Source organism: Bacillus sp. GM2, from assembly GCF_056155945.1.
On record NZ_JBRKSZ010000007.1, the window covers coordinates 2,071,112 to 2,297,673 of the forward strand.

Annotated in this window: 240 protein-coding genes, 1 tRNA gene, 10 pseudogenes, 8 riboswitches and 1 other annotated feature (1 of these 260 cut by a window edge); of the genes and pseudogenes, 74 read left to right on the forward strand and 177 right to left on the reverse strand. The window is 46.6% G+C overall.

Features of this window, described 5'->3' with window-relative positions; all coding sequences use genetic code 11:
- From ptsP to ACVC9U_RS11525, 6 genes are all read right to left on the reverse strand, one after another.
- Window positions 1-217 carry the beginning of a phosphoenolpyruvate--protein phosphotransferase gene (ptsP, locus tag ACVC9U_RS11500; protein WP_441390921.1) on the reverse strand. Its footprint begins 1,502 nt before the window's first position, so 217 of the gene's 1,719 nt are visible here — the first part of the coding sequence; its start codon is at window positions 215-217; its stop codon lies beyond the left edge, outside the window.
- Complete coding sequence (locus tag ACVC9U_RS11505) at window positions 217-483, reverse strand: phosphocarrier protein HPr (protein ID WP_003181247.1); 267 nt, start codon at window positions 481-483, stop codon at window positions 217-219. Before ACVC9U_RS11505 ends, ptsP begins: the two co-directional genes overlap by 1 nt.
- 100 nt (window positions 484-583) lie before the next feature.
- Window positions 584-2,680 (reverse strand): glucose-specific PTS transporter subunit IIBC, encoded by a 2,097-nt coding sequence (ptsG, locus tag ACVC9U_RS11510; protein ID WP_441390924.1) that lies wholly within the window; start codon window positions 2,678-2,680, stop codon window positions 584-586.
- 222 nt (window positions 2,681-2,902) lie between these two features.
- On the reverse strand, window positions 2,903-3,748 hold the full coding sequence (gene glcT, locus ACVC9U_RS11515; RefSeq protein WP_003181243.1) for a glucose PTS transporter transcription antiterminator GlcT: 846 nt from the start codon (window positions 3,746-3,748) through the stop codon (window positions 2,903-2,905).
- Between the two features lie 132 nt (window positions 3,749-3,880).
- On the reverse strand, window positions 3,881-4,852 hold the full coding sequence (locus ACVC9U_RS11520) for a LacI family DNA-binding transcriptional regulator (RefSeq protein WP_441390926.1): 972 nt from the start codon (window positions 4,850-4,852) through the stop codon (window positions 3,881-3,883).
- A gap of 224 nt (window positions 4,853-5,076) precedes the next feature.
- Window positions 5,077-5,802, reverse strand: a complete 726-nt coding sequence (locus ACVC9U_RS11525) for an NPP1 family protein (RefSeq protein WP_009328598.1) — start codon at window positions 5,800-5,802, stop codon at window positions 5,077-5,079.
- A 491-nt stretch (window positions 5,803-6,293) separates the two neighbouring features.
- Here ACVC9U_RS11525 and ACVC9U_RS11530 point away from each other — a divergent pair, with 491 nt between their 5' ends.
- Window positions 6,294-6,428 carry a hypothetical protein gene (locus ACVC9U_RS11530; RefSeq protein WP_003181237.1) on the forward strand — a complete coding sequence of 45 codons (135 nt, stop codon included), beginning with the start codon at window positions 6,294-6,296 and terminating at the stop codon, window positions 6,426-6,428.
- A gap of 63 nt (window positions 6,429-6,491) precedes the next feature.
- On the opposite strand, the gene ACVC9U_RS11535 is transcribed toward ACVC9U_RS11530, so the two are convergent.
- The 6 genes from ACVC9U_RS11535 to ACVC9U_RS11560 all read right to left on the reverse strand — a co-directional run bounded on the left by ACVC9U_RS11535 (window position 6,492) and on the right by ACVC9U_RS11560 (window position 13,096).
- Window positions 6,492-7,586, reverse strand: a complete 1,095-nt coding sequence (locus ACVC9U_RS11535; RefSeq protein WP_003181235.1) for a M24 family metallopeptidase — start codon at window positions 7,584-7,586, stop codon at window positions 6,492-6,494.
- A gap of 202 nt (window positions 7,587-7,788) precedes the next feature.
- Window positions 7,789-9,696 (reverse strand): heavy metal translocating P-type ATPase, encoded by a 1,908-nt coding sequence (locus ACVC9U_RS11540; RefSeq protein WP_009328599.1) that lies wholly within the window; start codon window positions 9,694-9,696, stop codon window positions 7,789-7,791.
- A gap of 254 nt (window positions 9,697-9,950) precedes the next feature.
- Window positions 9,951-10,442, reverse strand: coding sequence for an endospore biogenesis thiol-disulfide oxidoreductase StoA (gene stoA, locus ACVC9U_RS11545; RefSeq protein ID WP_009328600.1), 492 nt, complete (start codon window positions 10,440-10,442; stop codon window positions 9,951-9,953).
- A 64-nt stretch (window positions 10,443-10,506) separates the two neighbouring features.
- Window positions 10,507-11,847 carry a polysaccharide biosynthesis protein gene (locus ACVC9U_RS11550; RefSeq protein ID WP_003181231.1) on the reverse strand — a complete coding sequence of 447 codons (1,341 nt, stop codon included), beginning with the start codon at window positions 11,845-11,847 and terminating at the stop codon, window positions 10,507-10,509.
- A 189-nt stretch (window positions 11,848-12,036) separates the two neighbouring features.
- Entirely contained in the window at window positions 12,037-12,648 is a 612-nt protein-coding gene (locus ACVC9U_RS11555; RefSeq protein WP_016885800.1) for a cell wall hydrolase, read from the reverse strand.
- 229 nt (window positions 12,649-12,877) lie between these two features.
- A complete protein-coding gene (locus ACVC9U_RS11560) occupies window positions 12,878-13,096 on the reverse strand; it encodes a hypothetical protein (protein WP_223307092.1) in 219 nt (72 codons plus the stop codon).
- Between the two features lie 142 nt (window positions 13,097-13,238).
- On the opposite strand from ACVC9U_RS11560, the gene ACVC9U_RS11565 reads away from it, so the two are divergent.
- Complete coding sequence (locus ACVC9U_RS11565; RefSeq protein WP_003181225.1) at window positions 13,239-13,427, forward strand: YkvS family protein; 189 nt, start codon at window positions 13,239-13,241, stop codon at window positions 13,425-13,427.
- A gap of 317 nt (window positions 13,428-13,744) precedes the next feature.
- Here ACVC9U_RS11565 and ACVC9U_RS11570 read toward each other — a convergent pair whose 3' ends face one another.
- The 3 genes from ACVC9U_RS11570 to ACVC9U_RS11580 form a co-directional block, all read right to left on the reverse strand.
- Entirely contained in the window at window positions 13,745-14,599 is an 855-nt protein-coding gene (locus ACVC9U_RS11570) for a DUF1672 family protein (RefSeq protein WP_075753116.1), read from the reverse strand.
- Window positions 14,600-15,022: 423 nt separating this feature from the next.
- Window positions 15,023-15,337, reverse strand: coding sequence for a MafI2 family immunity protein (locus tag ACVC9U_RS11575; protein ID WP_075753118.1), 315 nt, complete (start codon window positions 15,335-15,337; stop codon window positions 15,023-15,025).
- Window positions 15,338-15,506: 169 nt separating this feature from the next.
- On the reverse strand, window positions 15,507-15,848 hold the full coding sequence (locus ACVC9U_RS11580; protein ID WP_065644023.1) for a DUF1433 domain-containing protein: 342 nt from the start codon (window positions 15,846-15,848) through the stop codon (window positions 15,507-15,509).
- A gap of 50 nt (window positions 15,849-15,898) precedes the next feature.
- On the opposite strand from ACVC9U_RS11580, the gene ACVC9U_RS11585 reads away from it, so the two are divergent.
- From ACVC9U_RS11585 to ACVC9U_RS11615, 7 genes and pseudogenes are all read left to right on the forward strand, one after another.
- The gene (locus ACVC9U_RS11585; protein WP_441390934.1) at window positions 15,899-17,326 is read left to right on the forward strand and encodes a lipase; all 1,428 of its coding nucleotides are present in this window, start codon (window positions 15,899-15,901) and stop codon (window positions 17,324-17,326) included.
- Window positions 17,327-17,337: 11 nt separating this feature from the next.
- A complete protein-coding gene (locus ACVC9U_RS11590) occupies window positions 17,338-17,670 on the forward strand; it encodes a hypothetical protein (RefSeq protein ID WP_075753122.1) in 333 nt (110 codons plus the stop codon).
- A gap of 599 nt (window positions 17,671-18,269) precedes the next feature.
- The gene (locus ACVC9U_RS11595; RefSeq protein ID WP_075753123.1) at window positions 18,270-18,752 is read left to right on the forward strand and encodes a DUF2975 domain-containing protein; all 483 of its coding nucleotides are present in this window, start codon (window positions 18,270-18,272) and stop codon (window positions 18,750-18,752) included.
- Between the two features lie 10 nt (window positions 18,753-18,762).
- Entirely contained in the window at window positions 18,763-18,984 is a 222-nt protein-coding gene (locus tag ACVC9U_RS11600) for a helix-turn-helix domain-containing protein (RefSeq protein ID WP_020451161.1), read from the forward strand.
- Window positions 18,985-19,094: 110 nt separating this feature from the next.
- Window positions 19,095-19,886, forward strand: a complete 792-nt coding sequence (locus tag ACVC9U_RS11605; protein ID WP_003181208.1) for a DUF817 domain-containing protein — start codon at window positions 19,095-19,097, stop codon at window positions 19,884-19,886.
- Window positions 19,887-20,268: 382 nt separating this feature from the next.
- Window positions 20,269-21,391: pseudogene (locus ACVC9U_RS11610) on the forward strand (response regulator aspartate phosphatase).
- Window positions 21,381-21,506, forward strand: a complete 126-nt coding sequence (locus tag ACVC9U_RS11615) for a hypothetical protein (protein ID WP_256700671.1) — start codon at window positions 21,381-21,383, stop codon at window positions 21,504-21,506. The pseudogene ACVC9U_RS11610 and the gene ACVC9U_RS11615 overlap by 11 nt, the downstream one beginning before the upstream one ends.
- 672 nt (window positions 21,507-22,178) lie before the next feature.
- On the opposite strand, the gene queF is transcribed toward ACVC9U_RS11615, so the two are convergent.
- From queF to ACVC9U_RS11640, 5 genes are all read right to left on the reverse strand, one after another.
- A complete protein-coding gene (gene queF, locus ACVC9U_RS11620; protein WP_009328607.1) occupies window positions 22,179-22,676 on the reverse strand; it encodes a preQ(1) synthase in 498 nt (165 codons plus the stop codon).
- A 21-nt stretch (window positions 22,677-22,697) separates the two neighbouring features.
- On the reverse strand, window positions 22,698-23,429 hold the full coding sequence (queE, locus tag ACVC9U_RS11625; RefSeq protein ID WP_075753127.1) for a 7-carboxy-7-deazaguanine synthase QueE: 732 nt from the start codon (window positions 23,427-23,429) through the stop codon (window positions 22,698-22,700).
- Entirely contained in the window at window positions 23,422-23,862 is a 441-nt protein-coding gene (gene queD, locus ACVC9U_RS11630; protein WP_020451153.1) for a 6-carboxytetrahydropterin synthase QueD, read from the reverse strand. Before queD ends, queE begins: the two co-directional genes overlap by 8 nt.
- 2 nt (window positions 23,863-23,864) lie before the next feature.
- Window positions 23,865-24,524, reverse strand: a complete 660-nt coding sequence (gene queC / locus ACVC9U_RS11635; protein WP_020451152.1) for a 7-cyano-7-deazaguanine synthase QueC — start codon at window positions 24,522-24,524, stop codon at window positions 23,865-23,867.
- 138 nt (window positions 24,525-24,662) lie between these two features.
- Window positions 24,663-24,707: riboswitch (PreQ1 riboswitch) on the reverse strand.
- 81 nt (window positions 24,708-24,788) lie between these two features.
- Complete coding sequence (locus ACVC9U_RS11640) at window positions 24,789-25,826, reverse strand: YkvI family membrane protein (protein ID WP_020451151.1); 1,038 nt, start codon at window positions 25,824-25,826, stop codon at window positions 24,789-24,791.
- Between the two features lie 220 nt (window positions 25,827-26,046).
- On the opposite strand from ACVC9U_RS11640, the gene ACVC9U_RS11645 reads away from it, so the two are divergent.
- The 3 genes from ACVC9U_RS11645 to motB all read left to right on the forward strand — a co-directional run bounded on the left by ACVC9U_RS11645 (window position 26,047) and on the right by motB (window position 29,917).
- Complete coding sequence (locus ACVC9U_RS11645) at window positions 26,047-28,143, forward strand: ATP-dependent Clp protease ATP-binding subunit (RefSeq protein WP_075753129.1); 2,097 nt, start codon at window positions 26,047-26,049, stop codon at window positions 28,141-28,143.
- Window positions 28,144-28,341: 198 nt separating this feature from the next.
- Window positions 28,342-29,145: a flagellar motor stator protein MotA gene (motA, locus tag ACVC9U_RS11650; protein ID WP_020451149.1), complete on the forward strand. Its 804-nt coding sequence runs from the start codon at window positions 28,342-28,344 to the stop codon at window positions 29,143-29,145.
- On the forward strand, window positions 29,138-29,917 hold the full coding sequence (motB, locus tag ACVC9U_RS11655; protein ID WP_075753131.1) for a flagellar motor protein MotB: 780 nt from the start codon (window positions 29,138-29,140) through the stop codon (window positions 29,915-29,917). The genes motA and motB overlap by 8 nt, the downstream gene beginning before the upstream one ends.
- 23 nt (window positions 29,918-29,940) lie before the next feature.
- Here motB and mhqR read toward each other — a convergent pair whose 3' ends face one another.
- Window positions 29,941-30,396 (reverse strand): MarR family transcriptional regulator MhqR, encoded by a 456-nt coding sequence (mhqR, locus tag ACVC9U_RS11660; RefSeq protein ID WP_020451147.1) that lies wholly within the window; start codon window positions 30,394-30,396, stop codon window positions 29,941-29,943.
- A gap of 237 nt (window positions 30,397-30,633) precedes the next feature.
- On the opposite strand from mhqR, the gene ACVC9U_RS11665 reads away from it, so the two are divergent.
- Complete coding sequence (locus ACVC9U_RS11665) at window positions 30,634-32,145, forward strand: PAS domain-containing sensor histidine kinase (RefSeq protein WP_075753133.1); 1,512 nt, start codon at window positions 30,634-30,636, stop codon at window positions 32,143-32,145.
- 58 nt (window positions 32,146-32,203) lie between these two features.
- Here the strand turns inward: ACVC9U_RS11665 and ACVC9U_RS11670 are convergent, their stop codons facing one another.
- Complete coding sequence (locus ACVC9U_RS11670; RefSeq protein ID WP_075753135.1) at window positions 32,204-32,446, reverse strand: aspartyl-phosphate phosphatase Spo0E family protein; 243 nt, start codon at window positions 32,444-32,446, stop codon at window positions 32,204-32,206.
- Between the two features lie 218 nt (window positions 32,447-32,664).
- Here ACVC9U_RS11670 and ACVC9U_RS11675 point away from each other — a divergent pair, with 218 nt between their 5' ends.
- Window positions 32,665-32,982, forward strand: a complete 318-nt coding sequence (locus tag ACVC9U_RS11675; protein ID WP_237562667.1) for a YkvA family protein — start codon at window positions 32,665-32,667, stop codon at window positions 32,980-32,982.
- Window positions 32,969-33,433 (forward strand): metallothiol transferase FosB, encoded by a 465-nt coding sequence (gene fosB, locus ACVC9U_RS11680; protein WP_020451143.1) that lies wholly within the window; start codon window positions 32,969-32,971, stop codon window positions 33,431-33,433. The genes ACVC9U_RS11675 and fosB overlap by 14 nt, the downstream gene beginning before the upstream one ends.
- Before the next feature lie 27 nt (window positions 33,434-33,460).
- Here the strand turns inward: fosB and ACVC9U_RS11685 are convergent, their stop codons facing one another.
- The 5 genes from ACVC9U_RS11685 to ACVC9U_RS11705 form a co-directional block, all read right to left on the reverse strand.
- Window positions 33,461-33,997: a 1,2-dihydroxy-3-keto-5-methylthiopentene dioxygenase gene (locus ACVC9U_RS11685; protein ID WP_145652482.1), complete on the reverse strand. Its 537-nt coding sequence runs from the start codon at window positions 33,995-33,997 to the stop codon at window positions 33,461-33,463.
- A 19-nt stretch (window positions 33,998-34,016) separates the two neighbouring features.
- Window positions 34,017-34,640, reverse strand: coding sequence for a methylthioribulose 1-phosphate dehydratase (locus ACVC9U_RS11690; RefSeq protein ID WP_441390944.1), 624 nt, complete (start codon window positions 34,638-34,640; stop codon window positions 34,017-34,019).
- Complete coding sequence (gene mtnX / locus ACVC9U_RS11695; protein WP_441390946.1) at window positions 34,601-35,299, reverse strand: 2-hydroxy-3-keto-5-methylthiopentenyl-1-phosphate phosphatase; 699 nt, start codon at window positions 35,297-35,299, stop codon at window positions 34,601-34,603. The genes ACVC9U_RS11690 and mtnX overlap by 40 nt, the downstream gene beginning before the upstream one ends.
- Window positions 35,296-36,513, reverse strand: a complete 1,218-nt coding sequence (mtnW, locus tag ACVC9U_RS11700; protein ID WP_441390948.1) for a 2,3-diketo-5-methylthiopentyl-1-phosphate enolase — start codon at window positions 36,511-36,513, stop codon at window positions 35,296-35,298. The genes mtnX and mtnW overlap by 4 nt, the downstream gene beginning before the upstream one ends.
- An 84-nt stretch (window positions 36,514-36,597) precedes the next feature.
- Window positions 36,598-36,697: riboswitch (SAM riboswitch) on the reverse strand.
- 49 nt (window positions 36,698-36,746) lie between these two features.
- Window positions 36,747-37,937: a pyridoxal phosphate-dependent aminotransferase gene (locus ACVC9U_RS11705; RefSeq protein WP_441390950.1), complete on the reverse strand. Its 1,191-nt coding sequence runs from the start codon at window positions 37,935-37,937 to the stop codon at window positions 36,747-36,749.
- A gap of 95 nt (window positions 37,938-38,032) precedes the next feature.
- Between ACVC9U_RS11705 and ACVC9U_RS11710 the strand changes: the two genes are divergently transcribed.
- The 3 genes from ACVC9U_RS11710 to mtnA all read left to right on the forward strand — a co-directional run bounded on the left by ACVC9U_RS11710 (window position 38,033) and on the right by mtnA (window position 41,385).
- Window positions 38,033-38,812 (forward strand): carbon-nitrogen family hydrolase, encoded by a 780-nt coding sequence (locus tag ACVC9U_RS11710; RefSeq protein ID WP_441390952.1) that lies wholly within the window; start codon window positions 38,033-38,035, stop codon window positions 38,810-38,812.
- Between the two features lie 83 nt (window positions 38,813-38,895).
- Window positions 38,896-39,039, forward strand: a riboswitch (SAM riboswitch).
- Window positions 39,040-39,121: 82 nt separating this feature from the next.
- Window positions 39,122-40,318: an S-methyl-5-thioribose kinase gene (mtnK, locus tag ACVC9U_RS11715; RefSeq protein ID WP_441390954.1), complete on the forward strand. Its 1,197-nt coding sequence runs from the start codon at window positions 39,122-39,124 to the stop codon at window positions 40,316-40,318.
- A gap of 5 nt (window positions 40,319-40,323) precedes the next feature.
- Window positions 40,324-41,385, forward strand: coding sequence for an S-methyl-5-thioribose-1-phosphate isomerase (mtnA, locus tag ACVC9U_RS11720; RefSeq protein WP_145652496.1), 1,062 nt, complete (start codon window positions 40,324-40,326; stop codon window positions 41,383-41,385).
- Between the two features lie 212 nt (window positions 41,386-41,597).
- On the opposite strand, the gene ACVC9U_RS11725 is transcribed toward mtnA, so the two are convergent.
- Window positions 41,598-42,095, reverse strand: coding sequence for a methylated-DNA--[protein]-cysteine S-methyltransferase (locus ACVC9U_RS11725; RefSeq protein ID WP_441390956.1), 498 nt, complete (start codon window positions 42,093-42,095; stop codon window positions 41,598-41,600).
- Window positions 42,096-42,102: 7 nt separating this feature from the next.
- On the reverse strand, window positions 42,103-44,313 hold the full coding sequence (locus ACVC9U_RS11730; RefSeq protein WP_145652500.1) for a PAS domain-containing sensor histidine kinase: 2,211 nt from the start codon (window positions 44,311-44,313) through the stop codon (window positions 42,103-42,105).
- Between the two features lie 309 nt (window positions 44,314-44,622).
- On the opposite strand from ACVC9U_RS11730, the gene ACVC9U_RS11735 reads away from it, so the two are divergent.
- Entirely contained in the window at window positions 44,623-45,648 is a 1,026-nt protein-coding gene (locus tag ACVC9U_RS11735) for an acyltransferase family protein (RefSeq protein WP_441390959.1), read from the forward strand.
- A 263-nt stretch (window positions 45,649-45,911) separates the two neighbouring features.
- On the opposite strand, the gene ACVC9U_RS11740 is transcribed toward ACVC9U_RS11735, so the two are convergent.
- From ACVC9U_RS11740 to htpX, 5 genes are all read right to left on the reverse strand, one after another.
- Window positions 45,912-46,094: a hypothetical protein gene (locus ACVC9U_RS11740; protein ID WP_145652504.1), complete on the reverse strand. Its 183-nt coding sequence runs from the start codon at window positions 46,092-46,094 to the stop codon at window positions 45,912-45,914.
- Window positions 46,091-46,306 (reverse strand): hypothetical protein, encoded by a 216-nt coding sequence (locus tag ACVC9U_RS11745; protein WP_441390961.1) that lies wholly within the window; start codon window positions 46,304-46,306, stop codon window positions 46,091-46,093. Before ACVC9U_RS11745 ends, ACVC9U_RS11740 begins: the two co-directional genes overlap by 4 nt.
- A gap of 47 nt (window positions 46,307-46,353) precedes the next feature.
- Window positions 46,354-48,354: a penicillin-binding transpeptidase domain-containing protein gene (locus ACVC9U_RS11750; RefSeq protein WP_441390963.1), complete on the reverse strand. Its 2,001-nt coding sequence runs from the start codon at window positions 48,352-48,354 to the stop codon at window positions 46,354-46,356.
- 112 nt (window positions 48,355-48,466) lie between these two features.
- Window positions 48,467-49,816: a TrkH family potassium uptake protein gene (locus ACVC9U_RS11755; protein WP_441390965.1), complete on the reverse strand. Its 1,350-nt coding sequence runs from the start codon at window positions 49,814-49,816 to the stop codon at window positions 48,467-48,469.
- Window positions 49,817-49,962: 146 nt separating this feature from the next.
- Window positions 49,963-50,856, reverse strand: a complete 894-nt coding sequence (gene htpX / locus ACVC9U_RS11760; protein ID WP_003181048.1) for a protease HtpX — start codon at window positions 50,854-50,856, stop codon at window positions 49,963-49,965.
- Between the two features lie 141 nt (window positions 50,857-50,997).
- Between htpX and ACVC9U_RS11765 the strand changes: the two genes are divergently transcribed.
- Entirely contained in the window at window positions 50,998-51,717 is a 720-nt protein-coding gene (locus ACVC9U_RS11765; protein ID WP_011197887.1) for a DUF1836 domain-containing protein, read from the forward strand.
- A 130-nt stretch (window positions 51,718-51,847) separates the two neighbouring features.
- On the forward strand, window positions 51,848-52,045 hold the full coding sequence (locus ACVC9U_RS11770) for an alpha/beta-type small acid-soluble spore protein (RefSeq protein ID WP_003181044.1): 198 nt from the start codon (window positions 51,848-51,850) through the stop codon (window positions 52,043-52,045).
- Window positions 52,046-52,057: 12 nt separating this feature from the next.
- On the opposite strand, the gene ACVC9U_RS11775 is transcribed toward ACVC9U_RS11770, so the two are convergent.
- The 4 genes from ACVC9U_RS11775 to ACVC9U_RS11790 form a co-directional block, all read right to left on the reverse strand.
- Window positions 52,058-53,149 (reverse strand): anti-sigma factor domain-containing protein, encoded by a 1,092-nt coding sequence (locus tag ACVC9U_RS11775; RefSeq protein ID WP_441390969.1) that lies wholly within the window; start codon window positions 53,147-53,149, stop codon window positions 52,058-52,060.
- Window positions 53,146-53,901, reverse strand: coding sequence for an RNA polymerase sigma factor SigI (gene sigI / locus ACVC9U_RS11780; protein ID WP_080131348.1), 756 nt, complete (start codon window positions 53,899-53,901; stop codon window positions 53,146-53,148). The genes ACVC9U_RS11775 and sigI overlap by 4 nt, the downstream gene beginning before the upstream one ends.
- Before the next feature lie 295 nt (window positions 53,902-54,196).
- Complete coding sequence (locus tag ACVC9U_RS11785; protein ID WP_020451122.1) at window positions 54,197-54,964, reverse strand: TerC family protein; 768 nt, start codon at window positions 54,962-54,964, stop codon at window positions 54,197-54,199.
- 271 nt (window positions 54,965-55,235) lie between these two features.
- Window positions 55,236-55,877: a DedA family protein gene (locus tag ACVC9U_RS11790; RefSeq protein WP_145652518.1), complete on the reverse strand. Its 642-nt coding sequence runs from the start codon at window positions 55,875-55,877 to the stop codon at window positions 55,236-55,238.
- Window positions 55,878-56,167: 290 nt separating this feature from the next.
- On the opposite strand from ACVC9U_RS11790, the gene ACVC9U_RS11795 reads away from it, so the two are divergent.
- From ACVC9U_RS11795 to ACVC9U_RS11805, 3 genes are all read left to right on the forward strand, one after another.
- On the forward strand, window positions 56,168-57,820 hold the full coding sequence (locus ACVC9U_RS11795) for a diguanylate cyclase domain-containing protein (RefSeq protein ID WP_441390973.1): 1,653 nt from the start codon (window positions 56,168-56,170) through the stop codon (window positions 57,818-57,820).
- A gap of 147 nt (window positions 57,821-57,967) precedes the next feature.
- The gene (gene ku / locus ACVC9U_RS11800) at window positions 57,968-58,840 is read left to right on the forward strand and encodes a non-homologous end joining protein Ku (RefSeq protein WP_026579818.1); all 873 of its coding nucleotides are present in this window, start codon (window positions 57,968-57,970) and stop codon (window positions 58,838-58,840) included.
- A 3-nt stretch (window positions 58,841-58,843) separates the two neighbouring features.
- On the forward strand, window positions 58,844-60,694 hold the full coding sequence (locus ACVC9U_RS11805) for a DNA ligase D (RefSeq protein ID WP_441390975.1): 1,851 nt from the start codon (window positions 58,844-58,846) through the stop codon (window positions 60,692-60,694).
- 5 nt (window positions 60,695-60,699) lie between these two features.
- Here the strand turns inward: ACVC9U_RS11805 and ACVC9U_RS11810 are convergent, their stop codons facing one another.
- The 3 genes from ACVC9U_RS11810 to ACVC9U_RS11820 all read right to left on the reverse strand — a co-directional run bounded on the left by ACVC9U_RS11810 (window position 60,700) and on the right by ACVC9U_RS11820 (window position 61,774).
- Window positions 60,700-61,161: a MarR family winged helix-turn-helix transcriptional regulator gene (locus ACVC9U_RS11810; RefSeq protein WP_020451117.1), complete on the reverse strand. Its 462-nt coding sequence runs from the start codon at window positions 61,159-61,161 to the stop codon at window positions 60,700-60,702.
- A 173-nt stretch (window positions 61,162-61,334) separates the two neighbouring features.
- Window positions 61,335-61,514, reverse strand: coding sequence for a hypothetical protein (locus ACVC9U_RS11815; RefSeq protein WP_020451116.1), 180 nt, complete (start codon window positions 61,512-61,514; stop codon window positions 61,335-61,337).
- 104 nt (window positions 61,515-61,618) lie between these two features.
- Window positions 61,619-61,774, reverse strand: a complete 156-nt coding sequence (locus ACVC9U_RS11820; RefSeq protein ID WP_142238611.1) for a hypothetical protein — start codon at window positions 61,772-61,774, stop codon at window positions 61,619-61,621.
- 191 nt (window positions 61,775-61,965) lie between these two features.
- Here ACVC9U_RS11820 and ACVC9U_RS11825 point away from each other — a divergent pair, with 191 nt between their 5' ends.
- Window positions 61,966-62,298, forward strand: a complete 333-nt coding sequence (locus tag ACVC9U_RS11825; RefSeq protein WP_020451114.1) for a MerR family transcriptional regulator — start codon at window positions 61,966-61,968, stop codon at window positions 62,296-62,298.
- A gap of 32 nt (window positions 62,299-62,330) precedes the next feature.
- Here the strand turns inward: ACVC9U_RS11825 and ACVC9U_RS11830 are convergent, their stop codons facing one another.
- From ACVC9U_RS11830 to ACVC9U_RS11840, 3 genes are all read right to left on the reverse strand, one after another.
- Window positions 62,331-62,738, reverse strand: a complete 408-nt coding sequence (locus ACVC9U_RS11830; RefSeq protein ID WP_075753153.1) for a hypothetical protein — start codon at window positions 62,736-62,738, stop codon at window positions 62,331-62,333.
- 90 nt (window positions 62,739-62,828) lie between these two features.
- A complete protein-coding gene (gene mgtE / locus ACVC9U_RS11835) occupies window positions 62,829-64,184 on the reverse strand; it encodes a magnesium transporter (protein WP_075753155.1) in 1,356 nt (451 codons plus the stop codon).
- Window positions 64,185-64,432: 248 nt separating this feature from the next.
- Window positions 64,433-64,597: riboswitch (M-box (ykoK) riboswitch) on the reverse strand.
- A 139-nt stretch (window positions 64,598-64,736) separates the two neighbouring features.
- A complete protein-coding gene (locus ACVC9U_RS11840; protein WP_020451111.1) occupies window positions 64,737-64,892 on the reverse strand; it encodes a transcriptional regulator SplA domain-containing protein in 156 nt (51 codons plus the stop codon).
- A 292-nt stretch (window positions 64,893-65,184) separates the two neighbouring features.
- On the opposite strand from ACVC9U_RS11840, the gene ACVC9U_RS11845 reads away from it, so the two are divergent.
- From ACVC9U_RS11845 to ACVC9U_RS11860, 4 genes are all read left to right on the forward strand, one after another.
- A complete protein-coding gene (locus ACVC9U_RS11845) occupies window positions 65,185-66,138 on the forward strand; it encodes a S8 family peptidase (RefSeq protein WP_003181011.1) in 954 nt (317 codons plus the stop codon).
- A 130-nt stretch (window positions 66,139-66,268) separates the two neighbouring features.
- A riboswitch (cobalamin riboswitch) is annotated at window positions 66,269-66,457 on the forward strand.
- A 150-nt stretch (window positions 66,458-66,607) separates the two neighbouring features.
- Entirely contained in the window at window positions 66,608-68,896 is a 2,289-nt protein-coding gene (gene metE / locus ACVC9U_RS11850; protein WP_075753157.1) for a 5-methyltetrahydropteroyltriglutamate--homocysteine S-methyltransferase, read from the forward strand.
- A 207-nt stretch (window positions 68,897-69,103) separates the two neighbouring features.
- Window positions 69,104-69,418 carry a DUF5082 domain-containing protein gene (locus ACVC9U_RS11855; protein ID WP_075753159.1) on the forward strand — a complete coding sequence of 105 codons (315 nt, stop codon included), beginning with the start codon at window positions 69,104-69,106 and terminating at the stop codon, window positions 69,416-69,418.
- Window positions 69,415-70,128, forward strand: coding sequence for a hypothetical protein (locus tag ACVC9U_RS11860; RefSeq protein WP_075753161.1), 714 nt, complete (start codon window positions 69,415-69,417; stop codon window positions 70,126-70,128). Before ACVC9U_RS11855 ends, ACVC9U_RS11860 begins: the two co-directional genes overlap by 4 nt.
- A 160-nt stretch (window positions 70,129-70,288) precedes the next feature.
- Here ACVC9U_RS11860 and ACVC9U_RS11865 read toward each other — a convergent pair whose 3' ends face one another.
- The gene (locus tag ACVC9U_RS11865; protein ID WP_075753163.1) at window positions 70,289-70,921 is read right to left on the reverse strand and encodes a histidine phosphatase family protein; all 633 of its coding nucleotides are present in this window, start codon (window positions 70,919-70,921) and stop codon (window positions 70,289-70,291) included.
- Window positions 70,922-71,067: 146 nt separating this feature from the next.
- Here ACVC9U_RS11865 and guaD point away from each other — a divergent pair, with 146 nt between their 5' ends.
- Entirely contained in the window at window positions 71,068-71,538 is a 471-nt protein-coding gene (gene guaD, locus ACVC9U_RS11870; RefSeq protein ID WP_020451105.1) for a guanine deaminase, read from the forward strand.
- Window positions 71,539-71,572: 34 nt separating this feature from the next.
- Here guaD and ACVC9U_RS11875 read toward each other — a convergent pair whose 3' ends face one another.
- Both ACVC9U_RS11875 and ohrB read right to left on the reverse strand, forming a co-directional pair.
- On the reverse strand, window positions 71,573-72,235 hold the full coding sequence (locus tag ACVC9U_RS11875; RefSeq protein ID WP_441390983.1) for a hypothetical protein: 663 nt from the start codon (window positions 72,233-72,235) through the stop codon (window positions 71,573-71,575).
- 71 nt (window positions 72,236-72,306) lie between these two features.
- On the reverse strand, window positions 72,307-72,720 hold the full coding sequence (ohrB, locus tag ACVC9U_RS11880) for an organic hydroperoxide resistance protein OhrB (protein ID WP_075753167.1): 414 nt from the start codon (window positions 72,718-72,720) through the stop codon (window positions 72,307-72,309).
- A 160-nt stretch (window positions 72,721-72,880) separates the two neighbouring features.
- Here ohrB and ACVC9U_RS11885 point away from each other — a divergent pair, with 160 nt between their 5' ends.
- Window positions 72,881-73,333, forward strand: a complete 453-nt coding sequence (locus ACVC9U_RS11885; RefSeq protein ID WP_020451102.1) for a MarR family winged helix-turn-helix transcriptional regulator — start codon at window positions 72,881-72,883, stop codon at window positions 73,331-73,333.
- Window positions 73,334-73,373: 40 nt separating this feature from the next.
- On the opposite strand, the gene ACVC9U_RS11890 is transcribed toward ACVC9U_RS11885, so the two are convergent.
- From ACVC9U_RS11890 to ACVC9U_RS11955, 14 genes and pseudogenes are all read right to left on the reverse strand, one after another.
- Window positions 73,374-73,799 (reverse strand): organic hydroperoxide resistance protein, encoded by a 426-nt coding sequence (locus ACVC9U_RS11890; RefSeq protein ID WP_075753462.1) that lies wholly within the window; start codon window positions 73,797-73,799, stop codon window positions 73,374-73,376.
- A gap of 109 nt (window positions 73,800-73,908) precedes the next feature.
- Window positions 73,909-75,156 (reverse strand): glutamate-5-semialdehyde dehydrogenase, encoded by a 1,248-nt coding sequence (locus ACVC9U_RS11895; RefSeq protein ID WP_075753169.1) that lies wholly within the window; start codon window positions 75,154-75,156, stop codon window positions 73,909-73,911.
- A 12-nt stretch (window positions 75,157-75,168) separates the two neighbouring features.
- Complete coding sequence (gene proB, locus ACVC9U_RS11900; protein WP_075753464.1) at window positions 75,169-76,266, reverse strand: glutamate 5-kinase; 1,098 nt, start codon at window positions 76,264-76,266, stop codon at window positions 75,169-75,171.
- A gap of 60 nt (window positions 76,267-76,326) precedes the next feature.
- Window positions 76,327-76,545: a binding site (T-box leader), on the reverse strand.
- Between the two features lie 55 nt (window positions 76,546-76,600).
- Window positions 76,601-77,503 carry a formyltetrahydrofolate deformylase gene (gene purU / locus ACVC9U_RS11905; RefSeq protein WP_075753171.1) on the reverse strand — a complete coding sequence of 301 codons (903 nt, stop codon included), beginning with the start codon at window positions 77,501-77,503 and terminating at the stop codon, window positions 76,601-76,603.
- A gap of 103 nt (window positions 77,504-77,606) precedes the next feature.
- Window positions 77,607-77,921 (reverse strand): DMT family transporter, encoded by a 315-nt coding sequence (locus ACVC9U_RS11910; protein WP_075753173.1) that lies wholly within the window; start codon window positions 77,919-77,921, stop codon window positions 77,607-77,609.
- The gene (locus ACVC9U_RS11915) at window positions 77,921-78,250 is read right to left on the reverse strand and encodes a DMT family transporter (RefSeq protein WP_073425569.1); all 330 of its coding nucleotides are present in this window, start codon (window positions 78,248-78,250) and stop codon (window positions 77,921-77,923) included. The genes ACVC9U_RS11910 and ACVC9U_RS11915 overlap by 1 nt, the downstream gene beginning before the upstream one ends.
- Before the next feature lie 59 nt (window positions 78,251-78,309).
- Window positions 78,310-78,412, reverse strand: a riboswitch (guanidine-I (ykkC/yxkD leader).
- 46 nt (window positions 78,413-78,458) lie between these two features.
- Window positions 78,459-78,980, reverse strand: a complete 522-nt coding sequence (locus tag ACVC9U_RS11920; protein WP_075753175.1) for a DinB family protein — start codon at window positions 78,978-78,980, stop codon at window positions 78,459-78,461.
- Window positions 78,981-78,984: 4 nt separating this feature from the next.
- Window positions 78,985-79,485 carry a small multi-drug export protein gene (locus tag ACVC9U_RS11925; RefSeq protein WP_075753177.1) on the reverse strand — a complete coding sequence of 167 codons (501 nt, stop codon included), beginning with the start codon at window positions 79,483-79,485 and terminating at the stop codon, window positions 78,985-78,987.
- A 92-nt stretch (window positions 79,486-79,577) separates the two neighbouring features.
- A complete protein-coding gene (locus ACVC9U_RS11930) occupies window positions 79,578-80,327 on the reverse strand; it encodes a DUF1129 domain-containing protein (protein ID WP_075753179.1) in 750 nt (249 codons plus the stop codon).
- A gap of 4 nt (window positions 80,328-80,331) precedes the next feature.
- Window positions 80,332-80,664, reverse strand: a complete 333-nt coding sequence (locus ACVC9U_RS11935; protein WP_075753181.1) for a PadR family transcriptional regulator — start codon at window positions 80,662-80,664, stop codon at window positions 80,332-80,334.
- Between the two features lie 107 nt (window positions 80,665-80,771).
- Window positions 80,772-82,202, reverse strand: a complete 1,431-nt coding sequence (locus ACVC9U_RS11940) for an IS1182 family transposase (RefSeq protein WP_016886315.1) — start codon at window positions 82,200-82,202, stop codon at window positions 80,772-80,774.
- 121 nt (window positions 82,203-82,323) lie between these two features.
- Window positions 82,324-83,630: pseudogene (locus ACVC9U_RS11945) on the reverse strand (pectate lyase family protein).
- A gap of 209 nt (window positions 83,631-83,839) precedes the next feature.
- On the reverse strand, window positions 83,840-84,574 hold the full coding sequence (locus ACVC9U_RS11950) for a DUF421 domain-containing protein (protein ID WP_075753466.1): 735 nt from the start codon (window positions 84,572-84,574) through the stop codon (window positions 83,840-83,842).
- 117 nt (window positions 84,575-84,691) lie between these two features.
- Entirely contained in the window at window positions 84,692-85,210 is a 519-nt protein-coding gene (locus ACVC9U_RS11955; RefSeq protein WP_023856769.1) for an acyl-CoA thioesterase, read from the reverse strand.
- Between the two features lie 191 nt (window positions 85,211-85,401).
- On the opposite strand from ACVC9U_RS11955, the gene ACVC9U_RS11960 reads away from it, so the two are divergent.
- Window positions 85,402-86,289, forward strand: coding sequence for a dimethylarginine dimethylaminohydrolase family protein (locus tag ACVC9U_RS11960; RefSeq protein ID WP_075753468.1), 888 nt, complete (start codon window positions 85,402-85,404; stop codon window positions 86,287-86,289).
- Window positions 86,290-86,381: 92 nt separating this feature from the next.
- Here the strand turns inward: ACVC9U_RS11960 and ACVC9U_RS11965 are convergent, their stop codons facing one another.
- The 10 genes and pseudogenes from ACVC9U_RS11965 to proG form a co-directional block, all read right to left on the reverse strand.
- The gene (locus tag ACVC9U_RS11965; protein ID WP_075753185.1) at window positions 86,382-87,395 is read right to left on the reverse strand and encodes an ABC transporter ATP-binding protein; all 1,014 of its coding nucleotides are present in this window, start codon (window positions 87,393-87,395) and stop codon (window positions 86,382-86,384) included.
- A 19-nt stretch (window positions 87,396-87,414) separates the two neighbouring features.
- Window positions 87,415-88,302 (reverse strand): C40 family peptidase, encoded by an 888-nt coding sequence (locus tag ACVC9U_RS11970; RefSeq protein WP_075753187.1) that lies wholly within the window; start codon window positions 88,300-88,302, stop codon window positions 87,415-87,417.
- Window positions 88,303-88,316: 14 nt separating this feature from the next.
- Window positions 88,317-89,396 carry a mandelate racemase/muconate lactonizing enzyme family protein gene (locus ACVC9U_RS11975; protein WP_075753189.1) on the reverse strand — a complete coding sequence of 360 codons (1,080 nt, stop codon included), beginning with the start codon at window positions 89,394-89,396 and terminating at the stop codon, window positions 88,317-88,319.
- Window positions 89,397-89,414: 18 nt separating this feature from the next.
- Window positions 89,415-90,347 carry a S66 peptidase family protein gene (locus ACVC9U_RS11980; RefSeq protein ID WP_237562666.1) on the reverse strand — a complete coding sequence of 311 codons (933 nt, stop codon included), beginning with the start codon at window positions 90,345-90,347 and terminating at the stop codon, window positions 89,415-89,417.
- 72 nt (window positions 90,348-90,419) lie between these two features.
- Window positions 90,420-92,045, reverse strand: coding sequence for a peptide ABC transporter substrate-binding protein (locus tag ACVC9U_RS11985; RefSeq protein WP_441390992.1), 1,626 nt, complete (start codon window positions 92,043-92,045; stop codon window positions 90,420-90,422).
- A 31-nt stretch (window positions 92,046-92,076) separates the two neighbouring features.
- Window positions 92,077-93,075 carry an ABC transporter ATP-binding protein gene (locus ACVC9U_RS11990; RefSeq protein WP_020451081.1) on the reverse strand — a complete coding sequence of 333 codons (999 nt, stop codon included), beginning with the start codon at window positions 93,073-93,075 and terminating at the stop codon, window positions 92,077-92,079.
- Window positions 93,076-93,081: 6 nt separating this feature from the next.
- On the reverse strand, window positions 93,082-94,041 hold the full coding sequence (locus ACVC9U_RS11995; protein ID WP_075753195.1) for an ABC transporter permease: 960 nt from the start codon (window positions 94,039-94,041) through the stop codon (window positions 93,082-93,084).
- Window positions 94,042-94,045: 4 nt separating this feature from the next.
- Window positions 94,046-94,972, reverse strand: a complete 927-nt coding sequence (locus ACVC9U_RS12000) for an ABC transporter permease (RefSeq protein ID WP_075753197.1) — start codon at window positions 94,970-94,972, stop codon at window positions 94,046-94,048.
- A gap of 15 nt (window positions 94,973-94,987) precedes the next feature.
- A complete protein-coding gene (locus tag ACVC9U_RS12005; protein ID WP_075753199.1) occupies window positions 94,988-95,812 on the reverse strand; it encodes a M55 family metallopeptidase in 825 nt (274 codons plus the stop codon).
- A gap of 218 nt (window positions 95,813-96,030) precedes the next feature.
- A pseudogene (gene proG, locus ACVC9U_RS12010) lies at window positions 96,031-96,842 on the reverse strand (pyrroline-5-carboxylate reductase ProG).
- Between the two features lie 158 nt (window positions 96,843-97,000).
- Between proG and ACVC9U_RS12015 the strand changes: the two are divergent.
- Window positions 97,001-98,305 (forward strand): S1C family serine protease, encoded by a 1,305-nt coding sequence (locus ACVC9U_RS12015; protein ID WP_075753203.1) that lies wholly within the window; start codon window positions 97,001-97,003, stop codon window positions 98,303-98,305.
- A gap of 83 nt (window positions 98,306-98,388) precedes the next feature.
- Here the strand turns inward: ACVC9U_RS12015 and ACVC9U_RS12020 are convergent, their stop codons facing one another.
- Window positions 98,389-99,342, reverse strand: a complete 954-nt coding sequence (locus ACVC9U_RS12020) for a ring-cleaving dioxygenase (protein ID WP_075753205.1) — start codon at window positions 99,340-99,342, stop codon at window positions 98,389-98,391.
- Between the two features lie 321 nt (window positions 99,343-99,663).
- On the opposite strand from ACVC9U_RS12020, the gene ACVC9U_RS12025 reads away from it, so the two are divergent.
- A complete protein-coding gene (locus ACVC9U_RS12025; RefSeq protein ID WP_075753470.1) occupies window positions 99,664-100,992 on the forward strand; it encodes an APC family permease in 1,329 nt (442 codons plus the stop codon).
- Window positions 100,993-101,029: 37 nt separating this feature from the next.
- Here ACVC9U_RS12025 and ACVC9U_RS12030 read toward each other — a convergent pair whose 3' ends face one another.
- The 22 genes from ACVC9U_RS12030 to ggt form a co-directional block, all read right to left on the reverse strand.
- Window positions 101,030-101,914 (reverse strand): carbohydrate ABC transporter permease, encoded by an 885-nt coding sequence (locus ACVC9U_RS12030; protein ID WP_075753207.1) that lies wholly within the window; start codon window positions 101,912-101,914, stop codon window positions 101,030-101,032.
- Window positions 101,915-101,932: 18 nt separating this feature from the next.
- Window positions 101,933-102,886 carry an ABC transporter permease gene (locus ACVC9U_RS12035; RefSeq protein WP_075753209.1) on the reverse strand — a complete coding sequence of 318 codons (954 nt, stop codon included), beginning with the start codon at window positions 102,884-102,886 and terminating at the stop codon, window positions 101,933-101,935.
- A 41-nt stretch (window positions 102,887-102,927) separates the two neighbouring features.
- A complete protein-coding gene (locus ACVC9U_RS12040; RefSeq protein WP_370510559.1) occupies window positions 102,928-104,388 on the reverse strand; it encodes an extracellular solute-binding protein in 1,461 nt (486 codons plus the stop codon).
- A gap of 149 nt (window positions 104,389-104,537) precedes the next feature.
- The gene (locus ACVC9U_RS12045; RefSeq protein WP_441390997.1) at window positions 104,538-107,171 is read right to left on the reverse strand and encodes an exo-rhamnogalacturonan lyase family protein; all 2,634 of its coding nucleotides are present in this window, start codon (window positions 107,169-107,171) and stop codon (window positions 104,538-104,540) included.
- 114 nt (window positions 107,172-107,285) lie between these two features.
- Window positions 107,286-109,283, reverse strand: a complete 1,998-nt coding sequence (locus ACVC9U_RS12050; RefSeq protein ID WP_075753215.1) for a beta-galactosidase — start codon at window positions 109,281-109,283, stop codon at window positions 107,286-107,288.
- Complete coding sequence (locus tag ACVC9U_RS12055) at window positions 109,280-109,924, reverse strand: rhamnogalacturonan acetylesterase (RefSeq protein WP_075753217.1); 645 nt, start codon at window positions 109,922-109,924, stop codon at window positions 109,280-109,282. Before ACVC9U_RS12055 ends, ACVC9U_RS12050 begins: the two co-directional genes overlap by 4 nt.
- 15 nt (window positions 109,925-109,939) lie before the next feature.
- Window positions 109,940-110,932 carry an L-glyceraldehyde 3-phosphate reductase gene (gene mgrA, locus ACVC9U_RS12060; protein ID WP_075753472.1) on the reverse strand — a complete coding sequence of 331 codons (993 nt, stop codon included), beginning with the start codon at window positions 110,930-110,932 and terminating at the stop codon, window positions 109,940-109,942.
- A 122-nt stretch (window positions 110,933-111,054) separates the two neighbouring features.
- Window positions 111,055-112,941: a rhamnogalacturonan lyase gene (locus tag ACVC9U_RS12065; RefSeq protein ID WP_075753219.1), complete on the reverse strand. Its 1,887-nt coding sequence runs from the start codon at window positions 112,939-112,941 to the stop codon at window positions 111,055-111,057.
- Window positions 112,942-113,008: 67 nt separating this feature from the next.
- Window positions 113,009-114,640: a rhamnogalacturonan acetylesterase gene (locus tag ACVC9U_RS12070; RefSeq protein WP_441391001.1), complete on the reverse strand. Its 1,632-nt coding sequence runs from the start codon at window positions 114,638-114,640 to the stop codon at window positions 113,009-113,011.
- A 19-nt stretch (window positions 114,641-114,659) separates the two neighbouring features.
- Window positions 114,660-116,528: a rhamnogalacturonan lyase gene (locus ACVC9U_RS12075; RefSeq protein ID WP_154495652.1), complete on the reverse strand. Its 1,869-nt coding sequence runs from the start codon at window positions 116,526-116,528 to the stop codon at window positions 114,660-114,662.
- 130 nt (window positions 116,529-116,658) lie between these two features.
- Window positions 116,659-117,270, reverse strand: a complete 612-nt coding sequence (locus ACVC9U_RS12080) for a YesL family protein (protein WP_075753221.1) — start codon at window positions 117,268-117,270, stop codon at window positions 116,659-116,661.
- A gap of 14 nt (window positions 117,271-117,284) precedes the next feature.
- Window positions 117,285-117,944, reverse strand: coding sequence for a YesU family protein (locus ACVC9U_RS12085; RefSeq protein WP_075753476.1), 660 nt, complete (start codon window positions 117,942-117,944; stop codon window positions 117,285-117,287).
- A gap of 19 nt (window positions 117,945-117,963) precedes the next feature.
- Window positions 117,964-118,680, reverse strand: coding sequence for a rhamnogalacturonan acetylesterase (locus tag ACVC9U_RS12090; RefSeq protein WP_075753223.1), 717 nt, complete (start codon window positions 118,678-118,680; stop codon window positions 117,964-117,966).
- A 13-nt stretch (window positions 118,681-118,693) separates the two neighbouring features.
- Window positions 118,694-120,976 carry a helix-turn-helix domain-containing protein gene (locus ACVC9U_RS12095; protein WP_075753225.1) on the reverse strand — a complete coding sequence of 761 codons (2,283 nt, stop codon included), beginning with the start codon at window positions 120,974-120,976 and terminating at the stop codon, window positions 118,694-118,696.
- Window positions 120,977-121,021: 45 nt separating this feature from the next.
- On the reverse strand, window positions 121,022-122,056 hold the full coding sequence (locus ACVC9U_RS12100; RefSeq protein ID WP_075753227.1) for a glycoside hydrolase family 88/105 protein: 1,035 nt from the start codon (window positions 122,054-122,056) through the stop codon (window positions 121,022-121,024).
- Window positions 122,057-122,074: 18 nt separating this feature from the next.
- A complete protein-coding gene (locus ACVC9U_RS12105; RefSeq protein WP_252606914.1) occupies window positions 122,075-122,884 on the reverse strand; it encodes a carbohydrate ABC transporter permease in 810 nt (269 codons plus the stop codon).
- 87 nt (window positions 122,885-122,971) lie between these two features.
- Window positions 122,972-123,889, reverse strand: a complete 918-nt coding sequence (locus ACVC9U_RS12110) for a carbohydrate ABC transporter permease (protein ID WP_041817190.1) — start codon at window positions 123,887-123,889, stop codon at window positions 122,972-122,974.
- 34 nt (window positions 123,890-123,923) lie between these two features.
- Window positions 123,924-125,219: an ABC transporter substrate-binding protein gene (locus ACVC9U_RS12115; protein ID WP_370510556.1), complete on the reverse strand. Its 1,296-nt coding sequence runs from the start codon at window positions 125,217-125,219 to the stop codon at window positions 123,924-123,926.
- A gap of 146 nt (window positions 125,220-125,365) precedes the next feature.
- Complete coding sequence (locus ACVC9U_RS12120) at window positions 125,366-126,532, reverse strand: response regulator transcription factor (RefSeq protein ID WP_075753233.1); 1,167 nt, start codon at window positions 126,530-126,532, stop codon at window positions 125,366-125,368.
- Between the two features lie 2 nt (window positions 126,533-126,534).
- Window positions 126,535-128,271, reverse strand: a complete 1,737-nt coding sequence (locus tag ACVC9U_RS12125) for a sensor histidine kinase (protein ID WP_441391006.1) — start codon at window positions 128,269-128,271, stop codon at window positions 126,535-126,537.
- A 13-nt stretch (window positions 128,272-128,284) separates the two neighbouring features.
- Complete coding sequence (locus tag ACVC9U_RS12130; protein ID WP_441391008.1) at window positions 128,285-128,929, reverse strand: YesL family protein; 645 nt, start codon at window positions 128,927-128,929, stop codon at window positions 128,285-128,287.
- A gap of 136 nt (window positions 128,930-129,065) precedes the next feature.
- Window positions 129,066-130,823: a gamma-glutamyltransferase gene (gene ggt, locus ACVC9U_RS12135; RefSeq protein WP_441391010.1), complete on the reverse strand. Its 1,758-nt coding sequence runs from the start codon at window positions 130,821-130,823 to the stop codon at window positions 129,066-129,068.
- 331 nt (window positions 130,824-131,154) lie between these two features.
- Here ggt and ACVC9U_RS12140 point away from each other — a divergent pair, with 331 nt between their 5' ends.
- From ACVC9U_RS12140 to ACVC9U_RS12160, 5 genes are all read left to right on the forward strand, one after another.
- Window positions 131,155-131,772: a DUF47 domain-containing protein gene (locus ACVC9U_RS12140; protein WP_020451049.1), complete on the forward strand. Its 618-nt coding sequence runs from the start codon at window positions 131,155-131,157 to the stop codon at window positions 131,770-131,772.
- Window positions 131,773-131,784: 12 nt separating this feature from the next.
- Window positions 131,785-132,783, forward strand: a complete 999-nt coding sequence (locus ACVC9U_RS12145; protein WP_075753239.1) for an inorganic phosphate transporter — start codon at window positions 131,785-131,787, stop codon at window positions 132,781-132,783.
- Between the two features lie 109 nt (window positions 132,784-132,892).
- On the forward strand, window positions 132,893-133,639 hold the full coding sequence (locus ACVC9U_RS12150) for a type II toxin-antitoxin system SpoIISA family toxin (RefSeq protein WP_020451047.1): 747 nt from the start codon (window positions 132,893-132,895) through the stop codon (window positions 133,637-133,639).
- Entirely contained in the window at window positions 133,639-133,812 is a 174-nt protein-coding gene (locus ACVC9U_RS12155) for a type II toxin-antitoxin system SpoIISB family antitoxin (RefSeq protein WP_020451046.1), read from the forward strand. Before ACVC9U_RS12150 ends, ACVC9U_RS12155 begins: the two co-directional genes overlap by 1 nt.
- Window positions 133,813-133,905: 93 nt before the next feature.
- A complete protein-coding gene (locus ACVC9U_RS12160; protein ID WP_023856733.1) occupies window positions 133,906-134,037 on the forward strand; it encodes a hypothetical protein in 132 nt (43 codons plus the stop codon).
- A gap of 70 nt (window positions 134,038-134,107) precedes the next feature.
- Here the strand turns inward: ACVC9U_RS12160 and ACVC9U_RS12165 are convergent, their stop codons facing one another.
- The 6 genes and pseudogenes from ACVC9U_RS12165 to ACVC9U_RS12190 form a co-directional block, all read right to left on the reverse strand.
- Entirely contained in the window at window positions 134,108-135,379 is a 1,272-nt protein-coding gene (locus tag ACVC9U_RS12165) for an MFS transporter (RefSeq protein WP_145651304.1), read from the reverse strand.
- 51 nt (window positions 135,380-135,430) lie between these two features.
- Window positions 135,431-136,443 (reverse strand): annotated as a pseudogene (locus ACVC9U_RS12170) (zinc-binding alcohol dehydrogenase family protein).
- A 27-nt stretch (window positions 136,444-136,470) separates the two neighbouring features.
- The gene (locus tag ACVC9U_RS12175; protein ID WP_145651302.1) at window positions 136,471-137,319 is read right to left on the reverse strand and encodes an SDR family oxidoreductase; all 849 of its coding nucleotides are present in this window, start codon (window positions 137,317-137,319) and stop codon (window positions 136,471-136,473) included.
- On the reverse strand, window positions 137,295-138,392 hold the full coding sequence (gene uxuA / locus ACVC9U_RS12180) for a mannonate dehydratase (RefSeq protein ID WP_020451042.1): 1,098 nt from the start codon (window positions 138,390-138,392) through the stop codon (window positions 137,295-137,297). Before uxuA ends, ACVC9U_RS12175 begins: the two co-directional genes overlap by 25 nt.
- 20 nt (window positions 138,393-138,412) lie before the next feature.
- Window positions 138,413-139,429 (reverse strand): zinc-binding alcohol dehydrogenase family protein, encoded by a 1,017-nt coding sequence (locus tag ACVC9U_RS12185; RefSeq protein WP_441391015.1) that lies wholly within the window; start codon window positions 139,427-139,429, stop codon window positions 138,413-138,415.
- A 22-nt stretch (window positions 139,430-139,451) separates the two neighbouring features.
- Window positions 139,452-140,129 carry a GntR family transcriptional regulator gene (locus ACVC9U_RS12190; protein ID WP_003180863.1) on the reverse strand — a complete coding sequence of 226 codons (678 nt, stop codon included), beginning with the start codon at window positions 140,127-140,129 and terminating at the stop codon, window positions 139,452-139,454.
- 194 nt (window positions 140,130-140,323) lie between these two features.
- Here ACVC9U_RS12190 and ACVC9U_RS12195 point away from each other — a divergent pair, with 194 nt between their 5' ends.
- On the forward strand, window positions 140,324-141,754 hold the full coding sequence (locus ACVC9U_RS12195; protein ID WP_016886315.1) for an IS1182 family transposase: 1,431 nt from the start codon (window positions 140,324-140,326) through the stop codon (window positions 141,752-141,754).
- Window positions 141,755-141,774: 20 nt separating this feature from the next.
- On the opposite strand, the gene ACVC9U_RS12200 is transcribed toward ACVC9U_RS12195, so the two are convergent.
- The 35 genes and pseudogenes from ACVC9U_RS12200 to ACVC9U_RS12370 all read right to left on the reverse strand — a co-directional run bounded on the left by ACVC9U_RS12200 (window position 141,775) and on the right by ACVC9U_RS12370 (window position 167,863).
- Window positions 141,775-142,839, reverse strand: a complete 1,065-nt coding sequence (locus ACVC9U_RS12200) for a peptidoglycan recognition protein family protein (RefSeq protein ID WP_441391018.1) — start codon at window positions 142,837-142,839, stop codon at window positions 141,775-141,777.
- 50 nt (window positions 142,840-142,889) lie between these two features.
- Window positions 142,890-143,153: a phage holin gene (locus ACVC9U_RS12205; RefSeq protein ID WP_441391020.1), complete on the reverse strand. Its 264-nt coding sequence runs from the start codon at window positions 143,151-143,153 to the stop codon at window positions 142,890-142,892.
- A 14-nt stretch (window positions 143,154-143,167) separates the two neighbouring features.
- Entirely contained in the window at window positions 143,168-143,437 is a 270-nt protein-coding gene (locus ACVC9U_RS12210) for a hemolysin XhlA family protein (RefSeq protein ID WP_011197809.1), read from the reverse strand.
- Window positions 143,438-143,688: 251 nt separating this feature from the next.
- Entirely contained in the window at window positions 143,689-144,390 is a 702-nt protein-coding gene (locus ACVC9U_RS12215) for a hypothetical protein (protein WP_441391022.1), read from the reverse strand.
- 44 nt (window positions 144,391-144,434) lie between these two features.
- Window positions 144,435-145,640 carry a pyocin knob domain-containing protein gene (locus ACVC9U_RS12220; RefSeq protein ID WP_011197807.1) on the reverse strand — a complete coding sequence of 402 codons (1,206 nt, stop codon included), beginning with the start codon at window positions 145,638-145,640 and terminating at the stop codon, window positions 144,435-144,437.
- Between the two features lie 15 nt (window positions 145,641-145,655).
- On the reverse strand, window positions 145,656-146,042 hold the full coding sequence (locus ACVC9U_RS12225; RefSeq protein WP_003180850.1) for a phage tail-collar fiber domain-containing protein: 387 nt from the start codon (window positions 146,040-146,042) through the stop codon (window positions 145,656-145,658).
- Window positions 146,043-146,055: 13 nt separating this feature from the next.
- A complete protein-coding gene (locus ACVC9U_RS12230; protein ID WP_441391025.1) occupies window positions 146,056-146,976 on the reverse strand; it encodes a putative phage tail protein in 921 nt (306 codons plus the stop codon).
- Window positions 146,963-148,006: a baseplate J/gp47 family protein gene (locus ACVC9U_RS12235; protein WP_441391027.1), complete on the reverse strand. Its 1,044-nt coding sequence runs from the start codon at window positions 148,004-148,006 to the stop codon at window positions 146,963-146,965. The genes ACVC9U_RS12230 and ACVC9U_RS12235 overlap by 14 nt, the downstream gene beginning before the upstream one ends.
- Window positions 147,999-148,424, reverse strand: a complete 426-nt coding sequence (locus ACVC9U_RS12240) for a DUF2634 domain-containing protein (RefSeq protein ID WP_003180844.1) — start codon at window positions 148,422-148,424, stop codon at window positions 147,999-148,001. Before ACVC9U_RS12240 ends, ACVC9U_RS12235 begins: the two co-directional genes overlap by 8 nt.
- A gap of 18 nt (window positions 148,425-148,442) precedes the next feature.
- Window positions 148,443-148,751, reverse strand: a complete 309-nt coding sequence (locus ACVC9U_RS12245) for a DUF2577 domain-containing protein (RefSeq protein WP_003180843.1) — start codon at window positions 148,749-148,751, stop codon at window positions 148,443-148,445.
- Complete coding sequence (locus ACVC9U_RS12250) at window positions 148,748-149,728, reverse strand: XkdQ/YqbQ family protein (RefSeq protein ID WP_441391030.1); 981 nt, start codon at window positions 149,726-149,728, stop codon at window positions 148,748-148,750. Before ACVC9U_RS12250 ends, ACVC9U_RS12245 begins: the two co-directional genes overlap by 4 nt.
- Before the next feature lie 56 nt (window positions 149,729-149,784).
- Window positions 149,785-150,441: a LysM peptidoglycan-binding domain-containing protein gene (locus ACVC9U_RS12255; RefSeq protein WP_003180838.1), complete on the reverse strand. Its 657-nt coding sequence runs from the start codon at window positions 150,439-150,441 to the stop codon at window positions 149,785-149,787.
- Window positions 150,434-154,198, reverse strand: a complete 3,765-nt coding sequence (locus tag ACVC9U_RS12260) for a transglycosylase SLT domain-containing protein (RefSeq protein ID WP_441391032.1) — start codon at window positions 154,196-154,198, stop codon at window positions 150,434-150,436. Before ACVC9U_RS12260 ends, ACVC9U_RS12255 begins: the two co-directional genes overlap by 8 nt.
- Window positions 154,199-154,201: 3 nt before the next feature.
- Window positions 154,202-154,339: a hypothetical protein gene (locus tag ACVC9U_RS12265; RefSeq protein ID WP_095290311.1), complete on the reverse strand. Its 138-nt coding sequence runs from the start codon at window positions 154,337-154,339 to the stop codon at window positions 154,202-154,204.
- Between the two features lie 41 nt (window positions 154,340-154,380).
- Window positions 154,381-154,830, reverse strand: a complete 450-nt coding sequence (locus ACVC9U_RS12270) for a phage tail assembly chaperone (protein ID WP_003180832.1) — start codon at window positions 154,828-154,830, stop codon at window positions 154,381-154,383.
- A 157-nt stretch (window positions 154,831-154,987) separates the two neighbouring features.
- Entirely contained in the window at window positions 154,988-155,431 is a 444-nt protein-coding gene (locus ACVC9U_RS12275) for a phage tail tube protein (RefSeq protein WP_020451024.1), read from the reverse strand.
- A gap of 1 nt (window position 155,432) precedes the next feature.
- Window positions 155,433-156,779, reverse strand: coding sequence for a phage tail sheath family protein (locus ACVC9U_RS12280; protein WP_441391035.1), 1,347 nt, complete (start codon window positions 156,777-156,779; stop codon window positions 155,433-155,435).
- Window positions 156,779-157,003: a YqzN/YkzM domain-containing protein gene (locus ACVC9U_RS12285; protein WP_020451022.1), complete on the reverse strand. Its 225-nt coding sequence runs from the start codon at window positions 157,001-157,003 to the stop codon at window positions 156,779-156,781. Before ACVC9U_RS12285 ends, ACVC9U_RS12280 begins: the two co-directional genes overlap by 1 nt.
- The gene (locus tag ACVC9U_RS12290; RefSeq protein ID WP_441391037.1) at window positions 157,004-157,444 is read right to left on the reverse strand and encodes a phage portal protein; all 441 of its coding nucleotides are present in this window, start codon (window positions 157,442-157,444) and stop codon (window positions 157,004-157,006) included.
- Window positions 157,445-157,456: 12 nt separating this feature from the next.
- Window positions 157,457-157,945, reverse strand: coding sequence for an HK97 gp10 family phage protein (locus ACVC9U_RS12295; RefSeq protein WP_075753280.1), 489 nt, complete (start codon window positions 157,943-157,945; stop codon window positions 157,457-157,459).
- Window positions 157,942-158,298: a YqbH/XkdH family protein gene (locus ACVC9U_RS12300; protein ID WP_075753282.1), complete on the reverse strand. Its 357-nt coding sequence runs from the start codon at window positions 158,296-158,298 to the stop codon at window positions 157,942-157,944. The genes ACVC9U_RS12295 and ACVC9U_RS12300 overlap by 4 nt, the downstream gene beginning before the upstream one ends.
- A complete protein-coding gene (gene yqbG / locus ACVC9U_RS12305) occupies window positions 158,295-158,669 on the reverse strand; it encodes a protein YqbG (RefSeq protein WP_075753284.1) in 375 nt (124 codons plus the stop codon). The genes ACVC9U_RS12300 and yqbG overlap by 4 nt, the downstream gene beginning before the upstream one ends.
- A gap of 114 nt (window positions 158,670-158,783) precedes the next feature.
- Window positions 158,784-159,719, reverse strand: coding sequence for a phage major capsid family protein (locus ACVC9U_RS12310; protein WP_441391040.1), 936 nt, complete (start codon window positions 159,717-159,719; stop codon window positions 158,784-158,786).
- A 17-nt stretch (window positions 159,720-159,736) separates the two neighbouring features.
- Entirely contained in the window at window positions 159,737-160,585 is an 849-nt protein-coding gene (locus ACVC9U_RS12315) for an XkdF-like putative serine protease domain-containing protein (protein WP_146874202.1), read from the reverse strand.
- Between the two features lie 7 nt (window positions 160,586-160,592).
- Window positions 160,593-162,107, reverse strand: a complete 1,515-nt coding sequence (locus ACVC9U_RS12320) for a phage portal protein (RefSeq protein WP_441391042.1) — start codon at window positions 162,105-162,107, stop codon at window positions 160,593-160,595.
- Between the two features lie 3 nt (window positions 162,108-162,110).
- Window positions 162,111-163,409, reverse strand: coding sequence for a PBSX family phage terminase large subunit (locus ACVC9U_RS12325; RefSeq protein WP_441391044.1), 1,299 nt, complete (start codon window positions 163,407-163,409; stop codon window positions 162,111-162,113).
- Entirely contained in the window at window positions 163,406-164,206 is an 801-nt protein-coding gene (locus ACVC9U_RS12330; protein WP_441391046.1) for a terminase small subunit, read from the reverse strand. Before ACVC9U_RS12330 ends, ACVC9U_RS12325 begins: the two co-directional genes overlap by 4 nt.
- Before the next feature lie 155 nt (window positions 164,207-164,361).
- Window positions 164,362-164,853 (reverse strand): annotated as a pseudogene (locus ACVC9U_RS12335) (sigma-70 family RNA polymerase sigma factor); the annotation flags it as partial.
- A 120-nt stretch (window positions 164,854-164,973) separates the two neighbouring features.
- Entirely contained in the window at window positions 164,974-165,177 is a 204-nt protein-coding gene (locus tag ACVC9U_RS12340; RefSeq protein WP_003180800.1) for an XtrA/YqaO family protein, read from the reverse strand.
- Complete coding sequence (locus ACVC9U_RS12345) at window positions 165,174-165,515, reverse strand: hypothetical protein (RefSeq protein ID WP_003180798.1); 342 nt, start codon at window positions 165,513-165,515, stop codon at window positions 165,174-165,176. The genes ACVC9U_RS12340 and ACVC9U_RS12345 overlap by 4 nt, the downstream gene beginning before the upstream one ends.
- 100 nt (window positions 165,516-165,615) lie before the next feature.
- On the reverse strand, window positions 165,616-165,786 hold the full coding sequence (locus tag ACVC9U_RS12350; protein WP_003180796.1) for a hypothetical protein: 171 nt from the start codon (window positions 165,784-165,786) through the stop codon (window positions 165,616-165,618).
- Window positions 165,786-166,586 (reverse strand): ATP-binding protein, encoded by an 801-nt coding sequence (locus tag ACVC9U_RS12355; RefSeq protein ID WP_011197802.1) that lies wholly within the window; start codon window positions 166,584-166,586, stop codon window positions 165,786-165,788. The genes ACVC9U_RS12350 and ACVC9U_RS12355 overlap by 1 nt, the downstream gene beginning before the upstream one ends.
- The gene (locus ACVC9U_RS12360) at window positions 166,486-167,316 is read right to left on the reverse strand and encodes a phage portal protein (protein ID WP_441391050.1); all 831 of its coding nucleotides are present in this window, start codon (window positions 167,314-167,316) and stop codon (window positions 166,486-166,488) included. The genes ACVC9U_RS12355 and ACVC9U_RS12360 overlap by 101 nt, the downstream gene beginning before the upstream one ends.
- A complete protein-coding gene (locus ACVC9U_RS12365) occupies window positions 167,317-167,613 on the reverse strand; it encodes a hypothetical protein (RefSeq protein ID WP_020451007.1) in 297 nt (98 codons plus the stop codon).
- Entirely contained in the window at window positions 167,603-167,863 is a 261-nt protein-coding gene (locus ACVC9U_RS12370; RefSeq protein WP_075753298.1) for a helix-turn-helix transcriptional regulator, read from the reverse strand. Before ACVC9U_RS12370 ends, ACVC9U_RS12365 begins: the two co-directional genes overlap by 11 nt.
- A 172-nt stretch (window positions 167,864-168,035) precedes the next feature.
- Here ACVC9U_RS12370 and xre point away from each other — a divergent pair, with 172 nt between their 5' ends.
- Both xre and ACVC9U_RS12380 read left to right on the forward strand, forming a co-directional pair.
- Entirely contained in the window at window positions 168,036-168,389 is a 354-nt protein-coding gene (gene xre / locus ACVC9U_RS12375) for an HTH-type transcriptional regulator Xre (RefSeq protein WP_075753300.1), read from the forward strand.
- 188 nt (window positions 168,390-168,577) lie between these two features.
- On the forward strand, window positions 168,578-169,234 hold the full coding sequence (locus tag ACVC9U_RS12380) for an ImmA/IrrE family metallo-endopeptidase (protein ID WP_075753302.1): 657 nt from the start codon (window positions 168,578-168,580) through the stop codon (window positions 169,232-169,234).
- A gap of 12 nt (window positions 169,235-169,246) precedes the next feature.
- Here the strand turns inward: ACVC9U_RS12380 and ACVC9U_RS12385 are convergent, their stop codons facing one another.
- On the reverse strand, window positions 169,247-169,894 hold the full coding sequence (locus tag ACVC9U_RS12385) for a poly-gamma-glutamate hydrolase family protein (RefSeq protein ID WP_075753304.1): 648 nt from the start codon (window positions 169,892-169,894) through the stop codon (window positions 169,247-169,249).
- A 469-nt stretch (window positions 169,895-170,363) separates the two neighbouring features.
- Here ACVC9U_RS12385 and ACVC9U_RS12390 point away from each other — a divergent pair, with 469 nt between their 5' ends.
- The 4 genes from ACVC9U_RS12390 to ACVC9U_RS12405 are packed head-to-tail and all read left to right on the forward strand — an operon-like array spanning window position 170,364 to window position 173,172.
- Complete coding sequence (locus tag ACVC9U_RS12390) at window positions 170,364-170,777, forward strand: regulatory YrvL family protein (protein ID WP_441391053.1); 414 nt, start codon at window positions 170,364-170,366, stop codon at window positions 170,775-170,777.
- Between the two features lie 28 nt (window positions 170,778-170,805).
- Entirely contained in the window at window positions 170,806-171,141 is a 336-nt protein-coding gene (locus tag ACVC9U_RS12395) for a hypothetical protein (RefSeq protein ID WP_441391055.1), read from the forward strand.
- Between the two features lie 12 nt (window positions 171,142-171,153).
- A complete protein-coding gene (locus ACVC9U_RS12400; RefSeq protein WP_003180775.1) occupies window positions 171,154-171,732 on the forward strand; it encodes a TetR/AcrR family transcriptional regulator in 579 nt (192 codons plus the stop codon).
- Between the two features lie 15 nt (window positions 171,733-171,747).
- The gene (locus tag ACVC9U_RS12405; protein ID WP_441391058.1) at window positions 171,748-173,172 is read left to right on the forward strand and encodes a DHA2 family efflux MFS transporter permease subunit; all 1,425 of its coding nucleotides are present in this window, start codon (window positions 171,748-171,750) and stop codon (window positions 173,170-173,172) included.
- 57 nt (window positions 173,173-173,229) lie between these two features.
- On the opposite strand, the gene ACVC9U_RS12410 is transcribed toward ACVC9U_RS12405, so the two are convergent.
- Window positions 173,230-173,970, reverse strand: a complete 741-nt coding sequence (locus ACVC9U_RS12410) for a 3D domain-containing protein (RefSeq protein WP_025811608.1) — start codon at window positions 173,968-173,970, stop codon at window positions 173,230-173,232.
- 450 nt (window positions 173,971-174,420) lie between these two features.
- Here ACVC9U_RS12410 and ACVC9U_RS12415 point away from each other — a divergent pair, with 450 nt between their 5' ends.
- Window positions 174,421-174,969, forward strand: coding sequence for an IseA DL-endopeptidase inhibitor family protein (locus ACVC9U_RS12415; RefSeq protein ID WP_020450997.1), 549 nt, complete (start codon window positions 174,421-174,423; stop codon window positions 174,967-174,969).
- Between the two features lie 44 nt (window positions 174,970-175,013).
- Here the strand turns inward: ACVC9U_RS12415 and ACVC9U_RS12420 are convergent, their stop codons facing one another.
- The gene (locus tag ACVC9U_RS12420) at window positions 175,014-175,394 is read right to left on the reverse strand and encodes a VOC family protein (protein WP_441391060.1); all 381 of its coding nucleotides are present in this window, start codon (window positions 175,392-175,394) and stop codon (window positions 175,014-175,016) included.
- A gap of 48 nt (window positions 175,395-175,442) precedes the next feature.
- Entirely contained in the window at window positions 175,443-176,315 is an 873-nt protein-coding gene (locus tag ACVC9U_RS12425; RefSeq protein WP_020450995.1) for a DMT family transporter, read from the reverse strand.
- A 91-nt stretch (window positions 176,316-176,406) separates the two neighbouring features.
- Between ACVC9U_RS12425 and ACVC9U_RS12430 the strand changes: the two genes are divergently transcribed.
- Complete coding sequence (locus ACVC9U_RS12430) at window positions 176,407-177,294, forward strand: LysR family transcriptional regulator (protein ID WP_020450994.1); 888 nt, start codon at window positions 176,407-176,409, stop codon at window positions 177,292-177,294.
- Window positions 177,295-177,350: 56 nt separating this feature from the next.
- Here the strand turns inward: ACVC9U_RS12430 and cysI are convergent, their stop codons facing one another.
- Window positions 177,351-179,069 (reverse strand): assimilatory sulfite reductase (NADPH) hemoprotein subunit, encoded by a 1,719-nt coding sequence (gene cysI, locus ACVC9U_RS12435; protein WP_441391063.1) that lies wholly within the window; start codon window positions 179,067-179,069, stop codon window positions 177,351-177,353.
- Between the two features lie 27 nt (window positions 179,070-179,096).
- Window positions 179,097-180,926: an assimilatory sulfite reductase (NADPH) flavoprotein subunit gene (locus tag ACVC9U_RS12440; protein WP_441391065.1), complete on the reverse strand. Its 1,830-nt coding sequence runs from the start codon at window positions 180,924-180,926 to the stop codon at window positions 179,097-179,099.
- A gap of 320 nt (window positions 180,927-181,246) precedes the next feature.
- Here ACVC9U_RS12440 and ACVC9U_RS12445 point away from each other — a divergent pair, with 320 nt between their 5' ends.
- Window positions 181,247-182,137 carry a LysR family transcriptional regulator gene (locus ACVC9U_RS12445; RefSeq protein WP_061576218.1) on the forward strand — a complete coding sequence of 297 codons (891 nt, stop codon included), beginning with the start codon at window positions 181,247-181,249 and terminating at the stop codon, window positions 182,135-182,137.
- Between the two features lie 135 nt (window positions 182,138-182,272).
- Entirely contained in the window at window positions 182,273-182,632 is a 360-nt protein-coding gene (locus ACVC9U_RS12450; protein ID WP_441391067.1) for a hypothetical protein, read from the forward strand.
- An 86-nt stretch (window positions 182,633-182,718) separates the two neighbouring features.
- On the opposite strand, the gene ACVC9U_RS12455 is transcribed toward ACVC9U_RS12450, so the two are convergent.
- On the reverse strand, window positions 182,719-183,297 hold the full coding sequence (locus tag ACVC9U_RS12455) for a maltose acetyltransferase domain-containing protein (RefSeq protein ID WP_441391069.1): 579 nt from the start codon (window positions 183,295-183,297) through the stop codon (window positions 182,719-182,721).
- Window positions 183,298-183,332: 35 nt separating this feature from the next.
- Window positions 183,333-183,512, reverse strand: coding sequence for a hypothetical protein (locus tag ACVC9U_RS12460; protein WP_011197793.1), 180 nt, complete (start codon window positions 183,510-183,512; stop codon window positions 183,333-183,335).
- Between the two features lie 173 nt (window positions 183,513-183,685).
- On the opposite strand from ACVC9U_RS12460, the gene ACVC9U_RS12465 reads away from it, so the two are divergent.
- Window positions 183,686-183,758, forward strand: a tRNA-Val gene (locus tag ACVC9U_RS12465).
- Between the two features lie 118 nt (window positions 183,759-183,876).
- Window positions 183,877-184,198: pseudogene (locus ACVC9U_RS12470) on the forward strand (YolD-like family protein).
- A 24-nt stretch (window positions 184,199-184,222) separates the two neighbouring features.
- Here the strand turns inward: ACVC9U_RS12470 and ACVC9U_RS12475 are convergent.
- The 8 genes and pseudogenes from ACVC9U_RS12475 to ACVC9U_RS12510 form a co-directional block, all read right to left on the reverse strand.
- A pseudogene (locus ACVC9U_RS12475) lies at window positions 184,223-184,309 on the reverse strand (DNA-binding protein); the annotation flags it as partial.
- Window positions 184,310-184,333: 24 nt separating this feature from the next.
- Window positions 184,334-184,972 carry a hypothetical protein gene (locus ACVC9U_RS12480; RefSeq protein ID WP_075753328.1) on the reverse strand — a complete coding sequence of 213 codons (639 nt, stop codon included), beginning with the start codon at window positions 184,970-184,972 and terminating at the stop codon, window positions 184,334-184,336.
- A gap of 534 nt (window positions 184,973-185,506) precedes the next feature.
- On the reverse strand, window positions 185,507-185,746 hold the full coding sequence (locus ACVC9U_RS12485) for a DUF5776 domain-containing protein (protein ID WP_237562663.1): 240 nt from the start codon (window positions 185,744-185,746) through the stop codon (window positions 185,507-185,509).
- Window positions 185,747-185,815: 69 nt separating this feature from the next.
- On the reverse strand, window positions 185,816-186,157 hold the full coding sequence (locus tag ACVC9U_RS12490; RefSeq protein ID WP_256700683.1) for an N-acetylmuramoyl-L-alanine amidase: 342 nt from the start codon (window positions 186,155-186,157) through the stop codon (window positions 185,816-185,818).
- A 23-nt stretch (window positions 186,158-186,180) separates the two neighbouring features.
- A pseudogene (locus tag ACVC9U_RS12495) lies at window positions 186,181-186,267 on the reverse strand (ParB N-terminal domain-containing protein); the annotation flags it as partial.
- A 28-nt stretch (window positions 186,268-186,295) separates the two neighbouring features.
- Window positions 186,296-186,793, reverse strand: coding sequence for a hypothetical protein (locus ACVC9U_RS12500; protein WP_075753330.1), 498 nt, complete (start codon window positions 186,791-186,793; stop codon window positions 186,296-186,298).
- A 76-nt stretch (window positions 186,794-186,869) separates the two neighbouring features.
- Window positions 186,870-187,040 (reverse strand): hypothetical protein, encoded by a 171-nt coding sequence (locus tag ACVC9U_RS12505; RefSeq protein ID WP_167564568.1) that lies wholly within the window; start codon window positions 187,038-187,040, stop codon window positions 186,870-186,872.
- Window positions 187,041-187,385: 345 nt separating this feature from the next.
- Window positions 187,386-187,781 (reverse strand): immunity 22 family protein, encoded by a 396-nt coding sequence (locus ACVC9U_RS12510; protein WP_075753332.1) that lies wholly within the window; start codon window positions 187,779-187,781, stop codon window positions 187,386-187,388.
- Between the two features lie 1,410 nt (window positions 187,782-189,191).
- Here ACVC9U_RS12510 and ACVC9U_RS12515 point away from each other — a divergent pair.
- Complete coding sequence (locus tag ACVC9U_RS12515) at window positions 189,192-190,142, forward strand: glycoside hydrolase family 43 protein (RefSeq protein WP_075753334.1); 951 nt, start codon at window positions 189,192-189,194, stop codon at window positions 190,140-190,142.
- A 90-nt stretch (window positions 190,143-190,232) separates the two neighbouring features.
- Here ACVC9U_RS12515 and ACVC9U_RS12520 read toward each other — a convergent pair.
- The 4 genes and pseudogenes from ACVC9U_RS12520 to ACVC9U_RS12535 all read right to left on the reverse strand — a co-directional run bounded on the left by ACVC9U_RS12520 (window position 190,233) and on the right by ACVC9U_RS12535 (window position 193,209).
- Window positions 190,233-190,666 (reverse strand): annotated as a pseudogene (locus tag ACVC9U_RS12520) (SMI1/KNR4 family protein).
- Between the two features lie 147 nt (window positions 190,667-190,813).
- Window positions 190,814-192,187 (reverse strand): serine hydrolase, encoded by a 1,374-nt coding sequence (locus ACVC9U_RS12525; protein WP_441391074.1) that lies wholly within the window; start codon window positions 192,185-192,187, stop codon window positions 190,814-190,816.
- A gap of 178 nt (window positions 192,188-192,365) precedes the next feature.
- Window positions 192,366-192,650 (reverse strand): hypothetical protein, encoded by a 285-nt coding sequence (locus ACVC9U_RS12530; RefSeq protein ID WP_075753338.1) that lies wholly within the window; start codon window positions 192,648-192,650, stop codon window positions 192,366-192,368.
- Complete coding sequence (locus tag ACVC9U_RS12535; protein WP_075753340.1) at window positions 192,640-193,209, reverse strand: MarR family winged helix-turn-helix transcriptional regulator; 570 nt, start codon at window positions 193,207-193,209, stop codon at window positions 192,640-192,642. Before ACVC9U_RS12535 ends, ACVC9U_RS12530 begins: the two co-directional genes overlap by 11 nt.
- 171 nt (window positions 193,210-193,380) lie before the next feature.
- Here ACVC9U_RS12535 and ACVC9U_RS12540 point away from each other — a divergent pair, with 171 nt between their 5' ends.
- Window positions 193,381-194,571, forward strand: coding sequence for a DUF819 family protein (locus ACVC9U_RS12540; protein ID WP_075753342.1), 1,191 nt, complete (start codon window positions 193,381-193,383; stop codon window positions 194,569-194,571).
- 44 nt (window positions 194,572-194,615) lie between these two features.
- Here the strand turns inward: ACVC9U_RS12540 and metC are convergent, their stop codons facing one another.
- A complete protein-coding gene (gene metC, locus ACVC9U_RS12545; protein ID WP_020450974.1) occupies window positions 194,616-195,791 on the reverse strand; it encodes a cystathionine beta-lyase in 1,176 nt (391 codons plus the stop codon).
- Complete coding sequence (locus ACVC9U_RS12550; RefSeq protein ID WP_003180736.1) at window positions 195,781-196,905, reverse strand: methionine biosynthesis PLP-dependent protein; 1,125 nt, start codon at window positions 196,903-196,905, stop codon at window positions 195,781-195,783. Before ACVC9U_RS12550 ends, metC begins: the two co-directional genes overlap by 11 nt.
- Window positions 196,906-196,970: 65 nt before the next feature.
- Window positions 196,971-197,087: riboswitch (SAM riboswitch) on the reverse strand.
- A 127-nt stretch (window positions 197,088-197,214) separates the two neighbouring features.
- Between ACVC9U_RS12550 and ACVC9U_RS12555 the strand changes: the two genes are divergently transcribed.
- From ACVC9U_RS12555 to uptA, 9 genes and pseudogenes are all read left to right on the forward strand, one after another.
- Complete coding sequence (locus tag ACVC9U_RS12555) at window positions 197,215-198,162, forward strand: helix-turn-helix transcriptional regulator (protein WP_441391078.1); 948 nt, start codon at window positions 197,215-197,217, stop codon at window positions 198,160-198,162.
- A gap of 80 nt (window positions 198,163-198,242) precedes the next feature.
- On the forward strand, window positions 198,243-198,731 hold the full coding sequence (locus tag ACVC9U_RS12560) for a DinB family protein (RefSeq protein ID WP_441391080.1): 489 nt from the start codon (window positions 198,243-198,245) through the stop codon (window positions 198,729-198,731).
- Between the two features lie 516 nt (window positions 198,732-199,247).
- A complete protein-coding gene (locus tag ACVC9U_RS12565; protein ID WP_009328793.1) occupies window positions 199,248-199,970 on the forward strand; it encodes an esterase family protein in 723 nt (240 codons plus the stop codon).
- 64 nt (window positions 199,971-200,034) lie between these two features.
- Window positions 200,035-200,544, forward strand: a complete 510-nt coding sequence (locus ACVC9U_RS12570) for a YjcG family protein (protein ID WP_009328796.1) — start codon at window positions 200,035-200,037, stop codon at window positions 200,542-200,544.
- 9 nt (window positions 200,545-200,553) lie between these two features.
- A complete protein-coding gene (locus ACVC9U_RS12575; protein WP_009328797.1) occupies window positions 200,554-200,973 on the forward strand; it encodes a GNAT family N-acetyltransferase in 420 nt (139 codons plus the stop codon).
- A 164-nt stretch (window positions 200,974-201,137) separates the two neighbouring features.
- Entirely contained in the window at window positions 201,138-201,533 is a 396-nt protein-coding gene (locus ACVC9U_RS12580) for a GtrA family protein (RefSeq protein ID WP_009328798.1), read from the forward strand.
- 16 nt (window positions 201,534-201,549) lie between these two features.
- Window positions 201,550-202,446 carry a UTP--glucose-1-phosphate uridylyltransferase GalU gene (gene galU, locus ACVC9U_RS12585; RefSeq protein WP_161620988.1) on the forward strand — a complete coding sequence of 299 codons (897 nt, stop codon included), beginning with the start codon at window positions 201,550-201,552 and terminating at the stop codon, window positions 202,444-202,446.
- A pseudogene (locus ACVC9U_RS12590) lies at window positions 202,443-203,095 on the forward strand (GDP-mannose 4,6-dehydratase). Before galU ends, ACVC9U_RS12590 begins: the two are co-directional and overlap by 4 nt.
- 97 nt (window positions 203,096-203,192) lie before the next feature.
- Window positions 203,193-203,780, forward strand: coding sequence for an undecaprenyl phosphate transporter UptA (gene uptA / locus ACVC9U_RS12595; protein ID WP_441391084.1), 588 nt, complete (start codon window positions 203,193-203,195; stop codon window positions 203,778-203,780).
- A 39-nt stretch (window positions 203,781-203,819) separates the two neighbouring features.
- Here the strand turns inward: uptA and ACVC9U_RS12600 are convergent, their stop codons facing one another.
- Window positions 203,820-204,077, reverse strand: coding sequence for a hypothetical protein (locus ACVC9U_RS12600; RefSeq protein WP_009328802.1), 258 nt, complete (start codon window positions 204,075-204,077; stop codon window positions 203,820-203,822).
- 121 nt (window positions 204,078-204,198) lie between these two features.
- Here ACVC9U_RS12600 and ACVC9U_RS12605 point away from each other — a divergent pair, with 121 nt between their 5' ends.
- Entirely contained in the window at window positions 204,199-206,481 is a 2,283-nt protein-coding gene (locus ACVC9U_RS12605) for an ATP-dependent helicase (RefSeq protein WP_441391086.1), read from the forward strand.
- Window positions 206,482-206,519: 38 nt separating this feature from the next.
- Here the strand turns inward: ACVC9U_RS12605 and spoVIF are convergent, their stop codons facing one another.
- The 5 genes from spoVIF to ACVC9U_RS12630 all read right to left on the reverse strand — a co-directional run bounded on the left by spoVIF (window position 206,520) and on the right by ACVC9U_RS12630 (window position 207,964).
- Complete coding sequence (spoVIF, locus tag ACVC9U_RS12610) at window positions 206,520-206,777, reverse strand: sporulation-specific transcription regulator SpoVIF (RefSeq protein WP_009328805.1); 258 nt, start codon at window positions 206,775-206,777, stop codon at window positions 206,520-206,522.
- 126 nt (window positions 206,778-206,903) lie between these two features.
- On the reverse strand, window positions 206,904-207,035 hold the full coding sequence (locus ACVC9U_RS12615; RefSeq protein WP_441391089.1) for a YjcZ family sporulation protein: 132 nt from the start codon (window positions 207,033-207,035) through the stop codon (window positions 206,904-206,906).
- 79 nt (window positions 207,036-207,114) lie between these two features.
- Window positions 207,115-207,324, reverse strand: a complete 210-nt coding sequence (locus ACVC9U_RS12620) for a hypothetical protein (protein WP_009328806.1) — start codon at window positions 207,322-207,324, stop codon at window positions 207,115-207,117.
- Window positions 207,325-207,407: 83 nt separating this feature from the next.
- Window positions 207,408-207,530: a hypothetical protein gene (locus tag ACVC9U_RS12625; RefSeq protein WP_441391091.1), complete on the reverse strand. Its 123-nt coding sequence runs from the start codon at window positions 207,528-207,530 to the stop codon at window positions 207,408-207,410.
- 77 nt (window positions 207,531-207,607) lie between these two features.
- On the reverse strand, window positions 207,608-207,964 hold the full coding sequence (locus ACVC9U_RS12630) for a DUF1360 domain-containing protein (RefSeq protein WP_011197779.1): 357 nt from the start codon (window positions 207,962-207,964) through the stop codon (window positions 207,608-207,610).
- Window positions 207,965-208,110: 146 nt separating this feature from the next.
- On the opposite strand from ACVC9U_RS12630, the gene ACVC9U_RS12635 reads away from it, so the two are divergent.
- The 5 genes from ACVC9U_RS12635 to ACVC9U_RS12655 all read left to right on the forward strand — a co-directional run bounded on the left by ACVC9U_RS12635 (window position 208,111) and on the right by ACVC9U_RS12655 (window position 210,687).
- Window positions 208,111-208,497 carry a spore coat protein gene (locus ACVC9U_RS12635; protein ID WP_441391093.1) on the forward strand — a complete coding sequence of 129 codons (387 nt, stop codon included), beginning with the start codon at window positions 208,111-208,113 and terminating at the stop codon, window positions 208,495-208,497.
- A gap of 48 nt (window positions 208,498-208,545) precedes the next feature.
- Window positions 208,546-208,899, forward strand: coding sequence for a hypothetical protein (locus ACVC9U_RS12640; RefSeq protein WP_003180698.1), 354 nt, complete (start codon window positions 208,546-208,548; stop codon window positions 208,897-208,899).
- 67 nt (window positions 208,900-208,966) lie between these two features.
- A complete protein-coding gene (locus ACVC9U_RS12645; protein ID WP_075753380.1) occupies window positions 208,967-209,473 on the forward strand; it encodes a spore coat protein in 507 nt (168 codons plus the stop codon).
- Window positions 209,474-209,605: 132 nt separating this feature from the next.
- A complete protein-coding gene (locus tag ACVC9U_RS12650) occupies window positions 209,606-210,088 on the forward strand; it encodes a CotY/CotZ family spore coat protein (protein ID WP_026579896.1) in 483 nt (160 codons plus the stop codon).
- A 149-nt stretch (window positions 210,089-210,237) separates the two neighbouring features.
- Complete coding sequence (locus ACVC9U_RS12655) at window positions 210,238-210,687, forward strand: CotY/CotZ family spore coat protein (protein WP_441391096.1); 450 nt, start codon at window positions 210,238-210,240, stop codon at window positions 210,685-210,687.
- A gap of 29 nt (window positions 210,688-210,716) precedes the next feature.
- Here the strand turns inward: ACVC9U_RS12655 and ACVC9U_RS12660 are convergent, their stop codons facing one another.
- The 10 genes from ACVC9U_RS12660 to ACVC9U_RS12705 form a co-directional block, all read right to left on the reverse strand.
- A complete protein-coding gene (locus tag ACVC9U_RS12660; protein WP_075753384.1) occupies window positions 210,717-211,196 on the reverse strand; it encodes a CotO family spore coat protein in 480 nt (159 codons plus the stop codon).
- Window positions 211,197-211,299: 103 nt separating this feature from the next.
- A complete protein-coding gene (fabI, locus tag ACVC9U_RS12665) occupies window positions 211,300-212,076 on the reverse strand; it encodes an enoyl-ACP reductase FabI (protein WP_003180687.1) in 777 nt (258 codons plus the stop codon).
- 156 nt (window positions 212,077-212,232) lie between these two features.
- Complete coding sequence (gene thiD / locus ACVC9U_RS12670) at window positions 212,233-213,051, reverse strand: bifunctional hydroxymethylpyrimidine kinase/phosphomethylpyrimidine kinase (RefSeq protein WP_075753386.1); 819 nt, start codon at window positions 213,049-213,051, stop codon at window positions 212,233-212,235.
- A 23-nt stretch (window positions 213,052-213,074) separates the two neighbouring features.
- Window positions 213,075-214,085, reverse strand: a complete 1,011-nt coding sequence (locus ACVC9U_RS12675; RefSeq protein WP_145653376.1) for a thiazole biosynthesis adenylyltransferase ThiF — start codon at window positions 214,083-214,085, stop codon at window positions 213,075-213,077.
- The gene (locus ACVC9U_RS12680) at window positions 214,082-214,849 is read right to left on the reverse strand and encodes a thiazole synthase (protein WP_020450957.1); all 768 of its coding nucleotides are present in this window, start codon (window positions 214,847-214,849) and stop codon (window positions 214,082-214,084) included. Before ACVC9U_RS12680 ends, ACVC9U_RS12675 begins: the two co-directional genes overlap by 4 nt.
- A 6-nt stretch (window positions 214,850-214,855) precedes the next feature.
- A complete protein-coding gene (gene thiS, locus ACVC9U_RS12685) occupies window positions 214,856-215,059 on the reverse strand; it encodes a sulfur carrier protein ThiS (RefSeq protein ID WP_020450956.1) in 204 nt (67 codons plus the stop codon).
- Window positions 215,056-216,165: a glycine oxidase ThiO gene (gene thiO, locus ACVC9U_RS12690; protein WP_441391100.1), complete on the reverse strand. Its 1,110-nt coding sequence runs from the start codon at window positions 216,163-216,165 to the stop codon at window positions 215,056-215,058. The genes thiS and thiO overlap by 4 nt, the downstream gene beginning before the upstream one ends.
- Window positions 216,149-216,760, reverse strand: coding sequence for a thiazole tautomerase TenI (tenI, locus tag ACVC9U_RS12695; RefSeq protein ID WP_075753392.1), 612 nt, complete (start codon window positions 216,758-216,760; stop codon window positions 216,149-216,151). Before tenI ends, thiO begins: the two co-directional genes overlap by 17 nt.
- Entirely contained in the window at window positions 216,735-217,436 is a 702-nt protein-coding gene (gene tenA / locus ACVC9U_RS12700; protein WP_075753394.1) for a thiaminase II, read from the reverse strand. Before tenA ends, tenI begins: the two co-directional genes overlap by 26 nt.
- An 83-nt stretch (window positions 217,437-217,519) precedes the next feature.
- Window positions 217,520-217,628, reverse strand: a riboswitch (TPP riboswitch).
- A 59-nt stretch (window positions 217,629-217,687) separates the two neighbouring features.
- Window positions 217,688-219,532 (reverse strand): monovalent cation:proton antiporter family protein, encoded by a 1,845-nt coding sequence (locus tag ACVC9U_RS12705; RefSeq protein ID WP_075753396.1) that lies wholly within the window; start codon window positions 219,530-219,532, stop codon window positions 217,688-217,690.
- Between the two features lie 265 nt (window positions 219,533-219,797).
- Between ACVC9U_RS12705 and prpE the strand changes: the two genes are divergently transcribed.
- A complete protein-coding gene (gene prpE, locus ACVC9U_RS12710) occupies window positions 219,798-220,538 on the forward strand; it encodes a bis(5'-nucleosyl)-tetraphosphatase PrpE (protein WP_441391103.1) in 741 nt (246 codons plus the stop codon).
- A gap of 16 nt (window positions 220,539-220,554) precedes the next feature.
- Here the strand turns inward: prpE and ACVC9U_RS12715 are convergent, their stop codons facing one another.
- Genes ACVC9U_RS12715 through ACVC9U_RS12730 form a run of 4 tightly spaced genes read right to left on the reverse strand, consistent with a single transcriptional unit; the run spans window position 220,555 to window position 223,311 of the window.
- The gene (locus ACVC9U_RS12715; RefSeq protein ID WP_276578940.1) at window positions 220,555-221,433 is read right to left on the reverse strand and encodes an RluA family pseudouridine synthase; all 879 of its coding nucleotides are present in this window, start codon (window positions 221,431-221,433) and stop codon (window positions 220,555-220,557) included.
- Between the two features lie 26 nt (window positions 221,434-221,459).
- Window positions 221,460-222,260, reverse strand: a complete 801-nt coding sequence (locus ACVC9U_RS12720; protein ID WP_145653442.1) for an NAD kinase — start codon at window positions 222,258-222,260, stop codon at window positions 221,460-221,462.
- Between the two features lie 18 nt (window positions 222,261-222,278).
- Window positions 222,279-222,914 carry a GTP diphosphokinase gene (gene yjbM / locus ACVC9U_RS12725; RefSeq protein WP_165426684.1) on the reverse strand — a complete coding sequence of 212 codons (636 nt, stop codon included), beginning with the start codon at window positions 222,912-222,914 and terminating at the stop codon, window positions 222,279-222,281.
- Window positions 222,915-222,945: 31 nt separating this feature from the next.
- The gene (locus ACVC9U_RS12730) at window positions 222,946-223,311 is read right to left on the reverse strand and encodes a UPF0738 family protein (protein ID WP_003180659.1); all 366 of its coding nucleotides are present in this window, start codon (window positions 223,309-223,311) and stop codon (window positions 222,946-222,948) included.
- A gap of 130 nt (window positions 223,312-223,441) precedes the next feature.
- On the opposite strand from ACVC9U_RS12730, the gene ACVC9U_RS12735 reads away from it, so the two are divergent.
- The 4 genes from ACVC9U_RS12735 to spxH all read left to right on the forward strand — a co-directional run bounded on the left by ACVC9U_RS12735 (window position 223,442) and on the right by spxH (window position 226,261).
- A complete protein-coding gene (locus ACVC9U_RS12735; protein ID WP_252606678.1) occupies window positions 223,442-224,014 on the forward strand; it encodes a CYTH domain-containing protein in 573 nt (190 codons plus the stop codon).
- 12 nt (window positions 224,015-224,026) lie between these two features.
- Window positions 224,027-224,680, forward strand: a complete 654-nt coding sequence (locus tag ACVC9U_RS12740; protein WP_441391106.1) for a lytic transglycosylase domain-containing protein — start codon at window positions 224,027-224,029, stop codon at window positions 224,678-224,680.
- A gap of 283 nt (window positions 224,681-224,963) precedes the next feature.
- Window positions 224,964-225,362 carry a globin domain-containing protein gene (locus tag ACVC9U_RS12745; protein ID WP_003180652.1) on the forward strand — a complete coding sequence of 133 codons (399 nt, stop codon included), beginning with the start codon at window positions 224,964-224,966 and terminating at the stop codon, window positions 225,360-225,362.
- 56 nt (window positions 225,363-225,418) lie between these two features.
- Window positions 225,419-226,261: a protease adaptor protein SpxH gene (gene spxH, locus ACVC9U_RS12750; RefSeq protein ID WP_441391221.1), complete on the forward strand. Its 843-nt coding sequence runs from the start codon at window positions 225,419-225,421 to the stop codon at window positions 226,259-226,261.
- Window positions 226,262-226,562: the final 301 nt, after the last annotated feature.

Consider the following 226,562-nt stretch of genomic DNA (forward strand, 5'->3'; position numbering starts at 1 on the left):
AGATTTCCGCTTTATCTTCGCCAAGCTCTTTCAAAGCATGGTTTTTAATGGTTTCAAGCTCTTTCTTAGAACGCTCGATGGCGTCTTCAAAACGATTTACTTCCGCATCAGAATCAGAGATGTTTTTCTTTTCAACCGTTAGATCAGGCTCCTCAAGCCGATATGCTTTTGCAATCGCAATACCGGCTGAAGCGCCTATTCCTTTTAATTCAAGCATTATTCGCCTAAACCTTCGCTTTTCATTGTTTCTTCAAGTGCGGAAAGAGCATCATTTTCATCAGCGCCGGAAGCAGAAATCGTGATTTCAGCACCTTTGGCAATACCTAGTGACATAACGCCCATAATAGATTTAAGGTTTACTGTTTTTCCGTTATATTCCAAATTAATATCTGCATCATATTTGCTTGCTGTTTGTACAAGAACAGTCGCTGGACGAGCGTGGATTCCAGAATCTGCAGTTACTTTAAACGTTTTTTGTGCCATTTTTTATCAATCTCCTTTTAATTTAAAGCTTTGAGTACATTCACAATATTATATCATACAGCCGTACATGTCATCTGACAAGTACGGCCATTTTGTGAATTTATTTTTCAACGCGGACGATATCGTCCTGTGTCAGGCTGACATTGCCTTCTGCCTGCAAGCTCACGCTTTCTCCTTCTTGAAGGTTCGTGAACACGATCGGCGTCATCAGGGAAGGTACATTGTCCTTCACTTTTTCAATGTCGACTTCAAGCAGTTTCTGGCCAGGCTCAACCCTGTCACCTTCAGAAACAAATGAAGTGAAGCCTTCTCCTTTCAGACTGACTGTGTCGATTCCAAAGTGGATCAGAATTTCTCTGCCGCCGTCAGACTGCAGACCGATCGCATGCTTTGTCGGGAACACGTTCAGCACTTTCCCTCTTACAGGTGACACAACTGTGCCTTCTGCAGGAAGAATCGCAAATCCGTCACCCATCATTTTTCCGGAGAATACTTGGTCCGGAACATCTGCAATCGGATGAAGTTCACCCGCAAGCGGTGAAACGAATACTTCTTCACCTGATTCGTTTTGAAGAGGCTCAACCATAGCTTCTTCGATTTGCTGCTCCACTTCCTCGGCAGCGTTCGGCGCTTTTTCAGGACGAGGCGTCCGGCCTGACATAATGTCTTGCATTTGTGATTTTAAATTGTCGGATCTTGGTCCGAATATCGCTTGGATGTTATTGCCGACTTCCAGCACGCCGGAAGCGCCGAGTTTTTTCAAGCGCTCTTTGTCAACTTTCTTCTGATCGTTGACTGTTACGCGAAGTCTTGTGATACAAGCGTCAAGGTGCTTGATATTTTCCTGGTCACCCATCGCTTCAAGAATTTGATAAGGAAGATCTCCTGCTGCTTCTTTGCCTTCATCAGCGGGTTCTGCAGCTGCATCTTCGCGTCCAGGCGTTTTCAAGTTGAACTTGCGGATGGCAAATCTGAATCCGAAGTAGTAGATGACAGCCAGGACTAAACCGACAGGAATGACAAGCCACCAAGCTGTACGGTTCGGCAGAATTCCGAACAGGAAGTAGTCGATCAAACCGCCGGAGAACGTCATCCCGATCTTAACATTCAAGATGTCCATCATCATGAATGACAGGCCGGCAAACACACAGTGAATCGCAAACAGAATCGGTGCGACGAACAGGAATGAGAATTCGATCGGCTCAGTGATCCCTGTTAAGAATGATGTTAAGGCTGCTGACCCCATAATACCGGCAACAAGCTTTTTGTTCTGCGGTTTTGCTTCATGATAAATGGCAAGCGCTGCCGCAGGAAGACCGAACATCATGAACGGATACTTACCGGTCATAAATGTACCCGCTGTCAATTCGACGCCGTCTTTGATTTGCGCCATGAAAATTCTTTGGTCACCGCGGACAATTTCTCCCGCCTGGTTCGTATAGCTGAAGAACTCATACCAGAACGGCGAGTAGAAAATATGGTGCAGACCGAACGGAATCAGAGCCCGCTCAATCATTCCGAAGATGAGAGCTGCGACCGCTTCATTGGCTGCAAGCAGGTTCGTTGAAAAGCTGTTCAGTGCGCCTTGAATTGGCGGCCAGATAAACAGCATAACAAGTCCCAGCAGCAATGCACAAATAGATGTAATAATCGGAACAAAGCGCTTTCCGGCAAAGAATCCTAAATATTGCGGAAGCTCGATTGTGTAGAATCGATTGTACATGGCTGCGGCCAGGACACCGACAATAATACCCCCGAATACTCCCGTTGCCAATGTCGGTATCCCGAGCATTGTCGTGTATTCCGGATGGTTTTGAGTAAAGAACTGTGCTCTTTCAACTGCATCGCTTGGAATTGAACCGTTTTGAAGGAGCACTGCACTCATCGTGACATTCATAACAAGATATCCGATAATAGCAGCGATTCCGGCAACGCCGTCGCCGTTAGCCAAACCGATGGCAACCCCGACAGCGAAAAGGAGCGCCAAGTTGGTGAACACAACGTCACCTGAACTTTCCATCACTTTCGCAACAAGCTGAACGGTGCTGTTCGTTAAGAATGGTGCGACTTTTGTCATCTGCGGATTTTGCATGGCATTACCAAGCGCGAGCAGAATCCCTGCAGCCGGCAGGATCGCAACAGGAAGCATCAGCGCTCGTCCAATTTTTTGCAGAACGCCAAATAGCGATTTAAACATTTTTTAACCCCCTCTAAGAATAGTTTGACCTTACAGCAAAAATTCATGACAACTTCGTTCAAAAGACTGCTTTTTCATCTAAATAAACCGTTTACATTTCGCCTTTAGAACGACAAAAAAGGCATGGTGAAAGCGGGTACACTAAGAAACAAAAGACAGCGTCTTCATTTCTCCCCTTTTTTCACTCATGCCTGATCGAATCAGTAACACGTTATAAAGGCGTTATGAAATTTTATTAGTCAAACGGTACAAATGCAATGTCAAATAAACGGCTTCTGCCTCATGAACCGGTTTCTTGAGCGCTTGCTGCAAGATCTTGATCATCTTCCAAGCAGTATTGTAACACAGCGGATATTCCGTTTTCAACAACAACATTAATTTTTCCGGTTCCTGAATCGGCTCGTCCCGTTTTATCCTGTCAATCGTAAAGCGCAAGTGCCTGATCAGCCGCAAATAGTTCACGCTTTCCCTGTTGACTTGCATCTGGAATGAATCTTCGATGACCTGGACAAGCCTGGAGATCAGTTGTGAATGCTGATTGACTTCAGAAAGCGGGCGGTTTGTCATCGCACTGTGGATATGAAGCGCGATGAACCCGATTTCACCTTCAGGCAGCTGAATGTCGGATTTTTCATTAATCATATCGACGGCTTCCTTGGCGACTTCGTATTCCTTCGGATAAAGCGATTCCGTCTCAAGCAAAAACGGATTTTTCATATCAAATCCCTTTTCTAGACGCTTAACTGCAAATGCGATATGGTCCGTCAGGGCGACATGAATGTGTTCGTTCAGCGGCTGGCCGATTTTTTGCGCGATATGGTAGATGACATCATTGGCGATATCAACCATTTTTTCATCGACATAAGTGAGGAGCTTCTTATACTGCGATTGTTCCTTATCATTTTCCAGGATAAACATTTTTTCGTAGTTCTCATGTTCGATAAGATCTCCGCGCTTTTTACCAAAACCGATTCCTTTGCCAATCAAGACAACTTCTCTGTAATCATCATGGAGAGCGATTAAAACGTTGTTGTTGAGTACCTTTTCAACGGTAAAGGATCTGTTCACGATCCTCAGCTCCTTTTTGTCATCAATCTCTCATATCGTACAAAACTCATGAAAGCGCGTCAATTTATTTTGACGTTTTTGATGAAAAATGTCGAATTTTGATCACTGTCTGGAAAAAGATTGATGTTTTGATTACACAGTCGCCCTTTTGATCAGCTTGTAAGGAACAGTCAGTTTTTCCGGCCCGGCGCCGCCGATTCTTTTTTGCAGAAGGCGAAACGCGCGCTTCCCCATTTCCTTTATATTGATTTCAATTGTTGAAATGCCGAGCACTTCGCTGATCGGCTGGTTGTCACAGCTTAAAATAGCGAGGCTTCCGGGAATATCCACTTGATGCCGCTGCGCTTCAAGAAAAATACCGGCTGATACTTGGTCGTTTGCGACAAAAACAGCCGTCGGCTTCTCCTCCATCCCTTTCCATTCGGAGAACAGTTTTTGCCCGTCGGTAATTGTCAGCGACCGCTCAAATACCCACTCTTCCCGGTAAGGCTCCCCGATCGCGGCCAAAGCTTCCTTGTATGCCTTGAGGCGAAAATGGCTGTTCATGCCGTTTTTCCTTGCCAAACTAATCGCGATTTTTGTGTGCCCTTTTTCAATTAAAAAATCCAATCCAAGTCTGAATGCTTCTTTATGCGGAATGCTGACCGTTGCAAAGTGCTGCTCGCCTGAGTCCTGGCACAGGATGAACGGGCCGGTTTCACGCCAGTCCAAAAGCGCTTCATCGGACATCGCTTTTGAACAGAAAATCAGGCCGTCCACCTGTCTTTGTTTCAGCTGCTCCAATGCAAAAATTTCTTTTTCCAATTGATAATTTGTTTGGTAAAGCGAAAAGTGAACGCCTTCCTTCGCAGCTTCTTCAGCGATTCCTTCCAGCAGCTCGCCGAAATAAGGAAGGCTGATGGTCGGCAGCACAACGCCTATCATGTTGGAAAAGCCTTTGGATAAATGAACGGCATGCATATTCCTTGCATATTCGAGGCGTTCAATCGTCTCAAGAACTTTTTGACGCTTTTCTTCTTTGACATACGGGTGGCCGTTGAGAACCCTCGAAACAGTCGTGATGGAAACCCCTGCCGCTTCAGCTATTTCCCTGATATTTGCCATTCGTTTCCCTTCTTTCATTCAAATCTTTTCGCACATCCGGATCATTTCATCATAAAGAAATTATATCGCTTTGAGCCATAGATTTTGATCCTTTTGGCCATTTTTTCGGGATTCTATTGATATGAAGAAAACAGCGAAGAAGATTTCGGAGGAGGTACAAGGCGGCGAAAAAAATCGGCTGATATGAAAATATTTCACAATCAGCCGGATACTCGAAATATTTTTTATCTAAACCATGCTTTTCCTAGGTTATTCGTGAAATTGTGATCATTGAAAGGAACGTTTGCGCTTCCGAAATCCGTTGTGTTCAATGCGTTTCTTGCGGCAGGCGTCAAATCTTCCCACCCGATGAGAGGCTGGGTGCCGCCCTTTGCACTGTCCACATATAGGCTGTGGTTGATCGGCGGTTGAGGAGCATCATAGCGGATCTTCGGATGATCGCCTTCCATAATATTGTTGTTTGGCGCTGTTTTTTGAAATTTACCGTGTTGAGAATAAGCGATGGAAAGCACTTTTGGATTTTGATTTGCCGGATTGTCGATCCATACGACGATACCTTCCCAATCATGTCGATGGCCGAATGCTTTTAAAGGCAGAGGTGAATCTTTAGGAAAATACCATGCATACATAATCGCCCAAACTCCATTATACCATGCGGATCGTGAGTACACTTGTCCCACGCTTTTGCTGCAGTGGCCTTCGGGCGCTCCGGTAGGCTCCAGACCTCCGCTTGTGTTGCCTTGTGCGTCAACTGCCGGAAAAGGCACGCAGCCGCTCGCAACCTTCAAATAAGGCTGAAAACGTTTGGCCGCTTTTTGGGAAACCGTCACAGGGGTCACTTCGCTGAAGCCTTGCACTTTGTCATGATCAATGACTTTCGCCTCAGCTGCCGGTACTACACTGACAAAAGCAAACATCGACATAAACAGTACAAACCCTAATTTTTTCACTCTTTCTAGCTTCCTTTCAGAGGTAATGGATGGCTTCAAATCATTAGAAAAATCCTTAATGCTTATTTGTTTTATGGGTGATTCCGCAATCGTTGCGGAGACTGAAATATCTGGATGCGAGATGAAAAGATTTTGTCTAAAACAGTAATTTATCAGTGTTTTTCCCGTGTAATCCCCCCTTTCTTCTGAGCTAAGTATACAAATTTTTCACATGAGAATAATGATGCAATCCGATTATCTTTTGATCAAACTAAATCACCAAAACAAAAGCAAAAAGGCGTCATAGATTCATTCATCAAACGATCATCACAGGACTTTTTTGGCAGCATGCAGCCCCAATAAACTCAAGCGATGGTCAAAATATTCCAGAACCCTTTGGCATCAGAAGTTTCTTTTATTGATTTAGGGCTTGATATGGAAAGCGTTTCATAATTTAGAATGAAGACAGCACCGGTGCTGAACACGTTTACATTCCAGAAAGGAGAAGGAAAATGGGCATCTTCATTCTGATCCTATTATGTATCGTTATCGTGCTGTCTTCAAAAGCAGCGATGAAACCCCTCAAAGAAAAACACGAAATCAAACCATTCCGTTCCTTTGACGATTTCTTCATTTCAAAGGATTGACGGTGAGATGAAAAGATTCACTTCCGTAATAAAATAGAACCCGCGCACGGCGGGTTCCATTTTTTATGAAATGACAGTCAGCTCTTTTGGATACTTTGTCAGCGCTTCTGCTCCATCGGCTGTAACAAGTACATCATCCTCGATGCGAACGCCTCCGATTTCCGGCACATAGATGCCGGGTTCAATCGTGTATACCATGCCTTGTTTCAAAAGTTCGTCATTGTTATGGCTCATGGACGGGTATTCATGAGGCGAAATCCCGAGCCCGTGCCCTAGGCGGTGCGGAAAGTAATCGCCGTAGCCCGCTTTTTCGATGATGCCGCGCGCTTTTAAATCAAGATCGCCGATTCTCACACCGGGTTTGCTCATCTTAAGCGCCTCCGTTTCGGCTTGAAGCACCGTATTATATATTTCTTTTTGTTTTTCGCTCACATTTTGATACACGAGCGTCCTTGTAATATCAGAGCAGTATCCGTCAATGATTACACCTAAATCAAAGAGGACGAAATCGCCCGGCTTGAGCGTCCGGCTGCCGGGGTTTCCGTGCGGCTGTCCCGATTTTTCTCCAAAAAGGACCATTGTGGAAAACGACATCCCCTGGACTCCTTTTTTCTTCAGCTCATACTCGATTTTAGCGACGACATCGATTTCCGCTATCCCCTCTTTTAATGCGGCGGCTCCTGCTTCGACCCCGTAATCGGCAAGCTTGGCCGCTTCGCGGAGGATGCTGATTTCTTTTTCGTCTTTGATGACGCGGATTTGGTTCAGCCTTTCTTCTGCAGAGACAAGCTCCGCACCGTTTGTGACCGCCTGCAGCATTTCGGCGCGCGAAAGAGCAAGCGTTTCTTTTTCAACCGCCACTTTTAAACATTGGCCGTTTCGCTTTTGAAGCGCTGAGGATATGAGTTCCCAAGGGTTTTGATGATCCCCGTATCCGATGATCTCATACGCCCAGCCGGCTGCTCTCGCCTGACCGGCCTCCATTTGCGGACAAACAAAAAACGGCTCTTCATCTTGAAAAATAAAAACGCCCATCAGCCGTTCATGCGGTTCTGTATAAAAGCCGGTAAGATAAAATACGTTTTCTTTTGAATGAATAAAAGCCGAAGATATGTTTTTTTCTTTCAGCCAGGAAGAGATTTGTTCAATTCTTTCCATGCTCTGTTCACTCCTTGAGACAGTTTCCGTACCATACATGTAAAATGTAAAAGCATCATATCCATTGTATCAGTTTTTCCCGTCTCTTGCTCACCGCTTATGTATTGTGGGGGTGCCGCCCGCTTCTATTATTGCCGCCTCTTCCTCAAACTGCCCTCTGATGTGAAAAACGGCTGCCGTTAGCATGCAGCCGTTTCTTTGCTTAGGATTTCAGCAGTCTGAGACCGTTTAAAATCACAAGCAGCGTGCTGCCTTCATGCCCGATGACACCGAGCGGCAGATCAAGAATTTGAAGAAAGTTGCTGCAGATTAAAAGACAGATCACAGCAAGCGAGAAAATGACGTTTTGTTTAATGATCGTATTCATTTTCCGGGAGAGCCGAATCATTTTGGTCAGTCCTGTCAATTCGTTTTTCATTAAAACGACGTCAGCCGTTTCCAGTGCGACATCTGTTCCTCCCCCCATTGCGATCCCCACATCAGCGGCGGCTAGGGCCGGTGCATCATTGATTCCGTCTCCCACCATAACGATTGTTCCGTATGTTTTTTTCAGCTTTTTCGCTTCCTCTACTTTTCTGTCAGGAAGGCATTCTGAAACGACGATTTTCAAGCCCGCTTCTCGTGCGATGGCCGCTGCGGTTTCAGGCTGGTCCCCTGTCAGCATCGCCGTCTGAACGCCAAGCGCGTTCAGCTCTTCGACCACCGCTTTTGCTTCCGGTCTGATTTGGTCTTTTAATGCAAAACACCCCGCGATTTTTTCGCCTTTTTTCATGAACACAATTGTTTTTCCCTGCTTGGCAAGCTCCTGAACAGCCGCCGTGAGAAATTGCCCGGCTGCCTCTTCCCCGACAAATCCGGCTTTGCCGATCAGCCATGTCTCTCCATTGTATCGAGCCTGAACGCCAAACCCTGACGTCTCCTCAATCGACACATTCGCGGCCGGCTTGATGCCTTTTGCTTCTGCATACTCGACAATCGCTTTGGCAAGCGGATGGCCTGACTGCTTCTCAATCGCAGCAGCAGCCTCCAAGCATTCGCGCTCCTCGATATCTGCAGCTAAAAGCATATCCTCCACGCCGGGCTTTCCGTTCGTAATCGTTCCCGTTTTATCCAATGCAACGATTTTGCTGTTGCCAAGCTTTTCAAGAAAGACGCTGCCTTTGACAAGCAGGCCGTTTCTTGCGCCATTTGATATCAGCGACAGCGCGGCAGGCATGATTGAAGCGACAAGGGCGCACGGCGAAGCGACGACCATGAACACCATCGCTCTGTAAAATGTCTCGCTCCAGCTCCAGCCAAGCAAAAAATGCGGCAGAAAGAGCAGCAGTCCGACAGCAAGCAAAACCCCTTTAACGTAAATATTTTCAAATCGCTCAATGAACGCCTGCGACGGTGAAACGCTGTTTTGCGCAGACTCAACGAGCCGAATGATCTTTTTGAACAACGAATCTTCATTTGCCTTTGTGACACGGACCGTGAGCGATCCGCTCAAATTGACCGTACCCGCAAAAACCGCGTCTCCGAGTGTTTTTTCGGCTGGGATGGATTCGCCCGTTAGAGCCGATTCGTCGATACTCGTTTTTCCGGTTTCGATTTCTCCGTCTGCCGCAATGCGTTCTCCAGGCTTCACAAGAATGAGGTCGCCCGCCTGAAGATCGGCTGCCGCCACGGTTCTTGTTCCTTCTTTTTCAAGCAAAACGGCTTCCTCCGGCTCCAATTTCATCAGTGAAGTCAAATCGCGTTTGCTTTTATTTAATGTATACGTTTCAAGCGCTCCGCTGAGAGAAAAGATAAAAATTAACACGGCCCCTTCAGCCCAGTAGCCGATCAGCGCAGACCCGACCGCCGCAAAAATCATCAAGAGTTCAACATTCAGCGTTTTTTCCGACAGCGTTTCTTGTATACCTTCTTTCGCTTTAGCAAAGCCGCCGATACAAAAAGCTAAAATAAACAGAACAACGGACAATGTTTCATTGCCGGACAACAGCCAGCCTGCAAGAATCAACAAACCCGACAAAAGCGCAGCTATCAATTCCCCGTGCTGCCTCCAATTTTCAAATTGCAACGTGTGACGGTTTTGCTGCGATTGCTTCCCGATCTCTAATTGCATCTCCAATATCCTCCCTAATTGAGAATGTAATTCATCGTCAATTTCCTTCTTAAAAAACAAATTGCCGCCTCATCGGCAGCATAAACATTAAGTATTTTATTTATATAAAGGGTATGACTGCTACTTGTCCATTGGACACACCCTTTTCTATTTCTCATTATAGCACGACATCCTACGTTTTCAAATAATAATTATTATAATTTCTTTATGATATTAATTATCATTTACATTTTAAAAAAAGCTGAACTCCCGGCTCAGCTTTTCCCTGCCCATTCCTTCATCTGTTCTACAGTAATGGGGCCGACAAACGTTTTCTCCAGCTCTCCTTTTTCATTAAAGAAAAAAGTCGTAGGAATTGTCATGACTTTATATGCTTTCATCATCTCACCCTTTTTGTCAAAAACGATCGGAAATGTCAGCTTGTTTGCTTTAATAAACTGTTTTACCTTCTGTTCGTTCTTTTCGGCATTCAGTAAATTAACGGTCACGAGCTTGACGCCGGATTGCTTGCTTTCATAGTAGGATTGGAATCGCGGAAGCTCTTCACGGCATGGCGGGCACCAGGTCGTCCAAAAATGAACGATCGTCTTCTGGCCTTCGGCGGGAATGACGACGCGCTGACCTTCGACCGTGTTCATCTGCATGACTGCCGGCGAAGCTTGTTTTGCAGATGCCTGCGGCTGAAATACGAATAACCCGGTAAAAAACAGCAGGATGAGCGGGTAAATGAGACTGATTCTTCGCATGGGAACTCCCCTTCTTTTTTAATATTAGCTTCCCCGCAAAAGCTAAAACTATGAAGAGGATCCATCAGCGGCTTTCAATTCTCGGAGATCGGGATTTGTTTGTCAAAAAAAGCGTGACGCCCAGCTCCTTGCAAATCGTCACATAATGCAGCGCCGTCAGCAAAATCATACCGGTATTCATCGCAAGAATGATCCCCGTCATCTGCAAAGTCTGCATGGACCCGAGAACATACATCATCAAAAACGATAAGACACTGGCCCAAACGTTATGATAAAAAGCATCTTTGGCCAACCCCATTCCGATTAAACAGGCCTGAAAAGGCATCGCAAAAAAGTGGAATAAAAAATACGGCCACAACATTTTAAGGTAAAACGACGCCTTGACCGAATCGAAAAATAAATGGGTCAGCGGCTCTGCAAAGTGATACATCACCATGACGGACGGTATGCCGTAAAACAGCGTAATAAAGATCGCCTGTTTAATCCGTTTGATCACTCTTTCGTATTGCCCGTAAGCGTAGCTTTCAGAAATGCTCGGGATCATGACGACCATCAGTGAATGGGCGATAAAAGCCGGAAAAAAGCCGATTGTCATCGCAACTCCCGAAAGCATGCCGAACTGGTCGATGGCCGATGTTCTTGATACGCCAGCGGCAAGCAGCGTCCCCTTCACCAAAAAAGGTTCGACGGCATTTGTCACAGCATGAAACACGCGCAGCCCCGTCGTCGGGATCGAAACAGTGAGCAGGCGTTTTAAAACATCGTTTCTCCGCAAGTGGATCTGCTGCCCTTTTTGAGCGGCACGCCTGACCAAAACAAACTGCGAAAACAAATAAACAAACACGACCACTTCACTTGCAACGAGGACAAACAATGAAATGAGAAGAGAAGTATCCAATTCAAAGGAATACCATTGAAAAAATAAAAACAAGCCGATGAGCTGAAAGATTTTTTTCAAGGCATTCGCCGTTGCGATTTTACCCATTTGCTGAACGCCCATGAAGTAGCCTCTCGCGATCGATGTGAATGCAACCGTAGGAATCATCCCGATCACAAGTCCTCTGATTAGAGGGTGGTAAGAATCAAAAACCGGAATAAATGGAAGAATGATCACTGCGGCTGCCGTGGAGAAAACCGTGCAGACCGCAGTCATCCGCAATGCATGTTTCAGCATGCTTTCGTGCAGCTTCGGGTTGGACTCGGCGATAAACTTCGATATTGATACGGGCAGCTCAAGGCTCGCAATCACCACGACTAAAAAAATGGAAGGCAAAACACTCATGTAGAGCCCCATGCCATGCTCGCCAAGCTCCCGTGCAAGAATCATGTTGATGACGAATTCAAGACATTCTGCAAAAAAAGCAGCTAGCGAAAGAAGAACGATTCCTTTTACAAAACGGTTCATGAGGTCTCTCCTTGTCTCACGGGTTTATCCCATCATATGAGACAAGTCTAAAAATTATTTTCTTTTTAATTGAAAATTGATTTTCATAAAGTATCAAAAATAAATTTTTTCTTGGGCTGTGAAAGATGATAATGCGTAAGAAAGAATCGCACAAAAAAAGCAGCCAAGGCGAATGGCCCTGACTGCTTTCTAGATCGCAAAGACATGATTGCCGATGCGCTTCACGACTTTTCTCGTTTTAATCCAGTCATCAGAAGCGATGTCGGGATTATAGAAAAATAAAGCGTCTGTTTCTTTTTTATTTTGATCTACCGCTTCTTCCACAGCTTCCACTGATTCGCGGTCTGCTTTTTTCTCGATGCTGCCGTTTAGAACGGGCTCAAAAGCGTTTCTTTGATAGATCACGCTTTTTACGCTGTCAGGAAATCGGCTGTCTTTCACCCGATTCAGGACGACATTGGCGACAGCCACTTTTCCTTCAAATGACTCGCCTTTCGCTTCGGCGTGTACAAGCCTTGATAAAAGATCTTTTTCTTTATGTGTAAGATCAGTCGTCTCTTCTTCAGCTTCTTCTATTTCCTCCTCCTCTTCAGCTGACAGATGCGCGGCTTCAATGAAGCTTTTCTCATCTGTCAATTGGGAAAAAGCAGGATTTTCTTCTTGTTTAAGGCTTTCCATCAGCCGTTCCATTTCCTGTTTATCTTTTTTCGAGAACAACATGACAGCTTGAGCATGCTCGATTCTTGCCGCCGGCAGCATGCAGATTAAAAACGCAGCTAGAGCAGCAAATTTCGATTTCATTTCCTTCCTCCTTGTCAAATCTTCATCGAAAAAAACATATGTTTTACAGTAACAAGACGATTCGCCGATTTCATTGCCAAAATGTTGGCATGACTTCCATCAAACCGTTCGGCTGTCACATTATTGCAGACAGCCGGCGGATTTCATGCAAAAAACACCAAAATCTCCAGAAACATATGGCTTCACACAAATAAAAAAAGCTTTCTCAGCCTGTCTGAGAAAGCTTTTTTCAGCTTCTTGCCTCTTTCATATATTGAAATATAATATCTCCGCCATGCTGGGCAATGCCGCGAAAATGCTTAAAATCTTCCTGCTTTGTTAAGATGGCTCTGAAAGAAAGAAAATCCTCTTTTTTCACACGGAGCTCATGAATGCTCCCTGACCTTAATTGCTCGATCTGATCGATGGCATTTTGCTCTGTCAACTTTTCTCTCCCCTTTTCTCTCATCATCTTTAACTAATTAACTATATCATTAAGTCACACCGGGTACAACAATAGTGATGCCGCTTCCCAAATCGCTTTACTTCTCCAAGAAAATATTGCAAAATACTTTCAATAGGTTAATTTACTTTAAAGGAGAGGAAGTCACTTGAAAATTGCAAAAGTCGGGAACGTCATCGAATTTAAAAACGGACTCACCGGAATCGTAGAAAAAGTAAACGAAAACTCTGTGATCGTCGATGTCACGATTATGGAAAACTACAGAGACTTGGAACTGGACTCCTTAACCGTCGTCAATCATAAAAACTATAAAATTATTAAAGACTCCCTGCATTAATCAGCCGCCCTTCACAGCTAATTTTCACGATTTCCACGCAGCTTTATTTCCACAAGTTTTTCTACAAAAGGAAAAACCGCCTGCCACCCGGCTCCGGCGGTTTTTTCCTCTGTTCCCACATCGTTCCGAAGAAGTTTGCGCAAATCGCCGTAATCGACTTACTTTTAACTAGACAGCTGAAAAAGCCGGCGGCCGTGCGGAATGAAATGAAATACCGACCGCTTCCCGGCTCCTTAAACATTATTTTAAAATAGATGACTTTATCTTTCCGACCCGTATCAGTACATTTTCAATCTCATTATCAGTATAGGAAAACATTATCGTCCAAGCGTGCTTTTTCTTGGATTATATCCTAAGTTTTTATCGATTCTATTGTCATTCAAGTAAATGCTGTAAGTCCCCGGGGCCAGCTCTTCCATGTCTTCAATATCCTGCACCACTTGATTATAAATGCGTTCGCTTGGCCTTGTATGTGCTTTTTTCATATATAACTGTATGTTGATATCACATGATTTTGGGGTGATTTCTTCATCCTCTAATTTCTCTTGCCAGTCTTGTTTGCTTCTTTTCGGGTTTTCTAAATAGGCTGAATAAAGTTCATCCTTCCAATCAGCATTTAAAGAAACAGCATAATAAGGCGTCTGATATCCCTTACCGCTTGTGTTATCAACGGCTGCCTGCGTTTTACCTACAACCGGCTCTTCTTCTGTCAACTTCTCTAAATAGTAATCTAGCGCGGCAAATTCGTCTTCAAAAGCCAATGCGTATATCGCGCTTGTAATCGAGTCTTTCACGTCCAACTCCGATGAGCTGATCGCGTCAGTCTGCACCTTTTTCTTGTCCAAATCAATTTTAATTTTTGCGTTTGTGTAGAAATGCAAGTTTCCGACTGATTCGGCATACACAGTAACAAATCCGTGCCCTCCGACAATGTTATGGATTTTTACCTTCGTTCTATATTGGTCCAAGAAATAATCTTTTACCGTTTTTTCAACTTCATCTCGATGCGCTTCTGCAATCTCAGCGGTTTCTTTCTGATAACCCTTACTATGAATATGAAAGTCTTGTCCTTTGTAATCTTGGACGCTAATTTCAGAATCCTCTCTGTTCTGACATCCGCCTATAAATAAAAGTAAACCAATTCCAAGTGCTGCTGCTTTTTTATATTTCAAAAATGTATCCTCCAGTTCATACTGCAATGACCTTATACGTTTTTATTGAATCCCGTTCCATTTTGCTAATTCTTAGGCCCGCTTTATTATAAATCATATGAAGTGTATTTTTGGTATTCGATACAAAAAATGAGACAATGGGACTAATAAACTTTGTGTCATTCTCGCTTTTTAAGTTCTTTAGTTCTGGGTAAAAATCCTTTTCAAAAGGAATAGACGTGCAACGATGCACGCCTGCTCAACACGAATATCTTTTTATTATTATGAACTTGGACGATTTTGAAGGTAATTTCCCGATAACCAACTATGCATATTAAAGCTTAAGCCATATAATCTGAAAATGGATTCACCTTTCGTTTATTACACTTCACACTATAACTATGTAACAAATTATTATAAATCAAAATTTCGTTGTTTTACAGATTATCCTATTTCCGCATGCAAGTTATCTTCCCATCTTAAAAATGCCCAAAACTGCAATTTATCCATTTTTAACGGAAACTTATGATTGATATACTCTTCTTCGCAGTCCTTAATGAGTGGAAAGTCAGCAAGTACCTCTGTACAAGCTACGCTCAGCATTTCTTTTTCATCGTCTGTAGGCTCCCCGTTAAAATAACCTTTCCAGTATAACGTTTCATTTTCTAACTTTACTGCGAGTCCCCTTAATTTATATGGGATTGCCCCCAATAAAGCGTAATGACAACTGATGATTAAATTATTCATTGTCGAATCCATATTTTCAATATCCACCTCAATATAATAAGCTTTTTCTAAAGTATACCCTTCCTCCCACAGATTGAGTTGAGCTAGATCGCTTCGGCTATTCATTGTTTGAAGGTCGGGAATTTTTGGGAACGTTGTAGAAGTAAGTAAAAAAGGGGGTGCTCATTGTTAAGCGGATCCTTTAATATCCGCAATCTTTATCTCTACACTCTTTTTTCATAACAGCATCAACACTATGACTCATTATCTTATCATTAGACGGATCGTATATACCATCAAATTTGTTATTTTCATCTTTATTATAATACCCAAACACCTGTACGCCACCCATTGGATCTATTTCATATCTATCCTCGAACTGAACACTATCTATTCCTTCATAATTTGCCTTCAAGAATTTTTCCATATGTATTTTTGCAGTTTTAAACTCTTCAATTTCTTCATTATGTTGTGCGTTGTTCTTCACAATAAAACCCCCGACTGCTATAATTACTAAAGCTAGAATAATAAGGTATTTTTTCAAAACAATTCATCCTTTCAAGACCATTTTACACTAAATTTGCGAGGTTTTGTATGAGTAAAAACATAAAAGTTCCAAATCTGTCGGATAGCACTTATTATTCATTAAGCAGAAATGCGTATAAATATGATCAGCTTAAAGAAAAATTAAAAAGTAACACGCTAATTGTAACAGAAAACAAGATTGGTTGGTACGTTGAGCGCGTACGAAACGACGACGATACCGGACTCGATGCGGTTGTTCTGTCACAAGCCGAAAAGAGAAACGGCAAGTGGATAAAATCAGATAGCCCGAAAAATGTCGTTGTAGCTTTTGCTGGAACAGATCCAGGGAAGGATCCGTTAAGTGACGTAGAACAAGCGGACGTTAATCATATCGTCTTAGGAAACGATCCGAAAGATAAAACACAATATGTCGTCAAGAAAGATGCGAAAGATACGTCTAAGACACTTGGGAGATATACAGGTTCGATGGAACAAACTGCAATGCTTGAGTCCGGAGATTATAAATTAATTACAAAAACATCACAAATCGATCAAGCCGATCAACTTGTGCGGGAAGTCAAACAAAAGTATAAAGGTACCTCAACGATTATTTCAACAACCGGACACTCTCTCGGAGGAGCAGAGGCGGAATACAGCGCGGTCAACAATGATATTTACGCTGTTTCATTTAACAGCCCATCAATTGTTAAATTACATTCAGAAGAAAAACAAAAGGAAATTAATAACGGAGACTATAATCCTTATGTAAAGTCAATTGTCAATCCGGATGATATGGTCGGTGCCGGTTGGTGGGACGAATTTGATCGCCACAATGGGACTACCATTTACACAAAAGATCCTTCTATCGCAACGGCTAATCGCGAAAAAAGGCTTGACGGCAATAAACTCCAACAGGTCGGAAGAAACCTTCTGTATTTCGCTAATACGCTAATCTTTCAAAATCCCGATACACACTGGGTCGGCAGCAATAATTTCTCTTTCGACAAAAACGGCAACGTTCAAAATATAGAAGGCGATGAGCTCGTTTATGACAAAAATTTAAAAGCGATGCTCCCACCGGAAGTTGCCTCCGGAAGTGGCGCAATTAAAGTAACACCCGAAGTTGCCAAGCAGCTCGCGCAAAAAGTAAATGCGATCATCGACGACTTGCGAACGATGAAACGGGAAGCCGAAAACGCCTATCAGGAACACGACGCTGCGATCAACGACCTGAAACATGATACCTACCGTCAAGTCGGCCACGGTTTATACGACAAGCTGACGCTTGACGATGTAAACAATACGCTGAATAACTTGGCACAGTCGTTTGACAAAAAAGGAAATCCGCTCTTTTACGATGTTCATGCCGAAAAAGCGTACATCGCCTCATTAAAAAATACGATTTCAGATTTAGAAGACATCAGCGGGTACCTGACGCAGATTGCAAAAGATTTTAAATCGAAAGACAAAATGCTGGCAAATTGGCTTAAACTTTAGGAGATGAAACAATGGAAAATTTCAATAAACTGGCTTCACTCAACAACTTAAACGGCGATCAAGAAGATACACTCCTCATACGGCGCAATCAGCTTCAAATGCTGAAAACGGGCATGAGGGTAACAGCCGCAACTAAGCTTGAAAGCATTAAAACGACACTAAGACCGAAGTTTAAAGTAGACGATATACAAAAAGAAATGAACAGCGTCTATTCATCGCTTCTCTACAGCTTCGAAGGAAAAGCGCAGCAGGCGCTCGCTCAGCGAATCAGCCAAAGCGCTCAGCAGCTTATTAATACGGAGCAGGACGGAGAAAGTTTTGTGAATGGATTTAAGACGAGATGAAGGCGTCTTAATTGGCGTCTTTTTTTTATTTAAATCTAACAACATGTTCTGTTTTCACCACACTACCCGTCTTCGGTCTTCACCTCAAATTACTCTTCGGCTTCACCCCGAGTCTTCACGTTAAGAGCTTTTTTATTTTTGCAAGTCCCCTTGTTGACACATATTCCTTTATGGCTATTCCATTAATAGTCCTTAACCTTTTAAGCATTTCAATATACCCGATAAATTTAAAATACGTTTAAGCTTTTTCACCCTAGGGGGCTTTATTTGGCGAAATGGTTGTGCCGGATCCCGGTTTAACAATCGCATAACCAGCGTTTTTCAATTCTTTGACTGCCTCGAACCTGCGCTTATAGAGTTATCGTTCGAAAGACGCTTTGCTTTAAGCTTGATCGTTTCGTTTGGCGGAAGCCGCGGAAGGCCCGAAAGAGGTGATGTATACTCCGCTGACGTATTGCTTTGCATAGCTTATAAACGCTTGTCTAAAATCAAAAGGATCATCCATAACAACAATAAAATCATCTTTATCAATATTTTTTTATTGTAAAACGATAAATAATATGTTAAATTCAAATCGACAAATAAGTGAGGTGCTCTTTATGAAACGTGGATCAACACTCTTTTTAAAGATGGCTGTTATTCTTATTGGAATCCCAGTTATTGCTTTGTGCATATTTTTCGTGCCAAAAATAGCGAATTTTGCAGCTGATTTGTACCCGGATATTTCTTATCTGAAATATCTCGTTTATATCGATTTGTATGCAGCGGCGATACCTTTTTACTTTGCTCTGTATCAAGCCTTTAAACTTTTAAGCTATATTGACCACAATAAAGCTTTCTCGAAATTATCTGTACGGGCTTTAAAGAATATAAAATACTGTGCAATCACCATCAGTATTTTATTAGCCGCCGGCATGCCGCTCTTCTATCTCATCGCGGAGATGGACGACGCTCCTGGTATCATACTTATCGGACTGGTCCTTATTTTTGCTTCAATGGTTATCGCGGTCTTTGCTGCTGTTCTCCAAAGGCTATTGCAAGAAGCGATCGATATAAAATCAGAAAATGATTTAACAGTCTGAGGTGAAAACAATGGCAATTATCATCAATATTGACGTGATGCTGGCTAAAAGGAAAATGAGCGTAACGGAACTTTCTGAGAGGGTTGGAATCACAATGGCGAATCTTTCCATATTGAAAAACGGAAAGGCAAAGGCCATTCGATTATCAACTTTAGAAGCGATTTGTAAAGCTTTAGAATGTCAACCCGGAGATATTTTGGAATACCGAAGTGATGAAGACACCCATGATTAAAAATTTAACCTATTCGGCGGTGATCTTATGTGCATACCCGTAAGTCTGTTTAGCTGCAATACAAAGCCGGCCTCGCATATATTCAGAAAAAAACTTCGGAGGCACACATGATGAGAGCACTAAAACAACTCGTTCGTTTTGGTTGGGAGCAGTCCTTGTCATGTGTATTTCCTGTCGTTATTTTTGCCTCTTTGGCTGTTACACAAATCATACCTCTTCCCTTCCTGCCGCGGTATGACTTGCTGCTCATCATCTGTGTTCTCATGCAATGGTGGATGGTGCGTTCCGGTCTTGAAACACGGGATGAATTAAAAGTAATCACATTGTTCCACATTATTGGACTTGCTCTTGAGCTTTTCAAGGTGCAAATGGGCTCCTGGTCTTATCCGGAGGAAGGTTACTCCAAAATCTTTGGGGTGCCTTTGTATAGCGGCTTTATGTACGCAAGTGTAGCCAGTTATCTTTGCCAGGCTTGGAGGAGGCTCAAGGTTGAACTGGTTAAGTGGCCGCCGTTTTACGTCGTTGTACCGCTGGCCGCTGCGATTTATTTAAATTTTTTCCTCCATCATTTTTGGATTGACGTCCGCTTTTGGTTATCTGGACTTGTGATAATTGTCTTTTGGAAATCATGGGTCATATACGAGGTTAATGGGATTCGTTACCGTATGCCGCTCGCACTTTCTTTTGTGCTCATCGGATTTTTTATATGGATAGCCGAAAATATCGCAACGTTTTTTGGGGCCTGGACATATCCAAACCAAACCAGTACGTGGAGTCTCGTTCATGTAGGGAAAGTGAGTTCATGGCTCTTATTAGTGATTGTCAGCTTTCTAATCGTAGCCACGTTAAAACAGGTGAAGGGGAAAGATTCCACTAGAGTGGATGCTGGTCAATTTTTATAACTCTTTATTTTAAAAGGGTTTCGAGGAGCTGTGGAAGCTGTTGCAGGCATCAATAAAAGATCAATATTTTCTTTAAGTTGATCATTCACAAATCGAATTACTTCTTTATTAGGCCAAGTTTCATTTTCATGGATGCACAGGGTTTATCCGCAAATTCCTTCAAATAGTAAACCCTTCAAGATCGCGGTGGACGAAATTTCCCTTCGAGAATACTGCAGGTGCGGCTTGAAAAAGAGCATATAGAGATTCAGGCGTCTTAGCAGGCGTCTTTTTGTTGCTGATTTTATTGCGGCATACCGAAAATTTTTTCACTTTTCAACCTATTATCACCCGAATTATAGTAATATATTTACAAAAATGAAATAAAAAGGTATAGGCGGAAGTGAAACAGTTAATACCCTCGTCAAAAGTCGGAGTGAAAATCCACGAATGGTATAAAATGATAAGAGAGTTTAGCGTACCGGATGCAGAGGCTTTAAAAGAAGAAGTAGAGAAGGAAATTAATCAAATGGAAGAAGATCAGGACTTACTCCTTTACTATCAGTTGATGTGTTTTAGACATCAATTAATGTTAGAATATTTAGAACCTACTAACAAAAGAAAACAAGGACAATCAATAAACAAATTGTTGGCCCAAATCGAGGAGCCTCGAAGAGATTTAAATGGCCTCCTTAGTTACTACTCATTTTTCTTTAGGGGCATGTATGAATTTGAGAAAAAACAGTACATCAAAGCAATAGAGTTTTATCGAAACGCAGAAAAACAGTTGGCTCTCATTACGATGTTATAGAACAAGCCGAGTTTCACTTTAAAATGGCTGAAGCATACTACATCATGAAACAGACACATGTATCATATATTAAGGGCCTTTAAAATATACAATAATCATGAACTCTACACAGTCCGTAAAATCCAATGTTTATTTGTTATCGCGGGTAACTATGACGATTTAATGCGCCATGACAAAGCCTTACCCCACCTGGAAAATGCACTTGAATTAGCGATAGAGATCGACAATAAAAGGCTCATTAGTTCTGCCTATTTTAATATAGCCGACTGTCATGAATGTATGGGAGACATTGATGCAGCAGTTGAATATGCTGAAAAAGCCGTAGAGATTAATCTAAAAGAAGAATATAACAACCTACCACAATCATTATATTACTCTACTCAACTTCTTTTTAAGCAGAAAAACTACGAGCGCGCAATCGAGATATTTCTTATTGGTTAGACAAACAGCTCGAAAATTCAACGATACCCTATTCACTTCTCTATTTGAATATCTTGAGGCGTTATATATCTATTCTGTGAATAAAGAAGAGATTTTAGAGGTATTTAAATACTTGGAGGAGAATAAAATATTTGCATACATAGAAGAGCTTTCGCTTGAAGTTTCCAACCAATACCTTGAAAGAAAAGACCACAGAAATTCGATCGAATTCCTTCAAAAAATGATGTATGCGCAAACACAAATTAAAAAAGGGGAGTGTGTCTATGAGTATTAAAAAGCTCGTTATTCCCATTTTAGCCGCCGCGTTATTAACGATGGGTATGAGCGTTGTTTCAGCAACCGACCAGTCTGACGGCGTATATCAAATCGCTACCCGTAAGCAAACGTAAGAAACGCCCCAAATGTGGGGCGCTTTTTATTTCTACGGTTTCTTAACGTTAAACATCGTGATTAACTTCTTATCAGCTGTCGGCAAGATTAACGTATTCCATTCCGACTCAGTGCCAACCTTCCTTTAAAAACCTCCACAAATTCTTCAACGCACCTCCCGTCTATAACGATCGATTGTTTTTTTCGTAAGCCCTCCAACATCTTCACGTTACATATTTGTTTGTATACGAATGAGACATGCTCTTGGCACTATGTCTTCGTCTCTGCTATATACCTCCCATCCCCTCCTCAAAGTCAGAATAACTAGATTTTTATGTTTAAAGAAAAAACAGAAAACATCCTTTGTAACATGAGGACAAAGCTACATTTTTTCACGAATAAATGAACAAACAAGACTAAAAACAGACGGAAACCATCTAAATACCGAACGCTAGAGCATTCGCAGTTAACGACGAACTGTCAAGCGGAGACGTTAACGAGGCGAGTGACGACGAAGTTTCCTCCTCTTTACCTTTCAATTAACAATTCGAATCGTATTTCATATACCCGGACTAGCATTCGACCAATACGCTTGGTAATTGTTCGTGGAAATTTCGAACAAAAAAGACGCGTAACAGTACGCGTCTCGGTCACACATCGATCACAAACCTTCGCTTCATCTGCCCGCATCATCACCGATTATCAATCGTCTCCGGATACAGATCATGGTTCATCATCCGATACTCGGCCATTTTTTCATACTTTGTGCCGGGCTTGCCGTAGTTGGTGTACGGGTCGATCGAGATTCCGCCCCTCGGCGTGAATTTGCCCCAGACTTCGATGTAGCGCGGGTCCATCAGCTCAATTAAATCGTTCATGATGATGTTCATGCAGTCTTCGTGAAAATCGCCGTGATTTCGGAAACTGAAGAGATACAGTTTCAAAGACTTGCTTTCTACCATTTTTTTATCAGGGATGTAGCTGATATAGATCGTGGCAAAATCGGGCTGTCCGGTTTTCGGGCACAGGGATGTGAATTCAGGGCAGTTGAATTTCACGAAGTAGTCCCTGTTTTCGTGTTTATTCGGGAAAGACTCAAGCACTTCCGGAGAATAGTCAAACAAATAATTGGTGCCTTGATTTCCAAGAAGGGTTACGCCTTCGAGTTCTGAATCTTTTCTTGTGGTCATCATTCATCTTCCTTTCTTAAATCAAACGCCTCGTTTGTTACCCCAGATCAGGGTGTGGAGCTGCGGGAGAACGCGGACGCGGTTCAATTCAGGGTCGCGCGTGACCGCTTCTACCAGCTGTTCATACTTTTGAAGCAGCCGTTCGACGAGCCGCTCTTGGTCTTCTGTATGAACGTCGTCATTTCCGACTTGGAGAAAGAACGGGACATCGGGATAACGCTGGTGAACTTGCTTTGCAAATTGAAGATCTTCCCCCGTGAATATGACGACCTTCAAACTTGCCGCTGCCGCCCGGCCGTGCTCTTTCAGTTTTTCAACAATATGATCAAGCTTGTTAAAATCGGTTTTCATATTGGAGCTCGGCGGCTTTGGCGAAATTGTTAAATCATCGATTTCGGCAAACCAGTCTTGATAAAACGTCCCTTGCGTCTCAAGCGCTGTCCGTATACCGTTTTCTTTTAAAAGGGAAATCAATCCGTCCAGCTGTTTTAAAAGCGCCGGGTTGCCTCCTGAAATCGTAACGTGTGAGAAGGCGTTTCCGCCGATGTCTTTAAGAGATTCGTATACTTCTTCCGCGGTCATCCATTTGATGTCTTTTTTCGCCGAACCGTCCCAGGTAAAAGCTGAATCGCACCAGCTGCACGAATAGTCGCAGCCGGCTGTTCTGACAAACATCGTCTTTTGCCCGATGACCATCCCCTCTCCCTGAACCGTCGGACCGAAAATTTCAAGTACGGGAATCGGCTTAGCCATTGTGAACACCCGGTTTCGGACGGTAGACGACATAGCTTGTCGGCGTTTCCCTGACAAACACCTGAACGCAATGCGGACGGTTTTTGAGATCTTTCAAATAAGCCTCTGTTTTATCGTAAATCGTTTTCGCCACCACTTCTGTCGAGGGGATCTGATCCGCGCTTTCACCCGAAAATTCCTGATGGTCATTTAAAAGCGTATGATCGTATTCCCCGTGGATCAATTTTTTAATGGTGCTGAAGTTGACAAGGAATCCTGATTCATTCAATTCATCCCCGGCAATCGTGATATTGATTGTATACGTATGGCCGTGGACTCTGCTGCATGCGCCCGCATCCTCTCTCGGAATAAAATGCGCGGCTGACATCTGCATATCTTTATTTAGTTCAAAAGAGTAAGGATGGCTTGGTTGCGGGTAAATTTGTGTAAGCACTGTTAAGCTCGCTCCTTTTTCATTTTCATATATTCATTGTAGCCATTCGCCCGAAGCTTGCAGGCCGGGCATTCGCCGCAGCCGTCGGCAATGATTCCGTTGTAGCACGTCAGCGTCTCGTTTTTCACGAAATCAAGCGCATCAAGCTCATCGGCGAGCTCCCACGTTTCCGCCTTGTTCAGCCACATCAGCGGCGTGTGGATGACAAACGGGCGCTCCATCGCCAAGTTGACAGTGACATTGCAGGATTTGACGAACTCATCCCGGCAATCCGGATAGCCGCTGAAATCCGTCTCACATACGCCTGTTATGATGTGCCGCGCGCCGACCTGGTAGGCGAGGATCGAAGCGAACGATAAAAACACGAGGTTGCGTCCCGGAACAAAAGTGGACGGAAGTTCGCCTTCTTTCGCCTCAATCTCGATATCATCCCTTGTCAAAGCATTCGGCGCGAGCTGATTTAACAGTTCCATATCAAGAAGGTGATGCTTGACGCCAAGCTTTTCAGCGATCTTTTTCGCGACTTCGATTTCCTCCCGGTGCCGCTGATTATATTGGAAGGTGACCGCTTCCACCTCCTGAAATTGCCGAAGCGCCCATAAAAGGCAAGTCGTACTGTCCTGACCGCCGCTGAATACGACGATCGCTTTTTCCTGTTTCATAATTCCTCCTTCTCCGCTTTTCGTCAGCATTTCATAAAAGAAGAGATTCACTGATATTTAAACGAAAAAACACCTTTCTCTGTGAGAAAGGTGCTCTAGCAAAAAAACAATAAAAAAGGCCATACCCCAAGGATACAGCTTTCCTTAGTTTTTTATAGAGGGTTTTGCTAGAACCTCTCCCGCAGTTTCAAGCGGATTTTGTTTCAATTTTCCTTCGCCATCTTATCACAAATCGCACGTTTCGCCAAGTGAAATGCCTGCCATTCAACGCTCAGGCACCCTTTTGACGATCAAAAAGAATATAAAGACGAGGCTCAGCTGGCCGAACAAAGGATAAATGGTCGATATCAGCTTTCCGTAGCCGATTTGTCCCGTCAAGTAGATTGTCAGCAGGATGAACATAAATACATACAGGCTTTTCATATGAAGATATTCATTAATCTGCTTTTCAAGACCATATAAATTGCCGATGACCGATGTGAAGACTTCCCCGAAAATGATAAACAGATAGATGATATGGACAGAATGCTGGACAATGAATACGACCTGTGCCATCGGAACTTCGTATAAAAGGACATCAGGCAATGTTGAAAGAGACAGAAAGCTCGCGATCAACACAAGGGTAAGCAGACACCCTCCGATTAATGCTCCTTTTATAATGAGCCGCTCAGATTTCAGTTCAGAAGCGATCGGCACGAGAACCGCCTGTGCGAGCGACAAATTAAAAGCGCCGTACGAAACAGCGGATAAAATCCAATCGGGTTTTGCCGCCGAGAATGCCGCCAAATTGTGGATCTCCGGCCCTCTGAAAATAAACGAATCAAACAGGACGATGACTGTGAACAGGAGCAGCAGCGGAACGACAATGACATTGACGCCGAATATCCCTTTGACGCCCTTCATCATGACAAACAGACTCAAGGCAATCGTCGCAATCATCCCCGCTTGGTTTGAAAAGCCGAGCTGCTCCTCAAATATCGCCCCCGCTCCGGACAGCATGACAGACGTCACCCCGAGCAAAATCACGAGCATGAAGACATTGACAAATTTCCCGAGCGTATGGCCGAATAAATATTGATTCAGCTCCTGATAAGATTTGGCATTGATTCTGACCGCAATCAGCATCATTTTTGCGCCGAGAAATGTAAACATCAGTCCGCTGATCAAAATTCCGGCCAATCCCGGCCAGCCGAATCTTAAAAAAAACTCGACGATTTCTCTTCCGGTTGCAAATCCGGCTCCCACGACCGTTCCTACATAAACAAATGCCAGCTGAAAGGCTGATCCATGTGATTGACTCATACGACTCCTCCGTAAACGAATTCCCTTTCTACACCATATGAGCCATGTCCTTTAAAAAGAAGGACAACTTCTCATTCAGGAACAAAAAGGAAAAAGCATAGAACTTGAAAGTCAAAGAAGGTCAATGTATACTATTAGTCAGAAATGGTCAAACTGCAGACCATTTTTTCAAAGTCGATTGGTCAAAAAAGGTCAAATTCAATAAAGGGGGTTTTGGCAAATGCGTTGTCAACATTGTCAAAAAAATGAGGCGACGATTCGCCTGAACATGCAAATCAACTTTACAAAAAAACAAATGGATTTATGTGAAGACTGCTATAAAGAGCTGACTCAGCCTTCTATGTTTTCAGGAAATCAATTTTTTGGCGGCGGAGGTTCTTTCTTCAGCCAGCCATCACAAGCGCAGACGCAAACCGCTGCCAAAAAAGGCTTGCTCGATGAACTTGCCGTCAATTTAACGAATGCTGCAAAGACCGGTTTAATCGATCCGGTGATCGGCCGCGATGATGAAGTGGCCCGTGTGATCGAAATCTTAAACCGCAGAAATAAAAACAACCCTGTCTTAATCGGTGAACCGGGCGTCGGTAAAACGGCCGTCGCTGAAGGACTTGCTCTCAAAATCGCCGAAGGCGATGTTCCAAATAAATTGAAAAACAAAGAACTTTACTTGCTTGATGTCGCTTCCCTCGTAGCCAACACCGGCATCAGAGGACAATTTGAAGAAAGAATGAAACAGCTGATGAAAGAGCTGAAAGAACGCAAAAACGCGGTCTTGTTTATTGACGAAATTCACCTTCTTGTCGGAGCCGGCTCTGCCGAAGGCTCGATGGACGCCGGCAACATTTTAAAACCCGCGCTTGCCAGAGGCGAACTGCAAGTCATCGGCGCTACGACGTTGAAAGAATATCGCCAAATCGAAAAAGATGCAGCTTTAGAGCGGCGCTTCCAGCCGATCATGGTCCATGAACCGACAATTGAGCAGACGGCGGCGATTTTAAACGGGCTGAAAGAAAAATACGAAGCGTATCACGATGTAACTTACACAGATGATGCGATAAAAGCCTGCGTCGTTCTGTCTAGCCGCTATATTCAGGACCGTCATCTTCCCGATAAGGCGATCGACCTTTTGGATGAAGCCGGTTCAAAAGCGAACTTGAAAATCGACACGGTCAGCGGTGAACAAGCTTCCCAACGCCTGAAAGAAATCGAAGCGGAAAAAGCCAAAGCGCTGCAGGAAGAAAACTATGAGCTTGCAGCAAAGCTCCGCGACGAAGAAGAAGCGCTGCACAAACAAATGGAAAACCATGCAACAGAAAAACGGGCAACCGTTAAAGCGGAAGACATTCAGGCGATCATCGAACAAAAAACAGGCATTCCGGTCGGCAAGCTTCAGCACGACGATCAGAAGAAAATGAAAGAGCTTGAAACAAACCTTTCAAGCCGCGTGATCGGTCAACAAGAAGCGGTGAAAAAAGTGGCAAAAGCCGTCAAAAGAAGCCGCGCCGGCCTAAAATCAAAAAACAGGCCTGTCGGTTCATTCCTGTTCGTCGGCCCGACCGGCGTCGGTAAAACAGAACTTTCGAAAAGGCTTGCGGAAGAACTGTTCGGCACGAAGGATGCCATCATCCGCCTCGATATGAGCGAATACATGGAAAAACACGCCGTATCGAAGCTGATCGGTTCACCTCCTGGATATGTCGGCCACGAAGAAGCCGGACAGCTCACCGAAAAAGTCCGGAGGAACCCGTACAGCATCGTTTTGCTTGATGAAATCGAAAAAGCCCATCCCGATGTCCAGCACATGTTCCTGCAAATCATGGAAGACGGACGACTGACAGACAGCCAGGGACGGACGGTCAGCTTTAAAGATACCGTCATCATTATGACAAGCAATGCCGGAGTATCTGAAAAGCGGACAACCGTCGGTTTTAACCGGGAAGAACAAGTAATGGGCGAACAATCAATGATCGATTCCCTAAGCGGCTACTTTAAGCCGGAATTCCTGAACAGATTTGACAGCATCATCGAGTTCCAGCCGCTCGAAAAAGAAGATCTGGTCAAGATCGTCGCTCTCTTGCTGGAAGAGCTTGAAGAAACGTTAAAAGAGCAAAACATGACGCTTGAAGTTTCAGATAAAGCAAAAGAAAAAATCGCTGAAATCGGATACCATCCGGCCTTCGGCGCCCGCCCATTAAGACGAACCATTCAAACAGCAGTCGAAGATCAAATGACCGATCTGCTGCTTGAAGAAGAACACATCAAAGGTTTTGCGGTTATCGTTGAAAACGATGAAATCTTGGTGAAACCAACCGCATAACACACATAACGGCCTCCAATTGCGGAGGCCGCTTTACATACAACGTAAGAATCACAAAAATTCTATTTTTTAACATTAAATAACCCTAAAGTCCCTTTTCGCCATGATTTTGAAACAATTTAAGAAACACCCTAAAGTTCCTATCACGCAACACCGATATTAACGATAGAAAAGTTAGTTAAAGGAATTGGTGAAAAAATGGACAAAACATCGTTAATTGGAATCATCTTAGCTATCATCGGAGTAGGTGTCGGCATGGTCATGAAAGGTGTCAGCCCTTCCGTTCTCGTCAATCCCGCGGCATGGCTGATCATCCTTGTCGGGACAATCGCAGCAGTTGTGATCGCTTTTCCAATCCGCGAGATCAAAAAAGTTCCCAAACTCTTCGGCATCTTGTTCAAAGAGAAGAAGATGATCGAAATCAACGAATTGATCCCGATGTTTTCCGAGTGGGCGCAAATCGCAAGACGCGAAGGACTTCTCGCTTTGGAAGCAAATTTAAATGAGATCGATGATGAATTTTTGAAAAACGGCATGAGCATGGCAGTAGACGGCCAAAGTGCCGAATTTATCAGGGACGTTTTAACTGAAGAAGTTGAAGCAATGGAAGAAAGGCATCAAGTCGGAGCGGGCATTTTTACCCAGGCGGGCACATACGCGCCGACACTCGGCGTTTTGGGCGCTGTTGTCGGACTGATCGCCGCGCTTGCGGATATGAGCGACACCGAAGCGCTTGGACATGCGATCAGCGCCGCTTTTGTCGCGACCCTTCTCGGGATCTTCACCGGATATGTACTATGGCATCCTTTTGCCAATAAATTAAAGCGGAAATCCAAACAGGAAGTCAAAGTCCGCGAAGTCATGATTGAAGGCATCCTTTCGATCTTGGAAGGCCAGGCGCCAAAAGTCATTGAACAAAAGCTTTTGATGTACGTCTCTCCAAGCGAACGCTCCAGCATCGTCATCCCAGAAGGAGACAAAGGAGACAGCAGCAATGGCTAGAAAAAAGAAGCACAAAAAAGACCATGAAGAACACGTGGATGAGTCTTGGCTCATCCCATATGCCGATCTGCTGACACTGCTATTGGCCTTGTTCATCGTACTGTTTGCCATGAGCTCGATCGACGCCAAGAAGTTCGATATGCTGTCTAAATCATTCAATGCCGTATTTACCGGCGGAACAGGAATGATGGATTATTCCAGCTTCACCGAGCCGAAAAATAGCACAACCGAAGATGGAAAAAGCCCTGACCAAGCAAAAGATCTCTCTCAAGATCAAAAAGAAAAAGACAAGCAGTCGCTGAAAAAAATTCAGGAGCAGGTCAACCGGTTTATTAAAGAGAAAAATCTTGAAAAACAGGTCAATACGAAGCTGACAGACGAAGGCCTCCTTCTTTCCATCGAGGATAATATCTTTTTTGATTCCGGAAAAGCGGAGATCCGCCAGCAGGACATTCCGCTGGCCAAGGAAGTATCCGACCTTCTCGTCTTGAATCCGCCCCGCAATATCGTAATCAGCGGACATACGGACAATGTGCCGATTCGAAATTCTCAATTTAAATCAAATTGGCATTTAAGTGTGATGCGGGCTGTTAATTTCATGGGGCTTTTAATCGAAAATCCCAAGCTTGACGCCAAAATATTCAGTGCGAAAGGCTACGGGGAATTTAAACCGATCGCTTCAAATGACACCGAAGAAGGAAGAAGGAAAAACAGACGTGTTGAAATCCTCATCCTGCCGATCGGCCAGGAAAACCTGAATAAAAAAGAATAGGAAGCTGCCTTTTGGCAGCTTCCTTATTCTTTGCCCTTATAAATATTTCTTGCGTTCAGTCCGACTTTTTTCAGCATTTCGATGCAGGCTTCTTTCTCCTCATCGCTTAACACGCTGATCATGTGGTGAAGCTCTTCTGCATGACCCGGAAAAATCTTCTCCAGGAGCTTGGTGCCTTTATCTGTAATTTGCGCGTAGGTCACCCTGCGGTCGGTCGCACAGGCTCTTCTCGCGATCAGCTCCTTTTGCTCAAGCTTGTCAACCACATATGTAATACTCCCGCTCGCCAGAAGAATCTTATCCCCTATTTGCTGAAGGGGCTGATCCCCTTTATGATAGAGGAGTTCTAAAACGGCAAACTCGGTTGGATTCAGACCATGATGATGAATATGTTTATTCATATGATCATTAATGGATCTGTACGCTCGAGATAATACAATAAATAATTTCAAGGACTGTTCCTGTTCTCTATTACTCATATCTCTCATCTCCAAAGAAACAACTACAGGAAAACATTAATAAACTATGAGGAAAATGTCAACTGTTAACATTCAAACCATGTTATGATGAGTAGGAATCGAACATCAAATAGATATATCCGGAAATTCCCCGGTATTGTGTCCTATTTTCACGGTATTGGTTATCTTTTCTATAAATCGGCTCTCACTAGTGATATAATACCCCTATTCCTGTATCGATTGGGAGAGAGTAAAAATATGCGCAATTTGAAAAATCTATGGAAGAAAGTCAGGCTTTATTTGATCTTGGTGATGATCCCCGCCTTCATTATAAGCTTTTTTGTATACGAACAAGAACGAGAAAATATCACTGAAAAGCACCGTCAGACTGCGACTCTCATGCTCAATATTCACCGCAACCAAATCAACTACCTGATCGGCGAAACAGAAGCAAGGCTCAGCTCCCTTGCCACGGCCCTCAACCACCCTGTTAATGAGCAGCATATCAAACGAATCCTGACGGAAACGTATAAAAAAGAACCGCGTTTTTCGGCTTTATACCTTTTAAATAAAGACGGCGATGTCATGGTGAGCACGTCCCCCGTCAAAGAAAAAAAGAAGGTTTCGTACAAGAGCATTCTGCAAAAAGCGGAAAAATCAAAAAAATCCGTGATCACAGACGATATACATACAGTGTCGGACAGGCTGGAGCTGAATATTTTTACTCCTGTCTATGACAGCGAAGGCAGAACGACAAATTTTCTGCTGGCTTCGATCCGCGTCGATTATCTGAAAAATATCATGAACGTCCTGAGCCCTGAGCTTTATATCAAAATTCTCAATCAGAAGAATCAGATTGTCTTTACGGCAGGCCATTCTCCTCCTGAGAAGCCGGACGGCGGCACCGTCGACGCTTTTTTGGATCAGATCGACTGGAAGCTTGAAGTTTATCCGGAACCGGTCCAGCTTGATGAAATCGTTCACAGTCTTCTGCTGTCATTTTTAAGTATTTTCATTCTGCTGAATATTATGTTCCTCATGCTCCAGTATGTGCTGCTGAAGCGGCGGACCAAGCAGGAGCGCGCCCAAAATGAAGCGCAGAAGCTCGAATTAATCGGCACCCTTGCAGCGAGCACCGCTCATGAAATCAGAAACCCGCTGACAGGTATCAGCGGCTTTATCCAGCTCCTGCAAAAAAAATATCAATCAAAAGAAGATCAAATGTATTTCTCAATCATCGACCAGGAAATCCGGAGGATCAACCAGATTGTCAGCGAGTTTCTCGTGCTCGGAAAGCCGACGGCAGAGCAGTGGCAGCTTAACGCCATGAACGAAATGATTGACGAAATCATGCCGATTATTCATTCTGAGGCAAATTTATATAATGTGGAAGTGGAATTTCAAGACTGCGGAGAAGACCCGGCTTATGTGTATTGTAAAAAAGATCATATTAAGCAGGTTGTCTTGAACGTCGCCAAAAATGCTCTTGAATCGATGAAAAACGGCGGAAAGCTGCTCATTCAAATCGAACATCATCAAGAGAAGGCGCAAATTATTGTGAAGGATATCGGAGAAGGCATTCCAAAAGAACTGATGGAGAGTATTTTCCAGCCTTTTGTCACGTCAAAGGAAAAAGGAACCGGACTCGGCCTTGTCGTGTGCAAGCGCATCATTTCCATGTACGGGGGAACCATTCAGATCGAAAGCGAACAGCATAAAGGAACGACTGTAACGATTACGCTGCCGACTTCAAAGGAACAGGTTGACTGAGGCTTCCCCGTTCCTGCAAAGAGCCTGCCTTCCACGGCAGCTCTTTTTCGTTCAGTCACTATGCCGTATATTTTTCAACGGTCAGACAGTCGATGCAGCCTAAAAAATCCTGAAGCAGATTGTCAGACGCGTTTTCATTCATAGACAGTTTTTGATATTCATAAATTAATTGATCCAGCTCCTGGCTCCGCCTGATCGTTTCATCCCCTGTAAATCCATAGATTTCAGCGGCTTCAACCATCATTTGCCGCTTCTTGCTGATAGAAACGAGCAATGCTTCTTTTTCAACATAACTTTGCATACGCTTCACCCCTTACCGACATATCGTTTCTTAGAACCATCCAGATTTTGCGTACTTGAGCATTATTACAGATTATACTTATTTTGTAAACCTATTTTTCAAAAAATTATTTTGAAATCGAGTATAATAGATTTGTGGAATTAAAGGTGTAATACCCATCGATGAAATACGGCAAACACCTTTAAAAGAGTTCATGCGGATAGAAGGAGGTCTAAATGATGAAAAAACCAGTGTCAAGGCTCCGAACCATCTTTGCCGTGAAAGAAGCCTATTCAGGCCTCTTATTGTTTTTCAAGGCATTTAGAGCCTGGAGAAAGGGAGACTTCCCCTTATTCCCGAAAAAAACGATTTTACTGGCCGCGCTGGCATTGATTTATGTGCTGTCTCCGGTCGATTTGATTCCCGATGTTCTCGCAGGTGTCGGCTGGCTTGATGACGCGGCTGTGCTCGCTTTTCTATTCAGGCAAATCACTAAAGAGCTGGACGGATTTGAAATACATCTAACGGAAGGAATACACGGCAATGGCAAACAATAATATTCTCGGTATCAATCATCTCTTGTTTTCGGTCTCTGACCTGTCCGTCTCTATTTCATTCTATGAAAAGGTGTTTGATGCGAAGTGGCTCGTAAAGGCCGAGAAAACCGCTTATTTTGACCTGAACGGCATCTGGCTCGCATTAAACGAAGAGAAAGACATTAAGAGACAGGAAATCCACGACTCTTACACCCATATCGCCTTTTCGATTCAACAGGAAGATTTGCCGTTCTGGGAAAAGAAATTACGCGATTTAGGTGTAAACGTGCTAAAGGGCAGAAAACGGCATGAAGGCGACAAAGATTCAATTTATTTCTCAGATCCGGACGGCCATAAGTTCGAGCTTCACACCGGCTCTGTGTTTGACCGTCTTCAATACTATCAAAATGAAAAACAGCATCTCTCCTTTCATGAAGGCCACATCAAGGCCCTTTATGACAGAAACAAATAAAAAAGCGTCCACGCGGACGCTTTTTCATTATCGGCTCACACTCTCTTTCTCATAAATCGGCACCCATCCCTCTGTCGTCACAAAGATTCTGACAGCCACGACTTTTCGGTCTTCCTGAAGCGTGAAATAATGGCGGGTGTTTTCAGGAACGGAGATCAAATCTCCCGGATTTAAGAGGACATCAAAAAATGTGCCGTCTTTTCCTTCGATCGCAAAGATGCCGTGGCCGCTGACGATAAATCTGACTTCATCGTCTGTATGATGATGTTCCTGTTTGAAATTTTTCAAGAGCTCATCGAGTTTCGGATTTTGGTCGGAAAGCGAGATGACATCGCTCGCTTTATAGCCGCGGCGTTTTGAAATGTCTTTTATTTCAGCGGCAAAGACGTCTAAAATCTCCTGTTTCTCTTCATCGGTCAAATCGAATTTTTCTTTTAAGCCGGCCGGCAGCTTTGTGATATCCCACTTTTCATAAATGACCTCCTGCCCTTTTAGAAATTGTTCCACTTCTTCCTGCTTTTCAATAGTCGTGTTTTGTTCATCATGGATCCGAATTGTCGCCATGCTTTCTCCCCCTTTTTAATTAAACGTGGTAAACCTGCAAAGCTTTCAGTTTTAAATGCCAGCTGAACAGAAATTCATACGCTTCAAGCATCCGCTTTGTCTCAAATGCCGTTTTTCCCCAGACGGTAATGCCGTGGCTGCGAATCAGCACTGCGCCTGAATCACCTGAAAGGTGTCCGGCAAAATCCGCCGCCAAATCCGGAATATGAGCGCTGTTTTCGATAATCGGGATCGTAACCTCCGCATTTTCCTCCCAAAGACCGAGCGCCTTTATGATTTCCTGGCCTCTGAATGTCACTTGCTTTTCTTTTGCGTAAAGCTCTGAGATGACATTGTTGTCAATCGTATGGACGTGAAGACAGCAGCCTGCGTTTGTATTTTGATAGACACAGGTGTGCAGCAGCGTCTCTGCCGACGGTTTCAGCGCATGTCCGGTCTCCGCCGGCCTCCCCTCTTCGTCCGCCAGCAGAAAATCCTCCGCGGACGCTTTTCGCTTATCTTTTCCGCTTGCTGTGATGAGAAATCGCAGCGGGTCTTCTGATACTTTGATTGACAGATTGCCGCTTGTCGCCGGGAACCAATCCCTTTCCGCAAGCTCTTTTTTTACCTCGGCAAGTTCGTGCCGTTTTTGCTCAGGATCCATTCTTTCACCTCCGCGGTCTCTTCAAGTATTCGCTTTACATCGTGGAAATCGCCGAATCCCGCATGCTTCAGGCCGAGCCCCTCACATTCCCGCAGTAAATAATCGCGCGCGATGCACAAGTCGGAACATTTGGCAGCTTCAACATCTGTAACAGAGTCCCCGATCATGACAATAAAATCGTCCCGGCCTTTCAGCCGGCGGATGATGGAAGGCTTGCAGCAGCCGCATTCATTTCCGCAGCCGCCGTCACACGGATACGGCCAGCGGATCTCGATATTGCGTCCTGAGAAGCCGGCCTCATTGCAGTAAATACGTTCCTTTTCGACAATTCCTTCAAGCAGAGGATAGACGAAAAAATCCATCCCTCCGCTCACGACGTAAAACGGAAGACCCTTCTCATCCAGAAAAGAGACCAATTCCTTAAACCCGGGGCGGATCTCGGCTTGTTTCAGTACATATGCCGTAATGTCTTCTTTCAGGCTTGTCGGCAGCAATTGAAACATTCTGCCGACTCCGTCCTTAATCGATATGTCCTTGGACAGAACCCCGTCTTTTAAAGCGAGCCACTCTTCTGGAGCGAATTGTTTCATAATGCTGATGATGTTGTCGTTTGTTGTGATGGTTCCGTCAAAATCGCAAATGATAAGCGGCTGCCTCATACAGAAACCTCAACCCTTCCCCATTTTTCAAGGGCGAGCTTCAAATCGGGAGAACGCTTTGCTTTTTCTTCGACAGGCTCCGCTTCCAGGACGGCATCAATGATCGCCCGAAACGCTCTTCCTCCTCCTGCCGCTCCGTTTGGATGACCGTGAATCCCCCCGCCTGCGTTGATGATATGGTCAATGCCGAAGTCTTTCATCAAGAGCGGGACCATGCCGGGGTGAATACCGGCCGACGGGACGGCGAATGTCGGTTTAAAAACGTCTTCCTTCGTGCATTCATCGTATATGGCAAGCGCATCCCGCTTCGGCAGAGCAACGCCTCCGTACGGTGAAGGGAACAGGCTGAAATCAGCACCCGCATACCGGTTCAGCTTGCCGAGCAAGAGCGAATGGGAAAAACCGTAATGCGGCGACGAAGTGAGTGCGCCGCTTACTGCCGGGTGCGCCATGATCGGCAGCGGGATGTCGTCGTCTTCCGCAAGGCTTTGCAAAACATCGAGCCCGTAGGCGAACACATTCAGCAGCAAAACATCGGCTCCGAGCTCGGCCGCTTTTCTCGCCTTCGATTTCAGCTCCATTGTCCTGCCCGTCAGGTTGACGGCATACAGCGTTTTGCGCCCTGTTTCTTCAAAAGCTGCCTCAAGCACTTTCTTTCCTTCCGTGATTCGTTTTTCAAAGGGTGCACTGCCTGTTTCGAATAAGATTTCATCGTCCTTGATCAAATCCACTCCGCCGAGCGCCTGGTGCCTGAGCTGTTCCTTCAAGTCTTCCATATCGCGGCCGATGACGCCTTTAAAAATGCTCATCAGCAGCGGCCTTTCAAATTCGCCGATTTTTTTCCGGATCCCGTATATGCCGAATTTCGGACCAGGCAATGATTGTTTAAAAGACTGTGAAAACTCCAAATCCGCCAATTTAATTTTTCCGTCAAGAGACAGCTTTCCAAAAACGGACGTCAGCACAGCGGGAATGTCGCTTGTAAAATTGGCTTCCGGATAAGCGATGGTGACTGTTGCCTGTTTTTCCCCCCGCGCGCTTTCTGTTTCTTCGACCTTGACGACGCGTCCTTTATGCTTTTTCAGCTGTTCCTGCTTTAAGAGCGGCAGATCTGTCCACGACCCGACCGTCAGTCCGATCGCGATTTGCTCGGCCCGCTTTTCTGCGTCACACCCTTGATCTGTCAAAACATATGTTGCCAAAAGTTCACTCATTCTGTAGCTCCTTCCTGCTTCATGCATATAAAAAAACCTCTTTTGCTGCTTTAGCTAAAAGAGGTTTCGCATTTCAGGTTCGAATCCTTATCTCTCAGCGTCAGCTGCAAGAATTAGCACCGTGCTTAAAAAGTCGGTTGCCGGGCTTCATCGGGCTTGTCCCTCTGCCTGCTCTTGATAAGAATATTGATTTTATAAATTATTTTGAATTATCCCATCGTTTCTCCCGGTTGTCAATGACTGTCGCCGGTCTTTTTGAATATATTCAGCCTGGCAATACGCGAAGCCGCTTCCCGGAGCCGCTCTTCGCTTGTCAAGAGGCCGACTCTCACATACCCTTCTCCGTGTTTGCCAAAGCCGATCCCGGGCGCTGTGACGACATTCGCTTTTTCGAGAAGCAGATCGGAAAAAGCCTCGGATGTATACCCGGCAGGGACAGGCATCCAGGCGAAAAAAGAACCTTGCGGAGCATCCGCGTGCCAGCCGATTTCACGGACCGCACGAATCCATACATCCCGCCTTTTTTCGTAGCGCTCATTTTGCTCCTTGACACACGCTTGGTCTGATAGAAGCGCGGCTGCCGCGGCGTCTTGGACCGCTTTAAAAAGGCTGACATACATATGGTCCTGATAAAGGTTCAGCGCTTCGATCACAGAGGCGTTGCCAACTGCAAACCCAACCCGCCATCCAGCCATATTATACGTTTTGGAAAGCGTGTAAATTTCGATTCCTGTGTCTTTTGCCCCCTCCGTTTCGAGAAAGCTGACAGGCCTCTTGCCGTCGTAGCCAATCGCACCGTAGGCAAAATCGTGGATGACGCAAATCCCGTTCGACTTGGCAAACCGGACAGTCTCTTCGAAAAAAACAGGTGTGGCTTGGGCACCGGTTGGATTGTTCGGATAATTTAAATACATGAGCTTCGCTTTTTCTTTCACTTCCTTCGGAATCCGGCTGTAGTCAGGCAGAAACTGATTGTCCGCTGTAAGCGGCATCGTTTCCATGTTCGCTCTTGCCAGTTCAACGCCCGACCAGTAGTCGGGATAGCCGGGATCGGGAACGAGCACGGCATCCCCCGGATTTAACAAACATTGCGGAAGCTCGACAAGACCGGCTTTTCCGCCGAACAATACAGCGACTTCACGTTCGGGATCGAGCTCTACGCCGTATTCCCTTTGATAGAACGCGGCTGCCGCCTCCTTGAGTGAACGGCTGCCGCGAAAGGAGGAATACTGATGGTTTTCAGGGTTGCGGACGGCTTGTGCCATTGTATCAACGATGTGATCCGGTGTCGGCTGATCGGGATTTCCCTGACCGAGATTGATGACATCATGGCCGGCGGCGATTTTTTCATTCACCTTTTTCACCAAGGAAGCGAAAAACTGCTCAGGCAGCTGTTTCAACACATCTGAAAGCTCAAATTTCATACGATTCACCCGCTTTTGAAAAATTCTTGAAATGATAGTCCATCATCATATATTGTTAAATGTAAAATGTAAAGAAAAAAATGAGGTGATCCAGATTGAAGCTGACAATTTCATGCCTGCAATTCGATATCGCATACGGCAATCCTTCTGAAAATTTTAAAAAAGCGGAGCAGCTGATCGAACAGGAAAGCCGAAATGCGGATGTCCTTCTCCTTCCCGAGCTGTGGACCACGGGTTATGATTTAAAAAATCTCGGCTCCATCGCAGATGAAGAAGGCAGGCAAACGAAGAAATGGCTGCAGGAAACGGCAAAAGCAAACCGTGTCTATATCATATGCGGTTCAGTCGCCGTTAAGAAAAAAAGCGGTGTGTACAATATCATGTACATCGCAGACAAAAACGGACATTTGATCAAAGAATACAGCAAAGTTCACCTTTTTCAGCTGATGGACGAACACCTCTATTTGTCATCGGGCTCAGGCGACGGGAGCTTCGAGCTTGAAGGGTTCCCGGCTGCGGGGTTTATCTGCTACGACATCCGTTTCCCCGAATGGATCAGAAAACATACGAAGGACGGTGCGGGCATCATCTTTGTATCGGCGGAATGGCCGCTCGCCCGCCTCGATCACTGGCAAAGCCTTTTAAAAGCCAGAGCGATTGAAAATCAGTGCTTTGTCGCAGCCTGCAACCGGGCGGGAAAAGACCCGGCAAACGAATTTGCGGGCCACAGCATCATCATTGATCCGCTCGGCCGCACCCTCGCTGAAGCAGGACGCGGAGAAGCGGTCATCAGGGCTGAAATCGACCTCGTGGACATTGAAAAAGCGCGGGGGCAAATTCCGGTTTTTGAGGACATTCGCAAAGATTTATATTAAAAAAGTGTTGACAAGAAAACTGAGATGCTGGTAACATTTTCAGCAACTGACCGAACTGAAATTTCAAAATTTTATATTGATTTCTCTTATCGAGAGTTGGGTGAAGGACTGGCCTAATGACCCCAACAGCAACCGACCGTAATACCATTGTGAAATGGGGCGCGAAATTCTGCGCCGCTAGGGCACGGTGCTAATTCCATCAGACTTTGAATTCTGAGAGATAAGAGAGGCGAACGCGACAAATCAGCCTCTTTCTCTCGATGAGAAAGAGGCTTTTTTATTGTTAACGACATTTAGGGGGAATCACACATGACCGTAACGAAAACCGCAGCATACGAAACTTTGACCGAAAGCTCCGCGGCCGCGCTGGCCGTCCGCCTTGGGCTTTTTCCAAGCAAAAGCACCCTGACATGCCGGGAGATCGGGGACGGAAACTTGAATCTCGTCTTCCGCGTGTATGACAAAGAGCAGCAAAAAGGGCTGATCATCAAGCAGGCGGTGCCTTATGCAAAAGTCGTCGGCGAAAGCTGGCCGCTGACGCTTGACAGGGCGAGAATCGAAAGCAGTGCGCTGATCCGCCAAGCCGAGCATGTCCCGCACCTTGTCCCGAACGTGTACTATTCTGACACCGAGCTTGCCGTCACCGTATTGGAAGACCTTTCTCACTTGGAAATCGCCAGAAAAGGACTGATTGACGGGAAGGATTATCCGCACCTGTCGGAAGACATCGGAGAATTCCTTGGAAAAACGCATTTTTACTCGTCTGAATATGCGCTTGACCCAACAGTTAAAGGGCGGCTTGTGAAGCAGTTTACGAATCCGGATCTGTGCGATATTACAGAAAGCCTTGTGTTCACAGACCCTTTCTTTGACCATGAGACGAACGATTTCGAAGAAGAGCTTCGCGATGAAGCGGAAGATCTTTGGCGCAATGAAGCATTAAAAATTGAAGCGGCAAAACTGAAACAGCGCTTTTTGTCTGCGGAGGAAACGCTGATCCACGGCGACCTGCATACAGGCAGCATTTTCGCCAGTGAAGAAGCGGAAACGAAAATCATCGACCCAGAATTTGCATTTTTCGGCCCGATCGGGTTTGACATTGGACAGTTTATCGCCAACCTGCTGCTACACGCGCTTTCCCGCGAAGAAAACAGGCGGGCTCCTTTATACCGCCATGTCGAGACCGTCTGGCATACGTTCAGCCGGACATTCAGCGAAGCATGGGAAAACGATGCTCTTGACGCTTGCAAAAATGAGAAAGGACGTCTTGAATCAGTCCTAAAACAGGCGTTTGAAGACGCAGCAGGCTTTGCCGGCTGCGAAATGATCCGCCGGACGATCGGCCTTGCCCATGTGGCGGACCTTGATACGATCGTTCCGTTTTCCCGGAGAATCAGCCAAAAAAAGCTCGCCCTTAAAATAGGCGCAGCATTCATAGAAAAACGCAGCGGTTTCCGGACGCCAAAAGACTTGATTGAAGCGTTTCGGAACGCGCTTAAGGAGTGAATGACATGCCTGAACAATTTGCGGTGCCCCGCTCTGTCGAATGGGAAGAAACATCGGTAAAAATCCTGAACCAGCAAAAGCTTCCCGAAAAGACGGAATACCTGCACCTCACAACAAAAGAAGACGTCTATGATGCGATCCAAACGCTGAAAGTGAGAGGTGCGCCTGCCATCGGCATTACAGCCGCCTTTGGACTCGCCCTTTGCGCACAAAGCATCGATACATCTGACGTTTCCGCGTTTCTGTTGGAACTCGGCAAAATCAAAGATGAACTCAGTCAGGCAAGGCCGACAGCCGTCAATTTATCCTGGGCTCTCAATCGGCTGGTAAAAAGTGCGGAGGACGCAAAATCGGTCAATGAAGCAAAAACAAATCTGATCCATGAAGCCATTCAGATCCAGGTTGAAGACGAAGAAACGTGCCGGCAAATCGGACAGAATGCACTGCATTTGTTCAAATCGGGTGACAGCATCATGACCATCTGCAACGCCGGCTCGATTGCGACAAGCAGGTACGGTACGGCCCTTGCCCCGTTTTATCTTGCCAAAACAAAGGACCTCGACCTTCATATTTATGCCTGTGAAACGAGACCTGTCCTGCAGGGGGCGCGCCTGACGGCGTGGGAGCTTATGCAGGGGGGAATTGACGTGACGCTGATTACAGACAGCATGGCTGCCCATACGATGAGAGAAAAAAACATTTCTGCCGTCATTGTCGGAGCGGACAGGATCGCGAGAAACGGAGATACAGCCAATAAAATCGGAACATACGGCTTGGCAATCCTCGCCAAAGCCTTTCAAATCCCGTTTTTTATCGCCGCTCCCCTGTCAACTTTTGATGTTTCGATTTCATGCGGCGGCGACATTCCGATTGAAGAACGCGATCCGGATGAAGTCAGGCAGATAAACGGAACGCAAATAGCGCCGCAAGAGGTGCCAGTGTTCAACCCTGCTTTTGATATCACGCCGCACGATTTAATCTCTGGAATCATTACGGAAAAAGGGATTATCACAGACAGGTTTGAAGAAGAAATTGAAGCGCTGTTTTCCGCTGAAGCCCTTACTTGAGGCCGCTTTAGCGGATTTTAATCGATTTGATGATGTCTTTCTTCTGCTCTTCAGTCAACACTTGCAGCTTGACGAACAATTCCGCGTATCCTGCTATTTTTTTTGGGCGGTTCGTTTTCACTTATTCGTCCTCCTTTTTTACCAAGACCAACATTTTTAACTTAATAAAATTATATGTCGCTGACGAAAAAAAGAAACGGCGTACTCGTATATTATTTTCCCTTATACGCAATATTTTCGATGTCGAGCAGCACCGCTTTTTTATCCGTTTCATTTCCGGAGTACCCCGTCAAAGAACGATTTTTGCCGATGACACGGTGGCACGGGACCAAAATCGGCAGCGCATTTCTTTTATTAGCCTGGCCGATTGCGCGAACCGCTTTCGGATTCCCGACGGCGCACGCGATATCTAAATAGCTCCGTGATTCACCGTACGGGATCGACTGCAGCGCCTTCCACACTTTTTTCTGAAACTGGGTTCCATCCTGGCGGAGAGGAAGGGTGAACGTTTTCCGCTCCCCCTTGAAATATTCTTCGAGCTGGCGCTTTGCCTCCTTCAACAATTCCGTTTCGGTCCGACGAAGCTCCAGGACGTCTTGCTGGAGCTGTTTTAGTTCATCTTTTTCAAATAGCAAATGTGTAATGTGGTTATTTTCCTCGACAATGTAAGCTTGTCCAAAAGGCGAGGTCATTTCAATATAAAAGCCCACGATGCGATTAAGCCTCCTCCTCATGATGCTGTCTGATCGGGAGAGTCAGGTGGAATGTCGTGCCTCTCCCTTCTTCACTTTCAACTTCGATTTTTCCATTATGCTCTTCAATAATTTTATAACTGACCATGAGCCCGAGTCCAGTGCCCCGTTCTTTTGTCGTGTAAAAAGGTTCGCCGAGCCTCTTCAATTTGTCTTCTGTCATGCCGATTCCTTCGTCAGCAAGCGAGATAATGATATGGTCGTCTCCTTTCGGTTTGATCGACACATATACGTTGCCTCCGTCAGGCATCACTTCGATCGCATTTTTCAAAATGTTGATAAATACCTGTTTCAGCTGATTCGGCTCGCAATAAATCAGCGGAATGCCGCCTTCGCACTTCAGATGCATCTGAACGTTGTCAAGGTTTGCCTGTGCGTGCAGCAAATCCATTGTGTCCTGCATGATTTTGACGATGTTTTTTTCTTCATACATAATCGCCTGCGGTTTTGCAAGGATGAGGAACTCCGTAATAATCGATTCAATCCTTTTGAGTTCTGATGTGATGACATTAAAGTAAAGCGCGTGATCCTCATTTTGGATGCTGCCTTTCAGCAGCTGGATAAATCCTTTTAACGCCGTCATCGGGTTGCGGATTTCATGGGCAATTCCGGCTGCGAGTTCTCCGACAACATGAAGGGTATCAGACTTGCGGAGCCGCTCTTCAAGCTCTTTTCGTTCCGTCACGTCTCTGAGCATCGCCAAGTTCATATTTTGAATGATGTTTCTTTTAAATGAAAATTCAAGAATCCGTTTTTGGTCGCTCAGCAGGAATGGAATATCATTATCCATTTCTTCAAAGGAAATCGTTTTAGCGGGAGAAGCCGCGTTTTCTATGTGATAGCCGGAGATGACATCAAGAAGATTGGACGTTTTCAGCTGTTCAAGAGGGGTGCTGAGAATTTTTCCGGCAAGGGGGTTCGCATCGATAATGTCGTACTGATTGTTGAAAAGAACGATTCCGTCCATTGATCCGTTGAATACTTTTCTGAACTTCAATTCGCTTTCCCGCAATTCTTGTTCCATTCGTTTTCTGTCGCTGACATTTCTCAAAATGGTTAGGTCCTGGCTGTCGAACATAATCCGTTTTGATGTGAACTCAAGCTCTTTATATTGTCCGTTTGCCATACGAAACAGCAGCTCCGCCCGGATTTCCCCTTTTTGATCGTACTGCTTTTGAATAGCATGATACCGCTGATTGGTTTGGTCAATAAAATCGGTCATCTTCTTGTTGAGAAGCTGATCCATCGGCAGTTCGAAGATTTTGCAGGCCGACTGGTTCGCTTTGACGATGCGGCCGTCGTTATTCATCAGAATGATGGCATCCATCGCATTTTCAAAGACTTCCCTAAAGCGTTCTTCGCTTTTAAACAGCTGTTTTTCCATTGAGCGCTTCTCGGTAATATCCCTCATAATCGACATGTAAAAGCCGTTTAAAATATTCGAGGTTATCGTCAGCTCAAACAGCCGGTCTTCTCCTGATCTGAGCCGGACAGGAAGTTCCCCTTTTGCTTTCCCTCTTCTGAAAAGAGCATTCCAGATTTTATCGAGCCGCCCCTTGTTTTCAGGGGATACGAATTGAGACAGCTTCAGTTTTGAAAGCTCTGTTTTTTCAATTTCGAAGCTCTGGCAAAACGAATGGTTGGCATCGATGAAACAGCCTTGTTTATCAAAGATGACGATTCCTTCAACCGCGCGGTGAAACAAATCTTTAAACAGCTTTTCATTGATGGTGCGCTCCCGCTCCAATATTTTTTTCGACGAAATGTCCCTCATAACAACAAAATAGCAGTCTTCACCGATTCCTTTGCTCGCAGTAAACTCGATATATTTGACAGATCCGTTGTCAAGCCTGATGGCCACTTCTTTTTTCGCATATCCCCGCTCTAAAAAGCGGTGAATGTTCTGATTTAGTTCATCCGGCGGAACGGCGTGCAGAAAATCGAGCGCCGACCGGTTCAGCAAATTCTTTTTTTGGCTTTGCAGAATCTTGCAGGCGGCATCATTCGCCTTGATGATGTTCATCTGTTTATCCAATATAAAAATAGCGTCCAGCGTTCCGTTAAACAGCAGCTCATACTGATACAAATCCGCTTTCAGCTTGGCGTTTTCTTTCTTCAGTCTGTTCAGCTGGTTTTGCAGATTTAAGGATTCATTCAAATCAAGAGTTTCCTCCATTTATTACACTCCTTCTTGAAAACCTGTCCTCCAATTATTCTACAAACCGGAAAATCTTCCTTCATTTGTTTCGAACTTTTACAACCTTTCCGCCTATTTTACAGGAAGATGACGATATAAAAGTTCCTTACTGTTCAATTACATCGGCCTAACAATAAGACTTAATGCATAGGAAAACACATGCTTTCTATTTTAAAATTTTAAAATGAGGCAAGACTGGTGGAAGACGTCATTCCGGAAAGAATGTTCCGGGGTTCGAACGCTTCCCGCACCGGCGCCTCCTGAACATGTTTGTGAAAGGGTGATGTTATGGCGACTTCGCGCGACAGCTATTTCGACAATGCAAAATTCCTATTAATTTTTCTCGTCGTATTCGGACATATAATCAGGTCCTATATTCATGATAATGATGCACTGCTTCATATTTATAAATTTATTTACACGTTTCATATGCCTGCTTTTATTCTCATATCAGGCTATTTTGCAAAAGGGTTCAACCGCCCCGGCTATGTCAAAAAAATCGCCTGGAAGCTGATTGTTCCTTATTTGATTTTCCAGGGAATCTATACGCTGTTTTATTCCTTTATCGATGATCAAAGCTTAACGGCCGCAAATCCGTTTGAACCGCAATGGTCGCTTTGGTTTTTGCTGAGCTTGTTCTTTTGGAATCTCCTGTTGTTTCCATTCACAAAACTGCCGGCGAAATGGGCGTTTGCCGCAAGCTTTGCGATCGCCGTTCTTGTCGGGTATATCGACCTGATCAGCAACACGCTCAGCCTGTCCCGCACGTTTGTTTTCTTCCCGGTCTTTTTGGCGGGCTATTATTTGCAAAAAGACCATTTTAAAATGCTGAGAGGCTGGAAAGGCAAGCAGGCCGCTCTAGCTGTTTTAGCAGCAACGTTCGTTTTCTACTTTTTTGTAGACTTCGATTACTCCTGGCTGTTCGGTTCCAAACCCTATTCGGAATTCGGCGAGGTCGGGATAAAAAGCGGGTTAAACCGAGTGGCGCTCCTCGTCATCACGTTCGCCTCAACCTTCGCGTTCATGGCGCTTGTGCCTGAAAGGCGGTATTTCTTTACCCTGTGGGGAACGCGCACATTTTATGTCTATCTGCTGCACGGCTTTATCATCAAGTCGTTCAGAAAAACGGGGGCGGAAGAATGGCTTGCCGATTATCAAAGTCTGACGCTATTAATCATCGCCACGGCGATTTTAACCTTCTGCTTATCAAGCGGATTTGTGAAAACGGTCGCCCAGCCATTCATCGAATTGAAAATGACGAATTTAATGAGGATGTTGAAAAAAGACAACGGATATAACCCTTATTTAAAATAAATGAAGGTGCAAATCGTTTCCGATTTGCACCTTTAAGATTGTTGAAAAAATCGCAAAACAGCTTTTTTTGTTTTGCGATTTTTTCATCCATTCAGCGTGATTGAAAACCCTTGCAGTCTAGGAAGGCCGAGCATCGGAGCGGAGCGAATGTTAGAATTCGTGAGCACCGACGCGAAGGCCTGACAACGAATGCGAGGGTTTGGCGACACGCTGGAAGGTGCAAATCGTTTCCGATTTGCACCTTTCTCGTTTGATCTGCAGTTTCAATCTTTATCCCGCTTCTGTCCGTCCGCCTTTTTGTTCTTCTTTTTATTGTTCTCGATCACATCAATAAATTTAAAGGCGTTGACATCGCCAAGTTCGTTTGAAAACTCCTCTTGAAGCACATCTGGATTCATCGGTTTTTTATGGTTTTGCATATCCTTGCTTTTTTGATGTTTTTTCATTGGCGCGACTCTCCCTGCTTCCCGTGTTTCGAGTTGCGGTTGGCGCCCCTGTCCCCGTTTTCGGCATCATATTGGGTCATGTATTGATGATCATGCATGCTTTCAGCAGGCGTTTTATTGTTAAGAGCCGCTTCATTTCTGGCAACTTTTCTTTTCATGATGACATTCCTTTCTTTTGTCGTTTCATCCATATCCTTTCCGTTTCCGTACATTCCACACATCCAGTTTTCGGCAAAAAAATAAGCACCCTGAAGGGTGCTTATTTAAACACTTTTTTCACTTTATTGACGACATATGAGCTGCCGCCGCGGTCTGACACATCCTCGATCATCATCGTGATTAAAAGGTTTTTGTTCTTGTAATCATAGGCGGTGAACCAGCCGTTTTCTTTACCTTTTTCGTCTTTTTTCGTTTTCAGCTCGGCCGTTCCCGTTTTCCCTGCGATCGTAAGCCCTTTGACAACCGGCTTGTAAGCCGAGCCGCGCGGGTCTTCTACAACGCCTTTCAACCCTTTTGTAATCGCTTCTGCTCCGCCTGTGGGCAGTACGTTTTTATGCCATATTTCTTTCTCTTCGCCGTCCTTTTTGATCAGGTGCGGCTTGATCAGATTACCGTCGTTCAAGAAAGGCGTATAGCTTGCCGCGAGGTGTATCGGCGACATCAGCATTTGCCCCTGTCCGTATCCTGAATCGGCAAGGAGAATATCCGAGTCGATTCCTTCGTTTGATATGGAGGAAGACTTCGTCGGGAATTCATAATCAAGCTTTTCCTCAAAGCCGAATGATTTCAGGCCTTCGACAAATTGATCCTTCCCTGTGTCAAGGGCGGTCTGCGCGAAATAAATGTTGTCGGAAGTGATCAGCGCGTTTTCCAGGTTGACATCGCTTAATCGATCGGAAACCCGTGTGACTTTATATCCGCCCCATGACGAATCTTTCTGCCATTCCTTCCCTTCGATCGTCTTCGGTTCATCCGCTTTGATCGCGTCATTTTTCAGACCGATTGAAGCCGTGATCGGTTTGATCGTTGAACCCGGAGCATAGGTTTTATTAAATTTAGAGGTGAATGGTGCAGACGCATCTTTGTTGAGTTTTTCCCATTCTCCTTTTTTCCAGCCGAACAAAAACCCGTTCGGATCGTATGAAGGCGCGCTGACAAGCGCCAATGTTTCTCCAGTCTGCGGCTCTAACGCAACGGCAGCACCGGAGTCATCTTTTAACTGGTTGTACAGTTCTTCCTGTTTGTTCATGTCGATCGTGGTGTGGATGTCTTTTCCGTCTTTTGCATCCTTTGAGGCAACCGTCGCGTTTGATTCAGGAATCGAAATCGTCCAGCCGATTTCTCCTCTGAGCTCTTTTTCATAAATATGTTCAAGACCGACGATTCCGAGCAGTGAATGCTCGCTGTAGCCTTCTTTATTCTGCTTTAATTCCTCTTCGGTAATCGGCCGTATGTAACCGGTAAGATGTGCGGCTTTTTCACCGTAAGGATAGTATCTTGATTGCGTATCTTGTTTCAAAACCCCGGGAAGAGAGGTCGCTTTTTTGAGAAGCTCTGTGCTGCCAGGCTTCACTTTTTTCAGGGGAACGAATGATTCGTCCGTCACCCAGCTTGCGGACAGCTGTTTTTCGATGTCTTCTTTTTCCATGTCAAGCATGTTCGCGAGCTTTTTGATGACACCGTCTTTATCATCTCCGAGCTGCCCGGGAACGACGCCGATTTCAGGCACTGTCGCATTCGTAGCGAGTTTCTTTCCGTTTCTGTCATAAATGATGCCTCTCGCTGGTTCCTTGGCGGTAATCCGGATGGTCTCCCCTTCCTTCAGCTGTGAAAAAATAAAGGATGGGTTCCAGTTGACTTTCCATGACGTGTCACCGTCTTTTTTTTCTTTGACAAGCTTTGCCTTCCCTTCAAAAGAAACGGGGCCGGCCAATGTATTCATGCTGACTTTATACGGTATTGTCACTGCATCTTTTTTCTCTTTATTTTTTTCATCTTCATCGTTATCGACGGCTGAAACCTTCAAATCGGAAACTCCGATCTGTTCATAAATGGATTGATTGCGCTTGATGAAATCGTCTTTTGAAATCGATTTTTGCGCTTCAGCCGACAGCTGTTCATACATTTCTTCAAATTTTTGCTCGTTCCATTTGTCTACATATTGGTCCATGCTTTCTTTTGCTGTCGGCTCGTTAGAACAGGCTCCGGCGAGCAATAGAAATCCGGCGGCTATAAACAAATGGATGACTCTCTTTTTCATCGTTGCTTCCCCCTTTTTTTCAAGTCCGCCATTTAAGCATTATATCATACAAATAAATACAGCGACCGACTTTATGATCATAAAAAAAGACAGTTTAACTAAACTGTCTTTCTTATCCGATAATAATTCTTTCCTTTGGATAATGGTAGTTCGCTTCGATTTCTTTTCTGCCGAATAAATAAAGCAGGGTGACAATACCGATTCGGCCGATGAACATCAGAAGGATGATGACACTTTTGCCAATCGTGCTCAGATCTGAAGTGATGCCCATCGACAAGCCGGTCGTACCGAAAGCGGAACACACTTCAAACAGCAGTTCAAGCAAAGAATGTTTTTCCGTCATTGTCAAAATGAGTGTCGAGCCGAAAACGAGAATGACCGCCATCAGCGTCACAATCAATGACTTCATTAAGTCTGCCTGGTGCAGTTCACGTTTGAAAATCTTCACCGATTTATTTCCCCGCGCGAAGTGATACAGCGCCAACAGGTTTAAGGCAAAGGTCGTTGTCCGGATGCCCCCTCCGACAGAGCTTGGCGAAGCGCCGATAAACATAAGCATACACATAAACAAAATGGTCGTATGCGTGAATTGGCTGATATCGATCGTCGCGAGTCCGCCGCTCCTGGTCGTCGTCGACTGAAACAGAGAAAAGAAAAATACCTCGTGCCACGATTTCCCTGAAAAAGCAAAGCGCGCTTCCATGGCAAATATGCCGATCGCACCTCCAATTACTAAAAGGAAAAAAGTTACTGATGTCAATTTAGTAAACAGGCTGAAAGAGAATTTACGCTCTTTGCTGAGCAGAAAATCCTTTACCTCGATGAGGACCGGAAAACCGATCGCTCCAAGAATGATCAGCATCATCACGATAAACTGAACGAAATAATCATGCTGAAACGGAATCAGCGAGTTGCCTGTAATGTCGAAACCTCCGTTGGTCGTTGCACTGATGCTTGTAAAAAATCCGTGCATAAAGGCTTCTCCAGGTGTCTCAAAGTACTTTAAGAAATAAGTGCCGAGAATCAGCCCGCCAAACAGCTCGATCAGCAGGATTAAGCCGAGCACGTGCTTCATCAGCTTGACGAGGCCCGATAGGTTGGATTGATTTTGATCGGTCATAATCAGACGGCGCTCTTTCAAACCGATCCGCTTGCCGAAAATCAGCCAGACGAATGTACCCAAAGCCATCACGCCGATCCCGCCAAATTGCAGAACAAACGCCAAAATCCAAATTCCGGCCGTGCTGAATGTATCGGCTGTATCAACAACCGTCAAACCGGTTACACTCACTGCGCTCACCGCGGTAAAAAGGGCGTCGATAAAAGACCATTCAACATTATTTTTGTGTGCAACGGGCAGACTCAATAAAACAACCGAAACTGTCACCGCTAAAAAATAATAGAGCGCGATCAGCTGTACAGGAGACAGCACGCGCAGTAGTTTTCTCAATAAAACCTTCATAATCGTTCCTTCTTTTCAATATTCAAAAGTTGCTTCTTGTGTATAACGTGTTCCATTTTAAAGGAAACATGCTATTATGTACAGCCGCTTTTCGATTTTTAAATTTAAAAAGCAAACCCCCTTGAAAAAGGGGGTTTGCATCTTTATTATTTTGCTTCCAGACGGCGGATTCTGTCGCTTAAATCAGGGTGTGTTGAGAAAAGCGATGTATGCTTTTTCCCGTTGATTTTTAAAGTTGCAACAGATGCCTGTTCTTCTTTGACTCTTGAAGTGTACTGCTCAAGCGAGCGGAGCGCGTGAATCATCTTATCCTTGCCTGCAAGGTCTGCTCCTCCTCTATCCGCATGATATTCGCGGTGGCGGGAGTACGCAAACACGACAAGGCTTCCGAGAATAGAGAACACAATTTGGAATACGATGACCGCGATAAAGTGAACGATCGGCGCCAGCTCTTCACGGACAACGCGTGAAACAGCCCATGCCGCAATCCTTGCAAAGAAAACAACGAACGTATTGACGATTCCTTGAAGGAGCGTCATCGTCACCATATCGCCGTTTGCAATATGCGCCACTTCGTGGGCAAGTACGCCTTCCACTGCGTCGTCATCCATTTCCTGAAGAAGGCCCGTCGATACAGCGACAAGCGAGCGGTTTTTAGACGGCCCGGTCGCAAAGGCATTCACTTCGCGTGAATTGTAGATGCCGACTTCAGGCATCTTTGTCAGTCCGGCAGCGCGGGACAGCTTATATACCCGGTCAACGAGCTGCTGTTCTTCATAGCTGAGCGTTTGCTTATCAGGATTCAGCACCTGAACGCCCATCGCCATTTTCGCCATCCATCTTGACATCAAGAGCGACATAAAGGAGCCGACAAAACCGACAACTGCACTAAATACGAGAAGCGCAACAATATCGATGCCGCCGTTAGCCGTGAAATACGTGCCTACCCCTGTCAGCGAACCGATAATCGAAAGCACGATACCGATCGTCGTAATGACTAAGATGTTCGATAAAAGAAAGAGAAAGATTCTTTTTCCCATGATTACCTCCATGTTATAATAAGATCAAATGAACTCGTATAATAAAATTATACGGCATAGAATTGAAAATGCAAGTGATAAGACGTAAGATAATGTTTATATTGTTTGCTATTTCATTTTAATACATAATGAGGTGGAATGATGAAACCTTTTAAACTGACTCGCCTGGAAATGGCCAAACTGATGTACGCTTTAAAAGGGCAGCTGGATGTCAGTCCGCTTGCGATTCTTTTGAGATCGGCCGATTTGGCGCCCGATGAGCCGGAAGACAATTTGGACATCCCCGAATTCATTGCCCGGTACGAACGGAAAAAACAAAAAACGGAACACGGACTTTCCACAAATGAAATTGTTGAACTTGGAAATTTGTGCGAACTGACATCCTTAAAATCGACAGCCATCCAAAACTGGATCAAACGCGATATAAAAGATTTGATGGGGCATCCGGAACTCGGCAAAAAATATTCCATCGACCAAGCCGTCATCCTTCTCATTGTACGAGACTTAAAATCGGTTTATGACTTCGAAACGATCCGTCCGATCTTAACAACGATTTTTAATACGATTACAGACCGCTCCGATGATGTAGTGAGTCCGCTGCGCTTTTATGAAGGGTATGCGCGGGTCCTTGATCATGTGTACCAGATCAAAGACTATACGCTCAATAAATCGGCGCTTGAAAAAATCGTCATTGAGCAGACTGGACAGCTCCGCGATTTTTATAAAGATCTGGCCGATCCCGAATGGAACAAAGCGAGAGACATCACCGCAGTCACTGTGCTGTCCGTCATCGCTTCGCACATTCAGGCGACCGCACATTCCATGATAGACAGCGTCTTCTTAAAATATGAAATGAAATAATCGCCGACCGGCGCGCCTGGCTTGCCAATAGCCAGGCGTTTTTTTGCCCTTCAACAATTGCCAGCATAAAAAGCCTCAGTCCAAATCAAACTAAACAAGCAGTACCAATTGAAAAAGGAGTTGAGAATGCATGGCAAGAACGAATAAGCTCCTCGTTCCCGGGGCAGAGCAGGTTTTAGACCAGTTCAAATACGAAATCGCCCAAGAGTTCGGCGTCCAGCTCGGCTCGGACTCGGTCGCTCGCTCAAACGGATCTGTAGGCGGGGAAATGACAAAACGACTTGTACAGCAGGCACAAGCTCAATTGAATGGGCATAATGACAAATAAATACCCTATGGATTATTCGCCGGGCCCGCTCGGCGGATATTCTTGTTTATTCGTTTGGTCAGAAGGCTTTTTCTCCTTTTGGTAAGGAGGTGATTTAGAGCTCTCTTGATTTGAACCGGAACCGCTTTTTGGCGTTCCTTCCTCCGTCTGCTGACCGTCTTTGTCATTATGGTTATGTTCCTGAGGGTTTTTGGTATTAGGGGAATTTGACTCCTTTTCTTTTTCCATTTCTTGATCAGGTTGAGACTGATCTTCATCTGAAGGTTTTTCGCCGTCCGGATGATCTTCCGTATCTGCTTCTTTATCATCCGTATGCTGTTCCGGCTGATCTTCTTCTTTCACAGCTTTCTCCTTTTCTCCTGTGTTTTCTTCCTGATTTTGATCATCTTTTTTATTTTCATTGTCATCATCTTTGTTTTTGTCTTCTAATTCATCTTTGTGGGAACGGATATAACGGCCTGTTGAGATGCCTTCTTTTTGGGCTTTTGCACGCGTATCAAGGTCTGATTCCACCGCTTCCATCTTATAATTCTGCTGCTCGTATTTTTTCGCTACATCATCGATTTCGCTTTTTACCGTCGCCTTATATGTGTCATCATCATTGTTTTCATATACGGTGGCGATAAGTACTTCTTTTGATTCGGTGACATAACCGCTCTTATCGCTGTCTTCGACAATTTCACTGATCACTTCTTTAAAGTCAGACTTTTCCCAATTTTCTATACTTCTCATTAAGTCCTTCCCATCCTCGTTCAGCGGCACCAAATCGATAACTTCACAGTTTTTGTTGAGTGTCAATTCAAAGCTTGGATTGATATCGATCGTCATATAGGCGTATGCTTTATTGTTTAAAACATCAGGGATGATCATGAAAGCGAGCAGCATGATCGCCGCGATTGAAAAAACGCCTGCTTTCAGCGGACGGAGCGAAAGCAGATCAAAAAAGCCCGCACGCTTCCTCGACATTCTCGTCTCCGCGGGAAAAGCAATTTCCTGACCGATTTCATAATCTTCCTCTGTGCTCTTTGCTTTTAAAAATTGTCCGTCAGGGGTAAGCAATGTGACGAATTTTTTATTTTTTTCTACAATAATTCCTCTTCTCATGAATTGAGCACCCCTTTTAGATAATCTTTAAGGTAAACATAATCGCCCGTTATAATGATCGCCATAGCAATGATATACTTTCGGTTTCTCTCTACGGTTTTTCTGCTGACAGCCACCAGCTTTTCAAGCTGTTTGACGGGAAGCTGCTTTTTTTCAAACAAGATCTTTTTTAATTCTTCATGTTCGACTAGCGTATATGCCACTTTGATGGCGTTTTGCCTTGCATCCGTATGTTTCGGGGAATGCTCCAGCAAATCGGAAAAAGACAGGCCAAAACTTTTAAGCCTTTCTTTAAAATGGAAAATCTCCTCCCGCCTTTGCTCCTGTTCGAGCATACGGTTGAATTCATGAATGGAAAGCTCCGCTTCAATCATGCTTTGAGAGGATTCCTGTTCTTCTCCTTCTTGCATGTCCATATTGATATTCTGGGCATTTCTCGCTTCTTTTCTGATATAATCAATGACTTTGCGCTTAATGATCAGCTCTGCAAATGCCAGCAAAGAATTTCCTTTATCTGAAGAATATTTTTCAATGGCTTCATTGAATGCAATCAAGCCGATGCTGAATTCATCATCTTTTTCATCTATATATCGTTTGCACACGGATGAAACCGTTTTAGCCACAAAAGGCTTATACTGATGGATAAGCTCGTTTTGCAACTGCTGATTTCCTTTTTGTATGCTTATTACAGACTCTTCTAATGATTGTTTCTTTTTTCCTGTCTTAAACAAAAGGCTAAGCACTGGTTTCACCTCAGTTCCTCCCTATACTACTCATTAATGATAGCTAATTTGATAGGGATTCGCAAAGGAGAAAACGCGGTATTCATTTCTAATTTTTCAATTGTGACAATGATTTGTTTGATCTCCTAGAACAATTCGTGATCTGTTTGACGATTAAGGGGGTTTTCCCGCCGTTTTTGTAACACACCTGTTAATAAAATGAAATCTTATTTCGGTTGGACTAGGACAATCATCCCCGGCGATTCCTAGTGCGGGCAAACAAAAAAGACCGCCGGTGAAAGACCGGCAGTCTGGCGAAAGCTGTTTACTCCTCTGCAGCTTTATTCTCGTGTTTGTTCGGATTTGTCATAAACCATCCCCCGAGCGCAATGGCAATCAACACCGCCCAGAAGATGAACTTCCAAGTACCTGAATGAATAAAATGTTCAGAGACGATGTTGATTTGCGGGTGTGCGAGCGTATAGAGCGTCAGTTTCACACCAACCCAGCCGACAATCAGAAAAGCAGCCGTTTCCAGGCTCGGACGTTTCTTTAACAAGTTCACAAATTGACTTGCAGCAAAACGCATAATAATCAGTCCGATGATCCCGCCGGCTAAAATCACCATGAACTGTCCGCCGTCAAGTCCGCCGATTTGCGGCAGGTTCGTTGCCGGAAGTGTGACAGCCAGGGCAACCGCCGCCAAAATCGAGTCGACGGCAAACGCGATGTCCGCCAGCTCAACTTTGATAACCGTCGGCCAAAAACCGCTTTGCTTCGACTCTTTCACCTTTTCGTCCTTTTTGAAAACATGGGTTTTCAAAATATGGTGAATGGAGATGTAAAGCAGATAGACGGCGCCGATCGCCTGCACCTGCCAGACGTTGACAAGGAAAGAGATCGCAAACAAAGCGCCGAACCTCATCACAAACGCGCCGGCCAACCCGTAGAAGAGCGCTTTTTTTCTGTCTTTTTCAGGCAAGTGTTTAACCATGACTGCCATGACGAGGGCATTGTCCGCGGCCAAAATACCTTCCAGCCCGACTAGGATGAGAAGAACCCAACCATATTCAAGTAATAATGCTGCATCCATTTTATAATTGCTCCTAAGTGATTGTCTCTTTCTCTTATTCCCGCTAATGCAGCAGGGTATTTTCAGAAAACAAAAAAGACCTCTGCCAACATTAGGCAAAGGTCTTGCTAGACATGGTTATCATTGATTAAATCATGCCAACAAAGCCGATGGATGAACATCCATGAACTGACGACTTTGTTTCCGGTTTAACATCCGGACGCTACTCCCCTTTGGGATAAAAGAAAATATTGAATTATAAGATAATATTAACCTCATATGCGCCCGGCTGTCAATCCTTATTTTTATTTAAAAAAGTTGAAACGCTTTGCGATTTGACTTTGTTCCGCCTGCCTTTCACCCAAAGGTAAAGAACGAACAAAACAATGAATCCGATGCCGACCGGAAGAAGGTATCCGTCCAATAGGCTGCCGACCTTGCTCCAGTTTTCGCCGAGGTAAAAGCCTAAATAGACATAGACGAACGTAATCGGCGTGATCGCAAGGAATGTATAAATACAAAACACCCACACATTCATTTTAGCGAGTCCGCACGGAATGGAAATCAGCGTTCTGATGCCCGGTATAAACCGGCCGCTGAATGCGACAAATCCCCCGTGCTTTTCAAAAAACCTGTCCGATTTTTCGAGCGCTTCAGGCTTGATGAAGAAGTATTTGCCGTAGCGCTCCAAAAACGGCCGCCCCCCGTACCTCCCGAGCCAGTAAAGCGTCAGCGGACCTGCGACACCGCCCAGTGAACCTGCCGCAACGACCCCGATCAGCGACATATCGCCTTGATACACCCAGTAGCCGGCAAGCGGCAGAACGATTTCAGCCGGCACGAATTCGATGCACAGCGCCAGAAAAATCCCTAAATATGAGAGGCTTTTAAACGCCTCAGCCAATGATAAAATAAACTCCTCGATATCGACCACAACCTTTGACGATTGATAATTTCAAGTTCCAAAGAACGTACAAAAACGATTTTAACACAATTCAGGAAAATTGAAGAGCAAAATGGGAAGTCCTCCTTAGAAAGAGCAGAAGGATATCATTTTTTATTGGCGAATTTCATTATATATAGTATAATTCACGAATTATACCGAATGTAGCGCTATTGCCGCTTTTTTTATGTCAACGGTTAAGAGTACGGCAGTCTGGCCTTTCACAATACAATATAGAAATTCAGATTTTTCATCATAGTACAAAAAAGGCGGAGAAGAAAGTGACAGAAGTTTTTGGTGAATATAATGGATGGTTCGTTCTTTTATCCTATATCACTGCGGTTTTGGCAGCATACACAGCCCTTGATTTATCGGAACGGGTCGTCCATACAAAGGGCAGGAAAAATATCGGATGGCTTTTGGCCGGATCCCTCACGATGGGGCTTGGTATCTGGTCTATGCACTTTATCGGGATGGTGTCATTTCAGACAGCCGAAGAAATGAAATACGATTTGAGATTCGTCTTGCTTTCGATTGTTGCCGCTTTCGCAGGCTCGCTCATTTCATTTTATGTTGTGAATGGAAAAAAACCGACGAATGCGAGACTGGCGGCGGGCTCCCTTGCAATGGGAAGCGCGATTGCATCCATGCATTTTATCGGGATGGAGGCGATGGAGAATATGACAATCGTCTATCATCCCGTTCTTTATGCCGCCTCTTTTGCAATCGCCATTTTCGCCTCCTTCGCTGCCTTAAAACTGTCAGTTGTATTCGCCAAAAAAACCGGCTCCTTTCGGATCTTGTTCATTAAAATCGGAAGCGCGCTTTTAATGGGAGGCGCCATTTCCGGCATGCACTATACAGGAATGGCAGCAGCTACGCTTTTCATGACTGACGGCCGTGATACAGGCCGCGAAGGAATCGATACAATTGAACTGGGCATTATGATCGTGCTTGTCAGCCTGATGCTTCAATGCTTCTTAATTTTCGGCGCTTTCACTGACAAGCGTCTGCTGTTTCATATCGATAAAATCAAAGATAATGAGGAACGGTTCCAGTCCTTAATCAACCACAACATTGATCCGATCTACGTGTTTTCGCTTGAAGGCAAGATGCTTTCCGCCAATTCATCGGGATACAGCCTTCTTGAAAAAATGGGAGTTGAGCCTGAGCGTCTGTCTTCCTTTTTTCGGGAGGAGGATCATGACAGACTGCACAGCTGGTTTCTTCAAGTCCAAAATGAAAAACAGGCCCTCAACCGCGATACGGAAATCGAAATAGCTGAAAAGCGTTTTGATGTAAATGTGACGCTGATACCGGTGTACGTCAGAAAGCAGCTCGACAGCATTTATGTCATTTGCAAAGATATGACAAACCAGCGTGAAGCAGAACGCAAAATCCACAGGATGGCCCACTATGACGCGCTGACAGATTTGCCAAACAGACGGTATGCAGCCGACCATCTCGCAAATGCTCTGGAGCGGCAGAAGACGGGGACGGCTGTGTTGTTTTTGGATTTAAACCGTTTCAAAGTGTTTAATGACGCCCTTGGCCACGACGTCGGGGATCTGCTGCTGGTGGCGGCAGCACAGCGTTTGGCGCATTGTGTGCCTGATGAAGGCTTCATCGCCCGGTTAGGCGGTGACGAATTTATCATTGTCGCCCCTTTACATGGAACCGATCAGCTGACCAGGCAATTGATCAGTCAGTTTGAAACGCCTTTTCACATTAAAGAGCACCGCCTCAAAACATCCGTCAGCATCGGAATCGCCGTTTCTCCGGCCGATGGAACAGACGGTGATGAGCTGATGAGAAAAGCTGACATGGCCATGTATGCCGCGAAGCACAAGAGCAAAAGCAGATATCGGTACTTCTCGTCTTCCCACGCCAGAAAGAACAGGCCGTCTTTGCAGGGGGAAACCAAGCCGAACTAAGCGCTTTCTCCAAGCAAATCACTGTACCGCCGCAAGCATCCGGGCCGAAGCCCGGATGCTTTTTTTCGCGCTGTTATCCATAAGTTGCTATTCATGAAACAATCTGCAGAGAGGCATCAATAAAAGAAAAGGAGTTGAACCGAACCGATGCATACGATGTGGAAAGGCTCAATCAGCTTCGGCCTTGTCAATATCCCCATTAAACTGTTCGCAGCGACAGAGGATAAGGATATTAAATTAAGGTCGCTTCATAAAGAATGCCGCGCCCCGATTCAGTATGAAAAAAAGTGCACAAACTGCCATCAGGAAATCGCGCCCGACGACATCGTCAAAGGCTACGAATATGTTAAAGGCAAATACGTCGTCTTATCGGACGATGAGCTGAAACAGCTTAAAGAAGAGCAGGAAGACAAGGCCGTCGAAATTGTTGATTTTGTGCAGCTAAAGGAAATCGACCCCATCTATTTCAACCGTTCATATTTCGTCGGACCGGGAGATAACGGTGTAAAAGCGTACTCACTTTTGCGCGAAGCGCTCAGAAAAACAGAAAAGATCGGGATCGCCCATATGACCATCCGATCAAAAAAACAGCTCGCCATTCTTCGCGTCTACGAAAACTGCATTTTAATGGAGTCTATCCACTACCCTGATGAAGTCCGAAACGCGGCCCACGTACCCGGTGTTCCAGAGGAAACCGCGGTCAACGAAAAAGAGCTGCAAACCGCGATTTCACTAATAGACGAGCTGACGACGACATTTGCGCCTGAACAATATGAAGATACGTACAGACTTGCACTGATGGATAAAATCAAAGAGAAAATCGATCATAATGAGGGTGTCACGCCAAATGCCGGGGCCGCCGCTCCGCGCGAGGATGTCATCGATCTCGTGAGCGCTCTCCAAGCCAGCATCGAACGGACAAAAGCGCCTGACCGGGAAGCGGCAAAAACGCCTGTTGCAAAAGGAACCGGGGAAAAAAAGAAAAAAACGTCGCGCAAAAAAGCTTCAGAGGCAAAATAAAAAATGGGAATCACGATGCAGCCCGTATTGACCACATCCGCTCCTTCAGGCGGCAATTGGCGGTATGAAGCCAAGTATGACGGGTATCGGGGGCTTTTAAAAATTTCTGCGGCCGGCGACGTTTCGCTCATCAGCAGAAACGCGCAGCCGCTCGAAAACACATTTCCGGAAATTACGGAATTTGCAAAAAGCATGATCGAAAATCTCAAAGAACATTTGCCGATCACGATTGACGGGGAAATTGTGTCGTTGACAAACCGTTTTCGTTCCCGGTTTGAATACGTCCAAAAAAGAGGGTTAAGCAAAAAGGCCGAGTTGATTGAACAAGCTGCCGCGAAGAAACCGTGCCAGTACCTCGCTTTTGATTTACTGGTCTTTAAAGGAGAAAGTTTAACCTCGCTCCCCTATACCGAACGAAAACGCATGCTTTCCGACCTGATGAAAGAGCTTGGCTTGCCGATGGCTCCCGATCCGATGGCTTACGCACGAATTCAATACATCCCTGACACTTCAGATTTCCATGCTCTTTGGCATGCTGTTAAAAGGTTTGACGGCGAGGGAATTGTCGCAAAGAAAAAAGACAGCCGCTGGGCTGAAAGTAAAAAAACAGCCGAATGGCTCAAGCTCAAAAACTACAAAAAAGCAGCCGTATTTATGACAGGCTACAACATGGCAAACCGTTATTTGACAATCTCCGTCTATGACCACGGTCAAATTAAAGAAGTCGGTTCGGTTTCCCACGGACTCGGAGAACAGGAAAGAAACGCCATTCTTTCAATCGTCAAGCAATACGGAACCGAAACAAAGCCCGGTGAATATACCATAGATCCGTCGATTTGCATGACGGTCCATTATTTAACGATTCATTACGGGACATTGCGCGAGGTGTCGTTTGTTTCTTTTGAATTTGACATGGCTTGGAAAGATTGTACTTACAAGCGCCTGCTGCTTCATTCAAGAAACGTCCACCCCGATTTGCAGCTGACAAGCCTTGATAAAATCATCTTTCCTAAAAGCAATAAAACAAAAGCGGATTACATCGGATATCTGAATGAAATCGGCGATTTTCTGCTTCCGTTTCTCGATAATCGGGCGCTTACCGTTATCCGTTATCCGCACGGTTCCGGCGGGGAATCTTTTTTTCAAAAAAACAAGCCCGACTACGCACCCGAATTTATCACGTCCATTCGGGATGACGAGCACGAGCATATTATCTGCAGCGATTATTCGGTTCTGCTGTGGCTTGCCAATCAGCTTGCGCTGGAGTTCCATATCCCTTTTCAAACAGCGGATACGACCCGTCCGACCGAAATCGTTTTCGATCTCGATCCGCCTTCAAGGTCGGAGTTTCCACTGGCCGTCAGAGCCGCGAAAGAGCTGCACCGTTTATTTGATCAGCTTGGCCTCTTATCTTTTCCAAAGCTGTCGGGAAATAAAGGGATACAAATCTATGTTCCGATTTCAAAAAACGCCTTTACTTATGAAGAAACCCGCCTTTTCACAAGCTTTGCGGCTTCTTATTGTGTCTCGCTTTTTCCCGATCTGTTCACAACCGAACGCCTGATTAAAAACAGGGGCGGAAAACTCTATATTGATTATGTGCAGCACGCTCCGGGAAAAACGATCATCTGCCCGTATTCCACAAGAGGCAATGAGCTTGGCACAGTGGCCGCACCGCTGTTTTGGGAGGAAGTCCATTCAGACTTGGCACCCTCAAATTTTACGATGGAGGCTGTCATCAAACGCACAAAGGAACTCGGATGCCCTTTCGAAAGCTTCTTCAGACAGCCCCAAGACAAACAGATCAAAGCTATTCTCGATCACTTAAAAGAAATTGACCGTTCGGAAAACTGACTTTTTCAGCGAAACAATAGGTGCTGGCTGTGGATTCCGGCTTTTTTTAAAAGGGCCATCAGCTGCTCCTGTTCCTCTTTTGTCAAGCCTGAAAAAGCCCGCGCAATTCTCAGGGAGTGGATCGGATAAATCTCATCGAGATATGCCTTTCCCTTCTCTGTCAAATTCGCATAGACAGACCGTTTATCTTTCGGGTCCTGCTCTCGTTTGATGAAACCGTTTTTTTCCAATTTGTCGATCACATAGGTTACGTTTCCGCTTACAAGGAGCAGCCTCGAGCCGATTTGCTGCAGCTTTTGGGCTCCCCTCGTATACAAAAGCTCCAATACAGCAAATTCTGTAGGATTAAAGCCGTGTTCCTTGCTGTCCCGAATACTATGTTCTGAAACGCTTTTAAAAGCCCTGGCAAAAACCTTGTACAGCGACATAGCACGGTGAACTTCTTCCTCATTAAACGAAAGTCTCATATCATCTACCTCTTATACTATTTTCTTAAAATGAACCCGGGAAATGAAAACCCTTACAAATGTAGAAAAAGAAAGGGTCATGCTTTTCCCATATTCTATAAGTATATATTTTCGTTATTCGAAAGAAAACTCCTGCTTATTTTTTTTAAGATATTAAAAAGAAGCCCGTTTTTTCAAAATGGCCGATTTTGAACACGGGCTTTATTTTTCCGGAAAAAATAAAAATATTCTTTTCTGAGCTCCGTAATCGTCATTCTCTGCAAAACATCCTGATTATACTCACCGAGTGAGCTCAGTTTTTTTGAATAATGGTTTCTTTCCTTTTCCAAAGCGTTTTTTAACAATCTGCTCATAATCTGCTCCTTTCATTTTCGTGTGTTGTAATATAAGAATAGACCTTATTTATTAACCAGGCTTTAAGGCCGTGTAAAGTTTGCTTTCACGCCCACTTCCGGATTTAAGAGGACTTTTGATAAAAGCCGTTCTGCACCGCCCTCAGCAGCGGAAACGCATCCTTTCCGGCAAGCTTCAGTAATGTCTCAAGCAATTCGTCTCTTTTATTGTCTAAGGCAACGATTTCTTTGGCGAGTGTGACTGCTTTGTGTTCCTTCATCCAATGATTCCCCCTCATCAGTCTGTACCTACAGCATACAAAACACTTTTACCCCTTGCATGGTTCCTGTAAACTTTTCTTCCGCGATTTTTTTAAAAGTTTTTCAACAATGTTAGATTTCCTGACAAACGTTAGGTTTTTTCGCGCGTTTTCTTATATAATACAAAAAAAGTCATCTTAGGGGTGGGAAAATGACAGTCGAAGATCTTTCTTATAAAGATAAAAAAGTGATTTCAATTGGCATTGTCAGCGAGCTGACGGGTTTGTCGGTCAGGCAGATCCGCTATTACGAAGAACGCAAGCTGATCTATCCGCAGCGCTCTTCAAGAGGCACGCGCAAGTATTCCTTTGCTGACGTTGAACGGCTGATGGAAATCGCAAACAAGCGGGAAGACGGTGTTCAGACGGCAGAAATACTCAAAGATATGCGCAAAAAAGAACAGAGGCTGAAAAACGACCAGCAGCTCAGAAAGAAAATGCTCGAAGGACAGCTTAACGCTCATTTTAAATACAAAAACCGCTAAAAAAAAACGAATCATTCCCTCCGGATGATTCGTCACCTGTTTTCCTGCTGTTTCGTTTCCTTTATGTATCCAATGAAATCGATCATAACGCCTTTATCTGGATCATTGCGTATCCGAAACGCGATCGTTCCGGGCTGACCGGTATTTTCCATCTTGTAAGCGGCATGAAACACATGGATGCTCGCTTCAGAAATTTGAAAATCATCAGCATGAAGCCCGGAAATTCCCCATTTCTGTTTGTTTTCCAGGATTGTTTCCGGAGAGGGGGTTGCGCCCTCCACGTACAACCGCTTCATCTTTGACACATCATCGTTCAATATCGCCTCAAGCATACCCTCGACTGCGACGAGCCGCCTGTCTTTTCCTTCATCTTCATTCTGACAGCCGGCAGCAATCATTGCAACGGCTAAACAAATCAGCACAGCTGCAAATCTTCTCATACCAATCCCCCCTGATCTCTGCCTAAAATATATAGGCTTTTACGAATTCTGGCAAGCAAAAAACCCTCCCTAAAAAAGGAGGGCTGCTGCTTACAGCGAATGAATGAATGCAGTTGCAATACCGAAGTAGATCAGCAGTGACAAAATGTCATTTAATGTTGTGATCAGCGGACCCGATGCAATTGCAGGGTCGACGTTGCACTTGTGAAGGATGATCGGGACGATCGTTCCCGCCATCGTTCCGATAATCAGTGTGGCAAAGAGCGAAGTCCCTACCACAAAACCGAGCAGCAGATTCCCCTGCCATACAATCGCGATTCCCGTAATCACGACCGCACACACGACGCCGATGATAATCCCGGCTCTGAGCTCCCGGAAAATCAAGCGGAAAATCGTTTTTTTATTGAGCTCTTCTTTAGAAAGTCCCCTGATGACGACAGCGAGAGACTGTGTTCCGGTGTTACCCGTCATTCCTGCGATCATTGGCATAAAAAAGGCCAATGCGACAACCTGCTGCAGCGTGTCTTCAAAAAAGCTCATGATGCTGCCAGAGATCAAACCGATGAACAGAAGCAAGATCAGCCACGGCAGACGACGGTATGCAGCGACATACGATTTTGTATCAAACGTGATCGCTTTACCAGATGCAGCAAATTTTTCGTAGTCTTCATTCGCTTCCTGGATAACGATGTCGATAATGTCGTCAACCGTTACGATCCCGACAAGTTCATGGTCTTTTTCTACAACGGGAATCGCCAGAAAGTCGTACCGCTCGATGAGCCTTGCGACTTCTTCCTGATCTTGAAGAGCGTCCGCCGATATCACCCTTGTAAACATTAAATCCTGAACCTTCTCATCGGGTTCTGCCAAAATGAGATCCCGGTATGAGATAACCCCGACAAGCTGCTTTTGTTCATTGATAACGTATAAATAGTTGATCGACTCTGCGATTTCCGCAAAGCTTTTCAGCTTGACGACCGCTTCTTTTACCGTGTAATGCTGCGGAATCCAGACATAGCGGTTTGTCATGATTCTTCCCGCTGTTTCAGGCGGGTAGTTCATCAGAACCCGGACCGCTTCAGATTCTTCCGCTTCCATACTGGAAAGAAGCTGGTCTTTCAGCTCTGGGTCCATTTCCTCGAAGAGCGCGGCAAGGTCGTCGTTGTCCATTTTATTCATCACATGGATCGCTTTTTCTTTGCCGACCTTGTTCAAAACGACAAGCTGCTCTTCTCTATCCAGTTCGCCCATGAGATCGGTAATGTCTTCAACCGTTAAAAAAGACAGATACCGGCCGCGGTGCTTTTCGGGCATCTCCTTAAACAGAATCGCCATATCATAAGGCTGCAGTTCCTCTAAAACGTTTTGAAACTCTTTTCGCTTTCCGTCTCTCAGCAAAATAATAATGCGTAAAATAAGTTCATCATATGTCATGTTTTTTACCATGGCAATCTGTACCTCCCTTTTCAGGAGATCCTTATATCACCATAGCAAAAGGGGTGAAGTATAAGGATCTCCTCATCAATCAATGTGTGATACTGTAAAATATTTCTCGTATGTTTAAACCGCCTCGAATGGGGAGAATCCATACTTCCACCTCCTTGTTTAATACGGAAAGTTCACTTTCCTCAAAAAATAAAAAAACACCTATTTCATTGAAATGAAGGTGTTAAAAGCCATACAAAATAAAACCCTAACGCCTTCCATCGTAGAGCTTTAGCACTGTATGGCATAGGCAACATGCCAGCTGCATTAAAAATCACCTTAGATCGATGATTTCTGTTGACCCATTGGCGTCTTTGGACATTTTTGGGCAGCAGCGTATCTCCATACAGGAGCCTCACCTAACGAAGAGCTGTATTTACCGGACACAATGAGATTACAGAAAAAAAGGATAACTGTCAATAAGAAAAGCAAACTTAATGCTCTCTATTATGGTTGATTCCCTTTTTCGTCAAAATTAAACCAGCTCTTTCGCCGAGATGCCGAGCTCCGTTCTTACTTTTCGCTATCCTGTTCAAGGTCGTCCTTTGACAGCAGGTGGTAGTTTTCGTGCAGCAAAAGCGCGTATTCTCCTTCATATTTTGGATGCGGCACAAACTCCGCCTGCTCGATTGACAATTCGTCTCTTTTTTCGTTTTCTTGTTCTTTCACCCTGTATCAACTCCTTTTTTTAATAGGATATCCTTTTGCCGGGATAATATGATGAAGCGAAATCTCATATATCTAGTGATTCTCTCGCCCTTTCACCGATTTCACAGGTCTTTTCGCTTACAATTCCAGCATTGTTCGCAGTTATTCGACTTTTCTCCTCTATTATCTATATTTTTTAACTTTTCATAAAATTCATACAAATGAACCTTTTTTTAACAAAGCGAATGTTTTACAATAAAATCACGCACCTTGTAACCCATCTAAAGCAGCATATAACAGGGAGGGCTTTGAAATGCAAATGCGATTAATTCCTTATGTCACTGACACAAAGCTGATGGACGTGAATGAATTGCCGGAAGGAATCGATGCGATTAAGGCACCGGAGCTGTGGTCACAAGGTTTTAAAGGAAAAGATATCACTGTCGCAGTGCTTGATACAGGCTGTGACGCAACCCATCCCGATTTGGCAGACCGAATCATCGGAGGCAGAAACTTTACTGATGATGACAACGGAAAAGAAGATCAATTTCATGATTATAATGGACATGGCACCCATGTGGCGGGTACGATTGCCGCAAACGATCAAAACGGCGGCATCTCCGGCGTGGCACCCGAAGCGAACCTATTAATCGTCAAGGTGCTCGGCGGTGAAGACGGCAGCGGGGATTATGAATGGATCATCAACGGGATCAACTACGCCGTCGAACAAAAAGCCGATATCATTTCAATGTCGCTCGGCGGACCTGCCGACGTTCCGGAATTGAAAGAAGCGGTGACAAACGCAGTGAAAAGCGGAGTGCTCGTCGTCTGCGCCGCCGGAAACGAAGGCGACGGCAATGACCGTACAGAGGAGTACTCATACCCTGCTGCATACAACGAAGTCATCGCTGTCGGGTCCGTGTCATTGACGCGGGAGTCTTCCGAATTCTCAAATGCGAACAAAGAAATTGACCTCGTTGCACCTGGAGAAGAAATCCTCTCTACATTGCCAGATCATCAATACGGAAAGCTGACGGGAACATCGATGGCTACACCGCACGTCAGCGGCGCGCTCGCTCTCATTAAGTCAGCTGAAGAAGAGGCGTTTAAACGGAAACTGACAGAACCGGAACTGTATGCTCAGTTAATCCGCCGCACGCTTCCTCTTGATTACTCAAAAGCGCTGATCGGCAACGGATTCTTATATTTGTCGGCGCCAGAGGTACTGGCAGAAAAAGCCGGCGAAGCAAAACTTCTTTCCCTTTAACAGCCTAAGGAGGCTGCCGACAATGTCGGCGGCCTTTTTCATGTCCGTCGATAAGGCCGAATCTTTTTAATTGCAAGAATTCAAAAATTATTTTGACTAAAAGATCGTGACGGTATATAATCTACTAAACAATTTCATCGCCGGGAACATGGTAATCTAACGAGGTTAGATTTTAAAAGGGAAGTTTGGTGAAAATCCGACGCGGTCCCGCCACTGTGAATGAGGAGGTTATTTCATAAAACCCATTGTTTCTATACGGGAAGGGGGAAATAACCGTCGATTCATGAGCCAGGAGACCTGCCTGTTCTGACGCACCATCAACCTACGGTCGATAGGAGGTGTTCGAGTTGACGTAACAATCGCTACGTTTATTTCTCGTTCGCAAAAATGCTGTTTTCAGGCATTCACCTTCTCATTGTCCGAAGTGTGAGTGTCTTTTTTTATTGAACATTAAAAGGAGGAGACCAGAATGACAAATGTAAAAACGAGCAGCTTGGGATTTCCAAGAATCGGCTTGAACAGAGAATGGAAAAAATCGCTTGAGGCTTATTGGAAAGGAAACACAGACCGTGAGACCTTTTTAAAAGAAATGGACGAACAATTTTTAGCAGCCCTCCAGACTCAGCTTGATCAGCAAATCGATATCATACCGGTTTCCGACTTTACCTTGTACGACCACGTTCTTGACACGGCGGTGATGTTCAACTGGATTCCAAAAAGATTCAAGGATGTACATGATCCGTTAGATACTTATTTCGCAATGGCGAGAGGCACGAAAGATGCTGTATCGTGTGAAATGACAAAATGGTTTAACACAAACTACCATTATATTGTGCCTGAATTTGAAAAAGGCGCACAATACCGCGTGACGAGAAACAAACCGCTTGAAGATTACAAAAGAGCAAAAGCAGCATTGGGAACAGAAACGAAGCCCGTCATACTCGGCCTTTACACTTTCGTAGCCCTTGCAAAAGGCTATGAACAACAAGATATCAAAGATATTTATAACCAAATGACGCCTCTTTACATCCAAGTTCTGAAAGAGCTTGAGCAGGAAGGCGGCAAATGGGTGCAAATCGACGAGCCCGCTCTAGTGACGGCTTCACATGAAGAAGCGGCTGCAGTCAAAGAAATCTATCAGACGATGACAGAGGAAGTCCCTGGACTGAATATCCTTCTGCAAACCTATTTTGATTCGGTTGACGCTTATGAAGAGCTGATATCGTTTCCTGTCGCCGGGATTGGTCTTGATTTTGTTCATGATAAAGGGAAAAACTTCGAGCATTTAAAAGCGCACGGTTTCCCTAAAGACAAAGTCCTTGCCGCCGGTATTTTAGACGGGCGCAACATTTGGAAAGCCAATCTCGAAGAACGCCTTGACCTGACGATTGAGCTGATCCGGAGTGCCGGTGTTGACGAAGTCTGGATTCAGCCTTCAAACAGCCTGCTTCACGTCCCTGTCGCAAAACACCCGGACGAGCATCTTGCCGATGATCTTTTGAACGGTTTATCTTTTGCAAAAGAAAAGCTTCTGGAGCTTACACTGCTGAAGAACGGGCTTGTTTCCGGAAAAGCGGCCATCCAAGCGGAAATCGATGAAGCTCACGGACATCTTCAAGCTCTCAAACGATACGGTGCAGCGACAAATTCGGCCTTTGCCGAAGAAAGAGACAAGCTGACCGAGGAAGACTTTAAACGTCCGACTGCTTTTGAAGAAAGACTGCGGATCCAAAATGAATCTCTCGGACTTCCTCTATTGCCGACAACAACGATCGGCAGCTTTCCGCAGACGGCGGAAGTGCGGAGTGCGCGGCAAAAATGGCGGAAAAAAGAATGGTCTGACGAGCAGTATGAAGCATTTATTCAGGAAGAAACAAAGAAATGGATTGATATTCAGGAAGAGCTCGGACTTGACGTTCTCGTTCACGGAGAATTCGAACGGACAGACATGGTTGAATATTTCGGTGAAAAGCTCGGAGGATTCGCCTTTACCAAATACGCCTGGGTTCAGTCATACGGTTCCCGCTGTGTCCGTCCGCCGGTTATCTACGGAGATGTCGAGTTTAAAGAGCCGATGACGGTAAAAGAAACAGTTTACGCCCAATCCTTGACCTCGAAGAAAGTCAAGGGCATGCTGACAGGTCCTGTTACGATTTTAAACTGGTCCTTTGCCCGCTATGATCTGCCGAGAAAAGAGATTGCCTTCCAAATCGCCCAAGCTCTCCGCAAAGAGGTTGAAGCGCTCGAAAAAGCAGGCATTCAAATCATCCAGGTCGATGAACCCGCCTTGAGAGAAGGCCTGCCGCTTAAAGAACGGGATTGGGACGAGTACCTTAAATGGGCTGCCGAAGCGTTCAGACTGTCCACTTCATCAGTAGAAGATACGACGCAAATCCATACGCATATGTGCTACAGCAACTTTGAAGATATTGTAGACACGATCGAAGATCTTGACGCAGACGTCATTACGATCGAGCACAGCAGAAGCCACGGCGGATTCCTTGATTATCTGGAACAGCATCCTTACCTGAAAGGACTCGGGCTTGGCGTCTATGATATTCACAGTCCCCGCGTCCCTTCCAGCGATGAAATGCTCACGATTATAGAAGATGCGCTGAAAGTCTGCCCGGCTGACCGCTTCTGGGTAAACCCTGACTGCGGTTTAAAAACGAGACAGCCTGAAGAAACGATCGCAGCGCTTAAACATATGGTTGAAGCAGCCAAACAAGCAAGAGGCAAACTCGCTCAGACTGTTTAATTCCACAATAAATCCAACACAAACGCCGCCTGTTCACACGGGCGGCTCTTTTCATGTCCTCAGCCCTTTTTAGGCCGAAAGAACCGTTATATAAGGTATGTCCGCCCAAAAATCATTAAGACTTTTGATTCATTCGTACGATTTCCTTCCGTATCCTTTTCTTTTAACATATTTGTAGTAGATGATGGAAGGGAAGGAAAATATGTAGTGATTGACGATGGAATAGCGTTAGAACGAAAAATCAAACGAAAAATATATCAGGAAGACATTCACTCTCTTCAGCTATACGTAAAAGAAGTGACTGCCGCCATTGACGAGCTGAGGCAGGAAATTTCTTCCATTTTAAAAGCACACCAAATGTATATCAACGGATGGCGCGGACAGGCGCGCGAAATGTATGACGCACTTTTGGACGATCTTGACCGGGCGGAATCGCGCGTGTATGACAGGCTGAGGGCCATTAAGGAGCAGGCGTCCGAAGAAATTGAGCGGCTTCAGCTGAAAGCCGAGGAGCTGACATGACGATCCGGCTGAACATCAATGATCTGCACGCGCTCGCCCGCCAATTTCGCTATTCCCACCAGCGAATCAGCGATTTAATAAACCTTTTGAACCGCCATTTTCATGTTCTTTTCTCCAGCGTGAAAACAGCAAGGACCTACGGGATCGATCAGGCGCAATCCGAAATGGAACATGAACTCAATGGATTTTTACACACGCTCGATGATTTGCAGCATCTTCTGCACTTTACAGAAATCCGCATGAAAAAGACCGATCAAATGCTTGCAGAGAAGCTCTTCCAGAGCGGCGGGCGTCTGGCAGGCTACCTGCCGATCATGTCTTTTTTGGCCGCGGCCAAATGTTCCCCTGACAGTTACAGACTGACCGCGCCGCCGCTGTCTGAACCGCTCGCTCTCATGAAGCAGATAAAACAAAACGGTCTGTCAGGACTCTTTACGAAAAAACGAGCCGCAGCATATATTCAGTTAGATAGAGAAGGACAGCAGCAGCTGTGGTCAGCACGCCGCATGATCAGCCGCACAATCGCCGACAACCTTTGCCTTCTGGCGTATCAGCAAATCGCAAAAGGCCCGCTTTCTCTTACGGTCTTCCTTTTCGGAAAAAAAGCGGAAGCAGATGCGGCAGATATCAAAACCGTTTGTCTTTCAAAAAACAAAACGATTTCCGCTGCCACGCTCCACAGCTTCAGTGCCAAAATGTATTCCGGCTAAGAGGCTCGGAGCGGACTTTCACAGGATATGATGACAGCGGCGGTCAGGTAGGACGCCTAGATGGTTTGCCGCCGATCCTGTGAGCACCGCCTTTGCAGGCCTACAAGGGTTTGTCGCCACGCTAAAAGCCTGATTGTTGAAATCAGGCTTTTTGGCATGCCTACCAGGTGGCATTCTTTGCTTCTACTCTATGTTCCCCGTCTCCTTCTCTTTCGATTGTGACCCTTCCATCATCAGAAACTGTTACAACTGCAAGAGCTGTGTCATGAACATAGCTCGAGTTCCATAGTTCACTGACCGGCCTCTTTTTTAACAGATTCAAAAGCACCAAAATAAACACGGAATGGCTGACAATGAGGACATTGCCTTCCCGATGGCGGTGGAGAATGAATTCATACACCCGGCTGACCCGTCTTTCAAAATCGTAAAAGCTCTCCCCTTCATCAGGCATGTATGTTTCAGGCGCATTAAAATACGCTTCCAGCAAGTCAGGATCGCTTTGTTTGATCTCATCATACGTTTTTCCTTCCCAGCGGCCGATCGAGATTTCTTTTAATCTGTCGTCTGTTATAAAGGGAACACTGCGGTTCTGCAGCATAGCCCGCGCAGAATCAACAGCCCGGCCGCTTGGACTGGAATATGCGGCTTGGAATTGAACAGCTTTCAGCCGTTCGCCGAGGGCGTTTGCATTTGCCAGCCCCAAAGCCGTTAAATTGGAGTCTTCCCAGCCTTGCATTCTTTTTTCAATATTCCATTCCGTCTGACCGTGTCTTGCAATATACAATGTAAGCAAAACATCATCCTCCGTTCATCATTCTAGCATTCATTGTATGCGATGGTCCGTTCGAAATCAAACATACTGAATATTCTGATGCGCGTTTATTTTACAAGATTCATCAGCTATAATAAGAAGGCAAGACAACCAAGGAGGATACAGAAATGAATCATGAAACATTTTTGCAGCGCGCAATCGACCTTGCGGTGGAGAGCGTGAAAAGCGGCACGGGCGGACCTTTTGGCGCTGTGATTGTCAAAGACGGCCAAATTATTGCCGAGGGAAAAAACAATGTCACAACAAGCAATGATCCGACCGCGCATGCTGAGGTAACGGCTATTCGGCTCGCCTGTGAAGCACTTGGAGATTATCAGCTGAACGACTGCATTCTTTATACAAGCTGCGAACCGTGTCCAATGTGCCTGGGAGCCATCTACTGGGCGAGACCAAAGGAAGTTTACTTCGCCGCTCAGCATTCAGATGCCGCATCGGCCGGTTTTGACGATTCTTTTATTTATGAAGAAATCACAAAAACGCAAAGCGAACGGACAATTCCTTTTTATAAAATGGACCTTCAAGCAAAGCTTGAGCCCTTTCTCACGTGGGAAACGACCGATCAAAAAGTGGAATATTAAAATAAAGAAAGCTTCCTGGTGAAGGAAGCTTTCTTTATTTTGAAGCTGACGTCTCATACCATTCAAGCTTTTGATCTTCAGATTCCAAGTCAAGGCTTTCCGCCTTTCCATCCTTTTCAATTTCAAGCCTGACGATTTTCCCTTTCAGTTTTTCAGGTGCTTCGGCGACATCCCTCTCAAAATCGGCTGTTTTCTGATAAGTTTTTTCCCCTGCTTTTGTTTTGATTGTAATGTTTTGCTCCGATTCGCTGACAAACGCGGCAATGATTTTTCGGCTGCCGTCTTTCTCCTGTTCATATACGCCGTTTTGGTCGGCTTTTGACTGCGGCATGAGCTCGGCTTCTTCCGCTTCTTGCGTTTTTCCGTCCACCTCTACCTTCACAAGCTTCCCGATTAAGTCATCATGGTCGTCTTCGCTGTGAAAACGGCTGCTTTTCGGGACAATCAGTTCCTTATCCTTTATTTCAAGCGTGATTTGGTCGTCTTCGGCATGAACATACTTGCCTATCAAATCAAAATCTTCTTCAGACCGGATATTTTTGTCAAGAGAATATGTTTTCAAATCAGTCGCTTTCTGTTTGGCCGTATCAGCCGAGGGTTGATTTCCGTTGTTCTCCTTCGCTCCGGTTCCGCATCCTGCAAGGACGAAGGCGGCAGAGAGCACGGCGAATACAAGCGCTTTTTTAAGATATGCCATTTGCTGCTCCTTTCTAAAAAAGAAAGCAAACAAGCTTTGTTTGCTTTCTCGTTTTCATCTTTCCCGTTTGTTTATTTTACTTCAAGGCTGACGTCGATATTTCCTCTCGTCGCTTTTGAATAAGGGCAAAAGTCATGAGCGGCTTCGACCAGCTCTTTCGCTTTTTCTTTGTCTACCCCGCCTGAGGTAACGATCAGCTTGACGCCGATTTTAAAACCGCCGTCACTCTCATCCTTCAGCAAGCTCACATGGCCCTCGACCTCAGAATCGATGTCAATGCCTTTTTGTTTTGCAACATGCTCTAATGCGCCGCCGAAGCATGCCGCGTATCCCGCCGCAAAGAGCTGTTCAGGATTTGTCCCTGATTCGCCTTCTTTTTTTTCATTTGGCATGACAATGTTGTGGTCCAAAACCCCGTCATCTGATTTGACATGTCCTGATCTTCCGCCTTTTGCCGTGACTTTTGCTGTAAATATTGCAGTCATCCTGATTCCTCCTTACGTTTTTTTCCTCTACTCTTTATATTTCACAAAATGAGTTTTTTAAACATCCGTTTTTGTTTTTTCGGATTTTTTGCAGAGCAATGGGAAAAGAACGAAAAATCTTATACAATAAAAAGGAACATAAAAAAGAGTTGGTGAAACGATGACAAACGAATTTGAACATATGAGGCTTGACAGACAGCTTTGTTTTCTCCTTTATGCCAGTTCGCGTGAAATGACGAAGCTTTACAAGCCGCTGCTTGATAAACTCAATATTACGTATCCGCAGTACCTCGCACTCCTTTTATTATGGGAACACGGGGAATTAAACGTCAAAACAATGGGCAAGCTCCTTTATCTCGATTCCGGCACACTGACGCCGATGCTGAAGAGGATGGAGCAGCACGGGCTTTTAACAAGGGAGCGGTCACCTGAAGATGAACGGTCTGTGGTCGTCAGACTGACAGCAGGCGGCCAGGCACTTCAGGAAAAAGCGAGCAGCATTCCGCAACACATGATCGCCCAGACCGATCTGTCGGCTGGCGAACTGAAGAACTTGAAACAAACGCTTGAATCCCTTCTGGCTTCATTGACGAAAAAAACAGATGCGTTGTAAAGACAGCAAAAAGGCGCCTTCATATCGAAGGCGCTCTTTTTTAAGAAATCACTTCAAGGCTGACATCAACATTTCCGGAAATCGCTTTTGAATACGGACAAACGGTATGAGCTTGATGAACGAGTTTTTCGAGCTCCGGCTGTTCAACACCGGTTCCTTTTACTTGCAGCGTGACACTGAGCTTATAGCCTCCATCTGCTTCATCTTTCAGAAGGCTGACGTTAGCCGTCACCTCTGTCTCCATTCGAAGACGCGCTTTTTGGGCGGTCAATTGCAATGCACTGTCAAAGCATGCCGCATATCCGGCGGCAAACAGCTGCTCCGGATTGGTGGCATTTTCGTTCTTTTTGGCTTTTGGCGTTCCCGGCATGGCCAGCTCCAGCTCAAGGACGCGGTCAGATGAGGTGACTTGTCCGTCTCTGCCGCCTTTGGCAGTAGCTTGCGAGGTAAATAGCGGTTTCATGATTGATCGTCTCCTTTCATTTCGATTGTGCACAATTTAATTTTATAAAATTAAATACGATAACGCAACAAAAAAACATCCTGTCTGCATGTCAAGACAGGATGTTTCACTTTCATATCCGGATTTGCCCGTTTCCTTTAATGATATATTTAGAAGAAGTCAGCGCTTTAAGGCCCATCGGCCCCCTTGCGTGAAGCTTTTGCGTGCTGATGCCGATTTCGGCGCCGTAGCCGAATTCAAAGCCGTCCGTAAAACGCGTGGAAGCATTGTGGTAAACCGCTGCAGCGTCAACAGACGTTAAGAAAAACCGGGCGTTTTCCTGATTTTCAGTCAGAATCGCTTCCGAATGACGCGTGCCGTACTGCCTGATGTGCCGGATGGCTTCTTCGATTCCGGCGACAGTTTTGATGCTGACAACCGGCGAAAGAAACTCGGTTTCCCAGTCGGTCTCGCGAGCAGGAACCGCAGATGGCAGCATCGCGCATACGGCTTCGTCTCCCCTGATTTCAACACCTGCTTCTTCAAGCTTTTGAAGCAGCGCTGTCGTATGCTCTTCCGCCCAGTCTTTATGGATGAGCACCGTTTCAATCGCATTACAGACAGAAGGACGCTGCGTTTTGGCATTGATTACAACCTGCTCGGCCATGTCGGACCGAGCCGATTCATCAATGAATATGTGACAGTTTCCCGCGCCTGTTTCAAGGACAGGCACTGTGGATTCCCGTACCACCATATCAATGAGGTCTTTCCCTCCTCGAGGAATCAGCACATCCAAGCCGTCGTTTAAAGTGAACAGCTGTTTTGCCGCTTCCCTGCTTGTATCTTCAATGAGCTGAACGGCATCCTGCGGAAGCGCAGATTGTTCGAGCGCTTCTCTGATCACGCGGACGAGCGCTTGATTGCTGTTGATGGCTGATGAACTGCCCCGCAGGATGACGGCATTTCCCGTTTTCAAACAGAGGGTCGCAGCGTCGACCGTTACATTCGGCCGGGCCTCGTAGATCATACCGACGACTCCGAGCGGCACCCTGACATTTTCAATGAAAAGCCCGTTGTCTTTGCGGATCGTTTCAAGCGTTTCCCCCACAGGATCTTCAAGCTTGATGAGCAGCATGACGGCGTCTGCCATATCATTCAGCCTCTCCGGCGTTAAGGCAAGGCGGTCAAGCAGCGCAGGTGAAACGCCTTTTTCTTTGCCGCGAGCGATATCTTTCTCGTTTTCTGCCAATATCTCATCTTGCTTAAAGCGGAGCGCCTCGGCGATGAAGGAAAGCGCCTCATTTTTCTTTTCAGTCGGCTGATGAACCAGTTCTTCTTTTGCGGCTTTAGCCTTTTTTGCTTTTTCAATCACTTCGCTCATTTTTTCATCCCCTTATTCTTTAATACTTACCCAATCATTTCGATGGATGACTTCTATCCCTTCTTCATGATGGAACTCATCGCTTCGTTTCCCTTTCACCTCTTCAAGTTCTGCTGCGGAATACAGCGTTTGGCCTTTTCCGGCCAAGCCGTTCGGTCCGTAAACTTCGACAACCGCCCCTTTCGGAAAATCCCCGGATATTGCTGTTACGCCGGCCGGCAGCAAGCTGCCGCCATTTTCGGTAATCGCCAGCTCAGCCCCCTCATCAATGGTAATCTTCCCTGAGACAGGAGAATGAAAAGCGATCCACTGTCTATGATTGTTGACGGAAGACAGATCGGATTGGCCGATATAGGTGCCGTCCCCGTTTCCTTTTAAAATCTGAATCAGCTTATCATCTCCCTCTCCGGCGCCTATGAAAACATTGACGCCAAGTGAAAGAGCGGTTTTTGCCGCCAAAAGCTTCGACTTCATTCCGCCCGTCCCGACTTTTGAACCGGCGGATGCGGCGAAGCCCAAAAGTTCGTCCGTAATTTCGGGAATGTATTCAAAACGGCGGGCATCAGGATGTTCATTCGGATTCGAATCATAGAGGCCGTTAATATCCGTTAAAATGATGAGTTTGTCGGCATGAATCAGTCCGCTCACCAAGGCGGATAGCATGTCATTGTCCCCAAACGTCAATTCTTCAACAGATACCGAATCATTTTCATTAATAATCGGGACAAGCCCCCGTCCAATCAGTTCCATTATGGTTGCATATGCATTTCGATACCGTTCCCGTTTGGCAAAATCGTTTCTCGTCAATAAAATTTGCGCAGGCTTGATATCACATTCTGCAAAATGCTCGATGTATGTCTGCATTAACAGGCTTTGGCCGACGGCCGCTGCAGCCTGTTTTCCCTTTAGCGTCACAGGCCTCGCGGGATAGCCGAGCTGTAAAAATCCCGCAGCGACAGCGCCGGACGAAATAAAGATGACTTCGTGGCCTTCTTTTTTCAGAGCGGCTATCGCCCGAACATGGTCATTGATCTTCTCCTCATCGATGCTGCCTTTCGAATTGGTTAATGAACTGCTTCCGATTTTAATGACAATCCGTTGTTTTTTCACGTTTTTTCCCTCCGAGATGATCTGGCAGAAGCCAACAAAAAAAGCCCTTTTCGTCCAAATAAAAAGGACGAAAAGAGCTTTCCGCGGTACCACCTTCATTGAATGCGCGAGAAAAAAGCGCACTCCTCTTTCCCCTTTAACGCCAGGGTATGCGCCCAGGTTTTCCCCCTGAGACTCCGAGGCAGGTTCAGCAGGTTTCATGTGGTGAAATGTTTCAGCATGCCATTTCACTCTCTTTCACAGAAAGAACTGCTTACTGGCCCTCTTCAACGCTCGTGATTTTTTATAATTATGCCTAGGAAAAACGCCTCTGTCAAGAGGGAGATCAAACAATTTAATTAAAGACGATCGTCTTGTTTCCATGCACGATAATCCGGTCTTCCAAGTGCCATTTGACCGCTCTTGCCAAAACGCTTCTCTCAATCGTGCGGCCGATGTTTTTCAATGCTTCCACATTGTCTCTGTGGTCGACCCGTTCGATATCCTGTTCGATGATCGGTCCTTCATCCAATTCGTTTGTCACATAATGCGATGTTGCCCCGATCAGTTTAACGCCTCTTTCATATGCCCGTTTATACGGATTCGCTCCGATAAAAGCCGGCAGGAATGAGTGGTGAATATTAATGATTTTGTTCGGATGAGCCGAGACAAAATCAGGCGTTAAAATCTGCATGTAGCGGGCGAGAACGATGACATCCGCACGGTACTCTTCAAGCCATTTCAGCTGCTGTTTTTCCACTTCCTCACGGATGTCTTTGTTCGCTTTCATATAAAGGAACGGGATATTCAACGATTCAACGGTTTCTCTTGCCTCTTCATGATTGCTGATAACCGCGGCAATTTCCGCCATCAAATTGCCGCTCTGCCATTCCCATAGCAGTTCATGCAGGCAGTGAAGCTCTTTTGAAACGAAGATAGCGACGCGTTTCAGCTCGCTCGCTAAATTCATGCTCCACGTCATTTGGAAGGACTCCGCCACAGCGGCGAATGTCGCTTTCATCTGTTCGATCTTTTCGCGGATGCCTTCGGCTTCAAACTCAATCCTCAGAAAGAACCGGCCTCCTTCGGGGTCTGTCGTATACTGGCTCGATTCAATAATATTCGCGCCGTTTTCAAATAAAAATGAAGATACGGCGGCGACGATTCCAGGTTGATCCGGACAGCTGACCAGAAGGCGGGCCTTATCGTTATTGATTTCCTGATATTGCGATAACTGCTGTTTCATATATGCATTCATTTTCGTAAAACCCTCTTTGCTTGTAATTCGTAAACTATCTTTTCATTATACTGGAGTTTATTGAAAAATCAATTTACGGACGACCATTTGCATCAACCAGACTCTAGCTAATGAGTTTCAGACCGACGGCAGATCCCAAAATGAGCGCGATGAAAAAGATGCGTTTTCCGTCTTTCGGCTCTCCGTAAAACAGGATGCCGACAAGCGCACCTCCAACCGTTCCGATCCCTGTCCAAACTGCATACGCCGTCCCCATCGGCAGCGTCTCCATCGCAAGGGAAAGCAAGAAAAACGAAGCGGCAAAACCGATGATCAACAATAAGATCCATCTCATTCGCTTGTCTTTATGAAACTGGTTCATCATCGTCACGCCGAGCATTTCCAGCAAGCCGGCGGCGATTAGGCAGATCCATTCCATTATGACGCCTCCCCTTTCTCTTCATTTGTTACAAGCTTCAAGCCGATCACGCCGCATAGCAAAACACCGATCAAGGCAAGCTTGGCGATATTTGCCGGCTCATGAAACAAGACGATTTCACAGACGACCGTTCCCGCCGTACCGAGTCCGGTAAATACGGCATATACGGTTCCGACCGGCAGCTTCTCTCCCGCCTTCACCAGTATATAAAAGCTCATCACGACGGCCGCCGCCGTGCCGATCCATTCAAGAGCCGAATCAGCGTGTTTCAGCCCCATGACCCAGCCAATTTCAAACAAGGCTGCAAGTATGACACTGCCCCATCTCATCAAAATCCCTCCAATTCATTTTCAGCAAAAGAAAAAACCCGGGTTATCGATGAAAACGATACTCCCGGGCTTTTATCCCTCCGTGTGCATATGAACAAATCATATGTGTTTTCTCTCGGACCAGACCACATCCGAATGTGCGGAACCCTAGAAAACTTTAACGCTATGAAGTTTGCTAATTAGCATCATACCAAATCATTCGAAAAAATCAACTGTTTTGCTTGCGGTACTCCCCTAAGCAGGCCTGGATATGCGCCTGGTGATAGCGGTTATGATCAGACATATGCCAGATTCCCCAGCGGATCGTCGCAAATCCTCCCTCATACGGAACCTTCTTCAGCAAGTCTGTTTCCGAAAAGCCTTTAACGGTGCGTTTCAACATCTTCAGCACCTCATCATACCACTCGATTAACACGGATAAGGGTAAGCCTTTTACCTCCGGCAAACGTCCGTTTTCATCTGTCATTGGCCCGTATTTCTCTTCCAGCTCTTTTGGAAATTCTCTTCCCTTCAGCCTGTATACCCAGCGAATATCGACATTGATTAAATGATAGATCAGCTGGGCGATGCTGTTTTTGTCGCCATGCTCCCCCTTATATTCCAGCTCCTCCCGGCTGATGCCGGAGACGATTGATTTCAGCCGTTCGATGTTTTCATTGACCGCCGAAAAAAGCACCCCGACTGTCGGCGCCATCTCTTCAACTGGAGATAAATCCTTCAAAAACTGCATGTCTTCACTCCTCCTGTTTAAAGATATTTTTCAGCAGCCCTTCATTTTCAGGAGCGAGGAAACTGAAACCATAGTAGGCAGCGACAGCCGACACCGCTGTCCATACCGTGAGACTCCCCGTCATCCAGAGCGCCGTTTGCCTGCGCTTGGCCCCGAAGCCCATGCACATAAACGCGGTTAAGTGGGAGCCGATAAAGAAAGGTCCGACGAAAGAAAGGCCCGGGATGCCGTAGGTCAGCCATATTTTTTTCGCCCTGCTTTTCCTTTTTGAGAGCTTGTCGGTCTCCGTTCCCCGGTCCCCGCGTCTTCTTTCAAGCCACGCCTTCACTTTGTCAATTAAAAAAATAAGCAGCAGTAAGGTTAATAGATTTCCGAATAGTGCGATAATAGCGGACGGAACCGGTTTAAGCCCGGCAATGATCGCTAGCGGCACGACACCGATCACTTCAAACCACGGAATCGCAGCCAAAATAAAGACGAGTACATAGCCCCACATCATATCCATATATCGGCCACCTTTCATGCTCTGATCATAAACGTTGTGATCGCCAAAAGGCAAGAGTCTTTACCTTAAAAAATATAATGCTCTTCCGTATTTCATTCATATTGAGCCGTATTTTTGGCACGCTTTGTCTCAATGAACATGACGAGCAACAGCCCGATATAGGGAATATAAGTTTCTGCCATCATGGCTCCGGCTGAATCCCACTTCATATACTGAAACAAAAAATGCGTTCCGGCTAAAAACAGCGGCAATATGGACAAGGCTGCAGCTTTCAACCTGAAAGACAAAATGACGATCACGAGAAACGACAGAGCCATAATCAGCCAGCGGCTTCCCCCGTCAAACGAAAGAACAGGCGTCCCGAATTGCCGATCAATAAAAATAATCGCCAAAATCGGAAAAAACGTCAAAGCGGTGTACATCATCGTATACATGAAGGCCGTTTTCTTCCCTTTAAACGCTGAAACGCGGCCCAACAGCGGTAACATAGCCGCTGCCAGCAAAATATAAAGCGGATAGCCTGCCAGTACATAGACCGAATAATTGAGGCTGTCGTTCACCGCGTCACTGAATATAAAATAGGATATCGCGCCGATCAAAATGGCAAAGAACAACTTGGCGATCTCCCCCGGCCTTGATGAAAGCTCTTTTGACAGCGCTTGAACATATGACTTGGGAGAATCCCCAAAAATTTGCCGGACGGTTTTTCCTTCCTTTTCCCCTTCCAAGGCATGAACAGTCAGCTCATTCATGATCCCCTCAATTTCTTTGTCGCTTTTTCCTACAGACATTAAATACAATCTCATGTCGTCCAATACGTTTTGCATGTCCTTTGAAATCACGATTTCACTTCTCCTTCAGTTTTTTTTCGAGCAGCGCATTGACGTTCCCGGATAATGCTTTCCAACGCCCGATGAACGATTGAAGCTCCGCTTCGCCAAGGGGTGTAAGTCTGTAATATTTTCTCTTCGGGCCGCTCGCCGACCGTTTTAGTTCGGTCTCCACCCATTTTTCCTTTTGCATGCGGAGGAGAATCGGATAGATGCTTCCTTCGCTGATATCCGAAAAACCGTATCCCGCAAGCACCTTTGTCATTTCATAGCCGTATATCTCCCCTTCGGATATGACGGCAAGCAGACATCCTTCTAAAATCCCTTTCAGCATTTGCGTTGAACTCATAAGCCACCTCTTTTATGTATCTTGCAATACAAGATACAAGAATCATAACATACACTATTTTGCATTACAAGATACCTGAACAAAAAAAGCGGACATCCCATGTCCGCTCAGACCGTTGACAAAACAGGTCGGATTTTAAAAATCCGACCTGTTTTTGTCCATTTTATTCTATTATTTCGATCAGAAGGCTGGCGGTTAGGACCTTTCCAGGTCCAATTCGCCAGCTTTTTCAGATTCATGGCAGCGAAAACAAGCATCGCCTGCATGGACAATTTTTTCTTTCCCCGTAAGGTTGTCCAGCGCAAGCCATGCTTATGTTTTAAATCGGCAAAAACTCGTTCGATCGTCTCTTTACGTTTGGCATAGATTTGTTTATTCTCTTCCGTATGCCGAAGATGATCAGCTTCGTCTAAATGATCCTGCCAGATATGTCTGTGAATCATCTTTCGATGATCTCTACTTTCTGTACACGTATGTAGTAATGGACATTGTTTACATCGATTTGGATCTGAAGCATACTCTCGATAACCTTGCCGATTGGTTGTGCGATAGGAGAGAATATGGTCTTGCGGGCAGATATAGACATCATAAAATTCATCGTAAACATACTCGTGTTTTCTCATGAATCCTTTTTTGGTTTGCGGACGCGTGTAAGGCATAACAGGGCGAACGTTTTCTTCATGAAGAAATTTTGCGATAACCGGTGTTTTGTATCCGGCATCAACTGCGACCGTATGAGGCTTGGCGACGCGCTCTTTCACTTGTTGAAACAGGGTCGTGAACACTTGGCTGTCATGAATATTGGCAGGCTCAACAACCGTCCCCAGCACAAATCCGTTCCGGTCACAAGCTGTATGAAAACCATAAGCAAAAAGGCGTTCCCGTTCACCCTTTACAAAATAGCCGCTCTCAGGATCTGTTGTACTTTCTTTTATTTCTCGTTCTTCTGAGCATTGCCTGGGCTTTAAGGGCTTTTTGCCGTTGGCTTCGCGATCGGCATTAATTTCTTGATCTAACTGTTCCTGATAAGCTCTTGTTTCTTTTCTTACGATCTTTTTCACAAACTTTTTCTTATTGGCATTCGCTTTGACATGTGTGCTGTCGATGAAGGCAACCGAAGGATCGACGAGGCCGAGATCCATGGCCTGACGTAAAATCCTATAGAAGATTGTTTCAAATAGGTCTGTGTCATGAAAGCGACGTTCATAGTTTTTACTGAAGGTTGAAAAGTGAGGGATTTTTTCAGAGAATCCATATCCAATAAACCAGCGATAGGCTACATCAGTTTCGATTCGCTTAATGGTTTCGCGCATGGAGCGATGACCAAACACGTATTGAATGAGCACCATTTTAATCAGTACAACAGGATCAATACTTGGACGCCCTTTTGAAGAATAAAGAGGGGCAACTTTTTGATAAATAAATGAAAAATCAATGGCTTCTTCCATCTTCCTGACCAAATGGTCTTCAGGTACAAGCTCACTTAAGGCAACGACTTCAAGCTGTTCACGCTGATCTTTAGAGTGTTTGGTCAACATGGTAAAACCTCCAAAAATTAGATTCCACACACATTTTAACAAAAAAAGCTTGTCGATCAAGCCACTTTTTTGTGACTTTGTCGACAAGCTGAGCGGACATCCCATGTCCGCTTTGCGTGTGTTACTTCAGTTTTCCTGCGCCTGCCTGCGCTTCAACGATTGCCGGCACATCTTCTGCATCGTCGATTTTTTCAAACAGCGTCGGCTTCCAGCCGGCCGATTTTTTGACAGACGCATTGTTTGCTTCGTTGTATGTGCTGACAACGTCAATTTTTGCGACGCTTTTTTGGTCGTTTACGAGCGTATCTTTTTCATATAAAGCGTCACCTTTAAAGACCTTCATCAGTTTTTGAGGCTTCGTTCCTTCCGGCAGGTCGAAGTAGTTGTCCTCAGCATAAATTTTTGAAGAATAGCCTACACCCCATGAATAATTGTAGCTGTCTTTCGTGCTTTTAAAATAGTTGTTGTAAATGTGCACTTTTCCGTAGCGGACGCGCGGAGCCCGCTCTTTAATATTTTCGTAGAGGTTATGGTGGAATGTCACCCTTAAATGACCGTTGTCTGCTTTGTAGCTGTCGCTTGATCCGATAATCGTGTTTTTAGCATGTCCTGAAAATATGCTGTAGGATACCGTAATAAAATCCGACTGTTTTTTGATATCCAGCAGTCCGTCATGATGCTGGAATTCGCGGTCGAAATATGTTTCAGTCAGTTCATCAGGCTGATCTCCGTCATTGAATGAGCAGTGGTCGATCCAAATGTATTTGGACGTTTCAATCAAAATGTTGTCATATTCTGAATTCCAGTTTCCGCTGCTTCCGTCGGTCGGATCCCAGCCAGGAAAGAAATCGTACGCGTTTTCGAATTCGATATTACGAATAATAACGTTTTCCGCGTTTTTGACATAAAAGCCTCCACCGGTAATTTTCGCATCATCTCCGAGTCCGATAATCGTCGTGTTCGAACCGACTCTGATCAATACCCTTTCCCTCTGATTGTCTTTGGAGCGGAGCCTTGCCTCTTCAAGCTTTCCTGACGGCTCCTTTTCCCCCATTTCTTCGGATCATAAGCTTTGAGATACGCTTCGATCGAGTATTCAGGGTCTTTATAATCTTCATAGCCTAAAGGATTGTTGTCATCATCAACACTAAGATTGATTGTTCCCTTCACATAGATGATCTTCGGCGTATCATTTTCGCCGTTCTTTTTGTTGTCTCCCCCTAACGCCTCAACAAGCTGCTTGCGGTTTTCGACCGTATATACCTGATCGGAAGAAGCGTCAGCACCTCCGGTCGTTCCTTTTCCGTAAGCGCCCCAGCCGTCTTTTGAGCCGAGAACGTCGCGTCCGTAGTCTGCCGCTTCGATTGGCACAGAAGTGCCGAGCAGCAGCAGGGCACCCAAAATCATTACATTAAAAAACCTTTTCATCAATTGCACCTACCATCAAAATTTTTTCACAAAAACTAATATATGCTATAAAAATACAGAAAACAACATATTTTCCTCCTATTTTTTGTGACACCATTTTCAACTTTTATGACATATGCCCTGTTTCATTTTACAGGCGAAGAAAAGAACAGACTCTTAATATTTTTCTGAAATAACACAAAATAAAAAAATCGCCTATTCGGCGAAAATTAATGGTCTTGCCCCGGTTTATAAAGATAGGGATCATCGGTTAACGGGCTGCCGGGATCTTCCGTATCAATCATAATTTCATTTTTTTCGTTCAGGGTGCCGAGTGTAATGGTTGGCACCCTCGCTTGCTCAATCCCTTGATCCTCTAATTTTTGAAACAGCCATTCTTTCGTTTTTTTCAAGTATTTTAAATTGTGTTCGATGATTTCGCCGTCTAAAATGAGCGGAATCGGCACGAAATTCCGCTTCGTCTCCAAGCTGAGGTCCCGCGGCTGCACAGGCCTCGCTTCCGATTTGGGAATCACGCTGATCTGGCCCGATTCTTCAATCAGGGCGATGTCGATATCTTTCGGGTCGGCATAGCCTTTTTCGCGCAATTTGCCGAGCAGTTCATTGACGGTCAGCCGCTCTCTTTTTAATCCCCCTTCATCAATATTGCCGTTTCGAATCAGCACAGTCGGGCTGACGACAAGAAACCATCGCCATTTATTGTGTAATGACAGCTTTTCAATCAACAAATAGAAGATCAGAAAAGTAAGTGCATAATAAATGGACATTGAAATTTTAGAAGTAAGAATCGGTTCGCTGATGATCGTTCCGATCGCAAATGTCAGCAAAAGATCGAAGTTCGTCATTTGCGAAACGGCTTTCTTCCCTGCGATTCGAAAAAGAATATAGGCTATAGAGAACACTAAAGCTGGCTTGGCTAAAAAAGTCCATACAAATTCAAGCATTTCACCCAAAACTTCTTTCCGTTTTTTGTCATTTATTTTGAACAGATATTGGTTTGTGTATTCATTACACAGCAAAACCCCGGCAACTGATACCTGAGCCGGGGTTTGATCGTATATTTACCAAGGTTTGTCCACAGCCAGCGCCTGAGCCAGCGCTTTGCTGTGTTTGCGGTGGTTTTTCCGTTCTTCGGCACGCTGACGGGCGGTCTGGTGCAGCATGATTTCTTCTTCAGACTGCGGTACAACTTGAGGAACGGCTTGAGGGTTGCCGTCTTGATCAAGCGCAACGAAGGTTAAAAAAGAAGTCGCCGCAAGCTTTCGTTCGCCTGTCAGCAAATGCTCTTTAATGACTTTGACGAATACCTCCATCGATGTTCTGCCAACCCATGTCACATAAGATTCAAGGCAGACGGAATCTTCCTGGCGGATCGGTTCGAGAAAATCGACGGAATCCATGGAAGCCGTCACGGTTTCACACCTCGAGTGTCTCGCTGCCGAAATCGAGGCGATATCGTCGATATAGCTCATCAGCTTGCCGCCGAACAAGGTGTTGTGGTTGTTCGTATCAAGCGGAAACACCCTGCTTGTTTTGACAACTTTTGATTCTTTGCAGTATCTTTTCTCAGGTCCATTCATCATCCATTACTCCTTTGATGTCTACTAAGATGCGTTTGTAAAGTGGATTTTTTCTTTATTAAACACTATTAGAATTCATTTGTCTAAACTTTTTTATCCGGGTGACTTGTCAGATTTTCTGGCTAAAATGTTTATTTTCCGTTGCAGCAAGGGAATAATGAAATGACTAAAGAGAGGACGGGGGAATGAAAATGGACTCAGCAATCTCGAAAGAAAACCGCGGCGCGGGCTGTGCAAGCGAATACGATGTCTTAAAAAAAGTGGTATTATGCAGACCGGAGTATATGGAGATCGCCGAAGTGATCAACGAAACACAAAAGTATTTCCAAAAAGATAATATCGATAAAGCGCTGGCCGTCCGCCAGCATGAAACATTGATAAAAGAATTGGAGAACCGGGGGATTGAAGTCGCGATTCTGCCTGCTTTAAGCCAATTTCCGGAACAGGTCTTCACGCGCGATATCGGGTTTACGATCGGAGACACCGTGTTTTCCGCTCAGCTATCAGCCGACATCCGCCAAGGCGAAGAAAACGTCCTCCAGGAATGGCTGGCAGAAGAACAGATCGCCTGGGCCACATTTAATGAAGGCTATCAAATCGAGGGCGGCGACATCCTCGTCGACCAAAATACCGTATATGCCGGCATCAGCCACAGAACGACGTTTTCGGCCGTCCAAGAGCTGAAGCGCAGGCTTCCCTCTTATGAAGTCGTACCGGTTCCGTTTGAAGAGACTTTCCTTCATTTGGACTGCGTCTTCAACATTCTTTCGCCGACAGAAGCGCTCGTCTATCCAAAAGCCCTGGGAGAAGGAGAATACGATGTCTTGAAAAAACGCTATGACATGATCGAAATTACGGATGATGAACAGTTCAGACTCGGCACAAACGTCTTGTCTATCGGCAATAAAACCGTCATCAGCCTCCCGGATAACCGCCACGTGAATCAGGAGCTCAGAGAAAGGGGCTATACGGTAATCGAAATCGACTTATCCGAGATCATAAAATCCGGCGGATCTTTCAGATGCTGTACATTGCCGATTGAACGTACTTCGACTGGATGTCACGAAGGCGGCGTCTGATCCTTGTTTCATTTGGCATGAGCGGCTTAGTGAATCCTGAAAAGCTGCCGGCAAACTGAGGAGCCCTGTAAAAAGGGCTCCTTTTTTTATATTCACCTCGCCTGCAGCGTCACCTTCAGGCTGTCCTCCTCTTTTCTCGCGTCGCCGTCATACAGATGGCAGGCGACAAAATGACCGTCATCGGCTTCTTTTAAGAGCGGTTTTTTGGCGGCGCAAATGTCCGTCGCGGCGGGACACCTCGTTCTGAAAACGCAGCCGCTCGGCGGATCGATCGGACTTGGCAGCTCGCCTTTCAGTATGATTCGTTTCCGCTTATCTTCCACATCCGGATCGGGAATCGGGATAGCCGATAAAAGGGCCTGGGTGTAAGGATGCAGCGGTTCTTGATAAAGCCGGCCGCTGTCGGTGATCTCGACCATGTGCCCGAGATACATGACGCCGATCCGGTCGCTGATGTGCTTCACCATGGAAAGGTCGTGGGCGATAAATAAAAACGTGAGCCCTTTTTCCTTTTGCAGCTTTTTCAAAAGGTTGACGACTTGCGCCTGGACGGAGACATCAAGTGCGGATATCGGCTCATCAGCGACGATAAATTCAGGCTCAAGCGCAAGCGCCCTGGCGATGCCGATTCTTTGCCTCTGTCCGCCGCTGAACTCATGGGGATAGCGATTGGCAAAGCTTTTGTGCAGGCCGACTGCTTCCAGGAGCTCGTCCGCTTTTTCAAGACGCGCCTTTTTCCCTCCGTACAGGCCGTGGATTTCCATGGGCTCTGTCATAATCTCCCTGACCGTTAGCCGCGGATTTAGTGAAGCATAGGGGTCTTGAAAAATCATTTGAATTTTCCGGTTATACTGGAATGATTCATCATCGCTCAAATTGTGGATGTTTTTCCCCCGATATGTAACCTCGCCCTCTGTCGGCTGATAAAGGCGCATCAGCACCCTTCCGGAAGTCGACTTGCCGCAGCCCGATTCTCCGACTAGCCCGAACGTCTCTCCTTCTTTAATATCAAATGAAATGCCGTCGACCGCTTTGACCGTTTTGCCCCTTCCGGCGTCAAAGTGCATTTTCAGACGGCTGACTTTCAATAAAGCGCCCGTTTGCATGCCAATCCCCCCGTTTGAATTAAAAATAGCGCCTGATGGCACACAGCTCTTTTTCATAAATTGTGCCTTTAAGAGGTATGACCTCAATCGATTTTCCCGTTTTTGGAGAGTGAAGCATCTCTCCGTTTCCGCAGTAAATGCCGACATGGTGAACTCGCCCTTTGCCTTCTTCATATGCGAAAAACAGTAGATCGCCCCGCTTCGGGCTGCTGAAGGACACCTCTTTTCCGCCGTTCGCCTGGTCGCCGGCATCGCGCGGCGCTGAGCGGCCGTTCGCCTTCAGCATATTGAAGACAAATCCTGAGCAGTCGTAGCCAAAACCGCTCATTCCTCCCCAAAGATAGGGCAGGTTCAAAAACGCCTCACCGGTTTGAACGATGTCGTCTCCACTGCCTTTTACAGGTGTTTCGATATCCGCATCTTCTTTTTTCAGCCATCTGCGGCCGAGCGGTGTATCGACCTCAAACCAAATGCCGTCCGAAGACAAAACGGGCAGCTTAGTGAGAAAGCTCAGCTCAAGAACTTTCATTTTCTTGTCATCATATAGAAAAGCCGTCGGTTTTTGAATGACGGCGCTTGTCTCAGACTTCGCCGGGCTTTTTTCGACCAGGCATTCCTTTGGTATCCAGCCCGGGTAGCCGCGTTCGTCTTTTGCAGACGGCTGCCCGGGAATGATGACGAAAGCCCAGTCTTCCCGCTCTTTTATAAGCTGCACATCTTCTCCGAAAAGCACCTGTGTTTGAACAAGGTTTGCCGTACACAGCTCAAGACGCTCATCGAAGGACAATGCGTCAAGCCAGCTTCTCACATGTACGGGATTTGACAGCATCAACCGATCAATGCGGCGCGGTGCTTCCGGACTGGTCCAGACGTTGGCGACCGAGACGGCTGTCGTATAAAGGCTCATTCGTCTTCCCCCTCTCAATGGTTGACTTTCGTGATACCGAGTCCGGGAGCATCCGGTATCGTGATCGTTCCTCCATGATAGCGGATGCCGCCTTCAACAATATCCTCCTTCAGCATGAGCGGCGCATCAAAATCGAATTTTGTCACATTTTTCTGGCTTGCTGCGAAGTGGACGGCTGCTGTGATGCCGATCCTTGTCTCGATCATGCTTCCGGCCATGCATTCCACTCCGCACGCTTCTGCCATGGCGTTGATTTTCAGCGCCTGGCGGATGCCGCCCGCTTTCATCAGTTTAATATTGATGAGATCGGCGCTTCTCGTTTTCAGCACGTGAAAAGCATCCCTTGGGGTAAACACGCTTTCGTCCGCCATAATCGGCGTATCGACGGCATCTGTCACCTGTTTCAAGCCTTCGAGATCGCACCGGTGGACCGGCTGTTCGACAAGCTCGATCGAAAGCCCCTCATCCTCCATTTTCCGAATCGCTTTGACAGCCTGTTTCGCAGTCCAGCCTTGATTGGCGTCCACGCGGATCCGGACAGCGGACCCCGCTTGTTTGCGGATTTCCCTGATCCGTTCGAGGTCTGTTGCCATGTCGTTTTTTCCTACTTTAATTTTGAGCGTACGAAACCCTTCTTTTACATAACGGGCCGCGTCTTTCCCCATTTCTTCCGGGTCATTGACGCTGACGGTAAAATCCGTCTCGATCTCCCGCCTGTATCCGCCCAGCAATTGATACAGGGGAAGACCGCAAAGCTGAGCCAAACAATCGTAGACGGCTGTTTCTACAGCGGCCTTTGCGCTTGTATTTCCAACAATCAGCTTGTCGATGTCATGAAATATCGCCTCCGCCATTCGCAAGTTGCGCCCGGAGAGCGCCGGTGCGAATATCGTGTTGACTGCCCCCTCAATACTGTCAAGCGTCTCACCGGTAATAACGGCAGTCGGAGGCGCTTCGCCCCAGCCTGTCATCCCGTTTTCAGCCGTTAGTTTGACAATGACAGCTTCCGCGGTGCGGACGGTTCGAAGCGCCGTTTTAAACGGCTTTTTCAGCGGCACGGCGATGCGGTTTGTCGTCATTTCGGCAATCTTCATGGCAGCCTCCTTTTTCCATCAAGAAATTCCCGGATTGATAGTAAGCTGTTTTTTGTCGGCGTCAAGGACGGCTTGCACCCCCACCGGAACAGCAATATTCGGTGAACAATGGCCGATGTTAAAGCCTGACAGCGCCGGTTTTCCTGCAGCGGCGATATAATCTTGGAAAACTTCTTTTAATGTGAGCGACTCACCGCGTTTTTTCGGAATGCAGTTATGAAAATCGCACAGCAAGATGCCGGCGGCGTCCGATAATTTCCCGGCCATTTTCAATTGATTCAGCATCCGGTCAATTCGGTAAGGCTCTTCATCGACATCCTCGATAAACAAAAGCTTTCCTTTCGTATCAATTTCATAAGGCGTACCGAGCGTCGTCACCAGAAGAGCAAGGTTTCCGCCGACGAGCTCCCCTTTCGCCGCACCGTTTCCGAGCGTTTCCAAAGGCGACAGCTCCTCTGTATAGGTGAGCGTCATTTTTTGAAACAGCTGCCGGAAGGAGCGCCGGGTGAGCGGATGCACGTCTTCTTTGCCGATGTCCGAACTGAGCATCGGACCGTGAAATGTAATAAGTCCGGTGTTTTGCCTGATCGCTGTATGTAAAAAAGTGATATCTGAATAGCCCCAAAAAATTTTCGGACGGCTTTTGATGAGACGGTAGTCAATTTTCTCGGCAATCCGCGCCGTGCCATAACCTCCGCAGGCACAGATGACAGCTTTGACCGAACGGTCTTCAAACATGTCGTGCAGATCCTCCAAGCGCTCTTCATCGCTCCCCGCCAAATAGCCGTGTCTTTCAATGGCTGAGCGTCCCACTTTGACTTCAAGCCCGAGTTCTTTTAAAAACCGGACGGCGCGGTCAAGCTTTTCGGGGACGGGCGGACTGGCCGGCGCAATCACACCGACCGTATCTCCCTGCATTAATCTTTGAGGCGCAATATTCAACTGAGACATCCCCCTTTATGAAAAGTCCGCCCGCCTCTGTGCGGTGGCGGGCACAAAGAAAGTGCAGACGGACAAGTTTGATCATGACGTTTTTTCGGCCCATTTCAGTTCAATGTAGCCGACCGGATGACGGACGATGCCTTTCACATTCTCCTTTTCCAAATGGACTTGATTGTAGAAGTGGATCGGTATGATCGGCATCCCTTCAAACAGCAGTTCTTCAGCCTGATGCAGCAGTTCGGTGCGCTTTTCTTCATCAGCTTCATTTTTCGCCGCCTTGATCAGCTCGTCATACTCTGAATTGCTCCAGCCGGTTCTGTTCATTGCGTTACCCGTTTGAAAGCTTTCCAGGAAGTTGATCGGGTCCGCATAATCAGCCAGAAAAGAGCTTTGGGAAAATTGAAATTTGAGCGCCTTCTGTTCTTCAAGGAATGTGTTCCATTCCATATTGGCGAGCTTCACATCGACGCCGAGTGTACTTTTCAGCTTCTGCTGAATCGCTTCCGCCATTTTTTTATGCTCCGGTTTTGTGCTGTATGTCAGCGTAACGGCGGGCAGCTTTTCGTAGTTTTCTTCCTTCATGCCTTTTTCGAGCAGCAGTTTCGCTTCATCGGCATCATATTTGAGCAAATCGCCGCCTTCCTCGCGAAAATCCTTGCCGTTCGGTCCTTTGATTCCCGGAGACACAAACCCGTGGGCCGGTTTTTCACCGTTTTTTGTGACATAATCGACGATTTCCTGCTGATCGACGGCCATCGCAAACGCTTTTCTGATCTTTTCATTCTGGAACGGTTCTTTATTAACATTGAACCTGTAATAGTAAAGACCTGCCTGATCGAACACCTTCACCTCGTCAGAACCCATCAGCTTCTCGCTCATTTCAGCCGGGACATAAGCCGTATCAAGCTCATTCGACTCGAACATTTGGTAGTCGGTATTTCTGTCATCGACTATCGACCATGTCACTTTATCAAGCTTCACAGTATCCCGGTCCCAATACGTATCGCTCTTTACCATCGTAAAGCTTTCATCATGCTTCCATTCTGTCAGTTTAAACGGACCGTTGCCGACGAATGTAGCAGCTTCTTCATGCCATTTCGGATTTTTTTCGGCGATTTTCTGAGGAACCGGGAAAAAAGCCGGATTGGCTACAATGCTTAAAAACGACTGCTGCGGACTTTCGAGCGTCACCTTAAGCGTTTTTTCATCCTCCGCTTTGACTTTGACATCATCTTTCGCACCTTTTCCGCTGTTAAAGGCCTCGCCGCCTTCGATAAAGTAGCCTAAAAACGCGGCTGAGGAGCCCGTTTTCGGATCGAGCAGACGCTTCCACGCATATTCAAAGTCCCCAGCGGTTAAAGGGTCTCCGTTCGACCATTTGGCATCATCACGGATTGTAAAAGTATATGTTTTCCCATCGTCGGAAATGTTCCACTTTTCGGCGGACGCCGCTTCCGGTTCATGGTCTGCGCCAAGCCTAGTCAAACCTTCCATCAGATTGTTCAGCGCCTGCCATGAGACATTATTAAAGCCGATCGGCGGATCAAAAGATGTCGGTTCATTTTCATTGTTCAGCCTCAGGACCTGTTGTCCAGCCGTTTCTTTCGCTTTCTTCTTCGTTTCCTGCCCAGCCTGTTCATTTGCCGTACATCCAAACAGCAGAATGACCGCAAATGCGGCAGCCAATACGCTCGCTAGCCTTTTCATCAAATCCCCCCATTGAAAATCGATTTCATGATTATGTCGTCAGTAGAGCCCGTTTCGCCCTTTCATCCTGAAGCCAGCAGCACACACGATGCCCCGCCGAGACTTCTGCAACGGCAGGATAAACCCTGCTGCACACTTCCATTGCATAGGAACAGCGCGCCGTAAACGGACACCCTTCAGGCGGAGAAAACAAGTCCGGCGGCGTCCCGTCAATCGGAACGAGATCCGCACCTTCGAGGTCAAGCCTCGGAACAGAATGCAGCAAGCCTTTTGTATACGGGTGCTGCGGACGGTAAAAAATATCCCTCCTCGCTCCCGTTTCCGCTATTTTCCCGGCGTACATCACGGCGATTCTGTCCGCCGTCTGTGCGACTACGCCTAAATCATGGGTGATTAAAATGATGGATACACCGGTTTTCCGCTGAATGTCTTTAAACAGCTCAAGAATTTGCGCCTGAATGGTAACATCAAGCGCGGTCGTCGGTTCATCCGCAATCAGAATCTCCGGTTCACAGATGAGCGCCATGGCGATCACGATCCGCTGCCTCATCCCGCCGCTGAATTGATGCGGATACTGCCTCAAACGCTCTTGCGGATTCGGAATCCCGACGAGCTCAAGCATCGAAATGACAGCTTTTCGAGCGTCTGTTTTAGATACGGGCCGATGTTCCAACAGCGCTTCTGTGAGCTGGTCTCCGACGGTCAAGGTCGGATTCAGGGCCGTCATCGGATCCTGGAAGATCATTGAGATTTCAGCCCCTCTGATCTTTCTCATCTCTTTTTCGGACAGATGGCGCAAGTCTTTTCCCTTAAAGCGGATCAGACCGTCTGTGATCGTTGCCGAAAACTTCGGCAAAAGCCGCATAATGCTTTGCGATGTCACGCTTTTTCCGCATCCCGACTCACCGACAATCGCAAACGTCTCCCCCTCATATAACTCAAAGCTCACGCCGCGGACAGCTTTAACCGTGCCGCCGTATGTCGTAAATGAAACATGCAGATTCTCGACTTCCAATACTTTTTTCCGCAAAATACATTACCTCCTCAGCTTCGGATCTAACGCATCCTGCAGCCCGTCTCCAACGACATTAAATGCGAACATTGTTAATGAAATAAAGAAAGCGGGAAAAAACAGCCGCCACCAATGTCCCGATAAGATCACCGGAAGGCCGTCGTTCGCCATGACACCCCAGCTCGCAAACGGCGCTTGAATGCCCAAACCGAGGAAACTGAGAAACGCTTCGGCAAAAATAGCCGACGGCACCGTCAAGGTCATCTGGACGATGATCGCTCCCATCATGTTCGGAAGGAGATTCCGCCTGATGATCCTTATCGTTTTCGCTCCGAAGGTTTTGGATGCGAGAACATGCTCATCATGCTTCACCTTCAAAACCTGACCCCTGACGATCCGCGCCATGCCGACCCAGCCGGTGACGGTCAGCGCCACGATGATTGTCCCGAGTCCAGGACCCATCATGACCATGAGAAGAATGACGACCAATAAATAAGGCAGTCCGTGCAGCACTTCGATGACCCGCATCATGACGTGGTCTGTTTTGCCGCCTTTATAGCCGGAGATGCCGCCATAGATGACGCCGATTGCAAAATCGATCAAAGCCGCCATCACGCCGACAAACAGTGAAATCCTCGCTCCGTACCACGTTCTTGTAAACACATCGCGTCCGAGCTCATCGGTTCCGAACCAATGCTCCGCCGACGGAGGCAGGTTTTGCTCGGAAAGCGTCTGCTGGGTGACGCTGTGCGGAGAAAGAACCGGTCCGAGAACAGCCATGATGAACAGGAAGATTAACACGCTCAATCCCGCCATCGCCAGCTTGTTTTTCCGTAAAATCCGCCAGGCGTTCTGCCAGTATGACAGGCTCGGCCTTGCGACGGATTCACGCTCATCCTGCTTTTGTTTTAGCGGGGCAAACCATTCAACAGGGATATCACTGCCTGAAGACGCTTCGTTTTCTGTGCGGACTGGAAGGCTCATAAGCTCACCCTTTCTTATGCAGTTTAATACGCGGATCCAGGATTCCGTAGGCCATGTCGACAAGAAACAACATGATGATGAGGATGATGCTGTAAAAAACGGTGGTGCCCATAATCACGGGGTAATCGCGAGAGTTGATGCTTTCAACAAAATATTTTCCCATGCCGGGAATCGCAAAGATTTTTTCGATGACGAAGCTTCCCGTTAAAATCGCAGCGGTAAGCGTCCCGAGAATCGTTACAACAGGCATAAGGGCGTTTTTCAAGGCGTGCTTCATGACAATTTTAAAATGGGAAAGCCCTTTAGCCCGAGCCGTTCGGATATAATCCTGTGTCAGCACTTCGATCATGCTGGAACGGGTCAGCCTTGCGATAATCGCCAGCGGCCCCATTGCCAAAGCCGCAGTCGGAAGCACCATATGAAGCGGGCTCGTCCATGTCGACGGGGGAAATATGTTCCAATTAACTGCGAATTGCTGTATCAGCAAAGTCGCCATAATAAAGTTGGGAACCGAAATGCCGAGAACGGCAATGGTCATCGCTATATAGTCGATGATGCCGTTTTGCCGCAGCGCGGCAAAGATTCCGAGTGCGATCCCGGAAATGACCGCCATAATCAGCGCCGTCATCCCCAGCTCAAATGAAACAGGGAACCCTCTTGACAGCAAATCGTTCACGCTTTGTGAAGGCTGCTTGATCGACGGCCCAAAATCAAAGGTAACGATCGACTTGACATAATACAAATATTGAACAAAGAGAGGCTCATCAAGCTGATAGTAAGCCTCAAGGTTGCGCTGAACCGCTTCATTCGTGTTTCTTTCTTCATTGAAGGGAGAGCCAGGAATCACTTTCATCATCACAAAGGTCAATGTCGTAATCACCAAAATGGTCGCCAGCATCGACAGAAGCCGCTTCATGATGTAACCCGCCATTTTCATCCCACCTTCCTAGGAGAATGTCGTTCTCATCGCAAGCTCGGTCATGACAAGCATCGCTTGATAGGCTTCAAGAATGTCTTTCGCTTGATAGCGGACAGTCGTCGTTTGCGGTTCGATTTCAGCACCCGGCATCAGACTCGCCCACTCGGCTTGGCCGTAATTGGCAAACTCTATCCGCAGCACCGGCCTGTCCGGAGGCGTGAGCGGCTTGACTTGACTGCGGTTTTGAATCGCATATGCCGTCCGCTCTCTTAATAGCTGCCCCGCTTTCTCTGGCGTCAGGCATTTGACCGCCGAACGGGATACCGTTTCCTTGACGGCCGCTGTCGTTACGTTCGGAATCAGCTCCTCCGCCTCAGCCGCCGCCTCGCTGTCACCGGTAACCATGAGGACCGGGACGCCGTAATAACCGGCAACATAAGCGTTGAAACCCAGCTCGCCCACCGCCTGGTCGTTTATGTAAAAATGTCTGACGCCGAAAATCATACTGTGCGACATCACGCCTCTCATCGATGCTCTCGCATGGTAGCCGACGAACACAGCTCCATCGCATGTATCGTCAAGTCCCTGGACCATCGAAAACGGTTTGACATCTCCGGAAATGAGCAGCGCTTCAGGATGGAGCCGCTCAATTAACAGGTTGTTCATTTTAGAGTGGCTGTCATTGACAAGCACCTCTCTGCATCCGCTTTTGAACGCTTCGTCAATCACATGATTGGCCTCGTCCGTCATGATCTTCCGGCCTCTCTCATAGTTCAGCTTGCTTGAATCGACGAACGAATCATCCGGAAGTCCGGTAATCCCCTCCATATCAACAGACATATACAGCTTCACAAAAAACCACCCCTTATGAAAAACGTCTCAAATTTTTTATTATTTTGGGAATATTCTAACAAATTATATTAGAATTTTAATAGAAATGCAATAACCATTGGTAATTTTAGAAATTTAATATAAAATTGGAATTTTGATGAATGTTGTCGAACGCAAATAAAAAAGCTGCCTGTGCAGGCAACTTTGGGATGTCCGGATATGTCGATGAACGCCGCGGCTCACTGCCGGCGGACGGCGTCTTTGATATCTTCATATTTCTTCATCGTTCTGGCGAACAGCTCGTCAAAGACTTCCGGCATGGTATTTTGAATGACTTCCGCTCCTTCTCCGGTGATGCCGCCTTTTGTCGCCACCCGATCAAGCGTTTGTGTAAACGTCATGTCTTTTTCCATTAACAGCTTGCCCGTTCCCAGCAATGAATGAATCAGAAATTGAAACGCTTCTTCTTTCGTAAGACTGCTGTTTCTGACGGCAGCTTGAGCAAATTCTTCAAAGATCGAAGCGATGAACCCCGGTGAAGAGCTTGTTAAATTGCTCGCAGCGTCAATATCTCTCTCATTGATCTGTTTGACTGTGCTGAAGGCGGAAAGGTATTCTTCCAGCCGGCTTTTGTCCGCCTCAGCAACCCGCTCGCCGTGGACAACAAGCGAAACGCCGATCCCGGCTTCAGATGTGAGGGTCGGAATGTATCTCGTCACCTGTCCGCTTGTCCAGTCGTGAAGCCGGTCAAGCTCGACCCCCGCGCAATCGAAACAATGTGGACATCCTCCTGAAGAAACGGCTGTATTTTCTCAAGCGTTTCTTTTACCGCCATCGGCGGTACACAGATGAAGATCAGCCCGCACTGTTTGGCGAGCTCTTCGGTCGATTGACGGGCGACATTCGGATAAAGCTTTCTCAGCTCCTCTGTTTTCACGTCATTCCTTGAGCTGACGACCACCATGTCATCGCTGATTTTCTCCTGATCAAGCAGTTTCACTGCAATCATCCGCGCCATGCTTCCGTATCCGATAAATCCAATCTTTTTCAACGTTTAGAACACCTCTGACATGTCATATTATAAATAGCACCCTATTTATTCTATCCTTTTTCTTTGACAATTTCCCACAATGTTTTCATGTTTATCCCACAGTCTTTGTTTATGATTGAGGCATCAAAGGATATGATAACAATAGGAGCGTGAAAATGATGGAATATAATAGAGAAGATCAGCTTGAAACGAAAAACGAACTCATCGTCTCCGATCAAAAGCCCGACCAGGCGATAAAAAAAGCAGAACAGCAAAAGCGGAGATTCTCGTGGATGACGCCGATTCTCAGCGGCATCATCGGAGGAAGCCTCGTTCTCGGCGTCACGACATACCAGCATAGCAAAGACGAAACGGCCAATACATCCGTCCAGACACAAACTAACGAGACGTCGAACTCATCGGCTTCTTCCAATAAAGCGAACACCGAAAAATTGTCCAGCACCAATTCGTCTGACATTTCAACAATGGTGGAACATGTATCTCCCGCCATCGTCGGTATTTCAAACTATCAAAAACAAACGGATAGCGGTATGTTTGGCTTTGAAAGCAACAGCAACAACAGCAGTTCAAGCGAACAAGAAACAGGCACAGGCTCAGGTGTCATTTATAAAAAAGCAAACGGCAAAGCATACATTATTACAAATAACCACGTTGTCGAAGGCGCATCTAAACTGACGGTTTCCCTGTCAAACGGCAAAGAAGTGGAAGGAAAATTGCTGGGCAGCGATTCCTTGACAGACCTTGCCGTTGTTGAAATTTCCGCTGATCACGTCGAAAAAGTCGCATCTTTCGGCGATTCGTCAAGCTTGAAAGCGGGTGAATCGGTCATTGCAATTGGAAATCCGCTCGGCAAAGATCTGTCCCGCACGGTGACGCAAGGCATCATCAGCGGTGTTGACCGGACCGTTTCCGTTGATACGTCCGCAGGCCAAACCGAGATGAACGTCATTCAAACAGACGCGGCCATCAATCCCGGCAATAGCGGAGGCGCCCTTTTGAATACAAAGGGCGAAGTGATCGGCATCAACAGTATGAAAATCAGTGAAAGCGGAGTGGAAGGCATCGGATTTGCGATTCCAAGCAATGATGTCAAACCGATTGCAGAAGAGCTGATGTCTAAAGGAAAAATTGAGCGCCCGTTCATCGGAATCGGCATGATGGATCTTGAGCAGGTGCCGGAAAACTATCAAACAGGCACCCTCGGATTAAGCGGCAGCCAGTTAAACAAAGGCGTCTACATCCGCCAGGTCGCTTCAGGCTCCCCTGCTGATAAAGCGGGCCTTAAAGAGAACGATGTCATCGTCAGCTTTAACGGAAAAGAAACCGATACGGGAAGCGCGCTGCGCAACCTTCTTTACAACGATGCAAAAATCGGGGATACGGTAAAGGTTACCCTCATTCGAAACGGCAAAACAATGACAAAACAAATCACGCTTGACCAAAAAGAATCCGCATCATCTTAACAGCATGCCCCCCTTTTAGGCTGTCGGCTGCGCCGGATGTCTTTTATATAAAAAAACGAGGTCCTTTTCAGGGACCTCGTTTTCTATTGAATCGGTTTCAGCCGCGCTTCAATCTCTTTCCGCCGATGTTCCAAATACGGCGGAAGCGCAAGGCTCCGGCCGAGCTCATCGATCGATTCATCAACGGCAAAGCCCGGCCCGTCAGTTGACAGTTCAAAAAGTATGCCGTTCGGTTCTCTGAAATACAGCGCCTTAAAATAATAGCGTTCCACAATCCCCGAATTCGTAAAGCCGTTCTCGCTGATTTTCTCATGCCACTGTTTAAGTTCTTCTTCATCTTTGACGCGGAATGCGACATGATGGACGCTTCCTCTCCCGGGACGCTCTCTCCTGCCGTCATCTGACTCTTTCACATGCACTTCCGCGCCTGCTCCTCCTTCACCCGATTCAAAAATGTGAAGCGTTCGACCGGTTTCATCAGCCTGTTCCTCACCGATTTTATGAAAGCCGAGAATATCGGTCAGCACCGCCGCCGTCGGACCGGCGTCCCTGACAGTCAGTTCGACCGGGCCGAGCCCCCTAATCGCGACATCCTCAGGAATGACGCCGTTTTTCACAGGCACTCCATGATCTTTTCCTTTTTCATCAGCCACAAGCATCATGTTCTGTCCTTCATGGTCTAAAAAGCGGAGAACGCTCCGCCCCGCACGCGTCTCGATGCCGTAAGTCTCTGCGCCGAGCTCATGAAGCCGCCTCTTCCAAAATTCGAGTGCTTGTTCGCCGGGAACCCGAAGTGATACGGCCGAAATGCAGTTCGTCCCTTCCCGCCTCCTGGCAAGCATCGGAATTTCGAAAAAGGTCAAATCTGAACCCGGAGACGCGACTTCATCACCGTAAAACAAATGGTACATCGTCGGCTCATCCTGATTGACCGATTTTTTTATCAGTTTCATGCCAAGCCCTTTGACATAGAAATCCAGATTATGTTGGGCGTTTGCCGTTAAAGCGGATACGTGGTGGATGCCATTTACGTTCATTCTCTCATCTCCTCATTAAATATCTCGAATTCGAGATTTCTTCTTTCTCAAAAATAGGCGATTTGATTTGAAAAGTCAACCAAACCGTCTTACAGGACCTTCCCTTCCTGCCGATCCCTCAAAAAACTAACAATAAACCCAAAATCACTTATTAAGGTTCGGTTATTGTTGCCCCCTTCGGGTTTTACGACCTTAAAATGTTTAACATCAACAAGAAATACGAAAATCTGAAAATTTATTTAATTTTTCTTTTTTAAAAAAGGTATTACAATATAAAAATAGTTTTCTATAAAAGAGATTACATCAATGGGAGGCATCGCAATGAATGCAGAAGCAAACGGACTAAAAAAAGAGATAGGCTTGTTATTTGCGCTATCTCTTGTGATTGGAACGATCATCGGTTCCGGCGTGTTTATGAAGCCCGGCAGCGTGCTTTCCTATTCCGGAAACGCACAAATTGCTCTTTTCGCCTGGCTTCTTGGCGGAGTCTTGACGCTAGCCGGCGGGCTGACAATCGCCGAACTGGGCGCTCAAATTCCGAAAACGGGCGGGCTTTACACATATCTTGAAGAAATTTACGGCGAGTTCTGGGGGTTCTTATGCGGCTGGGTGCAGATCATCATCTACGGACCGGCCATCATCGGCGCACTCGGATTATATTTCGGCTCGCTAGTGGCCAACTTGTTTTCCTGGGATAAATCATGGACTGCACTCATCGGCATTATCACCGTCGCCTTTTTATGCATCGTCAACATCGTCGGAACAAAATACGGCGGAGCGGTACAGACGGTCACAACGATCGGAAAGCTGATTCCCATTGTATGTATAATCGTGTTCGGTCTATGGCAGGGCGATGAACATATTTTCAGTACAGTCACAGAGAGCATCGCCAGCCAAAACTTCGGAGCGGCGGTATTGGCGACGTTATTCGCGTATGACGGCTGGATCCTTCTTGCGGCACTCGGCGGAGAAATGAAGAACCCGGAAAAAGTGCTCCCGAAAGCGATGACAGGCGGCATACTGATCGTCACAGCCTGCTACCTGTTCATTAACTTGGCGCTGCTTCACATTCTTCCTGCCGATCAGATTGTAAAGCTCGGCGAAAATGCGACAAGCACAGCCGCGACAATGCTGTTCGGTCCGATCGGCGGCAAGCTGATCTCCATCGGAATTATCGTCAGCATCTTCGGCTGCTTAAACGGAAAAGTTCTGTCTTTTCCGCGCGTGATCTTTGCGATGGCTGAGAAAAAACAGCTTCCGTTCTCCCGCTGGATCTCGCATGTTCATCCGGCATTCCATACGCCTTGGATCGCGGTCATCGTCCAGATGATGTTCGCTGTCATCTTAATGATCATCAGCAATCCAGAAAAGCTGTCAGAGGTTTCGATTTTTATGATTTACATCTTCTATGTCATGGCGTTTTTCGCGGTGTTTATTTTGCGGAGACAGAAGAACGGCCAAGGGAGATCTTACAGCGTGCCGCTCTATCCTTACCTGCCTGTTGCAGCGATTCTCGGATCACTGTTTGTTCTCATCAGCACGCTTATCACTGACTTTTACAGCTGCCTGTGGTCGATTTTGATCGGCCTCGTCGGTCTCCCGGTTTATTTTTGGATGAAAAAAAGAAATAAAAACGGCTCAGCCGCCTGAGCCGTAAGCCGCCGGCTCAAGTGCCCGGCGGTTTTTTTTATCCCTTCACAGACCCGATCAGAATGCCTTTAGCAAAATGCTTCTGCAAAAACGGGTACACGGCTAAAATCGGAAGCGTCGCAATGACGATGACGGCCAATTTGATCGATTGTTCAGGCGGCACCGTTTCCATCATATCATTCGTCGTCCCCGTCAGATCCGAAAGAATCGTCACTTGGCGCAGCACCATTTGCAGCGGCCATTTCGCGCTGTCATTGATGTACAGCAAAGCATGGAAAAAGTCGTTCCAAATGCCGACCGCATAAAACAGCGCAAAAGTTGCAATAATCGGCTTTGACAGCGGCAGCGCGATCCTTAAGAACACGCCGATTTCTGAACAGCCGTCAATCTTTGCCGACTCTTCAAGCTCTTTCGGAAGCTGCTGAAAAAAGTTCTTAATAATAATGAGATTGAACGGATTAATCGCCATCGGCAATATCAGCGCCCAGTACGAATCGAGCAGTCCCAGTGATTTGACGACAATATACGTCGGAATCATTCCTCCGCTGAAAAGCATTGCAAAAATAACGAGATTCAAAAGCAGGTTTCTTCCCTTAATGTGCCGTTTTGCAAGGGGATAGGCCATCGTAAATGTAAAAAAGAGCTGGACGATCGTTCCCACAGCCGTAATGAACACAGACACCCCCATGCTCCTGATAAATGTCGGCGTTGAAAAAATATAGCGGTACGCGTCAAGCGAAAACGTCTCAGGAAAGATAAAGAAGCTCTTTTCCGCCAGCTCGGCCTCCGTGGCAAAAGATCCCGCGATAATATACAGAAAAGGCAAGACGGTTATCAGTCCGCAGCAGCCGAGAAAGATCACATTAAACCAATCGAATACCCGACCCGCTTTTGTGTTATGGATCGTTTCCGCACCGGACATCCTTTTCACCTCCATTCATTAAAACAGACCGTCCTGGTCAAACTTTTTCGCGATATAATTGGCGCCGAATATCAGAATGATTCCGACAACCGATTTGAAAAGCCCGACTGCCGTACTGTAGCTGTATGCGCCTTGCGTAATTCCGACAACATAGACATACGTGTCAAAGATTTCAGCCACGCTCCGGTTTAAGGAGTTGGTCATTAAAAAAATCTGTTCAAAGCCGATGTTTAAAAAACTGCCGATTCTCAAGATGAGTAGCACGACGATCGTGCTTCTGATGGCCGGAAGGGTAATATGCCACATTCTCCTTAATCTGCCTGCCCCGTCCATCACTGCTGCTTCATACTGCTCTTGGTCAACCGAAGCGAGCGCCGCCAGAAACAGGATCGTTCCCCAGCCCGTCTCCTTCCATATGCTTTGCAGCACAATCATCGGCCTGAACCATTCGGGATCTGAGAGAAACGCAATCTCTTTGCCCGTTATGCTTTGCAGCATTTTATTCATCACGCCCGTATCAACTGTGAAAAAGACAAACGTCATGCTGACGACGATCGTCCATGAGACGAAGTGCGGAACATATATAAACGTCTGAATGCACCGTTTATAGATGGCGTGCCGCAGTTCATTCAGCAGAAGAGCGACAATCAGCGGAGCCGGAAATGCAAAAATCAAATCGAGAGCGGCCAGCATAAGCGTGTTGCGGAGCAGGCGGAAGAAGTCAGGATTCATAAAGAAATCTTTAAAATACTCGAACCCGACCCATTCGCTCTGCCAAAATCCGAGATAAGGCGAATAATCTTTGAAGGCGATTAACACGCCCCACATCGGCCAATATTTAAAGATGAGAAAATATAAAACACCGGGAACAAGCAGAAGATAGAGCCATTTATCCCGTTTTACAGCTTGCAGCCCAGTCGGTTTCTTTTCTGGCTTAACAGCGGTTTTCCCTGTTTTTGCGGTGATTTCCACGTGCTGCATCCCCCCTTTCGTATGCCGGTTGAAGACCTGAGCTATTTCGTCTCCTTGAAGCGCTTGTTCAGTTCTTTCATCAAATCTTCGCCGCCGCTTTTATACCAAAGCTGAACGGCATCTTGAAAGCCTTTTTCATCGATGTCGCCGATGATAAACTGCGTTTTGGCATCGAGAATGATGTTGTCAAGCTGTGCCCCTTTTTGGGTGTATACATCTGAAACGAGCGATTCGGCCGGGTTGAATACGGCGATTTTCTCCCCTTCTTTAAGAATCTGTTCACGGTGTTTGAACAGCTTTGATTCTTGTTTTTCCACATAGTATCTTTGTTCCGGAATGCCCATGCTGAACTGCGCAAGACCTTCGTGCTCATAAAGCAGTTTTTTATTATTTTTTTCAAGGGACGTGTACGTTCCGTTCTCAAGCTTATAGTTGCGCCCTTTTATACCGTTGTTGGCAATAATTTGTGCCTCTTCATCGTTCATTTTGTCCAGGAAGCCGAGCACTTCTTTCAATTCTTTTTCCGTTTTGACGCTCGCTTTCGGAATGGCAATCATTCCGGCGTATCCCGATGTCGGGAATGTATACGTTCCTTTCGGGCCTTTGACCGTTCCGGTGACGTCGATCACATCCTTGTTAGCGGGATCTGCTTCTTCCATTGCGCTTTGAATTTGCGAGGCCCGCGAACCGGTATCGACGATCACACCCGCTTTTCCTTTGACGATTGGATCGTTCCACTTCGCTGAATCCATGACGGCGAAGTCTTTATTGATCAGCCCCTCATCATACAGTTTTTTGAAAAACCGCAGTGCTTCCATATACTCTTCTGTCGTGAAGTCCGGAATGAGTTCCCCTTTTTCGTCTATTCCGTAGCGGTTTGGTGCGCCGAACCACGTCTGCATAATATCCCATGGGCTGCCGTTGCCAAGCCCCATCCATTTCGGCACCACCATGCCGTACGTATCATCTTTCCCGTTTCCGTTGGGGTCTTTTTCTTTAAACGCTTTCAGCACGTCGTAAAATTCATCGATTGTTTTCGGCATCTCCAGACCGACATTTTCGAGCCAGTCCGTTCTGATGATGATCGAAGCGCGGATCAGGTCCCTCGCCCTGTAAATGCCGTAAATCTCGCCGTTGATGGAACTGTTCTTCATCACTTTTTTATCGGCCTTTCCGAGGTTCGGGTAGTCTTTTAAATAAGGTGAAAGCTCCCAAAACGCACCTGATTTGACAGACTTGATAAATCCCGGCGACTTGTCCGTGACGACGATGGCTTGCGGCAAATCTCCCGAGGCCATGACGATGTTGAATTTATCATTATAGGAAGAGTTCGGAACCCATGTCACTTTGATTTGTTTTTTCGTGTATGTTTCGAGCGCTTTTAAAGACGGGCTGTTTTCTCCCGGACTTTCCGGCGACAGGAGCGGAGCCATAATATGAATGGCATCTTTCTCTTTTCCTTTCCTGTCTTGATTGGCCGTCTCATTTGCGCTGCACCCCATCAAGAGCAAAAAGACAGCGGGTGCAGTGAGCCATTTGTTTCCCTTCAGCTTCAGTCTTGCCATTGTACAATTCCCCCTTTTAATCGTCTCAATTGTTCCACTCAAATTTAAAGCGCTTACATTTTTCCGGCAACCTTCATTTTTTGCCTTCACACGCGAGCGGGATGATCTTTCATTGCCTGAATGATCTTTTCTTGCATGTCCTGATCAGGCGGCATATCTTTGAGCAGCTCCAGCACGGCTATTGTGTTGAGGCACCATTGTGAGACGCAGTTTGTCGTGACCCAGGGGATTTCAGTGATCGTTTTCCAGGCATGGACCTGTTTTGGAGTGATCGGCAGCGGTGTATGGCTTTGTTTTTCATCGAGCAACAGGCGCCACGCTTTTTCGGCAAGCTTCCGGTCTTGGCGGAGCCGGGCAGCATAAGCGGCCATGGCAGCGGAGAACATCGGCCAGTGAAATAAATCATCGTGAAGCTTCCCGTCGCTCCTTTTGCGCTTTTCTTCATCAGTCAGCAAATAAAATTCGCCGAATTCCCCCAGCATCCCCTTCCATTCGATATCCTCAAGCAGTTCTGCAAGCTCCATCCATGTTTGCGGGGCGCCGAAGGCGATGACCATATGATAGCCGCCATGATTCCCGTCTCCCATATGAAGCAGATCTGAAGCTTCAGGATCGTATCCGAAAGTCGGTCCGGACAACAGACGAAGCGGCAGCGCTTTAAGCCGGCTGATCCCCCGTTTGATTTTATCAAGGTACGCTTCATCGCCTGTCCGCTCCCATTCCGTCAGCCAGTTGGAACAGAACGTCGCCCAGTCGGGTCCTACTCTCGCGTGGGCGGGGAACTCTTTTTCCGGATAATAGGCTCTCATCGGATCAAGCGTCTCAAGCGCTCGATCGGCATCTTTCACTTCAGATAACACGTCTCCCGTTCTCTCGTCCGCCGTCAAAAAGTAATAAGGCTTATGAAGGCCGGCCATGCTGATTCTCGCTTCCTTGCACCCGCAGCCCCAATGGAGGACATTGTGCCTTGAACCGAGGCCTTTATACTCCCCGAAATGGTAGCAGTCAACTTCGCTAGTGTGACGGGTCATCGCTTCCGCCATTCTGAAGACGTCTTCCCTCCCGGATCTGAAAAAAGACTGCCAAAGCCAGAGGTTCGGTACGAGTTCCGTATTTTGCCATGCATAGCCGCCAAGGTCGTACCGCCATACATGCCGGACGGCATCGTACGTATGCATCACATCGCCGTAATGCCAATAGCCGTACCAGCTCCGCTGATCGACTTCGTTCATGTAAAACTTGAGAGCCTCGTCAAGCTGATCTTCAAGCGCAGCCGAGAGCGGGCGCCGTTTATCTTTCAGGCTCCAAACGCCCAGCGCGCGGGTGTGATAATAATAGTCAGGCTCACAAATAAGCAGCGGGGGATTTTGCCATTCGTCCGCCGCTCTGTTCAGCTCTTCATCGCTCGGCGGATTCGCAAAACAGGCGAGGCTGACTTCGCTCGTATTGGCAATGCCGACGGCCGTTGATCTCATTTCGGCAAACCCTTCATATGCGCTTTCAACATGAGTGTCTTTTGAATAATGACGGAAGTCCATCGCTTCAGCTTCAGGAGGCCAGAACCATACCGCCAATTTCGTTTCGCCGCCGGCAAGACCTTTCGCTTCAAGCGATGACGGATATTTTTCAAAGAAGTTCCTGAGCCCGAGCGCGATGCCGCCGTTTTCCCCGCCTGCATACATCAGCCCTTTCGCTCTTCCTCCATGAATCGCGTCCACCCAGGCGCAGTCTTTGCCGGTTCGCTTTGTTAAGCGCCAGTGATGCGGGGAATCCTGGATGAGCTTAAAATCGTTCCAGACGGCGTTTCTCTCCGCATCGCGCACGACTTCCGACTCTTCCGATACAGGCTGTCCCGCAATCTGTCGTTCATAGAGCCCGTTTGATTCATTAAATCTTCTCGTCACAAGCAGCTGAGAAGCCTCTCCGTAAATCCCTCCGTCGGCCGCATAGCGGATATGCCTGTTTCTCGGCGCTCCGCTCAAAACCGCGCTCATCTCAAAACCAAGTCCTTTGATCCATTCCGTTTCTGCGTCACAGTCGATGAAAATCGTGTGCACGATCCGGATGGACGGGACACCGGCATAGAAAGACAGCCTGACGGTAAAAGGGAGCCAAACATCGATGCCTCCGCCGCGGTGGACGCCTTCAATTTTGACGACTGTCTTAACCGGACCGTTTTGTTCGATTGCCGTACGTTTGATCATGCTCTCAAACCGTTCAATATGATACATGCATTGTGAATCTGAGCCGCTTCTTTTTTCTTTTAAAGCGATGAGCCGTCCTTCTTTCGCCATCATTTCCCCGGAAATGGAAATCGAACGGATGAGTTCCGGCCCCGATTTCCCAAGCCTGCAGACGATCGCGCCCGTATTCACCTTGATTTCATCTTTCTGCTCACTGACATTCATGACGGTTTTGGGGACACCGGGCTCCCCTTTTTTCAATGTAAATTGGCTGTCGCTTTCTTTAGGGAATACTGCGGCATGACCCGTCCATTTAAGCGAGCCGTCAGGCCAATACGCGAGCGGCCATGTTTGCAAACACGGGGCGTTTTCCGCAGCAATGGCGACCGTCTCTCCTTTTTGCAGCACTCCTCTTGCCCAAGGCACACCCCAAGTCACCCCGCCGAACGCGGCAGGCGCCCTATTCAGCCATTTTAGTTCAGCCTGTGCTTTCACAAGCGTTCCTCCTTTCTGTTCAACCGATTGGTCAGTGAACATTTTCCTGTTTAGCCTTTTGACCGTCAATATTCCTTTTTTGCTTATGATAGAAAGGTGCCTGCTCTTTTTTTGCAAAACGAAACAAAAAAGCCGCGGGCAAGCGCCTGCGGCGATTCATTTATTCTCTGAAAACAAAATCACGCGGTATTCGTGCGGGCCGAGTGTCACGCGTCCGGATACGGGCCTGTCGGACAATAAATCGGTTCCGTTTCCGTCAAGTGTCACTGCGCCTCCTTTGCCGTCCATATTGATCGCGACCCAAACGAGACCGTCTCCTCCTTTCCGGGGCGCGACGACTGTTCCGGTAGTGGCCTCGGTTTTCTGTGTAACGCCCGCTTCTTCTGCATAATGGCTGATCAGCTTTTTCATCATGATGTCCCCCGCTTCGCCTGCCGGCATCGACCCGAGCATGACGATTTTTCCTTTTCCGCATTTATGTTCTGTGATGAACGCTTTGCCTGACGCCGGGCCTTTTTCAATTATCCCGACAGCCTCGGTGCCGCCGGCTTCAAAAACAGCGCTCCACAAGCTCAGCGGCGCCTTTACGCCAAACGCCGTTCCGCTCGAGTTCCGCTCATCCATCGGAAATGTATAAAGCGTTTTGACACCGGAACATTTTTCCAATTCGCCTAATCCGCAATCAGTGTGAATCGTATGGTGCTCTGTTCTTCCGCCCGTCAGCGGACCCGCAATCCAAATGCCGCCCCTTTGTGCAAACGCTTCGGCTTTTTTGATAAACGCAGGCGGAAGATAGTGAATAAACGGCGTAAACAGCAGTTTATAGCCGTCAAGCGGACTCCCTTCAATAATGACATCTCTGTGAATGCCCATCTTTAACAATCGGTCATAAAACTCTGTGATCAGTGTTCTGTAGTGAAGACCCCGATGTGGCTCCGTTTTCAAAAACACCTTTGCACGGTCCGAATAGACGACGGCTGTTTCAGCCTGCAAAGGAGCCGTAGCCAGCATGATGTCCTCAATCTCCCGTCTCGCCCGCTCGACTTCGAGCACATTATCATATCCCACATCAGGCTTCCCCCATGCGCTGAGCACCGATCCGTGCGGCTGTTCGGACCCGGCTCTCTGCTGGCGCCACAGCCAATAGCAGAACGCAGCTCCGCCAAGAGCATAAGAAGAGACCGCTTCAGCTTTCAAATAGCCGTTTTGATGAGGTACCGCATAGCTTTCAAGCGAAGCGCTGTAGGAAGGGCTCGTCTCCATTATCCAAAACGGCCGTCCTTTTTTGATATTTCTCCATAAATCACAATTAAACAAAAAGGCGGCACTGTTTTCCTGACTGGCGTACGTATCAAACGAGGCGAAATCAAGGCTCTTGAAAAGAACTTCATGATCAACGCCGAACATGACGCTGCTGTTATGGGTGATCGGGGCGTTGGAGTATGCTCTGATCACCTCAGCCTGCTCACGCGCAAATTCAGCAATCTTCTCCATCGAAAACAGCTGATACATCGTCCTTAAAGAAGAATTGTGCAAAAACGGGGTCGGTCCGGGCTGCGGGACTTGCTCGAAGCGCTGATACGTTTCGCTCCATACGCCCGTACCCCAAGCCTCATTCAGACGTTCAATCGTCTGATAGCGGTCTTCCAGCCATTTGTGCCATAATGTGTTGCACGTTTCACACATGCATTCTGCGACATGGCATTTGAATTCATTGTCAAGCTGCCATCCGACCAATCCCGGAAGTTGTCCGAGCTCTTTGGCGATATGTTTGATGATCAGGCGGGCCCGCTCTCTGAAATACGGATGGTTTGTGCAGGCATGCTGCCTCGACCCGTGTCCCATCGTCTCCCCTTTTTCATTCACATGCATTCTTTCCGGGTGCCCGTGGGTCAGCCAGATCGGCGGTGTCGCAGTCGGTGTGCACATGACCGTTTCAATTTTGTTGTCGTGGAGCTTTTGGATGACGCCGGCAAAAAATCCGACATCGATCCTCCCTTCTTCCGGCTCCATCCTTGACCAGGCAAACTCTCCGATTCTGACGACATTGATCCCGGCTCGCTTCATCATCCTGATATCTTCATCCAGCACATCCTCGTCCCACAATTCGGGATAAAAGCAAGCGCCGTGGTACAGTTTGCCGCTCATCTTCATACCGTCTCTTTAACAAACGGCAGCCCGAGCTCTCGAATGCCGATAGCGACAAGCTTCGCCATTTCCCGGGCCCCTTTTTTCGTAAAATGTGTGTAGTCGTTGACATTTTCCGAGATCATAAAATATTTAAATACCTCGCTGTACCCTTTTTCCGCAAAATGCTGCAGGCTTTTGTCCATTAAATCGATCAAACGGACATTTTCTTCACTTGCCACCTGCTTCATCGCGATGCAGTAGTCCGGGAAGTCGTTCAAAAAAACGCCGTCCTTGTAATGGAGCCTTGCGACAGGCGTGATGAGAAGCGGTGTGGCTCCTTTTTGACGCGCGCCGTCGACGTACATTTTCAAGTATTGTTTATACGTCGTATACGGCTCTGTATAGCGTTCTGGTTTGTCTTTTGACGAGTCATTGTGCCCCATCTGAACGAACAGCCAATCGTCCTGTTTGATCACATCCAAAATCGATGCAAGTCTTCCTTCTTCAACGAACGTTTTTGAACTCCGGCCCCCGATGGCCCGGTTGATCACCTGTACATTTCCGGATACATAAGTCTGGAGAAATTCGCCCCAGCCTCCCTGAGGCGAATCCGCCTTATAATGCTGCACGGTCGAATCACCGGCCAGATAGATGCTGATTGTCATTATGACCACTCCTTTTTATGAAAGAATTTTATCAATTGTGTCGAGCTCTTCAGCTGAGAATCGAGCAGACTTAAGAGCAGCGGCATTTTCTTCGATCTGTTCGGTTTTGCTTGCGCCGATCAGCACCGAGGTGACGCGCGGATCTTTTAAAAGCCAGGCGATCGCCATTTGCGGCAGGGATTGGCCGCGTTCGGCCGCCACTTGATTCAGCTTGCGGACTTTGCCAAGCACGTCTTCTGTGATGCCCTCGGCCTGCAAAAACGGACTGTTCACATCAGCGGCTCTTGACCCGGCGGGAATCCCGGTCAAATATTTCGTTGTTAAAAGCCCTTGGGCAAGAGGTGTAAACGCGATCGCCCCGGCTCCTTTTTTCTGCAGCACTTGCAGCAGGCCATTTTCCGGTTCTCTGTGGAACATTGAATATTTGGGCTGATGGATGAGGAGCGGAACCCCGTATTCTTGCAAAATATCGGCCGCCTTTTCGGTCTGTTCAGCGCTGTAGTTCGACAAACCGACATATAAAGCTTTTCCTTGCCTGACGACGTGGGCGAGCGCTCCCATCGTCTCTTCCAGCGGTGTATGTGGGTCAGGGCGGTGTGCATAAAATATATCGACATAATCAATGCCCATTCGTTTTAAACTTTGATCAAGGCTTGCCACGAGGTATTTTTTTGACCCCCAATCGCCGTATGGCCCAGGCCACATCGTATAGCCGGCTTTCGTGCTGATGACCATTTCATCGCGGTAGCCGGCAAAATCGGTTTTCAGCGCTTTTCCCAATGTTTCTTCGGCAGAACCGGGGGGCGGACCGTAATTATTCGCCAAGTCAAAGTGGGTGATTCCCAGATCAAATGCTTTTCTTAACAGCGCTTTGGCATTTTGAAACGAATTTGCTTCTCCGAAATTATGCCAAAGCCCTAAAGACAGAGCAGGCAGTTTTAATCCTGAATGTCCGCAGCGGTTATATTTCATATTTTCATAGCGTGAATCACTCGCCTGATACCCCATACGAATCCCTCTTTTCATTTTGTAATGAAATCGCTTACTAATCATTTTATGGGAACAGGCTGTGAGATTACAATCATCCTTTTTTGTATATTTCATAATCCTGCCGGTGCCGCCGGTCTCTGTCATTCTTCATGTCTCTTAAAAGGAACGGTATAAATATTCGGCCGGGGCGGCTTGTCCATTCCGGTTCCTAAATAAAATCCGGGGTGAGGCGGCTGATTGTAAGCGACATTTTGCCAGGCTACCCCCAAGCGGTAAACGGGATCGTGCATGAACGTATAGAAACGATGTTCAGTCAGCTCGGTCGTTGTGTATATTCGCAGAGCATCGTTTCGCGCGGTGCGGAACACGACATCTTCGCGCCAATCGCCGAATAGATTGGCCTGAAGCACAGGCGTCCCTTTCGTCCAATTGTTAGACAGCGTTCCCTCAGCAGTAAGCAGATTGACCAGCCTGCCGCTGTGATAGTCCCATTTATCAATTTTCGGGATGCCGGCAGGTTCTTTCCAATCGTGGTCAAGCAGCTCACGGAGAAGATCGCCGTCCCACCAAATCGCAAAATTGGCCGAAGCCGGAGCGGCGTCGCTGAGCTTTTCTCCCTTACTCGTATAGAGGCCGTATGATTTGCCTTCATTACCCGGGGGATCGATCGCCCAGACAAGCGCGCCTTTATAGCGGGGATCGATATGCGCGGCCATTCCCCGACCAACATCTGTATCGGCCGGCACTCCCCAGAGGATTTCCCCTGTACCCGCATCGCGAAATGAGAGGCCGTACGGAAGGCGCGGGTCTTCATGCACTTGAAAGACTTCCAGCCCGGGCCGATCCGGGTCAAGATCACTCACATGCATGGCGTCACCGTGTCCAAGCCCTGTCGTATAAAGTCCTGTTCCGTCATGATCCACAACCATCGCGCCGTAGACGATCTCATCTTTCCCGTCATCGTCGACATCAGCGACGCTCAGACTATGGTTTCCCTGCCCTGCATAGCCTTCGTTTCCGGGCTTGTCGCTGTCAAATGTCCATAGCTTAGTGAGCTTGCCGTCCCGGAAGTTGTAAGCGGCAAGCACCGTTCTTGTGTAATAACCGCGCGCCATAACAAGGCTCGGCCTTTCACCGTCCAAATAGGCGATGCCTGCCAAAAACCGGTCCATCCGGTTGCCGTATCCGTCTCCCCAGTCCTCAAGCCTGCCCCGCGGCGGATCGTAATCCACAGTTGCCAATTCCCTTCCCGTTTCCCCGTGAAAAATCGACAAATATTCAGGCCCGTCCAAAATTCGTCCATCTTTATTTCTGTAATCGGCAGCCTGATCGCCGATCACCCGTCCGGTTCCGTCAACCGTTCCGTCAGCCGTCTTCATGGCGATTTCCGCTTTTCCGTCGCCGTCAAGATCATAGACCATCAATTGGGTATAATGGGCGCCCGCGCGGATGTTTTTCCCGAGATGAATCCTCCACATGAATGTCCCGTCAAGCTTATAGGCATCGATGATGACTTCTCCGGTATAGCCGTTGTGCGCGTTATCTTTCGAATTGGACGGGTCCCATTTGAGCACAATTTCGTATTCTCCGTCGCCGTCAAGATCTCCGATGCTCGCGTCATTGGCGCTGTACGTATACTGTACGCCGTCAGGAGTTGTCCCGCCATCAGGCTTGTTTAACGGAACATCCAAGTACGGCTTCTGCCAGACAGCTGTTTTGTGCGACTGCTCGACTTCCTTATCTTCGAGAACCTTTGTCACATAATAGACAGATTCTCCGTTTCCGTGTTTATCAAGAAAGTTGGTCGATGATGAAACGGGTGTTGAGTTGATTCTGTGACCGTTGCGATATAGGTTAAAAGCCGTTTCTTCCGGATCGGTTCCTAAGAGCCGCCAGCTGAGAAAAACCCCTTTTTTTGTTTTTATAGCCACAAGTCCGCGGTTTAAGCGTTCCATTTGCCTCGGTTTTGCCGTCGTTTTCAGCGGCCGAACGCGTTCAGCTGCTGCATGTACGTCTTTTTCTCCCATCGTCCTCTCTCCCCTTTACGGTTTGGAATGGCGAACGGGAGAACCGGAGACCGGCTCTCCCGACACCTTATTTCTTGAGCGAGCGTTTCAGCGGATATATGTTCAAATCGGAGATTTCTTCTGTCACGAGCCTTGCCAACTGGTTTGCACCGAACTCGTGAAAATGCACCCTGTCCTGGATTCCGTCTGGATAATTCAGGCTTTCTCCCGGCTCTAAAAACATAAATACGTTTTTAGTCGCTTCAACGCCGATCTCGTTGTAATATTCAATGCTTTTTTTGTTTAAATCGATCACCGGAACGTTCATTTCCCGTCCCAGCTGTCTCATTGCGTTCGGATATTCTCCGATGCTGTTGTAGAAAACGCCCTTTTCATCATAGGTACGTTTGCTTTGAGAAGTGACGAGCACATGACGTCCTCCTTTTTCGCGGGCTTTGTTAATGTATGTTCTCAAGTATTCCTGAAATGTCGTATACGGATCTGTATGGCGGGCCGGATCTTGCCCGGCGTCATTGATACCGAACTGAATCAACAAATAATCGCCCCGTTTCATCCGGTTCAAAATCGTATCCAGCGACCGTTCATCCACAAAACTTTTCGCGCTTCTCGCGCGTTTCGCCTGGTTGTCGATGACGATTTCATCCGAGAAATAGCCGCCTAAAAATTGCCCCCAGCCTGCCATCGGCGCATAACCTGGTTCATAATCGGAGACCGTGGAATCTCCCGCCAGAAAGACCGTCGTCTTGTCATCTGTTACATGATAAGCCGTCTTCGTCAAGACCAGCGCATTGAGGCGCGGCGCTGTTCTCGCTGTTAAGGCTTGAATGGAAAGGCGGCCGCCGGAAATCTGAATCGGAAACGTTTTTTCGTTGTATCCGCCCGCTTCCGCTCCAAATGAATACAGCTGAAGCATGCCGTTTGCCCGTACATCCATGTTCGTTTTTGCCCGGGCATCTCCGGTGATCAGCCGGACATGATACAGACCGTCAGGCAAATCGACCGTAAACGCCGTCCCACCCGGTATGCAAAAGTCTGAACGAAGCGGATCGGCCGTGCCGCGGTCCGGACAAGTCACCTTTGCTGTGTCGTCAAATCCGTAGCCTTTTAGAGGAGTATAAGCCGATTGTGCGCCTACCGGAATAAAGCCTGAAGCAAGAGGCCCGTCACCGAAATCAAACCGATATACCTTCGAAATTTCGACGGCATACACTTTTGGCTGAGGTCCTTTCCACTCCAAATCGAGACGCCCGTCTTCCACCGTAACGGTGAACGATTTTTCGGCTGAACTTCCCTTTGCTCCGGCCGGGATCGTTCCCATTTCCTCTCCTTCGGCATAAAGCTTCAATTCACCGCGGGATGAGGCAAATACGGTTACGCGGTATTCGCCTGGAGAAAGATCCGCCAGAAAAGCCGTCCGGTTCACGACACAATAGTCTTTCTTGAGCGCTTCTTTTTTTTGCGTCTTTTTGCACACAGCGCTCCCTGCCCGTGAAAATCCGTAGCCTGCACCATTTTGATACGCGGAGGCCTCGTTCACTTTCACATAATCCTTTTCAGCGGGACCTTTTCCAAAATAGAACAGAAAAAGATCCTGATTGTGATGTGCGAGAGCGGCTTTCGGCTGCACAGGTCCCCCCATTCCCGTGCTGAAGAAGAAAAGGAGGAGGATGACCGATACGCAGCGAACATATCGCTTCATTATGCAGCTCCCCTTTTCATCAGCGTGTATAAATGTTCGGTTTCTCAGGTGTCTGCATGCCTTCGCCTAAATAAAAGCCGGTGTGCGGCGGCTGGTTGTAGCCGACATTCTGCCAGGCGATTCCGAGGCGATAGACGGCATCATGCATCAGCGTATACAAGCGGTGTTCCGTCACATCTGTCGTCGTGTAGATGCGCAGTTCGCTGCTGTCATCTGCTCGCCAGACCACTTCTTCGCGCCAGTCTCCGAGAATGTCAGCCTGCAGGGACGGCGTCGCTTTTGTTCCGTTATTTGCCGAAGCTCCGGATGCTGTCAGCAAGTTAACGGTTCGCGAATTCCGATAATCCCATTTATCAATTCTGTTGCTGTCCAGAAGCTCTCTTTGGAGATCACCGTCCCACCAAATGCCGAAGTTCGTTGATGAAGGCAATGTGCTCCCGATTTTTACACCTTTTGCCGTATAAAGACCGCCGTTCGCCCATACTTCCGCTCCTTCGTAGCGCGGATCGATATCAGCAGCCATCCCGCGTCCGACATCCTTGCCTGCGTGAACTCCCCAGATGATCTTTCCCGTTTTCGCGTCCCGGAAAGACAATCCATAAGGAGAATTGCTGTTTTCATGCACTTGAAAGACTTCGAGTCCCGGTCTTGACGGGTCCAGGTTTCCTGTATGCATGGCATCCCCATGTCCCCATCCGGTTGAATAAAGACCTTTACCGTCATGATCGACAGCCATTGCTCCGTATATGATTTCGTCCTTTCCATCTCCGTCAACATCAGCGACGCTCAAACTATGGTTGCCTTGACCGGCATAAGCGCCATTTCCGGGAGCGTCCGAATCAAACGTCCACAGCTTGGTCAGCTTTCCGCCTCTGAAGTTATAAGCGACAAGCACTGTTCTCGTGTAATACCCGCGTGCCATGACAAAACTCGGCCGCTCCCCGTCAAGGTATGCGACACCGGCCAGAAATCGGTCAACTCTGTTGCCGTAGCTGTCTCCCCAATCGGCTACATTTCCCCGGGCAGGTTCGTAGTTGACCGTTGTAAGCTCAGCGCCTGTATCGCCTTTAAAAACCGTCAAATACTCAGGGCCTGACAAAATTCGGCCTTGGGCATTACGATAATCGGCGTTTGCATTTCCGATCACCTTTCCCTTGCCGTCTTTCGTCCCGTCGGCCGTCTTCATGGCGATTTCCGCTTTTCCGTCGCCGTCAAAGTCATAGACGAGAAACTGTGTATAATGGGCGCCGGCGCGAATGTTTTTGCCAAGGTTGATTCTCCACATCATGGTCCCGTCAAGCTTGTATGCGTCAATCAGCACGTCTCCCGTGTATCCGTCATGTGAATTATCCTTTGAATTGGAAGGGTCCCACTTGAGAATGATTTCATATTCGCCGTCTCCATCAAGGTCGCCGACGCTCGCATCATTGGCGCTGTATGTGAATGACACCCCATCAGGCGTTTTTCCTCCGGCCGGTTTTTGCAGCGGAACAGATTTGTATGGTTTATTCCAAACTCCGGCGGTTTCAGAAGGAGCCTGCTCCACACCGTTCAAAACAGCGCGCACCTGGTAAACGGCATTCGAATCCCCGCCCGCATCTTGATAGTTTGTACTCGATGTAATCGGGGAACCGTTCAGCTTCTTTCCGTTTCGATACACATTAAATGAAACAGAAGCGGGCTCCGTTCCGAGCAGCCGCCAGCTCACAAAAACACCGTTCCCCGTTTTAACAGCGACAAGCCCCCGGTTCAGCGATTCCATTTGCCTTGCCTGCGCAGCCGTCCGCCCGTCTGCTTCCGCTTGTTCCGAGAAGCCGGTCACAAGTGTAATCAATAAAAGAGATGACGCGGCCAACAGTTTCTTCCACCTTTTCTTTCCTTTTTTCATCATCTTCTCCCTTCGCCTTTTTGTAAGCGCTTACTTAAAAAGGGATTCTATTACGGCTTCCATTTTTATTCAATTGCACTTTTTTGCCGAAAGGAAAAGATGTGTTCAAGTCCGATTTTAAGCGGTTCAGCTAGCCTTCCAGACGCAAAAAACAGCGATGTGCGATGAACATTGATACAAGAGCAAACAAACTGACACCATAAAATGGGATCAGTCCCGGAACCGTTAACAGCACATAAGCGACAAAGCCCCCAGCAGCAGCCATTCCGGCCGTCGTCAAAGGACGAACGAGACCGATCAGTGCAGCCTGTGAAAAATAGCGGGCAAACGGCAGCTGAACGTGAACGTAAAGCGGAAAAATATACACGAAAACTACGACATACATGAGCCCGGCCATCAGTGTGGCATAGCTGATGATGATTGAAAATAAATCCTCACGGACGCGGAAAAATTGATAGTTTACAAATAAAATTGTGCCGGCGGCGATGAGGATGAAGCCAATTCCGTTTGTTTTGAAAAACTCTTTTTTATACGTTTGATAAAACGTTTTGAATACCGGTGCGTCTGTCCGGCCGAGCAGCCACTTGCGCACGACCGTGAACATCGCGGCCGTGCTCGGAGCCCAGCCGAAAACAACGCCTCCTCCCAGCGTGAATAGAACCCAGAGCGCGTTCAGCCAGGCGATTTTCATGATCGCTTCACAAGCGCCGTACATCATCGCCATCACGCCTTTTTCCCGCATGTCCGATCCCCCTTTCAGTCGCGCAGCAGCCTGCGCACTTCAAAGTTGGCGTAGGCTGCTTTCAGCGGAGCCATTTGCCTGAAACCGATTTTTCCTCCTCCGTAAACCGGGCCGAAACGCCTGCCGTCATCCTCCCATTCCAAAATGGGCAGCCCGTTGATTGAAAAATGAACGGATGCCCCGTCTTTTATGAGCTTCATCCGGTAGGGAGGCAAAGCGTCAGCAGCGGGCGGAAGCGGATCGGCCCCCTCACAGACGAGGTGAAAACCGCGGCTTTTCCTGAGGTTGCATGTTCGGAATGCTCTTTCATCAGCATGCTTATGTCTGAAATACGACAGGTGCAATGTGTTGATGTCCCCTGAATGATATTGCGGATAATTTCCTGTTCTCTCCGCCAGCCGTCCGTCGAATAAATCTTCCCCATTCATGCCGGTTGCTGCAAAAAATATCATGCATAAGCCGGGCTCCCGCACAGGATAGAAATCCCACTTCACAACTATTCCATCAGGGAATGTCTCAGGACACCAGTAAACAAAATGGGCATCGTCCCCATATTGCTCAGCGTCGAGTTCGTTCTCCATCTGCAGGCGGCCGTGCGGAAAACGAACGATTCCTTTCCCTTCCATCACCCAGCCGCGGAGATCTTCAGGAGATGATAAAGGGTTTCGATACATCAGGCTTCCTTCTCTTGCATTACACGCCGGCACGGAAATCGCTCCTTTCACAATGAAGATAAGCCGCTAGAGGCAGACCGAGCTCTCTGATTCCTTCTGTTACCAGCCTGGCGACTTGACGGGCCCCCGCCTCGGAAAAATGGGTATTGTCTTCGATTCCATTTGGATAATGAGGGTGTTCATCCGGCTGAAAGTGGACGAACAGCCGTTTTGAGCCTTCCATTCCGAGAGATTCATAGAGCGCTTTTGTTCTGGACCATAAATCGATCAACGGCACTTCGAAGCGGTCAGCGAGCGCCTTCATCGCTTTCGGAAAATCCCCGAGTGTATCGGCGGGCTTTCCGTTTTGATCAAAGCGTCTGCGCTCTACAGAAGTGATCAAAACCGGAGTCGCAAGTTTTTCGCGAACCGCTTCCACATAGCGGACAAGATGCTCCTGATAGGTTGTATACGGGTCTGTTCCGTACGGCTTTTGATCGTTGTGGCCGAACTGGATCAACACATAATCACCAGGCGCAAGCCGCTCCGTCATGTCATCGAGCCGGCCTTCATCAATGAAGCTGTTCGAACTGGCCCCGCCTTTTGCCATATTCACGACCGCAGCTTCATCTGAGAAAAACAGCGGAAGCATCTGTCCCCAGCCGGCCATCGGCGCTTCATGCGGGGGACAGTCTGCGACGGTCGAATCCCCGGCCAAATATACTGTCACTTTTGGCTTTTTGTCTGTTTGTTTCATAACACTCTCCCTTTCACGAAGATTCCTGATGAATCTGCCTGTAGCGGCTCGGCGGAATGCCGACCTGCTTCTTGAAAATCCGGTTGAAATAGCTGTGTCTGTAGCCGACCTCTTCAGAAACGTCATGGATTTTTTTATTCGTTTCAAGAAGGAGCTCTTTCGCTTTTTCGATTCTGAGACGGGTAACATAGTCGATAAAATTGATGCCGGTTACTTGTTTGAAAGCTTTGCTCAGCGTATACGAATTCGTCCCGGCTTGATCAGCGCAGCTTTCAAGCGAGATATCGTTCATATAATGCTGATGAATCATCTCAAGCACCTGTTCGACAAGCCGTTTTTGCTGTCTGTTTTTCCTGCCTTCCATTTCTTTAAGATACGGGCTTACGACACGCTCCATCATCCAGCCGACGGCCCTTTCCGGCTCCCTCAGCTCTGAAAGCTCCTGCAGCAGATTTTTTCGGCTGAACAATTCATAAGGGTGAAGGCCGGAATGAAAGATCTCTTCCTGGATCTTTGCCAACAGCTGCATCATGCCCGGCTGGATGCGGATTTCCGTCTTTCCTTTATCGGACAGCTCCCGGATGAACAGCCTGATCCGCCTTTCGACTTCATCCCTTTCTTCAAGCCGCAACGCCCTGACGACCTCTTTTTCAAGGGTGAACGGATAGTATGATTCAGCGGGAGGCATGTCTTCCCGCCGGCTTAAATCGATCACCTGGCTGGCGTTTTCGAACTGTCTGTAATGCCTGCCTTCTTTCACCTCTTCATACATGCCGGGAATGTCTTTTAACATGTCAGCGGTTTTAGATACCGTCACTGTGACGTGGAGCCTTGATATGCCGCAGATCACATCCGTCAGCTCACGCACAAATTGGGCGGTTTCTTCCTTGAAGGCTGTTTTCCTGCCGCTCATCAGCAGCACAGCGAGCGATAACGAACGGACATCGGTCATATAAATATGTTTGAATGTCCTGCCAGCCAGTTCGCGCGTAATGTTGCCCAGCAAAAAGCCCGCCAGACTTTCATCCTTTTTTGTAAAAGCTCCGTTCCCTTCGTAGAGACCCGTCAGCTGGATATCGATGATGGTAAACACATTGTCTTTCGCTTCCCAGCCCCACCTTTTCAGACGATCTCTCAAATTCCTCTCTGATTCATCTGCAAAGTATCCGCCGAGAAGGCGCTGAAAAAAAACGTTTGCAGCCTGGGGCAGTTCCTTTTTCAGTCTGCCGCTTTCCTTAGTCAGGTCTTCCCAGCGCTTCTCGAGCCAATGAAATTCATCCGGAAAATGAGCGGCCTTACCCTCTCCTGAGCAGAGCTTGATCAGCCTTGCGACAGGTGAATAAATTTTGTGTGACGCATACCATGACAGAATGAAGGCAAGAACGATCCCGGCGATGCTGACCGACGCGACGAGCTTTGATAAAAACAACACCGGAGCCGTAATCGCCGACATCGGTGAAGCCGAGACATAGGTCCATTCCTGGTTTAATCTGTCCATTCGTCCGTATGAAACGGAATACGCCCCTCCGTCCCAATCCATCACAAAGGAGCCCTGTTGATTTTTTTGTTTCTCAAGCCTTTCTTTTAAAACGCTTTCAAAATCAGCTTTGCCGCGTTTGCTCCAAGAAACAGGCTTCTGATTATGATGAAAAAGAAGCGCTGTTCCCTTTGAATACGGTGAAAGGCTTTCCAGCAAATGCCCCATTTCTTTTTCGTCAAGCGTCAAAATCAGCGCGCCGAACGGCTCTGAGATGCCTCCCGGAATTTTGTGGACAAGCGCCATTCCGTACGGCGCGCGGCTCATGTCTTTCCAATAAACGTTTTGACCGCCTTCAAGCAGCGAATGATAGGCCTTTAAGATGTTCCGGTCGGTCATTCCGCTGTATTCCGGGTTTAAGAGAATCGGCTCCTTCCCTTGAATAAACAGTTCAACCTTGTGAATGAGCGGATTTTGATCCTGAAGCAAAAACAGCGATTTTGAGAGCTTGTACGTCGTTTGAAAATCCGTTTGCAGATCGGCATCGGCCAGACCGTTCATCAGGCGCGGATCATATGCAAGCTGGGAGAGCATGATCTCAAGCCCTTCCAGCTTGTCATCGATTTGGCTGATTTGGCGTTTCACCTGGTTTTCGTGCATTTGTTGGAGCTCTTTTTCAATTTTTGCAGCGGAAAACAAATAGATTCCTGCACCCGTCAATAAACCGGGAATACACGCAATCAGCAGAATCAGCACAAAGCTTTTTTTGAAAAAACTCCCTTTTCGCCGTGAAACATACCTTTGATGCAGCTTTTTCATCCCTCTCCCCCCACTGCAATGAAAAGAATGTTTCTTTTTCAATTTCTATTGGAACGCACGCGACTTGGAGCGGACGACGTCGGCCAAAAAAGTCAGGGCAAGCCCCTGTCCCCAGCCTTGAATCCGTTTATACGGAACGTCTTTGTAACCCCGCGCATCCCGCATCACCGCTGTGCCCGCTGAAACGCGTTCCACCCTTCCGTCAGGCGCGACCGCATCTGTTATAGCTGAGAGCGCCTTCTGAACGGATTTGTGGTATAGCGAGCCTCTGGACAGCAGGCCGGAAGCAATTCCCGCAGACCCCGACACTTCAAGATATGAATCAGGGTCCGTCAGTACGGTGTGCCATAAACCAGAAGGATGCTGAAGCCTGACAAGCGCGCTCAACAAGTCTCGGAGCGAACCGTCAATGATCATATATGAAGGATGCGTAACATCGATCAAAGGGAGCGCTTTTGCCATCGTCAAAGCTGCCCATCCGTTTCCCCTTCCCCAAAATATGCCTGACAGATTGTTTTTGGCCACATGGTCCCATCCGTGATAATAAAGATTGGTCTCCATGTCCTGCAAAAATTCTTCATGGCCGTGATACTGGCGCAGCCCGTCTTCAAAATATTCCTCGCTGCCGACAAGTTTTCCGATTCGGAGAAGGAACAAGCCCGCCATCATCATCGTATCGACCCATGCCTGTTCAGGGAATACATGTTTCTCTGAGTTGACGGTGTGCTGCAAAATCCCGTCTGCGAACCGGGGCGCTTCGCGGAGCACATAGTCCGCCATTTGCCGGGCGGTGTCAAGATAACTGTCATCTCCTGACGCCTGGTAGAGCGACAGAAGGGTATGCCCGATGGATACCCCGTTGATCGACAGCTTAGGCAAGCCGTCTTCAAGTTTTTCATCCGTCCAGTTTTTCAAAAGTTCGAGGTATTCGTCATTTTCGGTTGCTTCATACGCCTCAGCGACGCCGTAAAACGCGACGCCGCCCGGCCAATCCCATTCGAAATCCATCTCAAATGTCCGCTTGACGATTCTGTCGATCACTTCATTCAGTTTTTCTTCATCAAAAACAAGCTTTGTCATGCACTTTTCTCTCCTTTGTTATTTTAATCCGCTCATGCTGATTCCTTGGACGATTGATTTTTGAAAAACGAAAAACACGAGGATTACCGGGACGAGTGAGACGACTGACATCGCAAACATCGCCCCCCAGTTAGACGCCGTTTCCGTATCTAAAAACAGCTTTAGTGCCATAGAAACCGGGTAAAGCTCCGGCTTGTTCAAGTAAAGAAGCGGATTGATCAGCTCCTCCCACTTCCAGTAAAACGAGAAAATGGCGGACGTCGCGAGCGCCGGCGCGATCAATGGCAAAATGATTCTGAAAAAGATGCCGAGACGACTGCAGCCGTCAATTTTTGCCGCTTCATCGAGTTCTACCGGGATCGTCCTGATGAACTGAATCATCAGAAAGATAAAAAACGCGTGCCCGAAAAATTGGGGAACAACGATCGGCTTGAATGAATTCAGCCAATCCAATTTTGCAAAAATGATGTATTGCGGAATCATCAGCACCTCGTGCGGCAGCATCATCGTCACCATCATGCAGCTGAACCAAAATGCCTTCCCTTTAAACGGAATCCGCGCGAATCCGTAAGCGATGAACGCTGAGGACAAAACCGCGCCGACCGTCGAGAGGCCGACGATAATAAGCGAATTTTTAATAAATGTGATGAACGGCTGTCCGGCGATCCCTTTCCAACCCTCCGTATAATTGGACAGGATCAAAGGGTCCGGGATGAGCGAATGGGATGTGGCGAATATGCTCGCACTTTCTTTAAACGAGCTTGCAATCAGCCAGATAACGGGATACAAAAGGATGATCGCAAGACTGGCAGTCGCGATATGAAACACGAGATGCCCGGCTCTTTTCTTTCCCTTTCCTGTGGGAAGCGGGGCAGGCGCTGCCCGCCCCGAAATGTCTTTTACCGGCTTCACCAGCTACCCCTCCTTCGATTCGTAATGCACCCATAAGGATGAAGTTTTGAACAATATGAATGTGACAAGGCCGATCAGGATCAGCATCACCCATGCCATCGCCGATGCGTAGCCCATTTGGAAAAAGTTGAAGGCCCGCTGGAACAAATAGAGGGAATACAAAAGCGTCCCGTCAAGCGGACCGCCTTCCCCTTTTGAAATAATGTAGGCCGGCGTAAAGGTCATGAAGGCTGAAATGGTCTGCATCACCAGGTTAAAAAAGATGATCGGGCTGAGAAGCGGGAGCGTAATGAGAAAAAACCGCTGAAATCTGTTTGCACCGTCGACACTTGCCGCTTCCTGATACATCGGCGGGATATTTTTCAATCCGGCAAGAAAGATCAGCATGGAAGAGCCGAACTGCCACACCGACAAAAGAATCAAGGTCCACAATGCGCTTGTCGGGTCCTGATACCAAAGAATCTTCTTGTCAAAACCGAGGAAGAATAAAAGCGCATTGATAACACCGTCATTGCCAAATACATTTCGCCACATAATCGCGACCGCCACGCTGCCGCCGATAATGGACGGGAGATAAAAAAGCGTCCGGTAAATGCCGACACCTTTTTCGGCTCTGTTCAAAATCACCGCGATGAAAAGCGCAAACGCGAGGCGCAGCGGAACACCGGCGAGCACGTAATAAAACGTCACTTTCAGCGAGCCCCAGTACTTTTCATCATCTGTCAGCATTGCCTTATAATTGTCAAGGCCGACCCATTTGGGCGCGGTGAACAGATCGTAGCTTGTAAAAGACAGAAACAGCGAGGCTCCCATCGGAATGACGGTAAAGCATAAAAATCCGATAATAAACGGGGAAATAAAGGCGTAACCCGCCAAATTGTCAATTCTTTTTTTTCGCTTCACGTTCACTTCCTCCTGCATTTGATGAGCGGCCTTCCTCCACTTGCCCCGCTTATCATTGTTGGTTTCTTTTCAGTATCGCGTCCGCTTCTTTTCTGAACTTCGCGGCTCCTTCTTCAGGCGTGATCTTTTTAAACAAAATCTGGTCTGACGTGTCTTTTAGCAGTTTGATAACTTCGGCGCTGCCGATCGGTTCAGGCGGTTCCGCTTCTCCTGCGGACTCCGAAGCCCGTTCGACATATTCGAAAATCTTTTTCTCCTCTTCGCTCAGTTCTTTCTTCACCGTTTCCGCAATTTTGGAGGAAACCGGCACGCCTCTTTCTCCTTTGATCAGGGCATTGGCTTTTTCATTGTTAATAAAGAAGTCGATGAATGCAGCCGCTTCTTTTTTTTGCTCGGAGCTTTTCGGGATTGAAAACAGCATGCTCGGCCTTAAAAACAGCGCTTTTTCTTTCGCCTGTTCAGGAGGCAGCTTTAATGAAAGAGGCGCATCGGTCAGCTGTGCGAACGCCGAAAACTGATTTGAATAATTCCATGTTGCAGCCGTTCGGCCTTTAACGATAAAATCGTCCTCCATTCCCTTCACTTGCGCGCTTTCATCAGGTGTCGGCGATGCTTTTTCATCAACGAGCTTCACCTGCCGCTTGAAGTAATCGACAAACAGCTTGTCGTCTGAATAAGCAAGGCCTGTGCCGTCCTCTTTATAAAAGCGCTCGCCCTTCGTCCTCAAGTAATAAGGGAAAAAGACATCAGGCGGATGCATGCCGTTTGAACCGTATTGCCCCGTCTTCTCCTCGACCTCTAGCGCCAGGTTTTCAAAATCGGTCCACGTCCAGCTGCCGTCGTCAATCTCAACGCCCGCTTCTTTTAGCATGTCGTCATTTGTAATCACCGACAGCACATTCACACCGAGCGGGAAGCCGTATAACTGATCACCGATTTTGCCGCCTTTGATCGTCTTTTCATCAATCGCTTCGGTATTGATGGTCCCGTCCTTGACGTACGGAGTCAGATCTTCAAGCTGGCCTTTCTTGCCGTATTGGGATAAATACGCCATATCCATCTGAATCACATCTGGCAGCTGACCCGCCGCAGACATCGGGGCAAGCTTTTTCCAATAATCGTCCCAATTCGCAAACTCCGCTTCGATTTTGACATGCGGATGTTCCTTTTCATACAGCTCGATGATTTTTGATGTATAATCATGCCGAGGCTGTCCGCCCCACCACGCGACCCTCAAGGTAACCTTCTTTTTGCCGTCCGCACCGGCCGCCTCTTCAGTGTTTGAACTGCATCCAAACAGGCCGAGCGTCAGCAAAACGCAAAATGAGAAAAACACAAATCTTCTCATCAACATTTCCCCTCCTTATTTTGCAAGTGCTTACATTTCATTTTAAATTCAACTTTTTGTCCCAGAAACTCAAAAAACAGAGAAGAATGTTAAAAAAACAGAGATTCCGTCAATACGCAAAAAACCGCCGGATATACCCGGCGGCATTAAAACGTGTTTTCTTCTTTTTTTCGAAATTCTGACGGGGTGAGTCCCGTGTATTTTTTAAAAACAAGGCTGAAGTATTTCGGATTATGGCCAAACCCCAGTTCCTCTGCCAGTGCGCCGATGGCCGTGTTTTTAGACTTCTTCATTTTCGCGATCGCTTTTTCGATGCGCACCTTTGCGACATAGTTTGAAAACCTTTCACCGGTTTCCTGTTTAAACAGCTTGCCGAGATAATCCGGATTCATGTACAGCATGTTGCGGGCTGCCCATTTCAGCGAAAGCTTCGGATTTGAGGCTTCCTTTTCGATGAGATCGAGCATCCTCCCGATTAAAACCGATGTCTCTCCTTCATCTTGGACGATCTGTGCGTATGCCTTTTCATACATCACGGAGGCTTCGCTGATACTGCCGCTTTCGCTGAGTGATGCTTCAGGTTCAAATTGAAGCAGATGGCGTGAAAGCTCTTGGACGCTTTTCATTTTTTCCTCAAGCACGGCGGGAGCCAATGCTCCGTCTACTGCACAGACAAGCACTTGTTGAACGCGGGCCGAAGCGATGACAGAACCGTTCAGCACCTCATCCGCAATCGACTCAACGCCTCGTGCATAGTCTTTGTCATCCCCGTCCCGGACGGAAAACAGGATCAGCCTGATGACCTTTTGCTCTGAAAAGAAGCGCAGGCACGTTTCATCCTCGATGCGGCCGCCCGTGACCAGCTCTTTTAGCATCTGCTTCATAAGATGCGGTTTCATCATCTCCAGATCGGTTTTCACTTTTTGCGCCGATTCCTCTTTTTTCAGCTCGCCGATCACGCTTTGAAGCGAATCTGTAATGTGGCTTTCATTGCAGGGTTTGAGCAAATAATGCCTGACTCCGTATGACATCGCTTTTTTTGCATATTCAAACTGGCCGAAGCCCGTCAGCAAAATAAACCGGATTGACGGGTGGTCGCGGGATACTTTCTCGATCAGTTCGAGTCCTCCCATCCCGGGCATTTTAATATCGCTGATCACAATATCCGGCCGCTCTTCCATAATCAGGCGGTAGGCGTCAATCCCGTTTTGCGCGGCTCCGATCAAAGACGTCCCGAACGAATTCCATTCGATCATGCTGGAGATGCCGTCGAGAATAATCCGTTCATCGTCCGCCAACAGCACTTTATACATCATCACACCCCGCTTTGAAATGGTATTTTAATCATCATTTCGGTTCCCTTGTTCTTTTCGCTTGAAATCGTCAAGCCATACCCTTTGCCAAACATCAGCTGAATGCGCTCATCGATATTTTGCAGCCCGATTCCTCTGCCTCTTGTCCGGACAAGCTCTTTTCTCGCTTTTTCCAAAAAGTCTTCATCCATGCCCGGTCCGTTGTCGGCAACCGTTAAATACACAAGCCCGCCTTTTTTATATGCTTTGATTTGAATATGGCAAGGTTCAATGAAGGGCTCGAGACAGTATGTAATCGCGTTTTCAGCCAAAGGTTGGAGAACAAGCTTAGGTATGCGGCATTTTTTCACCGCCGGCTCAATGTCAAGCTTAAAAACGAGCCGCTCCTCAAAGCGAAAACGCTGAATCGTAAAATAGTGGAGCACAATTTCAGCTTCTTCCTCGATCGTCAGCACGTCGGTTTTCATATTGATGGCATTCCTGAGCAAAAACCCGAGAGATTCAGTCATCTTTGAAATTTGCGGCTGATGGTTCGTTTTTGCCAGCCAGTTGATCGACTCGAGCGTGTTGTATAAAAAGTGGGGGTTGATTTGCGCTTGGAGCGCTTTAAATTCCGTCTCTTTCAGCATCAGCTGCTTCTTGTAGTTCTCGGCAATCAGTTCATTGATCCGTTCAAGCATCGTAAAAAAGTTGCGGTTTAAGACGCTGACTTCATCCTGCCGGTCTGAAGGAGCGCGAGTGAGCGGCGCCAGTTTAAAATCGCCGTTTTGGACATTTTTCATGGCTGCCACCAGCTTCTCAATCGGACTCGTAATGCCCCTGGCCATTTTTCTTCCAAAGAGGACCGCAATCAGAAAGAAGAGGATAAAAAGGGAAATCAGGATCGTCTTCATCGCAGAGATTTTCGAAAACATAGCGTCAAAGGGGATCAGGCTCCAATACGTCCAATTCTTATACGCTGATTTGACATATGAAACGAAAAAGCGCTGGCCGTTTTCCTCCACAATGTCATATCCGTTTTCAGCATGGGAAGATAAACGAAGTCCATCGGTTTGGCTGAAAGGCATTTCAGAAAAAAACAGCTCCCGCCCGTCCGACATCGCAATCTTGCCCGCGCCTTCCCCCCAGTCTTTCGGAAGATCGCCAATCACCCGTTTTAAATCGGCGACAATCACCACTGTTCCCAGATGGTCAAGGTTTAAACGCTCATAGGAGCGGATTTCCCGGACGGATAACAGCTCGCCGGTTTCACCCGGCATGGGCTCCCACGTGTTGCTGCCTTTTTGGCGCGACGCTTTTTCGATCAGCGCATTCTTTTGCTCCCGCAATGCTTCGGTTAAATTCGCCCCTGCGGAATACTCGGTGCCGGAAGCATCAAACAAATGAATCGATTTAATGTACCGCTTAGAGCCGGTATATTCGGCAAGCTTATCCCAAATTTTGCTTTTCATCCGGTAGCGCCCGTATTTGTTTTGGCCTCGGCCGGCTTTCAGAAGGTTCGCTTGGATGTCAGCGTCAGTGGTCAGTTGATATGACACATCCTCAATCTTTTTCAATTCATCTTCAATGCTTTTTGATGATAGCATCAGCACCTGTGACGACTTCCTGTAAATCTGCTGGTCATATACACGGAACGCGTATTGAACGCCGCTCAAGATCAGGATGAGCGAAACGGCCATGATCAGTGAAATCAAGATAAACAATTGATCTTTAATTTTTAAATGCTGATAGCGGTTCACCGAACGAACACCTTCATTTCAAGCGTGTGACGGCAGCCTGCTTATCTGTCCGGCGCCCGTCGATTGCTCGGAACGCCTGAAACGAGAGCTTCGTCAAAATGAAGCTTAAAGCGCTGCCGCTGAAAAACAGAAGAAATGTGACATGAAATAAAGCGAGCAGAATCATGCCAAACGCGCTGATCAGCATGAAAAACGAGGTGAGCGGACGGGAAAAGCCGATGATAAAGCTGTATTTCAGCACTGCACTCCGTTTTAAATCGTAGTGGACATCAATTGGAAAAGCGTATAAGAGGATGATGGCGTAAATGATAAACAAACTGATGAACAGGCTTAAGATAACCGGCTGATCGTGAAAATAGACGGCCGCAATTTGAAAATCAACAATCAGCAATAAACCGACCAGACCCAATATCAAACCGAGAACGCTTGCTTTGGCCCATTTCTTTTTAAACGCCTGAAAAAACGTCTGAAACACCGGGATATCCGTCTTTCCAAGCGCCCACTGGGATGTCACAGCGAACATCGCGGCAGTCGCCGGCGCTAAACCGAAGATGACCGCTCCCGCCAGCGTGAAGCCGATCCACAGCAGATTCAAATAGGCGAGCCGCATCACCCACTCGCAAAAGCGGTAAAATCCATTTGCCAACGTGTGAATCATGGTCTCCCTCCTTCGCAAATTTAGTAAACGCTTACAAAAAATATATTTCTCTTCTTTCGAAAAAAATCCTTTTTTCCCCGCTGACAGACGGAAGAAGGCTTGATCTAAAAGCCTTAGACCAAGCCCCTTGCTTCCGCTATTTAGCCGATGTCTTAATGTTGACGCCGACCGCCGTCCCGTTTCTGCTCGAATCGGCAACCCCCGTAAATGTTTTGTTCTCCCGGTCAATGAAAATGCTTTGGACATTGCCGATTTCAACCGGATTCGCGCCGAATCTGTGGCCGAAGTCATTGAGCTTCAGTCTGACATCCTTCGGCATTCCGGATTCATAGCGGTACGAAGTCAGGCTGTTCGTATAGATTCTTGGCTCTTCAATCGCATCCTGAAGGCTCATGCCGTACTCAAAGTAATTCAAGATCGTCTGGAAAACGGAAGCAATGATCGTCGTTCCTCCCGGGGAACCGACAGTCAGCACCGGTTTTTCGTCTTTAAACACGATCGTCGGCGTCATGCTTGAAAGCGGCCTTTTATTCGGCTGGACTTCGTTCGCTCCGCCTGGAACCGCATCAAAATCGGTCAGTTCATTGTTTAAAAACAGTCCGTAACCGGGCACTAAAATCCCCGTTCCAAAAAGCTGTTCAATCGTAGTCGTATAAGAGACAACATTGCCCCACTGGTCCGTGACGGTAAAATGTGTCGTCTCCCCGATCGTCTTATCTTCAGGCTGAGGCACGATTTCATAATTCGGCTCTCCCGCCTCGTATTTCCACGGATCGCCCGCTTTCACATCGCGGTTCATCGAATCAAGGCTGATCAGCTGCTGCCGCTCCTTAATATAATCGGGATCGAGCAGCCCTGAGAGCGGAACATCGACAAATTCCGGATCGCCTGCATATGCCGCCCTGTCCGCATAGGCGAGGTGCATCGTTTCCGCGAGCAGATGATATTTTTCAAACGATTTTGGATCGTATTGCGATAAATGAAAATCGTCAATTAATTTCAGCATCTGCAGCATGAACACTCCGCCTGAGCTTGGAGGAGGCATGCTTGCGATATCATAGCCGTGGTACTCGCCCCAGATCGGCTTATCTGTTGTGACCTCATAGCGGGACAGGTCATCAGGTGTCATCGAACCCCCGAAATCCTGCACGACATCCGCAATCGCCCGGCCGATTTCTCCATCATAAAAGGCTTTTGACCCATCTTTCCGTATTAATTTAAACGTCTTGGCCAAATCCTTTTGTACGAGAATATCGCCTTCTTTTAAAGGTTCACCGTCCGGAAGGAAAATATCCTTTGCGGCCGTTTTGCTCAGCTTGTCCTGATGGTCCTTTATCGCATCGGCTAAAACCGAATCGATCGGGAACCCTTCTTCTGCAAGCTTAATTGAAGGCGAGATCAAGTCTTCCATTTTCTTTGTTCCCCACTTTTTATGCGCTGCTTCGAGCCCTTTCAGCGTTCCCGGCACACCGACCGCATTTCCGTGTCTCGACCTTTCTGAAAAAGGAATCACCTTTCCGTCTTCATCCAAAAACATGTCAGGTTCGGCACCCTCTGGAGCACGCTCCCTGCTGTTGACAATCGACGTTTCCTTCGTCTCGCCGTCGTAGACCATCATGAATCCGCCGCCGCCGATTCCCGACATCATCGGCTCCGTTACATTCAGTGCATACTGAATCGCAATTGCTGCATCAATGGCATTCCCGCCCTTTTTTAAAACCTCGGCTCCGATTTTTGATGCAAGCGGATGGGCCGTAGCCACCATACCGTCTTTCCCGACGGCGACTTTATCACCATCTCCGCCGCTCATGACCCCTTCTGCTTTTGACACCGGACTGAACAAGCAACCAACCGCCAAGCAAAACGCAACAACTAAGAAAGCTAACCGTCTCATCAGATCACCTTCCTTTCCAGTTTATTACTACTATAACAGGAAAGTGAACTGAAAATAAGGAATACTACCAATTTTCTATTTTTTTGAACCTAAACTCCCAAATTCAACAAAAAAACCCTGTCATTCGTTCTTTTGACACAATTAGCTGAAAGGAGAAAACACCTATTATCATCATAAAATCCCGGATGCAGCTGGTGCTTGCGCCCATCTAAAAGATGTGAATATCTAAAAATTAAATGGTTTTTTTCGACTGCACCTGTTTTTTTTCGACAAAAAGTTATATAATATTTTGATGTGTGCATTGTCTCATTTAAACAATGGAGGGTTACAAATGTTGAAAAGAAAAAAAGACAAGTTTTCCGTGCTTTTGATGGAAATTGCAAAAAATTTAGACGAAACAGCTGAGTATTTTGTTAACTATAAAGTGACGAATCAGACAACCCTTAAAGAATTCGCGGATACCTTAAAAGAGTATGAGACAAAAGGAGATAATTATGTACATACGATGATTAAGGAGCTGAACAAAGCATTTATCACGCCGATCGAACGCGAAGACATCCTTCAGCTTACAAACAGCCTCGATGATGTACTCGACGGCATCGAACACTTTTCAGCCATGATGGAAATCTTCTCGATCACATCTTCAGATGAGCATATTGATAAATTCAGCGGCTATATCAGAGAATGCGCAAAAGAAATTCTGCTGACGATTGAATTGCTGGCGGAAAATCGCCTGAATGAAATTCAGCCGCACGCCATTAAAATTAAAGAATACGAACATAACTGCGATAACCTGCACCGCAAATCGCTGAAGAATCTTTTCGGAAAAGAGACCGATCCGATTAAAGTGATCCAGTACAGGGAAATCTATGAGACGCTTGAAGAAATCGCAGATTCATGCCAAAGTGTAGCAAACAATTTAGAAACCATCATAATGAAAAATGCGTAACGAGGGATTATAATGGATCTTTTATTTGTATTAACCATATTGATTGTCATCTTTGCTTTGGCATTTGACTTTATCAACGGGTTTCATGATACGGCAAATGCGATCGCCACCTCGGTATCGACAAAAGCGTTAAAACCAAGGCACGCCATTATAATGGCGGCTGTCATGAACTTCGCCGGCGCCATGACGTTCACAGGCGTAGCGAAAACCATTACGAGCGATATCGCCGACCCTTTCAAACTGGAAAACGGATCGGTCGTGATCCTTGCAGCTCTTATCGCGGGCATTACATGGAACCTGGTGACTTGGTATTTCGGCATTCCCAGCAGCTCATCCCACGCGATCATCGGAGCGATTGCCGGAGCTGTCATTGCATCGGAAGGATTCGCCGCGATTAAATACCACGGATTTATTAAAATTATCGAAGCACTTATATTATCGCCCATTTTGGCGTTTGTTTTAGGATATTTGATCTACAGCATCGTCAAAGTCATTTTTAAGAACAGCAATCTGGCCAAAACGAATAAGCGGTTCCGGCGCGTTCAAATCGCGACAGCTGCCATACAGTCCTATACGCACGGCACGAACGATGCACAGAAAGCGATGGGTATCATTACGATGGCTTTAATTGCGGGTAACTTGCACAGTACAACCGATATCCCGTTCTGGGTGCAGTTTGCATGCGCCACAGCCATGGGACTGGGAACATCTGTCGGCGGCTGGAAAATCATCAAAACCGTCGGCGGAAAAATCATGAAGATCCGTCCCGTCAACGGTGTCTCTGCAGATTTGACGGGAGCCCTCATCATCTTTGGTGCGACGATCGTCCATTTGCCTGTCAGCACGACACACGTCATTTCTTCATCCATTTTAGGCGTGGGCGCTTCCCACCGGGTGAAAGGCGTTAACTGGGGCACCGCAAAGCGGATGTTGATCACATGGGTCATTACCCTTCCCATTTCGGCAACCATCGGTGCATTTGCCTATTTCATACTTGATTTATTCTTTTAATCAGCTCACTCCCGTCCGAATCCAGGACGGGAGTTTTCATGTTTAAAAGAAAGCCGGCATAACAATAGAATAGGAACTGCACTATTTCTCGGGAAGAGGGAAACCAGTTATGCTGCTATTTTATCAATTCCTTGTTTGGCTCATTGTTTTGGCGCTGGCTCTGTACGTGGCTGCCGTGTGGCGTTTTGAAAAAAAGCTCACCGAAAAAACGGTCGCGATCCGAAAAACGTGGTACCTGCTTTATGTTATCGGCGCCGTAATTTATTGGACGCACGATCCGCAGTCGATTTTCACGAACCCGCTTCATTACCTGATTGTTGCCGTTTTTTTCACGCTGACAGACGCTTTTATTTTCTTAAACGCCTACTTTAAAAAGCTCGGCAGCTCCGAACTCGCGACAGACACAAGAATGCTTCTCGAAGAAAACAACGACCTCCTCCACACGTATCAAAACAGGCTGAAAACGTTTCAATACCTATTGAAAAACGAACCGATCCACATCTATTATGGAAATATAGAAGCGTATGCAGAAGGGATCGAAAAGCTCATCAAACGGTTTGCCGAAAAAATGAATATATCCGCTGCACTTTGCGAATATAATTCAGAAGAAAGCAAGGATCATTTGCTTGAGCATATGGAAAACCGCTTCGATGTTCAAGAAAAGCTTGAGCGCAAAGACGTTTATTATGAAGAAAACGGAAAAATGGTCCTCATTCCTTTTTCCATCCACGATTTTGACTATGTCATGAAGTTAACCTCAGAAGACCTTGTCACAGAATTTGACTACCTCCTGTTTACTTCTTTAACAAGCATCTATGATCTTCTGCTACCAAACGAAGAGGAAGGTGACGACTGATGGAGCCTGCTTTTCAGCAAGACCATGAAAGCGCAAAAAAGCGCCTCGCCTTTAAAATGTTTAAAAGGCAATCCAAAACCAATATCGCGAAATACGAAGTCAGCCCCCATACCGAACGGATTTTCCGGCAAAACGAACGGCTGATCGGCGAGTATAAAAGAAAAAAAGCTTAACGAGGACGGGAAAATTCTCCCGTCCTTATTCCGTTTTCCCGTTTCATACATACAATAAACCAATCAACTAAAAGCGCTGAATTAGGTGATGCTGTGAAAAAACTGAAAAAACAAGTCAAACACGTCGATTTCGCAAAATTTGGCCTGTCAGACTATACCTCTCTTCTCAGAAGAAGAAGCGAGAAAATCATTAAAACGCTGAACAAAAGAAAAAACAAACCGTGAAGCTTGGACTTTCCCCCTCCTTCCCTGCTGAGTAGGGGGGTTTTTTATGCCTCCAGCAGCAGCAAGTGCATCATAAAGGATGCCCCTGTCCGCCTTCTGCAACAGATTGAGGCAGCTTCTCAGAACGTATCGGTTTCACAAACAAAGCGACGCAAATAGAACCTGCCACCGCCAGCCCTCCCGCAAGCAAAAAAGCGCTTGTGAAAGCCCCGGTATACTCGACGATGTACCCTGTAACCGTCGGACCGATAATACCGGACGTATTGGCAAGAAAATGCATGAATCCGCTCACGCCCCCGACCCTGTCCGGATGAACGATATCCTGTATAATCGCCCAGTATGTGATGCCGGTCAAATACAAAAAGAAAACCGATAGTGCGACAAGGGCAACAGCTCCAAACGCAGTCGTGACAAGCCCGGCAAACCCAATGCATACCGCCGCAGCCAAAAGGCAGCACACAAGCACGGCTTTTCTCGAAAACATCTGTTTGCCCGTCAGCTTGAACAGATAATCCGATATAAATCCCCCAAGCGCGAGACCGAGAAATCCGACAACCCACGGTATCATCGTTGCAACGCTCATATCGTGTATGCTCAGCCCCCGGGCTGACGTTAAATAGCTCGGAAACCACGTTAAGAAAAAGAATAAAATATAGTTGTAAGAAAAGAATGCGAATGCCGTAAACAGCACGGTCGGCTGCTTCAAATAAAAAGACAGCGGGATCCCGGTATCCTTTTTCGGACGCGTTTCTTTTTCAGGGGACAAACTGCGGGAATCGTCCGGCTTATCTTTCATGAATTTCATCCAGAACCAAGTCCAGATAAGCCCGATGATCATGATCAACACAAAGGAAGCTTTCCACCCCCAATGGATCGCGATCAATCCGACGATCGGTCCTGAAATGGCTCCGCCGAGCGGCGTTCCGCACATCGTCATGCCGAGCGCCCTTGCTCTTTCTTTTTGCGGAAACCAATTGTTGACCGACTTGCTCGTTGCAGCTGACAGCGGACCTTCCCCCATGCCAAAAATGACGCGGATGATAAACAGTGAGACGAAATTATATGTCAGTGCAATGGCGCCGCTGAAAACCGACCATACGACCATTGCAGCCGACAGCGTATGTTTCGCTCCATACTTATCTGATGCCCAGCCGCCGATAAAATTAAAGATGGCATATCCGATGAAAAAACTGCTGAACAGCATGCCCATCTGCGCCGGACGTATGTTCAAATCTTCCTGAATAAAAGGAGCGGCGACAGACAATGCTGAACGATCCAAATAATTAATCACTCCCGCCAAAAAAAGCATCACGATGACAAACCCGCGGCCGTTTGAAAACATGGGCAACCCCCTCTTTCCGGAATTTAGAAAACGTTTTCATTTTATGCGTTTTTACAGATGGATCAACACTTTCACAGGATTGGTTTCCGGAGCAAGTGCTGATTGAAATCCGTCAACAACATCGCGGAACGCAATCTGACCGGTAACAAACCGGTTCGCATCCGCTCCGCCATCCCTGATCGCTTTCATCACCGTCTCAAAATCGCTTCTTAATGCGTTGTGGCTGGATAAAATGGTCAGCTCCCGCTTGTGGATTTCAGGATCGGGCATGACCAGATGGCCGTGAACCAGTCCGACATAGATCAGCCGGCCCCCGTGGGCGGCGTACTGATAAGCGCTGTTCATCGATCCAAGGTGCCCTGTCGCGTCAAAGACAGCCGCCGGATAGTCTCCGTTCGTCAACCGTTTGATCTCATCTGCCGCATGTTCTCCCGCTAATACAACTTCATCGGCTTCAGCCCATTCACGGCTAAATGTGAGACGCTCATTTCTGACATCCATCGCGATGACTTTCGCCCCCTTCAATTTTGCGAATCTCATCACGCTGAGCCCGATAGGCCCCGCTCCAACGACAAGCACCGCTTCCCCTTTTTTGATATTTGCCCTTTCTGCAGCGTGGGCGCCGATGCTCAAACATTCAATGACAGCGGCTTCGCTGAGCGTCAATCCTTCTGTTTTTAGCAGGTGGTCTGCCGAGATGTTTATGTATTCCCGCATTCCCCCATCTGTATGGACACCGAGGACGTTCAGATTCACGCAGCAGTTGGGCCGGCCGTTCCGGCAGGCGATGCATGTCCCGCATTCCAAATAAGGAATAATTGACACTTGATCGCCAGGCATAAGCATTCCGCCGGTATCATCGATGCTGACAATTTCACCGGACAGCTCGTGTCCGAGCACTCTTGGATAAGAGAAAAACGGCTGTTTTCCGCAATAAGCGTGAAAATCCGTCCGCAAATTCCGATTCGTTTGATGCGGACCAATGCTTCCCCATCCTTAAGTTCCGGCATATTCACATCCGTCATTTTAAAATGATAAGGCTTTTCACACACAATCTGCTTCATGTATCGGCCTCCCCTTTATCGCATGGTTTAGACACCGGCATAAGCCGTAAACCCGCCATCCACCGGCACTGTTATACCGGTAACAAATCCGGACATCTTCTCATCCGCCAGCCAAAGCAGCGTCCCCAGCAAATCTTCCGGGCTGCCGAAACGCTTCATCGGGGTGTGAGAGATGATCTTCTTTGCTCTATCGGTAAATTCGCCGTTTTGATCAAGAAGAAGCCGTTCATTTTGATTGGTTAGGAAAAATCCCGGGGCAATGGCGTTGACCCTGATCCCCGTTTCAGCCAGATAGACGGCCAGCCATTTCGTAAAATTGTCGATGCCCGCTTTCGCCGCGCTGTATGCAGGCACTTTCGTCATCGGGGTTTGGGCGCTCATTGAAGAAATATTGATCACGGATGCCCCTTTTTGGTTCAGCATCATTTTTGCAAATTGCTGTGTTGGAATGAAAGAACCGAGGAAGTTTAAATTGAGAACAGAACCGACATCATCGCAGTTCAGATCAAATAATGTCTTGATGTTGTCCTGGAAGAGGTGCGCGGAGTTGAATGTTTCATCTGATGTCGTGCCATTGGGGTGATTGCCGCCGGCCCCGTTCACCAATAGATCACAGCCGCCGAATCGGTCGGCCACAACGCGCTTCGCCCGTTCAACGCTTCGTTGATTGATAACATCACACTCAACGGCAATCGCTGCGCCGCCGGCTTTTCGAATAGCTTCGGCCACAAGTTCTCCTTTTTCAACGGTTCGATTAAGAATGGCAACTTTCATACCCTGCCGGCCGAGCTCTCTCGCCATCGCGCCGCAAAGCACCCCGCTGCCGCCTGTGATGACCGCAGTTTTCCCCGCTAAATTTTCATGGATTTCAAGCATTGTGAAGCCTCCCGTTTTTCTCTATTAAGCGAATCCCATATGCCCCATAAATACATAATACCGAGCGCCCTGTCATACAGACCGTAGCCGGGCCTGCACTTTTCATCCCAGATGTGGCGGCCGTGATCCGGACGCACATAGCCTGAAAAACCTGTTTCATGATAGGCTTTGACAATCCCGCAAATGTCAACGGTGCCATCTTTTGTTCTGTGCGATGTTTCGATAAAATCGCCGTTTTCGTAGACTTTGACGTTGCGGATATGGGCAAATGGAATCCGGTCAGCATACGCATGGATCATGGCGGAAAGATCGTTTTCGGGATTGGCCCCCAATGAACCGCTGCACAGTGTCACGCCATTAGCCGGATGATCGACAAGCTGAAGCAGCCTTCCGATGCTTTCTCCTGAAGTCATGATGCGCGGGAGTCCGAAAACCGGCCACGGCGGATCATCGGGATGGATCGCCATTGTGATTCCGCAGCGTGCGGCGGTTGGAATGATGTGTTCAAGAAAATAGTGAAGATGGCTCCAAAGATCCTCCTCCGTCACATTTTGATAGGCTTCAAACAGCCTTGTCAGATGCTCCAGCCGCTCCGGTTCCCAGCCCGGCATCGTGAATTCGGGGTGCTTGGCGATTTGATCGACAAGCGCAAAAGGGTCGATTGTGTGCACCTTTGCGTGCTCATAAAACAGAGCGGTGGAACCGTCTGGAGCCTTTTTGTATAAATCGGTCCGCAGCCAGTCAAATACAGGCATAAAATTGTAGCAGATCACCTTTACGCCGGCTTTGGCCAAATTTTCAATCGTTCGCTTGTATTTTTCAATATACAGATCTCTCGTCGGCAGCCCGAGCTTAATATCCTCATGTATGTTAACGCTTTCAACAACTTCAATGTGAAAACCGTGCTGTTCACACTGCCGTTTTACCTCTAAGATCTCTTCCAATGGCCATTCTTCACCTGGCGGCTGATGATGAAGCGCCCAAACGATCCCCTCTACACCGGGAATCTGCCTGATCTGCTCAAGGGTGACGGAGTCGTTTCCTTCTCCATACCATCTGAAAACCATTTTCATCACACTTCCTCCTCACCGATTCAATAAGATAAAATAATCTTTGTGACCTGATGGGGACAGTTTTTCGCTTTTTTCAACGCCTCTTCTATTTCCGTAAAAGGCATGATCTCAGTCACAAAAGACCGGGCTATTTCAGGGTTTTCATTCAAAAATTGAATGACGCCGGGAAATTGATTGACGCTGTGTTTAGTCCCGTAAATTTCAATGTCTTTCTTTGTGAGAAGAAGGCCCGGAATCGTCACATTCTCCCCCGTTAAGCCGACAATGACAATGCGCCCGGCGGCAGCTGCCAAACTGATTGATTGCTCAATGGTCGCGGGAATCCCGGCCGCTTCGAACACAATCCCCGCCCCTTCTCCGTCTGTCAGTTTCAGAATCATTTGCTCGGCATCCTCTTCACCAGGCTGAATAACGGCATCCGCACCGAATGCCTCGGCAAGCTCAAGCCTTTCCCGTACGGGATCGACAGCGATGACACGGGAGTCAAAGCGCTTTTTAAGCTGTGCCAAAATCGTTAACCCGATCGGACCCATTCCCAATATGACAATCGTTTCGCCTGTTTGAATATCCGCCCGCCGAACCGCCTGCGCTCCGATTGAAAACGGCTCGCACAAAGCAGCGGTTGCAAAATCCATTTGCTCAGGAATCGGATGGACATGCGTTTCTGGAACAATGATAAAATCAGCGAACCCTCCTCTGCGAACCGACCCGATCATATCGATGTTCATACAGGCGTTTGTCCTCCCTTTCCGACAAGGGTAGCAGCCTCCGCACGGGATCGCCGGTTCAATTACGACCCGTTCGCCTGCGGATCGCCCCCTCACGCCGGCCCCCGTTTTTTCAATGATGCCTGCAAGCTCATGTCCAAAGATCTGAGGGTACTGTGCATATGGATTTGAGCCGTCGTAAAAATGCACATCACTTCCGCAAATCCCGGCAGCCTTTATCTTGACAAGGACTTCACCGCTGGCCGGTTCGGGACGCGGTATGTCGTGAAATTCAATCGAATAAGGCTTCGTCATCACCGCAGCTTTCACATCACCACTCCTTTTAAAGCGCTTACTTTTTGAAATAACCGGGAAACTCATCAATGAGCATCTGTTTATCGACGATGACCAGCTGCAAATGCTCTTCGGCGATTTCCTTGGCTTTTGCCTTCTGTTTTGTTCGAATCGCTTCTGTTAATGCCGCGTGCTGCTGATGGATGGTGTTCCAGTTAAAATCGGCGGCAAGCCTTAAAAAGCGGATTCTTTGGAAGGGAACGTTCATCTGCTGAATCGCAGCCCAGACATTCGCTTTTCCGCAGCCTTCAAAAATCGTCTGATGAAACGCTTCATCTAATTCAAACAAACTTTCATAATTTTTCTGTGCGATCGATAATTCCTGCATCTTCACATTCTGCTCCAGCTTAAACATAGCTTCCTGCGGGAAGTCCTCACACGCCAGTTCAGCTACAGCCTTTTCCAGTTTTTCCCGCATAAACCTCGCTTCCTCCACCAGGTCAAGATCGATCAGCGACACGCGGGTTCCTTTCTGCGGATAGACTTCGAGAAGCCCTTCCTTCGACAGCTGCAAAAAAGCCTCTCTGACCGGAGTGCGGCTGACTTCATACCGTTCTGAAATCTCTTTTTCCGATATCTGCTCACCCGGAACAAGCCGAAACTTCATGATTTCTTCCTTCAGCACCTGATAGATTTGATCTCTGACAGAACGCGGGTTTAATTGTTTCATTTTCATGACTCTCACCCCCTCTCCGCCATACTACCATACAAGTATGGCTGTGGGATAGTTATTTTTTGAAAATTTTTAAAAAATATAAAGGAACTTTAAAAGTTCCTTTCAGCTTGTCGACAAAGTCACAAAAAAGTGGCTTGATCGACAAGCTTTTTTTGTTAAAATGTGTGTGGAATCTAATTTTTGGAGGTTTTACCATGTTGACCAAACACTCTAAAGATCAGCGTGAACAGCTTGAAGTCGTTGCCTTAAGTGAGCTTGTACCTGAAGACCATTTGGTCAGGAAGATGGAAGAAGCCATTGATTTTTCATTTATTTATCAAAAAGTTGCCCCTCTTTATTCTTCAAAAGGGCGTCCAAGTATTGATCCTGTTGTACTGATTAAAATGGTGCTCATTCAATACGTGTTTGGTCATCGCTCCATGCGCGAAACCATTAAGCGAATCGAAACTGATGTAGCCTATCGCTGGTTTATTGGATATGGATTCTCTGAAAAAATCCCTCACTTTTCAACCTTCAGTAAAAACTATGAACGTCGCTTTCATGACACAGACCTATTTGAAACAATCTTCTATAGGATTTTACGTCAGGCCATGGATCTCGGCCTCGTCGATCCTTCGGTTGCCTTCATCGACAGCACACATGTCAAAGCGAATGCCAATAAGAAAAAGTTTGTGAAAAAGATCGTAAGAAAAGAAACAAGAGCTTATCAGGAACAGTTAGATCAAGAAATTAATGCCGATCGCGAAGCCAACGGCAAAAAGCCCTTAAAGCCCAGGCAATGCTCAGAAGAACGAGAAATAAAAGAAAGTACAACAGATCCTGAGAGCGGCTATTTTGTAAAGGGTGAACGGGAACGCCTTTTTGCTTATGGTTTTCATACAGCTTGTGACCGGAACGGATTTGTGCTGGGGACGGTTGTTGAGCCTGCCAATATTCATGACAGCCAAGTGTTCACGACCCTGTTTCAACAAGTGAAAGAGCGCGTCGCCAAGCCTCATACGGTCGCAGTTGATGCCGGATACAAAACACCGGTTATCGCAAAATTTCTTCATGAAGAAAACGTTCGCCCTGTTATGCCTTACACGCGTCCGCAAACCAAAAAAGGATTCATGAGAAAACACGAGTATGTTTACGATGAATTTTATGATGTCTATATCTGCCCGCAAGACCATATTCTCTCCTATCGCACAACCAATCGGCAAGGTTATCGAGAGTATGCTTCAGATCCAAATCGATGTAAACAATGTCCATTACTACATACGTGTACAGAAAGTAGAGATCATCGAAAGATGATTCACAGACATATCTGGCAGGATCATTTAGACGAAGCTGATCATCTTCGGCATACGGAAGAGAATAAACAAATCTATGCCAAACGTAAAGAGACGATCGAACGAGTTTTTGCCGATTTAAAACATAAGCATGGCTTGCGCTGGACAACCTTACGGGGAAAGAAAAAATTGTCCATGCAGGCGATGCTTGTTTTCGCTGCCATGAATCTGAAAAAGCTGGCGAATTGGACCTGGAAAGGTCCTAACCGCCAGCCTTCTGATCGAAATAATAGAATAAAATGGACAAAAACAGGTCGGATTTTTAAAATCCGACCTGTTTTGTCAACGGTCTGAAAGGAACTTTAAAAGTTCCTTTATTTCAAAAGGGACAACATTTTCGCTTTTGTCTTCGGTCCGTATATCCCGTCCGCTCCCAAACCGTACATCAGCTGAAAACGTTTCACCGCATTTGCCGTCTTCATTCCGTAATATCCGTCGATCCCGTTGTTTTTGGCCCCTTTATCAGGGTAGTAATAAAGAGCGGCAAGGGCTGTCTGGATTTGTGTGACGGCCGTTCCCTTCATCAGCGGGTTTTTCACCTTATAAATGCCGTCGGGAAGGGTCCACGTCTTGCTCTTGCCGGCTGCTGACGCTTCAGCGGCCGAGAGGGCTTTTTCAGTTGACGGACCGTAAATGCCGTCGGCTTTAATTCCCGCTTTCTTTTGCAAAGAAACAACCGCCTGCACCGTCTCGTCTCCATAGCTTCCGTCCGCCCCGTACTTAGGCAGCGAAAAGCCGGCCGCGATCAAGCGAGTTTGCAGCTTTTTCACATGAGAGCCTGACATTCCTTTTTTGAGGATAATGCCCGACGATGAACTTGTCTGGCTGGTGGAGGCAGCCGATACGGAAACGGTTTTCCTCCCCAAAAGGGAATCTACTCTTTTACGGAAAGCTGACAATTGGCCGGCATCTCTCACCCACGGGGTTGGACAGCCTTTGTTAGTGACATCGTAATGGCGGACAATCCGATCTGTGGACAAACCGTATGTCTTGCACAAATCCGCTACAAGCTCTGCCGCATTGCGAATCGTCTCTTCATGGATGGTACCGTCTTTTTCCACGCACATTTCGACCCCGAGAGCCGTGGTATTGGCATTCGGCTTCAGAAAGCTGACATAGCAGCGGTTTTGATCATGCGCATGATATGCGACTTCATGATCGGGAATAATATGCTGCGCCTCATGGCGGTCGACAAAATAATGAGCCGACGCATAACGCTTGTCGGCAATGCATGTGCCATTGAAATAATTTCGCTCATTCAATGCCGAAGCCCCGGGCGTCGCCGTCCAATGCATGACGATGCCTTTGACTGCCGCAAGCTTCAGCCCGGGACGGGTGTATTGATTGACTTTTACAAAGTTATTGATTACTTTGACCAAACTTCATCATTCCTTTTCAAATTCAATTCTGGAAAGTCTGAAAGGAAGCTTTATTTCGTTAAACCTTTTTTCTGTAAAACTTCTTTTTGCATTTTCCCTTTGCTCGTCACATAGTTGTTCTTATACCAGGCAACGAGCGATGCAGCGATCGTAAAAGCCGCAGATCCGGCCGAATACAGGGCATCCGCCAATGTATGAATCTGATCTTCAGCGACCGGCAAAACCGGCTTTCCAAAAATGATCAACGTCTGATTGACCAGCGCAATAAAAAGAAGCACCGTCCTGACGACCGTGCCTTTGTCGATATGTTTCATGATGATGTCCTCCCTTATTTCTGCAATAAATTATAAAAAACAGCGATCGCGCCGCCGATGATGCCGGTGCTGACCGCTGTAATGATCGCGCCTGTGATGCTGCGCTTAATCCAGGTTGTATTCTCTTCGATTTTGTTCAGCTTTTCGTTAATCGAGATGATTTGCTGATCGTGGCGGTCTGATGTTCTTTCGAGTGTACTGACGCGCTGTTCGAGTGATTTTTGATCAGCTTTCATCTCCTGAACTTCTTTTTGGAATATATCCAGTTCTGGTGCTTCCGGCATTTTAATTCCCTCTTTCATATTTTATGCGGCCTTAAAACTAAATCCTAAACTGATATATTCATTTGGATTTACTGTATTTGAGCAGTTTTCGATCACGACATTACCATCAACACTCACTTGCAGCCTATGATACTGCGGAGTATTGGACATGCCCAATTGAGATGCTACACCTACAAACTGAAAAGCGCGGGACGGCCGATATCCTTTCGGCAATACGAATGCAGGTATATTAAAACCAATTTTCCCTTTTGCTATTGCACCTTCAACAAACGAACTTTAGTGCTGTCCGCATAATTAACCCATTCGTTTAAAAGCGTTGGAAAGTGCCAAGTTAAGTTCGCCAACTTTGCCTCGAGACTCTCCGCGGAAATTAATTCTGTCCAGTCAGTCCAGTTGCCCCCGGCTATTGTTTTCCGATAGGTTCTATTTGCATTGTCAAACGCGATCGCTTGACCATAGTTACCTAAAGCGTTGCAAGTCCAAATCCCTCGAACGGCCGCACCTGGTCCGTTTATAGCTCCTGAGGCTGCCGTAAAATGTATCAGTCCGGTATACTGAGGTAGGATCGTTTGAAAGTCATCTTCGGCGCTTATATATACCTTTGCTTGTCCATTGTCCCCGGTAATATTAAAAATTTGACTTCCATTCCATTTATTTCTCTCATCTTCAGTAACATGCCGTGTTTGATCGTTATGATGCAAGTCAAACTCATCTTTTGTGGCCTGTCTTTTATTGATCACTTCCCCCAGACCGACCTGGGATTTTGTTACACCATGCGGGTTACCTTTGTTCGAAATGTGTGCATCTGTATAGGCAGTTGAACGTTGTTCAGCTTCGGCGGCAAACTGTGCAATCGACTCATCATTTGCATTCAGCTGGTCGATAACCTGATTAAACAAATCGGCATGGGCTCTGTCCGTCGTTCTGAAAGATCTCGGTTTTTGGATGTCCAATTTATATTAACCCTCCTCTGTGAAAAAGTAATCTATTCATTTTGCTATGCAGCTCTAAACTTAAACCCGAAAGTAATAAACTCGTTTGGATTTACTGTATTTGAACTGGATTGAATGCATACCCTTCCGTCAGTATCGATCAGTGTCCGGTGGATTTGCGGTATTGACCCAGTACCTATACTTGATGCAACACCTATAAAGTACATCGCTTGAATCGGGCGGAACCCCTCAGGCAGCGTAAACGCAGGAATATCAAAGCCAATCGTCCCGCCCGTTATTGATCCGATAATTTCGACTTCTCCAAGCATATTTTTACAAAACCGGACTTTGTGCGACCCATACTGTTTCCATCCATTTGTCAACGTTGGAGTCTGCCAAGCAACGTTTAAATCGGCGTTTGTGACTACTCTTTTCCATTCTCGAAACTGTCCATCTGTGTGAACTGTTCCATGCCATAAAGTATTATCATAGCTCCGCCACGCATGGATGGTCTTTCTTCCAGCGCCAGTTTCAATTACATCGTAATTAAACCAGGAGCTGTCGTTTTCTACAGGGTTGTTTTGAACAACATGGCCCATAGCATAATAAAAACCTGTCGGCAGCGTTAATAAATCCGTTCCATCCGGCAGTTTTGTGCGCGTTCCATTATTATCAGTAATTTTATATAACTGTGCATTGTTCCATTTTTCCCGTTCATCTTCATTCACATGGAGATTCGTATTTTGTTCATGAGCATCAACCTTGGCCTGTGCTCCACTGGTCGTTTCCTGGGTCTGCCATGGCGTCCATGTTGTTGAATCGGATTTTCTGAATCTAAAATACGACTGTGTCCCTTTGTACGATTCATAAGCTGCCTGAACCAAGGTATTGCCGAAACTCATGACAAGCAAAAATATCCGATTTGATGAAGGTGGCGAGTTGATTCCTTCATTATAGATGAGATACATGCCGGTTTCTGTCAAAGTGTTAAAATCTGTTGTTTCTGAACTGCCTCTGTAAAAGACTTTTCCGTTATTTTCGGTTATTTTATATAACTGCCCCGCGCTCCATTTTTCCCTCTCTTTGTCGGTGATGTGAATCGAATGGTCGTTAGCATGGGCATCAGTATACGTTTTAGCCCTTTCTTCAGCTTCCTCAGCCCGCTTTGCAATCCGTTCATCGTTTACATTCAGCTGATCTATCGCTTCGTTGAACAAGTCGGCATGGGCGCGGTCTGTTGTTTCAAAGCGTCTCGGTTTTTGGATGTCCACCTTGTTTCAGCTCCTTTAATAAATGTCGTCGATTTCAAAGACGAACTCGATGTCGCCGTCTTTCTGCTTGTCTGTCATCGTTCTGACCGCTGTGAATTTTCCGGCTTCATCGACAAGGGCGAGCTCGTTGATCGTTTCCCCTGCGAGTTCGCTTTCTCCCAATGTACATGTATAACGGACTTTCGCCGGCTCCATAAAGGCAAAGCCGTCGATATCCTTTTGCAGAAGTTCGTTTTTCAGGGCCTGTTCGTTGCCCTGCAGAGGAACGGGTTCGCCTTTATCGTTTGTACCTCCGTTTCCGAAAGCCATTTTTGTGATTTTGGTGAGCTTGCCGCCCTCAGCCCGTGCTTTTGCCATTTGCTGTCTCGCATAAAGCGTTGTCACTGTTAATTGTTGTGCCATTTTGATTTCTCCTTTACAATGCGATTTTTTGCGCCGCTGCTGCCAGCTGCTTTGTACCGTCGAGCAAAAATGCGCCGTTTAGCGTCCACCACTTCTCTCTCATTTCAAGCGCGCCTGCTTGCTTAAATTCATGTTCGCATTTGCAGCTGATTTTGAAGGATTGGACCTTTTTGTTTTGATTGGTAATGCCGGTTTTCATGCCAGCTTTTGTTTGCTGTTTCCGCCGGTTTTCAGCGGCCGTCTTTATCGTAAAGCTGGAGGCGGACCGAATGTATTGCCGCTTCTTTTGGCGCAGTGTGAGCTGCTGTTTAAACCTGCGGGGCAGTCCGTCGATTTCTCGAAAACCGTTCAAGTAGAATGCATCATCAAGCAGATACTGTCCGTCCAAATAGACCGGTATCGTACCGAAAAAGCCGTTTTTGCTTCTTAAAACGAGCCTGTCATGAACGCTTTTCGGCGGCCGACATTCATAATGAAACCCGCCCCGGAATGTATAAGCCAAATGGGCGGGCTTCATATGATTGACGGTTTGAATGATTGAAGGTATAAACTGAAGATCCTCTCCGTTTACACTCAGCAAAAAATGATACCGTCCGGCCGTCAGTCTGACGGATGCGGACGGCTGTTTTAAAAAAGCATTAACCGCGCGCTCGATCGAGCGGCTTGTAATCGGCGGAATATTGGACATCTTGGTTAACAGACGGGCCCTTCGAATATCGACGCCGTCCGAAGCCTCGAGTCTGACATTCAAAATCTTTTCCCTCCTGTCCAGCCCCCATGTGGCCGTCGTGACGAAAAGCTGGTCCGTCATATCGAAAATCTCTTGATTTTGCCTCTCAAATTCAGGCGCTTCAGCCGTTATAATTTCTTGAATTTCCCGGATTTCCATCAAGTATGGCGGCAGGTGAAAAGCCATTTCATCAATCTTGCTCAATGATGGTCACCTGCCCCAGCTTTGGAATTTCCGTTTCTGTCAACTGCAGATTTTTCGCTTCCCCGTTGATGAAGACTTCCGAATAGTCGCTGACAGAGGACGATTCATAGATCATGTTGTTGATCTGCGAGAGACGGATGACGCTTTCTTTAAAAGCCATTTCTTTAAATAATTCAGTGATTTTTTCTGCAATTTCCTGTTTGGCCTCACCGATCGTCCGGCCTGATTCAGGTATGATTTTTGCAGATATGCTCACGTCTTTCCATACCGCGCTTTCAACCGCGGTATAAGCTCCGATCGGCGCCATACCTTCCCCTTTGCCCGGATCGGGATCGATATACTGCTTGACTCTTTCGATTAATGCGTCTGTGGCTGGCTGCATTTTCGCGTTTGTAATGACAACCTTTACGGTTCCCTCGCCATTCCACAGCGGGAAGACCTTCGCTTTGCCTACGCCGTCCACTTCTTCGGCCCATTGTTTGTAATGCAGCTGATTCGCGCTGACCGCTTCCCTACGGACGCGGATTAAATACCTTTCATACAGGGATTCATCCGTCTCCTCGTCGCGGCCGGGAATTTCAAGGCTTCCCATAACCGCTTTTTCAAGCCCGGGAATGGTATCGAGCGGAAGCAAAGGCCGCCCCGAAAAATTGGCGTTTCCTTTTATCCCGGCTGTTTCACATTCCAGCTTGCCGTCTTCGAGCATGGTAAAATATAAATCTTCCAGAAAGAAACGGGTTCCGGGGGGAACCGATACTCCATCCGTAAATGCCGCAGACCATATGGCTTTTGACGCCCGATAGCGCTCAAGACCGGCCTCAGCCGCCCTTCTGTCCAAATATTCGCCTTCAGCCGTATCCGCATAAACCAAATTCAGCACTTGATCAAGCCAAATATAAGAAAGCGCCAGCTCGGCGGCTGCCGGGGCAAGCGCATTCCAAATGACGCTGTTTTCACGTTTGTCAATCTCATCTGAAACCCGCTCAAGCATGCGTTCCATGATCTCTTCAAATGTCTGGTCTTCAAACATCTTCCCCAATCACCTCCTCGATTTCCAATGTCCCTTCATCGGTTTCAACCGAAAAGGACACGTGGAAGGCATCGCCTTGACGCTCAATCTCGAAGTCGGTCACCGCCGAAATTCGGTCATCGTATATGAGGGCTTCCTCGATCAATCTCGGTATCTCCATTTCTTTATAAGCGTCGGTCGTTTCATGATCTGAAAGAACCTCCTGCAGTTCATTTCCGATATTATGGCTGTAAACGGCGTATGCGTAGCGCTCGGTTCTCAGCGCCATACAAACCATTTGTTCCACGGCTTCCAGCCCCGAAATCATATCACCCGTCATCCTGCCTGTTTCAAAATCAATTTTGTACGTTTTTGAAGTCTCAATCACATCGCTGTCATCCTCGATATCTTCAAAAGATACTTCCGGCGAAAGAGCCATCCGAGCCACCTCCTACTCCTACACTCTGTCTATTACAAAAAAAGACTGCCCTCCAGGCATAGCCGCAATCATCACGTGGTCGCCGGCATGCAATTGATTGTAAAAGCGAATCGTTTTGTCTTCTCCGTCAATTCGGATCTGTTCCGTATGCTCTGTCAAATGCCTGGCCACCACCAATAAGTCGGAGGGGATCACCAATTTATCATGATTGCGGAGCTTCAGCTTGAGCGGAGACGCGGACACGACTTCAGCCGGCATGACATCGACAGGCGATTCAGCGTTTACGGCTCCAAGAGCCAGCTCTTTTATCGCATCGCTTAATTTCATGAAGACGCTCCTTCAGGTATGGTGTTTTTAGCGACGACATCAATCGTCATCACATGTTTTGTTCCTGTAAAATCGTGTTTATCCTTATCAACCCAATAGGTTTCTTTAATGCCCGCTTCCGGAATCGATATATAAACCGGCAGTCCGCTTTGAACTTCCGGTATGCCGATTGCCTGTATGCTTTTCAGCTCTTTTTTGACGCCTTTCTTTTCAGCCTGTATCTTCTTCGCCCGGTCGCGGAGCTGCGCCTCGTTAATATCATCCGAAACCGTTTCTGTGTACTGGAGAACGCCGAATCTTTTCATACCGGCTTCATCGCTTGCGGATGCGGTATAGGTTTTGTTATCTTTCTGCTTTCTCAGTTTCACCCGGGTTGCCGTTTCATCGATTGACGTGCTGTAAGCGTAATCCGTAATGTTCACACCCGTTTCCAAAACCCAGATATCCTCCGGTTCGGGCCACGCTCGTAAACACAGCTTTCCTTTTTCGGCATACAGCTGATAGTTTTTTCCGGTTTGCTTTTTTGTCTCCCGCAGCGCTTTTAAAATAATGTCATACAGGCTCGTATTGTCTTTAAAGACGAGCGATTTAATCGTATGTCCGGTGTTTGCAATCGAACCTTTGGGAATTTGAAAGTCGTTCGCAATTCGTTTGACAATGTCAGCGGCCGTTTTGTTCGAGAATACATAGACATCCTGGTTTTTCACCAAGTACTGAAGCATGTCGTACGCTTTAAACGTAAGCGTATATTCTTTCGGCACCCTGCTGAACACAATTCCGCGAAACAGTTCTTTTCCTTTCCATTTAAATAAAACGGTATCGCCTTCCTGCACGCTGTAATATTTGTGGCTTCCCTGCTTGATCACAATCGACGCTTCGATCGAACGAGTCGCCTGGTACCTTTCTCCTTCCAATGTGACGCTTTCGGTGACAAGTTCATACCATTCGCTTTCTTTTATGACAAATAATTCGATCATCGCTATCCCCTGCTTTTGATTTACCAGAAAAACGCCGGTTCATCCGGCGCTTCGTTTTATGGTATTTTCAGCTTTTGCCCCGGAAAAATCCAATGTCCCGGCTGTTTGATGTTTCGCTTGCTTCGTTTGATCATCGCCTGCTTGTTCGCATTCCAAATTTTCCGCCATTCCTGGCTGTTTCCGTAAAAACGGCCTGCGATGTGCCAGAGCGTATCGCCTTTTTTGACGGTGTACATTTTTGGAGCCGGTTTGGACGGCCGTTTTTTCTTCGTTTTCTTTTTTTGTTTAATCTTCCGGGGTGATGCTGTTTGGTACTCTTTCAATGTGAGATCAAAATCCCGGTCGCCGATATCCTTTTCACCCTCGCGATGCGAAAAGTTTTCAATGCTGCATGTGAAATTGATCTTCGTTCCCGTCACGAGAAATTGAACCGGTTTTTTTGCTTTCATCCATTTCTCGATTTTAAGAATCGCGTTCTCCGGCGAAAGAAACCCTTTGTATTCCGAGAGCGGAGAATACTTTTTCGGAAAATGAGACGAAAATGAAATCGTCTTCGCTCCCGGTTCATTGATAAACGTCACCTCGCCGAACTTTGACACCTTTACAGATTCGTTCGCAAGATTATTGCTGACGTCAAGCTGCTCTGGAAGCACAGGGAGGCGCAGCTTTTCCTTTCCTTGCGTCAGCCAAAATTCGTACACGGATTTAGTCATAAGCTACGCTTCCTTTCGTCCCAATATGAATATCCCGTTCAAGCTCATCGACAAGAGCGCGCTTGATTTTCGCAATCAATGTTTCCTGGTCGCGCTCACTGTGGTAATGATTGTCCCCGGTAATATAGATGTTGACTTCTTTGGCGCCATTTTCAGCAGGCTGCCGGGATCGGGTCCCGCCCGTGGTGGCTGCAGCCGCCTGAGCACTTGATATGGAACCGGACCCTTCAGCGGGGTCTTGCACTTCCATCCCGAGCGCGCCTGCAGCCCGCTGAAGCAGATATCTGCCGCGGATGCCGCGTTCTTCGGGAATGATCCATTCGCGTTTGCCGCCTTCACCCACGCGGGCGATCTGCTCGCTCGTAATCAGGCCGCCGTTGGCATAGCCTTTATAAGCTCCGCCTCTTGCCATGCTTTTAATCCCCGGAGTGTTAAATGGCGACCCGTATCGCGATTTGATGTAGTTGATGGCCGCTACCGCGTTGTGAACAGGATTGAAAATATCATTCATTCCTTTTCCTTTGTAAGCATTAAACGTTTGGCCGATCGTCTGCATCAAGCCTCTGCTCGGGTCCCCCCGCTTGGCGTTAATGTCCCAGCCGTTATAGGCGCGCGGATTTCCGCCGGATTCCTTTTGAGCAATAACAGAAAGCGGCTGAAGCCACGACACCGGCGAACCGGTAGCCATGATCGCCTGCATCAGCCACGACTTTACATTTCCGCCGACGGCTCCGATTCCGGAAAACGCAGCTGCCAGTGAGCCTGCTTGCTTTTCCGCAAAACTTTTGACATCGACAGAGCTTAAACCTTTGACAATCCCGACCGACGCGAAACGCCCAAGACTCATCATAACCCGGGACGGAGAATGAATATCTAGTTCTTCGCGGAACGCTTTTTCAACTTTTTTCGCCAAGTTTTTTGCAGCTTGAGAAACTTCGCTGCCTTTTCCATTCATGCCGCTGATAAAGTGTCCGACCATTCCTGACCCCCAGCCTGCAGCCGACTGTTTCGAATCAAGGAACGGCTTGTTGATATTTTTATCAACATACTGCGACGTCCCGGTCGGTGTTGCATTTTGCCCGGTTGCAAAGTTTTTGACTGTATTTGCACCCCAGGAAGAGGACGTTTTCACCGTTGTTTGATAAGGCGCATTTACTTTTGCTTGAAGAAAACCGCCGGTTCCGGTCGCGGAAGCATTTTGTCCGGAAGCGAACCCGGCAACCGTCTGTTTTCCGTAGTTAGACGATTCTGCCGGCAGGCTGCTAAACGGCTTGCTGATGTTTTTTTGCTTCCATTGATCAAGGGAAGGAGCGTTTGAGCCGATCCCCTTGTCAAAACCGCCGGTGAATTCCCGGCCGAAAGCCTGCGCCTCTGCTGCTATACTCCCGACACCGACAGCAGGCGACACAGAAGCCGAATACGAAGCGGTGCTTGAAACCGGAGAAGAAGCTCCCCCGTCTCCCGCCGCGGCCCCCATGTCGTCAACAACGCGCATGCCGAGCTTGGTAGCGGCCTGGGCAAGCAGCATCTTCCCGCGTCCCCGGTTGTTTTCCGTAGGGATGACGAATTCATTTCCGGCTTCACCGATCCAGGAGATGGTCGGTTTTGTGATGTAGCCGCCTGTGGCATTTTTATCAGGATCTTCTCCTGTCATGAAGTTGATGACGGCATCAATACCGCCGCCAACTTTATCCCATATTTTACCTACCCATCCGAATGCTTTCTCAAAACCGTCGCTGATCAATCCGGCAATCTTTACAATTGGCTTTTGAATATTTTTCTCAAACCAGCCGGCGACGCCTTCCCAAATATCTGTTACCGTTTTTTTGGCCGCTTGAAATTTTTCTCCAATGGCTTCTTTTACGGTTGAGAACGTATTTTTTAACGGATTCCAAACCGTATTCATAAACCATGTGGAAACCGCGCCCCAAACTCTTTTGATCATGTTCCAGGTAAATTGAAAACGATTCCAAATTCCGGTTGCCACTTCAATGACTTTTGAAACTACGGGGTTCCAAACATTTTCCGCAAACCAGCCGGCGACCGCCGTGAATGTTTCCTGAATCAACGTCCAGGCTGTTGTCAGATGATTCCAGATTCCTGTTGCTACTTCAATGACTTTGCCCACAACCGGATCCCAGACATTCTCTGCAAACCAGCCGGCGACCACCATGAATGTTTCTTGAATCAACGTCCAGGCTGTTGTCAGCTGATTCCAGATCCCTGTCGCTACTTCGATCACTTTGCCGACAACCGGATTCCAGACATTTTCCGCAAACCAGCCAGCCACTGTCATGAATGTTTCCTGAATCATCGTCCAGGCCGTTGTCAGTTGATTCCAGATCCCTGTCGCTACTTCAACAACCTTGCCGACAACAGGATTCCAAACGTTATCTGTAAACCATCCTGCTATCATCGACCAGTTTTCTTGAATGGCTCCGAGTGCCTCGGCCGATTTATCTTTTATCGTATTCCACGCTTTCACGACACCGCCATTGTCATCGAACATCTGCCCGAAATATTCACCGATGCTTGAGCCGCCTAAGCTTCCGACCATACCTCCAATGGCACCGCCGATTGCCGTTCCCCCCACAGGGAGAATCGCTGTGCCAATTGCCGCACCTGCTGCTGCACCAGCTAAACCGCCGGCAATTCCTCCGCCTGCTGAACCGACTTTTTCGCCTGCGTTTTCTTTGTTCATATCCATTAACTCAGTCGCTGATAAAAGTGCTCCAGCATATGGGAGGGCTTTGCCTCCAACTTTCCCCACTTTTCGAAGACCTTTCATAAACTTGCCGCCGGATCTGTTTCTTCCCGATCCTGTTTCTCTATTAGTAGTGGTTTCTTCACTTCCTGGCCTGCTGCTTGTTGCAGGTTCATTGATTATAGAACCTCCGCCTCCCCCACAGCAGCAACAACCGCCTCCACTTTCTTCACCTTTAAACAACTTACCGAGGATGGCATCAAATGATTTGTCCCAAATCTTCTCCGGCAGCCCCTTCACCCAGTCAACAAATTTTTCTTTACCCCACTTTAGAATTTTAGTCCATACGGCCTCAGCTTTCCCATCCGAATCTTTGTTGTCTTCTTTTTGTTCCGTTTTTACAATTGCGTCAATTTTAAGGATACGTTTGGCCTCGATGCTGTTAAGCTTTTTTTGCAAAGCATTCAATTTCGCGGTCGCCTGGTCGTTAATCATAAGGGTGGCTTGATATTCCCTTGCTAAATGATTTTTCAAATAGGAGGAAATCCTGCTGGCTGTCTGGGTGATTTTATCAATGACATAGAGCGTTGCAGAGTATCCTTTTTGCAATGCACCTTTCAGGTAGCCGGAAATTTTTTGAACAGCCGGGGTGACTCGGTCATTAACGGCTGCAGTTAAGAAGTATTCAGCTGATGACAATTCAGACATGATGCTTCTGATCTTTTGAATGCCCGGTGTTGCCTGATCATGTATTACAATTGAAAATTGATAGTTGTCAGGCAGCTTTTGTTTGAGCTGATTTGAAATATTGTCGATGGTTTTGCCGGCCTTATCGACTGCTGAAATTTCAAGCTGCCATGATTTCAGGTTGGCTTTAAAAAAAACATTAAGTTTTTTCAATGTTTTCTCTGCTGTTTTCGTTTTTATTTTCATTGCGAACGGGCGGCTGAGTTTTTTTCGTCTTTTTTCCAGGTCTTTAAACCCCTTCTGAATCCTCCGCAGCTTCTTAGACACCCGGTCTTCAAGTTCAAAGCGTGCCGTTAGTTTTGCCATGGATTATGTACCTCCTTTCCGCGCTTCTTTTTCCAGGATCTGAAGTTTGTAGCTGATAAGTCCGTATAAAAATGCCTTAAACGGTTTTGGGGCTTCGTACAGCTCCCGGAGCTGGGATGGAGAATAGTGAAGTTCGTGCATCGCAAAATAGAGATACACCGCTTCTTTATTCCCATCCTTGATTAGTTTTTTGCTTCTTCTTCCAGATCTTCAAGATCGTCTTCAAAGCCGTTGATTTCAATCGCTTTGTTGAGCCAGTTCGCATATTCCCCTCCGACGGACAGAACGCGTTTGGCCACTTCGACCGGATCGGCCGTTTTATAGGCTTCTCTTAATTCCTTTGAACGGAAATCAGGATAGATCGTTGATTCAATGGCGATTCGGGCGTAAAAGCGCTGGGTGTCGAGATCCTTGACGCGGCCCCTGCCTTTGATGTTTTTATAAGTCGTATTTTCTTTTTCAAGCTCGTCAATGCGCTCGGTTGTAATCGGCTTAAACACAAACGGAATGACATTGCCCTTTTTATCGACGAACCGCTTTGAGATCGGCACTTTGATTTCTTCGGCTTCAACGGTTTGTCCCGGCATAAAAAAAGACAAATCATATACTTTTTCTTCTTGTTTTTCGCTCATGTCTGCTTGCTCCTTTAACATTCAATTTTTAAATGAAAAAGCACCCTCGGCTTGACGAGAGTGCTTGGTGTTATATGTCCTGACTACTGAATCGGCTTTCTTCTTTAAGACCAGCCTTTGCAGCCTAGGTTTGAAAAGCGGGATACGGGGCTCTTTTTTAAAACGTATCTTTCAGTTTTTCAGGAACGTCAAAATCTTCAAATGTGAACGGCACTTCTTCTTCGAGCGCTTCTGAGTCGACGTCAAGGCCGGCGATTTTGGCTGAGTCAAAATTCACGTCATACAGTGTGACCCGTTCCGTTCCGCGGCCTGATGACTGGTCGTCAAGGACGGCCTGGAGCGTGAAATACGGATCTTCGCCTTTTTTCACATAGTTCATCATTAATGTGACAAATTGAGATGTGACTTTATAAAATGTCGCCGTTCCCGTGCCGTTTGCACCTGTTGTCTTGTGGCCCGTCATGCGGCGGCCCATAATATTGACTTCGGCTTTATTCTTTTCGACGTTTGCCTCAAATGTTTTGATGTGAGCCATCTCTTGTCCGTCGAGAAAAAGACGGCCTTCTTTTCCGGAAATCGTGTTTTGCGCTTTTAATGCCATATTATTTTACCTCCACATTAAAGTAGAATTTTTCTGCTGCATCAACCGGCTGAACGGCCAAATCGATTAAAAACCCGTCGCGGTCTTCATTCAGGGTGATGACAATATCGCTTTCAGAATCAAAACCGGTGATGCCGCCGGCTTCCTGAAGCGCCGTCATATACTGAATGATCAGCGTTTTGACGTACTGCAAACCGTCGTCAGATGCAGGGATATCGCTGCCGCTTGCTTTTCGCGCTTTGATTAAAGCCTTTAATTCGCGGGTCAAATCATTGTTAACTCCGTCAAGGACGCGGATGATTTTATTTTTCGAGAATTTTTTGTTTTTGTCGGCAGTGAAACTCGTTAAAGAGTTGATGTCTTTTTCGACACTGACCGATTGATCGCGTGCATCAAATGTAAATAAAAACTCGCCTTTTTTCAGACGTTCGATGACCTGATCTTCATCCAGACGGTTCAGAACATCAACAGCTCCTTCGTATTCGACAAATGTAAGAGACTGGTTAAAAGTCGCGCCTGCGCTTGCTCCTGCGACCCATGCCGTCGCTTTTTCAGGGGTGATTTCTGTGCCGTCTTCCAGCACAACGCCTCCCGTTACATTGATGATGCCTTCATAGTCTCCGGCATAATCAGCGACTACGCCTTGGACTTTCTGGCCCTGCTTGTCGCGAAAACGTTTGATGAAAGCGGCAAAAGTGGCTTTCAGCTGTTCATTGTCTGCAACCGGAAGTGCGATCGTATTGAAGTATTCCGTTTCGGCAGCATCCAAAAACGCGGTGTAATCGGCAACGCTTGCTGTTCCGTTCTCTCCGCCTTCCAGCTTTGTGCCCGCTGTCAGTTCAAGCGCGCCTTCCCCTTGAAACGCGACGTACGCATTTGCGGTAAGCTCTTCTGCCGTTTTGACGGTTTGTCGGTCAGCTTCATCTGTTCCGACAAAGGTTGTGACATCAAACTTTTTAGAATCGAGCACATTTTCGGAAATGCGGATCGAGATGTCGTTTCCTTTCTCGCCCCCGTATTTTGCCGTTACGCTCAGCGTTTCGCCGATTTGGGCTTTCGCCGGCGCTCCTGTGTTCAGACGATACAGCAAAACGGTTTGTGCGTTTTTCTTCGCTTCGCGGAAAAGCAGAAGAGACGGATCATCGATGTTCAATCCCACTTTTTTATTTAAATCTTCAATGCTGGAAATCGATACGAATGTTTTCGGCTCCCCCCAGCTCATGACGACAGGGAGGGCAACTGTGCCGCGTTCCCCGACGGAAACCCGTTCCTCTGCTGTCGTTTTAAAATTAAAATAAATGCCGGCACGATCTTTTTCTTTGCCTGGTGTAAATGTTCCGCCGTTCATTAATTCATGACCTCCTTGGCTAAAAATGTTTGAATAAGCTGACTTGCCTCAAGCTTTGAAATCTGCTCTTCTTTCACATGAAAAAGAGCACCGTCGAGAACTTCCGGTTTAATGCCGAAAAGCTCTTTCGCGTGCTCCCTCAGATCCTCGATGTAGAACAGCGCTTCTCGTTCCTCTAGAGGCGCCTTTTTTGCTTCGGTCTTTGTTTTTTTGCTGACTGTCAATTATTTCACCCCGTTTGTAAAATCAATTGTTTCCAGAGAAAGTTCGTTTTCCCGTTTGTACCAGTAGCGGCTGTTCCATTGAATAATAATGGACGCGGTGCCGGAATCCCCTATCCTCGTCTCGATCCGGCTGATCCTCAAGCTGTCCCCTGTGCCTTTACCCGACCGGTCAATGAGCGGGATGATGTGCCGCGCTTCCCTTACGGCGTCTGCAATGCGCTCAGCATGATCGTGGGCCTGCTGTGAATCATAGTGAAACAGTTTCACATTCAGGGTGAAGACTTTTTTAAATGTTGAAACCGTATCATTCTCATCAAAAACAGAAGGGGGAGGAAAATATAGCGACGGTATTTGAAAATGGTCGGGTATTTCCTTTTCATAACAGACGACAGGAAAGACTTGATAAAAGAAATTCATGACAGATCCCGTTTCGTCGTTCAAAGCTTCACCTCCTTAAAGGGAATTCAGCCATGTTTGCAGCCTTTCATGCAGGCGTTTTTCAAATAAACGCTCAAATATGTAAAGCGCATGCTCCCAATAGCCTGTTCCCTTTACCCATCGCCGTTTTAAGGCCATGCCGGACGATGAACCGGGATCATATTGAAACCGGCCGCTGTGCCATTGTCCCGGAATCCACCTGACTTCATCTTTTCCGCCTGTCCAATGGCCGTCATTTACGAATGAGGCGTACTCTAACTCCGTCCCGACTTCAAGCGTGAGTCCGCCTTTTTCGATTTCCCATCTGTTCCCTTCAGCCCCTCGCTTGAAAGAGTGCAAAAGGCTGCCGGTATCAATCGATCCGGCGCGTACGATTTCGTTGCGGACCAGATCCAAAAAATCGGTTCCCGCCTCTTCAAGCCACTTGGCAGCTTCAGTTCGAAAGCCGCTCTGCCCCGCTTTTTCCAGCGTCTGCGACAGCTGTTTCAATCCTTTGATTTTCATAGTTTTTCATCCCTGACCGCTAAGACTTCCAGGTGATGGCCTTTGATGTTGCGCGGCTGCTGGAGCGTGTAGCTGACACCGTTCCAGACCGCCTGATCGTGAAGACGCACATCTGCATCCGCCGGAAAATGGGCCAAATAGGAATGATAAATGACCTGTTCGGGATCTTGCTGGACGATCGACTGGTTTTTTTCCGTAAAATAGCAGGGAACGTTTTGAAGATCAGGTGTGTCCCCGTATGTGCGGATCGGCTGCAGGTCTGGCGCGGGAATGCCGTACCTTGCTTTCTCTGCATGGTCTTCCTTTAAATGATAGATATCGCAGCGGTCGCTTAATAATTTTTTGTAGCTCATAGCGGCCGCACCTTGAATCGAACAGATTCATAATCAAGAATAAATTCTTCGAGCAGTTTATAGACGTCGGGCTTCGCCAGGCCTTCGCTTCTTGAAAGCGTATAGGAGTAGTCACCCAATTTCTCGGATTTGTAGCCTTTCAAAAGCGATTCATCACCGTTTTTCAATGCAAAGTACTGTGCCAGCTGCAGCAAGGCGAGCCTTGCCTTTTCCGGCAGCGGATCATATTTTTCATCTGTAAAACGATGCCCCGTGATCTGCTCGGCTTCCGCTTCCGCTTCAAGGATATCCTGCCGCAGCAATTCCTGCGGCCGGTTTTTCACGGCTTCAATAACGGAATATTGGATGATATCGTCGGGCGTGATCAGCATGTTCATCACATCCTTCCAGAGCTTTTACCTGTTGTCCGGGGCGCTTTCGCTTTTGCCCGGACTCGTTCCCTGCCGATCGGCAATGCTTTCAGTGAAAACGTTAGGACTCAGGCATTACTCTTTTACATTGACGATTTTTGCAACCGCGTCTTCTTCTTCGAATTTGCTGTCCAGTTTTGCCGTCAGGACAATGATAAATTTGCGCGCGCGAATGTCTTTATCGACTTCAATTCTGATATTGCGCGAGAAACCGAGAATGATATTTTTCGGATCCGTCAAAATAATGTCTGATGCTTCGGCGGCCGCATCTCCTTCTCCGTATGCATACGGCTGAATATTTGAGACCCCTTTAACAGGCACGCCAAAAGCGGTTGAAAGTCCGCCCTGTACGGCCGCATCCCCGAGCGTGGTTTGACGGTCTGCGACGCGGTCTTTCCATTCAATCTCCTGACCGAGCGATGTATAGAATCTGAACTCCTGCGGAACGCGCATATATTTTGCCGGAACAGCTTTCAGCCCCTGTTTGAAAAGCTGTCGGCTGATTTGCTCCCCGCCTGCATCGACGATGTGGGAGACCGACTGCTTCCGGATCCCGTCAAGCTGAGCAAGGTATGGATCTGAAGACGCGACATCGCCGTTGACGATCAGTTCTTCAATATCCACGGCAGCCCGTTCCGCCAGCATTTGCATCAACGTCTGTTGAAGGCCGTCTTTTTCAATGTTATTTTCGAGCGTGTCATAAGTAATGTTGACTTCGGCAATGACTTCTTTCGCATTCAGTTCAACCGTGCTGGTCACCGGTGCGGTTAATTGGTCCTTCGCCAATGCTTTACCTTCATCAGCCGCTCTTAAAATCCGCTGGCCAAAACCGATTTTTTCAAATTTTTGCGAGTCGTTTTCCATTTGAATCACACGTGATTCGCTGAAAATTGTCGGCGTGTTTTGCACCATGCGAATAAATGCAGAAGCCTGCGCCGGATTCATTAATCCTCCGCTTTTCAACGTCGCAAGCGACATCTCGGCTTTACGAATAATCTCTTGATTTCTCATGTTCTTCCTCCTCCAAATTAAAGCAATCCGCTCCAAATCGATTTTTTAACTTCTTCTTCTCCTTCTTTTTCAGCCGCTGCCTGCTTTGAGGCACCTCTCATCTTTTCGAGTGCTTCGATGCGCGCAATCAGAGGGGCGAGCATGTCCTCGACGATTTCCTTCACATGTGCATCCTGGTCTGTCTGCTGCTCTTTTTCGTCCGCCGCTTTATCCCCTTCCAAATCGTCAAGACGTTTGAGAAGCGGAGCCAAGACGGCTTCAATCGTTCCTTGAACTTCTGATCGTTTCATCTTTTTTTCTTCCTCTCCCGTTTTTTGTTTGTCGCCGGCAAAAAACTGCTTAAACAGCTGAAAGAAACTGCCGGTCTCATCGGTTTTAGAGCCGGCGCGGGGCGGGTGTTCGACCGTTTCGGCAGTGCCCGCCATGCTGTAGCCGGTGATGCTTCCTTTTTTAATCTGTTCCCAGATCTCATCGCCGGCTTTTGTCACCAGCACCCAAGAGCCTTTCACAATCGTTTCGCCGTTCACTTCAAAATCAGCCGGCGCAACATAGGACTCCACGACTTCTCCGACGCCTCCCTGGAAATTGTGATCCTTGTCGATCTTCCGGGCATTTTTCAGAAAACCGTGGGCGGCTTTTTGGATTTCGTCAGCCGACATAAAATCGCCGTGGGCATCCTGAATGTCCGGCTCGTAGACCACGCCGTAGACGAGCTTCTTTTCATCCTCGGCTTTCGCAATCAGCTTGACTTCCTTTTCAAATGTCGGCGGTTCACTCGATTTCGTCATAAAGAATTTCTTTTTGTTCGCCGCTTTGTCGACATAACTGACGAAATTGATCTTGGCATTTTTAAGCTCTCTCGGCACGAAGTGTTCACCTCCTTTCAGTGATCTGTTTCAATGTCTCGACGACTTCCTGCAGTTCGGGCAGCAGCGCTCCGGCTTCCGCTTCAGCACGCTTTGCGCTTTGCTGGTAACCGAGCGGCCTGCTGAATTCTTCATCCGGCCATTCATCAAGCGTCTTGCCGAGCACTCTGCCGGCCAGGTCGCGCAGATCATTTGCAGATACCGCTCCCGCTTGAATAAAAGGACCGAGTACTTTTGCAATCTCAAGTGGATCGCGAAAGTCCGGTCCTTTCAATTGGAGCCTCGCATGGAAAATGTTTAAATCACGGAGAAACAGCGTATTCAGCTTGCCGATCAATATTTTCCGCTCCGGTTCAAAAACCTGTTCTTCGGTGATTTTGCGGGCGGTATCTGCTGTCGCCCTGTTATATTCATGGGCATCACCGGTGTAGAGCGGCGGGAGCCTGAAGGAAGAGCGGATTTTATTCCGTGTTTTCTCGTCATATTCAAGAAACAGCGCATCTTCCTGCAAAATTTCGGCGAGGGATTTGATGTCCACTTTCACCGGCGTAATGTCCTGGCTGCCGTGAATGTCTTTTTCCTGGGCGATCCCCTCCGCTTCGATGAGCAAAAATTTGTGTGCATTTTCAACGCCTTCCAAGTCGTTCATGTATTCCTGCAGCTCTCTGTACGAAGCCTCTGAGAGCATGCCGTTTTCAACCGTAATGACGGCCGGGACGTGCCGGCCTTGTCTGAAATACATATAATTCAGCTCTTCCGCTTTCCGCGCTCCGTACAGGTTGACAATATTTCCGATCCAGCGCGGAACGCCGTAGACGCCGCTGCCGATTTTAAAATGGATCGCTTCATTCGCACTTCGTTCAGGCGGAGTCTGTCTGTCAAACGCTCCGGTGGTCATATCCATGACGCGCGGATCGCCATACTCTTTAAAGTACACCTTTCTGCCATCAATCATCTGAACGTATTTACGGAACCTTTTTTCTCTTTTGATGTTTTTTAGCGATCCGTTTTCCATGTAGGCGAATTCCACTTCGATCGGTTCTGTCAATCCGCATACGCGCATATTTTTGACATCGAGATATTCAATTCCGGCCGGCTGCCCCGTGCCGTTTCTGAGCACCTCCAAAAACCCGTTCCCCGTTTTTTCGCGGTCCTCTATCATATGGCTTAAAATCGTTTCAGCCGATTCATCAAAATGAAGATGGCGGCAAAAATCTTCAAGCCTTGTCCAATCGGTCTCAGCAGCCTTTTTCTTATCGGGCGTCACATCCGCACCATTAAAATCAAAAGCGTACTCGACATCAAGCCCGAACCCTGCAATATTCGTTTTATAGGCGTCAATGCATTGCTGGAGAATGGAAGAATATTCGGCAATGGCTTTCAGTTCTTTCAAATTGTACGGCGGTGCGATAATCTCATCTCCGTAGATCTCCGAAAATTGATCTTCATATATTTGTTTTGTTACAGGCTCGTGAAAACGGGATTTCATGACTTTTGCTCTTACCGTTTGTTGAGTGGACATACACTATCTCCCCCTTTTCCTGTTCGGCCGTTTTCTCGCTTCCGGCTCAGCCTTCAAATCGGTGACTTCATAATCATCAAGCGCGTACCATAGCGCGGAAAGCGTGTGCGGATCAATTGTAAACTGATCCTCCTTCAGATTGCCGTCTTTATCGGTCGCATAGGTCAGCGGCTGCAATTCGTAGATCGTATTGGCACATCGGTCAGAACAGAATATTTTTTTGAACCGCTTGATTTTTTTCGTATATTGCAGGCGCGAGCCTTGGAACTTGCGGGCTGCGGTCATGTTGAAACCGTTATGCCTAAAAAACTGGATGCTTTTCGGTTCGGCCGGATCGGCTTTGATCAGCTCCTTCGTAACCGCGAATTCGTTAAGCTCCTCGGCCGTCTTGTCGTCTGTCATTTTATTTTTGTAGTACTCCCAATAAATATAGAGATATTTTTTGTCGGGATCGACGGCCGCCCGGACGACGGCATTGTATGATGCCTCAAATCCGAAATCCATTCCGGTTCTCTTCAGCGGGTTGGAAATGGCGGAGATCCGCCTCATGACCTCCTCATGCTCCATCACTTCAAATTGCGGCAAAACCCTAATGCCGTTTACCCCGAACCGCCCTTTTCTGGCAATCCGGTACAGGTCAGGGTCATATGCTTTCATATCGTCAAGCTGTTTGAGGTAGCTTTTCGGCAAAAACAGGTTGTCATCCGCTGTAGAATGGTGGTAATACGTATCACCGACGACAGCGACCCGCTTTTCATACAAAACCTCATCATCCAAAATAAACCGCTTGTTCCGCTCATCCTTGAAAAAGTGTCTGTACGTCCAGTTTGACTGGCTGACGGGGTTTGTCGTCAATATCATATACAGCCTGTGATCAGGATGCCTCAGCCGGCCGATCAGCTCCTTGAAGCCTTCATACTTCACTTCCGAACATTCTTCGATCCAAATCAGCGAGATGTTGTTGACGGATTTCAATTTCGCCGGGTTGTCCATCCCTTTAAAAATAATCCGGCTGCCGTTTGCAAACCTGATGTGCATCGGAGAAGAAACGGCCTCGGCCGCCGTTTGAACACCCAGCTCATCGATAATGGTTGCGAATAAAGAAAAAGTCGAATCCCTGTGTGTTTCAAACACTTCCCTTACAACAAGAGCGGTGCGCTTTTCCTGCAGCAGCTTTAATACGACTTTTAAAGCGGTATGATAGCTTTTTGACGAACCGTATCCGCCGACAAGAAATTGAAACGTCTGATCCCAGTTAAACAAATAATCTTCAAAATGCGGATTGACTTCTTTCATAATCAAGCCGAATCACCTTTTCGGGTGATGACCACTTCAACGGGTCCTGATTCCGCATCTTTGTCGGCTTTTTGTTTGGCGAGCTTCAGCTTCTCATTTTCAATTTTCCGCTTAAATGAATCAGGGAAAAGGTCGAAATACTGTGAGAGCTTCTCGAGCGCCTTCATTTTATCGGCCAGCTTGATTGCAATTCCTTCTTTCCCGAGTTTCGCTTCTGTGATGACTGTACCATCGACGAGGTCGGAATGTTTCACATCCACAAAGCTGACCTCTTTCATAACCGGATTGTTTTCTTCATCAAACAGCGGTCCGGACTTTCCGACAGCCTGTACCTCTTTTTTGCCGAAAGTCACATAATCGGTCATATCGGCAAACGCGATTTTTACATAGACTTGGAGAACATCCATCGCCTCGACGAATATCTCCCCTACCATTTCTTTTTTGATTCGCCTGATTTCATCGGCCACCTTTTCATTTTTCAAAAGCCGGCAGCCTGTCACATGGGCGCTGGCCGGGGAATAGCCCGCTTTTACCGCCGCTTGGGTGGCATTGAAGCTTTTCACATAATAGATGCAAAACAGCCGCTGCCGTTCATTCAGCCCTTCATTGTGAATGTCTGCTTTTCCACGGTTCGCGTCATCTCCGGCTAAAGCCTCTTGCCAGCGGTCGCGGGTTTTCCAAACGCTGATTTTTTTATTTGAAACGCCGAGTTCTCTTGCGATTGCGAGATTCGTAATGTTTCCCCCGTATTTTTGATAGAGACGAAAAGCTTCATCCCTTTTTGGATCCCTTTTCCTTGGCATTGTTCATTTTCACCGCCTCTCATTCTCGGAAACAGTAATATTTAATCGATATATGAATCTTCCATATGAACAGTATGCTTTGTTATATTTTTTCTCTTTTCACTTATAGGTGGCAAACGTATGACAAAAGACAGATATATCGTTATGCCATACAATCGAGAGGCTTTTCGATCTGTTTCGCGATTTTTCAGCTGCGCCCGTTTCACATTGGTTTGAACAGTAGACTTTTTGATGCCGAGCATGGCGGCAATCCGCTCATAGGAAAACTGTTCGACCTTATGTAAAATGAAGATTTCTTTTTCGCGTGCCGTAAGGGCAGACAGCGCTGATTCAATCCGGGCTTTATCGTATGCTGACACTTCTTGAGCCGGTTCAAATGCACTCTGTTCTGAAAACGTGTCGATGATCCGCGGATCTTTCAGGAGCATCCGCTTATAAGAGTCGCGCCTGTCAATCGCCCGTCTGATTCCAGGTTCTCTTCCGTTTTCAAGCCAGTCGATCACATATTCCAAATCGGTCATCATGTTTCTGATCAGTTTTTTATCATTCAGCTGTTCAGCCGTCAGCCCTTGTTCATCTTGATAGGGCTTATACAATTTTTTCGTGTTTTTCAGCGCTCTTTTATATTCGAAAAGCAAATCTTCCATTTTAATGTACCTCCGTTTTTTTGAAATAAAAAAGGACACCAATCAGCCGCACAGTTAAGATGTGCATCCTGATCAGCGTCCGCAGGCTTTCCGTCTTGGACAAATATTCAAGTTGTAGAGCTATAGCTTATAGCCGATTTCAAATTCGATCCTTGCGAGATCTCCCTTTCTCGTTTCAATGACGGTTTTGCCGTGCTCAGGCGCCTCGGCCTGCCATGCCGTGCCGTTCATTCCGTCAAGGACGATCACCGTCACCTTTCCTTTTTTGATGCGGCTTGCAACCGTCGTATCGTTGATATCTGTTAACTTTGCCGGATGGTTCATCTTGTTTCCTCCTCTTCAAATTCTGCTTTTGCGACGACTTTTTCTAAAATATTCTTCAATTGATTCTCAACTGAATCGCTGTGAACGGGCCGTTTTCGCTTCAAATAGGCAAGCGTGAGCTTCACTGCGGTCAACAGTTCGGGAGCTGCAGCGATTAAGCGGGCATTTTTTTCCTTGGAATATGCGCTGTAGTCGGCGACTTTGGCAATCACCCTTCCGTTGGAATAAGGAAACCGTTTCTTTTCGGCTTTGCTGTATGCTGAATAAATGTATACGTCGGTATTTGTTCTGACGACGCGCCATGGTGATGGGCTGTACGCCTCACTTTCGTTTTTCACGTATGTCTTTCCTCACTTTCCGTCTTCTTCGTGCCATCGTTTCATTTGTGCGTCTCTTTTTGCCGCTGTCCAGATGATGAGAATCATAGCTTTTAAACTTTTAAGCACCTTGTGTCACCCTTGTTTTCATTTTTGCAATCAGCGCTTCCAGATGTTTGATCACATCCGTCAAACCGCCGCTTTCAGTGCAGCAGTTCGGGCAAGCGCGGAAAATCGTTCCGACCCTTGCGTCCTGATGGATTGATTTTCTCCCATTACATAGCCGGCACATCAAACCATCCCCTCCAGTCTATGATTGATGCCGAAAGAGCTCCCGTTCAGGACGACGAGAAAGTCCCCGCACATTTCGACCAGCCTCGTTCCGAGCGCTTCGTCTATGCTGACAATTTCTTCAACGCTTAGCTCGCTGGACAGCATGATCGGCTTATGGTTCAAATACCTGTAATTGACGACGGCATATGTCTGTTCGATCTGCCATTCCGTTGCCCGCGGCCTGCCTGCCACCGGCTTAAACAGGTCATCAAGAAACAGCACCTCGACTTGCTTCATCCGGTTCAGCTTATTCTCAAGCAACGAAAAGTCCTGTTTTAAATCATTGAATCCTTCGACAAACGGAAAATACAGGACGGGTACAAAAAGCTTCCTCATCAGCTCATTGGCGGCAGCCGTCAGCAAATGAGTCTTCCCTGAACCGGGTCGTCCCAAGAGCGCGATGCTGTTTCTGCGGCTTTCCTGAATGTCCCGGTAAGCTTGTACATATTCAACGGCGCATTCATACGCCTCTTTTACAGATTGATGCTTTCCTTCCGTCTTGAATTGAGCAAAGTTTAAGTTTTTAAATTGTTCGGTGATTTCGCTCGTCTTCAACAGCTTTTGCGCTTTGCGCCATTCGCGGCAGACGCATGATACCCATACTTCCATCGTTCCGCGCCGTTCGATAAATCCGAGTTCATCTTTGCACTTCGGACAGTCATACCGTTTTGCGGCGGATTCTTCCGGTTTGCCCCCCTGTGATTGACGGCTCCTGTTTCTCAGTTCGTCCATGACCTCTTCGATTGTTCTTTTGGGCATTGTTCTCCCTCCTGACAGTTGTTTTCGTTTTCGCTTCCGCTTCAGCCAGCCGGCCGATGATATATTTTTCACAGTAGCTGAAGACCTTGATCGTTTCATGACGGCTTCGGCGCCGCGCCTCATACTCCTCAAAACATTGTTCAAGCCATTTGATTGTTTGCGGAAGAGACACTCCGCGGGCGACAATCCGGGCGATGGCCTTGTAGTCTTTTGACGAGGGATGGACAGGCTTTCCTTCCTGCAAAGACCTAAGGGCGGCAAATCGGTCTGCTATTGTTTTTATGGAAGTCATATTATGTTTTGTGTTGATTTGTGTGATATCTTTATTGGATTGGACAAGGATGTCCGCACGGCCAGTCTCTTCTGTCCGAACAGAACTGCCTGACCGGACATGGCTGGCATAGGCAAATTTCTTTGAATGTCTGACTGACAAAATCATTCCGTAAGGCGCTCTTGTGACTGCAATGTAGCCGTTTCGTTCGAGAAGAGCGAGCCATCTTCTAACCGTTTTTTCGTTGACGCCGAATTGAAGAGCCAATTCTGCGGCTTTCAGCGGTTTGTTGCCGAGCACGATGCCCCATGTCATCCCATCGCGTTCGATTTCCTTAGTTGTTGAACTGATGCACCATAAAAACAGCCAAATGGCATTGCCTATTTTCTCGTAGTGCACAGGTGTTAAAAGCCCTGAGTAAACGGAAAAGGGATAGCTTTGATCGAGCGGACGGGACATTCATCTTCCCCCTTCCTTGTGCCTTCTGCGGTTCAGTCTGAGATACCGTTCGTATTGGCCTTTACGATCGAATTGGAATACAGGCTTTCCGTCTTTCGTAAAAGCGATGAATCCCCCGGCTTCGCCGAGCCGCCATTGATCAAAACGGTCTGAGCTGTAGGAAATCACAATTTTACCCATTCTGCCTCCTTGTGGATATCCGGCGGGTCCGCCATGTCTTCGCATTTGCTCTCTGTCGGCTTCCTTTGGATAGCCGTGCGTTCGAATGTGTGTGACCATCGGATGTTCAAGATTCATGACATCGCCTTCTTTCATACAGAGTTTGATCGATACCATATGTATCAACACAGACCTGAAAAAGATCGGGAAACAGCAATCGATCAGGCACTGAGTAAAGCATTTCGAATTTCAGCATCGTTTCTCTGCCGGGATTGCGTGTTCCCCTTTCGATTTTGCGAACATAAATCTCAGAGAGTCCAAGTCTTTCCGACACTTGCTTTTGGGACCATCCCTTCTTAGAACGCTCTTCAATTAACCGTTTTCGCACATGTTCTCCCTCCCTGTTTTCGATACAATCCGTATCTGATGATTTGATTATATATGATACACTTCTTATCATCAACACTTTTTTGATACTTTTTTTATCATATGTTTATTTCGATACATTTTGTATCTATAATAGAGATAAACATGCCGAATTGAGGAAGAGAGGTCATTCTATGTTAGGCGGCAGACTGAAGAGCCTGAGAGGAAAACGGACACAGGAAGAAGTGGCAAAGCAGATCGGTGTATCGCGGGCCCGCTACTCCCATTACGAAAACGGAAGAAGCGAGCCGGACTATGAAACATTAAAAAAACTCGCCGATTACTATAAAGTAACGATAGACTATCTGCTGACAGGAACGGAAAAGAAAAAGCCCATTGAAGACGAAATCGCAGATCCGGATCTGCAAATTGCATACCGCGACATGCAGGAATTTTCCCCCGAAAGCAGACAGCAGGCCATCGAATTTATTCAATACTTAAAAGAAAAAGAGAAGAAACGGAAGCCCGGAGATAAACAAAACGGATAAAAAAGGAATTTTTATTAAACATTACCTGATGAGCGCCGATTTAATAGTTAAGACGATAAAAAAGGGAAAGATTTGCTAAAGAGGCTGCTCATCGTATATGATAGATCTGCATGAAAACATGACAGCCCCTTTGACGGGCTTTTCTTTCCCGCTAAAAACAGAACATTTGTTCGAAATGGTGTCTCGTATTGAAGTTTTACTTATCTCACCTAGAAGAATACGTCAAAAATATGTATCAAAAGTTTGGTTTTTTTGAACCCCACCACATTGATATGAATCGCATAGCCGCTCATTTTAACATTTGGATTCACTATGAAAATGTCAACAGCATGATGATTAAGCATGACGGCATGTACAGCATCATTCTCAACAGCAGCCTTTCAAAGGAAAAGCAGTGGGAGGATTTTGCCCATGAGCTGTGCCACGTATTAAAGCACGCGGGAAACCAGCTTTATATGAATCAGATGTTCAGGGAGCTGCAGGAATTCCAGGCCAATCAATTTATGTACCATTTTTGCGTCCCTACTTTTATGCTTTTAAAAATGGATTTTCCCCAGCTGCGATGCCAAGCCGCTAAAATGATCGCCGACCTCTTTAAAGTCACGGAATCGTTCGCTGTCAAACGGATCGAGCTCTTTGAAAAACGGCAAGCCGGGATCCAGTTTCATGAGGCGTGGATGGCGGGCCTTTCCCAAGAGAGCGAAACAGCGAATGCTGCTCGCCTTAAAGAAGAAGACGAACTTGCACGCTACCGCCGGGAAACCCGCCGCCCGTATGCAGCGGCAAACGGCCTCGGCAAAATAGTCGCGGCAGAAAGCCGGCCGGCGTATATGCTGAGAAAATAAAAAACAGCCGGCTCAGCTGCCGGCTGCACTCGTCCCATACGCGATGCGGGCTCCTTCCTTCAAAGCTTTGACATAGCGGATAAACACCTCATTTTGGGACGTTCGCCTGCCCTTTAATGTGAAGTTCTCAAACATCGCCTTCCGCTGGGCGGTGCTGATTTCAAATTGCACGCTTAACCCCGTTTGGCAGCGATTGTTGATGCTTGCAGGGTTTGTACCTGAAAGATAGCCCCTTTCAGCCGCCAGCTCCGCAGAAAATCCGTGCCTCTCCAATGTCTCCGCAAACATCAAGGCGCGCCTTCGATCTGTCCCCCCGATGAGCGTATGCCGGCGGAAAGGCTCGTCATATCCGTGGAGCGCCAGTATGTATCGATGTCCTGCAGCCATTCGCACGGCAAGCGGGCAGTCAAAATGGGCGCTTGTCACATGAAGACTCTTATTGCCGCGCTTTTTCAATCCTTCCAATAAATAAACCGATGAACCCTCTGCAAAAGCCCTGACAATTTCACTGATGCCCGGCTCGATCCCGCCCCCGTGGGGAGCCATCACAAGCAGTGCGCTCCCTGCATCCCGCGCAGCCACCGAATAATCGGTTCCTTCTATTTCGTTTTCTGCCATCTCTGTAAAGCTGCCGTATTGGTCAGTTAAAGCCTGCTTCATCTTTTGATTTTTTGCACCTGCCTGTCCTGTTTTTATGTAGTGTACCGGGAGTCGCGGCGGTTGTAAATATGTTGCCTCTATGAAAATGAAAATCTCTTTATGAGATTTAAAAGATTAAAGCAATTGAACCAAAATCGAAAATCACATAAGGCACGAAAATGATTCTTCGGTAAACACATCGGTTTTAGAACAAGCAAATACGAAATATGATTAACAAAGTGAGGTTGCCGGCTGGCAGCCTTTTTTATTTGGGATCCTATCCTCTAGATTGCAGCCCTTATGAAAACGCTCCAAATATAATATATGGTGATTAATTAGGTCTCGAAAAACCTATTAGGAATTTTTCAGAACGCTCTCTTCACTCCCCCCATCCACACAAACTTTAACCCCCAAATCTCATTTATAACTCACAACCGGATATTTTTCTGATATCATGAATATACACTGCATGATTAGGAATGAATGATTAATGATTAAAAAAACTCTCGGTACCATGTTCGCAGTGACTATGATCTTTCTTTTGATCCTCACTGTGTTTACGCTCTTTTTCGGGTCTTATTATTTCGGCGTCGCCGGTTTTTTTGCGATTTTCGGCGTTACATACGAATCGCCCTGGTCGCTCTTCTGGTATATCCTTTTATCTTTTGGCCTCGGCGCGCTGTTTGAAATCCCGGAAAAAATTCTGAGCTTTATGATTGGGCATAAAGCTGCGACCTTTATGATCGAATGTTTTTTTACTTGGCTTGCCATCCATCTCGCTGATGAATTGATGGACAGCATCACCATCCCGCTGGATGTCGAAATCATCGCCTGTCTGTTTTTATTCGTCATTCAGCTGGCATTTGAAGACAACAAAGAAAGAAACCGGACATACGAGGATTGAGAAACTTTCCTGCGAAGGGAGAATAACTGTGACGTTTATCATTTTAATGGCCGGATTGTTTCTTTTGATTCAACTCAAAAGACCGTTCCGCAGAAAAATGTTCGGCTATGTTTTTTTAGCCGTTTATTTAACGGCGCTCGCACTCTATACCATCAATTCCGCTTTTGTTCACCTCATACCTGACAGCCTTTTGTCGATCTTGGCAGTGATTGCTGTGGCGCCTGCTGCTTGCCGGCTTTCTGAAGCCTTCAGCGGATTCCCGCTGAACCGAATATGGACAAATCGTCCTTATTTTAAAACAGGCCTTCAAAAAAGGTCTTTTTTTTCGTTAAAATTATATAGACCGATCAGTATAAAATCATAAGGGAATGATAGAATGGCAGAAAAAATGAGCAGCCGCGACAAAATTTTGCGGACGGCTTCACGATTGTTCCGCAAACAAGGCTACCATGCCACAGGCTTAAGCCAAATCACAGCCGAAAGCGGAGCGCCGCGGGGATCGCTTTATTATTATTTCCCCGGCGGCAAAGAGGAACTGGCGCAAGAGGCGATTCAATTAACCGGAGAAAGAATCAAAGCGTATATATCGTCAGCGATCAGCGGTGAAGCTGATCCTGTCAAGGCGTTTCAATCTTATATCCAGATGATGGCTGACGGAATCGAGGAATACATCATCGAAGAAAACGACGATATTCCGATCGTATCCGTCGCCGCAGAAACGTGGTCGTTCAGTGAAAGGCTCCGCCAAACGTGTGAACAGGTTTATCAAGACTGGCAGCTTGTCTATCAGGAAAAACTGCTCCAGTCAGGCTATGCGCCGGAAACGGCCGAGACGCTGAGCGTCGCGATACAAGCGATGATTGAGGGTGCGTATGTGCTCTCAGTGACGAAAAAAAACGGCCGGCCTCTCAGTGCAGCCGCCGAACAAATTCCTTTTTTGCTAAAACGTTCATAAAGGGTGGGAATACAAATGGAACAAGCTAGAAAAGGCTCCTTCATGATTATCGCAATCTTAATCGTCGGAAATTTTCTCGCTCTGATTAATGAGACGGTCATGAATGTGGCTTTGCCGAAAATCATCGACGATTTTGGCATTTCAGCGAACACAGCCCAGTGGCTGTCAACCGGATATATGCTCATGATCGGCATCGCCGTGCCGATTACCGCGTTTTTAATGCAGCGCTTTACGACAAGGCAGCTGTTTCTGTCTGCGATGACGCTTTTTACAGCGGGAACCTTGCTGGCCGGAATTGCTCCGGTCTTCCCGCTCGTTCTCGCCGGACGGATCATCCAGGGTTCAGGTACAGGCCTGATATTGCCGCTTGTGATGAATGTGATACTGACTTTGATTCCGCCGCAAAAACGCGGAACGATGACCGGAATCCTAACGCTCGTTATTTTATTTGCCCCGGCGATCGGTCCGGTCATCTCAGGCTATATTGTCGAGCATTATTCATGGCGCGTTGTTTTCTTCATGATGCTGCCAGTATCGGTTTTCATGATTTTTTATGCGGCGTTCCGCCTGAAAAATGTAACCGAACTGACGTATCCGAAAATTGACATATTATCTATTCTTTTATCGACTGTCGGGTTTGGCGGAATCGTTTTCGGCTTCAGCAACGCCGGGGAAGCTGCGGGCTGGAGCAGTCCGAAAGTGATCATCGGACTGGCAGCCGGTGTCATCGGATTAATATTGTTCGTCATGCGCCAGCTCAAATTGAAAGTGCCGATGCTTGATATGAGGCCGTTTCAGTCAAAAATATTTTCCGTCTCGGTTATCCTGATGTGGATCGTGATGATGCTACAGTTTTCGATGATGCTGATTTTGCCGCTTTACTTCCAGATGGCGCTTGAGCTGTCACCGCTTTATACAGGCATTCTTATGCTGCCGGGCGGCCTTGTCCTGGCGATGACATCTCTTGTTGCAGGACGCCTGTTTGATAAGCTTGGCTTTAAACCGCTGTTGATCACCGGGTTGATCATTGTGATTGCCGTCCTTTCGCTGTTTACGAATATTTCAAGCGATACGCCGATGGCGGCGGGAATGATGCTGTACGCCGGCTTCACACTCGGCGTCGGGTTAACGATGGCTCCGATCATGACGCTCGGTTTAAATCAGGTGCCCAAACCGCTGTACCCGCATGGCTCGGCGATTATGAATACGGTCAATCAAGTGTCAGGGGCCATCGGTCCGGCATTGTACACGACAATTCTGACGACCGTTTCGAATCGCTTTATCGCGCATTCTTCAGGAGCCAGCCGTCAGGAGCTGCACATGCAAGGTATGACAGAAGGCGTTCATATGGTTTATTTCGTAGCCATCGTCTTTGCAGCAGCTGCTCTTGTGATTTCGGTTTTTGTGAAAAGCAGTCGCGGGGAACATCATCCAGCATAAACATCGATCCATCAAAAAAATGCAGGAGGCATGAAGCGCCTCCTGCATTTTTTTATATTAGTTTAAAATTTTGACCTTTACGGTTTTGACGCCCCAATTGAAAGCGTCTTTTTTATCTGGAATAAATACGTCTATTTTATGGCCTTTAATGGCGCCTCCGGTGTCTTCAGCCGTCGCTTCGCCGTAGCCTTCCACATATACTTTCGTACCGAGCGGAATCACGCTTGGATCAACCGCGATGACTTTTGCATCACGGTTCGCATTCAGGTCGACTCCCGTTTTTGTGATGCCTGAAATGCCCCCGTCATTTGCCGTATACGCAGTTGCAGTCACTGTGATTTCCTTTTGCACGTTGACAGGCTGATCGTTTTGTTTTTGCGCGGACTCTTGTTTCACAGGCGCTGCAGCAGCAGCCTCTCCTGCTTCTCCATTTATCGCAATCGTTTGCCCTGCAATAATCAGGTCCGACTTCAGATTGTTCCGTTTTTGAAGATCGCTTACAGTTACACCGAACTCTTTTGCGATTTTTGAGAGCGTGTCCCCTAGCTGAACGGTGTACTGCTTTTCTTCAGATTTTTCTTCTTGAGAAGAAATGTTCAGCTTTTGACCCGGTAAAATCAGATCTGATGAAAGCTGATTCCATTTTTTTAAGTCCTTGAGGTTCATTCCGTAGTTTTGAGAAATCCCCCAGAGCGTGTCTCCTTTTTGAACTTCGATTTCTTTTGCTGAGGCAGTCGCTCCGAATGCAGTCGCCGACATAGCTGCGGCTGCAGCCAAGGACATGATTGTCTTCTTCATAAGTTAAATCCTCCCTTGTTAGCCCTTTTGAAACTAACAGGGAAAATCGTAACACAGCAAAATGTCACCGCTATGACAGATTGATGCGAATTTCGTTACAGTTTTTTTACTGATAAAGTTTGATTTTATGTAAAATTCTGATTTTCAACAACATGATTCCTTTATGTTTCAGACGTCCTCTTTCCTGCTCTTGACGCTGGTTCAAGCTGGAATTCTTTTTCAGTATAAGATGTTTTTTCAACATGAAGCTTTTGTGTTTATGAGAAGAGAAATTCGGGAAAACGAATCAATAAACGTAATTTATTTTCCTAAACATATAACCCCAGTCGCTTTTATGTCGTCATATATTAGAAAACAGCGGAGGAAAATTTTTCTCGCAAATCTCTTGTAATCCATCTGTAATTATTGTAACATTTGTAACATAAGAGATATATTTAAGGAGAGAGGAACATGAAAAAGTTAATCGTTTGTTTATTAGCTGTTTTACTCATCTTACCTGCCGGAGCATCTCTCGCAGCGAAAAACCAAACATCAGGGAATTTAACAAATAAACAAGTCATGCAAATGACTTTGCAGGCACGGGAGCACTTTTGGAATACGATGAGCGGCCACAATCCAAAAGCGAAAAACTCAACTTGCCAAACCAAAACATTTGAATACCGCGGTCTTCCATATACGTATATGTGCAGTGAATTCAGCACAAAAGCAAAGTTAACAGATTACTTGGCACCGGTTTTCACAAAAGACGCCATTAAAAAAGGATTTGAAAAATACAACATTATGTCTTATAAAGGAAAAATGGCCGTTCCTGTCGGCGATGGGGACAACCTCTTAGGATGGGACAAAGCAACAATCAAACTGATTTCTCAAAAAAACAATACCCGCACCTATGAATTTTCCGTACCGGCATTGGATGGATCGGTGACTGCGAAAAGAAAGATCACGTTTGTGAAAGAAGACAAAAAATGGAAAATCAATCAGCTCGATGCTGCCATCTAAACGAAAAAAGCTAATGTCTAAAAACGGACATTAGCTTTTTTCCGTCAAACGGTCAGCTCAACGATGTTGCCGTCAGGATCCAGGATGACGCTTTCATAATACCCGTCACCCGTGACGCGCGGCTTTCCGGCAACCTGGTATCCTTCCTTTTCAAAGCGGCTCGTCATCTCGTCAACCTCTTGCCGCGACCCTAAGGAAAACGCCATATGTGCATAGCCGGAAGCGTTTTCCTCTCCTTTTGCAAGGTCGGGACGTCTCATCAGCTCATCAAGCCGTGTTCCCGATTCAAACTGAATGAAATAGGATTCGAAATGCTTTTTCGGATTGACGTATTTTTCATTCGCCTTTCCGTGAAAAAACCGGGTATAAAAGTCTTTCATTTCCTCTAAATTGTTCGTCCATATAGCGATGTGTTCGATTTTCATAAAATCTCCCTCCCATTTCATCATACCATATAGACCCTCTGCCTTTTTTTACACCTTTTTAAATTGATAAGTATTCATAAAAATCCCGATGCAGATCATGAAGGCGCCGATCAGGATGCTGATTGTGACCGGTTCATGCAGCTGCAGCCAGCCGAATAAAAGGCCTAATACGGGAACAAACATTAAAGCCATCGATGCTTTTGACGCTTCGATTTGATTCAGGATCCAAAACCAAATGACGAACGTCAAAGCCGTAGAGAATAAACCGTTAAATAAAAGAGATAAGATCGCCTCATTTGACCAGTGAATCGGCCGGGCCGGTTCCAGTATAAAAGAGAAGATCAATAACATCACCGCCCCTGTGAGAAGCTGCCATGCATTCATATGAATCATATCTGTATCTTTAAATTTCAGTTTGCTGTATACATTGGCGATGCCCCAGCTGAGCGCTGCGATTAAAACACAAAGCTCTCCAAATATGACATTTTGATCAACATGCAGAATCCCTCCTCCTAATATAAACAAAAGACCGATCAACCCGGAAAATAAACCGAGCATTTTATACACATTGATTTTCTCGTTTAATTTAAAATGACTGATGACAGTGACAAAAATCGGCATGGTATACACCAATACAGACGTTTTTCCCGAATCGACAAACTGCATGCCGTAAGTTAACACCCCCATATAACCTAAACCCATCAATAAACTCATCACCAGATAATGCTTGATATTCTCCTTTCCTATTGAACGCTTCCTTCCTTTGATCAAGAGAATTACAAACAAAGGAACGGCTCCAATGAACAGCCGCAGTGCCGAAAATAAAACAGGGGGAATGTCAGTGATTGCGATTTTCATCGTCACCCAGGTATACCCCCAAATAAGCGTTACAGAGATGATCCCCAACAGTACTTTAAACATAAACCGTCACCTTTCTTCTTTGTTTCATGTACAGCATATGCTATATTGGATGATAACTGAAATACATTTTTATTATCGGAGGTATAACCATTTGGTTATGAACATGAACAGCCTTCACATCTTTGTGAAAGTCGCGGAGACACTAAATATGACAGAAGCCGCCAACGAGCTGTATATTTCACAGCCGGCCGTGAGCAAAGCCATAAAAACCATGGAAACGTCGCTCGGGGTCAAATTGTTGATTCGGGATAAACAGAACAAGTTAAAGCTTACTGACGCGGGAAAGGAAATCGCCGTACTGGCCAGACAGATGATTGTGATTGAAAACAAAATATACCAAGTGGCCGATCAAGAAAATCATCTGCTCAGGGGGAAAGTCAAAGTTGGCTCGTTCCCCGCCGTCTCAACGAATATTTTGCCGCAGGCTATCGCCTCCTTCAAGTCAAAGTATCCGCTCGTACAAATCGAGCTGGTCGAAGGAACCTCCGACCAAATTAAGCAATGGGTCGAAACACGCCTGGTTGATTTAGGCATCGTCGCCTCTCCCTTTGACGGTTTCGAAAGTCAAGTATTGTTTCAAGACCGGATGGCGGCCGTCATCCCTGAGCAATATCATCACTTAAAAGACGCACCTTTCATTGATCTGAAAAAACATCAAAATGAATTGATCTTTTGCAAGGGCGGGCACGAAGTCGCGGTATCTCAAATCTTTCAAAAACACCGCCTCGAATTAAAAGAAAATCTGACTGTGCAAAACGCGGAAACATTGGTCAATATGGTCAATAACAACTTGGGGATCGGCTTGATTTCTAACTTTTCGCTTTCCTCCGTATCCCATCGGTTGATCAAAAAAGACATCTCTCCTCAAATTATCCGCGAGGTCGGCATGATTACACCCTCATTTGAAGAAGCAACACCGGCGGCTGCCGAGTTTATGAAAATGATCATCGAGTCGGAAACGGTTCGATCATTTTCGTAAACAGAAAACGCCTCAGCACCGATCAAAGGGCTGAGGCGTTTTTTAAAAAATGCTCATCAATCATGGAAATTCGTTCCGTCCGTCGTTTCTTTAACAATTCCGGCGCGGATGACGAAATCTCCGAAATGTTCTCCTTCATTGCGTTCTTTCGCATAGCGCGGAAGAATGTCGCGAAGTTCTTTTAAAATTTCTTCTTCACCGATGTTTTCCCGGTACATTTTACTTAGACGGCTGCCGTCAAAAGCGGCGCCGAGGTACATGTTGTACTTGCCAGGGGCTTTTCCGATGAAGCCGATTTCGCCGAGCGCATGGCGGGCGCAGCCGTTCGGGCATCCCGTCATGCGGATGGTAATCTCTTCATTCTTCAAGCCGTTTTCTTCAATGATTTCATCAATTTTGTCAATCAGCTTTGGCAAATATCGTTCCGCTTCGGCCATCGCCAATCCGCACGTCGGCAGTGCGACGCATGCGATCGAGCTGCGGCGGAGCGCTGTATAATGCCTGCCGTCAGTCAAACCAAACTGTTCGATCAGTTCGCTGATCTTTTTCTTCTTTTGGCTTGTGACATTGGCAATGATCAAGTTTTGATTGGCTGTGAGGCGGATATCGCCGGTATGAACTTTGGCGATCTCCCTTAAGCCGGTCATCAGCTTGTAATCATCATAATCAGTGACGCGGCCGCCCTCAACAAACATTGTAAAGTGCCATCTTCCGTTTACACCCTTTACCCAGCCGTAGCGGTCGCCGTTATGCTCGAAATGATACGGCTTTGCTTCAGCGAGGCTCCAGCCGAGGCGGTTTTCCAGCTCGTTTTTGACCGTTTCCAAGCCGAGGCGGTCAATTGTGTACTTGAAGCGGGCATTTTTGCGAACCGAGCGGTTTCCGTAGTCCCGCTGAATCGTAATCGTTTTTTCGGCGACATCATATAACTGATCAGGCTTGCAGAAGCCAATGACTTTGGCAAGCTGCGGATACGTTGCTTTGTCTCCATGGGTCATGCCCATGCCGCCGCCGATCGCGACGTTGAAGCCGATGAGTTTGTCATCCTCCACAATCGCGATAAACCCAAGATCCTGGGAAAATACGTCGATATCATTTGACGGCGGAACGGCGATGCCGATTTTGAATTTCCGCGGCAGATACAGCGGTCCGTACATCGGTTCGACTTCTTCCGCATCAGGCGTGCCGGCCACTTTTTCTTCATCAAGCCAGATTTCATGATACGCACGTGTGCGCGGCAGGAGGTCATCACTCAGCTTTTTCGACCATTCATACACTTCTCTGTGGATTTCTGATTGATACGGATTGGAAGCGCACATGACGTTCCGGTTAACATCGCCGCATGCTGCAATGGTATCTAGCATGGCTGAATGGATCGACTGAATCGTTTTTTTCATGTTCCATTTTAAAATGCCGTGCATTTGGAATGTTTCCCGAGTTGTCAGCTTCAATGTTCCGTTTCCGTATTTCCGGGCAAGCTCATCCATGACAAGCCACTGCTCAGGCGTCGCCACACCGCCCGGCATCCGGACGCGCAGCATGAACTGATACGCAGGCTCAAGCTTCTGCTTTTGCCGCTCATTGCGGAGATCGCGGTCATCCTGCAAATAGCTGCCGTGGTGCTTCATCAGACGGTTGTCGTCATCTGAAATCCCGGCTGAAAGCGGCTCGAGCATCGATTCCTTCAGGGTGCCGCGCAAATAATCGCTTTCTTTCTTAATACGTTCTACATCGCTCGGCGGGCCTTCAGGCGCTTTTAATATTTCGTTCCCCATGTTGAAAAAGTCCCCTTTCAATCAAAATCAGTATACATCGCGCTGATAACGTTTTTGCTTTTTCATTTCTGCGAGGTAGGCTTCAGCTTCCTCACGGCTTTTGCCGCCTTCTTTTTCGATAATTTCAAGCAATGCGTTTTGAACATCTTTGGCCATGTTGTTCTTGTCGCCGCAAACGTAGAAAGCCGCTCCCTCTTCAAGCCACTCAAACAATTCTTTGCTGTGCTCCAGCATGCGATGCTGTACATATACTTTTTCTTCCGTATCCCGCGAGAACGCGACATCCATTTTTGTCAGCACGCCTTCACTCAGCCACTTTTGCCATTCTGTCTGATATAAGAAATCAGTGACAAAATGCTGATCGCCGAAGAACATCCACGATTTCCCCGATGCTCCGGTTTCTTCGCGCTCCTGCATAAATGACCTAAACGGCGCAACGCCTGTGCCGGGGCCGACCATGATAATCGGAGTCTCCGGATTCTCCGGCAGCTTAAAGTTTTTATTCGGCTGAATGAAAACAGGCAGGGTGTCGCCAGGCTGCAGACGTTCGGCACATAATACCGAGCAGACCCCTTTTCGGTCTCTGCCGTGCGCATTGTAGCGGACAGCACCGATCGTCAAATGCACTTCATCCGGATTTGCAGCGAAGCTCGATGCGATCGAATAAAGCCGAGGCGGGATTTTTCGAAGAATCGATACAAATTCCTGCGGAGCTGCTGCGATCGGACCGAAATCTCGCACAAAATTAATCAGGTCGCGGCCAGCGATATACGCTTTTAATTGATCCGCATTTTCCGGAGCGGCAAGCTCGCGCAGCTTTTCATTTTCAATGATTTCTGCCGCCTGCTGAATGAATTTCTTTGTCAGCACCGTAATTTCATAGTAAGAAGTCAACGCTTCTTTCAAAGAAAGGTTTTCCCCTTGATCAACAGCAACGGCAGCATTCGGATCCCATTTCAGCTCTTTCAGCAGCATATCGACGAGTTCAGGGTCATTTTCCGGAAAGATGCCGAGCGCGTCGCCAGGTTCATAAGTCAAACCTGAGCCTTCAAGCGATAATTCAAGATGGCGCGTTTCTTTATTTGATCCGCGGCCGTTTAAATTCAAATTTTCCAGCACTTCCGCTCTGAACGGATTTTTTCTCGAATATACTGTTACTCCTCCCGCGGCTTGCGGAGCTGCCGTTTGAGCAGGTGCGGCGCTTGCGCCCTGTTCCTGTCCTTCGTTTAAGCTTGAGATGACACCGTCAAGCCATGCTGCAGCCGGCTCATCATAATCGAGATCGCAGTCGACGCGCGGATGGAGCCTTGTGCCTCCAAGCTCACCAAGCCGCTGGTCGAACTCTTTTCCGGTCTGGCAGAAAAATTCATACGACGTGTCGCCAAGAGCCAGCACAGAATAACGGAGATCATCGAGCTTCGGAGCCCGTCTTCCATGGAGAAACTCATGGAATGACAGCGCGTTGTCCGGCGGATCCCCTTCACCGTGCGTGCTGACGACGATGAGAAGGTTTTTTAGTTTCTTCAATTGGTTCGGCTTAAAATCGCTCATTGAAGAGACGGTGACTTGAAATCCCCGTTCTGTAAGCGTCTTAGCCGCGTTTTCGGCAAGTCCCTGTGCATTTCCTGTCTGCGATCCGAATAAAATGGTCACTTCTTTGGAAACAGGCTGAGCCGGGCTTGCAGCAGGAGCTTCCGCCGGCAATGTTTCAAGAGCCGCCGGGGCATCGGCGGTTTGCACAGCTGCCAGATAACCGCTCAGCCAGGCTTTTTGTGATGCCGTCAAAGTTGGCAGAAGACGGTTGAGGAGCTCTGCCTGCTCCTGATTAAAAGGACTGTTCATTACCTGAAGTTGCAACGATATCCACCTCACTAAGGAATAAAAAAATCATGACTTGTTTTGAAACGGAAAAGGATAATACTCATCATATATCCACTATTCCTATAAATCAAATCGGTTTTATTGACGCAAAGCATCTGTCGATCACGGCTTTTGCTGCTAAGAAACATTGTAAGCGCTCACTCATCACGTCCCCTTTGCCGCGCGGCGTCATCCTGCTTCAAACCAAATATTCCTAAAAAAAGATTCTAATTAAAAGTTTACTGGAATACTCAACATTAGTAAAATATATATTAATTATCACAGCTATTAAGATTTTTAATAAAGGAGAGATTCGTGTGCATTATGATGCGCTGAAGACATTCGTTACCCTTGCAGAAGTCAAAAATTTCACGAAAACGGCCGAGCTTCTTCTCATGTCGCAGCCGAGCGTAAGCATGCACATTAAAAATCTTGAAAAAGAGTTCCAGACGAAATTATTTGAACGCTCTCCGAAATATTTGAAAATCACGCCGACCGGTGAAATTTTATACGATCGCGCCAAACAAATGATCACCATCTATGAACAAACGCGTCAAGACATTCTCGATCACCACAACTCGATCAAAGGCGAGCTGAAAATCGGCGCAAGCTTCACAATCGGCGAATACATTTTGCCATCGCTCTTGTTCGACCTTCAAAAAGAATATCCTGAGCTCGAACTCAAGGCCGTCATTGGAAACACGGAAGAAATCGTGCAGTCCGTCCGCCTGTACAAAGTGGACATCGGCTTGATCGAAGGACAGACAAATGAAAAAGAGCTTTCTGTACACGCCTTTATGCAGGACGAATTGTTTATCGCAGCTTCAAGCGATCACCCGCTTGCCGCCAAACAAGACGTGACAATGGCCGATCTGCAAAATCAAACGTGGGTAACGCGCGAAGTTGGCTCAGGCACACGCGAATACTTAAACCATGTCATCCGTTCAAACGGTTTAAAAGTGAAGTCGTTTCTGACGATCAGCAGCAACCAGGGAATCAAAGAAACGCTCATGACGGGCATCGGACTGTCTCTCCTGTCTGAAAGCGTCATTGAAAGAGACGTACAGCACGGAAACCTTTCCGTGCTCCGGCTGAAAAATCAAACCTTTAACAGGACGCTTTCATATATATACTCACCCGTCATGCAGGACAAAAAAAACGTGAAAACCTTTATTAACGCTTTGAACAAAAAAACAGCTTCGGGATGATGATCCGTTCTTCCTGCCGCTTCACGAATTGTTTGTTTTCGTTTGTCCAATGTGTGAATCATCATTGGAACCGATTGACTAGCGGTCGGTAATCCCATATCCTGGAATCATCACATAGGAAAAGAGATGATGGTTATGAAGTGGTTAGGTAAAAGTTTAGTTGCTTCATCATTACTGGCGGGTATGCTTGCTGTTTCAGGAAGTCCCATGCATGTACAAGCCCAGGAACTCTCTAAAACTGAAAATCTCTCTTCTCACGCATCTGCACAAGGAATCATCGCCCCTCAGGCGATCGTCATCAACAGGCCGATGAAAGTCGGACAGGAAGATCAATACGTCGGCATTTCGAACGTTTCCTACAGCGGCAGCGCCATTACCGTCAGCATCACCTCGGACCGCGTGTACGTAAAAGCCGTCAGCCCAGGCAAAGCGACATTTTCTTATCTCAATTCATTGGGACAGCTGGTCATCAACAATATTACGGTCACCCGATAGCACCTTATCCGCGGGAGGAAACTGCTTCCGCGGATGTTTGATCAGCTCTGACTTTCACCGTGACTATTCCAAAATAAAAACACCAATCACATAGAATTGGTGTTTTTGCCGTCAACGTATTTAAGTATTTTCGCCGGATTTCCGCCGACGATGGCATTGTCCGGGACATCTTTTGTCACGACGGCTCCGGAAGCTATCACTGCATTGTCGCCGACCTTGACGCCGGGGTTGATGACCGCACTGCCGCCAATCCAGACGTTCCGTCCGATGATGACAGGTATCCCGTACTCCGCACCGCTTATCCTTTCGGACGGATCGAGCGGATGGGTCGCCGTATAAATATGAACGCCCGGTCCGAGCATACAATGATCGCCTATCCGGATTTCGCATACATCGAGGAAAACACAGTCAAAATTGGCGAAGAAATTTTCCCCGACATGTATATTAAAGCCGTAATCACAGCGAAACACCGGTTCGATGTGGAGCGTTTCCCCTGTTGAACCAAACAGCTCTTTAATCAGCTTGGTCCTTTTATTGTCGTCGATTCCGTTCGAATTGTTGAACTCATTCGTAATTTTGCGCGCCCTGAGTCTGTCATGGCACAGCACCGGATCAGAAGCATGATAAAGCTCTCCGTCCAGCATTTTTTGCTTTTCTGTTTTCATTGGTTTTGGTCTCCTTGACTGCATTTTTATATTGGCTACATCAATTGCAACACTAGATTGAACACTTTTACAATAAAGTAGACATTGATGAGCAGCAAAAGCAAAATAACAGCCTTCCGCTTCTCATGTTTAATTTCATAAACGAATTTCCACATAAAAAAGATTGCTAAAAATACGATTAAAATACTATCAACACTTTTAAGTATCAGATCCATCCAATTCCTGCTCCCTTTTGACTTCTATATAAGACAATATTTTCATAACGCACGGCGTACTGCAAGACTCTTTCCCAGTTCTAAAAAAATAATCGAAAAACTGTTGACGAATCCATCTAATCTGCATATAATAGAACTTGTCAGCAAAACAAATACCCAGTGTTACATACCATGATTCCGTAGCTCAGCTGGGAGAGCGCTACCTTGACAGGGTAGAGGTCGCTGGTTCGAGCCCAGTCGGAATCATACCAACAAACCCTTGTATATCAAGGGTTTGTTTTTTTATGCATTATTACTTTAAATACACCCTGATGAATTGAATTGTTGGCGAATTGTTGGCAAAAAACTTTTTTAATCAATGACAATGATGCTACCGGAACATGTCAGCATGCTCCCCGAATTGGAGAGTAATCACAATAGAGTGAAAAGACCTGTCCTTGACATGGCCCAAGTAGAAGATATGGAAATGATCATAAGTGAAGCAATGGAGTTTAATAATCCAGTTCGGTTTTCTGTATTTAAGCCGCTGCCCATGCTTAACGGACCGGAAACCGGGGAGATCATTCAAACAGAGGGGCATATCCATTACATAAATCAACTGCGCAAGCTGTTCAATGTTTGTAGATTCAAAAGGAGACACTAATCTCATTAAATTTGAGGATGTTGTCGGCGTGGAAATGAAGTAAGCCCTTCTTTTGTTGGGAAGGGCTTCACTCATCATACGGCCGATATTTTTTCCGGCCGGCTTCAAGTTCCTGTTTTAGCTGCAAGACATCGCTACGTAAAAATAGAAGAACCCCCCTAATTTGGGGTTCTTGAGCTTAATTTATTTTAGCTTTCAACACTCTATAATCGCCACTTCCGTACAAGCCAATAACAAGTCTTGTAGTGTATTGAAAAGGTGTGTATTTCAGGGCTGTAAATGTTCCTGTACTTCTTATCTCCCATACACTTTTATCAAGTTTATAAGGTTCAGTCTCGTGTGATTTTCCATACAGGGGGCCTGTTAAATAAACATCGTAACTATTTGATTTTATTTTTCCTTTTTCATACGTAAATGTACCGGAGACTTTATGTTGAAAACCGGTTCCTAGCAATCCATTATACTTAACATACCCAGAATAATTCTTTTTGCGTACAGCTTGAGTGTCGACTTTGTTTTCCCCTTGTTCACCAACACCTAACTCAATAGTATCACCTTGGATATTTAACTTTTTGGTGGCTAAGGCATTCGTTACTCCTTTTTCTAACTGTTTATTCACATCTTTCATTGCTTCTTCAAGAGCCTTATTGGCAATGTCTACAGAAATCTTATTGTATGTTTGATCATCTAGGGTGGAAGTATGGCTTGATGAGGTTTTCGCATTGGCTGGGAGTGATAAAAAAATTAAAGACATCACAGTAATCGGAATCAAAACAGCCAAATAAAACAATTTTTTACGTAATGATACTAAACTCATATTGCCCATCTCCTCCAAACATGGTAAAGTACACTATGATAATATCATTACATTTAATGGTTTTTCTACTATATTATAAAATAAATGGAAATAATAGGAGGGAATCCCGCTTGTCTGGAGTTATTTTTGGAATCGTATGCTTCTTTCTTGTGTTTTATTTCCTAAATTATATTGGTCAAAAGTTAATTGCCGTAAAATCACCAGTAAATCACAAAGTCATTGTTTCAATTTCTTTTGTAGAAGCTTTTGTTGCTCTTTTGATGGTTTATTATAAACCACCGTTCTTATAACAACCAATTAACTTTTAGAAGAAGTCTTTTCGTTTCATGAAAAAATTAAAAAGGCTGCCGAGAAAATCAACAGCCTAAGCAGGCACTATGCCTGCCTTTTTTATTTCAATAATGATTCTAGTTTTGCTTTCGCCTTCGGCCCGTAAATTATCCGCAGAAAGCCCGTAATCAGCTGGAACCGTTTGACTGCAACAAAGTGAAAAAGGCCGCCTGCTTTCAAAAAGGTTCGTCCAGGTAGCTTTCTTTACTTCTGCTTGACTTCTACATATTTTGTAGAAGCTGTGATGTACAATCCAGATTTCAGCTTGTACATTTTTGATCCATTGACCGTGAGCGTCTTATCAATCGTGAACGCTTCACCTGGTTTCACCTTTTTATACTTAGCCCCCCAGTCCGGTTTGTTATAAACCCATAGCCACCCGTCAGCGTTTGGCTTCATTACAACCATTTTAACACCCTTTTCGACCGTTCCTTTTTTATCCATTTTCTTAAGTCCAACTACTTCTGCAATGCCCTCGGCATGTCCCCTGGCTAATAAATCGATAAATGATGCCTACTTAAGTAATGCCACATCATTTTTATTGTCGATAAAAAGGTTTTCGGTTAAGATTGCAGCCATTTTTGTCCCGCGAAGGACTGAATAGTTAGCCGATTTTTTCCCGCGGTCTTTTACCCCTTTACCTTTGATCTTGTTGAAAATAGCTTTATGGACAGCCGCCTGCTTTTGACCTGTTCCAGATGATACAGCCAACTTGTGAAAACGATATGTCTCAAATCCTGTACCTCCTCCAGCATTGATATGGATGGATACAAAGTAATCAGCACCCCATTTGTTAGCCATGGTTGAGCGGTCAGCCAATTCAATATAAACATCAGTGGAACGAGTAAGTTTCACTAATGTATCGTATTCCTTTTCAAGTATTCAGGATCTCCTGGCTGCAAATCAATGCGCGGATTATATGGGGCAGGGTTAATCTTTTCTACTGGTATAGTTCTAATATCCATGATGTATCGCCTCCAATAAAAAAACACCTTATTTAGTAAGGTGTATGGTACTTTTTTGTACTCTACTAAAATGTCTTTTTTCCGGTAATTCATCTAAACACTCTTGTAATAATCTTTTATAACCGCTTATTTTTCCAAGTCTCCCAGCTTCCATTTTTGATAGAATAGCCCATGCCCCTATTGAAACCAAAAATAAAAAAATTATTACGTCAGAAGCTAGAGCTAAATTGATTCTGTATTCTTTTATAATACTTAGACTGTGATCCATTGTACTTCCTATAGCCAAAGATATAATTGCAAAAAAGGCTGCGGTCAAATAACTGATTGCTTTTTTAATTTCAAACTGATCTTCAAGTCTTCCCAAGAACATTTGAATTTGCCTTTTATCATGGTGCTTTTTTATTTTTTCTTTAAATGCAATTTGTTCAGATAAGCTTTTTTTATGGACATCCTCTTTAACTTGTTCTAAATAACCAAGGACACTTTTGATCTCACCAAATTCAATTTGTTCATTACTATCATTCATGAAAATCACCCCCTGTATGTATCGGAAATGTTTTTACAATATTTAGGTGTATACGTTACCGGAAGAAGTTTTCTTACTACTGTTTTCGGCGAGTTCGCCCGCCTATTCTTTTGTATGTGTCTTTCCTGATGCCCATGATCTCTTCCCAATCCCGCCTCGTTACAGGTTCATCTGACTTCGTTGAAGGGCTTAACACTTTTTTAAGGTGTTGCTTCGCGTCAGCTGATAAAACATCTCTCATCTCCATACTCATTTCTCCTTACCGAATAAACACCACCTTGCGCTATTCGCTTTTTTGAATTAAACATGGCTCCGGCTAACCTCCAGGAGGACGCAAAGATTATATGGAGCCATACGAATCAGCTGCACAACATCCGTGTGCAAAAGATCAGTGTGCAGGCTCTCCGTCTTGGACTCGATATTCACGTTCGTTTTTCTTGTCTCTATCGTATGACAAAGTGAAATAGAAAAAATCCCCCATTTTATCCCCCTTTTTGTCGGATTTTTCTCGGATTTGAACATAAAAAAAGCACTCAATCAGAGATTAAGTGCTAAAACAAGTAATTGTCAGTTCTGTAGTTCCGTTTTATCTTTAAACATATGAAACGGATCCTATAAATTTAAAAGTATACCCATTGTTAACAATTTCATTTCTTTTCCCTTCATAATCAAAGTTATATAGTAAAATAGCAGAGTTTATATTGTTCGGAAGTTTTTTACCCTGAATAGCTTCAAAACGAGGTAAAAAGATTTCATCATATGAACAGCCACCTATTAATTCGTGCAACAATTCTTTATTCTGATCATGAACAACTTTTTCTATAAAGTCTTCATCTAAATCATCAATATCTATGAAAAAGTCTTTTAAAAACGCAGAAGGGAGGAAGTCACCTTCTTCTTCATCATACGGTAATTCAACGTATTCATTTAATTTATCATCAGTTAGAATACTACCAATCCATAATGAGACATAATTTTCTCGTTCCATTTTAAATCCTCCTATTTTTTATCCTTAGCCCCTCAGGCAAAGCTTCAACTCCACCTTTTAGTCAGTAATTGGCCCAATTGTTTAATCTTCGTACAAACATATTATAATCTTCGGATGAATCTATAATCTTTAGTAGCTAGTTGTGAGCAGCAGTAGAGCCTAGTCCACCGTGTTTTCCAGTCGGGTTAACAAATTCCACTTCATTTATTGCCGTCTCTCTAATTTGTTCAGCCGTTACTCCCCAGTGTTTAAAGGTTGGGGCTCGTGAAACCAGATGCCACTCATGCATTCCTCTCGGAGCTGCCTTTCTATGGCTCTTCTAATTTTTTTGTCACTCCAGAATTCATCTAATTGTTTAGTTGATAATGAATTAAACCATTTATTGAACTCCCCACTTTTAACAGTTGGTACAATGGTTTTCCGTACTTTTTTTACAGTCTGACCCGAAGTCCCTTTATTAGTGTTGAAAAGCACACTCTTCTTCTTATCCTCAACCAGCTCACGTATCAGAGGTGTATTCTTTACGTTAATAGAATTCGGTGCATCCTGAAGAATCGTCCCATATTTTCGCATGTAATACGAGATTAATTGTCTCAACCAGCTTAAACTTGCTTCAACAAGTAGGAGGCGAACAGTTTTTTGGCGGAATCTGTGGTTCCATAGACTTCCTCGCTCTGCCCGGCTACCTTTATCTATGACTAGTCATAAAAAAAGATCAATTAAGAATACTATATAAGTAAACTTAATTGATCTTATTATACGAATAGACTTCCCTTGAGCCCTGGTAAAGTTCATAGGGAAAGTCTATTTTAAAATGACTGAGCCAAGCCCTTGTTGGGCCGCTTTGTACACGCGACTCGACTGTTGGCGCAGTCGGGTCTTTTTTATTTTATGCATTGCTTAAAGAAAATATACACCTGAACGTTTGACCCGTACGTTGATGACGCACCTGTGGTCTTTTGCATTTAATTTTGACAGTCTATCTTGAATTTATATTACCAATTTCAACCCACTAAATCAACTAATAGTGTCATTCACCTTTCGGGATAAATGAAAATATTCGAGGTAAACCGTGCTTCATCTTCCAACGCTTTTGAACATCTCCATTATTTTTTTACGAACATCTCTAAGGTTTTAATAATTCACAGTATCCAAAATACTCCAAAGTAAGTCGAATTAATCACTTCCAATCCTTTAACATTCAGACGACAAAATGACTTTTGGTTGATTGTTTTTTTAATATGGATATTTTCTGGGTTTCATGCTTTATTTCAGGACTAGAAAACAAGTCCTTTGTCTGATTGAGAGAGACCGAACCCCTGCTAAAATAAAGTGCGTGTTGTTGGGAAATATTTCTCAAAAGGGAGGACCGATTGTTAAAGGACATCGAGATTTGAAAGGAGAACAACTGTGGCTAAGACTATTATTTCTGGTTTTATTTTATTTTTTCTGCTTATTTTTTCGGGAGCTGAGCCAGCATCAGCGGCTTTCTGGGATACAAAAGGAGACAACATTATTCATGATCCTTCCATGATTAAAGAAGGAAATACATGGTATACATTCGGCACTGGAATTGGCAATGGAATCCGCGTCATTAAATCGACAGACGGAAAAACGTGGAGCGCAACGCCAAGCATATTTGCAACTCCATTATCATGGTGGAAAAAGTACGTGCCAAACCATGAAGAAAACCAATGGACGCCTGATATCAGCTATTATAATGGACGCTATTGGCTTTATTATGCGGTATCCGCGTTCGGCTCGAAAAGTTCGGTGATCGGACTGGCTTCAACAGACCGACTCTCTTCCGGAAAATGGCGCGACGACGGGCTTGTCATCCGGACGACGACTTCGAACGATTATAATGCGATCGACCCTGATTTAGTCATTGATAAAGAAGGAAATCCGTGGCTGTCCTTCGGCTCATTTTGGAGCGGCATCAAGTTGACAAAGCTTGATAAAAACACGATGAAACCTACAGGGAAGATTTATTCCATCGCATCAAGGCCGAGCCATGGCGGAGCGGTTGAAGCGCCGTCTATCACATATAAAAACGGCTACTATTATTTATTCGTTTCTTTCGATAAATGCTGTCAAGGTGTGAATAGCACGTACAAAACCGCTTACGGCCGCTCTACAAAAATCACGGGACCTTACTATGACAAAAGCGGCAAGAAAATGACGGAAGGCGGAGGCACAATCCTCGATTCCGGAAACGACCGATGGAAGGGCCCGGGCGGTGCGGATATAGTGAACGGCAGCATCATCGTCAGACATGGTTATGATGCGCTTGACAATGGGGCGCCTAAGCTGCTGATTAATGATTTATACTGGGATTCCAAAGGCTGGCCGAAGTATTAGTTTTTAAACCGAGCAGATGTTTTTCTGCTCGGTTTTTTTCTGTTATTTATCCAGCTTTGCAAGAACTCCATCTAAAAAATCAAAAAATATTTAATCTGCCATATCTTCAAAGTATCGATCATTTTGATCAACTTTTTTAATAAATCCCTCTAGAGAGTCAGCTATTTTTTTATCAAAAAAGAATACCGATGACTTATCGGTATCATTTAAATCAAGCGTTAAATATACACCTTTATTTACCTCATAAAAAACAAGCCTGTCTTCATCTTCATATATATCATCTAAATCAGGGTCAAATTCGTAAATATCTTCCCTTAAAGTGATATCTGCGATAGTAGCGGGATCTAAAAATCTGTTTATTGCACTTTTATTCCCTCTTATAAACCCGTACCCAATCTCTAAATAAAATTCTCTGAGTTCTTTAGGAAATAGAAAACCAAGTCTATCTTCCGCTTTATTAGATCGTTTTCTTTTAACTCATAAAGCTCATGATGACTATTTTTTATAAAATTAAATTTGTTCAGCCTCATGAACCTCCTTATAGATGATGCACTTTTACCATGAATATCCGATTGGTGCACATTAGAAATTCAGCCAGGCTGATATCCCCACAACCTCGAACGATTAATTTTCTTCCTGACAGACAACAGAGCCAGGCCGCCAAACAATGTTCATACTTTGCTGTTTGATTCCACTATCCGCACCGCTTCTTCCTCTGCGCCATTTTCATAAATAATCAAGCGGGTTACCACACCATTCTCCAAAATAAATTCCACTTCAACAGACAATGATCTGAGGAAAAAGCGCGTTTCCGAGGCTGGAAATAATTCGAAACGGATCTGTCCGGTGATTTGCATATAAAGCCGGTCTTTATCAACTGTCACATCAGCGGCGGTGCCATCCTGAAGTGAATAACTTCCGACATATCTTTGGTAAATGGCCGGATCGATCTCTTTTTTCTTTTTATCGGCAGGGCGGTCAGGGATTTTGTAGGCCTTTTCAAACAGGATATTTTCAACGGCTTCAAAAATGGCCTGTTCATATTCATCATCCTGTTCCACATTGCTCAAATAAATGAAGGTTTTTCGTTGATCGATATATCGGATCATTACAGTTGAATAGCCTGGCCAGCTGCCGCTGTGACAGACAATTCGCCCTGTTTCAGGTCTGTCCCGAAGCACCCATCCACACCCGTAATCTACGGACTCTCCGTTTTTCAGAGACGCGGGAGTAAAGGCAAGCTCTTTTGAAACATGATTGATCAAACAATCTGTATATAAGGCTTGGTCAAACAAATATAAGTCATGAATGGTTGAGTTTACGGTTCCGTCCCCCTGGATCCCGTCAAGATAGGAGACATATTTTGTTTCTTCAAGGTCATCGGGCAGAACGTACTGTTCTGTATGCACGTCATACACATATCCATACGCATAGTTCTCAATGGTTTCAGGTTGAAGCCTTCTGTTATACACTCTTGAGTTCCGCATTTCCACCGGTTCAAAGATACTTTTTTTCATATATTCGGCAAAACTCAGACCGGATGCCTTTTCAATGATAACCGCAAGCAGCACATATCCCGTATTGCTGTACATCCAATCTTCACCCGGGGCAAAATAGCGTTGCGGCTGATGATTCATCAGCATATCAATGATATCTTGATTAACAGCAATCTTGTTATGATCCCAATGTTGTAAAAACCACTCCATATAATCGGGCAGACCCGACGTATGTGTCAACAAATCGTGAATCGTTATGCCCTGATAAGGAAATCCGGTTATCCATCGTTCTACGGGATCCTCAATATTCAATACCCCTTGCTGTGCTAATTGAAGGATGCCCAAAGCAGTGAACGGCTTGGATAGCGATGCTAATTCAAATAAGGAGTGCTCCTGCAATAAACGCTTATCTGCCAAGTTTGCATAACCGAAGGCGCCTTGATAAAGAATGTCTCCGTCTTCAGCGACTAATACCGCCGCGTTGATCTGATTTTTTTCATTTAACACACTAAACAGGTTAACAAGTTGTTCTCTTTTTTTCTGTTTCACTTTTCCACCTCCCTTTCTTTATACGCATATGGAAATAAGAGGTTTCAACTAAAAAAAAGACAAGACTGCTTCTTGTCTTTGAAATCACTGTTCTACAATTCTAATAAGTTTCAACATCCTTTTCGCAAGTCACTCATTGATCTACGGTGCGACCCATTAGCCCCAGCACAACCGAATGTCAAATTGACTTTTGATTGCGGCGAAAGAATGTTGCAAACAGCAATAAAACGTTGCTCAAAAGACTTGCCGCCCCTAACCAGACGAGCCATTCCGCATTTGTCCCCCAGGAATATCCGATGATGATCAGAGCAATGCAGCTTGAGAAAAAGGGCCCTGTCCTGTCTAATTTTGCGCCGCGGCGAATGGTTTCCTTTGTCTGCAGGAATTTATCTTCTGCATGATAGAGCTTCTCCTTTATTTTGATTTTAAAAGTTGTTGCTTTTACATAAAGATCATTTTTCATCATTTTCTCCTCCGTAGCGGCGTTTCTCAAATTCTCCGAGAATCTTTTCTGTATCTAACGGATTCCCCACGCCAAGCTGAATGTTTGCATTCTCCTCAAAACCGTCTTGTTCTTCACCGTCAAAACGGTAAAGCTTTTGCAGCAGCCGCCAAAATGTCGCAACCTCTTCAGCTGTAAACTGCTGAAACAAGTCGGCCAAGAAATAGACGGACCTTTCGGAACAATCCACCAGCGCTTTCTTTCCTTCAGCGGTCATTTCAATATTAATGGAGCGTTTGTCTTTTTGACTTGGCACTGATTTGACATAGCCTTTTTTGATCAGACCTGTCATCAGCTTGTTGGCGGTCTGTTTGGTTGTGCCAAGCTTTTTGGAGATATTCGTAAGCGTGGCAGTTTCAGTCGGCAAATGCGCGATGGCGATGAGCGCCATATGTTGCCTTGAAGTTAATATTTCCATGTATTCGTCACCTCGGGTTTGCACCTTATTGACAACTGAAAACAATGTCGCATAGCTTTGCTGCATCAAATGTAATTCGTTGATTAAGCCGTTGATATCCATTTGTTCTCTCCTTCGAATATAGTCAACATGCTGACAAATGTACAATACCCTCTTTCAGGAATTTTGTCAACATGTTGACTATTTTTTCGTGATTGATCAATTGGACATTCCGTTTTACACTATTTAATTATCTGATAATTAAAAATATAGGATGCGAATAGGGGGAGTGTAATGAATTCTTCACTCATTTCAGCGGATGATGCATGGGTGCTTTGGGGGTTTATTGCGGTGTGGGCGGCGGTGAGTATTTATTTGGAGCAGCGGTTTCGCTGGGCTGCGGCCGTATCGGGTGCCGTACTGGCGCTGGGCGGATCGATGCTGTTTACGAATGCGGGGATTCTTCCGGCCGAGTCGCCCGTCTATGATGCGGTGTGGTCCTATGTTGTTCCGCTTGCGATACCTTTGCTGCTTTTTCAAATCAATGTGCGGAAGATCCTGAAAGAAAGCGGCAGGCTTTTGATGATGTTTTGCATCAGCGCCCTTGGCACTGCGGCCGGAAGCGTGATTGCTTTTTTTCTGTTTAAGCAGCAGATTCCGCACCTTGAGAAAATCGGCGGGATGATCAGTGCCTCTTATATCGGCGGAGGCGTGAATTTTGCGGCGATGGCCGCGAAGTTCTCAACTCCCGGTGAGTATGTATCATCGACGGTTGTTGCGGATAATTTTATGATGGCTCTTCTTTTTTTCATTTTAATGGGGATACCGGCGCTTAAATGGTTTCAAAAACGCTTTGGCGTTCCTGAAGAGGCGGCCGGCCGCAAAAATCAGGCGGAAGCCTATTGGAAAAGAAAAGAGATGTCCTTACAGGACATTGCTTTAAACATCGGAACCGCCTTTGCGATCGTTGTTGTGTCTGTAAAAGCAGCAGCCTTTTTCAAAGAGTGTTTTTCTTCTGACGGCAGGTTTCAGTTTCTTGCCTTTGTCTTGGGTGACCAGTTCCTGCTGCTGACGACGCTGACAATTTTGCTGACAATCGCCTTCCCCCGCTATTTTGAACGGCTGCGCGGCACACAGGAAATCGGGACTTATTTGATTTATTTATTCTTTGTCGTCATCGGCATTCCGGCAGACTTGCGGATCATTCTCATGAACGCCCCGCTCCTCCTTGCATTTGTGTTTGTGGTCGCCATGTCCAACCTGCTCGTATCGCTCGTCGCCGGAAAGCTGTTGCGTTTTCGGCTCGAGGAAATTCTCTTGGCCTGCAACGCATCTGTCGGCGGTCCGACAACAGCGGCGGCGATGGCGATCGCAAAAGGCTGGCAGGGCCTCGTTGCTCCGGTTATGTTGGTCGGGACGTTCGGATATCTGATCGGCAATTATGTCGGCACCCTCTTGGGCACATGGTTTTCCACCCTGGTTTAAACGCAAAAAAAGCCGCAGATTCCCTGAAGAGTCTGCGGCTTCTTTTATGATCGGGCGAACGCTCCGGATACGGCTTCCAATGCACGGGCAAAATCGGCCTGCAAATCATCGGCATGTTCCACACCGACGCTCAGCCGCAGAAGGCCGTCGGTAATCCCCCGTTTTTCCCGCTCTTCTTTCGGCATGGCGGCGTGTGACATTTTTGCCGGATAGGAAAGGATCGACTCCACAGCGCCGAGGCTGACGGCAAAGACCGGAAGAGAGACGCGTTCTACAATCTTTTTCACAGCTTCTGCATTCTCCAGCTCGAACGAAAGGACGGCGCCGGCGCCATATGACTGGTGCCTGTGAACAGACGCACCCGGATGCGAAGATAGCCCCGGATAATACACTTGTTTGACGGCCGGATGCTTTTCAAAAAATTCAGCGAGCTGCTGAGCCGTTCGCGATGCTTTTTCAAGCCGAACCTGCAGTGTCTTCAGCCCTCTCAGCACAAGCCAGCAGTCTTGGACGCCGAGAACAGCGCCGAACGAATTTTGCAGTTTATAAAGTTCTTCCCCGAGTTTTTTGTCTTTCACGACGGCAAGGCCTGATAATACGTCGCTGTGTCCGCTTAAAAACTTCGTCGCGCTGTGTAGCACAACATCGACGCCGAGCTCGAGCGGCCGCTGCAGCGCCGGGGTCATAAACGTGTTGTCAAGAAACGTCAGACAGCCGTGCGCCTTGGCAAGCTTGACGACGCCTCTGATATCCGTAATGCCGAGCGTCGGATTTGACGGTGTTTCAAGGTAGATGACTTTTGTATTTTCCCTTATGTTTAAAGCAATTTCATTTAAATCCGTCATATCGACGAAAGTATGTTCAATCCCGAAGCGGCTCAGCACTTCCGTAATCATCCGGTAAGTGCCGCCGTACACATCTTTTGTGACAAGCACGTGATCGCCCTTTGACAAAAGCAGAAAGGCGGTGGAAATCGCGGCCATTCCGGATGAAAAAGCAAATCCCCTCGTCCCTCCCTCAAGCTCGGCTATCGTGTCTTCAAGCGCCGTTCTTGTCGGTGTTCCTGACCGGCTGTAGTCATATTCGCCGAATTTGTCAAAAGAGCCTTGATGAAAGGTTGAGGCGTGCTGGATCGGCACGCTGACGGCTCCGGTTGCTCCGTCCGTTTTATTTTGGTTATGAACAAGCCGTGTTTCAAGCGTCCAGTTTTCATGACTCATGCGGAACCGCCTCCCCTTTTACTTTTTCCAGCGCAGCTTTTAGATCCTGCTTTAAATCGGAGACGTGTTCGATTCCGACTGAAAAGCGCAGAAGTCTGTTGCAGACGCCGTTTGCAATTCGGATGTCTTCCGGGATATCCATATGGGTCTGTGTCGCCGGATAGGTGATGAAGCTTTCGACTCCGCCGAGGCTTTCGGCGAAACAGATCGTCTTGAGATTTTTCAGCAACGGATTAACCCATTCTTCTTTTTGAACGCGGAATGACAGCATGCCGCCTTTTCCCGGATAAAGAACATCGGCAATTTCCTCCTGCTCTTCCAAAAAGGCCGCAAGTTCCCGCGCGTTTTCCTGATGCTGTCTCATCCTGAGAGCGAGCGTCTTCATCCCTCTCATTAAGAGCCATGAATCGAACGGCGATAAAACCGCGCCGATGGCGTTTTGGTGCTGGAACATTTCCTCAGACAGCTCTTCGCCTTTTGCAACGACAAGCCCCGCCAAAAGATCGTTATGACCGCCCAAATACTTCGTCGCGCTGTGAATGACAAGATCAGCGCCGAGCTCAATCGGCTTTTGCAGAACCGGTGTATAGAACGTATTGTCAACAATGAGCAGCAAGTCGTGCTCTTTGGCGATTTGCGCGATTTTTTGAATATCAGCTTCCTGCATGAGCGGATTTGTCGGCGTTTCTACAAACAGTGCCTTTGTATTGTTCGTGATTTTCGACTTGATACAGTCTTCGTCTGAAAAATCGTCGTAGAAAAAGCGAAGTCCGTATTTCTTCCATTCGTTTTCAAAAAGGCGGTACGTTCCCCCATATAAATCGGACGAAACGATGAGCTCATCCCCGCTTTGAAACAGAGCCATGATCGTCTGAATGGCAGCCATACCGGAACTGAACGCAAAGCCGCGCGTTCCCCCTTCGAGTTTCGCGATTGCATCTTCAACAAGCTGTCTTGTCGGATTTTTTGTGCGAATGTAATCAAACCCTGTGGATTCCCCGATCCCTTTGTGCCTGTACGCAGAAGAGAAATAAACGGGAGGATTGACAGTTCCCGTTATTTCATCACTGCGGTTGCCGATTTGCGCCAGCGTTGTTTGTACATGTTCAGTCATATGACACCATCCTTTTAAAAATAAAAAACCCCTTCTTCATAAGAAGAAGGGGGATTATGCGCTTCTTCTTATCTTCCAAGCATCTGCTTGCTGGATTTAGCACCTTGGTACACTGACATCGTCAGTGCAGACCGGTTGCTGAGGTTTCAAAGGGCCAGTCCCTCCACCTCTCATGATAAGAATCTCTTCAATTTTCTGATTGTTCTTTACTTTAACCTAAGTCAAGACATTTTTCAAGGGTCATTTTTAAATCTTTCCTCATATTGAACATGGTATGATGAAACCAAACGACGGAACCGGAGGAATCAGATGCCAAAAACAGAGCGATTAATCGAATTGATGATGACCGTTCATACAAAACGAAAATTTACGGCCGGGGAGCTCGCAGCAGAATTCGGGGTTTCCTACCGCACGATTCTCCGCGATCTGGACGAGCTGAGCGCGCTCGGCGTCCCGATCTATTCTGAAACAGGCGCGAACGGAGGCTATTATTTGCTGAATGAACCTGTGCTTCCGCCGCTCTTTTTTACACAATCAGAGGCGGCGGCTATGTTTTTCGCGTATCAATCTCTGCAGTTTTTCGGATCGCTTCCCTTTGATGTGGAAACGCGGATGGTTTTAAAAAAGTTCTACCGCCACCTTCCCGTGGAAACACAGGAGCGGATTGATGCGATGAAAGACAGAATCGTGTTCTGGAATCCGCATCGTCCAAAAGCCGCCGAACATTTAGAAACGCTTCTTGATGCAGCCATCAATCAATCCGTTTTGACGGTCGTTTATGACGGAACAGACGATTGCGCGGAGAGATCCATCCAGCCCATCGGCTTGTTCAGCTGGAACGGCTTCTGGTACTGTCCGGCCTATTGCTTTAAAAGGCAGGCGTTCAGACTGTTCCGCGCCGACCGCATCCTTCGGGCGGAAAAAGCGGCCAGCCCGCTGGCCCGCCAGCTTCCCTATCGATCGGTTCTCAGCTGGATCAAACATTCGGAGAGCGAGTGCTCTGAACCGGTGCGGCTGCAAGCGGAACTGACACGCAGAGGAGCCAGGCGGGCTGCGGCTGATGTGGACTTATTCAAGATCCTCACCATGCGGGATGACGGGACGGGGGCGATCGATGCAAACCTCCCCAGACCAGAACTTGAGTATTTCGGGGAACTTTTGTGGAACCTCGGCACTGAGGCAACTGTCAAAGAACCCGCGGAAATCAAGCTTCAGCTGAAACGAAAGGCTTCTGACATTTTAGCAAGGTACGACTGACTTTTTTTTAGAATCGTGACAAAGCCTGTCAGGATTAGGTGATACTTTTAGAATAATGCCAAATGGAAAGGATGAAGCAAATGAATCAAGTTCAAGCCCTGCGGAGCGATTTGTTCCACGAGATGGAGACGGGCATCCGCTCCACGTGTCATCTTCTGAAAAAAGTGAAGGAATCTGACTGGTCTTACCGGCCCGCCGACCGCATGCGAAGCCTGAAAGAACTGGCAAGCCATCTGACGGCCATCCCAGAAGCCGACTTGGCCATCATGCAAGAAAAGGAAGAGGACGTCATCGCCCGGATTGAAAAGAAATATGGTGCTTTGCAGTCGGCTGACCAAATGGCTGCAGCTATGCAGAAAGGATTCGACGCTTTTCAAACGTATATGACTTCCCTCTCCGACGAGGATTTTTTGACAAAAAAAACAAAGCCGTTTTACCTCGATGAAGGGATGACCCAAAGCCGCTGGCTGACGGAAACGCTCACCCACATCTTCCATCACAGAGCCCAGCTGTTTAATTATTTAAAACAGCTCGGCTATGACGTCAACATGTTCGACCTGTATCTATAAAAGGGGGCATCTGATAAAAAAAAGAAACGCGGCATATGTGATCTGTCCTTCCTTGCACATCGCTCGCTTCGTCTTTGAAAAGCGCCGCATACATCAAAGCGCCCGCCCGGTTTCAAACGGTACCTTTCATCGGACCGAAAATGGTGCAGTGCGCCGTTGACTTAGGCTGTCATTCCTTCAGGCGACATCAAGCATGAATTTGATCATCCGCCTCGTAAAATTGAAAGGCTGCTGGGAAGACCTTGTGCCGAAGATGCGCTGCGATGCATCGTCCATTATAACCAACAATCCCGAAAGCGGCAAAAGCCGGCGGGATTTCACAGCGGAAAGAAAAAGGTACCGTGAGCGATACGGATACCCTCCGATAGACCGACAATGCCTTGGTACGAAAAAAAACGATCATAAAAAATCACGGCTGCCGAACAGTTCGGCAGCCCTTTTCGCTTCTTTCACAAGAGAATTTCGTGTTACAATGAATGGAAACGTTCACAAACATTATTTCTGGAGGAATTCACCTTGGCTATGAAAACAGGAGTCATTCAGGAGAAAAAGCTTTTTTCGGAAGAGCTCGGCGAGGAAATGGAGCTTCTCGTCTATTTGCCGTCCTCCTTCTCGCCGCTTTACAAATATCATGTGATCATCGCACAGGATGGACATGACTATTTCCGGCTCGGGCGCATCAGCAGACAGGTTGAAGAACTGTTGGCGAACGGTGAAATCGAAAGAAGCATCATCATCGGCATTCCGTACAAAAACGTACAGGAAAGAAGGCTTACATACCATCCGGAAGGGTCAAAATTCGAAGCGTATAAACGTTTTTTGGCAAATGAACTCGTCCCTTTCACCGACAGAGAGTATCCGACATATCAAGTCGGATCAGGCAGGACGCTGATAGGGGATTCGCTCGGAGGAACGGTTTCTCTCATGACGGCGCTTGACTACCCGAATATGTTCGGGAACGTCATTATGCAGTCACCTTATGTAGACCGCCATGTTCTCGATAAAGTGAAACAGTCCGATTCCCTGCAGCTTATTTCAATTTGCCACCAAATCGGCGAGAAGGAAACCGCCGTCAAAACGACCGATGATCAAATTTTGGATTTCACAGGTCCAAATGAGCAATTAAAAGAGTTGCTTGAATCAAAGCAGACAAACTACGATTTCAAAGCTTTTGACGGGGACCACAAATGGACGTACTGGCAGCCGCTCATCACCCCCGCTTTAAAAAAAATGCTGTAGCTCTCTGTATATCGGCCCATCTTTGATATACTAAACCATATCAATTGTTTAAGGAGGGAACAAAATGAAATACGGTATTGTGCTATTTCCATCAAAAAAACTTCAGGACATTGCAAATTCCTACCGAAAACGCTATGACCCGAATTACGCTTTAATTCCGCCCCACCTTACATTAAGAACGCCTTTTGAAGTGTCTGAAGACGAGATCTCAGGCGTCGTCCGACACTTGAGAGAGCTTTCAAAAGAGCTGAAACCGGTCACGCTGAAGATTACAAAATTCAGTTCCTTTGCCCCCGTCAATAATGTCATTTACATGAAAGCCGAACCGACAGAGGAATTGATGCAGCTTCATGAAAAAATGTACAGCGGCGTTTTGGAAGACAAACCCGAATACGCGTTTGTTCCCCATGTCACAGTCGCACAAAAGCTGTCAGATGATGAGCATTCCGACGTCCTCGGCACGCTGAAAATGAGAGACGCGTCACACGAAGAAGTCATCGACCGCTTTCACCTGCTTTACCAATTGGACAACGGATCATGGACCGTCTATGAAACTTTTATTTTAGGAGCGTGAAGAAAGCCAGTGGAAGCCGTCATTGTGAAGAATCAACAACAGCTTGAAGACGCCTTCTTTGTTAGAAAGGAAGTCTTTATCAAGGAGCAGCACGTATCACCGGAAGAAGAAATGGATCATCTTGATCAGGAATCTTCACATCTCGTCATCTATGACGAAAAAGAGCCGATCGGCGCTGGCCGGCTCCGGCTTGTCGACGGCTACGGCAAACTTGAACGAATCTGTGTGCTGAAAAGCCACCGCTCCCTCGGCGTCGGCAACCTGATCATTCAGGCGCTTGAAGAGGAAGCCGCCAAGCAAGGCGCGTCTCAATTTATGCTGAACGCGCAGACACAGGCTGTTCCCTTTTACGAAAAACACGGCTATAAAGTCGTGTCTGAAGAATTTTCAGATGCGAATATTCCCCATGTCAAAATGGTCAAAAAGTAACCGTTCCGCTTTTTAAGCGGAACGGTTTTTCTTTTCCTCAGAAAACATTTCATAGTTTGTTCATCTTTTGTTTATCGTTTATTCAACATTGTCTATTAAAGTTGTTTCTAAGCTTTTACAAAGCCCTACACAAAATAGACGGGAGGTAACAGCCGAATGCCGTTATGAACAAAAAAAACATCCCCACACTCGTTCGTTTCGGGACAGTCGGAGCCGGGAACACACTCGTTGATTTCGTCGTGTTTTTCCTCCTTACGTCGCTCCACGTCCCCTACCTGGCCGCACAGTTGTTTTCCTATTCGGCAGGCGTGGCAAACAGCTATATCTGGAATCGGACATGGACGTTTCAAGTAAAAGAAAAAGCGCATGGCGCGGAAATCGTCCGGTTTATCATGATCAATCTTGCAGCAGCGGGCGCTACATTTGTCCTTCTGTACATTTTTCAAAAAGCCGGCCTGTCCCTTTTTATCAGCAAGATGTCCGCAACAGTCGCAGGAATGGCCATCAACTTTACCGGAAACAAGCTTTGGGTGTTTCAAGAACCCGGCGCAGATTCATAAAAAAGACCAGGAGTGAATAACCATGAAAGTAAAAAAAGCAGTCATCCCAGCAGCCGGATTAGGTACGAGATTTTTGCCGGCAACAAAAGCGCAGCCGAAAGAAATGCTGCCGATTGTCGATAAACCGGCCATACAATATATCGTGGAAGAAGCTGTCCAATCAGGCATTGAAGACATCCTTATCATTACAGGAAGAAATAAGCGTTCGATTGAAGACCATTTTGACCGCTCTGTGGAACTTGAGCAAAACCTGCTGGCCAAAGGAAAAAACGATGTGTTAAAAGAGATACGCGAGATCGCCGATATGGCGAATATTCATTATATCCGGCAAAAGGAGCCCATCGGCCTCGGACATGCAGTGTTATCGGCCAAGCATTTCATCGGTGATGAGCCGTTTGCCGTCCTCCTCGGCGACGATATCATGGTGTCAGAAACACCGGCGCTTAGGCAGCTGCTCGAAGTATATGAAGAATATCAGACCGAAGTGATCGGCGTTCAGCCCGTCGATCCAGCGGACGTGAGCAAATACGGCATCATTCAGACATCCGCGCAAAAGAACAAAGTGTATCAAATCGACGATCTTGTAGAAAAGCCGACCGTCAAAGATGCGCCTTCAAATATCGCGGTCATGGGCCGCTATGTGCTGAGGCCTTCGATTTTCCCTGTGCTCGAACAAACGAAGCGCGGCGCGGGAAATGAAATTCAGCTGACTGACGCACTAAGGGAAATCTGCCGGGAACAAAGCATGTATGCGCGCAAATTGAAAGGAAGCCGCTTTGATATCGGCGACAAGCTGGGCAGCTTTAAAGCGAGTACGGAAATCGCCCTCATGCGGGACGAGATGCGGCCAAAACTGCTCGCCTACCTGGAGAGCGTCTTAAAAAAAGAAGCGCAGAAAGGAGCATGGCAATGACATCCGTACTCGTAACAGGAGGAGCCGGATACATCGGCAGCCACACCGTACTCGAATTGACAAAGCAAAACCGCTCCGTCGTCGTGCTTGACAATTTATCTACCGGACACAGGGAAGCCGTCAGCGGGGTCAGCTTTTACGAAGGCGATATCGCTGATGCGGCACTTGTCAAAGCCATCATCAAACATCATGATGTCGATGCTGTCATCCATTTCGCCGCCAAAAGCCTTGTGTCCGAATCGATCGAAAAGCCTGAGCTCTACTTTAGGGAAAACACGCTAAAATCTTGTGCATTCTTCAAAACGGTCATCAAGGAAGGCGTCAAAAACATCGTCTTTTCGTCGACCTCCTTCCGCTCACCTGGCGGCCCTTGACGGGTTATATGAAGACAGACTGAAGCAAAATATTTATAATGTAGGGACAGGGGCCGGACATTCCGTAAAAGAAATCATTGAAACCGCGGAAAACATGACAGAGCGAAGCATTGCAGCAAAAACGGACGAGCGCAGAGCGGGGGATCCGCCAGTGCTTGTGGCGGACAGCCGGACCACTACAGGAAGATACCGGCTGGAAGCCGCAATACAGCGATTTACAAACCATCATTCAAAGCGCGTGGCAATGGCACAGAGCGCATCCGGACGGTTTTTGAGATTCGCTTGTTTCCCGCGCGGCAGCGGCAGGGAAACGTCCCGGCGGCTGCTCTAACGTTCGGCTGATGAAATCAAAAGCAGGGAGAAAAAACGAAAATGGGAAGCATGGTGAATGATATTTTAATGTGGCTGACCGATCTTGGCTATTTCGGCATTGCAATCGGTTTAATGATCGAAATCATCCCGAGTGAAATCGTACTGGCCTACGGCGGATACTTGGTGTCAAGCGGCTCCATTACGATGACAGGGGCCGTGATCGCCGGCGTCATCGGGGGAACGATTGCTCAATTGTTTTTATACTGGATCGGCTATTACGGCGGAAGGCCGTTTTTATACAAATACGGAAAGTACTTATTGATCCAAAAGCATCACATTCAAACGGCCGAAAAATGGTTTGAGAAATACGGCGGAGGCGTTGTCTTTTCCGCCCGCTTCATTCCCGTGGTCAGACACGCCATCTCCATTCCGGCCGGCATTGCGAAAATGCCGATTTTAAAATTCACGGGTCTGACCGTGCTGGCCATCATACCGTGGTCGATACTGTTCGTCTATCTCGGCGTACAGCTCGGCAGCCGGTGGGACCATGTTGAAAATGTAGCAAGAACGTACACGACTCCGATCATGCTCGGGGCGGCGGCTATGATCATTCTGTATTTCGGACTCAAAAAACTGCGCAGAAAATAACGAAAACCCCGGTATAAAAGCCGGGGTTTGTTTCATCTCTCAAACGGATTCATTGACGAAGCGCCCGCTTTCCGCCTTTTTCGCAACACGGCGGTTGAGCGCTTTTTTCCGCTTTTTTTCCTCGACCCGCCTAAAAGCCGCAGTCTGATTTTCCTCTCTTTTTTCGACTTCGCGGTAGGCGCGCTCGCTTGGGATATTGGCGGTTTTTTGTATATAAGCGTAGTTCGATTTTTGGCTGATGCTTCGATTGGCATACTGTATATATTGATCATTGCGGACAGGCGGCAAATATCCCATTCGATCTCCTCCTCATCAGCTTTAATTCCCAAAAATCTACTGTTTTAAACGGTTTTCATTTGATATGATAGACGTTGTCTCATGACACCAGACGACTACCCATTAATTGGAGGACCTCTTTTTGAAATGCGCCCGATTCAATAACCGAGACATTCATATACATACATATTCGAGAGAACACCTGCAATTCCTCTTTGATGAAGCAAGAAAAGACAGGATCACGTGTAAATATTGCGGCTTGCCGCTCAGACTGAAATTGTCGATTCATGAAGAGCCGCATTTTTTCCACCGGGAAAACGGGGATTTTTCTCAATGTGAAGCGGCTTGCTTAAATGAGAAGACAGAGCAGAAGACCAAACAGAACGATTATACTGAAAGCGGCGTTTTCCGCCTCCCGAAAGGCAAAGCGATCGGAGAGGAAAAGAAGGCGGACACGGACTTCTGGACGCCGCCTCGCGAAGCTTCCATCCATTCTCCTTTCTCTCCAGCGGCAGAAACGGCTCCGGAACCGGTCTTTCCGAATGTGCCGCTGAATGAGAAACAGCTTGCCGCCGTGACGGCCCCCGAAGAACCCCTTCTCGTTCTGGCCGGCGCGGGAAGCGGAAAAACGCGGGTATTAACCGCGCGAGCGGCTTATATGATATCCCGGCTCGATATCCCGCCTTCTGCCATATTGCTCGTCACATTCACGACAAAAGCTGTGAAAGAAATGAAAGAGCGGATGGCCTCGCTATACGGTTTGCCGATGCAGACTGTGAACCGCCTCGTGACAGGCACCTTCCACAGCTTTTTTTACAAAATTCTTTATCATCATGATCCGGCCAAATGGAATGGCGAGCACCTGCTGAAATGGGAATGGCAAAAAGAACAGAACATCAAAATGGCCCTTGCCGAAGAAGGGCTTGATGAAAAAGACTTTCCGGTTGACCAGGCGATCCAGCAGATCGGCTACTGGAAGAACGCTTATCTTCCGGGTGAACAGATTCCGCTTGAAGACGAATGGGAAAAGCGGGTTCACCGGCTGTACCGTCATTATGAAGAACAAAAAGCAGCGCGGCGCCAATTCGATTTCGACGATATGGCATCTGCGTGCTGGCAGCTGTTTCAAGAACAGCCGGACATTTTAAAGCGATATCAGACGCGCTTTCACGCGATTTTGATTGACGAATTTCAGGACATTAACCCTGTTCAATACGCCATCATCAAGCTCTTGGCAAGCCCCGAAAACAACCTGACCTGTGTCGGGGATGATGATCAGTCAATCTACGCGTTCAGAGGGAGCAGTCCTTCTTTTATACTCGATTTTGAAAAAGATTATCCGAAGGCGAAAACGGTCCGCCTCACGACGAATTACAGATCGAGCCATCCGATTGTGGCAAGCGCCGATATGGTCGTAAGGAAAAACAAAAAGCGTTTTCCGAAAACATTAAGCGCCGCGAGAGACGACCGCCAAAAACCGCTCTTATTTTATCCTTATGATGAAGAGGAAGAAGCGATTATGATCGTCTCTGATATCCAAGAAAAAATTGAAATGGGCGCAAAGCCTGATGACTTCGCCATCCTATACCGGACAAACAGCAGCGGCCGCGCCATTTTTGAACGTCTGCACCAGTCAGCCATTCCGTACACGGCTGAACAAGGCGTCCGGTCGTTTTACAGCAGGAGGATCGTCCGGCAGATGCTGGCCTATCTCTACTTAAGCCAAAATCAAGATGACGCGGAAGCCGTAAAGCAGATTTTACCCGCCCTCTTTCTCAAGCAGTCCGCTTTAAACACGCTTAAAGCGCTCTCGATTACAGAAGATTGCACAATGGTTCAGGCGCTTGAAAAATTGACTGACATTAAACCGTTTCAGCTTGATAAAATAAAAAAAATCGTTCCTTTTTTCCCAGGCTTAAAAACGATGAAGCCGGTTGAAGCCATCTCTTTCGCAGAAGAAAAGATGGGCTTTTCCGATTACCTGAAAAAGCGCGGAAACGAAGGGAACAAGCTCGAAAAAGGGTCTGACGATCTGCGGGATCTCAAAACTGCGGCAAAAAAATTCAAAACGATCCCCGAATTTCTTGAGCATGTCGATCATATGAGAGCCGCGGAAAAGCAAAAAGCTGACGGATACGGTGTTCAGCTTTTGACAATTCATCGTGCGAAAGGGCTTGAATTTAAAACGGTCTATATCCTGGGGGTGCAGGACGGATCGATTCCGCATGACTTTGCCCTGGAGACAGCGAGAAAAGGCGATGAAACCGCTCTTGAAGAAGAGCGGAGGCTGCTGTATGTCGCCATGACCCGGGCTGAGGACCGCCTGTATATCAGCGTCCCTTCCTTCAGAAGGGGAAGAACGGCATACCGCTCAAGGTTTTTACAGCCTATTTTACGCCCGAATCCACAAGTTCAGCTGCAATAAAAGACACCGTGCCCTCCTTTTATCGGAAGGCGCGGTGTTTATTTTTTGCTGTTCATCATTTTCGCGATCGTGTTGAAATCCATTTTTTCTTTGCCGCTTACAATGGATTCAACAATCTTATCTTCCATTTCCTTCGGAACCCGTTTATTCGCCAATTTAGCGACGCGCTTAATCACGCTGCGGACCGTATTTTCATCCTTGAAGTTGGCATTTTGCAGCGAATTTGCGAGCTGCATGACGTCATTCATGCTGACGCCCGTTTTCTTTTCGATGTTTTTGAAAAATTGATTGTCCATACCTATGCCTCCTTTTTGGGAGTGATACGCTATCTTATGCATGTTTGAAAAGCCTTGTGCTTTTCCCGTTCAAAAAGAAGAGGGCCCGGCACACATGCCGCCGCCCTCTTCGCTTCAACTCAAAAACTAATATACAAAAGAAGCGCCGACAATAATTAGAAGAATAAACAAGACAACGATCAATACAAACGTTGAACCATAGCCGCCGCCATAGCCGCCGCTGTAGCCACCGCCGTAGCCTCCGCAACAAAAGCCCATCTAAAGCACCTCCTTTTCTCCCTACACGATATGACAGTTGATAGGATTGGCTTGGATTGATGCATAGGGCTTCTGTGGATTATTTAAAAATGCCTGGCAGACTCCCGTCCTCTCCCAGCCATTTTTCGGCATTCTCCGCAAACGCTTCGATCTGCCTGCCGAACTGTTCGGCCGAGCGGTCAAATGTCTCCAGTTCCTTCTGCTGTTCAAAGAGCACCTTGTCATGGCCGGCTTGAGTTTGATCATGTTTGCGGTATATCGATTCAACCAGCTGTTCAAATAAATTCATCGCTTCCCCTCCTTATGATGGTGTATGCACCAGAAGAAAAATTGGCAACAAAAAAACCGGATGCATTCCGGCTTTTTTTGATATTAATAGGTTCTCTTTTTGCCGCATCCGCAGCCTTTTTTCTTCACTTTTTTTGAGAAAGTGGACTGATGATTGCTGGAAGCGTTCGTTAATCGGCCTTGCTGCCTTCTTTTCACTTGTCTCATTGCATTCCTTCCTTTCTCATGCTTATACGCCATTATATGAGTCTTCTTTTCATAAGTTGCTAATGACAAATCCCCATTCAATCGAGCCATTTGGAAACGATCGTTTCCAATACTCCAGCCAGGCCGGCGATCGAAAGCAGAAGAATCAGCCATTCAGCAATGACCGGAACAAATGCGTAAAAAACAAGCAAAAACGCGGTACACCACACGCCCGTGCACCAATAGCAGCTCAGCAGCTCGCCGACCCACGCTCTCACGCCTTTTCCTTTCATGACAAGATACGTTTCGGTCTCTCCCGTTTTTTCGTTTTTTTCTTCAACCTCTTCATGAAACAGGCTTCTAAACGGCGCCATGATCGTGTCGAACACAATCAGCCTCGTCAGCCGAAATACCGCGATAGAAAATAAAAAAAATAAAAACCAGCTTTGTATCACAGGGCTCCCCCTTCCTGTTTCCAAATATATGCCGGAACCGCCTTCCCTAAAACAGCAAATTTGGGTGCTGAAATGTATGTTTTTCTCATTCCGCTATGGTACCGGTCTGCATTTAATAAAGTGTGGATAAGAAAGGAGTGAAAGTTATGTCGTTTCATGAAAAAGCCGAAGCGCTGTACGCAGAAACATTTGACGAATTACACCGGGAATATGACCAGCTCATTGAAGTAATTGATTCAGAACATGTCACGGTAAACACGGCAAACATAACAGCAGCTCTCTCTTTACAAGCCATCGTGATCTCTTTGACGATTTTATCGGCTCAGCTTGCGATCGAAGACGAGGATACAGCAGACATTGTCTCAGAACACGTTTTAGCCGTACACAGGCTGCAAAGCAGGAGAAGAGTCATCATCAAAGTCATCGGCAGCCGCAATGTCACCATTACGCTTTCCTCGCTGGAGATCCTGCTTTCCGTCCAAGTTTTAACCGAAGTGCTGATCGCGCTTATCACAGAGCTTGACATACTTTAAGCCTTCCTTTCTTTCTAATATTTTTTGAGAAATTGAGGTGAAAAACAATTGGCAGATCGCGAAAAGCTTAAAGCGGAAGTAAATCCGCTGACAAATACGCTTGTGCAAAATATCCTTAGAAAACACGGCGTTTCAAAAGACAATGTACGAACGCTGTCTGAGGAAGAAAAAGAAAACATCTTAAAAATACTCGAAGATTTAAAAGCGCAGTCCGAGGCTCTCATTCAGCGGCAGCAAGAAAAGAAGAAAGAAGCGAACAATGAATCATCATCACAATCCGAAGAACGCCCGAGACGAAGAAGAGAACGTTCAGGTAAAAATAAATTAAGAGAAAAGCTGAGACAAAGAAGGCAGCAGGAGAACACCGCCCAAACCGAAGAAAAAAATGGGGATTTGGAGTAGGGTATCTGCCATATACAAGTTCGAGCCTTCAAACATTTAATAATAGTAAATGGAAGGAGGAAAACAAATGGAAACTAGACCATATTCTTGGGTTGCGCTAGATCCAGAATGCGAGCATCCGGGAACTGAGTATTATCCGAGACATCCTAAGAAACACGTTTGTGACGATTACAACTGCAAATGCGGTAAACACGATGCATTTATCAATCAGGAGCTCGACCAGCTCAACCTGAACAAACAGCTGTCAGATGAGACGATTATCATCAAGGATTCTTGCGATATCCGAGTCTCTACAGAGGATACTCAAGTTGTCGCATCTGTTATGACTGCGGTGCAGACGGCAATTATTACAATCGTTCTGGCAATCATTGACGATGCTGAGCTTGCCGAGCTTGTATCACAAGATTTGCTGCAGGTAACAGCAAACAAGCAAACAAACCGTCAAAAATTAATTATCGACAATTCACGCGATGTCACAGTTACAACAGAAGATACCGATGTCGCCGTCTTGGTCTCTACAGCTGTCCAAACGCTTACCGTTGTTATCGCAACACTTATCGTCGGACTCCTTTAATACAAAAAAGCAGAGCCATCAAGCTCTGCTTTTCTTCATTTTTATAGACGATTACCCACACCAACAAGGGCACGGGTACATATGTTGTTAAAGACTAAAGTCAAATATCCCTATAAAAAGGAGCTGAAATCCATGAGCTGCGGAAAACATCATGGCCGGCATGAAAATTGTGTATGCGATGCAGTAGAACAAATTATAAAAGAACAGGATGCAGTTGAAGAAACATGTCCGACGAGCTGCTTCGGCAATCTGCTGAGTCCGACGGTTTCCGGTAAAGACACCATTCCGTTCCTTATATACGACAAAAAAGGCGGTTTGTTTTCAACATTTGGAAATGTCGGCGGATTTTCAGATGATATGCAGTGCTTCGAATCGATTTTCTTCCGGGCAGAAAATCTAAAAGATTGCTGTGCAACGCTTTCAATCCTGAGGCCTGTGGACATAAACGGCGACACATTAAGCGTCTGCCATCCTTGTGACCCTGACTTTTTCGGGCTTGAGAAAACGGACTTTTGCATCGAGGTTGACTTGACTTGTTTCTGCGCGATTCAATGTCTGTCACCTGAACTAGTTGATCGCGCAACAGACAAAAAACACAATCAGCACCACGGTTAAAAGGTGTCGGGCTGCATCAAGCCGGCCGTTATGATCGGCTTGATGCCAGTCTTTTCACGAAAGCTGCCGGCTTTCGGCAGCTCCTTTTACCAATAGAAAGCCAGGCCGAAAAACGAAATTTTATATCCTGAACTGGGAGGGATCATAACATGACAAAATGTTCAGCTGAAAATTGCGTGTGCGAAGCCGTTGAAAACATTCACGATCTGCAAAACGCCATTGAGGGAGAAGGCTGCCCGACAAGCTGCTTCAGCAACCTGCTTTCCCCTTCGAGGCACTTAGGCGACACCATTCCATTTATTATATACACCTCAAAGTCTAAGCCGTTCGTAGCGTTTGGAAATGTCGGAGAACTTCAGGCAGGCCCTTGCTTCAGCACTGTGTTTTTCAGAGTTGAAGACATTAAGGACTGCTGTGCTACATTAAGACTGTTGATTGCCTTTGATGAAAATCGCCGCGTTCTCGATTTCACAGAAGAAAAAGACAAAATTTGTGATGTGTTCCGCTTGGAAAAAACAAATTTCTGCGTTGAAGTGGATCTGGAATGCTTCTGTGCGATCGAATGCTTAAATCCGCAACTGATCAATCGTTCAAAATAAAAAGTCCCTGAATCGGGACTTTTTTTAATTTAAAAGCCAAGCGGGTGCAAGGAAGTAATACTCTCGATCGGCAGTTCCGCCGGATCCCCTTTGCTCGACGTTCTGACAAATACGGAACCGCCTTTCTTACCGGCGATCGTTCCTCTGTATGTCTTCCCGTCTGCTTCAATGAGACAAAGGGTTTTCGGCATATTGCCGGGAAGGCTTGCCAAAAAGTCGATTTTCTCGGCGATGGTCATCTTGCTGAGCGGCTTTTTAATCGGTTTGACTCCTTTTTCGGACCGATTCGCCTCATCGCTAAGCACCGCTTCGGCGATGTCTTTTTCGTCTGGCCGGACGGCTTCATCCTGCTGTTCCTTTCGCCGGGCTTTTTGTTCGGAAGCGTCGGGTTTTGCTTTCTTCTTTCTTTTAATCAGAATATCCTGCATGTTCGCCTCTGCCTTATCATAATCCGGCTGCACAATATACATGAGCGGCTTCTGCTCCGTATCGTTTTTTCTGCTAGACATCTTGATCCCTCCGATCTGTTCATGGTATATCTATATGCAAAAAAGGAGAAATCAGAAGAAAAGAAAAAGCAATCCTTTAGCGGATTGCTTTTTTAGCGTTATTTTATCGCGCGATGATATGGTAGCCTGAATCAACATGCAGGTTTTCGCCGGTCATGCCGCGGGAAAGGTCGCTGAACAGGAAAGCAGCCGTGTCGCCGACTTCTTCCGGAGTCGTTGTGCGGCGAAGCGGTGCGCGCTCTTCGATTTCTTTTAAAATCGAGTTGAAGTCGCTGATTCCTTTTGCGGACAATGTCCGGATCGGCCCTGCGGAAATGCTGTTGACGCGGATTCCGTCTTTTCCGAGATCGCTCGCCAGGTATTTGACGCTGGCATCAAGCGATGCTTTCGCAACACCCATGACATTGTAGTTGGATACAACGCGCTCGCCGCCAAGGTATGTCAGCGTGACGATGCTTCCGCCTTCAGTCATAATGCCGCGCGCCGCTTTAGCGACTGCTGTCAATGAGTAAGAGCTGATATTATGTGCGAGCAGAAAACCGTCGCGGGTGGTATTCAAGTATTCTCCAGCCAAGTCTTCTTTGTTCGCGAAAGCGATGCAGTGTGCAATGCCGTGGATGACCCCGACTTCTTTTTTGATGTCGGCGAAGCACGCTTCAATTTCCTGGTCATTTGTGACATCACAAGGAAGTACGATTGAATCGTTCCGCTCCAAAGAATCCGCCAGCTCCTTGACCGATTTTTCAAGCCGCTCACCCGCATACGTAAAAATCAGTCTTGCGCCTGCATTGTGAAGCGAGCGGGCGATTCCCCAAGCGATGCTTCGTTTATTTGCTACACCCATGACGACGATATTCCGGCCTTCCAGTGATAAATTCATATGTATGAAATCCTCCTAATGATTAACATTTTATTAGTACCTGATCATAATATATAGTATCACAATTAATAGCAGGCTGACAATTTCAGAATATAAAAAGCGGCAGAGACCGTTTTTGATGTCCTGCCAAGATATTGATTCGTTTTTATTGCGGGACTACAGTTCCAACCCTGCGTTGGATAACTTTTGATATGCAAAATGGTTGGTCGGTCCGTGGCCGGCTCCGAAATCAAGGCTGTGCACAACCGCTTCGTGGACGAAAGCCTCAGCGATGCGGAAAGCTCCTTGAATGCCGTTTCCTTTCGCTGTTTGCGCCGTTAGAGCGGCGGCAAATGTGCAGCCTGTTCCATGGGTATTTTTCGTCTTAATATAGGTGTTCGTTTTTTCTGTGAACACCTCTCCGTCGAAGAGGAGATCGGTTACTTTGCCGTCCTCGGGCTGATGCCCTCCCTTGATGATAATGTTGCGGACGCCCATTTCATGCAATTCACGAGCCGCTTTTTTGCGGTCTTCCATTGTTTGAATGCTTCTCCCTGTCAGCACTTCGGCTTCGGGAATGTTCGGCGTTATCGCATAAGCAAGCGGAAGCAGGCGCCGTTTTAATGTTTCAACTGCTTCCTCATTCAATAGTGAAGCGCCGCCTTTGGCGATCATGACAGGATCGACAATCACACGTTTAAGCTCGTATGTTGCAATTTTTTCGGCAATGATCTCAATCATCTCCGCGCTCCACAGCATCCCTGTTTTCACGGCGTCAGGTTTTAAATCTTCCGCCACTGCATCAATCTGGACGCCGAGCGCTTCCGGAGAAAGCGGGTAGACGCCGTGAACCCCTGTTGTATTTTGAGCAGTGACCGCTGTCAAAGCCGTCATGCCGAAGACGCCAAGCTCCTGAAATGTTTTAATGTCGGCTTGAATGCCGGCGCCGCCTCCTGAATCCGATCCGGCGATTGTTAATGCTTTATATATGCTCATGATGTTTGCACTCCCTTCGGCCTTTAGCCAATCCACCTGTGATATATCGTTTTCGCGCGATTGATATCGTTCGTTCCGTGAATCAAAGCGCGTCCGTCCCGAAAAATCACGAACTTAATATCCTCCGTACGGCAGGATAATAAATAAGGATTTCCCGTCACATCCAAACCGGCTTTTTTTAATCTGGCGGCAAGCGGCTCCAGCTCCGGCGGCTGTTCCGCGGCCGGCCTGATTTGAACCGTTTGTCTGCCGCAAAGAACGGCTGCTTTTGTTTCGTTTTCAGCTGAAAGAAACGGAAACTCACCTTTTCCGCACGTCGGACACGAGCCATGTTTAAGCGCGTCAGCCCGGACTTCAGACCGCTCATTTGTCCAAATATCAAATGAGCGAAGCATTCCTGACGGTTCATGCCCGGTCAGCAGCTTCAGGGCATCTGTTACCTGGTATGCGGCAACCTGCTGGACGACCGGACCGATCACACCTGCTGTGTCGCACGTCATGGTATTCGCGGGCAAATGCCCCAAAAGACAATGAAGGCACGGCGTTTTTCCCGGAATTACGGTATATGTGATGCCATAGCTTGCGACACACGCGCCGTACAGAAAAGGGATGCCTAATGTGACCGCCGCATCGTTCATAATCAGCCGCGTTTCAAAATTATCGGTCGCATCGACGATCAAGGACGCTTCCGCCGCAAGCTCGAGCGCTTTTTCCGCGGTAACATCCGCTACAATGCCGGTCACTTGAACAGAGCTGTTGATCAGGCGCAGCCTTTTTTCGGCAGCGGCAGCCTTTGGCATATGATCAATCACATCCTGTTCCGTATAGAGCTGCTGGCGCTGGAGATTGCTCCATTCCACATAATCCCTGTCGGCAATCGTCAGCGAACCGACTCCGGCCCTCACCAGCATTTCTGCACTGGCTGCGCCCAAAGCCCCCGCACCGATCACGAGGACGCGGGCGCGGCTTAATTTTTCCTGGCCGTCCGGTCCGATCGGGTGAAAAAGCTCCTGTCTTGAATACCTGCCGGTCAAATCGTCAACTTCCCTTCTTCAGGACTGCTGGCGATGCCGTAGTTCTTTTCCGGAATTCGTCCGGCAAGGTATCCGAGTCTGCCCGCTTCAACGGCAAGCTTCATAGCCTTCGCCATTTGGACCGGATCTTTCGCCCCGCTCACTGCCGTGTTCAAAAGTACTCCGTCAGCGCCGAGTTCCATTGCGTATGCCGCATCTTTCGGAGAACCGATTCCGGCATCCACGATTACGGGAACCTTAGCCTGTTCAATGATGAACGACAGGTTGAGCGGATTGACGATTCCCTGTCCCGAACCGATCGGAGAGGCCCCGGGCATAATGGCGTGTACGCCGAGCTCTTCAAGCTTTCTCGCAAGGACGACATCGTCCGATGTATACGGCAGCACAATGAAGCCTTCTTCAAGCAAGGCTTCTGACGCCTTCAGCGTTTCTACCGGGTCAGGCAGAAGCGAACGGTCACAGCCGATCACTTCGACTTTGATCATGTCGCAAAGACCGCTCGCTTTAGCAAGCTTGGCGATCCGGACGGCTTCCTCAGCCGTTTTTGCTCCGGCCGTATTTGGCAAAAGCGTATAACGGCTTAAATCGAGCTGCTCCAAAAAATTAGGCTGAGATTCTTCAAAAATATTCATCCGTCTGACGGCAAACGTCAGGATCTCCGATTCAGATGCGCTGACAGCCTCTTTTTGAATTTCAAATGACGGATACTTCCCTGTGCCGAGCAATAATCTTGATGAGAATTGACGATCTGCGATTTTTAACATAACGGTTTATCCCCCTCCGACAAAATGAACGATTTCGATGACATCGTGTTCTTCCAGTTTGACTGTTTGATATTGGTCTTTTCCGATAATCTGCCTGTTTCTTTCAACAACGACAACACGATTTTCCAAACTGTAGGATGCGAGCAAATCGTAAATCGTGCCGCCGTCATCTCTCCACTCTATTTTCCGGCCGTTGAGCTGAATGTTCACCTGTGCACAGCCTCCTTTCGCTCCGCTTTAAACGCCTCGGCCCACTCTGTTTTGACCGGATTGCCGAGGATCATGTCAGCTATCATCTCACCGGTTGCAGGTGCCAGGAGGATGCCGTTTCTGAAATGTCCGGCAGCAAACAACATCCGGGCATTTTCAGGGTGTCTGCCGATATATGGATTGCCATCCCCTGTTTCCGGGCGCAATCCGGCCCAGCATTGGTCGATTTTCATGGATTCAATCTCAGGGAGCATCGACTTGGCCTTTCGGATCAACTCCTCGATTCCGCCAAGTTCCGGCTGTTCATTCCAATCCCCGGGCTTCATTGTCGCGCCGACGACAAGCTTTCCGCTATGGCGCGGAACGATGTAGCAATGATCATGGTAAAGCGTCCTCGTCAAAGGGATACCGTCATTCCACACAGACAGGCACTCCCCTTTGACGGGATAAAAGCTTTTGTCTATGCCAATCTGTTTAAAGAAAGCACCGCTCCACACACCGCTTGCAATGACAACGTGCTCCGCCTCCGCGGTGCCTGAAGCAGCAGTGACGCGGACGGCCCCCGCTTCAGATTCGATCGATAAAACGGGCGTATACTCGAAGACATCGGCACCGAGCATCCGGGCCCCCCTGGCAAATGCCCTGCACACTGCAGCCGGTTCGACATGGATGTCGTCCCGAATGAAATTGGCGCCGAGAATCCCTTTTCCGGCATGCGGTTCCAGCTCATATACTTCAGCGGCTTCAAGCCATTCCACAGAATCCAGTGCAGCCATTTGCATCAGGTGTTCGCGGTCGCTTTCTGAAAATGCCAGCTTTAATATCCCTCCGTCATGCTTTCTGATATCAATGCCGCTTATGTCTCTCAATTCGCCCGTCAGCCGCTGATAGGCTTTTTGGCTGGCTCTGGCAAATTCGAAAAAGGTACCGGGTTTATCGCATTCAGCATGGGCGCCGAGCATGCCCGCCGCCGCGCTCGTCGCTTTTTTGCCGACTTCTCCGCTTTCAAACACGGCCGTTTTTTTCCCCGCTTTCACAAGATGGTAAGCGATGGATGTCCCGATGATGCCTCCGCCGATCACGATCGTATCATAGCGCTTTCTCATATGAATCTCCCTTCGCGAGACAGGCAAGCCGCGCGGCCGCCTCATCCGGTCTGTCATGGGAAAAGATCCCCGACATCACGGCGATGCCGTCTGCCATTTTGACTTCCGCCAGTCGTTGTTCGGTAATACCTCCGATCGCAATGACCGGAATGCTTACAGCCCTCTTCACTTCAGCCAGGCTGAGAGCCCCTCTTCCTTTGCGGCCCTTTTTACAGTCCGTTTCAAAAATGTGGCCGAACAGCACGTAATCTGCACCTTCAGTTTCAGCCTGAACCGCTTCTTCTGGCGAATGTACGGACTTTCCGATTTTCAAATGCGGAAAACGGCTCCTCACACTTTTGACGGAAAAGCCGTGTGAAGGCAGCTGCACCCGGTGAATGTGATGAAACAAAGCGATATCCACTCTGTCGTTGATGATAAGTTTCCGCTTATCAACCCCTTCTTCGGCCAGGCGGTCGATTAAACTTGATATTTCGCTTACTTTTTTTGACCTTTCCCTAATGTGGATAAAGTCAACGGCATTTTGAATCGAGATGATTTTTGCAGCTAGCTCTTCCACAGAGTGCTTGTCATCGGTGATCGCGTGCAGATGCAAGCTGATCCACCCCGCTTTTTGCCCAGCTTTCTTTTTGGTAGGCCATATCCCAGAAGCTGTATTCGTAGAAGCTGGAGATGACGAAGTTCTCCTTCATCTTCGCGCGCGTTTTCTCATCGGCGTTTTCAGCCAGCTCATCGAAGCGGTTGATCTGTTCCATCACATGTTCTCTAAACCAGTCGCCTCCGTATGTCGCGATCCATTCTTGATAAATCGCGCTGTCAGGCCTGCACGTTTTTAACGTTTCACCGACGTCATAATAAAGCCAATAGCAAGGAAGCAAAGCGGCCAGTATTTCCGCAAAGCTGCCGCTGACGACAGAACGGTACATATGCGATGTGTACGCATACGCTGTCGGCGACGGTTGAAACGACTCCAGTTCTTCCTTTGTGATTCCCAATAGATCGGTGAATTTCCTATGGAGCGACATCTCGGCTTCATATGTGCCTTTCGCGTGTTCAGCCATCCGGCTTGTCGTATATAAATCGTGAGCATATGCCGCACCAAAGGATTGGACTTTGGCAAAGTGGGTCAAATAGTAGGAATCCTGCATGACATAGTATTTAAATCGATCAACCGGAAGTGTGCCGTCTCCAATCCCTTGAATAAACGGATGGACAAAACTGCCTTCCCACCATTTTGCAGCGCTGTTTCGGCATTCTTCTGAAAACTTCATTTCGAGGCTCCTCCTTCGATTCTGAACATAAAAAAACCACTTTCCCGCAAGGAAAGTGGTTTGGAATTTGCATATATACATACTCAAATACCGTGCCACTTCCCTACGCAGGTTTGAACCTGTTCAGGTTATGAGGGTCTAAAAGTCACACTTTTATCTCAGCCCTTATCAAGGACTCCCCTAGTGGAAAACATTTCTTGTTCATTCAGTTTATACTTTTATCTTATCACGAATTGCAAAATGGTCAAGCATCAGTCTCCAAGCGTTTTTCTCAATTCCGCAATATATTCGCGCGAACCGGTGGCGATCAGCCTGTCACCCAATTGCAGCCTTGTATCCCCGTGGGGCACGATGCTGTCAACCCCGCGGAAAATCCGGACGAAGATGACATCTCCCGTAAACGGAAACTCCCTTAACAGGACACCGTCAAATCGCTCATTGCTCATATTGATCTGATACAGCGACGCATCCTGGTTCGTCAGGAGTTTCATAACGCCAGGCGCCTCGATAAGCGCGCGCAGCAGCGTTTTTGTTGAAAGCAGAATGGAGAATGTATCAATTCCGTTATCTTTCAGTCTGGATTCGGCGTCTGGAGAATCTGCGCTGGCGATAATTCTCGCGACTTTCTGCTCCTTCGCAAAAAGCGCGATCCCTGTATTGCGCTCTTCACTGCCTGTGGCGACGACGAGTATATCCGTTTGGAAAACACCGAATGATTGAAGCGTCTCGTATTCATAATCAGGCAAAACTTCAACATCAAACACCGGGTCCGCCAGCTTTTCTTCCTTTTTTTCCTGCCGGACATGCAGGATTCTGACGTGATAATCTTCCGGAGAAAGTTCGAGCGTGACCGGCAGCGTCATTTGATTTGCGCCGATAAAGGTGATCATCTTTTTCTCTTTTTCGTTTTCCGTTTTCGGCATTAATTTTTTAAAGCCGGTCGGTGTGATGATGCATGTAATGACAGCCACCAGAATCAGCGCGCCGGACATCTGCGCGTCAATGACGCCGATGCGCTCGCCGATCGTTGTCGCCGCGATCACCAAAGAAAGCGTGGAAGTCAGGAGAAAACCGGAAGCCAGCACGGTTTTCATGTCATACCACTTTTTCAAAAACAGCACCGGAATGACTTTGCTGATTAATAGAGCCACAAACAGAAGCGGGATCATCACTAAAATTTTCGGATTGCCAAACAGCGACCAAATGTCCAATTTGACGCCTGTCATCACAAAGAAGATCGGGATGAGGAATCCGTAGCCGAATGAATCGAGCTGCTGAACGAGCTCCTTGTTCGGTGAAAGCAGCGATACAAGCACCCCGGCTAAAAACGCGCCGAGTATGTTTTCTGCACCGAGCGACTCGGACAGCGCCACAAGTACGATGATCAGCGTAAATATCGCCCTTGTACCGATCTGGATCGTGCCTTTTGACAGCACTTCGACAAAAGGCCGCTTTTTAAATACCCTTCCGAACAGGTATAAAACGACGCCGGCGGCAAATAAGATCATCAGCAGCCACATATTGCTGTTTTCGTCGCCGTAGATTGAGGCGAACACTGCAAGCAGAATCATCGTGACAAGATCGGCAATAACGGCGACAAGCAAAATAATCTGGCCGATATTCGTCTTCATGAGACGCTCTTCCTTCAGCGTCGGAACGACAACCCCGAGCGAAATTGTCGAAATGATCAGCGTCATTAAAAAGGCGTTGTCAATAAATCCTGCCATGACAAAGCTGTAAGAAAGGCCGAGCGATAAAATAAAGACGGCAATAAAGATGACCGAAGCCGTTTTAAATGTATTCGGCGCTGCCTTTCCGCTCGGAAGCAGCTGCTTTTTCTTTCCTTTTTCAAATGCGGAAAAATCGATTTCAAGCCCGCTTAAAAACATTAAAAAGATAAATCCGAGCATCGATAAAGTTTCGAGCCATGTATCATGCTGGGCGACCAGATCGAACCCGCTTTTTCCGATAATAAGACCCATGATAATTTCAGCGACAACCACCGGTATGCTTAACCTGAAACGGTGCAGCAGGATGGGCGTTAAAAATGCGATAATCAGTACGACAACTAGAGATGAGACAGATGTGTGCTCCATAAACTGGTACCTCCTCTAAAACCGGTTTCCGGGTATGATTAGCGTTCCCTTTTTGAAAAATAAAAGGAACATCTTTTTAGACATTTTCACGTGGGAAAAGAACCGTCTGAACTCTTTTCTCACAGGTGTAAAAATCGATTTTAACAATGCTCGCTCAGAAAAAAAAGTAATATGCCTGATTTTCTCCGGCGTAGGTCGCTGAAGCTTTATTTATATATGGGATTGGGCAATGTATATACATACGCAGACAGGAGGCAGAAAACGCATGAAATACGATGTAATCGGTGATATTCACGGGTGCTATGACGAAATGATTGCGCTGATTGAAAAGCTCGGTTACTCGCTGTCATCGGGGTTTCCCGTTCATCCGGAAAACAGAACACTTGTCTTTCTCGGGGATTTAACAGACAGAGGGCCAAAATCGCTGGAGGTTGTTGAATTTGTAGGACGGGCCGTTGAAGAAGGAGCTGTGCGATATGTGCCCGGCAATCACTGCAATAAGCTGTACCGTTTTTTCAAAGGAAATCCGGTGAAGCTGCAGCACGGGCTGGAGACGACGGCGGCCGAATACAGAAACCTTCCGAAACATAAACAGAAGGATATCAGAGACCTTTTCATGCGCCTTTATGAAAAAGCCCCGCTTTATGAGATCCTGCATAACGGCGAACTTGTCGTCGCACATGCCGGCATCAAAGCGGAAGACATCGGCAAAAAGCCTGTCGGAAAAGTAAAACAGTTTGTGCTATACGGAGATATTACAGGAGAAACGCTGCCTGACGGACGGCCGGTCAGGCGGGACTGGGCCGCCCATTACAAAGGCGATCCGTGGGTGGTGTACGGCCACACTCCTGTCAAACGTCCGCGGATGATTCATCATACGATCAATATCGATACCGGTTGTGTATTCGGCAACAGGCTGACCGCTTTCAGATTCCCCGAACTGACAACCGAATCTGTCCGCTCTTCATTGCCTTATGATGAGTCAAGATTCCGTATGGAGCCATAAAAAAAGAGAGCTTAATTCAGCTCTCTATCAACTTGCTCATATCATGCGGGACCGGCGCTTGAAACGTCAGCTCTTCCATTGTAAACGGATGAAAAAACGTCAGCCTCTCACTGTGGAGCGCCTGCCGATTGATGAAGCCGCGGGTCGTCCCTCCGTACAGCGTATCACCGCACAAAGGATATCCGATATGACTCATGTGAACTCGGATCTGATGGGTTCTCCCGGTTTCCAGACGGATGGAGACATCCGTCATGCCGCTGAAGCGCCTGTTCACCCAAAAATGCGTCACCGCTTTTTGCCCGTCGGGGATCACCGCACGCTCGATGATGCTCGATGATTTTCTGCCGATCGGCGCATCGATCGTTCCCTGCTCTTCTTCGATCAAACCGTGGACGACCGCCCGATATTGCCGTTTGACGGCTCCCTTTTTTTGCAGTCCCGATAAAAGCGAGTGGGCAAAGCGGTGCTTGGCTACAAGCATGACACCCGATGTGTCGCGGTCAAGCCTGCTCACCAGGTGAACGGTCGCATGTACGCCCGTCCGCTGGTAATAATAAATCAGACCGTTCGCCAAGCTGCCTGATGGATGCTCGCGCGAGGGAATCGACGACAGGCATGGCTGTTTATTTAATACGAGGACATGGTCATCTTCGAACAAAATATCAAGCGGGATTTCTTCCGGGCGCAAAGATTCGCTCATTTTTTCTGGAGGGAACTGAATGACGAGCTCGTCCCCTTTTTGAAGAACGTATCTGACCGTTACATGCCCGCCGTTTACCAAAAGATCCCCGCCGCCGAATTTGATGTCCGTCAGCATCCTTTTTGAAATGCCCAGCCGCTGGACGTATTCTTTCAAAAGAACCCCGCTGTCCTCTTCTGTTATGATCTGTTTCATCAAAAAATCGCTCACAGCAAACCTTCCTATTCTCCTTTTCCGATAAAGGAATCCTGGACCCTTTTCCAAAACGGAAACGGCCGAAAGCGGGCAAACCTGATATTTTCGTTTGCGACGCGGCATTGAATTGACTTGACGTCTTTATGCAGCAATGTCAAATGGTCAATCGCGACTTGAAACGTCACATCATTAATCGGTTTAATTAAACAAGTGTGATGCTCAGGCAGAATGAGCGGCGATCCGACCGTCCGAAACACCCGGTTGTTGATCGACGCCATTTCAGCCAGCTGGACCGCTCTGATGGACGGATGAATAATCGCACCGCCGAGCGCCTTGTTATATGCCGTGCTTCCCGATGGGGTCGATAAGCAAAGGCCGTCGCCGCGGAACGTTTCGAAAAGTTCCCCTTTAATTTCGACATCTGTCACAAGCGTCCCTTCGATGCTCTTGATCGTACATTCGTTCAGCGCCAAATATCTCGCTTCATCGCTGCCGTCATTATAGCGGACGATGACTTCCAAAACCGGATATTCAACAATTTGATACGGCGTTTTCGCAATTGCGATCACGAGTTTTTCAATCTCGTTCGGCACCCAGTCGGCATAAAAGCCGAGATGTCCTGTATGAACCCCGACAAAAGCGGTTTTGTCGAGGCGGCCGCTGTATTTGTGAAATGCGTATAAGAGCGTTCCGTCACCGCCGACGGAAATGACGATATCCGGCTCTTCTTCATCGCATTCAAGACCGAAGTCGAGCAGATATGTTTGAATTTTGCTTTTTAACGAATCGGAAACATCATTTCCTTTGGACGATACCGCAAACTTCATCATTCCATCTCCTTTCCCCTAACCGTCATCCTCATCCTTTTTCTTGCGTGAAAATGCCACCTGAGCCTCCTGAATCTCGCCCCTGATCTCGGACATTTCCATATCGAGCCTTGATGCTGCTTCAGAAGCTCTTTGCAGCCTTAATTTTACTTTTTCCGGAATGTTGCCGCTGTATTTATAATTTAAAGAATGCTCGATTGTCGCCCAAAAATTCATCGCAAGCGTCCGGATTTGAATTTCAACCAAAATCTGTTTTTCCCCATTGATTGTCTGCAAAGGATACAGCACGACGAGGTGGTAGGAGCGGTAGCCGCTCTCTTTATGTTCCGCGATATAGTCGCGCTTATCCACCACCGTGAAGTCCTTTCTCGCCAGAAGCATATCGACGACAATGCGAATATCCTCAAAAAATTGGCACATGATTCTGAGCCCGGCAATATCTTGCATGCTTTCAATATTGTGCAGAGGAATGTTTTTCCGCTTGGCCTTCTCAAGAATACTCGGAACAGGCTTCACCCGCCCTGTCACGAATTCAATCGGCGAATGTTCCTCTTCGTATTCGTAAAGGGTCCGGACCCCTTTCAGCTTCACTTTCAGCTCTTCAACAGCCTGCCGGTACGGCGCTAAAAAATGCTCCCATTGTTTTTCGTCCATAAACTTTCCCCCAATTTCATCGCCTTTTTTTCTAGAGGAATATCCGTTTCACTCTCTCTTCCATTTCTTCGCCATAATTTGCATTATCTTTAATATTCTCTATTAAATATCCGAGCTCATCATGGAACCCGTTAAGCTCCAGCTCCGTGTTTCCGATATGTAAAAACACAGGAAGATTGGCGTCGAGGGCCGCTTTAAGATCGGACCAGATGCCTTCGTTTAAAATGACGTATTCAAAGGAATCGTCCTGTTCAAGTATGTATACAAATGCAAAATGATCGGAGTCTGTCAGCATGCGTCCGGCCGGTTTCCGCTCCGCTCCGTCATTGATTTCGCTGGTCAGCACCAGCCGGTCGTTTCGCAGATTGGCTTCTGTAATCTCAATTCTGTTCTGCATAATGCTCTCCTTTACAATAAAAGTACAGATTCATTTTATCATATCAGCTTCAATATTGATAAACGTTCCTTCTCAAGAGATAATAAGGAAAATGCAATTTTACCAGCTGAGAGGATGAAAAAATTAAAGAATGAGCCAGGAACTTGAAATCGAATTTAAAAATATGCTGACAAAAAAAGAATTTGAGAAAATCAAATCATATTATCAATTTACTTCCGAGCAATTTGTTATACAAAAAAACCATTATTACGATACACCTTCCTTTTCTTTAAAGGAAAAAGGAGCGGCCTTAAGAATTCGCGAAAAACAGCAGCGATATGTACTGACATTAAAAGAGCCGGCACCTGTAGGTCTGATGGAAACCCACCAGGAGCTGACCGGGAAGCCCGAATTTGAAACGTTCACGATTCCGCATGGGCCGGTATACGATCGCCTGAAGCGCCTCGGCATTAAACCGGACGAGCTCATCCTTTTCGGAACGCTTGCGACAAGCCGTGCAGAAAAAAAATTGCCGCAGGGCTTAATTGTTTTGGATCACAGCCGATACTTAATGGTAGAAGACTTTGAAGTTGAATTCGAAGTGACAGACTATGAACGCGGAAAACGGGATTTCTCTGAACTGCTGAAATCGTTCGGCATCCCTGAGCGTGAAACCAAAAATAAAATCGTCCGATTTTATGAGCAAAAACTTAAAGATCAATAAGGTGGGAAAACAATGAACATCAACCATTTGGCCGCCCTCTTGGAACTTCAGGCGATACGGTCGTTTTATCCGGCTTCAGACGGCGGTTCTGAAGATGCTGGTTTTGATTTCAGCTCAATTTTAAACCAATATTTAAGCAATGTCGGCGGCTTGGAGTCTTCACAGCCCGCGGTTGTTCCGGCCGTATCGACAGCATCTCAGCTTCAGGCGCCGCTGACAGCCGAAAAGCCTGCGGCGATTGCGGCCGTCCCATCTGCCGCAGCGAAACCCGTCTCTTTCGGCGGCCAAAATCAGAACATTGACCAGATCATCAAAAACGCCGCAGACAAATACGGAGTCGATGAGAAGCTGATTCACGCCGTCGTCAAGCAGGAATCGCGCTACCAGGAAAAAGCGGTCAGCCCGGCCGGCGCCATGGGCCTGATGCAGCTCATGCCGTCAACGGTGAAAGCGCTCGGCGTGAATAACGCTTTTGACCCCGTGCAAAATATAGAAGGCGGAACAAAATACTTAAAGCAGATGCTCGATAAATACAGCGGAAATGTGAACCTCGCATTAGCGGCCTACAATGCCGGACCTGGAAATGTCCAAAAGTACGGAGGCATTCCCCCTTTTAAAGAAACGCAAAATTATGTAAAAAGAATCACCTCAAATTACTATGCTTAAGCCGGAAAGGACGCTTTCCGGCTTTTTTTGTCCGCATTTACTTCCTCTTTGATCCTCCCGGTATTAAAAATACACATTTAAGAAGCGAATATGATATGATATTTGAAACAAAAACAGCGATTTTCGCCCGCAGGCAGAAGTCGGTTTGTTTGTAGAAATGGAACGAGGTTGCTAAAATAAGTATATACAATCGTGAAATAATAAATGATGCACAAGATAAATATTTTTTTGCAATAGGAATCGGTATATTTTCCTATTAGCCATATTAAAAGGAGTAGTCAACATGGGACAATCGTTTAACGCACCTTATGAAGCGATTGGAGAAGAGCTTCTATCGCAACTTGTTGATACTTTTTATGAGCGTGTAAAGCGGCATCCGCTGCTCTACCCGATTTTTCCGGACGACTTAACGGAAACGGCAAGAAAGCAGAAGCAATTTTTAACGCAATATTTAGGCGGTCCGCCGCTTTATACAGAAGAACACGGACACCCGATGCTGAGGGCGCGGCACCTGCCGTTTCCAATCACACCGGAACGGGCGGACGCATGGCTTTCGTGTATGAAAGAGGCAATGGATCATGTCGGTTTAAAGGGCGAAATAAGGGAATTTCTTTTTGAAAGGCTGACATTGACAGCCAGACATATGGTAAATCAGCCTAAAATGGAGGATGGTTCACATTGACACTAAATCAGCGTGACCAATTTTTCTCCCATTGCCACGGACATCCGCAAAAACCGATGGAAATTTATATGTTTGTCGACCCTTTGTCTCCCGAATGCTGGGCTTTGGAGCCGGCGATCAAAAAGTTGAAAATCCGCTACGGCCGCTTTTTCACACTAAGGATCATCGCCGCATGCAGCATCACAGCGCTGAACGTTCAGAAACGTAAAAAGCACCGCCTCGCAGAGGCATGGGAAAAGATCGCATGCAGATCAGGCATGTCTTGTGACGGGACGCTCCTGCATGACAAAGCGCTCTCCGCACCATACCTCGCTTCGCTCGCTTTGAAAGCGGCGGAACTGCAAGGCAGAAAAGCAGGGCTGCAGTTTTTAAGATGCATGCAGGAAAGCTTGTTTCTCAATCGGCAGGATATCACCGAAGAACAGGTGCTCTTGGCAATCGCAGAGCATACACAGCTCGATCTGGAGGAATTTAAAAGGGATCTTCATTCGCAGAGCGCCGTGAAAGCCCTGCAATGCGATTTGAAAATCGCTGCCGAAATGGAAGTGGCATCTGTTCCGACTCTTACGTTTTTTAACAGTCTCCGCGAAGGAGAAGGCTTAAAAGTAACCGGAAATTATTCATACGAGATTTACGAAGAAGTATTGTTTGAGATGCTCGGCGATGAGCCGAAGCCTTCACAAACACCTCCGCTCGAACTTTTTATCGAATACTTTCAATTTGTAGCCGACAAAGAAATTGCCGTCGTTTACGACTTGACGCTGGAAGAGGTGGAACGGGAAATGAAAAAGCTCGCGTTCGCCCGCAAAGTCGAAAGAGTGGAAGCAAAACACGGCATGTTCTGGCGCTATATAAACGGACATAATGATGCCGGACCGCTTTATCAATACGAAAAATAGCACGGGTTTCTCCCGTGTTTTTTCTCGATCCAAAAAACGAACGCACGTTCCTTTTTAAAGCAGTAAGAAACCGCGCCGGGATAAGCGCGGTTTCTAATTATGTCTTAACGACAACAAAGGGGATGGGAGAAATTTTTCACGGTCAAACAAAGGGGTAAATGTTTGTTTGTGATCAATTTCACATCTTTATAATATCAAATCATGTCGAGTTTTGACAACTGATTTCATTAGTTTTCACATTTTTGTCACAAAAACATAAATAATAGATGTCCATCATATGATCAAAGTAACAAAGAAAACG

Excerpts from the sequence above, each read along its gene's own strand:
- ACVC9U_RS11505 (WP_003181247.1), bottom strand. The coding sequence starts at position 483 with ATGGCACAAAAAACGTTTAAAGTAACTGCAGATTCTGGAATCCACGCT.
- ptsG (WP_441390924.1), bottom strand. The coding sequence starts at position 2,680 with ATGTTTAAATCGCTATTTGGCGTTCTGCAAAAAATTGGACGAGCGCTG.
- ACVC9U_RS11520 (WP_441390926.1), bottom strand. The coding sequence starts at position 4,852 with ATGGCAAATATCAGGGAAATAGCTGAAGCGGCAGGGGTTTCCATCACG.
- ACVC9U_RS11530 (WP_003181237.1), top strand. The coding sequence starts at position 6,294 with ATGGGCATCTTCATTCTGATCCTATTATGTATCGTTATCGTGCTGTCT.
- ACVC9U_RS11535 (WP_003181235.1), bottom strand. The coding sequence starts at position 7,586 with ATGGAAAGAATTGAACAAATCTCTTCCTGGCTGAAAGAAAAAAACATA.
- ACVC9U_RS11540 (WP_009328599.1), bottom strand. The coding sequence starts at position 9,696 with ATGCAATTAGAGATCGGGAAGCAATCGCAGCAAAACCGTCACACGTTG.
- stoA (WP_009328600.1), bottom strand. The coding sequence starts at position 10,442 with ATGCGAAGAATCAGTCTCATTTACCCGCTCATCCTGCTGTTTTTTACC.
- ACVC9U_RS11550 (WP_003181231.1), bottom strand. The coding sequence starts at position 11,847 with ATGAACCGTTTTGTAAAAGGAATCGTTCTTCTTTCGCTAGCTGCTTTT.
- ACVC9U_RS11555 (WP_016885800.1), bottom strand. The coding sequence starts at position 12,648 with ATGAAATCGAAATTTGCTGCTCTAGCTGCGTTTTTAATCTGCATGCTG.
- ACVC9U_RS11560 (WP_223307092.1), bottom strand. The coding sequence starts at position 13,096 with ATGAGAGAAAAGGGGAGAGAAAAGTTGACAGAGCAAAATGCCATCGAT.
- ACVC9U_RS11575 (WP_075753118.1), bottom strand. The coding sequence starts at position 15,337 with ATGGATTCGACAATGAATAATTTAATCATCAGTTGTCATTACGCTTTA.
- ACVC9U_RS11585 (WP_441390934.1), top strand. The coding sequence starts at position 15,899 with ATGAGTAAAAACATAAAAGTTCCAAATCTGTCGGATAGCACTTATTAT.
- ACVC9U_RS11590 (WP_075753122.1), top strand. The coding sequence starts at position 17,338 with ATGGAAAATTTCAATAAACTGGCTTCACTCAACAACTTAAACGGCGAT.
- ACVC9U_RS11595 (WP_075753123.1), top strand. The coding sequence starts at position 18,270 with ATGAAACGTGGATCAACACTCTTTTTAAAGATGGCTGTTATTCTTATT.
- ACVC9U_RS11600 (WP_020451161.1), top strand. The coding sequence starts at position 18,763 with ATGGCAATTATCATCAATATTGACGTGATGCTGGCTAAAAGGAAAATG.
- ACVC9U_RS11605 (WP_003181208.1), top strand. The coding sequence starts at position 19,095 with ATGAGAGCACTAAAACAACTCGTTCGTTTTGGTTGGGAGCAGTCCTTG.
- ACVC9U_RS11615 (WP_256700671.1), top strand. The coding sequence starts at position 21,381 with ATGAGTATTAAAAAGCTCGTTATTCCCATTTTAGCCGCCGCGTTATTA.
- queF (WP_009328607.1), bottom strand. The coding sequence starts at position 22,676 with ATGACCACAAGAAAAGATTCAGAACTCGAAGGCGTAACCCTTCTTGGA.
- queE (WP_075753127.1), bottom strand. The coding sequence starts at position 23,429 with ATGGCTAAGCCGATTCCCGTACTTGAAATTTTCGGTCCGACGGTTCAG.
- queC (WP_020451152.1), bottom strand. The coding sequence starts at position 24,524 with ATGAAACAGGAAAAAGCGATCGTCGTATTCAGCGGCGGTCAGGACAGT.
- ACVC9U_RS11640 (WP_020451151.1), bottom strand. The coding sequence starts at position 25,826 with ATGAGTCAATCACATGGATCAGCCTTTCAGCTGGCATTTGTTTATGTA.
- ACVC9U_RS11645 (WP_075753129.1), top strand. The coding sequence starts at position 26,047 with ATGCGTTGTCAACATTGTCAAAAAAATGAGGCGACGATTCGCCTGAAC.
- motA (WP_020451149.1), top strand. The coding sequence starts at position 28,342 with ATGGACAAAACATCGTTAATTGGAATCATCTTAGCTATCATCGGAGTA.
- motB (WP_075753131.1), top strand. The coding sequence starts at position 29,138 with ATGGCTAGAAAAAAGAAGCACAAAAAAGACCATGAAGAACACGTGGAT.
- mhqR (WP_020451147.1), bottom strand. The coding sequence starts at position 30,396 with ATGAGTAATAGAGAACAGGAACAGTCCTTGAAATTATTTATTGTATTA.
- ACVC9U_RS11665 (WP_075753133.1), top strand. The coding sequence starts at position 30,634 with ATGCGCAATTTGAAAAATCTATGGAAGAAAGTCAGGCTTTATTTGATC.
- ACVC9U_RS11670 (WP_075753135.1), bottom strand. The coding sequence starts at position 32,446 with ATGCAAAGTTATGTTGAAAAAGAAGCATTGCTCGTTTCTATCAGCAAG.
- ACVC9U_RS11675 (WP_237562667.1), top strand. The coding sequence starts at position 32,665 with ATGAAAAAACCAGTGTCAAGGCTCCGAACCATCTTTGCCGTGAAAGAA.
- fosB (WP_020451143.1), top strand. The coding sequence starts at position 32,969 with ATGGCAAACAATAATATTCTCGGTATCAATCATCTCTTGTTTTCGGTC.
- ACVC9U_RS11685 (WP_145652482.1), bottom strand. The coding sequence starts at position 33,997 with ATGGCGACAATTCGGATCCATGATGAACAAAACACGACTATTGAAAAG.
- ACVC9U_RS11690 (WP_441390944.1), bottom strand. The coding sequence starts at position 34,640 with ATGGATCCTGAGCAAAAACGGCACGAACTTGCCGAGGTAAAAAAAGAG.
- mtnX (WP_441390946.1), bottom strand. The coding sequence starts at position 35,299 with ATGAGGCAGCCGCTTATCATTTGCGATTTTGACGGAACCATCACAACA.
- mtnW (WP_441390948.1), bottom strand. The coding sequence starts at position 36,513 with ATGAGTGAACTTTTGGCAACATATGTTTTGACAGATCAAGGGTGTGAC.
- ACVC9U_RS11705 (WP_441390950.1), bottom strand. The coding sequence starts at position 37,937 with ATGAAATTTGAGCTTTCAGATGTGTTGAAACAGCTGCCTGAGCAGTTT.
- mtnK (WP_441390954.1), top strand. The coding sequence starts at position 39,122 with ATGACCGTAACGAAAACCGCAGCATACGAAACTTTGACCGAAAGCTCC.
- mtnA (WP_145652496.1), top strand. The coding sequence starts at position 40,324 with ATGCCTGAACAATTTGCGGTGCCCCGCTCTGTCGAATGGGAAGAAACA.
- ACVC9U_RS11730 (WP_145652500.1), bottom strand. The coding sequence starts at position 44,313 with ATGGAGGAAACTCTTGATTTGAATGAATCCTTAAATCTGCAAAACCAG.
- ACVC9U_RS11735 (WP_441390959.1), top strand. The coding sequence starts at position 44,623 with ATGGCGACTTCGCGCGACAGCTATTTCGACAATGCAAAATTCCTATTA.
- ACVC9U_RS11740 (WP_145652504.1), bottom strand. The coding sequence starts at position 46,094 with ATGAAAAAACATCAAAAAAGCAAGGATATGCAAAACCATAAAAAACCG.
- ACVC9U_RS11745 (WP_441390961.1), bottom strand. The coding sequence starts at position 46,306 with ATGTACGGAAACGGAAAGGATATGGATGAAACGACAAAAGAAAGGAAT.
- ACVC9U_RS11750 (WP_441390963.1), bottom strand. The coding sequence starts at position 48,354 with ATGAAAAAGAGAGTCATCCATTTGTTTATAGCCGCCGGATTTCTATTG.
- ACVC9U_RS11755 (WP_441390965.1), bottom strand. The coding sequence starts at position 49,816 with ATGAAGGTTTTATTGAGAAAACTACTGCGCGTGCTGTCTCCTGTACAG.
- htpX (WP_003181048.1), bottom strand. The coding sequence starts at position 50,856 with ATGGGAAAAAGAATCTTTCTCTTTCTTTTATCGAACATCTTAGTCATT.
- ACVC9U_RS11765 (WP_011197887.1), top strand. The coding sequence starts at position 50,998 with ATGAAACCTTTTAAACTGACTCGCCTGGAAATGGCCAAACTGATGTAC.
- ACVC9U_RS11770 (WP_003181044.1), top strand. The coding sequence starts at position 51,848 with ATGGCAAGAACGAATAAGCTCCTCGTTCCCGGGGCAGAGCAGGTTTTA.
- ACVC9U_RS11775 (WP_441390969.1), bottom strand. The coding sequence starts at position 53,149 with ATGAGAAGAGGAATTATTGTAGAAAAAAATAAAAAATTCGTCACATTG.
- ACVC9U_RS11785 (WP_020451122.1), bottom strand. The coding sequence starts at position 54,964 with ATGGATGCAGCATTATTACTTGAATATGGTTGGGTTCTTCTCATCCTA.
- ku (WP_026579818.1), top strand. The coding sequence starts at position 57,968 with ATGCATACGATGTGGAAAGGCTCAATCAGCTTCGGCCTTGTCAATATC.
- ACVC9U_RS11805 (WP_441390975.1), top strand. The coding sequence starts at position 58,844 with ATGGGAATCACGATGCAGCCCGTATTGACCACATCCGCTCCTTCAGGC.
- ACVC9U_RS11810 (WP_020451117.1), bottom strand. The coding sequence starts at position 61,161 with ATGAGACTTTCGTTTAATGAGGAAGAAGTTCACCGTGCTATGTCGCTG.
- ACVC9U_RS11815 (WP_020451116.1), bottom strand. The coding sequence starts at position 61,514 with ATGAGCAGATTGTTAAAAAACGCTTTGGAAAAGGAAAGAAACCATTAT.
- ACVC9U_RS11820 (WP_142238611.1), bottom strand. The coding sequence starts at position 61,774 with ATGAAGGAACACAAAGCAGTCACACTCGCCAAAGAAATCGTTGCCTTA.
- ACVC9U_RS11825 (WP_020451114.1), top strand. The coding sequence starts at position 61,966 with ATGACAGTCGAAGATCTTTCTTATAAAGATAAAAAAGTGATTTCAATT.
- ACVC9U_RS11830 (WP_075753153.1), bottom strand. The coding sequence starts at position 62,738 with ATGAGAAGATTTGCAGCTGTGCTGATTTGTTTAGCCGTTGCAATGATT.
- mgtE (WP_075753155.1), bottom strand. The coding sequence starts at position 64,184 with ATGGTAAAAAACATGACATATGATGAACTTATTTTACGCATTATTATT.
- ACVC9U_RS11845 (WP_003181011.1), top strand. The coding sequence starts at position 65,185 with ATGCAAATGCGATTAATTCCTTATGTCACTGACACAAAGCTGATGGAC.
- metE (WP_075753157.1), top strand. The coding sequence starts at position 66,608 with ATGACAAATGTAAAAACGAGCAGCTTGGGATTTCCAAGAATCGGCTTG.
- ACVC9U_RS11860 (WP_075753161.1), top strand. The coding sequence starts at position 69,415 with ATGACGATCCGGCTGAACATCAATGATCTGCACGCGCTCGCCCGCCAA.
- guaD (WP_020451105.1), top strand. The coding sequence starts at position 71,068 with ATGAATCATGAAACATTTTTGCAGCGCGCAATCGACCTTGCGGTGGAG.
- ACVC9U_RS11875 (WP_441390983.1), bottom strand. The coding sequence starts at position 72,235 with ATGGCATATCTTAAAAAAGCGCTTGTATTCGCCGTGCTCTCTGCCGCC.
- ohrB (WP_075753167.1), bottom strand. The coding sequence starts at position 72,720 with ATGACTGCAATATTTACAGCAAAAGTCACGGCAAAAGGCGGAAGATCA.
- ACVC9U_RS11885 (WP_020451102.1), top strand. The coding sequence starts at position 72,881 with ATGACAAACGAATTTGAACATATGAGGCTTGACAGACAGCTTTGTTTT.
- ACVC9U_RS11895 (WP_075753169.1), bottom strand. The coding sequence starts at position 75,156 with ATGAGCGAAGTGATTGAAAAAGCAAAAAAGGCTAAAGCCGCAAAAGAA.
- purU (WP_075753171.1), bottom strand. The coding sequence starts at position 77,503 with ATGAATGCATATATGAAACAGCAGTTATCGCAATATCAGGAAATCAAT.
- ACVC9U_RS11910 (WP_075753173.1), bottom strand. The coding sequence starts at position 77,921 with ATGGAATGGATCTGCCTAATCGCCGCCGGCTTGCTGGAAATGCTCGGC.
- ACVC9U_RS11915 (WP_073425569.1), bottom strand. The coding sequence starts at position 78,250 with ATGAGATGGGGCAGTGTCATACTTGCAGCCTTGTTTGAAATTGGCTGG.
- ACVC9U_RS11920 (WP_075753175.1), bottom strand. The coding sequence starts at position 78,980 with ATGCAGTTTTTGAAGGATTTATCTCCAGTTGAAGAGATGGCGCCGACA.
- ACVC9U_RS11925 (WP_075753177.1), bottom strand. The coding sequence starts at position 79,485 with ATGGATATGATGTGGGGCTATGTACTCGTCTTTATTTTGGCTGCGATT.
- ACVC9U_RS11935 (WP_075753181.1), bottom strand. The coding sequence starts at position 80,664 with ATGAGTTCAACGCAAATGCTGAAAGGGATTTTAGAAGGATGTCTGCTT.
- ACVC9U_RS11940 (WP_016886315.1), bottom strand. The coding sequence starts at position 82,202 with ATGTTGACCAAACACTCTAAAGATCAGCGTGAACAGCTTGAAGTCGTT.
- ACVC9U_RS11950 (WP_075753466.1), bottom strand. The coding sequence starts at position 84,574 with ATGCTTGAATTTGTATGGACTTTTTTAGCCAAGCCAGCTTTAGTGTTC.
- ACVC9U_RS11955 (WP_023856769.1), bottom strand. The coding sequence starts at position 85,210 with ATGAATGGACCTGAGAAAAGATACTGCAAAGAATCAAAAGTTGTCAAA.
- ACVC9U_RS11960 (WP_075753468.1), top strand. The coding sequence starts at position 85,402 with ATGGACTCAGCAATCTCGAAAGAAAACCGCGGCGCGGGCTGTGCAAGC.
- ACVC9U_RS11965 (WP_075753185.1), bottom strand. The coding sequence starts at position 87,395 with ATGCAAACGGGCGCTTTATTGAAAGTCAGCCGTCTGAAAATGCACTTT.
- ACVC9U_RS11970 (WP_075753187.1), bottom strand. The coding sequence starts at position 88,302 with ATGAGCCTTTATACGACAGCCGTCTCGGTCGCCAACGTCTGGACCAGT.
- ACVC9U_RS11975 (WP_075753189.1), bottom strand. The coding sequence starts at position 89,396 with ATGAAGATTGCCGAAATGACGACAAACCGCATCGCCGTGCCGCTGAAA.
- ACVC9U_RS11980 (WP_237562666.1), bottom strand. The coding sequence starts at position 90,347 with ATGTCTCAGTTGAATATTGCGCCTCAAAGATTAATGCAGGGAGATACG.
- ACVC9U_RS11985 (WP_441390992.1), bottom strand. The coding sequence starts at position 92,045 with ATGAAAAGGCTAGCGAGCGTATTGGCTGCCGCATTTGCGGTCATTCTG.
- ACVC9U_RS11995 (WP_075753195.1), bottom strand. The coding sequence starts at position 94,041 with ATGAGCCTTCCAGTCCGCACAGAAAACGAAGCGTCTTCAGGCAGTGAT.
- ACVC9U_RS12000 (WP_075753197.1), bottom strand. The coding sequence starts at position 94,972 with ATGGCGGGTTACATCATGAAGCGGCTTCTGTCGATGCTGGCGACCATT.
- ACVC9U_RS12015 (WP_075753203.1), top strand. The coding sequence starts at position 97,001 with ATGGAATATAATAGAGAAGATCAGCTTGAAACGAAAAACGAACTCATC.
- ACVC9U_RS12020 (WP_075753205.1), bottom strand. The coding sequence starts at position 99,342 with ATGAACGTAAATGGCATCCACCACGTATCCGCTTTAACGGCAAACGCC.
- ACVC9U_RS12025 (WP_075753470.1), top strand. The coding sequence starts at position 99,664 with ATGAATGCAGAAGCAAACGGACTAAAAAAAGAGATAGGCTTGTTATTT.
- ACVC9U_RS12030 (WP_075753207.1), bottom strand. The coding sequence starts at position 101,914 with ATGTCCGGTGCGGAAACGATCCATAACACAAAAGCGGGTCGGGTATTC.
- ACVC9U_RS12040 (WP_370510559.1), bottom strand. The coding sequence starts at position 104,388 with ATGGGGTGCAGCGCAAATGAGACGGCCAATCAAGACAGGAAAGGAAAA.
- ACVC9U_RS12045 (WP_441390997.1), bottom strand. The coding sequence starts at position 107,171 with ATGTTCACTGACCAATCGGTTGAACAGAAAGGAGGAACGCTTGTGAAA.
- ACVC9U_RS12050 (WP_075753215.1), bottom strand. The coding sequence starts at position 109,283 with ATGAAGATGAGCGGCAAACTGTACCACGGCGCTTGCTTTTATCCCGAA.
- ACVC9U_RS12055 (WP_075753217.1), bottom strand. The coding sequence starts at position 109,924 with ATGACAATCAGCATCTATCTGGCCGGTGATTCGACCGTGCAGCATTAT.
- mgrA (WP_075753472.1), bottom strand. The coding sequence starts at position 110,932 with ATGGGGTATCAGGCGAGTGATTCACGCTATGAAAATATGAAATATAAC.
- ACVC9U_RS12065 (WP_075753219.1), bottom strand. The coding sequence starts at position 112,941 with ATGGGAGAAAAAGACGTACATGCAGCAGCTGAACGCGTTCGGCCGCTG.
- ACVC9U_RS12070 (WP_441391001.1), bottom strand. The coding sequence starts at position 114,640 with ATGAAGCGATATGTTCGCTGCGTATCGGTCATCCTCCTCCTTTTCTTC.
- ACVC9U_RS12075 (WP_154495652.1), bottom strand. The coding sequence starts at position 116,528 with ATGAAAAAAGGAAAGAAAAGGTGGAAGAAACTGTTGGCCGCGTCATCT.
- ACVC9U_RS12080 (WP_075753221.1), bottom strand. The coding sequence starts at position 117,270 with ATGCGGGAAAAAGGCGTGATGGCGATGATGTACGGCGCTTGTGAAGCG.
- ACVC9U_RS12085 (WP_075753476.1), bottom strand. The coding sequence starts at position 117,944 with ATGTATCGAAACCCTTTATCATCTCCTGAAGATCTCCGCGGCTGGGTG.
- ACVC9U_RS12090 (WP_075753223.1), bottom strand. The coding sequence starts at position 118,680 with ATGAAACAAACAGACAAAAAGCCAAAAGTGACAGTATATTTGGCCGGG.
- ACVC9U_RS12095 (WP_075753225.1), bottom strand. The coding sequence starts at position 120,976 with ATGAAAAAGCTGCATCAAAGGTATGTTTCACGGCGAAAAGGGAGTTTT.
- ACVC9U_RS12100 (WP_075753227.1), bottom strand. The coding sequence starts at position 122,056 with ATGACAAAGCTTGTTTTTGATGAAGAAAAACTGAATGAAGTGATCGAC.
- ACVC9U_RS12110 (WP_041817190.1), bottom strand. The coding sequence starts at position 123,889 with ATGCAGGAGGAAGTGAACGTGAAGCGAAAAAAAAGAATTGACAATTTG.
- ACVC9U_RS12115 (WP_370510556.1), bottom strand. The coding sequence starts at position 125,219 with ATGAGAAGATTTGTGTTTTTCTCATTTTGCGTTTTGCTGACGCTCGGC.
- ACVC9U_RS12120 (WP_075753233.1), bottom strand. The coding sequence starts at position 126,532 with ATGTATAAAGTGCTGTTGGCGGACGATGAACGGATTATTCTCGACGGC.
- ACVC9U_RS12130 (WP_441391008.1), bottom strand. The coding sequence starts at position 128,929 with ATGATTCACACGTTGGCAAATGGATTTTACCGCTTTTGCGAGTGGGTG.
- ggt (WP_441391010.1), bottom strand. The coding sequence starts at position 130,823 with ATGAGACGGTTAGCTTTCTTAGTTGTTGCGTTTTGCTTGGCGGTTGGT.
- ACVC9U_RS12140 (WP_020451049.1), top strand. The coding sequence starts at position 131,155 with ATGTTGAAAAGAAAAAAAGACAAGTTTTCCGTGCTTTTGATGGAAATT.
- ACVC9U_RS12145 (WP_075753239.1), top strand. The coding sequence starts at position 131,785 with ATGGATCTTTTATTTGTATTAACCATATTGATTGTCATCTTTGCTTTG.
- ACVC9U_RS12150 (WP_020451047.1), top strand. The coding sequence starts at position 132,893 with ATGCTGCTATTTTATCAATTCCTTGTTTGGCTCATTGTTTTGGCGCTG.
- ACVC9U_RS12155 (WP_020451046.1), top strand. The coding sequence starts at position 133,639 with ATGGAGCCTGCTTTTCAGCAAGACCATGAAAGCGCAAAAAAGCGCCTC.
- ACVC9U_RS12165 (WP_145651304.1), bottom strand. The coding sequence starts at position 135,379 with ATGTTTTCAAACGGCCGCGGGTTTGTCATCGTGATGCTTTTTTTGGCG.
- ACVC9U_RS12175 (WP_145651302.1), bottom strand. The coding sequence starts at position 137,319 with ATGCTTGAAATCCATGAAAATTTAGCGGGGAAAACTGCGGTCATCACA.
- uxuA (WP_020451042.1), bottom strand. The coding sequence starts at position 138,392 with ATGAAAATGGTTTTCAGATGGTATGGAGAAGGAAACGACTCCGTCACC.
- ACVC9U_RS12190 (WP_003180863.1), bottom strand. The coding sequence starts at position 140,129 with ATGAAAATGAAACAATTAAACCCGCGTTCTGTCAGAGATCAAATCTAT.
- ACVC9U_RS12195 (WP_016886315.1), top strand. The coding sequence starts at position 140,324 with ATGTTGACCAAACACTCTAAAGATCAGCGTGAACAGCTTGAAGTCGTT.
- ACVC9U_RS12205 (WP_441391020.1), bottom strand. The coding sequence starts at position 143,153 with ATGAAACATATCGACAAAGGCACGGTCGTCAGGACGGTGCTTCTTTTT.
- ACVC9U_RS12210 (WP_011197809.1), bottom strand. The coding sequence starts at position 143,437 with ATGCCGGAAGCACCAGAACTGGATATATTCCAAAAAGAAGTTCAGGAG.
- ACVC9U_RS12225 (WP_003180850.1), bottom strand. The coding sequence starts at position 146,042 with ATGGCACAACAATTAACAGTGACAACGCTTTATGCGAGACAGCAAATG.
- ACVC9U_RS12235 (WP_441391027.1), bottom strand. The coding sequence starts at position 148,006 with ATGTTTGAAGACCAGACATTTGAAGAGATCATGGAACGCATGCTTGAG.
- ACVC9U_RS12240 (WP_003180844.1), bottom strand. The coding sequence starts at position 148,424 with ATGGCTCTTTCGCCGGAAGTATCTTTTGAAGATATCGAGGATGACAGC.
- ACVC9U_RS12245 (WP_003180843.1), bottom strand. The coding sequence starts at position 148,751 with ATGAAATTAAGCGATGCGATAAAAGAGCTGGCTCTTGGAGCCGTAAAC.
- ACVC9U_RS12250 (WP_441391030.1), bottom strand. The coding sequence starts at position 149,728 with ATGATCGAATTATTTGTCATAAAAGAAAGCGAATGGTATGAACTTGTC.
- ACVC9U_RS12255 (WP_003180838.1), bottom strand. The coding sequence starts at position 150,441 with ATGACTAAATCCGTGTACGAATTTTGGCTGACGCAAGGAAAGGAAAAG.
- ACVC9U_RS12260 (WP_441391032.1), bottom strand. The coding sequence starts at position 154,198 with ATGGCAAAACTAACGGCACGCTTTGAACTTGAAGACCGGGTGTCTAAG.
- ACVC9U_RS12265 (WP_095290311.1), bottom strand. The coding sequence starts at position 154,339 with ATGCACGAACTTCACTATTCTCCATCCCAGCTCCGGGAGCTGTACGAA.
- ACVC9U_RS12270 (WP_003180832.1), bottom strand. The coding sequence starts at position 154,830 with ATGAGCGAAAAACAAGAAGAAAAAGTATATGATTTGTCTTTTTTTATG.
- ACVC9U_RS12275 (WP_020451024.1), bottom strand. The coding sequence starts at position 155,431 with ATGGCATTAAAAGCGCAAAACACGATTTCCGGAAAAGAAGGCCGTCTT.
- ACVC9U_RS12280 (WP_441391035.1), bottom strand. The coding sequence starts at position 156,779 with ATGAACGGCGGAACATTTACACCAGGCAAAGAAAAAGATCGTGCCGGC.
- ACVC9U_RS12295 (WP_075753280.1), bottom strand. The coding sequence starts at position 157,945 with ATGAAAATCAAAGGATTGAAACAGCTGTCGCAGACGCTGGAAAAAGCG.
- ACVC9U_RS12300 (WP_075753282.1), bottom strand. The coding sequence starts at position 158,298 with ATGAGCTACAAAAAATTATTAAGCGACCGCTGCGATATCTATCATTTA.
- yqbG (WP_075753284.1), bottom strand. The coding sequence starts at position 158,669 with ATGCTGATCACGCCCGACGATATCATCCAATATTCCGTTATTGAAGCC.
- ACVC9U_RS12310 (WP_441391040.1), bottom strand. The coding sequence starts at position 159,719 with ATGAGAAATCAAGAGATTATTCGTAAAGCCGAGATGTCGCTTGCGACG.
- ACVC9U_RS12320 (WP_441391042.1), bottom strand. The coding sequence starts at position 162,107 with ATGTCCACTCAACAAACGGTAAGAGCAAAAGTCATGAAATCCCGTTTT.
- ACVC9U_RS12330 (WP_441391046.1), bottom strand. The coding sequence starts at position 164,206 with ATGCCAAGGAAAAGGGATCCAAAAAGGGATGAAGCTTTTCGTCTCTAT.
- ACVC9U_RS12340 (WP_003180800.1), bottom strand. The coding sequence starts at position 165,177 with ATGAACCATCCGGCAAAGTTAACAGATATCAACGATACGACGGTTGCA.
- ACVC9U_RS12350 (WP_003180796.1), bottom strand. The coding sequence starts at position 165,786 with ATGTGCCGGCTATGTAATGGGAGAAAATCAATCCATCAGGACGCAAGG.
- ACVC9U_RS12355 (WP_011197802.1), bottom strand. The coding sequence starts at position 166,586 with ATGCCCAAAAGAACAATCGAAGAGGTCATGGACGAACTGAGAAACAGG.
- ACVC9U_RS12360 (WP_441391050.1), bottom strand. The coding sequence starts at position 167,316 with ATGTCCCGTCCGCTCGATCAAAGCTATCCCTTTTCCGTTTACTCAGGG.
- ACVC9U_RS12365 (WP_020451007.1), bottom strand. The coding sequence starts at position 167,613 with ATGAATCTTGAACATCCGATGGTCACACACATTCGAACGCACGGCTAT.
- xre (WP_075753300.1), top strand. The coding sequence starts at position 168,036 with ATGTTAGGCGGCAGACTGAAGAGCCTGAGAGGAAAACGGACACAGGAA.
- ACVC9U_RS12385 (WP_075753304.1), bottom strand. The coding sequence starts at position 169,894 with ATGAAGCAGGCTTTAACTGACCAATACGGCAGCTTTACAGAGATGGCA.
- ACVC9U_RS12390 (WP_441391053.1), top strand. The coding sequence starts at position 170,364 with ATGATTAAAAAAACTCTCGGTACCATGTTCGCAGTGACTATGATCTTT.
- ACVC9U_RS12400 (WP_003180775.1), top strand. The coding sequence starts at position 171,154 with ATGGCAGAAAAAATGAGCAGCCGCGACAAAATTTTGCGGACGGCTTCA.
- ACVC9U_RS12405 (WP_441391058.1), top strand. The coding sequence starts at position 171,748 with ATGGAACAAGCTAGAAAAGGCTCCTTCATGATTATCGCAATCTTAATC.
- ACVC9U_RS12410 (WP_025811608.1), bottom strand. The coding sequence starts at position 173,970 with ATGAAGAAGACAATCATGTCCTTGGCTGCAGCCGCAGCTATGTCGGCG.
- ACVC9U_RS12415 (WP_020450997.1), top strand. The coding sequence starts at position 174,421 with ATGAAAAAGTTAATCGTTTGTTTATTAGCTGTTTTACTCATCTTACCT.
- ACVC9U_RS12420 (WP_441391060.1), bottom strand. The coding sequence starts at position 175,394 with ATGAAAATCGAACACATCGCTATATGGACGAACAATTTAGAGGAAATG.
- ACVC9U_RS12425 (WP_020450995.1), bottom strand. The coding sequence starts at position 176,315 with ATGTTTAAAGTACTGTTGGGGATCATCTCTGTAACGCTTATTTGGGGG.
- cysI (WP_441391063.1), bottom strand. The coding sequence starts at position 179,069 with ATGGGGAACGAAATATTAAAAGCGCCTGAAGGCCCGCCGAGCGATGTA.
- ACVC9U_RS12450 (WP_441391067.1), top strand. The coding sequence starts at position 182,273 with ATGAAGTGGTTAGGTAAAAGTTTAGTTGCTTCATCATTACTGGCGGGT.
- ACVC9U_RS12455 (WP_441391069.1), bottom strand. The coding sequence starts at position 183,297 with ATGAAAACAGAAAAGCAAAAAATGCTGGACGGAGAGCTTTATCATGCT.
- ACVC9U_RS12460 (WP_011197793.1), bottom strand. The coding sequence starts at position 183,512 with ATGGATCTGATACTTAAAAGTGTTGATAGTATTTTAATCGTATTTTTA.
- ACVC9U_RS12480 (WP_075753328.1), bottom strand. The coding sequence starts at position 184,972 with ATGAGTTTAGTATCATTACGTAAAAAATTGTTTTATTTGGCTGTTTTG.
- ACVC9U_RS12485 (WP_237562663.1), bottom strand. The coding sequence starts at position 185,746 with ATGGATAAAAAAGGAACGGTCGAAAAGGGTGTTAAAATGGTTGTAATG.
- ACVC9U_RS12500 (WP_075753330.1), bottom strand. The coding sequence starts at position 186,793 with ATGAATGATAGTAATGAACAAATTGAATTTGGTGAGATCAAAAGTGTC.
- ACVC9U_RS12505 (WP_167564568.1), bottom strand. The coding sequence starts at position 187,040 with ATGGAGATGAGAGATGTTTTATCAGCTGACGCGAAGCAACACCTTAAA.
- ACVC9U_RS12510 (WP_075753332.1), bottom strand. The coding sequence starts at position 187,781 with ATGGAACGAGAAAATTATGTCTCATTATGGATTGGTAGTATTCTAACT.
- ACVC9U_RS12530 (WP_075753338.1), bottom strand. The coding sequence starts at position 192,650 with ATGAAAAATGATCTTTATGTAAAAGCAACAACTTTTAAAATCAAAATA.
- ACVC9U_RS12535 (WP_075753340.1), bottom strand. The coding sequence starts at position 193,209 with ATGGATATCAACGGCTTAATCAACGAATTACATTTGATGCAGCAAAGC.
- ACVC9U_RS12540 (WP_075753342.1), top strand. The coding sequence starts at position 193,381 with ATGAATTCTTCACTCATTTCAGCGGATGATGCATGGGTGCTTTGGGGG.
- metC (WP_020450974.1), bottom strand. The coding sequence starts at position 195,791 with ATGAGTCATGAAAACTGGACGCTTGAAACACGGCTTGTTCATAACCAA.
- ACVC9U_RS12550 (WP_003180736.1), bottom strand. The coding sequence starts at position 196,905 with ATGACTGAACATGTACAAACAACGCTGGCGCAAATCGGCAACCGCAGT.
- ACVC9U_RS12555 (WP_441391078.1), top strand. The coding sequence starts at position 197,215 with ATGCCAAAAACAGAGCGATTAATCGAATTGATGATGACCGTTCATACA.
- ACVC9U_RS12560 (WP_441391080.1), top strand. The coding sequence starts at position 198,243 with ATGAATCAAGTTCAAGCCCTGCGGAGCGATTTGTTCCACGAGATGGAG.
- ACVC9U_RS12570 (WP_009328796.1), top strand. The coding sequence starts at position 200,035 with ATGAAATACGGTATTGTGCTATTTCCATCAAAAAAACTTCAGGACATT.
- ACVC9U_RS12580 (WP_009328798.1), top strand. The coding sequence starts at position 201,138 with ATGAACAAAAAAAACATCCCCACACTCGTTCGTTTCGGGACAGTCGGA.
- uptA (WP_441391084.1), top strand. The coding sequence starts at position 203,193 with ATGGGAAGCATGGTGAATGATATTTTAATGTGGCTGACCGATCTTGGC.
- ACVC9U_RS12600 (WP_009328802.1), bottom strand. The coding sequence starts at position 204,077 with ATGGGATATTTGCCGCCTGTCCGCAATGATCAATATATACAGTATGCC.
- spoVIF (WP_009328805.1), bottom strand. The coding sequence starts at position 206,777 with ATGGACAATCAATTTTTCAAAAACATCGAAAAGAAAACGGGCGTCAGC.
- ACVC9U_RS12615 (WP_441391089.1), bottom strand. The coding sequence starts at position 207,035 with ATGGGCTTTTGTTGCGGAGGCTACGGCGGTGGCTACAGCGGCGGCTAT.
- ACVC9U_RS12620 (WP_009328806.1), bottom strand. The coding sequence starts at position 207,324 with ATGAATTTATTTGAACAGCTGGTTGAATCGATATACCGCAAACATGAT.
- ACVC9U_RS12625 (WP_441391091.1), bottom strand. The coding sequence starts at position 207,530 with ATGAGACAAGTGAAAAGAAGGCAGCAAGGCCGATTAACGAACGCTTCC.
- ACVC9U_RS12635 (WP_441391093.1), top strand. The coding sequence starts at position 208,111 with ATGTCGTTTCATGAAAAAGCCGAAGCGCTGTACGCAGAAACATTTGAC.
- ACVC9U_RS12645 (WP_075753380.1), top strand. The coding sequence starts at position 208,967 with ATGGAAACTAGACCATATTCTTGGGTTGCGCTAGATCCAGAATGCGAG.
- ACVC9U_RS12650 (WP_026579896.1), top strand. The coding sequence starts at position 209,606 with ATGAGCTGCGGAAAACATCATGGCCGGCATGAAAATTGTGTATGCGAT.
- ACVC9U_RS12655 (WP_441391096.1), top strand. The coding sequence starts at position 210,238 with ATGACAAAATGTTCAGCTGAAAATTGCGTGTGCGAAGCCGTTGAAAAC.
- ACVC9U_RS12660 (WP_075753384.1), bottom strand. The coding sequence starts at position 211,196 with ATGTCTAGCAGAAAAAACGATACGGAGCAGAAGCCGCTCATGTATATT.
- fabI (WP_003180687.1), bottom strand. The coding sequence starts at position 212,076 with ATGAATTTATCACTGGAAGGCCGGAATATCGTCGTCATGGGTGTAGCA.
- thiD (WP_075753386.1), bottom strand. The coding sequence starts at position 213,051 with ATGAGCATATATAAAGCATTAACAATCGCCGGATCGGATTCAGGAGGC.
- ACVC9U_RS12680 (WP_020450957.1), bottom strand. The coding sequence starts at position 214,849 with ATGTTAAAAATCGCAGATCGTCAATTCTCATCAAGATTATTGCTCGGC.
- thiO (WP_441391100.1), bottom strand. The coding sequence starts at position 216,165 with ATGAGAAAGCGCTATGATACGATCGTGATCGGCGGAGGCATCATCGGG.
- tenA (WP_075753394.1), bottom strand. The coding sequence starts at position 217,436 with ATGAAGTTTTCAGAAGAATGCCGAAACAGCGCTGCAAAATGGTGGGAA.
- ACVC9U_RS12705 (WP_075753396.1), bottom strand. The coding sequence starts at position 219,532 with ATGGAGCACACATCTGTCTCATCTCTAGTTGTCGTACTGATTATCGCA.
- prpE (WP_441391103.1), top strand. The coding sequence starts at position 219,798 with ATGAAATACGATGTAATCGGTGATATTCACGGGTGCTATGACGAAATG.
- ACVC9U_RS12715 (WP_276578940.1), bottom strand. The coding sequence starts at position 221,433 with ATGAAACAGATCATAACAGAAGAGGACAGCGGGGTTCTTTTGAAAGAA.
- ACVC9U_RS12720 (WP_145653442.1), bottom strand. The coding sequence starts at position 222,260 with ATGAAGTTTGCGGTATCGTCCAAAGGAAATGATGTTTCCGATTCGTTA.
- yjbM (WP_165426684.1), bottom strand. The coding sequence starts at position 222,914 with ATGGACGAAAAACAATGGGAGCATTTTTTAGCGCCGTACCGGCAGGCT.
- ACVC9U_RS12730 (WP_003180659.1), bottom strand. The coding sequence starts at position 223,311 with ATGCAGAACAGAATTGAGATTACAGAAGCCAATCTGCGAAACGACCGG.
- ACVC9U_RS12735 (WP_252606678.1), top strand. The coding sequence starts at position 223,442 with ATGAGCCAGGAACTTGAAATCGAATTTAAAAATATGCTGACAAAAAAA.
- ACVC9U_RS12740 (WP_441391106.1), top strand. The coding sequence starts at position 224,027 with ATGAACATCAACCATTTGGCCGCCCTCTTGGAACTTCAGGCGATACGG.
- ACVC9U_RS12745 (WP_003180652.1), top strand. The coding sequence starts at position 224,964 with ATGGGACAATCGTTTAACGCACCTTATGAAGCGATTGGAGAAGAGCTT.
- spxH (WP_441391221.1), top strand. The coding sequence starts at position 225,419 with ATGGAAATTTATATGTTTGTCGACCCTTTGTCTCCCGAATGCTGGGCT.